Source organism: Leptospira montravelensis, from assembly GCF_004770045.1.
Classification (GTDB): domain Bacteria; phylum Spirochaetota; class Leptospiria; order Leptospirales; family Leptospiraceae; genus Leptospira_A; species Leptospira_A montravelensis.
This window is the reverse complement of record NZ_RQFO01000016.1, coordinates 375,857-606,542: the sequence shown is the minus strand read 5'-3', so window position 1 is coordinate 606,542 and position 230,686 is coordinate 375,857. Positions and strand designations below refer to the sequence as shown.

Here is a 230,686-nt window from a genome sequence, read left to right as displayed (position 1 = left end):
TGTAACATTCGTTCCCTATGGGTCACTCATGTTCCAGCTCGCGCCACTGTTCGATCCCTTCGGAATGATACTTAGATGATGATGGATTTTGGGAAATGGAGATCTGTCTTTTGCGGGCGAAGGGGCTCGCCCTCTCCGCTGTTCGGACATCCTGTCCTCTCTGCGCTCCGAGTCACGGCGTCGCTCGTCGAAAGCCATCGTGGCTTTCTAACTGTAACATTCGTTCCCTATGGGTCACTCATGTTCCAGCTCGCGCCACTGTTCGATCCCTTCGGAATGATACTTAGATGATGATGGATTTTGGGAAATGGAGATCTGTCTTTTGCGGGCGAAGGGGCTCGCCCTCTCCGCTGTTCGGACATCCTGTCCTCTCTGCGCTCCGAGTCACGGCGTCGCTCGTCGAAAGCCATCGTGGCTTTCTAACTGTAACATTCGTTCCCTATGGGTCACTCATGTTCCAGCTCGCGCCACTGTTCGATCCCTTCGGAATGATACTTAGATGATGATGGATTTTGGGAAATGGAGATCTGTCTTTTGCGGGCGAAGGGGCTCGAACCCTCGCCAGAAGCTTGGAAGGCTGCTGTGCTACCGTTACACCACACCCGCGACAGTAAATACATAGTTTTGGTTGGGGGTAAAGGGTCAATGATTTTTGGTTCCAGAAAGCGTGGTAGGAAGAAAATGAGACTATGGCCCTGCCCCAAGCACTCGAAAATTACCGCAAACAATATCGAAAAATCAAATTATTCCAAGACATAGCCTCTGTCCTACATTGGGACTCTGAGGTAATGATGCCTGAAGAGGGAAGGGAATACCGGTCCTCACAAATTGCCGCTGTGGCAGAGCTCACCCATGACTGGATGACAGACAAGTCTTTTCTAAAGCAAATTGAGGATGCCAAAAAATCGATAGGCGAACTCCCCGAACAAGACCGCTTGGTTTGGAATCGTGAGTTGGAAGTTCTTATGGAAGAGAAAGAGAAAGCAGATAAATTGCCTTCTGAATTTGTTTCCGAATATGCAAAAGTCACTAACTTAGCACATGCTGAATGGGCAAGTGCCAAAAAAGACAAAAACTTCCAATCCTTTGCAAATCGATTAGAGGAGTTAGTTCAATTATCAAAAAAACAGGCAGATTACTTTGGTTATACGACAGAACCTTACGATGCCTTGCTCGACAGTTATGAAAAAGGAGCCAAAGCCGCTCAAATTCAGATTTTATTTTCTGATTTGAAAAAGTCACTCGTTCCAATCGTCGCCAACGCACCTAAATTCAAAAATCCATTTCCTGGACCCGTATCCATTGACAAACAAACAAAATTTTGCAATCGATTGCCATCTCTTCTTGGATTAACAACCAAAGAATCTAGATTGGATACAAGTAACCATCCGTTTTCAACAAGTCTGGGTAAAGGTGATAAACGAATCACAACTCGCTATTCTGAACAAGATCCCCTTTCTTCCATCTTTGGTGTGTTACACGAAACTGGCCATTCATTATATGAATCTGGATTATCGGCAATGCCAGACTGGCCTACCCCTTTAACGGAGTTTTTAAGTTTAGGAATTCATGAATCACAAAGCCGATTGTGGGAAAATCAAGTGGGACGTTCCATACCATTTTGGGAATTTGTTTACCCTATTTTGTTATCTGACTTTGATTTAACGGATAAAGAACTTCCATTTAAAGAGTTATATCAATACATCAATAGTACAGAAAAAACAAAAGTAAGAGTGGAAGCAGACCAAGTTACTTACAACCTCCATATCATTTTACGTTTTGAAATTGAAAGAGACCTCATCAATGGAAAAATTCAAGTAAAGGATCTACCAGAGATTTGGAATGCAAAAATGAAGGAAAGTTTTAGCCTTTCCATAGAAAATGATGCAGAAGGTGTTTTACAGGACATCCATTGGTCTATGGGTGCTTTCGGATATTTTCCAACTTATACATTGGGAAATATTTTTAGCTCACAGTTTTTCAAAAAATTCACAGAAGAATATCCTGATTCGCATAACAAATTTTCTACGAAAGGTGATTTTTCTGATCTTCTAAATTGGCTCAGAAAAAATATTCACTCTAAAGGTAAAATTTATGATGTAGATACACTCATGCGAGATGTGACAGGTGAATCTGCTAATTCCAAATATTTAATTTCTTATTTAAATGGAAAAATTGAAGAAGTAACGAAATAGTAAAAATTGAAAATATTAATACAAAAGGATTATTTATGTCAGGATCAGAACAAGTTTTAGAGAAGTTAAGTCAATTATCATATTTTGATAATCTTGCGTTATACTATTTATGTATAGAAACACCTCCTCAAACTCTTGCATTGGCATTTATGCAAATGGATGAAAAAATTGCAGGCTCTATGTTGGGTGTATTGGATATTCAAAAAAGAAAGTATGTACATGAACTAATGTCTCTTCAAAAAGACAGTACGGAAGAAGCAAGAAAAGCCGCCGCCGAAGGGTTATTGCTCATCGCTGACGGCTTAATTTCTAGAAATTTAATCAGTAAACAAGGTAATTATTTTTTTGGAACAAAAAGATAAAAAGATCCAATTCCTAAACAAATCCAACCAATCAGAAAACTCACTCCTCCAATGGGAGTGATTGCTCCTAAAATTTTAATCCCAGTGATTGCCAGTGCGTATAAACTAAAGGAGAAAATAAGGATTCCTAAAAGAAATGACCAATTCGCAATCTTCAAATAAGTTTTACTTTTATTTGTAGATTCTGATTCTATTGAATGCTGTAACAGTAGAAATGCGAAGAGTGACACAAAAGTGTGATAAAAATGATATCGGTTTCCTGTTTCAAAAATCACCATTAGATCTGGTGTAATTATTTTTTTAAGACCATGCGCACCAAAAGCTCCGATGGCAACAGCTAAAAACCCAGAAAGGCAAATGAGTAGGATTAAAAACGCAGAGGATTGCTTCTTGACAAGATTCATTAACGATACTTCCTATTGCCTATGACTTCAGATGCAGCAGGAAAGAATACTAAATTTGTTAGAGTTTGGCGACAACTCAATGTAGAGGATGTAAAAAAACAATTACTCTATATCGACGATCTCTATGGAACTTGTGGCAATTGTAAAAAATTAGGTCTCAATTATCTAAAAGATAAAAAATGTCCCGATTGTGGAGTAACATTTAAATACCTCGCAACTAAAATGAGTAAGGTGGCAGATATTGGAAAAATTCTAAGCAGAATTGACAAAGAAGGTTTGGAATTAACTTTGATTGAGAGAGAAGACTTTGAAAGGTCTAGTGCGGCAGATGCAGCAAGAGACCTATTCAAATCATAAATGAAAATAGAAACTTTGGTTATTTGAATCGATCGATTAAAACTTAAACGACCAACCAAATTGTGCCGTTTTGTTATGTGCGGAAGTATCTTCCCAAGCATCAAACGCCCGAACGGCCCTTGATACAGCAAGGGCTGCAAATATTCCTACGGCATTTGGCGACTCCCAAACATTTCCTGGACCTTTTACATTCGCCATATTGTCCCAAATATTTTTTTTAGGCAGATTTTCTTGTGCATATAGATAAGCACCACCTGCCAAAATTAAATCGCATAATAAATAAATGCTCATACTAACAAAAGTATCACGATTAGTAAATAATGGAGAGTTCCAAGAGTTATAACCAACAGATGCCATTGGAGAAATTAAGTTTAAACCTTGAGAGATGACATGGTATTTTTCTGATAAAGGTACCGCGGATTCATGCGGAGGTTTTTGAAGAAGTTCTTGTTCCAAAATTTGTTTCCACATTCGTTCTTGGCCACGTCTAGGTGATTCAATTCTGATGATCGAATCGGGGGATGTTTTTCCTACTTTTCCTACATAGACATTAAAATCATAAGGATTCTTCCAGCGGTTTCTGTACCTGTAAACAAAACCCTGAGTTTTTTCATCCGCATAAAAATCGGGATCTAGTTTGTTTAATAAGGCAACTAAACGAAGATTCACATCTTCAGGTCCACCTAATACTTCTACCGTCTCTCCAGCAAATAGAGAGTTAGTGATACTAGTAGAAAGAAAGATTAAAAGACCAATATATAAAAGTATGAACCGAAATCTTTTAAATGGTTTCATGATTGGACTCCAGGAAGTTGAAGGTAAGCATTAATTAAACCTAACGAATTATATGTGGCATGACAGGCCATCGCTATCCATATATTACCTGTTTTAATATAGATATATCCAAAGAACATACCCACTCCGCAGATGATAAAAGGGATGGCGATTGAGGTTCCTTCTCCATAATGAAGCCAACCAAAAATTAGAGAAACTATGAATAAACCTTCTTGGGCAAGGTTCTTATCAATAAATGCTTTTAGTAAAAAACCTCTAAAAAAGATTTCTTCAAGAATTCCAGTAATGATACCTACAACGTAGATTCCCCAAGCCAATAAATACCCATTTCCATGAAGGGATTCATAAAGTTTCTTTGCAAACACACCTGATTCCACAGGAACTGATAACCTTTCCAATAACAACCCAAAGATAACTACAACGATAAAACAGATAAATCCATTTGCCATACCCCGCAGTAAAATTGGGATGGAAAGTTCATCTTGGAGGTTTGTTACAGGTATTTGTAGTACTTTTTTATAAAGTAAATAACCGAGTCCCACATAACATAAAAACCACGGTATGGAATGGCCAAGCAGGTAATGAGGTTTTTCAGAAAACACTTTATCGTAAAACTGAGATAATAACAAACTGGGATTGGAAGTGATTTCCTTTTGAAATTGTTCTTTGATGGGTGTCACAATTTTTTCGTATTCGGAAAGCATAGTGGCAAAGTCCATTTTACCTTCCCAATATTCTTCGTAGAGGGGAAGTAACTGTTCTTCGGGGATCCGGTCACTCAGGACCGAATTGTTAACAAAAGCTAAGAAAATAACGGAATAGAAGAAAGAACATATATAAACAAGACCAAGGGAATAGGCGGTTAGTCGAAAAATTTCAAAAAAACGATTCTGCATCTGCCTTACAGTTCCTCAATTTCGACAAGAATCGTCATCGTTTTTTTGGAGAATGGCCGATATTCAAATAAGAAGATTATGTCTAAAACCGTCGATTTTGTGAAATGGGCACTTTTTCTGATCACTTTCAGTGGATTCCCATCGCTGGTTTCAGGCCCGCTCACTTTGGCAAATTTGGAATATACTAACCCTTCCTTAAAAAATCTTCGTTCGGAAATCAAAGAAAATTTACGAATCTCCAAATCCGGAGCAAGGAAAGAAGCTCTGATTCCTCTGAAATATTATGAATACAAGGTTCGTGCAGAAGATAATTTTTTTAAAATCATGGCACGCACAGGAATGGATTTGGAAACCCTTTCCTCTGTAAACGAGCTCAGTTCACCACATGATCTATCCCCTGGAATGATTTTAGAAATTCCCAATATGCGTGGTACCTTCCATCCAGAAGAAACAACTGGAGATGAAAAAACAAAACTAACGTTAGCTGAAAAATACAATATCGATTCGAACAAATTACAATATGATTCTGAAAGAGAAAAATGGTTTTTACCAGGAATATCTATGGGAAAATCAGAAAAATCTTTTTTCTATGGATTTGGATTTCAATTTCCATTAACGGAAGCAAGGATTTCTTCTGGTTTTGGTAAACGAATTGATCCATTCACTAAAAAAGATACCTTTCATGGAGGAATTGATTTGGCCGCCGAACAAGGATCAGACGTATTTGCATCTATGGATGGTGAAGTAATATTCAAAGGTAAACAAGGTGGTTATGGAAATTTAATCATCTTAAAACATGGTTTAGGATACGAAACACGTTATGGACATCTTTTAGATTTTAATATTCATGTAGGACAGAAAGTAAAAAAGGGCCAAAAAATTGGGGAAGTTGGACAAACAGGTAGAGCGACCGGTCCACATTTACATTTTGAAATTAGAAGAAATTCAAAACGTGAAAGACCTATTTTTCGATCTCATTAAAAAAAGATTTACGATTCAAATTGATTCTTGTAATTCTGGGAATCAATGGACTTTGAAATTCCCCAAGAAGTAGAAACACTTCGCAAAAATATCCAAGACTTCATTACAAATGAAATCATCCCTCTGGAAAAACATTACGATTATGAAAAAGGTCGTATGCCTGAAGACATTAACCAACAAGCGCGTGCTAAAGTAAAGGCAGCTGGTTTTTGGACTCCACATCTTCCAAAATCAGAAGGTGGATTGGGTTTAGATTTAATAGGAACTTGTATTATTTTTAGTGAACTGGGTCGTTCCCCTATAGCACCATACATATTTAATTGTGATGCTCCCGATGAAGGAAACATGCATTTACTTTCAATTGCTGCTTCTGAAAAACAAAAAGAACTAATACTTCACCCACTCATCAAAGGCGAATTACGAACTGGCTTTGCAATGACCGAACCAGGACCGGGGGCAGGATCAGACCCAACCACCTTACAGACCAATGCCGAAAAACAAGGTGATAAATATATCCTCAACGGACGTAAGTGGTACTGCACTGGTGCCAATGGTGCGAAGTATTTAATTGTGATGGCAAAGGTAAATGGAAGTTTCCGAAAAACCACCATGTTCCTTGTACCAACCGATGCTAAAGGATACACAATGGTTCGGGAAATTGAACTTATGGGTTCTCATGGACCAGGTGGGCACTGCGAACTCAATTTCGAAAACGTAGAAGTTTCTGAAGATATGATTCTTGGCCGTGTTGGTGAAGGTTTTCGTCTTTCCCAGGAAAGGCTTGGACCTGCTCGCTTAACGCATTGTATGCGTTGGACTGGGATGGCAAGACGAGCATTGTCGATTGCGAGAAGTTATGCGAAAGAGAGGCAGGTATTTAATGCCCGAATCGCTGACCACCAGGGAATCCAATGGATGTTTGCTGAACGTGCAACCGAAATTGAAATGGCCTTTCTTTTGACTTTGAAAGCTGCTTGGTTATTACAAAAAGGAAAAGATGCACGCCAAGAAACTTCTATGGCAAAATGGAAAGTCAGCGAATCTCTGTGTAATACGATTGATATGGGCATCCAAGTTTGCGGAGGTAAAGGATATTCGAGAGACCTTCCTTTGGAATTGTTTTACAGAGATGCAAGAGCCGCGAGGATTGCTGATGGACCATCGGAAGTCCATAAGATGGTCATAGGTAGAAACTACATTTCAGAAAAATGGGATTTTTAAGGAGTATGGAAATTCAAGAATTAAAGGAAAAAGTAGAACTCCACTTATCCTCCGTTTGGAAAGACAATGTAAAAGTTTCCCAAATACAACACTTAAGTGGGGGAGCTTGCCAAGACAATTATGCATTGGACTTAATTTCTAAATCCGGAAAACAGTCGTTAGTTTTGCGAACAGACAAAGGAGCGAGTTTACTTTCTTCTTTGTCAAAACGAGATGAGTTTAAAGTGGCAGAGCTTGTATACAAAGCAGGTGTCAAAACTCCGACTCCAGTTTTTTTGGAAGAAACTTCCGAAGTCATAGGTGCTCCTTTTTTTCTAATGGAGAAAATTGGAGGTAAAGCTACTGGACGTTATATCACAAAAGATAAGGAACTTGATTCCTATCGTAAAACCCAGATGGTAACAGATCTGGCTTCAAACTTAGCGAAACTTCATACCGTAAAACCTAGTTCTATTTCAGATGAAGAACTTAAACAAAAGCTAAAGTTAGTCACAAAAGAAAATTATGTTTCTATTGCAATTTTGGATCTAAAACAATCATTAGACGAACTTCCCGAAGCACATCCTGCCATTGAACTTTGTTTGTTTTGGTTAGAATCAAATGCACCTGCTATTGATGATATTGTTCTGGTTCATGGGGATTTTCGTACAGGAAACTTTATGATGAACTCCGATGGACTCCAAGGAATTTTAGATTATGAATTTGCCCATTTTGGGGACCGCCACGAAGACATTGCTTGGTTGTGTATGCGTGACTGGCGATTTGGAAGGCTTAACAAAGAAGTGGGCGGATTTGGAGATCGAAAAGATTTTTATGATGCTTATGAAAACACTTCAGGAATACCTGTGGATCCTTTTAAAGTAACTTTCTGGGAAATTATGGGGAATGTTCGTTGGGCCATAGGAAGTGCACAACAAACAGAAAGACATTTATCAGGAAAAGACAAAGGCATTGAACTTGCTGCCATCGGCCGTCGGACTGCTGAAATGGAATGGGAAGCCATGCGACTCATCGAGGAAATCAGTAATGCAATATAGACCAGAAACAAAAGAACTCATTTCGACCATTCAGGATTTTTTGATGAAGGAACTTCTTCCTAAATTGGAAGGAGATGATTTGTTATCTTATAAAACATTAGTTTCATGGAATATGTTGGGTGTAATTGCAAGAGAAATAGAATCAAAAGAATTTGAATCTGACCTTCAACGAATCCAAAATTTAAATTTAAAAATTTCTGACTTAGATACAAAATTTAAATCCGAAGAGTTTGCGAATTTAACTCGAAAGGAAAAATACAATTTGCTACTAGTTTGGAACAAAGAATTTGCTAATACAATTCGAAACCTAACAAAAGACAAATCAAACTCAGACCTTAAACCTGGTGGAAAAATTTGGAACTTTGCAAAAAACCAACTTAAAGAAAATTTGTCCATCTCAAATCCGAGGTTCCAAACCTAAATGTCTTTATTGTATTTAGTCCGTCATGGACAAGCAGATCGCCTTGGAAAAAACTATGACCAACTAACGCAACACGGTTGGAAACAAGCCAAATTACTGGGAGAATACTTTAAAAACCAAAGAATCGAATTTGATTCTGTATATACAGGTAGCCTCAATCGACAAAAACAAACTGCACAAGGTATAGTTGAGAGTTTTTCAAAAGACCAGTTTTGTATTCCGGAACCAATTGAAAATACAGCTTGGGATGAATTTGATTCCAAAATGTGGCTTGGTCTTGCAGCTAAGATTCGTCATGCGAATAATGACTTTGCAAAATTATACGAATCTTATAAAAAAGCATGGGAAGACGGAAAAGAGGAAACAAGAGAATATTTCCAAGAACTCATTCAAATTGTTTTACACGATTGGGTACATGGAGTTTGGGATCCTGTGGAGCCTTATACATTCAATCAATATGTGGACAAAGTTTCTTCTGGCCCGAAAGGAATACCTAACGATGTAAAAAGTACGTTAGTAGTATCTTCTAGCACACCTATAGCAATCATGATGGGACTTTCTTGTAAAATGCAACCTGTTGAATTTCCGGTATTTATGAAATCGATTACCAATTCTTCTCTCAGTGTTTTTAGAAGAGAAAAAGACCATTGGGAGCCTGTGAGTTGGAACAACACTCCCCATTTACAAGATCCAGATTTGGTAACTTTAGTTTGAAATAAACCTGAATCTAAATTTATTTTTAAAAAATCATATAACAACGAATCGGTGAAGCTATTGGGCAAAGGATGATAGAAGTTTCATTCTATTTTTGGCTTTTTGTCCCCAACCGGTTCTTGGAAAATTTTTATACAAATGTTCCATAGCAGCTAATTCCTCTTCATTCGATTTACTATATCGAACCGTGATTTTTGGTTCTTCTTGGAACTTAAAATCAACGGAGACATGAAAACTTCCCATAAAAACCACAGTGCCTGGCTGTAGATCTAACCTTGTTTTTTCGATATCGTTTCGGTCAAAATCGATATCAATTTTTGTGGGTTGTTTTGTACTTCCAAAGGAAAAGTCCGATGCACCACGATTCAAAAGATGGACTGCATCATAAATTTCATACTGCCCTTCCTTTAGATTTTGGAAGTAATAGTAGTGCTCTGAATTTTCATTGTATTCAAAAGTTTTTTCTCCCTTTCGAAGCGTTACTTTTTGAAACCTTGGATCAATCAACTCATCTAAAATCATTTCATCTTTAACTATTGTCATGTGAAGAATGATGAGACTGCTTTGTGCATTTTTGGGTCCAAAACTCGAACATTCCGGGAAGAGATAAGTAATTAAAAATAAAATCAAAACCTTCCGAAAAATTCCCGAAGTGATCTTTTCAAACTTGGAAATTTTTTTATTTGATGGTTTTGAATCATCATTGATTACGGAACGTTTTTCTGAATGATCTTCGTAAGAATTAGAACTCATTGTTTTTATTTACCTTAACCCATTGGGTATTGGATTTTCTTAGAAACAAGATTGATTTCTGATAAAATTTCTTCAGACAAAATGACATCGGTTGCTTTTAAGGATTCTTCCAACTGGGCTACAGTATTGGCTCCAATGATCGTAGAAGCAACGTAGTCATGTTGTTTGCTCCAAGCAACAGAAAGAACAGTCGCACTCATTCCATATTTTTCCGCAATTTTCATTAGTTCGGCAGTGGCAGCCAAAGTGTTTTCATTTAGGAAACGACTGGCCATTCGCCTTTGTCTTTCACCTTCTGCTATATAACGAACAAACCGCGCACCTTCTGGGGGAACAGTCCCGTTATATTTTCCAGTGAGAACACCACCTGCAAGCGGAGAATATGGTAACAAAGATACTCCTTCTTTTCGACAAACCTGTGCTAACTCATCTTCGAAACGACGATTCAGAATGGAAAAGTTATTTTGAATGGAATCATACCGAATCAGATTGTATTTGTCTGAAGTCCAAAGACTTTTCATTAGTCCAAAAGAAGTTTCGTTAGAACAACCCGCGTAACGAATTTTTCCTTCTTCTTTCAGCTCAGTCAGTGCTTCCATCGTTTCATCATAAGGCATATCATGGTCAGGCCAATGAGTTTGATACAAATCGATAGTTTCAATACCTAATCTTTGTAAGGAACCTTCAATGGCACGACGTATATGATATTTGTCTAATGCTGTTTTTCCTTCGCGGAGTGGGGGACTAAACCAACCGTGACCTGGACCTGCGACTTTCGTTGCGAGAATGATACCATCACGAGGTTTTGTTTTGAGCCACTTTCCGAAAATTTCCTCAGTCCTATGCACCCAAGATTTTTGTGGCGGCACCGGATAAATTTCTGCTGTATCATAAAAATCAATGCCAGCATCGTAGGCACGATCTAAAATTCGAAACGCCTCATCTTCGTTACACGAGGAGCCAAATGTCATAGTACCCATACAAATTTCGGATACCACCATTCCTGTTTTTCCAAGTCTTCGTTTTTTCATGTTATTTTTTAATTAAAAATGTTCTGAATTGATTTTTTGGATCACTCCATTCAATGACGTGATCTTTTACCTTTGCTTTTGTGGGCCCTCGTTGCATGGCTCTGTATAAATCTTCTATAAAAAGTTTATCACCTTCTACCACTGCTTCGACTTCCCCATTGGGTAAGTTTTGAGTATAACCTTTGAGTCTCATTTCTTGGGCTTTTTGGAGGACATAGTAACGAAATCCAACCCCTTGTACAGTTCCCCGTATTAAAATTCGCGCTCTTGCTTCTTCTGATTTTCCCAAAGATAGTCTCCTTTCTAGAACTTACTTGGATTTAGAATTCTCTGCAATGTAATTTTGAATGGCAGATTTAAAAAGAGGGACAAACTTCTCATAGACGGCTCGTTTGAACTCGACAACGGATTGAATTGTATCTTGAATTTCCATAAATTGGACTGTTAAAAACTCTTGTTCATGGTGGACTAAATCACACTCTTCCAAAGTTCCATCCCAAAAAAATAAAATCCATCTCTGTAATTGCCCACGAAATTTTTGTAAGTGAGAATTAAGACCTAAAGAGTTAGGAAAGTCATAGGGAATCCAATCAGGATATTCGGTTACATAAATTGCTTTTTTGATTCCAAGTTCTTCATATAATTCCCGTTTTGCGGCTTCCAAATAATCTTCGTTTTCATCGATTCCACCTTGAGGGAATTGCCAAGAACCAGGGAATTGTATTCGCTCCCCAACAATCACTTGGCCTAAAGAATTAAAAACCACCATGCCTACATTTTTGCGGTAGGGTTTATCTGTCATAATCCTTAGAATGGCTCTATCATACATTTTCGCAAGAAATTCCTTAATTTTTTGTTTCTCCGCTAGTCCGAGGTTCCAATCTTGGACTTAGGAAGTAATATGAAGATCATTTTAGTTCGTCATGGTGAGGCAGAAAACGCTAGCGGAACGATTTCTGATTCGCAGCGGGATCTAACCGACAAAGGTGTTAGTGATATTCATAAAATAGGAAAGTTTATTAAAAACTCTTCGTTAGCTGTTAAACAAGTTTACTATAGCCCTTATACAAGAACTAAACATACAGCGGAGATTCTTTCTGAAGAATTAAAGTATAGCTGTGAATTGGTTCCGTCAGATGACCTATTAGCCGGTAAAGGTTGTACCGATATTATTTCTTGTTTAGTAAATTTTACAAATTCCGACACAGTTCTGTTAGTCGGCCATAATCCTGATATCACTTTTTTCGCTGCAAAATTATTGGGGAATTCCAGTGCTGCAGAAAATTTAATCTTTCAGCCTGGTTCGACCATTGCCATCAATGTAGCTCGGGAAAAATTTGCACATGGGCAAATTATTTGGGCCATTTCACCGGACAATTTAGGCATTTGAATTTCTAGTGATTAGTAAGACTTGACCCGGTTTCGATTGTAGGGTTTTTGGATTTCAGAACGCGGGGTGTAGCGCAGCGGTAGCGCACTTGTCTGGGGGGCAAGGGGTCGCCGGTTCAAATCCGGTCACTCCGAAGTTCAATAGTTTTGATTTAAAAAACCCAGCAGGCCTGCGAACAAACCTGCCGGAAGAAAATTCAGGATGGTGATATACAAAATATAACTGTTAAGAAGGTTTGTTTTGATTTCCTTCTTTGACTTTATCTAAGTATTTGGCTACATTATCTTTTAGCTCGTCGATACGAACGATTCCCCAAGCAATGCCCATTTTTACTTTCAGTGCATTGTCGCTGGTGTCGTTTTCGCCTTGTTCTTTTAACTTTTGAAAGTTAGTTTCAAATTTGCTTTTTTTCTCGTTTAGGTCCACAACCAGTTTCTCCCAAACTTCTTTGGAAGTCTTTACGGCTCCAATCCCAGCATTCACGATATCTTGCAGCTTATTTTCCACATTGCTCATCGGATGTTACTCCTTCCCTCTCCATTATTTTGCACTGCACAATAATGTCTAGAAAGAATTTTCTGGAGGAATCTGAAATCATGGTCTAAAATGGCCGGATGCGCGTAAAAACCCTAAGGACTTTTTTCTCCGTTTTGACCCTAGTTTTCTTAATTGCAAACTGTAGTAACCCTATCCAAGAAAAACCCATTGCTGGCTGTGAACGAATTCCAGGAACTCCTGGTCCGGAAGATTTGGATCTCATCCGAGAAACAGCAACAGTCATTGTTTCTTCCCATGAACGCCGCAATGGACTAAAAGATATCGGAGCTTTGTTTGAAGTTTCTTTCGCTAACCCGAATGGAAAATTAGAAGCAAAAAAAATTGAAACCAATTATCCTGAAAACTTTCGACCACATGGGATTAGTTATGCGAAAATTAAAGGTGTAGACACCTTGGCTGTGATCTCCCATACGTTATTAGATGAAAATCCGCATACCATAGAAATTTTTGAACGTTCCAAATCAGGCAAATGGACTTATAAAAAAACTCTAAGGGATCCCACGCTCACAAGTCCCAATGATATTTTTATGAACGAAGCTGGAGAGATTTTTGTTTCCAATGATAATGGAACTAGTAATGCCTTTCGTAAGTATTGGGACATGATCATCCGCAGTGAAAGGGCCGATGTATCCTATTATGATGGAAAAACATTTCAAGCACTGGAAGTACCAGTTATGCTTGGGAATGGAATTTACATTCGTAAAAAAGGAAATGAAGAACTCTTATACCGATCTGTATTTTCCGAAAAAGCCATTCGAGTATATCAAGTAGACCGAAGTTCCAGTAAAATCAATTTAAAGTATTTAGAATCCATCGCCATCGGTGCAGGTCCAGATAATATTTTAGAAGATGAAAATGGAATGTTATGGCTTGCGGCCCATGATTCTACTTATAAATTCATTCGTCATGTAATGAACCGAACCAACCTAGCACCCACTCGTGTTTTTAAAATCAATCCAGAAACAAAGGAAGTTACAGAAGTGTATGCCAATGAAGGTGCAGAAATCTCAGCTGGTAGCACAGGACTTGTTTTCAAAAACAAACTTTTGATTTCGCAAGTGTTTGAAGATTTTCTTTTGGTTTGCCCAAGGCCGTAAGGGAAAGTATTTCTATTTTGATTTCGGATACGATGGTGTTGGAAGATGCTGTCGTATTTGTGTTTAATGGGACTCCGTTTGATACTTAGCAGCACAAGATGAAATATTTAGAAACTTGTAAAACGATCCGATTCAATGTTTAAATTGCGCTTATTTCTCCTTACATCATTTTCATTGATTGCCTTTGCAGCAAATTCTCTTCTCTGTCGATTCGCTCTCAAGGGAACCGAAATTGATGCATCAAGTTTTACCAGTATAAGATTGTTTTCAGGAGCTATTACTCTTTGGTTATTAGTTTGTATAACTCAGAGACAAACTATAATATCAGGGAATTGGAAATCAGCTTTTGCGTTATTTGTTTACGCTGCTTGTTTTTCTTTTGCTTATGTAGGTTTGACTGCCGCGACTGGTGCACTTTTGTTATTTGGTGCAGTTCAAATTACGATGATTGGTTTCGGAATTTGGAAGGGTGAAAGGTTAGATTTTAAAAAATTTTTCGGAATTATATTAGCATTCGGAGGTCTTGTTTACTTATTACTGCCTGGGATTTCATCTCCTTCATTGTTTAGTTCAGTATTCATGATGATAGCTGGTCTTGCATGGGGTATATATTCGTTGCGCGGTGGCGGAAGCAAAAATCCAACTGCTACCACTGCTGGAAACTTTATCAAAGCTGTCCCTTTTTCAATTATATTAAATATTGTTACATTCGAAAAAATCAATATAGACAGTTATGGGTTTATGTTTGCCGTTTCGTCCGGTGCCCTCGCCTCCGGTGTGGGATACGCAGTTTGGTATTCTGTACTGCCATTTTTAAAATCCACCAAAGCTTCTGTAATACAGTTAATTGTTCCTGTGATTGCCTCTTTAGGTGGAGTGATTCTCATAGCGGAGCCATTAACATTAAGAATAATTGTTTCATCAGTTTTGATTCTATTCGGCATTGCGCTTGTATTCTTTGATAGATTTCAATCGACTTTAAAATCTTAGTTCTTTTATATAACATCATGAAATACACCGCATTACTCAGAGGAATCAATGTAGGAGGAAACAGAAAGGTCGAAATGAAAAAACTTCGAAACCTTTTTGAATCCTTAGGATTTACAAACGTGTCCACTTATATCAACTCCGGTAATATCATTTTTGAATCCGAACATGATGCAAAAACTGTTCTTGTAAAAATACAAAAGTCTTTTGAAAAAACTTTTGATTTTGAAATTCCTACTCTTGTGAAGACAGAAAAGGAAATGAAAAAAATTGCCAGTGCTATTCCCGAAGAATGGCAAAATGATCCAACGCAAAAAACGGATGTGGCCTATTTGTTTCCAGAAGCTGATTCCAAAAAAATCATTGAGGAACTTCCTCTCAAAATAGAATTTTTAGAAATTCGTTATGTAAAAGGTGCCCTCTTTTGGAATATCAAACGAGAAAATGTAAACAAAAGCCGACTGGCGAAACTCATCAGTCATAAACTGTACAAATCCATGACGATACGAAATGTAAATACTGCTAGGTTTTTAGCAGGAGAAACCGAGTAAAAATAAATTGGAATAGTTATCTTTCAAATACTCAATACATAGCTTTATAATTACTTCGAATCAACATCTTCCAACGGAATTGTCTCCACCGAAAAAATACACTAGCAAAGATTACAATAAAAATAGTAAGTAAACCTGCTTTGATCTCAATTCTATCAATATATTTTACTATATTTTCATTTTTTGTTTTTCGAATCAGGATCCAATGGTCCCAAGTATTAATGAGAGAACTGTAACCATTATCTCTTAGTATGAATTCATTCTGGTTGGTTTCTTTCAATTTTTCAATAACTACTGATTGGTTCCCGAGAGGTATGATTCCAAATAGTTTCATTTTAGTCAGATATTCACCATTTTCCCAAATCTCTGGAAATTTTTTTTGATCAACAGGTTCAAAAACGACTAGTGGTTTAGAAATGTAATCTAACGTTTTGGAAAGCTTCACATATTTAGTAACCATCTCGTAATTACTTCTCAGATAAGTTTCTACATTAATTATCATCTCAACCTAATCCCTTCAATACTGCTTCAATCGTATCAACTAACAACAGTTCTCTGTTCTCCCCGCAATGCTGAGCCACAAGTTTGGGGTGGGTGAAAGCCGCTCCTGCAGAAATCAGAATTTCTGCCACAAGGTCCACATCACGTTTTTTGATTTTTTTTTGGTTTACGGCTTCTGTGACTAAACTAGACATTTGGATTCGCATATTGGTCAAATGAGTTTGGATAAAGGGTTTGGATTCTTCTGCCGCCATATCGAAAGCTTTATATAACTCGGGATCCAGTTTTACTTTTTCCAATTTCATTCGGTGGAGATTTAGAAACCAAGTGAGGATCTTTTGGATAGGATCTCGTTTTTCTGCCACAAGAAGGTCTTGTTTTTCATCTAACTTCACAAGCCAACGTTCGGAAACAGCGTCGAAAAGTGCTGTTTTGTCCTGAAAATGGGAATAGAGAGCTGCGTGGCTAATCCCCATTTCTTTCGCAACGTCCACCAAACGAACCTTTTCAAAACCCTTGGCCCGCATTTGGTTTATGGCAATTTCCACTGCTTTGTCTTGGATTTCCGAGGCTGTGAGACCGGTTCTTGGCATAAGGAAAGGATCGAATCGAAATCTTTGGGGTCAATCTCAAATTACAAAATGAAAAAAACGTTAGTTTTGAAACTTACGGACTTGACTTTTTGTAACTTACAAAATATTGTAAATGTAACTAATGAAAAGGTAAAAATTTATGCAATTGAATGGAAATACAATCCTCATCACTGGGGGAACAAGTGGGATCGGCCTTGCTCTCGCCAAACGATTTTCCGAATTAGGCAATCAGGTTCTAGTTTGTGGAACAAACGAAAAGAAAATGGAAGAGATTCGGAAATCCTTTCCTAAATGGGGAACATATCTTTTTGATATCTCTCGCCCTGAAGAGAGGGAAAAGTTATTTCAACAAACCACAAAGGATTTTCCGGAACTGAATGTGTTATTCAATAACGCAGGCATGCAAAGGTATCCTAAACTTGGTGAACTAGAACCTTGGGCAAACTTAGGAAAGGAAATTGATGTAAATTTAGGAGCTCCTATCCATCTCTCCATGTTATTCGCTAAACACCTGTTTGCAAAGAAAAATGCGGCCATTCTCAATACAACCTCTGGATTATCACATATTCCTTTGGCTTATGCGCCTGTGTACAGTGCGACAAAAGCGGCCTTACATTCCTTCACATTGACACTAAGGTTCCAATTTCGTAACCAACCAATTGAAGTAATTGAAGTTTCTCCACCAATGGTGGATACAGATTTAGGAATCCCTAATACACATACAGCGGGACTCAATTTAGACGAATATGCAAATAGTGTGATCGAAGGGTTAAAAAATGGGGACCTAGAAATCACCACTGGATTTTCTACCGTCACAGCGAATGCAAGTCGGGAACAAAAGAATGAAATCTTTTTGTCTATGAACCAAGCAAGGAGTGCTTCAAACTAAAGATCGACCCACAAAGGCGCAAGCGATGGCGTCCCATGAGTCGTCGTGGCCTTTCAAATCTTTAAATCCTAAAATCATTTGGATTGCTGCCCGCACTTCTTTTTTGGTAGCGTTCCCTTTGGCGGAGATTCCTTTTTTGATTTGCGTTGCTGTCAGTGATACAACAGGAATTTGTTTTTCGCCGAGAGAAAGTAAAATGACCCCGCGAGATTCCGAAACCTTCATCCCCGTTGTCGTGTTCTGAACAAAGAACAGTTCTTCCACAGCGGCTGTTTCCGGTTGGTATTCCGAAAGAATGTCCATTAGTTCCTTTCTGATTTGGAGGAGATTGTCTGGGGACGGGGTTTTCGGTGCCACTTCAATCGTTCCGTAAGTTAAAAGCGTTGGATTACGACGCAAGCCCTCGGGAAAAGAAAGAACCGCATACCCTACACGGTGGGATCCGGGATCAATGCCTATGATTTTCAATAATTTCTTTCCTTAACCCCAACTTTTGTCCAGTTTGGGCCTCCCCGACCCAAAACCTAGTCTAAAAATGAAAATGACAAGGTACTTTCTTTCCGTATAGTGGAAGAAAACCACCGCAGGAACGTTAAACACATGACCGCAACGGCAGTGAAACTCGAAAAATCCCAGGCGGAGAAGGCTCTTAGTGCCCAAGCCGCCCTCCTTAATGAAGTTACCAAACGACTAGCTCAGAAAAATTCCGATAACGGCAAAGTATCCGTAAGCAAAATGGACAAAACGCAACATGTGTTTTACCAATTGGCTTGGATGACGGCTCAACAACGTGTTGCTGAGAACTTTATCGTTTATGCTTGGGATGCGTCCAAGGGAACTGGTGAAATGGAACAGAAAATGGCTCTTACTTTTGTAGCCGAAACTGTTTCTAACATTCGTTCTGAACTGGCAGCACGTCCTGCAGAATATGAACTCACATACCAAGAACTATTCTCCAAACTTTTTTCTGATGAAATCAATGTTTACGTTGAAGCTGCATCAAAAATGGAAAACTACGAGGCCATTGTAGATAAGATTGTTGATCTTGGACACTTCGGTGCTTATGGACTTTCCGAAGACCATGAAAACTTTCGCGGAATTTTCAAAGATTTTGCTGAAAACGTAGTGGTTCCACATGCAGAACATGTCCACAGACATGACGACCTAATCCCACAAGAAATCATCAACGGATTAAAAGACATGGGTTGTTTTGGACTTTGTATTCCAGAACAGTTTGGTGGAATCCAACCAGATGACCGTCCAGATAACATTTCCATGTTAGTGGTAACGGAAGAACTTTCTCGTGGTTCACTCGGTGCTGCTGGATCACTCATCACTCGTCCAGAAATTATGTCTAAGGCTCTCCTCAAAGGGGGAACCGAAGAACAAAAAAACAAATGGTTGCCACTACTTGCTTCCGGTGAAAAATTCGCAGGAATTATGGTAACAGAACCTAACTACGGTTCTGACGTTGCTGGAGTGTCTGTAACTGCAAAAGAAGTAGACGGTGGATTTGTAATCAACGGTGTAAAAACTTGGTGCACATTCGCAGGTTATGCGAATCTCCTACTTATCCTATGCCGTACAGAATCTGACCCAAGTCTCAAACACAGAGGTCTTTCCATCCTACTGGCTGAAAAACCATCCTTTGATGGCCATGAATTCAGTTACAAACAAGAAGGTGGCGGAACCATTCAAGGAAAAGCTATCGGAACTATCGGTTACCGAGGAATGCACTCTTATGAAGTATCTTTCGAAGATTACTTTGTTCCTAAAGAAAACCTTCTTGGTGGAGATGCAGGACGAGGAAAAGGATTCTATTTCCAAATGGAAGGATTTGCTGGTGGACGTATCCAAACAGCAGCTCGTGCCAATGGTGTGATGCAAGCAGCTCTTGAAGCAGCACTTCGTTATTCTCAAGAACGTAAAGTATTCGCAAAACCAATTTACGATTATACTTTAACTAAGTTCAAAATTGCGAAGATGGCAATGATTGTCCAAGCAACTCGCCAGTATACTAACTATGTAGCAACACTACTCGATGAACACAAAGGCCAAATGGAAGCAACACTTGTTAAGTTGTATGCATCCAAAATTGCTGAGTGGGTCACTCGTGAAGCAATGCAAATTCATGGTGGTATGGGTTATGCGGAAGAATATCCAGTATCAAGATATTTTGTTGATGCTCGTGTATTCTCTATCTTTGAAGGTGCGGAAGAAGTAATGGCACTTCGCGTAGTAGCGAAAGACCTACTTGACCAAGCGCTCGCTTCTTAGTTAGAAATTACGTTTATTTAATGTCGACAGGATGAAAATCTATCGACATATAAAGGAAAAAGCCCGAGGAATCGGGCTTTTTTTATCTCTTCAAACTTTTGCATTGACCCGTTAAAAAATAATAAACCGTCCTTTACATATCTATTGAATGTCTAACATGGGTGATCTTATCCCTGTTAAACGTCATTTAGTATGTTTTTCGTTTGACCCAAAAAAAATAATTTTACTTAATAGAAGTTAAAAAATAAGTTAATATGAATCAAAAGTTATTATTCTATTTTATCATTTTATTTGTTTTGAATCTCTTTTGTAAAACTCCAATGCCTGAGTTGAGTTCGGAGGCAAAACTTTCCAAAAACAAAATGATTTCTATTCGGTGGACAACATCCGATCCGATTCTCGCTAAAGTTTTTAATGAAGTATTTCCGGTTCCACCTGCTATTTTGTTAGATGGAAATACAAATGTCGTTGATTTGACAACTGTTCCCCTCCCTGATCCAAATCCCGATCATGCACCCAAACCAAAAGAAGAAAAACCAATAGGTCCGAATGAACTTCCTAGATGGGATCGCGGATTCGAATTGTCAAATATTGATAATCTTACCGTTGTCATTCGAAAAGAAAGCCAACGGCCATTTTATAGCATCGGAGTTAGTTTACTAGCGCTTACTATGTTATACTATGGAACGATGGAAACAGAAGCAGAACTCGTTTGGACATCCGGAGAAACAAATTTACATAGAATTTCATTTTTATCAACTCATGAAACCATTTGGGCTCCCATGCCGTTTTATATTGGAACTGGTTCAAGTATAGTGGGACCAGCTTTAAATTCGAATCGTTATCCCTCTAACTTACAAAAGTTTTGTATATTGGAAAAACCAAGTAAACTAAGAGAATCACTGGAGCAATTGCAAACAGAAAATTGCAAGGAATATGAAACATTTCTTAGGCGATTATTCCTTCAGAATTATGACAACGTACATTCGCAATTAATGCAATGGGAAAAAAGAACCCAAGATTGGTTCCAACCTTAACCAAGGCAATTTCATTTGATCTTAAATCGAAACTTAAAATTATTTCACCAAAAACCCAATAAAATCTTAGTGTTTTTATCTATCGGATTTTTATTCGGGATGTTTCCTTTACGGGACCTTCAGTCTGTATCTGTTCCAAAAGAAAATTGGAATTTGGTCTTATACGGAGGAATCTTTACGACAACAGACCTCATTCCTATTGTATTTCGACAAAAAACTGACTACAAAGATTCTTATATTGGTAGTTTAGGAATTTCAAGACCACTAAATTACCGAATTCGATGGTTTGATTTTTTGTGGGAAGGTAATGTTACCAAACATTTCGGTGAGATGAATCATTGGGAAGTGAATGGATTTTATATCGTAAAAATTGACAGGATGTATGGTTCTCCATTCAGTTTATCATTAGGTGAAGGGCTGTCCCTTGCCTCTGAAAATCCAAAATTAGAAAATAAGGCCAAAGGTTATTATTTGGATGGTTTACAAAAAGATGCCATTGAATCAAGGGCATTACTGAATTATATGATGGTAGAATTTAGTTCTTATTTGCCTTTTGAGCGAAAGACAGAATTGTTTATACGAGTCCATCATAGGTCAGGAATCTTCGGTTTGTATTGTCCACCCGATCCCAACTGTGGATCCAATTTTATAAGTTATGGATTTAGAACTGCATTTTGATTACAAGTTGAAGCTAACAAAAGTTCACTGTGAATTCAAAATACAGTTCTGATTTTAGATAAAAAGAAAATACGGAAGTTTAACTAGTTTTTTGTTGGTTCTTTCACCCAATCAAATTTTGTTTCCTTATGTTTTCCCTCTTCAACTAAAGTTTTTAAATTCAATAGTGATTCGTAAGGAGTGTCAGTTAATACTAAATTGATGACTGATTGGGGAACAGATCCACCTGGTTCAAAATGAGCTTGGTATTCAATTTTTAGTTTTCCATTGGCCTGTGGAGTGATTCGCCAAACACCTTCAAAATTTTCCATACGAGTGACTCCAGAAGGAGTTGGGCGTGCATTGGAATCAAGGCGTTTGATTTTCATAACTGTCGCCAAAGTTTTTTCATTTTGTTCAAATCCTCGGTCCATAATCAAATCACGATCATTGACTGGCCAAGGTGCACTGTTGCGAAGGTAAACCACTGATTTTTTTTCGGTACCAGAAAGTACTGTGAGTTCTTTGCATTGGTGATAAAGGTTTTTGCAGGAAGCGGGATCTGTCAAAAGAGCGATGACTTGAGAAATCGATGCTTCCACTTCGGCTCGACCTAAAAATTCATCTAAATTGGAGCCAGGAAAAGGACGTGAGAATACTTGAATTCCCTTTTTTCGTTTGGACTCCGACCATTCTGGTGATTGGCCAAAGAGTGAGGTTAGATTTGATAGAAAGGAGACTCCTATCAAAGTTATCATTAGAATTTGTTTTTTTGTCATGGTTACTTACCTATTTGTTGATGAATGAGCGGTCTCACTGTTTCTGCAAAGAATAATGAGGTTGAAGAAGCTGGTAACAAACTCAATCCATTTTTTCTACCAATATTATTTACAGCAAGGATTGCCATATAATTTCGATTTTTATCTAACCAAGGAAAGAATCCATTGATTCCAATGCTGTGTGAGATGAGGTCTTTGTCACATTCGGAAGGAATATCCGTAGTAGTGCAAAACCGCCAGTTTCCAAGGCCATATTGCCAACGGTAACCAAAAGCAGAAAACTGAGAATACCCGATCTTAGCTCCTCGGTATTGGTCTGATAATATTTCTGTCACCGATGTGGTAGAAAGGAAATTAGCGATATTTCCTCCTGCGGCATTTTTAGCAGTCCCATTCGTAAGTAATACATTGAGCATTCGAGCATAATGTTCTGGAGAAATGGAGAGACCATAAGCCCCTGACAAACTTCCATCTGCGTCCTCTCCAGTTCTAAAATTACCCTTCCATACAGCCTGACTAACATCCCAACCTAAAGGAGTGATGATGAGTTGCCTAAAAATAGTATCCCAAGTTTTTCCACATGATATCTCTAACATGCGTTGTGCGACTGCCATATGATTCGAATTATATTGGTATAAGGCACCAGGCGTACCAGTTGACTGGTCGCGGATTTCATTCACACAACTGTCTTTTTGGGTACCGGTTGCTCCGATAGGCAAACTAGAGATACAAGTGGCTTGCCCAGATCCATTGCCTCCACCAGCATTGAGACCCGATGTAAACGATAATAATTGTCGAAGGGTAATGGTTCCCTTAGTCCCTGTCCATCCCAGGATGTCACCAGTGGTTCTACTTAAAGATAAAGTTCCACCAGTAGCACAAGTTCCTGTTGTGACAGTCCCACAATTTGCATAGGTAGTACTGTCAGCATTACAATCAATGGCTCTCATGGTTGTGATTGCCGTGACCCATTTGGATCCAGAAGCAATTGGTCGATAGGTATTATAATCTAAAACTGATTGTCTCGCATAAATTCTGTTACCTGACCCATCGTATACTTGGAAACTGGCACCTTCGTCCGTAGTTTTTGCATATTGATCAAAACAGGAATCTAAGCTAAAACAGGAACCTAAGATACCGGCGACAAGTAACGATAGTGCATTTTTGTCTGTTGATACAGGTTTTTGACAATTGACTACTAACGAAGAAAGAACTGATACGAATATAATTGAAAATTTAAATTTCATAGTTTACCTCATTTAAAAACGAATCGGTTCCAACGTAATAATTTTACCTGTATTTTCTAAATCACAGGAAGCAAATTCTGGAAGTAACAATGCATCGCGAGCAACTCCCCCAACATTTGTTAAACTATCATATGCAGCACCTAAAGCCAAAGCTCCTTTGGTACGAATATCGGATTCGCACTGTAACACCGAGTCCTCCATAAAAAATTCTTCATCGTTAATCTCAGCTAGATAGGAATACAAAATTTTTGTTAAAAAACCGTTGATTAAGAGGAGCGGCGAAATAGGACCCTGACCTCCTTTCATTCCTGATTGTGCCAGCCAAAAAGAGGAAGCTGTTGATTCTGCTTCAAAAATTGCCTCGGAAATTCGTTTTTTTGCCTCAGAACCTTTGACGGCCCCATAAGTGGGTATTCCAATTGCTTCTGTCAGCATACAATTTGTCAAAAAGACAAAGAAAAGAATGGATAGAAAAATTTTTCTCATGAGTAATTTATCCTTAGTAGAGAATGAAACGGTCGGTTAACTTTTCCTTTAATCACATGATTCGGATTCCAGAGCCAGAACTTATGGATGACCTTACCCAAGCAGAGTCTTATGCACAAGCTGACTTCGAAACGGCACATTCGTTTCTCATTCGTAAATTTCAAGATAGGCTTCCTCAAAGATTTAGTCCTGAATCTGTTTTAGATTTAGGATGTGGTCCTGGAGATATGTCATCTCGATTGTATACACAATTTCCAAATGCTAATTTTACGTTTGTGGATGGTTCCGCGTTCATGTTAGATCTTTGTAAGAAGCGTATGGGTATAATGGTTCTAAAAAAAAGAAACCAAAAAATAGAATTTAAAAAAGAACTCATTCAGGAACTTGTTCCTGAATCCCCCTATGATTTAGTATTTTCAAATTCATTATTACACCATTTACATGATCCGTTTGAATTTTGGGCCGCAGTACAACGGTCGATTCATCCAGATAGTTTTATCTTTATCTCTGATCTAATGCGGCCAGATTCATTAAATATGGCTAACCACCTAGTTGAGCGTTATGCGAATGATGAACCTGAGGTTTTAAAAAGAGATTTTTATAATAGTTTGCTTGCTGCTTATCGAATTGAGGAAGTAAAAGAGATGTTAGAAGTTGTTCGGCTCGATTCAAAACTGAATATTGAACTAGTTACCGATCGTCATTGGATTTGTTATTCCAAACCAAGGCTTTGAAGATTCCAAACTTCCTTGGTTTTTGAAAATGATTGTGTGTTTATATATAAACCAGAAATCAAAAATGAAAGTGGAGATTTCATAATCTCAATTTAAATATTTTTTTTCAACTCTGACTTTGTCCATATGACTTATTTTCAATTCGCTAGCTAAGTCTTCCAAAAACCGAATTTCATCCTGATTGAGTGATCCATCGGAGGCAACAATACAGACAGCATCTTCAAAAAAATTCAATGCATACTCATCATTGTCAGAAACTACTTTTGTAATTGTCTTCATAGGCAGTGGATTTTCAAAAGTCTTTGATAAGATGTCTAAAACTTGTTTTTTTTGGGATTGGAACCCACTAAGCAGGCAATCCGGTTCAAATAGTACGTTCACAAGTTCCCCCACGATTTCCCCTTCTTTCTTTTTGAACTGCCCGTCGGCATGGCAAGCGTAGGACCATAAACTAAGAAGGACTTTGGCGTATTCGATATGAAGGTCACTTTCGATGTCCAGAGTCGATTGGATGGATTCCGGATGTTTCTTTTTGTTCCCTTTGACTTGTTTCAAATTCTGAACGATTTTCTTTGCCATAACAATCTGGAATTTTATTGCTTAGGTTTCTCACTTCAACTTCATTTTTTTACTCTTTTCTTGATTTTTCCCAAAAATGGGCTGAATTGGAACTTCGAATCAGGAAACTGGAATTAATCTATGTCGAAAAATATACTCGTTACAAGTGCACTTCCCTACGCCAATGGATCCATCCATTTGGGACATGTCTTAGAAGCAGTCCAAACAGATATCTGGGTCCGTTTCCAAAAGTTAGTTGGGAACAATTGTTATTTTTTCTGTGCTGATGACACACACGGAACTCCCATTATGATTGCCGCAAAAAAAGCAGGCAAAACCCCCGAAACCATGATCGAAGAAGTGCAGAAGGAACATTATAAGGACCTAACTTCTTTTGGTGTTTCGTATGATAACTATTATACGACAAATTCAGAAGAAAACAAAAAATTCTCAGAATCCATTTATCTAACGTTGAAGAAAAAAGGACATATTGTTGCACGTAACATCGAACAATCGTATTGCGAACATGATAAAATGTTTTTACCTGACAGATTCATTAAAGGAACTTGTCCTAAATGTGGTGCAAAAGACCAATACGGTGATTCTTGCGAAGTATGTGGAACTAGTTACTCTCCAAAAGATTTAAAAGATTCTTATTGTTCTATTTGCGGAACTACACCTGTCCTAAAAGAATCCAAACATTTATTTTTTAAACTGCAAGATTTTCAATCGCAACTGCAAACCTGGATCGAAGGCGAAAGTCGATTGAATGAGGGAGCGCAAAAAAAATTAAAGGAATGGTTTACCTCAGGATTACAAGAATGGGATATCAGCCGTGATGGCCCATATTTTGGTTTTGCGATTCCTGAAGAAGAAAACAAATATTTTTATGTTTGGTTGGATGCACCTATCGGGTATATGGCGTCCTCAATGAACTTTTTAAAAGATGAAAAGAAGTTCAATGAAATTTGGAAAGAAGGGAAGGGCGAGATTGTACATTTTATCGGAAAAGATATTTTATACTTTCATGGACTTTTTTGGCCAGCAATGCTTATGGGAGCCGATTACCAAACACCATCACAATTGAATGTACATGGATTTTTAACTGTTAACGGCGAGAAGATGTCCAAATCCAGAGGAACATTTATCAATGCATCTACATTCGCAAAGTATTTGGATGTAGAACATTTCCGATTTTATTTGGCCTGCCGTTTGGGTTCGGGAATGGAAGACGTGGATATTTCTTTCGATGATTTTGTTTCTAGAGTCAATTCCGATCTAATTGGAAATCTTGTGAATTTGGTCTCACGTGTATCTACTTCTATTTTAGATAAAATGGATCGTAAGTTAGGTGCTCTTTCGGAAGAAGGAAAATCTTTGGTTTCGGAACTTTTATCTAAAGAAACAGAAATTCGCGAAGCGTATGAGTCACGTAACTACTCCAAGGTGATGCGAGAAATTACGGGGCTTGGAGATAAAGTTAACAAATATGTTAATGATTATGCTCCTTGGAATTTAATCAAATCGGATGTAGAAAAGGCAAGAGAGGTAGTAACAACTTCCCTTAATTGCGCAAAGATTCTATTTACTTATTTAGGGCCGGTAACGCCAAATATTGTAAGTTCCGTTGCCCAACTTTTCCAAGTGGAAAATTTAAGTTTTTTAAATTTGAAAAGTACACTTGAAAACCAAGTTCTTGGGCCATACCAAATGTTATCAAAACGAGTAGAGGAAAAAAATATTTCACTTATGATCGAGGAAACGAAAGAAGCATTTCAAAAAGCAAATCCTGAAAAGTCAAATGTCGAACCAGGAAAAACTACTTCTCCAACTTCGGTTGCCACTACAGTTTCAGAAGATGGATTTATCACAATTGATGAACTTTCAAAAGTGGAACTTCGTGTAGGACAAATAATGGAAGCAGGCCCCGTGGAAGGTGCCGACAAACTATTGTTTGTAAAAGTTAACCTTGGTGAAAAAGGAATCAAAAATGTTTTTGCAGGGATCAAAGCGAGTTACACTGCAGAGGAACTCGTTGGGAAAAAAGTGGTAGTTGTTGCAAATCTGAAGCCAAGACAAATGAAATTTGGATTATCGGAAGCAATGTTACTCGCTTCAGGAAAAGAAAAAACTTTGTCTTTATTTGTTCCTGATCGCGATGCCAATCCAGGGGATCTTTTAAAGTAAAACAATGGCAACAAAGTCAGAACAAATATTAAGAGAGAAGGAGATTGAGGGGATTAAATTTAGTCTCTATGGAAAAATTATAATTTTTTCTCTTCTCACTATTGGGACTTTCTTTGTTGCTCAAACTTTATTTGAATTATTAACGATAGCCTCTATATCGTTAGTATTAAATTTAATTCTATATATTTTGTCCAAGTTTTTGAAACGAGGGAAGTTTGTTTCTTTTATTGGGCTATTTTGCGTATTGATTGATTTATTCATCATTACGATTCTTCCGTTCATTTGGTACAATGCTGTCGGTGGAGAATCACAAGTTCCTAGAACTTATTTAATCAAAACCTATTTGCACTTTATCATCGCAGCAACCCTGGTGATGAATGCTTTTAGTATCCAACCCATTTATCCAATGATTTATGCTTTGGGAGTTGTTGTTAGTCAGGCCGGGATTTTGGTGTATGCGCAACAAGATCCCCGATTTGTGAGTACGGAAAGTTTTAAAGAAGCCTTTCTTGGTCCAGCCGCCCATGTGAATAACTACATCATGTCTATGGGCATCATCGGTGTTCTCGGATTTTTTTTGGCATACCTTACTTATCGCGTTAGGCGAACTGTTCTAACGGCCGTAACGAATGAAATTAAAATGTCACAGCTTTCTCGTTATTTTTCGCCTAATGTTGCAAACCAAATGGGGCAAGCTGGAGACGATTTTTTTAAACCAGGTGGAAAAGAAGCAACTGTAGCTGTTTTGTTTTGTGATGTTGCTAACTTTACGAATCTGTCTGAAACTCTCGGCCCTGAAAAAACAATGTCCTTACTTTCTGAATACCATAGTTTTATGTTAGATGTAGTTTTTGAACATAGTGGCACACTCGATAAATTTATGGGGGATGGAATGATGGTGACTTTTGGAACACCCCTTCCTTCAAAAGATGATGCTACGAATGCCGTTAGAGCCGGCGTGGCTATGTTACAAGCATTATCACTTTGGAACGAGAAAAGAGAATCAAACGGAGAAAAACCGATATCTATTAGGATTGGGATTCATTATGGGCCAGTCATCGTTGGAAATGTAGGTGTAGAAAAACGTTTAGAATACACAGTCATTGGTGATACTGTCAATGCTGCCAGTAGATTGGAATCTTTAGGAAAAGAATTAAAACGAAACTTTCTTATCACTAAAGAATTATACGATCAAGTATCCCTTGAATTTCGACAAAATCTAAAAATTAAATCTATAGGAACTTTGTCTCTTAGAGGAAAAACAAAAACCACAGATATTTTATCTGTAGAGACTAATTTATGATACAACTACCAAAAGAAAAGAAAATCGCCATCATATCGAAACCTTCCCTCAACTCAAATGAGTTAAATTTGAAAGTCTTAAATTCGGATCTTGCACAGGATTTTGTGGATCATTTTGATTTTAGCAAAAAACAATTGTTTATCGATTGTGATGAAGATGCTTTATTAGAGATTGATTCAGAATTGCAAACTACCGATAAACGTCTGTTATGGGAATCTGGAAAATTAAAATTAACGGAAGAAGAATGGGTTTCCTTTCAAAATACCATTCCACCTCTTTCACCATTTCTTGCACAAGACCTCACAGGAAAAGAATTGATGTTAGCTTGGGGAAAAAAAGAAAGTCTATTGTCTGCTGTGGAATCTGGACTTGGAACTTATTATAGTCGTTCTAGAATGGGAAAGTGGGTGAAAGGAGAAGAGTCTGGCCACCTTCAAAACTTAACTGCAATTTATGTGCATTCTAATCCTTTTTTTGTGCAATATGTTACAAACCAAATCGGGGCAGCATGCCATACGGGATATTATTCTTGTTTTTTTCGAGAGTTAGGTGCGAATGATTCTATTTCATTCGTCTATAAGAGTAAAGTAGGAGCGTAGATTTGAATCGAATTGTCTTAATCGTCTTAGTTGTTGTTTGCGTTGTCTTTATAGTATATAAATTAAAAACTTCGTTAGGTGGAGACCCATCAGTCGTTAAAGAAAAAATAGATGCTGGTGCTTTGGTTGTAGATGTAAGAACCGTTGCTGAATATCAATCTGGCCATTTCCCTGGTGCCATCAATATCCCAGTAGATCAAGTTTCAAAAAGATTGGAAGAATTCGGTGATAAAAATAGATCGATCATAGTCTATTGTGCATCAGGTGGTCGGAGCGGTAGTGCCAAGTCCTACTTGCAATCCATAGGTTACGCTGACGTGACAAACGCAGGTGGACTTTCCAATATGCCTAATCCATAACTAGCAATACAAACTAGGCATTGAATAGGGAAGGCAATTCTGTTTTATTTAGAAACAAATTGAATTCCCTATAAGATGTAACTAACTACATTCGTTTGCGTTTCATATATAATTGTAATCCAGTCACAGCTTCTTTTCTAACTTTGTTACCGAGTGCCGGCCACCAACCGAGAAAATATCCAACAGGACCCATTGCCATTCCGAGCCACTTCCACATCGAAAAATGATCTTGATGAGTGAAGATTTTACCATCTTTAAATGTAAAATTTGCCTGGATTTTGTTCTGAACCATTCTTCCCGTTTTACTAAAACTATAATCTGCTTCCCAATTGGCGGAACCTTTGGAGTCATCCGCTTTGATATTCGAAAATCGAATGGTTAGGTTTTGGCTTTTTTCAATTAACATAAGCCACATAGCTATCGCTTCTTTTCCTTTTAAATGACCAAAGGCAGGATCTTTGAATTCAATTTCGGGATGGTAAAGGGAAACCATAGTTTGACCATCTTTGTTTTGGAAGGCCGTGTAAAACTTTTGAATTAACTCTTCATTTGCATGCATTGTGGAAAAGATTATGATTGATCAATCCATGACTTAGCAAGAAAAAAAGTTATGAAACGAATTGTTCTCTTTGCTTTTGGAACCAGTTTTTTACTCATAGGACTTGTTGTTCTTTTTTTAGCTGTCGGTTATTTTCAAGATCCAAAATTCCATTCAGAAACCAGCGAATGGTTAAAGGCTGAACCAGAAGAGATTTGGGCATATATCACTGACGTTCAGGATCTACCCAATCGCCGAAAAGAAGTGGTCGCGATTAAAATTTTAGAAACTAAGCCAGATGGTACGATTTCGAAATGGGAAGAAACACCAGACATGGGTGGGTATATGATTTTTGAGCTTCGCGAATTCATTCCGAACAAACTATGGAAAATCGAATTAATGGATGCGAGTTTTAAAATGCGTGGGTCTTGGACGTATTCACTGGAAAGAAAAATTCCGGGAACAGTAGTTACAATTACAGAAGATTCAGAAATCACCAGTATTCCTGTAAGAGGGGCATATTTTCTTGCCGGCCGGGACGCCACTCTTCAAAAAGAGATGGAACTCATCCACAACCGGTTTAGCGGACGTTAAAGGAACAATGGGATTATTTTAATCCCTGAATCCACTCATCGATTCCTTTACAAATTTTTCGAACCGTTTCTCCATGAAAAATGATTCCAAGGTGGCCTTGTTCATAATAAGTGACCACCTTGTTTTCTGATTTAAGATCTTTTAGTTCTGTTAAACTTTCTTCGGGAACAATTTTATCAACAGTTCCAATTACGCTATAAATCGGCATATTGAAGTTGTTTAGAAAATTTTCAGTATAATTGATCCGACCATCGTTTGACCAGAAACTCCTTTCGTTAGAGATTTGGCTTTGGAAAAACTGCATAATTACTGAGACAGACTCTTCGCAAAACACATCTTCCATGAGAAAATACCATTCCGGGGGCGTGATTTCTTTATAACCCACAAAGTCTTTGATGGTTAAAACTTTAGTTCCAATATTATAACTAAAACTTCGTAAACTCGAATGTAAGTTCAAAATGAGTTTAAAGAATTTTTTTAAATCGATGGTTTGGATTGTGGCTTGCATAGAAAAACTAGCCATACTCAAAATCATATCAGAAATCATTTTATGAGGAAGCATACTGAACCCACGTTTCAAAGTATCAAGTCCGATAAAGTTAGATTTTAAGCTGATATAGTTAGGCGAAGTAATGGAAACAATTCCTGCAATGTATTCTTCAGGTTTCGGTAAATTAAACTCTTCTTTTAGTTCTTTGATTTTTTCATAAGAAGAAACATAAAAGCGTGGAATCATTCCACCCATACTATGACCTAGCACAACTGTTCTTTCGCTCGGGTAGTGCCAACGAATCCAACGTAATACTTCTGGAAAATCATCTTGGATGTAGTTATCAACCGTCCATCCTTCTTTTTTTCCATGTTTTGGCATAGTTTGTCTGGATCTCCCTCTCATATCCATAAGGAAAACGCGGTATCCATATTTGAGAGCGAGTTCCTTTGCTAGTTTATCCATCACAGAACGCCTGCAAAAGAATCCAGGAATTAACAAAAGATTTTTCCCTGTATTGTTCAATTTTTCTGGTGTAAAACTCTTTAATGATACCGCATAACCATCAGTAGTTGGAATAATGAAGGATGCATCCATTCTGTATTCAATATTATATTGGTGCGATTTGAAAATGATGGAAGTAACAGGTTCTTTTTGGTCTTTTGTGGTTGTGTAAAACAAATTCCGCGAATTGGAAACTGTATCGGCTTTTTCAATATTCTTTTGTGCGATATAATGGTCGTTTCCCGATTCCATTTCTTTTGCGACAACAAACTCTATCACATCAAACAAGGAATAAAGTTGGAGAGTGAGTGGTCGTATTTTATCCTCAGGAATTGGATCTTTCGTAATTCCCCAAAGAATTCCAATTGGGTTTTCATTCACAAACAGAGGAATCCCAATAGCATGGTTCATAGTTTCTGAAAGTAATACTTTTTTTTCAGGATGAATTTCTTCTTGTTTGAGATTAATAAAAATAACTTCGGGTCTTAGACCTTTATTAAAATCAATAATGGATTTTCTAATAAAACGTGCGGATTCATTTCGCGGATCAGCTAAATGGATGGGGCGTGATTTTTTTATATATTCTTCAATTCCTGGAATTTTTCTTCGCTCTGCAATTTCCTTGAGTTTGAAGTGAGTGGCTGTGGCCACAATTTTCATTTCCTCTTGGTCGATGACTTCAAAAATCGAAAAGTTAAAAATGGGATCATCGTTGAAGTCAACAAGGGAAACCATTTTATTAGCGAAGGATTGCCATATATTTTCCAAAAATTGGAAAGTAGTTTTTGGTACCGGAAAAATGTAAATTTTGTCCGGGTTTACCATGAGACTTTTATTGCTGTCTCTGGTGGAAATTTTGATCAAACGATCTTCCAACGAATTTTCTTCAAGTGCCATTTAGCATCCTTTCTATTTATGTGGCGATACGGTACGCTATAACTCTATTTTCGACTTTTCATATGCCTGTGAACTAAAAAATAAAGCTAATATGCAACAATCTGATTTCGAATCCATTTCAAGAGTTTCCGTTCCCGAATTAGACTCCATTCTAGGAAAACCATTCCCGATTCTGGACGATGGGTTTGTCAGGCTTGTTGATTACATGGGTTCCGATGAATCCATCGTTCAGGCAGCACGCGTTTCGTACGGAAAAGGAACAAAAAAGGTAAATGAAGACCGCGGACTCATTCGTTATTTGATGCGCCACAGACATAGTACTCCTTTTGAAATGTGCGAACTAAAGCTACATGTTCGCGTTCCTATGGACACTTGGCGGCAGTGGATCCGCCACCGAATGGCAAATGTCAATGAATACTCTACGCGTTACTCCGTAGCCATTGACTCGGCGCAAACCACTCTTCCTGGTGAATGGCGAGTTCAATCGGTAGGAAACAAACAAGGAAGTGATGGATATTTAGAATCATCCAAGGGCGACCACCTAACAAAAAGAGAAACTGAATTCCAAAAGTTTGCTACTGATATTTATAATGAAAGATTAGAAATGGGTGTGGCTCGCGAACAAGCAAGAAAGGATCTTCCTCTTGCTACTTATACAGAAGCTTATTGGAAAATAGACTTACATAATTTACTTCATTTTTTAGCACTGCGTATGGATGATCACGCCCAGTTGGAGATCCGATTATTTGCAAAAACCATTGGCGAACAAATTGTTCAAAAATGGGTTCCGAATGCTTGGGAAGCCTTTGTGGATTATCGATTGAGCGCTTTGAACCTCACAAAATACGATACACAAATTATCCAAGCTCTCAATACATCCGGTAAAGAAGGAGCCAAAAAGAAAGCCATCGAACTAGGGTTGTTAGATGAACAAGGTTCCACCGCTAAAAAAAGCCGTGAACGTGAGGAATTGGAGTACAAATTGAAAGATATGGGTTTTACGATTCCCTGGTAAAACTTATTCGATTGAAATTTATTGATAAAATTGATTGATAAATTCTATCAATATGGTTGTTAGAAGGATTATGAGCCTCAGAATCCTTCTAACCCTTTTTTCTATCCTCCTAACCAGCGTTTCCCTTTTTGCGGAAGAGTTTGCCGTGGCAACGTTTACCCGTGGGAAAGTGAGTTTTCTCTCCGCTACTGACTCTTCCAAACTTTGGAAAACTCTTAAAGTGAATGATGTTCTGAAACCAGGAGACCGGATTAAAACAGGGAATGGATCCAAAGTTGATTTTTTATACCAAGAAACAGAAATACGAATCCAACCAAACACTGATTTTACGCTCAATGAATGGAATTCTGATAAAAAAATTGCCAAAGCCTATGTGCAAAATGGTGCCGCTTGGTTCCGGGTAAATAATTTCAAAAAAGGAAGTTTTGAGGTATCCACACAAACTACAACTGCGGGAGTACGTGGTACCGCCTTCGGAGTGTTCTACGAAGAAAAAGATAAAAAAGGATACACTTGTGTCTGTGAAGGACTTGTAAACATCAATGGTTCTGAATTTTCTAAAGGAACAGGTGGTGCAGTTAAATTAGGTGCTACTGAGTTGGAAAAAAATGATTACAAAGAACTAATCACAAAAGAGGGTGCTACCATTCAGTTCAAAGAAAAACGAAAAGGCAATCCCATGTTGTCAAAATGTCTTCCATGCCACAAACCAGTAGGTTGGGAAGATAATAGTTTTACTCCGGACGAAACTTACGGTAAAAAGTGAAATTCGATTTCAAGGTATTCTTACTTATTTTCTTCTTCACCTATCCAATTTTTGGTGAGGAAATTGTCACAACTAAAAAAGACGAACCAGATGGCTACTATGGACTAAAACTAGGAGCCATCTTAACTCCCACACTTTCTTATCGTGTAAGAGACAAAGCATCGGGAACAACGGATCTATCTCCCTCTGACAAAGCTGGATTTTCCCTCCCTTGGACAATGGTTACTATGTCGAAAGAATGGGAAGATTTAGGGATCAAAGCAGAATTCTGGGGTGAGATTCTCCGTAACGATGCACTGACTAATGACACCTTGGCAGGAACAGGCAATAAATCCAATCCTTATGTGTTTTTAGTAAGGCGAGTAAACCTTGCTAAATCTTTTGAAATCGGTAATACAAAACATCAAATTCAATTTGGAATGTTTGAACTTCCCCATATGTTTTCTGTTTGGTCAGGAAATTATGATTGGCGTTATTTCGATAAATCACCATTAGAATCAATGGGTTTTGCAAAGGATCCAGTGGATCTTGGAATCAATTATATCCTTCGATGGAATTCCTTTTCTGTTCAAACTGCTGTTGTCAATGGGGAAGGGTATCGTAATACTCAGAATACAACTAATACTGGTTATGATGTCATCGGAAAATTAGGATGGGAACCAACTTGGTCTGAAAATTTCAAAACTGGCCTCCATGTTTTAGGTAGAGCGTCGAATGCTTTTGGTTATGCGAGTGATGAATGTCGTGAGGGAAAAACTCGCTGCCTCGTCAGTGATGGGAATCCAACCACTAGAAAACAGGGTAGTGTTTCTCTGAACCAAGAACAAGTGATTGCTGTTGAATCACATTTGGTTTGGAAAGAGACTCTCAATTTAGGTTTGGGTGGAATGGCCAAAAAACAATTGGGTGGTGAAATTGTAGATAAATTAGCACCGTACCAGCCTCCCACAAAAGTAGCGGAATCCACAGGACGAGGGGGCTATTTTTGGGCAGGGCTTGGCAACGGAACGGTTCGACTGGTCATACGCGGAGAAATTGCTACCGGAGGACCATCGCCAGGCCTTCGTGCCACTGAAAGTGTGGAAAGAGAACCTTGGGTGCGATTCAAACCAGGTACCACTGATCCGCTATATTCTGATCAATCGTATTACATCACGAGACAAATTTTTGGTGAATGGTTTATGACTTCTTCGGCGCGGTTAGCAATAGGATATACGGAGGTACGTTCGTATGATTCTAAAGGAGAACCAAATAAATGGTATGTAGACAGTACCGGGGAGGCGTCAAATCGTGTCGAATATATAGAACAGTTTTCAAAACCTGCGACACATCCAGTTTCTGAATACGGAAGATTGGATCGAAGTATAGTTTTGAAAGCCACAGCCACGTTCTAAGAATGCGAGTATGGTATCTGAAATCCAAACCTTTATAGAATCTCAATTGTCTTCTGGTTCCTTTTCTGTTTATAGTTTTTTATTTTTGGCCTTAGGTGGGCTTTTGGCAGGTCTTTTGCCTTGTGTTTATCCTTTATACCCCATTACGGCAGGGATTTTAAAATCTCGAGTAACGAATCATAAATGGTCACATCCCTTTGTTTACTATTTGGGTTTAGCCAGTATGTATGCTGTATTTGGACTTGTCGCAGGTTTGAGTGGGGGAGCATTCAATTCCTTTTTACGATATCCTGAAACTCAGGTTTTCCTTGCGATTTTGTTATTTGTTTTGGGACTCAGCGTAGCTGAATTTTTATATTTTCCTTTTTTCGCAGGTGATTTAAGAAATTCAGCAAATGTAAGTTATGCGAATACATTCTTTTTAGGTGTTGGTGCCGGTCTTCTTTCCTCTCCTTGTGTGGGACCTGTTGTGGTTTCAATTCTTGTCCAACTCATTGCTTACCAAACAGAAGGGATAAGTTTGTTTCCCATTCTTTTTACTTCTTTAAAGATGTTTGTATTTGGTTTGGGTCTTGGGATTCCATTTTTACTCATAGGAGTTTTTGGTTTTGCATTACCAAAATCGGGAAAGTGGATGAAGGCCATCCAATGGATTCTTGCTTTGATGATCCTATATTTTTCTTTTACTTATTTGGAAAAAGCCTTTGTCCTTTGGGGATTGAGTTCTGCTCTTTCTGTAAAAGTATTTTTCATTTGGATTTTGGCTTTGGTATTTCTTTACTTACAAAAGCAAGAAGGTCTTCCTCACGAAAAAATGAAGTTCGCTCTTTTACAAATGGGAGCTTTTACTTCCTTGATTGTGTTGGTTATACTTTTACAATCTACGCTGTGGAAACTGGAATCGGGTTCTTCTCATTTAAAATTAAACTCGGCTCCTACGGAGATTCATGGAAATTTAGAATGGTACCGCAGTGAAGCGGATGTCTATCGGATCGCCAAAGAAACGGGAAAACCTATATTTATCGATTTCTATGCTGATTGGTGTACGAACTGCAAAGAGTTTCAGAAACTTACGCTTTCGCACAAAGAATGGAATGAAACTTTTAAAAATAATGCCATCCTTTGGAAAGTATATGATACCGATCCCATTTTTGATGAGTTTGCAAACAATCCCAATTATCCAGAATTAAAAATTGGGCTACCTTTCTTTTTAATTTTAGATGCTGAAGGAAAGATGATTTATAAATCTAACGATTATTTAGATACAAAAGGTATGATGGAAGTGATTAAGAAACTTTAAGGAAACGAACTGACCTGATTTAGGTCAGTTCGCATAATGTGAGTTTATCGAGGAAGATTGTTGAGAGTAGCTAAGTATTCACTGGCTATCTCTTTTACAATTTCGCCAGCTGGTTTTACTTCTTCAATTTGAGCCACACCTTGGCCCGCAGACCAAATATCTCTCCAACGTTTGTATTCTTGTTCAACGGCTTTTTCACCGCCCGCATGACCTGCGGCAATTTTTTTAGGACCGTCTTCTAAAACATCCGGTGACCTTTCCACTGATTTTGCTAACCAATTGGCAGGGATTCCTGAAATTTTTTCGGTATAAATGATTTCGTCAGGACTAGAATCAATTAACATCTGTTTGTATTCATTTTGCGCTTTTGATTCTGGTGTTGCAATAAAACGAGTTCCGATATAAACCGCATCGGCCCCTAAAGACAAAGCTGCCGCCATTTGTGATCCCGTAGAAATGGCACCAGCGGCAATCACAGGAAGTCCAACTTCTTTTTTCAAATAAGGAATTAATGCAAAAGGAGTGATAGCACCTGCATGTCCACCAGCACCTTGCGAAACGGCAATGAGAGCATCTGCTCCTGATTTTGCGACAATGTTTGCATGTTTGAGTGTGGTAACGTCGCAAAACAAAGTAGATCCATTGGATTTGATTTCTTTGGCGATAGTCCTTGGAGTTCCTAAACTTGTAATGATTAACTCTACTTTTAAATCCATAACCACTTCGAATTGTTTCGCCCAATTCGGGTTATGTTCTTTGTGTAGGATCAAATTGACACCGATTGGTTTTTTGGTTTTGGAACGGATTTCCAAAATTCCTTCTCGTAACTGTTCCGGTGTTCGGTAGTTTAACGAGGGAAAACAGCCTATCCCACCTGCTTCCGAAACTGCCACCACTAACTCCGGATAGGAGACGAGGAACATTGGAGCTGCTATAATTGGCAGATCAATTTTTAACATTTCTGTGATTTTTGTTTTGATTTTCATAAATCTCCCGTTATACGATTATGGTTGAGTCGGTTTTGGAATTAGGTTTGGTAGTTCAGCGGAATATCTTCCAGATCGAGGAATACAACTCATCGCAAAACCTTGGATAATGTAACAGATGGAATCCTGTGAGATACATTTGAGCGATTTTTGGAATTCTTGCCCGTCAATTTCTGTGGCGATGGAATAACATTCCATTTTGTCTTCCACAAATCGCTCTTGGGCAGTTTTCTCTTCTTGGGCCACAACTGTGGTAAGAGACAATAATAGGAGGGGTAGTAGGTAAAAAAGTGATAGGAATCGATTGCGATTCATTGAACGTATCCTGCTGATCCTATAGGAATTAAATTTTGAAAGAAGTCAAATCATATAAATCGATTCACACCTTCTTACAGTTTGTTCTTTATGTGGGGATTCTGTTCCAGTTCATGGGATGTTTGGACTTACAATCGGAAGTTACCCCCGATCGCCAATTCCAACAGTCTATTTATCTTTTAGATCGTTATTACTATTGGTCATCAGAAGAAATAACCGATCCTAATTTGATTCCAGAAAATGATTGGCAAAAAATGGAACCCAATCGTTTGGGATTTGAATCTTTAGAAGGCCAATATTTATATATTAAATTCAGTGATCAATTTGTAAGACAACTGAAAAGTCCTGTCCTTTATGTTGAAATCGCATTAGAACAATTTAAACTATTCCAGGGAAAAGAATTGGTTTTTGAATCCAAATTTCAGGATCATTTTTTCCCTTACATCATTCCATTAAACCAAAACCCGTCTGGTTCTCTCATCATTCAATTTCAATCCAGATATCATGGTCATATCGGAATGGATCGCAAAGTGTTTTTCAAAGATCATTCGATGGCACTAGTGGATTTGTTTATAGAAAACTTTTCTGAAACATTTTTTGCTCCCGTTTTGCTTGTTTTATCAACCATTTTTCTTGGATTTTATTTTCTTAGAAAAAGAGAAATCATATTTCTGAATTTTTCCATTTTACTATTTTCAGCCTCTCTTATAGAAGCATTAAACGGCTTTGTTGGATTTTCTCTCAGTCAGTATTCCTATATTGTAACTCCTCTAACTTATATTAACTTTGCATTTTTTCCCTTTGCACTTTTGCTTTTTTTGATAGGGATTTTTCCTCCTTTCTTTCGAAATCTATTTAAGATTCTTGCATTCCTTCATATCATAGCTTTTTTTCTTTCGATTATAAAAAATTATGAAAATGGGATTTCATTTCTTAACAGCGAAGATGATTATAATTGGGTAATTGTATTAGAAGCAGTGATTGCAATTTTTTCTTCCGTTTATGTATTAATCAAAGGAAATAAAAATCTACGAACCATTACCTTGGGATTACTCATCATAGTTTTTGCTGGACTTCATGATATTTTAGTAGACCTGGAATTGTTTTCACACGGACAAAGAATCATTCACTTCGGGTTTTTTATCATGTTAGTATTGTTTGGTTTTTATGTTTTCAAACATTATTGGCAACTTCTACATTCAATTAACAGAATGAATGCGGAGCTACGGACAAAAAATAAAGAATTACAGAGATTAATTCAAATTGATAAAGATTTAGCATTGGCACATGCACTCCAAAAATCATTATTATCCTCTAAATATAATGAAGACGATAAAATTCGTATCATTGGATTTTCGCAAAACTTAGAGTCGGTGGGCGGAGATTACTTCGATCATACAAAAGATAGTATGGGAAATTGGGCCATTCTTATGGCAGATGTATCGGGACATGGGATTTCATCGGCGATGGTAGCTGCCATGTCAAAGATGGCATTTGTTGGTGCAGGTCCCTATTTACAGTTTCCTTCTCGAGTGTTTCATCTAATGAACAGACATTTAGTGGGTAAAACAAAAAATCTTTTTATTACGGCTTCTTATGTGTTTATTGATACAGAATCTTATTCGGCTACATTTAGTAATGCGGGCCACCCAGGTTTTTTTCTCATTCGAAATTCGGAATCGGAAGTCATACATTTAAATGTAAAAGGAAAACCATTAGGTTTGTTCTCTCAAATCCCTTATGCCGAAGATACGGTAAAACTATTTCCTGGTGATAAAATATTATTATACACCGATGGGATTTTTGACTTATTAGATGAGGGGGGTGACAGCTTCGGTGAAGAAAGACTCAAATCGTTGTTATGGGACAATCGTTACCAAAAATTTCAGGAACTAGCAACGATTGTACAAGATTCTCTCTTTCGGTTTTCTTCCGGTTGGAAATACCAAATGGACGATTTAAGTTTTTTATTAGTAGAAATTAAATAAATAAAAATCTCTAAAACAAAAGTTTATAAGCAAAACGATTTAGTAATTTAAGCCATCACGACTTAGTTTTTCACTAGAAACCAAAATCCAATTAACTTTCTTGTGAAAGTCTATCATTCATAATTCTGGATTGATGATAAACCGAATGGGATTTCCTTTTTTTTCTTCCAGGGCATGTAAAAATTCATTGGTATCTTCTAACTTATGAATTCCACTAATTGACTTAGTAAGACTTAATTTTTTATCTTTATAAAGTTGGATGAGTTCGGGGATTGCTCTTCTGTCGGAACCGTAAGAACCGGTGATACGAATTTGTCTTTCAATTAGAAAAAACGGCATAGGAATTTCCAATTTATTCCTTCCAATTCCTACAAGTACAATCCTTCCTCCACGATTCATTGCTCGAACTGAATTTTCAATATTGGGCATAAATCCTGAAAAGTCGCATAACAAGTCTATGCCGCCAGATTTTTCCTTTAAAACTTTCCCAACTTGCATGTTTTTCTCAACCAATATAAGTTCGTCGGCACCATAGGCTTTTGCGTTTTCAAGGGATCCGCTATCGATATCAACAGCAAAAATACGGCCAGCACCCAAAGCTTTGGCAATAGCAACTGCATGGATTCCCAGGCCTCCACAGCCAATGATGGCAACTGTGTCTCCTGGTTTGATTTCCCCTTGGTATTTGATGGCATGATAAGGAGTGGAGACGGCATCAGCCAAAATGGCTCCTTCAGTAAAAGGAATCTCGTCAGGTAAATTGTGTAGGTAACGTTCTTCGATTTGTAAATATTCTGCAAATCCACCGCGTTGGTTAAAACCTAAAACTCCAATTTCTTCACATAGATTTTCTCTTCCCGCCAAACAGTGTTTACATTTTCCGCAAGAAGTTCCGGCACTGACAACAACGCGATCCCCTTTTTTGAATTTGGTTACCTGTTCACCCACTTCTTCCACAACTCCTGATGTTTCATGTCCGGGAACACAAGGAGTATAGCTAGCTTTCATTTTTCCATGTAGAACAAGGTGTATGTCTGAACCACAAATTCCGCAGGCTTTGACTTTGATTTTTACTTGGTTAGGGAGAAGGGAAGGTAGATCCAATTCTTGGATTTCGAGAGATCTTGAGCCTTGTGGAAGTACTGCTGCTTTCATTGAAAGATTCCATCTAACTCTGTCAACATATCGCTTGCGTCAGTTTCATTTAATTGTTCTAACGTTAGTTCGATTGTATCAGTGAGGTAGTATTTATAATTTTTGTAAGTAGTTAAAAACTCTTTTAGTTTTTCTTTTTCATCATCGGAAAGTCTGTTTTCCAAATTGAGTTTGCATAATGCAAGAACACCAAATGCAGATTTTAATTCATCAGAGTTGGAGGCAATGGTAAATAGTTCCTTTAGATCAAGTTCAGCAAAAGTAGGGAGTAAATCTGAAATGAGTTCCATAGCTCCAATGGGAATGGCGCGATCGAGTGATTTGACATAATTCAGTAAAACACGGTAACTTTTAGAATCACCCACATATGAAAGTAGGTAAACCATTCCGGATAGTAAGGATTTATGGTAACCCCAACTCAGTCGACCTGAGTCGGCTTCCCGAATGATTTGGTAAATCATAGTCCAGGTGTTTTTATCACCATCGGCAGCCAGTTTCATCAAATCCAAAAGACGTGATTCCCAGACGGGTTGGTCCATTTCAGATTTAAGGAGGTCGATGGCTTCCAAGGGGGAAGTGGGTAGTGATCCTAACTTTTGCACAGATTCTTCTCCGACATAATACTAGAATATGAGACGTATATGTCTTTTCTTTTTTATCATGCTAATGTTTTCTGTGTACGACCGAAACTATTTGCATAGATGAAACGTTTTTCGGTCATACTAATGCTCTTTCTTGCGGCAATTGGAGAGATGACACCAGATCAGTCCAGTTCAAAGGCTACTCAGTTAATTCGTGTTAGCTACGGACTTAAGGATAACTACGAGTTTCTACGCATTCTAAATTCTACCATTAGCAACCGCGGTACCGAGGATCAAAAAAAATACTTCAAACGTTGCGTGCAGCACCATATCGAATCCGAAATTCTTCATTTGCAAATGGATTTGGGTCGTTCTTATTCCGAACTTAGAAGAACCCAAGGATTACTCATTCAGCTTTATATCCTCGTTTTAGAAGATGAAATTGATGAATTAGAAGTTGAATTGGGTAGGCTTTCAAGGTTAGCGAAAGGAAAAGAAAAAACAGAAACTAAGTTATATTTACGGTTGGGTTATCGTGAAATCGCAGTTGCAAAACAGAAATTAATCGTAGGAAAAAATATTCGACCTTATTTATATTTGATGAAACTCCAAGAATTAGCCTATTCATTAAAATCACTGAAACAGGCAGAGAAGTATATAGTGCTTCTTGGACTATTACATGATTCGATCGATGAATTTGATAAAGAAACTAGGAGTTTCGCGGATATGGTTCATGAAGTCAATAGAATCATCTTTAATGATCGTGAAAAATACTTACGATTGTTATATGATAGTCACTTTGATTCCTATGGTTCTTTGGATTATTATGAACTGATTTGGAAACAACCCGATCTTCACGAATTGGCTGCAGGAATTCCTGGTTTTGATCCTGCTTACGAAAGAAACCCAGAAGAAGCAATTCCACCCACATTTAAATAAGTTATGCGATCATTCATTTGGGAATTTCCCCTTACAGCAGGTTTTTCATTATTTCTTTTTCTATTATATCCAATTGTATCTATTTTTTTTCCCGATTTGATTGGACCATATTTTATCGCAACACCTGGTGAGTTAGAACCAATCAATTGGATTTTATCCACTTTCTTTCATGGATCAGGTGCTCATCTCCTTTCGAATTTGTTTTTCCTTCTACTACTGGGTCGTGTGGTAGAAAATCGTGTTGGAAAAGCTCGTTGGCTATTATTTTATTTTATGGCTGGAATACTATCTGTGTTAGGTGATGGAATTGTGAGAGGTCTAATTTTTGGTGATAGAACTCCGATTGTTGGGGCAAGTGGGGCTATTTCCGGGTTGGCTTCCGCCGCTACATTTTTATCTCCTTTTCGATTTCCCATCACTAAAACAAAATCCATACCTTTTCCTGTTTTTCTATTTGGTTGGATGATGGTTTATTCTGATGTAACCAATTTGTTTGCGCGCGACCAAGTAGCGCACTGGGCTCATCTAGGTGGTTTTTTTTCTGTCTTTGTAACAAGTTACTTACTCGGGGATAAAGAAAGGAGAGAAATCAGACAGGGCTTTCTTCTCAACTTTACCTTTTTTACATTGACTATCATTCTTCTATTTTTTATCAACAATAGGTAATGAACTTAAAATTTCGAGCGAAGGATTATAAATCCGATGACTCGTTTGAATCCGCTGAATACGAGTATTTAGGCAATGAAAAGGAAGGTTGGGAAATTAAACGCAATGGTGACCCTTACCTTCACCTAGGACCAGGTTACATTCCTCTTAAAACCATTTCCTGTGGCGTTTGTTCCACCGACATAGACAGACGGTTTTTACCTTTCCCTCTCCCTCAAATCATTGGACATGAAGTTTTAGCGGAAGGTCTTGGCGAACTCAAAGGAAAACAGTTTGTCGTCGAAATTAATGATACTTATGAAGCTCGCGGAGACAAGTCTCCTGATGTTTTTTGCAAAGAGGGAATTCCCACGCATTCCCCAGAACGAAGAGTGCTTGGCATTGACCGGCTTCCCGGTGGGTTTGGACCTTATATTTTAGCCCCAGTTCATGCTGCCATTTCGTTGGAAGGGGTTTCTCCCAAAGCTGCTGTTCTTATGGAACCCTTTGCTGCTGCATTACAAGCCATTCTTGCTTCTCCACCAAAACCGGGAGATCATGTGGCTGTCCTTGGACCTCGTCGTTTAGGGAGTTTGATTTTGGCTGCCCTTGCCTCTTACCGGAAGACCAATTTATCTAATTTTCGCATAACAGCAATTACTAGACACGATCACCTGGTGACTTTATCTAAAGCTATGGGTGCGGATGAAATCATTGACCTTCGCAAAACTGACATTAATGAAATCAAAAATCAATTTGATATTGTTTATGATACCACTTCGACAGCTTCAGGTTTTGAATCTGCGTTACAAATAGCAAAACGAGAAGTTCATCTCAAAACAACTAATGGCCAAGTGATGGCAGGAATTGCTCATTTAACGGAACTGGTTGTAGATGAGCTTTCCATTCTTCCTTATTCCGAAACAAATGTTTTGTTTCATTGGGAAAAAGAAAATCGTAAAAATCGAAACGTATTTGTATTTGCCGGTGTTTCACAAAGTATTAAAGAGAATTTAAAAAAACAATTTCATGTCTTCGAGGGAAGTTCTAAAGAAGCAGAGAGTATTTTGAATTCTGAATTGTTTTCCAACCAATTGCCAAGATTCGATTTAGTGGTGGTTTCCAGTCCAGAAGAGTTGAGTTTAGCGATTCGTCCAAATCCAGATCATGAAAATTCTTTAGTCCGTCCGCGCGGTGCCATTCTTGTAGATACTTCAAAAACAATAGAATGGCCGGCTGATGCAGGTTTGGTGGGAGAATTTTTTGCAAATCAAAAAGAAATACATACTTCTCGATGTGGAGATTTCCATATGGCAATTTCACTTCTTCGTGATAACCCGGAGACCACTCATGCACTCGAAACAAACTTAATATCACATAGGTTTTCCTCAGACCAATTGGAATTGGCTTATACAACCGCTAAGGATCCTTCCAGTGTGAAGGTGGTAGTAGATTTTAATTAATTTTATGAACACAAACAAACAGATTCACACTTCCTTAGGCCCGGTACTTTCTCCAGTAGAGGATGGGCTTTGGGAGATCGATCTTACAAATTTAAGAATTTTTTTTGGACTTTCTATTCTCTCGCGAACTATCGGTGAAGAGATTGGTAACCAATTACATTCCTTACCTGGAGATTTATCTTTTACTTATAAGATAAATCCAAATATCAATCATGAATTAGTGGATATGCATATCCAACATGTTCAGGTATTTGCAAGAGCTGGAATTCTCAAAGATTGGGTATTGTTTCGAGAACAATTTGAAGAGAACTTACGATTCGTATTTGGATCTTTTCAACAACAATCGATAGCCAAAAAAATTCACCCGGAATTTTACGGAGAAGATCCAAATAGAAATTCTTCCGTTGCGTTATTGTTTCCTTTTGAGGCTGATTTTATACATCCCTCGGGTTACTATATTTTAATGGAAAGGGTTGCAAGTTTATACAGAATTGGTGACTTTTTTCTTCGCATAACAATAGATACACAAGAAGATGGCTGTCTTAATTTGGCTAATATCAAGCATGAAATTATAAGTGATGCACATGCTCGAACTTATATTGCTGGTGCTTCAAAAATTAGTGAGTCACTCAGCAATGGAATGATCAATGCAGCCCAAAAAGGTGAAACTTTTTATGAAGAAGAAAATAGTCATTTCAGTAAAGTGTTTGCTCAAATTGAAAAAACTCCGCTTGGAAAGCTCACTAATATTAATTTCTATTGGGAAGAACAATATCGAAATTTGATTCTAAGTTCAGATCCAAGTGTTTCATTAACCATTTTAAAAAAACTATTTCTCTTATTGGAAGATTCTTCTGCTTCAAAAAAAATAAAAGAAGGAAACACAATTCGTGCACTCATTGGGAAGGTATCCGTTTATGTTGACCTTTCTCGTTTGGACCGAGTTTTAAATTTTAGTATTAATCAGAAGAGAACCCTACTCGATTCTTCATTTTATCTAAAACGAATGCCTATTTTAGAAAAAATTGCAAATTCCGATGGGCATAATTTAAGTTTTGAAGGAGTAAACGTCTTTTTAATTCATCATGTTACTTCTGAAATCATTTCTTTAATTGAAACTCTGAGGCGATTAAAAGTAAATTCGCTTGATGTCGCCTTCGTAAAGTATGGTGGTAATATTCCACCTGTATACCTAGATATATTGTTGGATATACCTACCGAAACTTTTTTTATGGCAGGTCTTGAATTCAAACTTACCAGGAACAATACACCTTACTATGGAGTTTCTCCTTTGTATAGCGATTTTGAAATCCATTCCACCTTCCGTCATAAGTTGGAAGAAGCTAAATTAGGTTTTTTTGATGCTATGAGAAAGTTGGCAGTGTTTTTGTTTTTAAACAAATTACTTTCTTTAATTCCAAAAAATGAAAAATTAATTCTTATTGAAGATGGTGGTTATGTGGCACCAATTTTAAACGAACGCGCATTAGATGGAATATCGTTTGGATCTATTTTGGATGAGTTTTGGGTCGAGACAAAAGATCAAACGATTAAAGAAAAACCATTTAATGAAATTTTAAAAAATTATGTTTTGGGAACGATTGAACATACTCGAAATGGTTATGATAGACTGGTAAAAGTAAAAGAAGAGAAACAATCATTATTTTTACCTGCCTTTTCAATCGCAATCTCTAATGAAAAAACGATGGAAGAATCCAAAGAAGTAGCACGTTCCATTTTGAATGCATTGGACAATACATTACATGGTATTGGAAAAGCTTTATCGAAAAGAAAAATTTTGTTGCTTGGTTCGCAGGGAAATATTGGAGTTTTTTTAAAAAAATATCTAATTGGTGGTTTTCTTCATGAAAATAATTTAGATATCATAGAGATAGATCGAAAGATTCAATCTGAATCGAAATTTGCAAAATCGGATTTTTTAAAAGTATCGGAATCAGAATTTTCAGAGATAGACTTAATTATTGGTGTTACAGGTGAATCCATTATTTTACCGAACGCATGGGAATCGTGGATACTGAAAAGTAAACACAAACAGTTGTTTATCGCATCTGGCTCTACAAAAACAGCTGAGTTCAGCGACTTCATAAATTGGACAAATGAACTGAATTTAACAGAGAATCCTAAGTTAGGTGGTGACGATTTGGAAATTTCATTCCAAAGAATTTTGGATCCGCAAACTCAAATGGAATTAGGTTCTAAAATTATATTTAGAATCGATACAAAAAAAATTGAAAAGGAAGTTTATCTAATTAGCGATGGAAGTCCAGTAAACTTTTTGTTTTTTGGAGTACCAACTGAGTCAATGGATCCAATCATTTCTCAACTTGCGAGTGTGTCTTTAGGGATGGTTCATTATTATAAATCTAAGCGTCTTCCTAAGCCAGATTTATACGCAGTAGATCACCAAATCAATGTTTGGGGTGATTTACTGTGAGTAATCATGGTTTTTTTCAAATTACACAAAAATTGTTTCTTCGTAATGGAAATCAATTGTTAGTTTTGCGTGATCGTAAGTCAGGTCATGGCGATTTACCTGGTGGCAGGATGAATGAGGATGAATTTTTTTCTGACTGGTCAGATAGTATCTTTAGGGAAGTAGCCGAAGAATTGGGAGATCAAATTAAAATTGATGTAAATCCTGAACCAATTTTTATTCATAAACATAGGGTAAATGAAGGGAATTTTCCTTGTGTGATCATTGCCTACTCAGCCAAACTTTTGGACGGGAAAATTCAGTTATCTGATGAACACGACTTTATGGACTGGGTTGATATTACTACTTTTGATCCTTCCAAACTTTTTTCGGAGTACATGTTGGACGCTGTCCGACTCTATTTAAAAAAATATGCATAATTTATACGTTCCCCCTTACAAGATTCTCCTTTTTATCATTTTGTTTGGTTTTGGATTTTTTTCTGCGTCCATTCTAAAAGATGATCAGACAACATTACCAAAGTTTGATATTCCAAAACCAGATTTTAGTTTCGATTTCAAAATTGATTTAAATATTAGCAAACCTGAAGTAGATGAAGAAATTACAAAACCAACTAAGTCTTGGAACGACGTTTCGATTCAAACAAACGGAACCGATCGAAAGTATGGAAACCTAGTCGGAATTCAATTAGTTCTTCAACCTGAGGACTTTGTGAAAGAAGAATGGTGGCGTGAACGTATAGAAGAAACTTTAAATAAAGCAAAATCATCTGCGATTTTCGATCGAAAAACAATTGTTATCTTGCCTGAACATACAGGGACAGGACTAATATTTTTAGAGGAAAAATCTAGATTTATAAATGCAGATTCATTGGAGATTGCTTTGAAAACCAAAGGTGAAACCTTCTCCCTATCTGATTTGTTTTATTTAAAAGCTGAAAAGATGGCGGATGTTTACGTTCGAACTTTTTCAGAACTTGCTAAACAATACAACGTTCCTATTTTAGCTGGCACTATCATATTACCAAACCCTAAAATTGTAAAGGGTAGTCTTGTTCTTGATTCGAAAGGACCACTATTCAATGTCGCTATTCCATTTTCAGCAGATGGAAAGTTGATGGATCCTCTTGTGAAAAAATCTCTATTAACAGAAGAAGAATTAAAAATACTTTCTCCTGGAGAAACTACTCAAGATCGTGTTTGGGTTGTTCCTGGTTGGAAAGTAGCTATATTAATCGGACAGGAAGTTTTTGATATAAATATTTACAATCGACTCGTGGGAAAACCGATCGATGGATTAATTTCACCTTCGGCATCTTATCCAAATATGAAATGGCAATCTATTGATTTAGAAGATTCTAATGTTTGGAAAACGGAAGGCATACCTAAATTCATTAAATCGACAAAGGCACAAGATTTAGTTCAGGTGTTCTTAGCCGGGCATTTATATGGTCAACAATGGAAGGGAAGAACTTTTAACCTGAGAGATTTTACTAATGAAGATCAAGTGAGATCGGTAGAAAGTCCTACGATCTTAAACTTGTACTTTTAATTTTCTGGAGAAACTGTGGTTTTTTGAATCGTTAATTTTAAGTTTAGAAATAAAATCGATTTGACAAGGCATACCTTTCCACAAAAAATTTTCAGAGTCATGGCACAGAAGTCCCTTCCTAAAAATGAGTTTTATGTAAAATGCCCTTTGTATTCTAAAGGACTCTCTATTTGTCCTAGTGCCAAGGATCGTTTACAAACTGAGGATTTGGAAAGGCTTACTTCTCATTGTATTACTGACTCTTATAAAGCTTGCGATATTTTTTCTGCTAAAAAAGAAAAAGAACAAGCAGCCTAACCGTCACTCAGCTTCCTTACTTTTTTAAAATACTCATAAATCATCCAATCTTCCGGAGAAAAATTTAGGTCATCTAAAACAAGTTCTCCTCTTTTGCTTTCATAAACAATTCTGTCACCAGCGACTCCCCACAATCTTTCTATAAAAAAAGGAAAATGTTCCTTCTTTCCAGAAACCTTCCATTTCATCGGTTGGTTGGGATCGTTTTGGTTAGTTGCAATGAATTCGTCTTTCCCTGTCAACCTCCATGAAAATGCTTCGCGAGTGACAATGGGAATACCTCGATTGATTGACGGAGTTTTCCCTTGGTGGTAAACAACTTCTTTTAAATAGAGGTCTCCAATTTTTCCGCCTACGATATAACCAGAAATTCCATTATTATAATAAAATCGTGGAAGTACAATATCCTTGGAAAGTAGAGTCACTCGTTTTGATTCCAAATGTAAATAGAATAAATTGTAAGCACCGCCTATTCCTGACCAAACCAGAAATTCATTTCCTATGGAAGTAATGTGGTAGTGTGTTTTTAATTTTGGGAAGGGCGTGGGAAAGAGATCTCCTGCGATGAATTTTTCTGGTTTGGAGTTTGTACCTGTTTTTTCAACGAAGAGTTGGTTTTCAAAAAAATATAATAATAAATCCCCAGAATTAGTGATCGCCATTCCTGTTTTGCAAGGAATATGTACAATCGATTCATGTTCCAAAGAGGAATCAGCAGTCGAATATCCAAATAAAGCACAACCTCCATATTGTTTTAATGGATATTGTACGGCCACATAATTTCCGTTAGCTGAGATTTGTATTGAATCGGGACGGAGTTTTAGTTCAATTGAATTTCGACTGTCATTGACTAGATCCTTAAAATAAAGGGTTTTATTTTCTGTCCAAACAATCTTCGTTCTATCTTCGGATAGAGCGAACAATCGAGGTTGATTTGGTTTGTTTTTGGAGAGTATTTCCGATGTTGATCGATTGGCTGAAAGCCTATCCTGTAAAAGGGCAAGTGCCTTTTCATATTTTTCTTTTGAGATTAAATCTTCAATTTCTGATACTAACGATTCATGTTTCGATTGGCAGGATAAAAAAAATAAAATACAAACAGAGGATAAAATAGAAAATAATTTCACTTAGACTCCAACATTTCTCGAATTTCTTCTGCGTGGATTTCTTTAGAAAAAAGTTCCATTGCTGTTTTGCCAACACGTTTTGTATCATAATAAGCAAATGTTCCAGTGACTACCGCACCACCAATTGGTATCCAACGAGCAAATTGTTTTCGAATTAGGGATTTTGAAATCATTAATCCTAATCTTTCTAACATGTTTTGAAACACTTTAACGGTTGTTGGGCGAATCAAAATTTTAAGCGAAGATTCTTCTATAATTTTTCGAAAAACATGTGCCCCGCCGTGTTTAAAAAGACAATAGAGTAATAATTCTTTGGTGACTTGAACTTCTTTTCCGTAGAGTGCGGCTATGTCCAAAATCAAATGCCCCTGAATGCGGTACATAAAAAGTAATTCTGGAAGGATACTTAGAATTCCTAGTGGGCCAGGTGGTAGGGAACAGGTGGCGCTAACCAGTCCCGATTTGAAAGATGCATTCTGAACCAATTCCTGGATTAAATTGTCGGGAGGTTGGATTGTGGGCGCATAAGGACTTCGATAGTCTTCTAATCCGGCAAATAGTTCGACCAGGCCTTCTAAAAAGCCTTCAGATTTGACCTGGGACGGCGTTTCGCTCACGTGTTTCTTAAATCCTCGTTAGATTTTGGTTTATCAAAAACAGGCATTCTATATCCTTTCCATAGACATGATAGATAGATTGAAAAAAATTCAAGAAAAATACCTGCGTATCGAGGATGAGCTGGCTAAAGCCACTGCATCCGATACTTTGAAGAATCTATCGAAAGAAAGATCTCGCCTAACGCCAGTATATACAAAAGCCGATGAATATTTAAAAATAACTAAAGATTGCCAGGATGCAAAAACACTTCTAGAATCGGAAAATGATCCAGACATGCATCTTATGTTGAAATCAGAGATTGAAGAAGGTGAAAAAAAGTTAGAAGAGTTAGCGAAAGAACTCGAAATTATGTTATTACCTCCAGATCCAAATTCTGGAAAAAGTATACTTGTCGAAATCCGTGCTGGAACTGGCGGGGAAGAGTCGGGGCTGTTTTGCGCCGATTTATTTCGCATGTATAATAAATATGCAGATAAACAAGGTATACGAACAGAGATCATTGACGCAAGTCCTACAGGAATAGGTGGATTCAAAGAAATCGTTTTCTCACTCGATGATGAAAGAGCATATGATTTATTTAAGTTTGAATCGGGCACACATCGGGTTCAGCGAATTCCTGAAACTGAATCGGGTGGACGTATTCATACATCAGCAGTCACTGTAGCAATTCTTCCTGAAGCTGAAGAAAAAGAAATAGAAATCAGAGAAAGTGATTTGCGAATTGACGTCTATCGCTCGTCAGGTGCCGGTGGACAGCACGTCAACACAACTGACTCAGCGGTTCGTATTACACATATTCCGACCGGTATTGTTGTAGCTTCCCAAGAAGAACGGTCTCAAATCAAAAACCGTGATAAAGCAATGCGCGTGTTACGTGCAAGGATTGTTGATCAAATGGCAGATGCTGCCAAACAAAGTGCCGATGCTTTAAAGAAAGCACAGGTTGGTTCAGGAGATCGTTCAGAGAGGATTCGCACTTATAATTTTCCTCAAGGGCGCTGCACAGACCATAGAATCGGTTTTACGAGTCATAATTTACCTGCCATTATGGAAGGTGATTTGGATGAATTAATTGATGCATTGGTTCAAGAAGATAGATCAAAACGATTGGCGGAAGCAAAAGCCTAAAAAAGAATTTATTTTTGAAAGGAATTCGGTTGATTCGAACCGTGTGAATGTTATAAGAAATAGGGCGGGAATTTTCATTAGATGAATCGACTGAAAACTTTAATTTCTCTGATTGCTTTTACAAGTCTCACCTTTGGCAATTGTAAACCCGTCAATAAGGATGAAAAAATCAGTGACCTCGTTTTATATTATCTTCTATTTTTAGCATTAGCCAATGGTTCTGAAGAGAATTGTTCGTTTTCTCCTAACTCCACAGATCCGCTTTATAATGACGAATGGCATCTAAATAATACCGGTCAATTTGGTGGTACTGTTGGAGAAGATGCAAATGTGAGTCCTGCTTGGAACCAAGACATTGCTGGGAACAGAGTAATTGTCAGTGTGGTAGATGATGGTTTGGATATTAAACATGAAGACTTAGTTCAGAATATTTCGGTGACGGCTCGCGGATTGAATCTTTTGAACGGAACTATATATCCAACTCATTCCTATTCCAATAGTTTTCATGGTACTGCAGTCGGAGGTGTGATTGCAGCGAGAGGTGGAAATAGTTTAGGTGTTCGTGGGGCGGCTCCTTGTTCCAAGTTAGTTGGTGTCAACATTCTTGAAAAATCAACTATCTATACTTCCGATGAATATCGAGCAATGGTCAATGAATCTGCTAGAGTTTCTATATCTAATAATAGTTGGGGTTCTCCCGATAACTATGGATGGCTTTGGCCTTCAAGTTCACTTTGGCAACAAGGTGTAAACGAAGGAATCGGCAAAGGTAAATCAGGAAAGGGAACTGTTTATGTATGGGCAGCAGGAAATGGTGCTTTTAGAAATACAATTGCTTCTCCGCTGCTTTTCGATAATGCAAATTATGATGGTCAGGCCAATTATTACGGAGTGATGGCCATTGGTGGTATCGGTCAAAATGGAAAAAAGGCAGCCTATTCAGAGTCAGGTGCAAATTTATGGGTGGTTGCCCATACACAAGGGAATAATGTCACTACATATACGACTGCTATTTCTACAACAGATGCGACAGGTGCCAACGGATTAAATGTCGGCGGTAGTTCAGGAGATTATTCCTTCGGTAATTATACTAAAAAATTCAATGGAACATCATCTGCAACACCGTTAGCTGCTGGTGTAATTGCATTATTGATAGGAAAGTTTCCCGAATTGACTTGGCGCGATGTACGCGAGTTAGTTGCCTATAGCGCAAGGAAAAATGATGCGAGTGATACTGACTGGACTCTTAATTCTGCCGGATTAAATATCAATCATAAGTATGGATTCGGTGCCATCGATGCAGTAAATTTGTTAACAAAAGCAAATACATGGACACCCATTTCCGCAGGACTTACAATTTATAATGCCCCAGCTTTATCGCCAAACTCCTCTATACCTGATAACGATCTTGTGACAGGTGTCACTGTCAATTATAACGTCAGTAGTTCCATTAGTTATATTGAATATGTTGATGTAGAATTTACATCAAATCATACTTATTTCCCAGAACTTCAAGTTGAAATTACCTCTCCTGGTGGAACGAAAAGTGTCCTTTCCGAACCACATTACTGTGTCAATCCGTATAACAATTCTACTTGTTCATCTGGTAACACATCAATTGCTTCCATGACAGGTTCTTCGACCTATCGATTTGGTGTTGCTAGACATTTGGGAGAAAATCCGAATGGAACTTGGGTACTCAAGGTATATGATGCTAGCGCTACTGACACTGGACAAGTTAATACAGTTCAATTACGAATTTATGGAAGGTAATTTTATGATTCCTAGTTTACGATTGGATTTATCATTTCGTTTCACATTATTGACTTTTGTCACAATAGTTTGTTTTACTTCCTTAAGCGCAGATCCAAAGGAACCACCTAGTTCCATCACCTTTAAAGAAGGTGGTGTTACCAAAACTTTTTATTTAAACCCGAACGTTGTCGCTGAATATGTTGATATAAAAGATATTTCAAACAATCAGCAGAAGAATCAAGGTAAACAAGGGTTTAAATCTGGATGGAACATACGCCCACCTGGAAAAGTATTAATTCCGAAATCTGGTAAATCAGCCATTCCCTTGAAAGTAACGGAAGTTTATTCAACAGGTGTCGGAATGGGTCCGAATATAGTTTTGCCAGGCATTATTATTATTTCTTTTTCGACTGACCAATCGCAAACTTCTTTGGATAAAATCGCAAACAAATATGAAATCCAAATTCTTCATCAGTTGTCTCCTCGTTTAGTAAGTTTTCAAACAGAACCAGGTTATTTGTCTATTCAAAAGGCGAATGATATACTTGCCGAACCGAATGTATTGGAAGCTTATCCAGATATTGCTTTGGAAAAAAGTTTAAAATGATTTTCGCATAACTAAAAAAGATACCTACATCGCCAAATAAAAATACATTAGTTTCAGAATCTCATGTTTTCTCACTGGTTTAGGAAGATAAGATGTAATTCCTGCCAAAAAACTTTTGCTAATATCCTCTTTCTGTACGTTGGCAGAAATCGCTATGATGGGAATTGAGTCACTTGCCCTGATTTGATTAGCTACTTCGATCTTTCTTATTTCCCTTGTCGCTTCTAATCCATCCATTTCTGGCATTTGCATATCCATCAAAATGATATCAAATTTTTGTGATTTATATTTAGTTACGGCATCCTTTCCATTATACGCAATGCTGATATTGATTGGATATTTGCGAAAAAATGTTTTGATAATAAATATATTTTCTTCGGAGTCTTCTGCGAGTAAGATATTACAATTAGGGAAATTTTCAGGTTCTGGAAGTTCTAAATTAAGCCAATGTTTGTGTATATCTGAGTTTCGTTTGATAAAACCTTCGTAAGGAATTTCAAAATAAAATTTAGATCCAATTCCTACATGGCTAATCACTGAAATTTCGCCTCCCATTAACTGGATTAACTTTTTTGTAATCGTTAATCCAAGACCAGTCCCACCGTATTTCCTAGTAGTGGAACTATCAACCTGGGTAAAACTTTCAAATATAGAATTTAATTTTTCAGGTGGAATACCTATTCCTGTGTCCTCAACTGCGATGATTAAATTCTTTTTGTTTTCAGCTAACGATGTGGTAACGAATATACTTCCTCTTTCCGTAAATTTCATCGCATTACTTAGTAAATTGATAAGAACTTGTTGTACTCTGGTTGAATCACCTGCTATACTTTCGGATATTTCTTCATCTACGTTGAATTTTATATCAATGCCTTTTGTCTGAGCTTTCATATAAAACATGGAAACAGTGTCTTTCATCAAGTCCCGAATAGAAAAATGGATATGTTCCATTTCCAATTTTCCTGATTCAATTCGAGATAAATCGAGAATATCATTAATTATATTAAATAATGCCTTACCTGAATTTCGGAGAACCGTTAAATACTCTTTTTGTTCTTCTGTTAACTCTGTTTCATTTAAGGTGTCTGTCATTCCGAGAATTGCGTTTAATGGAGTACGAATTTCATGACTCATAGATGCTAAAAAATCGGTTTTAGCTTGCGATGCCTTCTGCGCTTCGATTTCCCTTTGGTTGGCCAAATTAATTTTTTCTCGCAAAAGTTTTTCGCGAACCACTTGTTGCGAAACATCAGAGATTTGAATCATACAAAATGAATCGGTTTCTTCTTCGATGGAAATCGGAATGATATGTAAATATTGGTAAATGCGATTTCCTATTTCTCGATTCTTTTCATTATCATAGAGGGGAAACGGAAATGGATTTAATGTATGAGTTAAAATGGAATATTGTGAAAACTCTAAACAAAGTTTGATAGATTTGAAAGTTCGTGTGTTTATTAATTCAGGGAAAATATCTAAGAATGAGGAATTTACTAAGTCTTTTTCTTTGAATCCTGAACTTTTAATAAACCAACTATTTGTTAAAACGATATTAAGATTTTTATCTAGAATTAAAATTCCTATTCCAGATTTCTTTATAATCGTTAGTAAGTGCTTTTCACTAAGGGAATTCACTACTTCAACTTTTCAATCAGTACTCTAGAAAGATTTTTAATACTATCGAAATTAAGAACGAAAAATATATAACCTTTAATATCTTTACCGCTCAATTTATAATCAATAAAAACTAACAAAATGGAATTGTCTGTTTTGGATTTACGTTTGAGTAGTAATTCTTCATATTTCCCTGCAAAGAATTCTGGAATATGGGTTTCAATTTTGTAATCAGACATTTTTGCTAAATTTGACAAAATTGCATTTAAAATAATGTTACCGATTTCGCTTAACGCATCTTTTTCAAATTGTGAAACTTCATTTAGAGCTACATAATCCTTCATCATCATTTTGACGATTTCTAAACTTGCACTTTTATGGAATAAAAGAAAAGCAGAACCATCTCCTATTCCACCAACAAACTTTTGTTCAATGGTACAGACATCTTGGTTTGCTAGATATTCTATATTTTTTGCTTCTTCTGTTGTGATTAAATTTAAACTGGGTACTGTGAGTAAGATTTCATCGGAGATCATTTCACTCATTAATTTTGCTGCACCACCCAAACTAATATTGAATAGCTCACATAACGAATCTCGTTCTATTTCAGTTAGAAAATTCATATTTTAATCCAAGTGGGGAATTATTTTCTCGGCGGTAACTGGTTTTTCAACAAAATCAATGCCAATTGTTTTGGCTCGATTTTTTATCGCATCTTGAATGTTTGCAGTAATCAAAACCACTTTTGTATTTTTGTAATTCTTTTTAAGGTCTTCAGCCAAATCGAGTCCAGATAAGTTTCCAGGCATATTTTGATCCAATGTGAAAAAATCGATGTCTTGATGGTCCGATAAAAGTGTTTTGGCATCATCGGCTGAACTTGCTTCCAAAATATCCCATTCTGGATATTTATCCAAAATAATTTTCCTGATCATTAATCGAGTTACTGTGCTATCGTCTACGATTAGTGCTTTTTTTTGTGACATATGTATTGCCTTAATTCCGAACTAGTGTATATATGAGATTGCACCTAATAATTGACGGAAAAAAAAACATCTCCCCAGCCATATATGCGAACCAAATACTATATATTATTATTTTTTTGCCTTTTTTGTCTCTGTAAGTCGAATCAAAAAATTTGCGAAGGCGAAAATTGCAGGAATGGAAAATTCCTAGTTTCCTATGAAAATGGCGATCGATTTGAAGGAGAATTTTTCGAAGATATCAAACATGGCAAAGGTGTTTATTATTATTCTAATGGTGATGTTTTTGAAGGAGAATATCAATTCGGATATAAAGAAGGTGCTGGTGTCTATCGTTATGCAAATGGAGACAAATACATTGGATCTTATTCCAAAGGAAAACGCCAAGGTTTTGGGAAGTATCTGTTTTCTGATGGATTGATTTTAGAGGGACATTGGGAAAATAATCATCTCCAAGGAAATGCAAAGATTGTGAATGCAAAAAGAAGTTTGGTGTTAGAGGGAAATTGGAAAGATAGTCGGTGGATGGGAATTACACCGACCAATCCATCAATGAATGCTATCGAAATTTCGAATCCCGAGTGACTCATATATTTTTCGAGTCGCCTTAGATTTGTTAAGTGTATACATGTGAATTCCTGCAATTTTGTGATCTAACAAATCTCTAACTTGTTCCGTTGCCCAATGAATACCAACATTTTCCGCATAAACATCGTCTTCTGCACGTGTTAGAGATTTTAATAATTTTGCAGGAAAATTTGTTCCAAGAGATAATTCTGCCATTCTTGCCATTCCTTTTCTGGAAGTAACTGGCATAATTCCAGCAATGATAGGAACTTTGATACCTGCAATTTCACATCGCTCAACAAAATCATAAAAGTGATTATTGTTAAAAAACATTTGTGTACAAATGTAATCAGCACCTTGGTCAACTTTCCACTTCAAATATTCAATTTCTTTTAAACGATTTGGTGTGGATGGATGTCCTTCGGGAAATCCGGCAACGCCAATCCCCATTTGTGGAAATTCTTTTTTGATGAATCCAACTAATTCGCCGGCAAATGCAAATCCGTTTTCTGTTTTTTGGAAATCGTTTTGTCCTTTCGGAGGATCACCACGAAGTGCCATAATATTGTGAATTCCACTTTTTTCATAACGTTTCAGAATTTCTCGGATCTCTTCTTTAGTAGAACCAACACAGGTAAGATGGCTAACAATAGTTAGTCCCGTTTCCTCTTGGAGTTTAACTACTAGGTCATGTGTTAGATCCCTCGTAGATCCGCCTGCCCCATAAGTTACACTTACATAGGCAGGATTCATTTGGGATAATTCTTGTATGTTTCGGAACAAATCTTCGGAGGCTTCCTGGTTTTTTGGAGGAAAAAATTCGAAGCTGATCGTAGTTTGTTTTTTGCCGAGAACCTGAGAAATATGCATAAAACCTATCCTTTAAACAGGAATATTTTTCTCAAGCCCCTTGTTTGCCATGAGCCAACCTTTTGATGCTTTTGTTTTCACTGCCAACCAGAGCGCAAATTTTGGAAACAAGGCAGGAAGGATTACGATCGAGGCTCGCAAATAGGATGGCACCAATACTTCGCCAGGATTTTTTTTAATGGCAGAGATAATGGCTTCGGCGACTTGATATGGTTCGATCACAGGAGTAAAAATAGAGGGTTTTACGCCGTCGATCATTCTGGTATTTACCATTGTTGGACAAATCCAGCTAACACCGATTTGTGATTCATAAAGTTCCATTTTTAGGGCTTGGGAAAATCCTACCATAGCATGTTTTGTTGCAGAATAAGTTACAGTTCCTTCTGTTCCAAATTTACCAGCAATACTTGCTAAATTGATGATGGCAGCTTCCTTTTGTTCACGTAGGATTGGCAAGGACAGGTAAACCAACTTCATTGGTCCTGCCACATTAATTTGAATGGCTTTGTTCCAAACAGAAAAATCTTTACCTTCATAGTAACCGCTTGGGGCAATTCCAGCGTTATTAATTAAAATTTGAAAAGTCAGTTTTTTCTTTTGAATTTGTTTAATGAGAGATTCGATTTCTGACTCTTTAGAAAGATCACAAGCGTATCCATAGAATTTTCTTCCCAGCGATTCCACTTTGTTTTGAATCTCTTTTAATAGGGGTAATTTTACATCAACACCGATGATATCATTTCCTTCTTTTGCCAATCGTTCTGCCGTTAAAGCGCCGATTCCCATTCCGCAGCCAGTGATAAGTATTGTATTTCCCGATAGTTTCATATATTCAATCTAATGCTTTTTTTACTTTCGTCAATCCGAATCAAGCGAGAAATAGACACATGGAATATAGATTGTTAAAGTCGGAATTGGGTCACAAACTTCCGACTGTTACTTCAACCAATGAATGGATTCGAGATGTTTCCATTCCATTTGGTTCGTGGGTGATTGCAGAAGAACAAACTGCAGGCAAGGGTCGTGGACAAAATGTTTGGCAATCGTTAGGCGAAGATCCACTGATTTTTTCTGGAAAAATCCGGATTTCGGCTGCTGAAATTTCTCTTCCGTTGTTATCGATTTTTGTTTCCTCTGCCGTCCTAAAAACAATCTTCCATTTTTTTCCTGAACGAGAGGAAGATACAACAGTCAAGTGGCCCAATGACATTTATCGTGGTGACAAAAAAGTGGCTGGGATTTTGGTTCAGTCCGATTTTACAAACGGCATTTTCGAAGTAGTGATTGGAATTGGGCTTAATTTTTTTGGGAAAACTGTTCCAGAAGTTTTGAAAGATAAGGCTACTTTTTTATGTGATACGTCTTTGGAAGAGGGAGTTTTAGAACGTTTTGCAAATCTATTGGTTTTATACATCAACCAATCCGTCATTGCTCTTTTAGACCAAGGACAGATCTTAAAAGATTTAGTGTGGATTGAGGATCATTCCTTATTAAAACACAAAGTGATTGAAACCGAATGGCAATCGAGAATGGTTCGGGGACGTGTTTTGGGAATTGATGAATTAGGATTCCTTCTCATTATGACCGAAACCGGTGAAAAGATTGAACTCATGGATACTTCACCTAAATTTCGGATGATATAAATGTCAGAATCACCTTTATTATTAGTTATCGATGTAGGAAATACAAACACTGTCTTTGGAGTGTTCCGTGAAGGAGAAGAAACTCCTGACTTTCACAAAAGAACTGTGACAAGAAGAGACCGAACCTCTGATGAGTTAGGCCTTTTTTTAAAAGGTTTTTTGACCCAAGAAAATGTAAAAGCAGACCGCGTAAAAACAGCCATCTACTCAAGTGTTGTACCTTCCTTAAATCCAATCGTGGAACGAATGTTAGAAGATTGGTTCAGTGTCAATCCACTTCGTGTTCACTACCAAATGAAACTTAATTTTGGAATTAGTTATCCTAGACCTTTTGAAATTGGGGCAGATCGTTTGGTCAATGCTGCTTATTGTGCCAAAAATTACCCAGGAAAAAAAGCGATTCTCGTGGACTTGGGAACGGCAACTACTTTCTGCGTAATCAGTGAAAAACCTGAATATGTAGGAGGAGTCATTGCACCAGGGCTAAAAATTTCTATGGATGCTTTAACAAGGAACACAGCACAACTTCCACCCATCGTTTTTGGATCTCCTAAGAGAGTGTTAGGCGATTCAACAGTTGAGTCAATTCAGGCTGGTTTTTTCTTTGGTTGGATTGGTTTATTAAAAGAAATTGTAAGAGCCATTAAAGAGGAACATCCTGGTGATTACGTTGTGGTGGGAACCGGTGGCCTTGTCACTACCATCCACGCTTCGCATAACCAAGTGTTTGACGAAATTGATCCGATGATGACTTTAAAAGGATTAAAAATTTTGGCGGATTTAAATTCCTAAGATTTTTTTCTTATACGCCTCTCCCATAAGTTCATATCCAATTTGGTTTGGGTGAATGGGATCGGAAACAGGGTATAAGGGAACTTCCCCAGTGTAGGACTCAAAAATAGATTCCATTTCAACATAGTCTAAATTGGGTCTATTTTCTTTCAATTTACGTATGGTTTCGTTATTAGTTCGGATCGTTTCTCGAATGGAGGCCATATTCGTTAAAGGAATTGTAGTTAGTATGACTTGGGAAATTTGTGAAGATTCCAAAAACTGTATGAGCTCCGAGTTTCTAGACTCAAATCCACTGGTTCCATAAACCATTGCATCATTAGTTCCCAATTCAATGAGCCAAAGATCGGTAGGAATTTCATTTAAGCGGCTTTTGTTTTGTAACCAATCTTCAATTGTGTATCCAGCCACCGAGATATCGGTTACTTTATAACCTTGCGGAAGTTTGGTTTTTAGCCCGAATCCATCAGACCATTGTCCCAAAGAATCCCCAACAATTGTTATGCGACGTTCCATTGGAACTCCAGAGAGTAGAGTTAAATATTGATTTGTAGGTTGTTTTGAATGATAACATCCAATCAAAAAAAATAAGAATATGTTAAAGATTTGAAATTTTTTTTTAAGAACTAAGATGTTCATTTTTTTGTATAAACAATGGTTTTATAATGTAACCAATGGTTGCCCGGAACAGGTATTTCCCATTCTTCCCGATTCCACGAAGACTCTTTTAGATATTCGCTAATTACATGATTGATGAGTTGGTCATCATAAAATACAAAACTATCTCGAGATTTGATCGTTTTGATATACGCTTCAGAAGGAATATCCAATTCGCCTGGAATAAATTCTAAGAGATGCAAATCAGGTCGGTTTTTTCGTAATTGGAAGTAGGGATCAGGTAATGCTTGTAAATAAACAGATTTTGAATGAGACAAACTCATTTCTAAATGTTGGAAATGTGATTCTAAAATTCTTTTGGAATCAGTTTGAAACCAATGAATATGATTTATATATAATAAGGACGAAAGTGATAATAAAATCCCTACGAATGCTAACTTAGAACTTGAACCAGCTGAGTCGTAGAGTAAAGCCATCCCGAAAGCTAGCGGGAATAGAATATGGAAAACATACCATCCTTCAGATGAGGTGTATAAAGCAAGTAGGACGGAAAGAATCCAAATCCAAAACAGTATCCATTTTTGATTCAGTTTTCCAAATGTTTTAAATAACTTATAGGAAAGATAAGTGAGTGCAGAGAGTTCGAATGCGATAAGAATCAATCGTAATTTGGGAAATCCGAATCCAAAGGAAAATACTTTAAGTTTGTCGATTAAAGTGAAAGTTTCTAAAAGATTTCTTTTGCGAGTAATTTGAGCGCCAAATTGGATTTCAAACCATTCCCAATTAGGATGGATATAATACATCCAACAAACTATAGGAAGAACTCCCCCAAGAATTAACCAAGGAAGGGTTTTATAACCAAAGTTTCTCCATACTAAAAAAAGTGTGACTAACCCAAAAGATGCACCAATTGGATGAGATAAAAAAGAGAATGATAGTGTAACACCTGCTAAAAAGACATAAAAGTGTTTTGTTTTATTTTTGTTAGTTGCAAACAACAAACTCAGGATAAAGAAAAAAGCAGTTAAACCTTCCATTCTCGCGGCAGTTCCAAAACGAAAAAGAAGTGGTTCCCAGAGGATACTAGCAAATGCAATTTGACTTGCCCATTGAGAGATCGATTCCCTTCTCAGTAACCAATAAAAACCTAAAGCGGTAAGATATACGATGGTTACATTAGCAATACGAACGGTCGTTAGGGTTTCAGGAAAAATCGTTAACGTAAACCCCGAAAAAAGGAAATATAAAGGTGGCATCCATAAAGTTTTGGATTCCATTCCGGGGATGAGTCCATTCAAAACTTCGGTTTGTAAATGTCCGTTCTTTGCAAAAGACAATGACGGGGAAAAAAAGAGTACTTCGTCAGGCCAGACAACCGGGAATACGTCCAAGTTCATCCAAACCTGGAAGAAAAAGAGGGTGGAAATGATTAAAAACGAGGCGTAAGCCACGTGGATTTTATTTAGAAAGGGAATTAACGGCTTCTTGTTCCGTCTCAAAAACTTCAAACAAGTCCAAAAGCTCCACTACATCAAAAACCTTTTTCACAGGTGGTGTGATGCAACAGAGTTTTAACTTTCTGCCTTGTTTGTCTAACTCCCGAACCATCCCTACAAAGATGCGAATACCAGAGGAAGAAATATAAGAGATAAGCTCTAGGTTGATGATGATATCTCCCTCGCCGTTTTGCACATCGTCAGCCAACTTGGCCTCCACTTCATCCGAATGGGTAATGTCCAAACGACCGTTAAGGTGAACGAGTGTGTGCTTTCCGATTTTTTTGGTCTTAATTTCCAAAGCGAGCCTACTTGGAGACTAGAATCTCTGAAAACACCAAAGGTTCAAGAAATTTTTAAGCTGCTTGGTTTTTGTTTCGATTAAAAAGTCGCGGATCTGTTCGTTCTTCGACAGGAATGTGCAATAATATTCTTTGTCTGGTAGAACGAGTCGATCTATGTCCCAAAAACTCCTGAATTTCCCAAACAGGAAATCCCTTTTTGAAAAGGTCCAAAGCAATCACATCACGGAGAAAGGGTATGTGGATCTCTTTTGAGATCAAGTTACTTGCATTCTTTAGAATTTTCTGAATGGTCCTTGACCTTAACTTTCCATAGCGGCCAGGAAAAAGATAATCGCTCGGGGAGAATTCAGAGGAGTATCGATACAGTTCCAAAGCCAAGTTAGGTTCTATAAAAATTTTCCTTCTGCGCAAACGACCACCGTTCTTTAATTTGAAGAGGTTACGCTCAGAATTGAAATCAGATATTTTGAGGTGGATGATTTCTGGAAGGGAAAGTCCCGTACACACTAGAAACTTAATGATTAAGTAGTGCAGGTAGTTTCGATCACGGAGCCGGAACAATAGAGTTCTGACTTCAGACTGGTCAATCAATTGGTTATCAAGAGTCATGACATCAACAGTCAATACTTGAGGGAGAAGGGCCGGTAATTTTAAATTATTATTTAGCATAAATTTTTCTCGAAGGAATGTAACAGGTATATCAATCTATGCAATCAATTTGTCACCAAACCGCAGTTTTGGATCAAAAATTCCGAAGAAATAAATTTACTTGTTCATGTTTTTGCACCTTCCCATTTTCTGCTTGATTCATATTCTAAAAACGATCCTATCATTGGGAGAAACGAAAAAGGAAAGAAACGAATGGACTCTTTGGAACTGAAAACGAATGACCCGGAACTTCAACTTACAAAGGAAGATTTACAAAAAGTTGAGGAACTAACTGGACAAATAAAACTCAATCATCCGAACGATGTTATCTCTTACGGTTCCTCCGCGCAAGCGAAGGTTTCTGAATTTGCGGACAAAGTTCTTTCAGAAATCAAAACCAAAGATTCAGGTTATGCCGGCGAACTTCTAAACAACCTATTGTTCAAAATCAAAGACTTAAATTTGGATAGTTTCGCTGGAGAAGGGAACACTTTGTCCAAAATTCCTTTGATTGGTGGTCTTTTTGATGCCTCAAGGAAATTCTTGGCAAAATTTGAAGACTTACAATCACAGGTTGAAAAAATCGTGGATGAGTTACATACCGCACGTACCAACTTGACAAAAGACATAACATTATTACAGGCGTTATATGAGAAAAACTTGGAATATTTTAAGGAAATCCAAGTGTATATTGCAGCCGGCGATCAGAAAGTGAAAGAGTTAAGAGACAAAATCTTGCCAGAAATGTTGGAAAAAGCCAAAGCGCAGGGAGATACCTTAGCCTCCCAACAATACCAAGACATGGTGCAAATGGTGGACCGATTTGAAAAAAAAATCCACGATTTGAAACTCACTCGAATCCTTTCTCTTCAGACCGGTCCCCAGATTCGCCTAATACAGAATGGCAACCAAGTTTTGGTAGAAAAAATCCAAAGTTCAATTCTCAACACAATTCCTCTTTGGAAAAACCAAATCGTCATCGCATTAGGTTTGTTACGCCAGAGAAAGGCTTTAGAAGCACAAAAAGAAGTTTCTAAAACCACTAACGATTTAATCCAAAAGAATGCGGAAATGCTAAAAACAGGAACTGTGGAAATTGCTAAAGAATCTGAAAAAGGTATTATTGAAATTGAGACCTTAAAAACCGTAAACAGGCAGTTAATTGAAACGATTACAGAAACTTTGAAAATTCAAGAGGAAGGTCGTCAAAAACGAAAATCTGCAGAACAAGAAATGATTAAAATCGAATCAGATATCAAACAAAAACTATTGGAATCAAAATAGAATGACTGAAGTGCAATTGGAACAAAATCAAGAAGAAAAGAAGTGGGCAAGGCGTGCCCACCTCTCTACAATCCTAACTTATCCGATGGCTTTATTGCCTTTTCCATTTTTCATTTCTTCACTTGGCGCAATGGTTTATCCATTTGTGATGTGGCTTTCTCGAAATAAATCTTCTTACTCCGCAAAACAATCGTTAGAGGCAATGTATTTGCAAGCATTGTTGTCTCTTGGTTTTTTTGGATTTGGAGCTAAGTTTGGCGATGATCGAGTTTTACTTGTTTTTTCTTACGTATTTATGGCATTTTTACATGTTATTTTTTTAGGTATTGCTATATATCGAACCACTATAGGGAAAGAACATCATTATCCATTTAGTTTTTTTCCTTTTCTTTTTTCTGCTAACAAAACAAAGGAAAACTGGAATGAACTAAAGAAAAAATTTGAAGATAAAGTCGAGTTTACTGAATACAAAACACAAATGGATAAATTGGATGGATTTCGAGCTCAAACAGAAAAAGAATCCAAATCTTTATCAGATTCATCATTACAAAGTCTGTGTAGCGAATATTTACATTCCTTATCGGATTTGCGTGTTCGACTTGCGGAAGATCCTTTATCTTATCGCAAAGCGAAACAATTTTTAAATTATTTTCCAGAGACTGTTTCCAAAATTTTAAATCAGTACAATAAAGTTAGTTTGGAAGGTAATTCCCCGGAATCAGAAAAAAGAAAAACGGAATTGAATTCTTTACTTAGTGAAGTAATTAAAACAACAGAACAGGTAAGAAATAAATTAAAGGCTGATGAAACCCTAAATTTAGATGTTGAGATCACTGCGATGAAGAAAAACATCGAATTTGGTGGGTATTAATGCAATCTGAGTTACTGGATAGGTCTTACCATTTTTTAAATTTTCTTCCAACTGTTGCCGAATTCCTGATTCAAAAACACAAAGAATCTGGACTGAAGGTAGATGAAAAAGGTTTGTACAATCTCGTTACAGAAGCAGATTTAAAAGCTGAGTCTATGATTTTGGATGAAATCCAAAAGAATTATCCAGCCGATGGGATTCTTTCGGAAGAACGTGGAAAGTTAGAAGGTAATTCAGGATACACTTGGGTTGTGGATCCATTGGATGGTACAACCAACTATACACATGGTCTTCCTCTCTATGGTATCTCTGTTGGTGTTGTAGAAACCGAAACTATGACTCCACTTCTGGGAATGGTTTTTTTTCCAGAACTTAATACTTATTATCATGCAATCAAAGGGCAAGGGGCTTTCCGCGAAAAAACTCCTATCCAAGTTTCCAAAACTGGTTCTCTAAAAGATTCACTGTTTGTCACAGGATTTCCTTATGATAGGAATTTATCTTTAGAAACACTAATGCAGTATTATAAATCCATTTTGCAAAAATCGCGTGGCATCAGACGAACAGGTGCTGCAACTCTCGATTTATGTTGGTTAGCGGAAGGAAAGTTTGAAGGTTATTATGAACTTGGATTAAAACCTTGGGACATGGCTGCGGCAGGTTTGATAGTGTTGGAAGCAAATGGAAAAATCACATCAATGGATGGGAATGACTTTTCTATTTTGACTCCGAGTTTACTTGCCACAAATGGCCTTGTGCATGAATATCTACTGGCAGAATTTGAAGGGCAAATCAACCGAGTAGTATATTAACCAATTGATTTAGTTTTTTTCGGATCACTTCTTTAGTAAAGTTTGCCAAAACATACTGACGACCATTCTGACCCAATCTAGTGGTGATATTATGATTTTCTAATAAAAAATCTAAGGTTCGTTGGAATGAAAGTGCATCTGAATAATATAGGCCACCTTGACTTCTTAGACAATGTCCACGCATTACCGAAGATTTTGCATTCACTAATACAGCCTTTTCCTGAATCCAAGCTTCCATAATAGAAATGGAAAAACTTTCATAAGCTGATGGATTGAGCAAAAGAAATGAATTTTGAACTTCAGAGATTTTATCTTCTTCACTTACAAAGCCCGTAAAAAAAATCAAGGGATTCTTTGGAGTTTCCATCGAAGCAACTGATCCCAAACATTTCATAGTAACATCGGTTCGATGAGAATATAAATTCCAAATCTGAAAGTATTCAAATAGTTCAGGAAAACCTTTTGCTGGTTCTATCCTACCAATTGTAATTAGATGCTTCGCATTACTATTGCTAGTATTTGTATTTTTGAAAGTATCGTTAATATAAGTACCAATTAAAAAATAGGATTGGACCTTCTGTTTTGTGTTCGCTTCATAAACAGCCATCTCTTCTGGTGCATTAAAACTATATACATATTTGTTTGAATAAGTCTTTTTAAATATAGGAAGACGGAAAGGTGGTTCATCATGAAATGTTGGCACAATGACAAACGGAATTTTTAAATTGGGAATACTTGCCACTACAGGGTAATATAGATAACCAATTAGAATCACAAGATCAAAGAGTTTTTGTTCCTTTGTCACATAATCAACTAGGTCAGGACAATATGGCCCTTGTTCTTTTAAGAAATCAAATTGTTCTTTTTCAGAGACGGAATCACCTTTTTCTAAACATTGATTTAAGAGACGATTCATCTTATCCATGTTGCGAGTTTGTTTCACTGGAAATCGAATCATACGAATTTGATTTTCAATGTGTTGGCCTTTAGGAAATTCATTTTTCCAACTCACATAATCTTTTGCACATGATGTACAAACTGTAACTTCGTTAGATTCCGATAAAATGGATGCATAGTCATAAGCTAGTTTTTCAGCTCCGCCGGATGCATTTTGCAGAAATCGTGCAGTGATGATGAGAATTTTTGCCATAACTAAGGTTTGGCCACTTCAAGAAGTGGAAGGATACTGGTAGATTCTAAATATTCGTTTAGTCTTTGGTTTTGGGAATAAATTATAGAATTTCTGAGATCGGAATTTTTAAAAATAGAATCTACAAGTGGGACAAGTCTTTCAAAATCTTTAGATTCAAAAAGTATACCTGATTTTCCTAATGTTTCAGGAACGGCAGCGGCAGAGAAAGCAACAACAGGAAGGTGAAAATAAATTGCTTCCATAAGAGGAACACAAAATCCTTCATGTTCACTCATTGATAAAAAAATATTACTTTCCGAATAGATTTTTTTCAACATCCTTTCATCAACATAGGAAATAATTTTAACTTCCTCTGGTAAATCTAAATGATGAATCATAAAATTGAGTTCGTCCATGTAAGATTGTTGGTCTGGATTACAAAATCCCAACATACGCATGGAAAACTGATTTCCCATTTTTGACTTCCATGTTCTTGCAAAACGAATTAAGTCATCTTGCCGTTTATTCGGTGCTATGCGTCCCACAAATAAAAACGAGGGTTGTGTAAATGATTTTGATAGAGTGTCTCTTGGAACATCTTTCCATTTTTGAAAGTTCAAATGTAATGGAAGTAATCGAACTTGTTTAAATCCGATTTCTTTTAATTCTGACAAATTAAAATTTGAAACAGCAAAGGAATGATGAAAATGATCCCGTATGATTTCTAAATCTTCGCGGCCTTTTCTTAATAAATAAGAGAACTTTAAGTCATAACCTGAAAAAAAATCTTCAGGTGTAACATTATGATAAATAAGAATTTTTTTATTTGGAAATTTTAAAACAAAATTTAGAACTTCACTATGGATGGAATGATGATAAACTAAAACATCATTTGGTTTGATATTTGCTTTTGTAAGTTTTTCTGCATATTTTCGATCATAGGAAAATATATTTTCAGCATATATTTTTCCATAGTAACCTTCCTTCGAAAGTAATCGCTTTATCTCCAACATTTCTTGAGAAATTGCGTCACCTAACTGAAATCCTGCAGAAAACTGGTGTATATTCATTGGATACCGGAACTGAGAATTTTTGAAATCTCTTCCTGAAATGGGAATCGGTTGTATGATTCCAATACTTTGTATTGTTCTGAAATCAGGGAAGTTCGTTTTTCTGGCTGGAATAAATAATCTTTCATTTGTTTAATGATAGAAGGGTAATGCTTCGATTTAAACAGAACACCAGCTCCTTTCATAGTGCCAGGAATTGCACCTGCAGTATAAGCAAAAACAGGAATCCCCGAGCCAAATGCTTCCAGAATCGGTAGGCAAAACCCTTCGTGTTCACTCATGGAAACAAAGGCTCCTGTTCCTTTTAAAATCGAAATTACTTCGTTGTCTGTTTTACCGATTAAAAAATTTACTTTTTCTTCTAAACCCAATCTTCGCACAGTTTCTGTTAGTCTCTCGAAGTAACCATCGAATGCGCCAATCACGGAACCAATACATAAACATTTTGCATTGGGAAATTCCTTTACCCAGTAGGAGAATAATTCAATTAAGTCCTCCCATTTTTTTTGAGGGGAATAACGCCCAACAAAAACTATTGAATGATTTCTTGGCAAATTTTCTTTTTTCGAAAGGGAATCATAGGTTTTACATATAGGAATGATATAAGGATTTTTGAATTGATATTCGGATACCGTATGTAAATTAAATTCGGAGTCACACCAAATTGAATCAGCAATTATTGATAAGGTGGCTAATTCTAAATAAGATAGAGATTCAAATTTCTCCATTGCTAGGTAAATATCAGGCGTTGTTGTGTCTTTGTAATAGATTGCTGGAGTTATATTATGAAATCTTAGTATTTTTTTTCCTGGTAAGTTTACGAATAATTCATAAGGATATCCGGCGCCACCGTAGTGAAGTATATGAATATCATTGGAAGTAGTTGGATACTGAAAATGAGTAGTGAGGTGGAACTCACTATTCAAACTTTTGCCTTTTCTGGGTTGTCTGGTGATAAAATGCGATTTGTAACCTAACGAATTAAAAACTTCCGCAAGGCCAATGGCATCGTTTCCAACACCATCGGAATCTTTGAGTTCATCTAAATGTTGAAAAACATTCATGTAGCGAATTTTGTATATCTGAATACTTTTGTGTCATCCGTTGTAGAAAGATCGCGAACTTCTTTAAAACCTAGAGTTTCTAAATAAATTGGCAACTTGTCTAAATCAATTTCTGAAACGTGTAGGTCGCTGAACGGGCGGTTTGAATGATTGGGTTTGATTGCAACTGAAAAGTATAGGTGTTTTCCCGTGTTAAGGGAATTTGAAATTTCGGCGAATAACTTTTCTATCCAGAAGGAAGGAAACCTATTTAGAGGTAAGTATATTAAAATATTAGTTGTGCTATTTAAAATATTTTTTAACGGAAATAATTGTTTCTCCAATCTGACAGTCGCGGAAATTTTATTTTGAATGAATCGAAATTCATTTTCATCGGAAGTAATCGATTGAAATGGAATTTTTTGAATGGATAACTGTTTAATTATATCTCCCCACTCAGGAAATAATACGGTAATTTCCTTTGATTGAGAAATGTCTTCTAGTGCCACTTTCCAAGCTGGATTAGAACCTGCGTCGATAAAATAGGAATTGGCCGCCCAACCAAAGTTAGGCAAAGAATTTGAATTTGTTTGTAACAAATGATCCCTGTAAAAACCATCAAACCTGTTTTCTATTTGTTCAATTCTTTTTCCCAGACGAACTAGTTCATGTAAGACAGAAAAAAAAGCACGTATTCTATTTTCAGAAAGTTTTTTATCGATTAGTCCATAAACGGATATTAGGCGACCAAGCAGATATTTGATTGGCCCTTTGATAAACCAGAACTTGGGATTTGAAAATTTAGGACTAGAAATACCTTTTTCAAAGAGGTGAGCAGTCCCGGCAGGATCAAATTTTCTAAATCCTTGGGGGGATTCTGGTTTATAACTCAACTTTGTCAATTCCAACCAGTTTGCCGCTTGGGATGGATCGAGAGGAATCTTTGATTCGATATCCTGCATCAATTCCGATACATTTAACTGTGGGTCGCGGACTTCGACAAAGGGGGATGGATTGAATTTCTTTTTGTCTTCCACAGTTTTCTTTCTTTTCTTGAGAGGATTTGAAAAATTGGAAGAATGGCAACTAAATCTTAGGGCCGAATCGGAATTTTCCCTTTTCTATGAAAAAAAAACAAACTTTAGTCACTGGAGCTAGCGGATTTGTCGGAAGTTATCTCCTGCCTGCTCTTGAATCACAAGGTGAAACGCAAATTCATTGTTTTCAAGGTGACATTCGCGACCGAAATGCTGTTACCAATCAGTTAGAAAAAATCGAACCAGATATCGTAATCCATCTAGCTGCTCAGGCCTTTGTTCCTGTGGCAGTAGTTAATCCTTGGGAAACAGAAGAAATCAATGTTGGCGGGACATTAAACTTGCTCGAGACCTTACACAGAATGCAAAGGCCGTGCAAAATGTTGTACATTTCGTCAGCAGATGTGTATGGAAAACAAAACCACGCTCTCCTACCCTTAAAAGAGATTCTTATGCCTAATCCTGTGAATCCATACGCCGGTAGTAAATTGGCAGCTGAATCTTATTGTCGACAGTATGCACAATATAGTCCTCACGTTTCTGTGGTGATTGCTAGGCCCTTTAATCATATTGGGATCGGGCAACGCAAAGAGTTTGTAATTCCTAATTTCTGTTCACAAATTATCGAAGCGAAACATTCCGGAAAGTCAACGATTGCTGTTGGTGATTTAGAACCAACTAGAGATTTTTCGCATGTAGAAGATATAGTTAGTGGATATTTGACTTTAATTGAAAAAGGTGAGTCCGGTGAAATTTATAATATCTGTTCAGGTGAAGAAAGAAGCATTCGCTATATGGTAGAAGAATTAGTAAAAATTTCAGGACACGATATTAAATTTTCAGTGGATGTTGGACGCGTAAGAGCGTCCGAAACATCAAAAGTATTTGGAGATAACTCTAAGCTAAAATCACTTGGTTGGAGAAACAAACATAGCTTAAGTGAAACTCTACTGCAAATCTATAATCATTTAGAATCAGAATTTTTAAATTCTAAACATACAGCCTGAACTTCTTTCCAAGTTTTGTCAGAAACAACTTTTTTGATTGTTCCTTTTTTCCCAGATTCAATCAGAGATTTCAGCGATTTCATTCTTTCTTCAGTTGCAGGATGTGTACTTAAAAAATCAGTGAATGATTGAGTCACTACTTGGTCGTTCTTTGCATTTTTATCAGTTTGATTGTCATCCGATTCTGTGTTTTCTTTTTCAAATTCTTGCATTCGTTTAAAGAAACTAAGAAGACCTGAAGGTGAAAGATTTTGGTTTCTTAAATATGCAATGGATGTCACATCCGCTTCGGTTTCAAAGTCTCTCGAAAATTTTAGAACCAAAATGGTGGAACCAATTTCTGTAAATGTTTCCAAAAATTCCATGTTTCCTAATCCAGGTCCCACTACCAAACTAATCGCAAGTGATGTCCCGCCTGCCTTAACCAAATTTCGCATATGGTGTCTTTTTTCCACATGAGCAATTTCGTGCGCTAAAACTCCGATTACTTCTTCTTGTGATTTGGCATCATTTAGTAATCCTGAAAAAAAATAAATTTTTCCATTAGATAATGCGAAAGCGTTGGGAATCGCAGATCCAATCACAGATACTTTGAATTGGTGCGGGCTACCTTTAGGTACAACCTTTTTTAATGCTTCAGTAAAGAACCTATCTGTTGCTTTAGTATTACATTCTTGAAATTGTGAATCTATTTTTAGTTGGACGGATTCACCAAGTTGTTTGTCCATCGAAACAGGAATTAGGTTAGTGACCATTTCCAAACCTTTGAAATAAAAGAAACCGATGATACCAACAATGATGATTGATAAGGCCCCGAGCACCAGCGGATTCATTTCCCTGATCGAATAAAAAAAGGCATGTGCATGGCTCTCGTTTTTCTTTGATTGTATCCAAAGTGATTCTAGTTTTTTTGCATCTTCCTTGGAACAGATAATTTCTAAAACGGGACTTTCTTTCACTTCGTCCGGCATTAGCGTCAACTTACAACCTTTATGCGTCAAAGTGAATTCAGTAAATTGTAATAAGTTTAGTTTATGAGCGACCTCTCCTGAGAGAAAGTCGAGGGTTTGACCATGAATCAGAACAGTCCCTTCTTCAGGGACTGCTGACACTCCGTCAAAATATCGGGATGTAAATGTTTGATTTTGGAACAATGTTTATGATAGGAAGCCTTCCAGAGCTTCGGCAAGCGCTTCCAAACCCTCCGCAGTGGCATTTGCTGTATTATCTGCTTTTGCTTCGATGATAGAGAAATCAACTTCTGCTTCCAAACTTACTGACTCTATGAAAAGTTTAGTAAGTCGAACGATAGCCCAAGCAAAACCAATTCCTAAAGTAAATATGATGATCAAATAAGCGATGAGAAAATTAACAAAAATCTTTCCACCTGTAATATCCGAACGAAATTTTTTTCCTTGGAAACTAGTTCTGTTCCAAATGTAATTTTGGATGTCGGCCAAAAACCAAGAATAATAGATGCCAAGAGTGACGATGCTCAAAAGAAAACCTTTTAAGTAGAGGAAAAAGATTTCCTTCCCTTCTGCCGCGAATCCAAAATTTGTATTTCCATACCTGGTTTTGCTTTGTATGTAAGCTTCTTTTTCTGCAAAAAACCAAGGGTAATAGATCCCTAATGTTATGATGGTTAATAGAATCCCTTTTCCATAAATCTTTGCAACTTCGAGAATTTTTCCATCGAATCCAAATCGAAGGTTACGATAACCTGTACGCGAAGTAAGATACCTTCTTCCCCCAACCACGATGATAGGTACTAGAGCAAGGAAAACTCCCAAAGTCAGAACAAATCCTACAATGGAGCTAAAATAGGGAATCGGTATGTAGGAAAGAATGGTTTGAATGATATAAATTCCAATATAAAGGACTATGAATATACCTAAGGCCTTTAGAAAACCAATCAGACGTTCTTTTCCAGATCCATGAAAGGAAAAACGTTCCCCTGCCCATTCTAAATTTTCGGCCATAAACTTTTGCACATTAGTTCTAGCCCAAAAGCTATAAATTCCTAATGTTATTACGGTTAAAAACATGTTCTTCAATAAAAGTATGAAAAGCTGTCCTCCCGTTGCATGGTATTGTAGTCTTGTATTGTCCATTGAAGTCCCCAAAGGTTGATTAGTGGGGAGAGATTAAAACATTTCAGAATTGGGTAAAGAAAAATATTTCCTATCCTTTAGAATTACAATTTGTACGATTGAATCTAATTAAAACTTTTTTAGGAATTACCGAACTTGTTAGCTTTCCAAAACGTCTACCTCAGTAGAATGCGAACCTTTTTGATTTATTTCTGTATGAGTTTGGCATTTGTGTCCAATAGTTTTGCCGATTCTAGGCAAGAGTTACCTCCGAGTCTTGGGGATTTGAAGGGCCAAGATAAGTCGGTTCGTCAACCTGCTGATCGCAAAGACAAAAAAGGATGTTGTAAGATAAAATACCCCGCCGGTGGTTACGATTTCTTTCTTGCGACAGAAGATGATTGCCGTGCTAGTTTATACTTTGACAGATTTTTGGGAGAGAATAATACTCTATGCTTTCGATGGGAAGGGGAATAGAATTTGTCGATTTTATGGGCGTTCGAGAACAAGTTTTACAAACATTAGTCAAAATTTTTCCATCTTACGATGCATCTCTTGCGATAGCAGGCGGAGGTTGTAAGGCTTTTTATGCTTTAGGAATTGGAAAAACACTCCGCGAATGGGGAGTCCGTTTTACAGAAGTTTCCGGAGTTTCAGCCGGTGCTGCTATGGCCTTATGTATTTTATCGCAAACAGAAGAAGAATCTGTAGAATACTTTGAAGAAATCACCAAACGAAATTCACGTAACTTCCATTTCTCGAACTTACTTAGAGGAGAATCTACTTTTCCACATGAAGATATGTATCGTCGAACTATTCGTTTTGGAATGAAGTTTGATAAGGTTTTGGAATCTGGTGCCAAAGTTTGGATTCATTCAGTAAAAGCACATCCCAAAGAAGATTCATTAAAAAATAAGTTTCGTTTAGCAAGACTTATCTCTGAAACGGGTCGAGCGTTTATCTTGGATGATAGGGACCGGTCAGAAGGAATCCCAGCCAACCGAACTGCTGAAATGATCCAAAAATGGAACATGCAAGATGTTGATTTTACCGAAAAGGACTTTGTAAATCCAGAAACCATCGAGCAGTTTATTATGAACTCTTCTTCGATTCCTCCCATTGTAGATTTTCAATCGGTGAACGATGAGTATTATTTAGATGGCGGCCTTACCAATAATATGGTCATAGAAACTTTTTCGCCTAACGCAAAAATCATTGGTATTCATTATGAACCAAATACGATTGTCGGAAAGGATCCCGAATTATTAGCAAAAACTTATTTGATCACTCCTTCCAAACCACTTCCAATTACTTCCTTTGATTATACCAATCCAAAAGGAGTCAGAGAAACGTTTGAGTTAGGAAAGGCCGATGCATTGGCACAAAAAACTGCCATTCTCGATTATTTAAGATAAGACTGAAAGGCCTCTAATCCTTGTCTTAAAGTTTCCTCTTCGGAAATTAAGCTTATAACTAAAAAACAACGGTTATGCGAAAATCCATACCAAGACCCTGGATGAAAAAAAACATTGGTTTTAGTTAGTATATCCAAAACCATATCTTCATCTTTGATATCCATATCCAATTCAAATAAAAAATACCATCCTGCTTCCACTACTGGTTTGTTTTTTATTTTTTGAATGTCATCCAGAAATAAATTGCATGTTGTCAAGTTTCGCATAATTCTTGTTCGGATACGATTTTGGATCATTGATTTCCAAGGAAGAAGTTCTGGAGTTGCCAATTGAACTAGTGAATTGACGGAAAGGTAGGTATCAGCTATAAATCCTAATTTTTTCTGAATTTCCGGTCTAAAAAACTCTGGGCTTCGATTAAGAATCCATCCTAATTTAAACCCAGGGAGTGCCAAAAGTTTGGAAAAACCATTACATATAAGCAAAGGAAAGTTAGGCGAATCAGGTATCGAGTGATTTTCTCCCTTAAATTCATAACCTACAAATACTTCATCTAAAAGAATTGGAATTTTGATTCCTAATTCTTCCCAATCTTTCCAAAACTTTGCTGTGGTTCGGGAACCGGTTGGATTTGCAGGACTTACCAAAATAATAAGTTTAGTTTTAGTGCTAATACAATTGGTTATGGTTTCTGCAGAATAAATCCAGTTTCCAGTTTCCGAATCTTCTACTAATGGATAATGGACTTCTTTTAAGTTTTCTAGTCCAATGAGGAAACTAAATAGTGGATAACCAGGATTTGGTGTTAATACTTCATCCCCTGGATTTGTAAATAATTTGAATATATAAGAATAGGCTTCCGAAGTACTTGCGGTTAGAACTAGATCCGATTTTTGGATTTGGATTCCACGTTTTTCATATTCTGAAACAATGGAAAGTCTTGTTGATTCTAATCCTTCCGCAATGGGTTCATAATGGCTAATATCTAGATTAGAGAATATATGGGATAATGCAGAGGGGGGAAACTCCAATCCTAATTTGGTAGGATTGGAATTGGTTAGATCCAAGATTTCATTTCCAGAAAGTTCTAGATGTTGTTTTGTTTGAAAGATTTTATTTTCTGAATTCAAATCACCTAACAAATGAAATCGATTCGAAAATGATAATGGAAATTCGGTCAATTCATCCTGCTTTGTGTAAATATTTCGCAATCATACGGACTAAAAACCGAGGAGAAAATCGGACCGACTGCGCTAAAAGAAAATTAAAGAATCCTGTAATTTTTACGACCTTTTTTCCAAATAATGCATCGAGGCCAATGTCAACTACCTCCTGCGATTTCATAATGAGAAATGATGACTTTACTAAATTGATTTTGGTCATATTGGCTCTTTCGAAAAATTCTGTTTGTGTTGGGCCAGGACAAACGCAAGTGACTGTCACTCCATAATCACGCACTTCTTCCGCTAGTCCTTCGCTCAGTGAAAGAACATAAGCCTTGGATGCGTAGTAGTTGGACATTAAAGGTCCAGGCTGATAAGCAGCAGTGGATGCTACATTTAGGATATAACCTTCTTTCTCTTTCACCATATCTTGCAAAAACAAATGGCAAAGTTGTGCTAAAGTGGTGACATTGAGTTGAATTAATTCGGTTTCTTTTTCAAAAGAATTTTTAAAAAATTCTCCATTGAGACCAAAACCAGCATTGTTTACTAAACAATGAATTGATATTTTTAATTTTTTCACAGCTTTGTATAAAACTTCTGCCGCATTGGGTTTGCCCAAATCTTGAGAAATGACAATACTTTGTATTCCGTATTTGGTTTTAATTTCTGCGGCGAGCGCCTTTAGTCTTTCTGCACTTCTTGCGACTAAAACGGGTATATAACCCTTTTTTGCCAAAGTCAGCGCAAAATCTTTTCCGAGTCCAGTGGATGCACCTGTAATTAACGCGTATTTCATAGAGGGAAAATTATTACTCAACGTAAAAGTTGGCAATACGAAACTAAATAGTTTTGGAAATTTTGAACGCCTGGTCAATATTAGTTTTATGAGCCAATCTGTTTCCCATCCGCTTCATACCATCCAAAAAGAAAGAGCCATCATTTTTATCTTAGCAGCCCTCCAATTTTTACACATCCTAGATTTTGTCATCATGATGCCACTCGGACCTGTGTTTATGGAGAGTTTCAAAATTAATTCAGCAGCTTTTGGTTTACTAGTTTCTTCCTATTCTATCAGTGCGGGAGTGTTCGGACTCATAGGTGCTTTGTTTTTAGATTCTTATGATCGAAAAATTAGCCTTCTTGTTTTATTCTTTGGGTTTTCTTTCGGAACTTTGTTATGTGCTTTTGCTCCTAATTACGGTTTTCTGCTTTTTGCAAGAATTGTTGCCGGTGGATTCGGAGGAATGATTGGCGCCACTGTACTTTCTATCATTGGAGATATCATTCCAGTATTCAGAAGAGGAACTGCCACAGGTATTGTGATGAGTTCTTTTTCTATAGCTTCGGTGATTGGAGTTCCCACTGGGCTAAAACTAGCGAATAAATTTGGATGGCATTTTCCTTTCCTATCTTTGGCGATTGCTGGATTTTTGATTTTGCCTATCGGTTATAAAGTTTTACCATCCATTCGTTATCATTTGGATTCAGATGTTCACCCAAAACAATCGCAGTTAAAATCCTTAAAACAAGTAATTATGAAAAAGGACCATATGGCCCCATTCATTTTTATGGTGTTTTTGATGTTTGGTGGATTTACTGTCATACCTTTTCTAAGTCCATTTCTGGTATCTAACGTTGGTTTAGCGATTAATGATTTGCCTTATATTTATTTATTTGGTGGATTATTTACTTTTTTCACCAGTTGGATTATTGGGAAATTGTCGGATAAATTCGGAAAATTAAAAATCTACCAAATCATTACCATCATTGCTGTCATTCCTATTGTGATTGTTGTGACTTTGACAAAAACTTCATTACCAGTGGTTCTCACTTTTACTACTCTGTTTATGATATTTGTTTCAGGAAGGATGGTTCCTGCATTTTCTATGATTACCTCTGCAGTAGAACCAAGAATTCGTGGGAGTTTTATGTCTGTGAATTCTGCCATCCAACAAATTTCATCAGGTGCCGCTTCATACATTGCAGGACTTATTCTGGTGCAATCAGCTGATAACCAACTTGAGAATTATGAACTGGTAGGAATGATTTCTGTGTTTAGTTTGTTATTTAGTGTTTATTTGGCCAAAAAAATAAAAATTGCAGGGTAAAGATTTTAAACGAATAGCATAAGCTAGCAAATGTTAGCTTGTTCTATAATTCTAATTTCCCTGTATTAAGAAAATCAATGATCATTTGTTTTTGAGACGAAGTAATCATTTTTCGTTCTAATAGTTGATTTAATATTTCCGATGCGGTCCCAATTTCTATTCCAGTCATTTCAGAAAAAATGAACTGGAAGTTTTTATCAATTCTATGTTCTCCGATAAAATTTACTAGTTTTTCTGTAGTTTCTAGAATCAATTGTTGTCGTTCAATGAGTCCCGCCATTGTAGAAAGTACGATGGATATTTCAAGATCATCTGCAAATAACTGCATTATGTGATCATAAATTTTAGGTGATTGTAATGGTAATTCGTAGATGGAATCACCTAAAGCATTATACAATGTCTTTTCTTCTTCAAAATCCAAACCAGTATATTTGTTAAGGTTGGATACAATTTCGGATGGTAAAATTATAATGAACTGACAAGCATATTCAGGTTCTTTTAAATACCTAACAAAATACTGTATTAAGTCACAGATCCTTAAATAACTGACAAATGTCCAATATTTGAAACTTCGAATATCAAACATATGTTTAACAGATTTTTCTCGTTTAATGGATTCTCGAATGTTCATATAATTTTCAAAATCACATTTAAAAAGATAACTTAATGTGTGATTAGAAAAAGATTCAATGATTTCGCGAACAAGTGTTGGTTCACCAATATATAAAAAATATGAAATTAATTCTAAATTGTCTTTGGAAATCCAAATAAACTTTTCAAGTGTTTTTGCGGGGATTTGGGAAAATGCAGAGAATCCAACTTTAAAAGTGACTTTGTCTTGTAAAAATGCTTCTAGTTTGTTTTTTGCAATACAATCTTCGTCTACGTCTTGTTTAGCGAATGAATGCCTGCAACTTGGTGGGCAGGCTTCATATAAAGATGTACCTAAAAAACATTTGGGCATATATTACTGTAACAATTCACCACAGTCTCTCATTTCTGGAGCATAGGGATTTTTTACTTCTCTTCCTGTCATTAGCCAAGATTTATCAACCATAGGACAGTAAAATCGATTGTATTGAGATTGGTTTGGCACTTCCATTTTTATTTGGATCAATATTTCCTGAATTTTGGAAATTTTTTCATAACTTGAATCTAAATCGGCACCAGCTGCTGGTAGGTGAGGGCGTAGATTTTCACCCCAAGACTTTAATTTGGGATGTCCACTGGCAATCATCGCATCCAGGGCTTCTGAAAATATTTTCCAATTTGGCTTAGGATTGTCTTTTAGATACTCTTCTAGAAGGATTTGGTTCTCTGCGAGGAGTTTTGCCACTATGTTTTGGTGGGCCGTTTCAAAAGGAACTGCCTCTTCCTTGCAAGAAAGGGCAAAAATAGCTAAAACGATGAGTGAAATCCGAAATACATTCATATTTTGATTCTTTTTTCCTGAGTTGGAATTGGAATTCAAATTTTAGTTTCGAGTTTGTTTGCGGAGATTGCTTTTTTCTCGACAAAGCCGCTTTTTCAAGCATGATGACAGAAAAGTTCACGAAGGTGTAATTCCATTATGATTATTGTAGAAGGCATTGGCCACGTCAGTATCCCCGTCTCCCAACTCGACACCTCTATCGATTTTTACCGGGACATTTTTGACTTCGAAGTGGAGACAAAGAAGGCTACTGAGGCAATTCTTTCTCTGGATTCCTTTCGTATCCGATTGGTAGTGGCAGAAGTTTCTGACAGGTCCCTACCTATCCTTAGTTTTGTGATGGATGTGGATGATTTCACAGAAGCCATCAGTGAATTAGAGGAAAAAAACGTTAAGATCATCAAAGGACCAGAAGGAACTGATTCTGGGGAATGCCTTACTTTTGCCGATCCAAGCCAAAATTTAATCGAGATTTTTTACTCAAATTAAAACCTTCTTTTTTCTTTAGGATATAAATCAATTTCCTCTTGCTATGTTTTTAAAAACAAGCCAGAGGGAGTCGTTTATACTTCTGCCTTTTCACTAGTTCGTATCAATATGGAAAGTTTGAATTTGGTTTGGTTTTGCTTTTAAAGAACCAGACTACAAGTGGCAGCATTTGCAGTAATATAGAATTGTGTTGCCACTCCCCCAGGAAAAGGAATGACTGGGTCGTTCTGAAGGACATAGTCTGTCGCCTGACATGACCTACTAAATACCCTCACAGTGACAGCGCTTTGACAACCAATGACCAGGTTTCGAGAGCCAAGTAATGTGTCTGTATGGAATGCTTTTGTTTCAATGGAACCAAATTCAACTGATAAACTTTGTCCTTGTTTTAGTTCAATTTCAGATCCGTATTGTTTGTTAGTACTCGCATAGCAGTCGATAAAGAATTCAGTTCCAGCACAGTTAGCACCTTCTTTCGAATTTGGTAAACAAGAACCACCTGATTTTGATACGGTAATAAATCCAGAATAAGCACCGTCTGGAACTTTCGTATATAATTCCGTTCCTAAATTGGCACTGATGGCAGCCACAACATCGTTAAATCTTATTACAGGATCGATGCCGAAATTTTCTCCTTTGATTACCACCTCAGTTGCAGAATAGACTGCATTTATATTGTTTTGAGTAGGAGTTCCGATTTGTGGAGTTACAGAGGAAATCACAGGCGGTGAACTTAATAGAGCAACAAGAGGGTCTTCCCCAGAAGAAGCTTTGCAATAAAAACTGCTTCCAAGTACTAGAGAGAATCCGATCGTGTATAAAATCCTTCTCATGACGGCTGCTTCCATTATCGGAAAATTAAAACAGTTTTCATTTCTATTTTTTCATTTGGCGGAAATTCTATGAACACTGTCACACTTCAAACGCACCACAGTTATGTAGCATTAATCGAACTGAATCGGCCCGAAGCAAAAAATGCCATTTCGATCCAACTCCTTTCAGAATTGCAAGAAAAGATTCAAGAGATAAAAAGAAGCAAAGCTCGTGCTTTGGTCATCACTGGTATGGGAGATTCCTTTTGTTCTGGTGCAGATCTAAAAGAAAGAAAATCTATGTCGGATTTTCAGGTAAAACAATTCTTAAAAAATATCAATCTCTGTTTTTCCGATTTAGCAAATCTTTCGATTCCTACTATTGCTGCGATCAATGGATTCGCTTTTGGGGGTGGATTAGAATTGGCTTTATCATGTGATATTCGTTATGCGAGTGAGACTGCACAAATGGGACTCACTGAAACCAAATTAGGAATCATTCCAGGGGCAGGTGGGACACAGAGATTGTCTCGAATTGTTGGCGAATCTACTGCTTTGGAATGGATATTTTCTGGAAAAAAACTAAACGGAAAAGAGGCAGTAGCCCGAGGTTTGGTTTCTCAAGTATGCAGCTTAGACCACTTGAAGGAATCTTCTCTTGCCTTAGCGCGGGAGATTTCAGAATCTGCACCTATCGCTGTTTCTGCTGCAAAAAAAGCAGTCCGCAGTGGATTAGAATTACCTATGGAATCGGCATTGGAGTGGGAGAGGCTTTGTTATTTTGAAACAATCGGTACAGAAGACCGAATAGAAGCCTTACAGGCATTTGCTGAAAAAAGAAAACCTAATTTTAAGGGAGAATGATTTGTGATTTTAACAGGAAAAGAAATTTTAAAAAGATTGGGAACTGATATTAAAATCGAACCTTATGATGCGAATCTATTAAATCCTAACTCATATAATCTACGATTACATGAAGATCTTTTGATATATTCAGAATTTCCATTGGATATGAAAAAACCGAACCCCGTGCAGACTTTAAAAATACCGGAAGAAGGTTTGGTTATGGAACCTGGTAAATTGTATTTAGGACGAACCATAGAGTTTACAGAGACCCACAATTTAGTTCCTATGTTGGAAGGCCGATCTTCTATCGGGCGTTTAGGAATGTTTGTTCATATCACAGCAGGATTTGGCGATGTTGGTTTTAAGGGTTTTTGGACTCTTGAAATTCAAGTCACTCATCCACTTCGTGTGTATGCAGGGGTTCAAATTTGTCAGATTTTTTATCATACTGTGGAAGGGGAAATCAGTGAATACAAATCAGGAAAGTACCAAGCCAACCAAGGTATCCAACCTTCTTTACTATATAAAGACTTTGAAAAAAAATAGAAATTAAAAGTTTTTAGAATCTCTCTAAAGAGAACCTGCCTTCCGATAGGTTGGCAGGTATTTCATAATTACAATTATTTTTTAGCTTTGAATGTGCAGTCCCATTTTGGGTCATCAAGATTCATACCACCAAGTTTTACCCAATTGTTCGTTTTTCCAATAAAGGTGATTGAACAAAGTGTTCCTTTTAGATCCAATCGATTCCCACCTTCAAGCGATGTGAATTTTCCACAGTAGGTTTTTCCATCACGAGGATTGTAAATCTTTCCGTTTTTATAAACTCCTTCTCCCACATAATCAAATCCAGTGATAAAAACCATGCCGAGGTTTGGACGATTACGTAATTTCGGATCTTCGTTGTTGTGATCTAGATAAGGAGTGCCAGGAACACCTTTATCTTTCTCTTTTTCAGGGTAAGCATTGTCTTTAATACAAACTGTTTTACCGCAGTATTTATCACCACATTTGAAAATTTCGATAACTGAGTCTTTTTCAGGTGGCAGATATCGTCCTAAAGCAACGTCAGCCTCTTGTGCGAGAAGAGAACTTCCAGCAAAGAGGATAGCCGTTAATACACTTAAAACAAGTTTTTGATTCATAATGATCCTTATTCTAAAAAATTGGATTCGCTTATTCTGACAGAAATTTTATCACTTGCAAGCTGGTTTTTGAAAATTCAGAGCCACAAATAGGAAAATAGTATATAGAAACGATACAGTTTTAAAAATAAAATTATTATGTTTCATTTTAAAACAAATGATTCCACTAGGGAATTTTTAATACAAAACCGAAAGTCGATTCGAGAACATATCATTCGAAATACTACAATTGAAAGTAAAAATCATCGGGAGGTTGAAGAACTTTTAGAATTACAAAAAAAATTAAGAAGTTTAATTACCGCTTCAGCAGATGAAATTGCTGTTTCTATTCTCGGTTCCTCTACCAACTTAAAAAATATAGAACACTTACAATCGGAATTTGTATCTGGTCTCTCCCATTTTAGCGATATTTCTGCAAATTTAGCAAGTAGTGCAGAAGAGCTCGATGCTGTCATTCATTCAGTTTCCTTTCAAATTTCAGAAACCTTAAATACCTTTGATGCCACTGGCCAAAGGAATATTGAATTAGTAAAAAGTTTAGAAAATACTGCAAAAGAAATAGAAATAATCGCAAAACAATCATTATGGGTTAAGGTTGAAAACCAAAAAAATGAAGTAGAGATTCAACTTTTATATAATGATTTGCAAAAGATTAATGAGAACATTCAATTAGTAAAAGAAATATCAGATCGAACCAATTTACTTGCCCTAAATGCGTCAATCGAAGCAGCAAGAGCTGGTGAAGAAGGAAGAGGATTTTCTGTCGTAGCTGATGGAGTTTCTAAGTTAGCTGAAAACACAAAAGTAGCAGTAAAAACCATTCAAGAATCTGCCCAACATATCAGATCGAGATTTTTAGAATTTCAAGAAAATTCAAAAACCAGAACTTCAGTTCTCATTGAAATCATTGAAAAGATCCAAGCGATTGAAACATCTGTTGTCTCCAACCGTAAAGAATCGAATGCAAATTTAAGTGAAATTCAAGTTTTAATTACGCAATTTCATGATTTAGAATTGAAACTCCGTGAAGTAGGAATTGCTTCTCAGAATATTGCCAATGATTCAACTAGTATTTCAAATCAAGTTCATATACTTTCTGACCATAGTGTGCAAACAAAATCTGATTTTGATGCTATCTTTGATAAAATTGAAAATACAGTGAAACTTATAACAAACCAAAACTCAGTTTGGTTATTAGAGTTTATTTTTCAAAGAAGATTAGATCATATTCATTGGGTTCAAGCTGTGGACCAAGCCATATCAAGTGGTAATGTAAATCTGTTCCCGCAATTAGATCATACACTTTGTAAAATGGGTTTGTGGTATTATCAGAGTTCCGTGTTGGATTCAAAACAAAAAGCAATTCATGACCAACTGGAAACTCCGCATCGTGAATTACATAAATGTGCGAGTCGTATCAAAGAATCAATCATCCAAAATGACAAATCGATGATTACTTCCGAAAGAGCTAAGTTACAGGGATTTTTCCTTGAATTAGGAAAAATATTTGATAGTTATATCCAATACTTGGAAATCAAAACTATGGAAGATCAGCAACTAACCTCAATTAATTGAGGCTAGTTGCTTTTTCTAATAACTTTGAAAGTTTGAGGACGTTTTTATTAGTTGGATCAATGGATTGTGCTCGGGTTACATAAGTAACGGCACGGTCCACATTTCCAAGAAGCCTGCTAACGTCTGCAAGGTTAATTAGGTTTTGGAAATTCTCAGGGTCGTATTTTAAAGCTTCTTGGGCTGCTTTTAATGCACTTTCATAGTTCCCAAGTTTTTTCTCAGACATCGCTAAATAATACCAATATTCTCCAGAGCCTTCGTTTTCTTTTAAAAACTCAGTTAGTACTTTTGCTGCAATGTCGTATTCTTTCCCTTTATAACTGACAAGGCCTAAAAACTTGTTTAGTTTTTGGTTACTTGGATCGCCAAGAAAAGCTTTTTTCATTACTGTGATGGCTCGTTCGATTTCACCATTTTGGTATAATACTTTTCCTTCTTCGAAAGCACCTGAAGTAGTAAGTGCTTCATCCCAATCATCCCCTGGGGTGTCGAAAAAATCATCCACTGGTTGTTGTGATAAGTCTTCTTTTTCTGGACTATGGTGAATCGGAGATTTATCGCTTTTGAAAACAACACTCATCATTGATATATCATCAGTAATATCTCCGGCTTTTTTTACGAGTTTTTCGACTTCATAAATATCACCGTCTGCTTGTTCCACAAAGCGAAGAACCATTGTTTCATCTTCATTGATAGTTCGAACGTCTTCATCTGGAGTGAGATCGATATCATCTCGACCATCGGACCCAAGGATTAATTGGTCACCAGGCAATAGTTGGAAGGTTTGTACTTCGAAAGGATATTCAGAATCCAAACCTAATTTACGAAGTTTCAATTCATCTTCAATGAAACTAGCTTTTCCATCACGGTAAAGAATACTGTATGGGTGTTCCGCATTAAAATACCAGATTTTACCAGATTCATCATCGATTAACATGACTGTTGCGGAAATAACCATTGTTCCGCTAAAAGATTTGAATACTGCGTTTACTTCTTCGTAAACATCAGTGAGCCATTCTTCTGGTGTGCGGTTTAGAATTCTTTTGTTACCTGCAGAACGCGCCATAATGGAATTCATCACAACTCCCATAACCAAAGAGCCACCAGCTCCTTGCATGGATTTTCCCATTGCATCTCCGTTCATCACCATTGTGTATCTATTGAAATCATCAGGTTTTCCTAATTTTAGGTTTCCTGTGATACAAATATCGCCACCGAGATCACCGGTTTTATTGCGGAATTCAAAAGTTTTCTTTTGATGAACAAAGAAATCGCAACGTATATTATCCGACTTGTTTGCATTAAAAAATAAAGGTTTTGCCAATAAGGAAGTGAGGAAGTAGTCACCGTCTTGTTGTACTTTCAAACGATGGATCTCATCCATTTTTTCTTGAAGTTCTTTCGTACGTTCTTTTACTTTCTCTTCTAGATTTTCTGCGTAATCTTGTAGTTCTCGTCTAGCATCACGAATCGATGATACCATTCCGTTGAAAGATTCTGCTAAGTATCCTATTTCATCATTTACTTTAATTGGAACTTCTACTTCTAGATTTCCTTGGTTAACTTTTTCAACACCTGCAAGTAGTGCATAAAGTGGATTTACAAGTGCGGAACGGAAGAAAAGAGGAAACACAACTAACAAAACAAACATTACAATTGCGAGAATGACTAATTCGAGTTTTGCCGATTTGTGCATGTAAGCACGATAGTCACGGTAGTTAAAACCAACTTCTCTATTGATTTTGTTTTTCGCATCATAAGTCATATAAGCAATGTAATGCGAAACACCATCTAAATCTTTTCTATAGTGTCTTGTTAAGTCAGGTTTGAAATATCGAAAAAACTTGAGCATTTCGACTCGGAGGTCCGCACCTGATATTTCTTTTCCGTCCCATTTACAATCGTTTACATGTTTAAGAATAGCATCCCGGAAAGTGTCTACGTTTTTAACTTTTTCAACGTATTTGACTCCTTCTTCACAGAACTGATCGGGTAGAATATCACCTAGTTTGTTTGTGTTGATAAAGGTTCTTTTGTTTAGTTTTTCGATTAGTTTAGAAACTTCTGCTTTTAATTCTGCACCTTCTGAATCTGGATTTTCATCCAAAAATTGAAGAATAGCATTTTTATAACCTTCAAAGTAATAAGGTGTTTTCGTTAAACTAGACTTGAGGGAATTTCTGTAGTCAGTCTCGGAAATACTGACCACTTCATCGTACAAAGCGGTATTATAAAGGTCAGCTTGAACTAAAGGTAAATCTAAATTTACAGAAGAAGGTAAGTAGGCCTTTTTAAGACTTTGTCCTGATGAATCAGATTCAATGACAAATAGAATATCCTTGGACCGCTCGCCACCTTCGGCAACACGAAGGGCTTTTTGAATCGCTGTGTTATCAAAGGAAGTTTCTTTTTCCTGGTCTACCAAGTAACTGAAAGCCTGCATGATGAGTAGGATGGTAACAAAGGAAATTCCTACAATTTTTACCATGAAGGTAGTTCTTTCACTACTGTTGTTAATGAAAGTAATAGTAATGATAAAAAATGTAAAAGTAAATAACAACACTAGGGCAGTGAGGTAGGTGGATCGTTCCATTGCTCCATCACGACTCATAACGTTTGTTATATTTGGGACTACGCCGGCAATTAAAGCTGCCATTAACATAATACTGAGCGTTCCTCGTTTTTCCTTTGTCACATGGAATAAGCGGTAACCTGGCAAAACGAGAAAGTTAATAAAGGAAAAACCTGCGATGAACAAACTTAAGAGTCGACTTGCACCTTCAGAGTTAAAATCCCAGTGGTGAGCAGTGAAATGGTATTTTCTTTCTCCTTGAGAAACAGTAACTAAAAACCAAAGAACTACTACAATGGCAACAGCATAGAGCGTGACTTGGATAATATTGGCAATTCGGTTGTCTTCATTATCTGGGAACCGGAAGAAAAACTGACCAAAGTGGATGATACCAAAGATAATAAATCCTCCGGTAATCCAACGGTGGTAAGAAGCTATGGGATGGTAGTAAAAAGCCCCTAATAGGTATCCGAATTGGAATAAACATAAAAACAAACACGCCAGGCCCATATGTTTTGTGGCGACAGTTCTGTCTTTTAAAGAGAAAAAGAATGTAGTCAAGACCGCAAGGAGGACAGTGACAATTAAACTACCGAATGTGTAATAATTTGTTAGTATGTGGTCAACGGATAATATGCTTTCACTCATAAGGTCTTCTAGTTGCTAATTTAATACGAAATCGTAACAGGCGGAAACGCGAAATCAATTCATTTTCCTACCTTTCCGGGCAAATCATTGCAACAACTGATTGCCCGAAGGGAAGGGGTAAATTTAACGAGTGGCGATAAAACAATCAATCCCATCGTATTTCAATTTCGATTTGAGAGATTCTGCTTTTGTTCGGTCTGCAAAATCCCCAACTTGAACTACAAATTTTCCATCTCTGGGAGTTACGAACACGGATTGGTTGTATTCAGATTTCATACTTTCTTGGTATTTCAGTGCTCTTTCTTTTTCCTGAAACACACCTACTTGCACAGTAAATCCTTTGCCAGCGGCCACAGGTTTTGTGACACCTGGTTTGACAGGAGTTAATTTTTCAGGTTTTGCTGGGGCATCGTCGAGAAGGTCTGCATCATCTAAATCATCGGCAAGATCATCTTCCCCTTTTTTTAGGACTTTGATTCCTACTTTAGTGACACCTTTATCTTTAAATTCAAGGATCTCAGCTGTTTTTTCAGAGACATCCACAATGCGTTCATCAACGAATGGTCCACGATCATTGATTCGAACCACCGCTTCTTTGTTATTATCTAAATTTTGGATTTTGATTACACTTCCAATGGGAAGTGTTCTGTGTGCACCAGTCATTTTCATTCGATCAAACGGTTCTCCACTGGCAGTGGGACGACCTTGGAATTTTTGGCCATACCAAGATGACAAACCCACTTCATCAAACTGTTCTGTTGGCTTTTTTGCCGGAATAGCGGCGGCTGTGGCAGCAGTAGTGGGCTTTCCATTAGAATCTAAATCGTCAATGATCGAACGAGCCACTGGGTCTTCCGACTTGGCATTACTTACTGGTTTTGACTTCCCAGAACGTTCGAAAAAAATATCTTCCGGATCACCGGAAGCACTATAATCTCTTCGGGTGGCATCTGCAGAACTGCAGGAAACCAACCACAATACTATGGATATAAGTATGAGTCTTTGCATAACTTTCCCCTTCCTCTGGACTCTTGTGTGTACCTTTCGGAAGGATTTTCCATTCTCATGATAAAATTTCTAAGGGGAGATTCGTTTCTGAAACGATAATCGGTCTGTATGGCACAAGAAATCCAAACTCTATTTAACGAGGCGGTCCGTTTGGAAAGAAATGGAGAGTGGGATCGTGCCGAATCACAATACAAACTTTTACTTGAAAAAGATCCCCATTACCATTTGGCATTGCAGAATTTAGGTGTGGTTTACGCCAAACAAGGAAAACATGCAGAAGCTATTCCTTTGTTTTCCAGAGCTTACAAACTACATGCCAATGTTAAAAACTGTTATAATTTGGCTGTGTCTCTTTACAAACATGAAGAAACCGAAAAAGCCATTAGTTTTTTAAAACAAACACTCACCTTTGAAAAGAAGTTTATATCGGCGCATCTATTACTCGCGCAGGCCTATCAGAAGTTAGGTAACGATGAAAAAACCGAAGTATATCTCAATAATGTAATTAAAATCGAACCAGATCATAAATCAGCTTTAGGAGGGCTCGCCATGTTTTATTACGAAAGGAATCGTTTTCCAGAAAGTTTAAAAATGATTGAACGTTATTTGATTCTGTATCCAGGCAATGCTCAGTTAAAAATCATCCAATCAGAAATCCTTGCCAAACAAGGAAATTATAAAGCATCAGCCACTTTGCTTTCTACTATGGTAAAAGAGGATGTCGGCTTTACCAATTTTAACGAAAGTTTGCAAGCTGCTTGGAAAGAAGAAGATGAAGTGGTTCACGAAAGTTTGGTTCGGATCCAATCCAAAGCCAAAAAAAAGTTAAAAGAGTTTCAGACTAAATTAGAACTCTCCAAAGAAAACCCAGAAGAATTTTCGCCACCCGACGCACAAGAAGCTTTGGATTTGAGTTTATTATATCTTTTCAATGGGAATCCTGAAAAAGCGATGCAATATTTGGTATTTGCTCAAAAGATGAAGGAAAAGACAAATCCTGACGAGCCATCCTAGATTGAAATTTCGTATTTTAAATATTCTATATTTTTCTTTTATCCTCTTCCAATTGGGATGTAGGTATCCCATTGCCAAACAAGATGAATTGGAATCCGATTCTTTGTTTTTGGAGATCACGGGATCTCCTGCAACTGATTGTAATGCCGAAGGGATCAAACTTTCGAAAGCCATTCAATTAGACCAAGCTGAAGTTGTTTGGGACAAATGCATTCAAACCAATCCAAATGAAGTGGCCGTACATTTAAACCGACTACGTTTTTATTTTTTATTGGATGAATATGAGCTTTTCAAACAAAAAGTTTCGAAAGAAGCACCTTCTCGATCTTCCGTTACATATACTTCTGTTTTGAAAGAATTAGAAGTACGTTTGCGAAATGAAGAACGTGTGATTCTTTTAGATGCTTTATCCCGAGTGAAGGGTTGGGAATTATATTCCTATGAAGAGTTGGCAAATTATTACTTACAAACAGGTAACTTTGCTTATGCGGAAGGTTACTTTAATCAAATTTTAGAAGTGGTTCCTTTTCACGAAAATGCACTGTATGGAATGGCAGAGATTCAAGTGCAAAAATCCAACTGGTACAGTTTACTTGATTATGCAAAATCATTGGAAGTTGCGGCTAAAAAAAATAAGGAATTCCATTTCTATTATTTAAAAGCAAATTTTGAATTAGGGCGTTACGAAGAAGCTTTAAAATGGGCAGAATCTGCTCCATCCTCTGAAAAATCGCAAATTAGTTTTTTAGAAGTTTGGAGAGATACTTTACTTGTATTAAAAGATTATCCTCGTTGGGATCATCTTTTGCCTTACTACCGCAAGGCGGTTGAAAATGGATACGCAGTTCCTGAGTCTGCCTTTTTTCCTACTCTTTCCAAAGAAGGAAAAGATGTCCGCAAAGCCTCGCGCTCTGGCAGAAGTTAATTTAAATCGTGTTAGTAATTAATTAAAATATAATCTTTATTCGATTTCCTGGCACAAATTCCAAACTTTTTCAGCTTGCCTGAGTTTTAAAACGTTATGCGTTCGGATGTAGGGAATTTTGAATCTTAGTAGATGCAGTTCGCAAGTTAAAGTGACAAATTCTCTTTCTGCAATTGGTAAATTTCCAAGTACATTGCCTAGAAATGATTTCCTGGAAACTCCCACCATCAATTGCGGAAATTCTAATTTGAGAATTTCTAATTCTTGTAATACGCGAAAGGAAACCATTGGATTTTCACTTAGAAAAAATCCCATTCCAGGATCATAACAGAGAGATGATTCTGGGATGTCCATTGCCAGAAGTTCAGAGCGACGGTCCCTAAAAAAAGCCTGGATTTTCCTAATTACTTTTTCGGGTGTTAGGTCTGATTTATTTTTCGCAATATTTCTGTTATGCGAATGCATGATGATTAGTTTTAGCTCAGGGTGTTTTTGAATGGCTGACTTTAAGAAACTGCGGTCACCTTCGTAAGTAAAACCTGTGATGTCATTAATACATCGCACTCCTGCTTCAATTCCCTTTTGTTGGACTGAAGGTCGAAAACTATCTAAGCTGATCCGAACACCTTGTGGCACAAAATAACGAATTACAGGTTCTACTCTTTGCCATTCTTCTTCTTCAGAAACAAGGCTTGCATTGATGTTGGATGATTGTCCTGAGATATCCAGCCAATCGGCACCTTCTTGGAGAAGTTTTTTTCCTTGTTCGATTGCATCATCTGGGTTTAGGAACTTTCCCCCGTCACTAAATGAATCGGTGGTAATGTTTAAGATTCCGAAGATTTCGGCCATGTAGGAGTAGGATTCTCTGTAAAGCTGGTCCTAAAAGCCTTATTTTTCCCTTGGCAGAAAATTCCGATTAGCCGATACATAGGAGAGACGGCAGATGAAAAAACTCCTTATTTTCTTAATCATTTTGGCATTCCCACTTCTGGCACAGCCTTTACCTAAAGTGAAAGATGTAAGGTTTTACCAGCCACTCAACACACAAAATGTGGAGTATAACCCGATCATTTCACCCACAGGTAGATACTTGGTGTTTCAATCCAACAGACCTGGCGGAGAAGGTGGGATGGATATTTGGATTTCGGAAAATTTAAGTTTTCCTGACCGAATGAAATTGCCGGTTTGGTCACCACCTAAAAACTTTCGTGAACTGAATACCTCCAATTTTGAAGGTATGTTTTCCATCCTCTTTGATGAAGAGGAAAAACCATACGAACTATATTTTACATCAGTACGTGATAAAACCCAAGCTGACCCTAAAAAGAACCGTGAAGGTTATGACGGGCTTAATCTCTATTATACTAAAATCAACCAAAGGACAGGCCTTTGGTCCATTCCTGTTCATATAAATGAAGTTAATTCGCATTTTGAAGATAAAATGCCCGCCATTTCGCCTGATGGTTGTTCGATGGTATTTTCATCCAATCGCCCTGGTGGACTGGGCGGATTTGACCTTTGGATTTCCAAACGAGAACCGACCACTGAAACAAAAGATATAAACCCAGATAAACCTACAATTAGATGTAGAGATGGAGTTTGGCAAAAACCGATTTCTATGGGATCTACGGTTAATACAAACGATGATGAAATTAGTCCTAGATACCACTGGGATGGATTACGATTGTATTTTAGTTCTAACCGAGGGGATAAAAACCGAAAGTTTAGTTTTTATTACAGTGAATATGATGAATCACAAAAAACCTTTACTATCCCAGTTTTATTAGGATCTCCTTTTAACACAAAAGAACAATTGTCAGGCGAATCAACAGGATTTCCATTTGATACACCTGCAGATTATTCTACATACAGCCTTTGGGAAGAAAGTGATAACGAGGGAATTTCAGTCACTTTCGATGATTTGTGGTTTTATTTTTCATCCAACAGGCCCGGCGGGGAAGGCCAATTCGATATCTACCGAACAATGGTTCCAGAAGACCTTCGTCGTAGTTATGAGTTTGTATTTCGTGGGTTAGTTCTGGATGGATCGGAAGCGATTATGATTGGTCTGGATTCGACTCTAAAAATTTACGATGATACAAAACCTATCCAAGTGATTACTTCCAAACGTATTGGAGGCGATCTTTCCATTTCCGATGCGGAAAACTTTCGAACTACAATCAAAACTGGAAAACTTTACCGAGTGGAAGTGTCTTCACCTGGATTTCATCCTACAGAGTTACTTTTGGATTTAAGAGGGAACGTAGGAAAAGATAAGGAACAATATTCTCAAATTATCTTACAACCCATTCGTCCTGCAAAAGACGAACGCCCAGACAAATCCATCCAAGGAATTCGTTTTATTGTTAAAGATAAAAAAACCGATTTAGTAATTCCAAATGCGATTTGTTATTATTTTGATGATCTCACAAGAAAAGGAAAATCCTTAGAATCCAAAGATAGTCATTTTGATTTGGAAAAATCTCCTACTATGGATTTTGAAATTTTGGTCAGGGCCAAAGGTTTTAAAGAAGAAACATTCCTTTTTGCCAAAGAGAAAATTTCTGGAATGGAAGGAAAAGATACCGTACTTTATCTAAGAAATCTAAATGATTTTGATAGTTTGTACAATACAATTATTTATTTCCCGTTCAATGAACGAACATTGAGTGATGATGATAAGAAGAAATTGGATCTTTTTGCGGACTTCCTTATCCAACATAAAAATGAAAAAGTTGAAATTGGTGGACATACTGATAATGTAGGGAATAAAGAATACAATATCAGTTTGAGTGAAGATAGAGCCATTTCCGTTTATCAATATCTTCGATTGAAAGGTGTTCCTAAGGAAAGAATGAAGGTACAAGCTTACCATTATTCTCAACCAATTTCGGAAAATGATACAGAAGAAGGGCGTTCGCGAAATAGACGCGTGAACTTCAAAAAAATAGACTAATATGATCAATCGCGTAAAAATTCATTTCGACCAAGAAAGGGATTACGTTCCTTTAGAGGCTATACGTACTTTGCCCGAGTTTTTCAAACAGATGATGGGTGGAGATGGACTATTTCTAAAGGGTTACGACACACCGATTCGAGTGAAGTTTAAAGGAGAAAGGCCAGATGGTGCTCATATATGGGAACTCGAAACCATTCCCGAACTAATAGAAACAATTTTTACCGTTCAAGCGACTCCTAGTTTTCATGTTGAAGTGGATTATGAGCTGATCAACCAAAAAGATAACTTACTTCTTGGTAAAATTATTGATCGTAGACAAACTTATGCTACAAGACAAGATCCTAGAAATGAAAAAGTTAGAGGGAATGTAGTCGCATCAAATTTTTTAATTGCAAAAACGAATATAGATTTTTCAAAGCTAACTGGAATTAGTTCTCAGGTTATTTTGTCTGATATTCAAAGAACTGTACTTAGAGATTACCCACAATCAAAAGTTGTTTTCCTTTCGGTTTCCACACACAGTGATGAAATCGATTTGATGAAAGAACATAAAAAATCAATTTTTATTTTAGATACGGAATCCTTTTTATCTTATCCTTCAGATGATGTATTTGATCCCAAAAAAACTTTTGAAGATGAGTTTCTATTGGATGATAAAATTCAGGAATATAAAAAGAAAAAGATCGGTTCTTTTATCTATTATCCTTTGTTCATTCAAATGAAAGACATGCATTTTTTTGCATATCTCTCGCTGGAAACAGAGCGCACTGGGATTCCTGATGTAGTATTAGATTTGTTTAAAGAGGTTGAACGTACGTTTCAGGAAAGAATCATGGACTCAAATACCCATATTCTTGATGTCAGACAAAACGTACTCAACGTTTCCCGAGGTGGAGTTGCCTTGGAAGTTAATGATATGGAAATAATTAAAGCATTAAGAGTGAAACCTACATTTACTTTAGATATCAATTTCAAATTGCAGGCACCGATTCGTATGGCAGTAGAATTACGCCATTTAGAAGAGGTGAATGATTATTTTAGATTGGGTGGAAGAATCACAGGTGTCAGCGGAGATAAAAAAGCAAAAGAGATTTACCATAGTCTTATTGAATTTTTCGGCTGATCTTGCGTAGGTTCGGGTTCCAGGGGCCATAGATTGAAAGAGCAAAAACTAACAACAGAAAACTATAAGGGCACAAGGGATTTTTATCCTGAAGATATGCGCTTACGTAATTATTTATTCTCAGTGATGAAAGATGTAGTCAGGTCTTACGGATACGAGGAATACGATGGTCCAATGGTGGAATCCTTGGATCTCTATAGAGCAAAAACGGGAGAAGAAATTGTAGGAAAACAAATTTATAATTTCATTGATAAGGGAGATCGCGAAGTGGCGATTCGACCTGAAATGACACCGACTGTCGCAAGGATGGTTGCCAAAAAACTGAGAGATCTTCCTCGCCCCATTCGTTGGTTTTCGATCCCTAATCTTTGGAGATACGAACAACCAGGACATGGCAGACTTCGTGAACATTGGCAATTGAATGTGGATATGTTTGGCGTAACTAGCCAAAGAGCAGAGTTAGAGATTTTATCTTTGGCATGTGATATTCTTTTTGCATTCGGTGCACCACGAAACAGTTTTAAAGTGACAATTTCCCATAGGTCACTTCTCGACGAATTTTTGTTAGATGGTTTAAAGGTAAGCGCTAATCAAGCTCATGAAGTTTCTAAAATTTTAGACAAAAAAAATAAAATTACTGAAGAAGAATATACGAACCTCGTTTCAAAAACCATTCCTAACGATCCAACGGCAGTTTCAAAAATAAATTTGTTTCTTGCAGCAACTACAGAATCACTTGATCAAATTCCTGGTATCAAAGAAGAAACACGAAACACAATTCAAACTTTGTTTGGGGATTTAAAAACAATTGGTTTGGAGGATATTGTATTTTTTGATCCTTCCGTAGTAAGAGGATTTGATTACTATACAGGTTTTATTTTTGAAATATTTGATACTTCTCCACAGAACAAACGTTCGTTATATGGTGGGGGAAGATATGACAATTTGATTGGCCTTTTTTCCAATGAAGAACTTTCTGGAATTGGATTTGGTCTAGGTGATGTAACCCTTCAGAATTTTTTAACCGCACACAATCTATTACCAAAATTTGATAACGATTCAACAGTTTACATTCCTCTTTTGGATGAGTCTTCATTTTCCGAAAATCATAATTTTGCAAAAGAATTAAGAAAAGAAAAGATAGCCACTGAGGTATCTTTAGTTTCTCAAAAAATGGGAAAACAACTTTCTTATGCAGAAAAAAAAGGTTACCGTTGGATATTACTTCGTGGTGAAGACGAAATTAAAGCAGGCACTGTGACCTTAAAAGACATGGCTTCAAGGAATCAATGGACTTTTTCTTTTTCGGAAGCACTTCATAAGATAAAAGAAGAGCTTTCTAAATGAATTTGATTTCTTCTATTGACTTAAAGTTTTCGATTTGGATCCAAAAAAATCTACACCATCCACGTTTGAGTTGGGTATTATCTCGAGTTAATCGCGGCGAAATGTTTGCATTGGTATTGTTGCCACTTATGTTTTTAAGTGATTTATACAAACCAGTTTATGTTAGTTTGCCATTTGTTTTAGTTTTTACCTATTTTACAGACCGTTTGGTTTTAGTTTTAAAAAAATACTTCGCTAGAAAACGTCCCCTAGTCAGTGTTATGGGAAAAGTGGATTCAAATCCTGATATGAAACATTCGTTTCCTTCTGCACATAGTGCCAATTCCATTGTAGTATCGACAATTTTAGTTTTTGCGTTTCACGAAACTCCGTATTTCTTTTTGTTTAGTTTGTTTGCTGGTGTTGGTAGGCTAATTACATTACACCATTTTGTGAGTGATATTGTAGGAGGATGGGTCATCGGTTTTGGAATAGGACTCATTGCAGTTCTAGTTCATTATTATTTTTGGACTTATTGTTTAACATTATGAAACAGATTGGATATTTTATTTCATTTTTAATCGTTTATTTGTTTTATTTTCCGTTTAAAATTCTGCCGTATAAATGGTGTTTGGCGTATGGAATTTTTTTGACCAACCTAATTTATCCTTTTGATAAAAAACATAGAAAGGTTGCTGCTGATAATATTCGTTTTGCGTTTCCAGCATATACCGAAGAACAAATTTTAAACTTAGTAAAGGCTCATTATCGACATTTGGGTATTCTTCTTGCGCATACACTTTGGGCACCACGGATGACTAAAAAATGGTTAGATGAAAATTTAGTCATCGATGATGAGAGTTTAAAAATTGAAGAAGAAACAAAAAAACAAGGAGTCGGAGTGATTTTGATTTCGGGTCACTTTGGAACTTGGGAAATTTTAGTTCAGTTTTTAGGAATTCGTATGAAAGGTGGGGGGATTTACAAGAAGGTGAGAAATCCTTTTGTGGATCAGTTGCTCCGCCGTATGCGTACTAAAAATGGAGTTGTCCTTGTTCCTGTGGAAGAATCAACACAAGTCATTAAACTTCTCAAACAAGGATATTGGATTGGTTTTGGGGCCGATCAAAATGCAGGCAAAGCAGGAATTTTTGTTCCGTTTATGAACAGGCAAGCTTCTACTTTTGTCGGACCAGCACTTATGGCTTACTTAACTGGCGCTAAAATGTTATACTATTCTGTGTTAGCTGGTGAAAATGGAAAGGTAATTATTCGAGTAAAGGATTTGGGATTTGTTGATAAAAAACTTTATCCTTCGAAAGACGATGTGATTAGGCATTATACGGAGCTTTGGACAAAAACTTTAGAAGGAGAAGTGAAGTTATTTCCTGAGCAGTACTTTTGGGTCCACCGTCGTTGGAGAACCCAACCGCAAGTCATAGAAAACAATTAGAAGTTGAAAGATTAAAAATCTAAAAGTAAAAATCTAATCTTTCAAATGCCAATCTCAAATCTCGGAGTTACTCTCCGAGAAGTGCAAGTGTTGGTTTGTGACGAATGGAACCATTTTCCGCAATCATACATGCATTGATGATTTCGTCTTCTAAGTTGATGTTAAACTGTTTCTCTTTGTTCACAAAAAGTTTTAAGAAGTTCACAATGTTCTTAGCATACATTTTACTTGCGTCCATTGGTTGTGTACTTTGTAAGTTGGAATTTCCAATGACAGTGATTCCTTTGTAAACAATGGTTTTGTCATTTTCGGTTACTTCACAGTTTCCACCATTCACAGCTGCTAAGTCTACAATCACAGAACCTTGTCTCATTTTATCTACCATATCTTTTGTGATGAGTAGGGGAGCTTTTCTTCCTGGAATGAGGGCTGTTGTGATGATGATATCGGCTTTTTCCGCGTATTTTGCAATGGCTTCTTTTTGTCTACGTTGGTAATCTTCTGATTGTTCAACCGCATAACCACCAGTATTTGATGCATCTGCGGCACCTTCTACTTCCACAAATTTGGCACCGAGTGACATACACTGTTCTTTTACTTCAGGTCTAGTGTCAAAAACGTCAACCACTGCCCCTAATCTGCGAGATGTTGCAATCGCTTGCAGACCTGCAACACCTGCACCAAGAATCAGAACTCTTGCTGGAGTGATGGTTCCCGCAGCTGTTGTTAACATTGGGAAAAATCGGCTATAGTTGGAAGCTGCAAGTAACACTGCTTTGTATCCAGATACAGTAGCTTGGCTACTAAGTACGTCCATAGACTGAGCTCGAGTGATTCGTGGGATGGTGTCCATAGAGAAAATTTTAAAAGATGCATTGGCAATTTCTTTTACTTTTTTCGGGAAAGCAAGGGGAGATAGTGTTGCAATATAGATTTTGTCTTTGCCAATCTTTTTTGCACTAGCCTCGTCCAAAGCATGGATGGACACAACAATGTCTGAACCCGAAAGAATAGCGTCTCTGGATTCTACTGTTGCACCAAATTCTTTATAATCTGAATCAGAAAAAAATGCATTGTCTCCGGCAGTGGATTCAATGGAAACAGTGAAACCTAGTTTTTTTAATGGTTCTATTACGTCTGGAGTGATAGCCACTCTGTTTTCATAAGATGGTTCTTTGATTACGCCTATTTTCATTTTATACTCTTTTACTAAAATATTCGATGGTTTTTTTTACGCCTTCCACTAGTGGAACAGTCGTAGAATAATTCAATTTTTCTTTCGCCAACCCTAAGTTTGGTTTTCTTCTGGTCGGATCATCTTGTGGGAGTGGAAGATAAATGATTTTAGATTTACTTCCTGTCTCTTTGATTACGAGTTCAGCTAATTCTTTAACAGTAAATTCGCCATCATTACCTAAGTTTACAGGTCCAACGAAACCTTCTGTATTCATCATAGAAATGATTCCACTCACTAAATCATCCACATAACAAAAGGAACGTGTTTGGCTTCCATCACCATAAATGGTTATGTTCTCTCCACGTAACGCTTGTACGATGAAGTTGCTTACTACACGACCATCATCGGGAATCATTCTTGGACCATACGTATTAAAAATACGGATCACTCGAATGTCTACTCCGTGTTGGCGGTGATAATCAAAACATAAAGTTTCAGCTACTCGTTTTCCTTCATCATAACAACTACGAATTCCAATTGTGTTCACGTTTCCCCAATACGATTCCGTTTGAGGATGTTCCAGAGGATTTCCGTAAACTTCGGAAGTACTTGCTTGAAGGATTCTTGCTTTTACCCGTTTTGCAAGACCAAGCATGTTCATCATTCCCAAAACATTTGTTTTGGTAGTTTTGATGGGATTACTTTGGTAATGAACCGGAGAAGCAGGACAGGCCATGTTATAGATTTCATCTACTTCCAATTTGATAGGATCCGTAATGTCGTGCCGGATCAGTTCGAAATTTGGATTCCCGAGGAGATGAGTCAGGTTTTCTTTTCGTCCGGTATGGAAATTGTCCAATACGATGATTTGGTTCCCAGCGTTCAAAAGAGTTTCTGCTAGATGGGATCCGATGAATCCGGCTCCACCTGTGATAAGGATTCTTTTTGCCATTGAGATTCTATATTTAGGAAGTCTATGTCCTCGGCAAATGAAAATTTGCGTAAAGGCCTAGGGACTGTTGTCTTTCGGGGGAAAGTCTTGGAACAAATTGGGGGGTAAAACAATTCCACTTTCGGGATCTACACCACGTTTTTCCAACCAAAGTTTTGCCTCGGGAGAAAGATCACCAGGAAAACGTTCGAAACTCTCTTCCAAACTGGGAAAATCATGGGTTTCTTCATGGCTAAGGGAACTACGGAGGGACATAAAAATGATTCCTACACTGAGAAGAGACCAAAGAGTCGCGATCATATAGCCAAGGACCACAACCACCGTCGGAACTTCTTCATTTTGTAGGTCTTCGGGACCAAGACCGGCCATCCAAAATGCCAGAATACCAGCATCCGTTTCTGTCAGTCTTTCGGCAAAATCCGAGAGGTCATACAATGAATATAATGAAATACTTGTGCCTAAAAAAACTAAAGACAAAATTGAAATCGTTTCACCTAACATTCCTGTTACGAGAATTCCTACTCCCCAAAAAATTCCAGTAAGGTAAGCAAGTTCACCTAATTTAGAATACAAAACGCTGACTGAGATTAAAAATAATCCTAACAGAATCATTGTTTGGCGAGCATGGCGACCTTGGAAACCTAAACGAAGTAAAAAGGCACCTACAAGGGAGGAACCAATGTAACCTGCAGAAACTACTAGTATAAAAGAACCTCGAAAGGAAGCAGGAACAGCAATGGTTTCCCCACCTTCGTTTCCATGTAATGCGATTCCTTTTACAACTCCACCACTAAAGAGCGCGGCTGTGGCATGACAGATCTCATGGATGAGTACAACAAATTCTTTGAGATAAGAAGTGAATTGGTGGTCCCAAAACGCAACTAAGCTCAGTATCAAAGAAAGAAAAATGACAAATTTGACCGGTTTTTCTGCCATCATCAGTTTCAGTATCGGCTAATTGGGGGTAAAAGAAAGACCAATAAATGTAATATCATCCGATTGTTCTCGGTTCCCGCGAAAATTTGTCATCTTCACATCAAGTAGGGCGGGGATTTCTTTTACGGTTTTTTCGGCATTAAAGTGCAAAAATTCGATTAAAGTTTCCTCTCCAAAAATCTCATCGCGTTCACTAAAGGCTTCTGTGATTCCATCAGAGTAGAGGAATAATTTAGTACCTGGGATTAATTTTAATTCTTGGGCATGGTAATCAGTTTCTAAAATTCCGAGAACTCTTTGCGTTTTGGAATGTAATTTAATTTGTCCATCGGCTCGCATTTCAATTAATGATAGATGACCTGCATTTACATATTTAAAAACATTTTCATTGGAGTCAAAAACTCCTCCGAGGAGAGTCATAAACTCGTTTCCTTTATAACGAGCACGAAAAAACGAATTGATTTCGCGAAATAAACCTTCGAGGGAAGTTCCATTTCTGAGTTGTTCTCTAACAATTCCTTTGATCGCGCTAACTAAAAATCCAGTTCCCAATCCATGTCCAGCAACATCACCTAACAAGACAATCATTTTTGTTTGAGATAAAGGAATGATATCTAAATAATCTCCTGAAATTCCCACAGCAGGTTTGGAAATATAACCGTAATCAATACCTTTGATTTCACTTGGTAATATGAGTCTGAGAGTATTGTCAACAATGGAAGCTGTTTGAATATCCCTTACGATTTTACGTTTCTGTATTTCATCTTCTAATAAACTATAGTTTTCGAGTAACATCCCTGAAATTTTGACAACTTCATTGATAAATTTTAATTCACCAATAGAGAAATATTTTTTATCTAATTTCTCTCCAATAAGAATCATTGCTTGGATGTTTTTTTTGTTAGAGGAGGAGTCATAAGCTGGGAATGCTAACTGAACATTTAAGCCTTTTAGAAAATTATATAAAGTCTCTCTTAGTCCAATACCATATTCCAAATGGGAAGTTACTGTTACGCGATCAGTACTTTTGAAATAATTCCATATTTCTGATTGAGGCGAAATTCGTACGAAGTTTATGTTTTTTAAGTCTGTACTAGCAAATTGATCGCCAGGAATCAAAATAATGATATTTGAAATATTTACAGTCTCTTTGACAGTTCGGTTGATGGTTAGGATTGTTTTTCGCATCGAAAGCGGAGAAGATAATAGTCCGGCAATTTTATTGATCCCTTCGCTGAGTTTTGGGTTTTGTTCAAAAAACCAATAATCAAATAACTCTTTAACTTTTAGTTTGAGTGGAATCAAATATGCAGTTACTAAAAAAAGATAAATTAGATTAAATACCCAACGGTCTTTTAAATAGCGAATGGGAAGTATAAAATCTAAAATAAAAATAGAACCTATATAGGTTCCCAAAATGATAGAAACCAAAATCAATGTGACAATACTTGGAGTAAAAATGACTAGCGATGGTACAAACGTATAACGATATGTTCCGTAGAAAAAAGAGAGAATGAATAAAAGGTAAGTAGTTATAAAAAAGGATCGATGTACAAAAAACCAAGGGTAACCATCAAAGAAGATGATGCTACTAGGAAGGGCTACGTAAAGGAAAATGGATGAAACTAAAATAATCCTCTTTAGAAGAGCTTCCTCTTGCGGTTTCGATCGTATTATTTCATAGATATTAGCAATAATATTGATGGAACCAAATAAAACGGTTATAGCATGAGCTACCAAAACCACTCTTTCGATAAGCACCATATCGTACTTTTCTTGTGATGCGATCATTGCCATAATAAAAGAAATTAATATTTGTGGTAATAACCATTTTGAATTGATCTCTTTTCCGCGTAACCTGTAGATTAAATGATATTGTAAAAAACTCCCAAAATAGAGTGTTAGTACAAAAAGAAAAATGGAATTATTAAAAGTTAATACAAAAACATTGGAAAGAATGACGAGGCCAAAATTAAAGAAGAAACCAAATATCAGTGCATCTCTTGTGGAATAATAAAAATATACAGCAATTGCAAGACTAAAAAATGCCAAAAATAAATCGGAAAAAAATACATTGAGAACATCTGTTTTGCGAACGGTAATTAAATTGAAATTAACTTCATAAACTTCACCTTTGTAATTTTTTAAGTGTAATGGAAAGGAATCAATTTTTGAAAAATCTGTGATAGATTCAAATTTTTCTAAATCTTCCTGAACTACTGAGTTTCCCCAGTGGGCGCGGTTTCCTTCACCAATATTTACAATGAGCCCCGAAGGATAATAATAAAAGGGAAGTCTTTTTGCGTTATTTTGAAATCCTATAAAAGCAAAGAGAAGGATTAAAAAAAACAAAAGTGAAGAAAGTATGGTGATGGCAAGTTCTCTCATTTGACTTCCGGCTCTTCGAAAATAAATTTTAGAATTGGTTCACCTCTTTGTTGGATGAGGATGGGTCCTTTATCCATGTTAATCATATTTTTCCAACCCATACTTGCCACAACTTCTTCAGAGTTTCTGGTAATACGAAATTGTTTGCCTTCCTGAATTATATAAAGTTCAGAATATCCAATTTTTCCAATTATCATTTCGTAATTTTCTTTCCAGTCTAACTTTTGAAAGGTGGATTGTATTAAAGATTTTATATCTGAAAATCCTTTTAAAATACGAAGTCTTGATTGTGAATAAACCACACCTAATATATAAGAAAGTATGATGCCAATATGTTGGTAAGATTTTCCCGCATTAAGAATGACAAAAAACCAACTTCCATCCTCTACTTGAAAAAACTCGATTAAGTTTCTACTTGTTCTTTTAAAGGCCGTGATTTTCCAACCCATTAGATCAGGAATTGTTCCTGTTTCTAAAAGGTTTTGAACGCGCACCGCATAAGCCGCTTCTTTTTGGTACTTTTTGTTTTCTGAAATATGATAGGAAAGAATGTGGTTATGTATTGTTAAGGCTGATTGTCCTGCAAGAAGTGATAAACTATGTGTTGCATCCGTATTGGGAATATTGGAAACAGCTATGAATCCAAATAGTTTTTCCCTAAATATAAATGGATAAATGTAATTCGCATGGAGTTCCATGAAGTCATTATTGATGTTTTCCAGAGAATAAGTTTCCGCAACAGAAGCTCCATTTCGTTTGCTAAGCAAAAAAGATTGAAAACTTGTTTTGACTGTTATGTCTTTTGTCGGACTTAGCTTTTTTTGGCGGCCCCGAAAATATGAGTGGAAGGCGAAAGTTCCATTATGTGTTAACACAGCCATAGTACCGGAATGGCTTCCTGTGATTTTCACCATATCAGGAAAAACATTTTTGATTAGTGCATCAAAGTTAAATCGTTTGATGGCTTGCCGGTATGATTCTGCATCTTCTGTCAGATATTCAGATAAAAATCTTGTTCGAATGTAACGTGTAAGTCTTTCGATGATAGGAAGATATAAAATCAGAGCAAAGGCACTGGTTAAAAGTAGTGCAAGTTCCAAACGATAAGACATAGGTTCTGGAATTTGCGATAAAATCAGAAAATAGGAAACATATACTAATAAAATAAATAAAGTACGTGTAAAGATATTGGTTACCGAAAGTTTTAATTGATAACTCGAAGGTAAAAAATATTTGAATGCACTTTTGAATTTATTTGAATTCATGTTGTATAGTATGCGTTTTCTTGAATATATCCTTCCGTAAAATCACAACTCCAGAATGTTTTTTGGAAAGATCCAGTATTTAGAATCACAGAGATATGGATTTCTTCATTTGATTTTAAATATTCTGCTAACTTTGTTTTGGTGTTATTATCTGCACCCTTTACGGATATTCCACCTAATTGGATTTCTAATGAGTCGTATGGAATTGGTTCATCAAATACTTTTCCAATTGCCATCACAAACCTTCCCCAGTTGGGATCACCACCGTAAATGGCTGTTTTCACAAGAGGTGAATTGAGAATGGATTTCCCAATTTTTGTCACCTGCATATCGTCTCTGCCGTGCGATACCGTAAGTTCAATGAGTTTTGATGCTCCTTCTCCATCTCGAGCAATCATTTTGGAAAGGTCTGTTGCAATTTCTCTTAAATGAGATTCAAAAACATCATCTGGAATGGAACCGAGAACACCAGAACACATAAGAACCACTGTATCACTTGTAGAGGTATCTGAATCAATGGTCACACAATTGTAAGTTACATCCACCACTCGTTTTAGAATTCCCGGTAGGTCACCTGATTCAGGCAAGTAGTCGCAAAGAATATAAGACAACATGGTAGCCATATTGGGTTCAATCATTCCTGCACCTTTGGCAATACCAAACATCACTCCTTCTCCTGCTTGGTTGGTCATCGTGCGATAGGAGATTTTTTTACGAGTGTCCGTTGTCATGATTGCTTCAGCAACTTCATCTAAATTGCCTGGTTTTAAATCTGCTTTTGCCGTAGAACAAGCGTTAAGTATTTTTTCTATTGGTAGTGGAACACCAATCACTCCCGTAGAGGAAGGAAGAATGTCTTCGGCAGGAATACCTAAAGATTTTCCAAGTTCTATACAAATTTGGTAGGAGTTTTTGATTCCTTGTTCCCCAGTTGCGACATTGGAATTTTTAGAATTGATGACAATGGCTTGCAAATGCCCATCTTTTATATGGTCGCGGCCCACATAAATAGGTGCACCTGGAAAATTATTCCGTGTAAAAACGGCTGCCGCCTTACATCGATTTTCCGAATATATGACTGCAAAATCTAAACTACTGTCTTTGATCCCGATGTTTTTGCCGAAGGAATAAAATCCCAATGGAAACTTCATAAATAACCTACCGGATACCAATATTCTATCCGGCGATTTCTCTTACTAGAATCTATTTTTTGGGAAACTCAAAGGTGAAAATGGAGCCACCTTTCGGGTTGGAAGTTACGGAAACCTCTCCTGAATGGAGTCTAGCAATGTGTTTGACAATGGAAAGGCCAAGACCCGTGCCACCCTCTTTTCTTGAACGATTGGTATCCACCCGGAAAAAACGTTCAAAAATTCGTTCGGCGTCTTCTGCAGAAATACCAATGCCATGATCGATGACTTGGATTTGATTTTTGTCCTCTGTAGAAGAAGTTCTGACAATGACACTAGAACCTTCCGGGCTATAAGCAGAGGCATTGGATATCAAATTCACTAACAAATCCTCAAGGAGGAGTCGGTCTGCCTTTACACGAAAATCTGATGGAATATCTAAAACTAAATTTTGTTTTTTTTGGGAGTAAATCACACCCAAGGATTCGGAAACATTTTTTACCAAATCAAACAGAGAAAACTCGGTAAGGTTTAATACTGTTTTATGATTTTCCAATCTAGAAACTGTCAACATATCTTCTACAATTCGAATGAGTCGGTCAGTATTTCTAAGAATGGCATCTAAAAATTTTCGTTCATTCGAATCTTGTGGAAGTTTTAATTTATACTCTAAAGTTTCCGCATAACCTTTAATTGATGTTATGGGAGTTTTTAATTCATGAGAAGCATTTTGAAAAAATTGTTCTCTAATGAGTTGGTTTTGTCTATCTTCAGTTATATCTGACAAAACTCCAATAAACAATTGAATCATGGAATCAGATTTGATTGGGTAAATGCGAGCTGTGTAAAAATGAAGTCCATCTTGGAATTCTGTTTTTCCTTCTACACCCTTTTGGATTTTCTCTTTTATAAAGTTTAAGAGTTCTTTGTTTTTGATTGCGGGTGTATAAGCTTTAAATTGGGAATTTTTTTCAATTAAGGTGTCAGAGATATTACGATTTAAAAATAAAAATTTTTCATTTCTATCGATAGCAAAAACACCTTCTTTTAGATTTTGTAATAAATAATTAAATTTCTCTTTTTCAACTGTCAGATCCAAAAATTGGACTTTGAGTCGTCTAGCCATTTCATTGATAGAGGATGTTAATGTGGCGAGCTCACGAATATCAGGAGAAGATAGTTCAACTCCAAAATCTCCGGCGTTGATCTCTTTCGTTTTTTTCTCAACAGTAGCTAGCGGATCTGTAATTCGCATCGCAATGTTTGTTGAAATATAAAATGTTCCAAATATGGTAATTAATACAAATCCAAACAAAATGAGCGGGCGGACTGCAGGTACCACTAAATCATAGATATAAAACACACCCAAAGCTAGGGTCAGTAAAACAAGTAAGAGACCCCAGTTGAGTAAAAGTAATGTAGAAAAAAAACTACGCATCTCGGAATCGGTAACCGACCCCGCGGATCGTTTCTAATCTTTCTTTTTCAGAAAGTAATTTGTCACGAAGCCGTTTTATATTTACATCAACGGTTCTGTCCGTTACAAAAACATCTTTTCCCCAAATTCGATCGAGTAGTTTGTCTCTTGAAAAAGCAACTCCCGGGTTTCCAGCGAACAGTTGTAAAAGTTTGAATTCGATTAACGTTAGGTCAATCTCGGTACCTTCTACAAACACTTTGTGTGCCGTTGGATTGATTTGTATTTTTCCAGTGGAAATGGTTCCTTGGACTTCTTGGTTTGGGTCTGTAGTTCTTCGTGTAACGGTTCTTACGCGGGCAACAAGTTCGCGGATGTTGAATGGTTTACGTATGTAATCGTCAGCACCTAATTCAAGACCAAGAACCACATCGGTTTCCCCGGTTTTTGCTGTTACCATTAAAATAGGAATATGAGGGTATTTTTCTTTGATGCGTCTACAAAGATCCATTCCACCAATTCCCGGCAACATCAGATCTAAAATGATTCCGTCGGGTAGGTGTTTTTCCAAACGTGGGAGGACTTCCATCCCATTATGACAAACTTCGGTCTGGAATCCTTCTTCCTCTAAATGGAATTGGATGAGTCCTGCAATGTCTTCTTCGTCATCTACAATTAGTATTTTCATGAATTAATCCAAAAGTAACAGGGATTCATTACAAAAAGAATACAAAATGATTACAAAGAAACGATATCTATCTATTTCCCGAGCATCTGATTGATGTCTCGGATCGCTTGGCGCTGTCTGAGTAACAAAAATCCCAGGAACCCGAAGAACAAAAAGAAGGCAAGGCCGTACACCCAAAGGAGTGAACGAAGTCGGGCTTGTTCTTTTTCAATGGCTTGGATTTCTTCCAAGTGAGAAATGAGGAAATAAAAATGATCTGCTTTTGGGTAGGATTTTTTGATTTCAGATCGGAGTTCGGATACAAGCACTTTTGAATCTTCTTTAGAAAGGGATTCGATGAGAGGGAGTGCCTTGTCCAAATCCATTTTTAAAAATTCATCCGCAGTAGGCAGCGCCTCGGCAGAAAGGGAAACGGAAAATAAAAGCAGTGGGAGAACCAATAGACCTTTCACGAATACTTTAAACCTCTTCAAATCCAAGTTTCTCTTTCCATTCATTCAGAAAAGGAATTCTTGTGTTGAGGAGTAAAAAGCCAAGGACAAGAGAGTAAAAACAGAAAAACAAACTGGAACTAATCAAAATGGGTAAAAGTAATCCTGTGTTTTCGTTATAAAAAACTGATAAAAACATAATTCCCATTGGAATCATAAATAACAAAATCGAAAGGCCAACTGAGGAGAATAAAAACTTGAGAGGCAAAATTTGCCCTAACACTCGCAAGCGGATTATGGAAGATGATTCCAAATTCTTTAAGAGTGGATCTGGATTTCTAAAAACTGTGATTTCGTTCTTGGATCTGGAATCAACCTTCGATTTCATGTGACCACCATTTCCTTAATAAATCCTTTCCTCTAGAAATATGACTTTTAATCGTACCAAGTTTTATATTGAGATCGGCGGCAATTTCTTTGAGAGGTTTGTTTTCAAAATAATGTAAAAGAATCGGCAACTGGTATGATTTTGGTAATTTGGAAACAAGGGATCGCAGGTTATGACTTGTTTCTTCTTTATCTAAAATTTCAATTACGGAAGGTTTTGATAGGTCCGCTACAACGGATATATCTTCTTGCCAATCAACAATAGGTAATTTTTTCTTCTTAAAAACTTTTGTTAGGCGAAACCTTGCAATTTGAAATAACCATGTGGAAAACTGAGATTCTCCTCGGAACTGACTTAAAGATTCATAGGCTTTTAAAAATACTTCTTGGGTAAAATCTTCCGCTTCTTCCTCGGTGAGAAAGGCCTTTTTGGCCTGGGAAAATACCATACCTTGGTATCGTTTCATGAGGACTTCGAATTGGGATACGTCTCCTCTTAGGATCGATTGAACAGAATTCCAATCTTCCTCGTTGCAGATACGTTGTACCGAGTCTACCGATACATTTTGTAGAAGGTCAAGAGACCGAGTCCAATTGCGAATGGGATTAACCCTCCTAACATCGCCATAGAACTTCCTAAGACGAGTATAAATACAAACGATAAGGCAAAACCAGTGAATGTCAACAAAAGACCAAGGAAAAAGGAATACAATCTGATGTCAAAACTCCAAGGTTTGTATTGTCCAGACTGGATGAGTGCCATCTTTTGTTTATGCCACCACTGAAACAAAAAAAACAAAAGTGTGGTGCCAAAAATAATCCCCATATTGGGAACTAAATACAATACCAAACGGTAAGGATCGGATCCACCGCTATCCTGAATTTTTGTAAGTATCGTTATGATTGTTTCATATTGCTCCTGAGTCACGAAACAGCCTCTCCAATTAAATTTGATGCATAAGCACTAAGATATGACATTCCCTCTGGTTTGTCACACTGGAAAATTTGGACACCAATGTTTGTGGAATCGGATTCTCCTTTTTTTATGCTTCGTAAACTTCCATAAAAAGTGTAGGGGGAAGAATTGATTACCATCTGAAAAGAAACAGGAGAACCTAATGTACTTGTTTCAATATTGGTTCCCGTGGGAAAGGTAATTCCGATTCCTCTTCCATCTTGACTAATATCTCTAACGGGTGTTGTGCGAACAATTGTTTCCCAATCCTTTGCGTATGCGAATTCCAATTGGAATACAAATTCTTCGGCCTTTTGATCTAAAAAATTTAGTAAAGGTCCAATTCCTTCCGCCCCTTCAATATCCGATTGTAATACTGGATTCCCAAGGTCTGGCAAATTGCTAATTATTTCGAAGTAACCTAATAAGATTTTTCCTTTGGAAAAAATTGGAAATATCAAAGTAGATTTGATATTATTTAAAAGCAGGGAATCCAAATAAGAACGAATATATATTTCGCTAAGTTTTTTGGGGCTAAAAAATTCTCTTTCCGTATAAAAAATCCTCTTATTCGCATCACGCACGTAATATGGTGCTTTTGAGGTAGCAAGTGCTTCCATAAGCTGCGTGTCTACGGCATAATAAAAACCAATTTGAATTTTTTTAATAAAATATCCATAATTGGCTAATACTTGTTCCAAATGAATTTGCCAATGGTTTAAAATTTGATTGATGATGGAAGTTTTTCCATAAATGGAAATGACAGTTCCCAAATCGGCTGTTTGTGCCATTTTGAATTCATAAGCAGATATGTCTTCAATCGTTGCCCGTTTGGCTGATCTCTCCAAAGGTTCAATGAGGATTTCATACACTTGAAGTAAATCATCTTGGTAAGGATTCACTGGTTTCACACGAAGTTCGATTCGATTTTCTTTAAGAACAGAAACTAAAGATTTTGGTTTGGAAACAATTGGATCAGTGGTAGAAATTGTAATATGGACTGATTTTAGGATATCGTTGATAGCGACTGGGTTTTGAAGGGTAAACTTTTGTTTCGTATCCTTATCTTGCAGAATCGTTGTAGTTAGTTTGGAAACAATTCCCAAAACGGTTCTTTGGTCAGTCAGTCTGTATTTTTTCATGGTCTAAACAGTATGATACGTAAAATCCTAATTTTTGCCATAGTTTTTCCATCATTTTTGCCTTTATTGGCAGAAAAACCAAAATACCAATACTTCGGAAAGGCATACGATCTGAAAACAGGTAAGTATATTTATTCCGACAATCATAAAGAATATTATAATAATGGAAAACATATCTATTCTGATATCCAATACAAAGACGCTGAAGGAAAGGTTTTTGGCACCAAACGTATTGAGTTCGATAAAAACTCAGAAGTTCCTACATTTAAAACCGAAGACTTTCGAGACGGATATATTGAAGGTGCTGATGTAAAAGGAAAATCGGTCCGTCTATTTTCCAAACGAAAAAAAGAAGATCCTCTTTCCGAAAGGACCTATACACCAAAGTCTCCTGCGGTGATGGATGGTGGGTTTGATTATTTTGTCAGAAACAATTGGGAACTTTTATCGAAAGGGGAAAGAATGTCTTTTCATTTTCTTGCTCCCGTTCAGTTAGATGATTATCAGTTTGCTGCCGAGAAAATTAAAGATGGTGAATGGAAGGGTAGGCCAGCTCTTTATTTAAGACTAGAGGTTGATAATTTTCTTTTGAAACAAGTTGTGAAACCGTTTTTTTTAGTATATGATGTGCAAACGCGGAGAATTTTACAATTTGAAGGTCTTTCCAATATCAACGATGAAAATGGAAAAAGTCTGAAGGTAAAAATAGTTTATGATTATCCCAAGGATGTACTGGAACCTTGACACAAAGGACTTTCGATCAGTTTTTTAAAAATCCACGAACTTGGAAGGAAGACCTTGTCGCTGTGGGTGGAGATTTTTCCGTAGAGCGACTGTTATATGCATACAAACACGGAATTTTTCCTTGGTCGGAAGATCCTATTCGGTGGTATTGTTTAGATCCTAGGGCTATTTTTGATTTAAAAAGAGTTCATTTTTCCAAAACTGTACAAAGAAAAGTAAAACAAAATAAATTTCGAATCAGTTTTAATGAGGCTTTTCCTATTGTCATGCAAGCTTGTTCCTATAGAGAAAAAGATAATACTTGGATCACTCCAGGATTTATCGAAGGTTATGCGGACTTAAATAGAAAAGGTTGGGCACATTCTGTAGAAGTTTGGAATGCAGAGAATGTTTTAGTTGGCGGAGTCTATGGGGTTGCTATTGGCAAATTTTTTGCAGGGGAAAGTATGTTTTCTTTTGAATCCGATGCAGGAAAGGTGGGACTTTTTCATTTATTTGAAAAATTAAACCAGTCTCAATTTGAACTTTTTGACACCCAACAACTCAATCATGTGACTTGGCAATTGGGTGCCTATGAAATTCCTAAACTATCTTATTTGGATCGATTGGAACGTGCATTAGGTGAATGTGAACCTTGGCTCATTCCACCTTAACACGACTGAATTCATCCAATTCCACTTTCCACAATTTTTGAATTTCACCTGTTACATTTTCCCATTCTTTCTCACCTAACTTAGGTGCACGATAGGGATCAAATTGGGGATGGTTCTCCCAAAAATGATCCAAATCTGGTTTGGAAATAGTAGTTCGGAAAATTTCGGCTTCTTGGATTTCTGCATCAGGATTCTTTTCTCCCTGAATGAAAAACGGTTTGGAAAGACTTAAAGAAAATCTGTGAAAATGATGGAGGGCCAAAGCATAACTGGTACGAAGTAAAACTAAACTATGGTATTCGGTATTTGTTTTTCTGTATTCCGAAGCATCATTGAAAGTGAGCGCAGAATTACTTCCATAAGTAATTTGTACTTCGTGTTTTTGGTCTTTATCTATTTCTGTTTCAAAGCGTTTGAATTCTTGTCCTAAAATTTTTGGTAAAACCAAATTGGCAAAGCTAAGAAGATTTGTTTGGTTCCCATCCCGAAGAGAAGTTACCTCTTGTTTAGTAATCTCTTTCGGTTGGCAACCAAGGAACAAAACAGCAGTTACAAGCAAATTGAGAACAAGTTTCATCTTAGCTATTATTTGACTTAATTTTGGCAAATTCTACATCAATGCGACCGGTTAGCATTTTGAAATACATGATCCAATCTGAGATAAAAGAATAAAATGGATAGGTAAAGGTTGCCGGTCGGTTCTTTTCTACAAAAAAATGTCCTATCCATGCGAAGAAATACCCACTAACAAGAGCAAAGGCTAAGATATAGAACTTACCTGTGGATAAAAATCCAAGGATGCATCCTAATGCGAGACTTGATCCAACAAAGTGAAGAGCTCGATTGAACGGATGGCTATGTTCCTCCAAGTAAAAAGGGAAAAAATCTTTGAGTGTTTTGTATTTCTTTTCCATACATGACTCCTTACACTTGATCATAATCAATAATCTTACTTTGCCAAGACAAAAATGATTCTAATCTTAGAGTTTATCCCTAGTTTTTACGTCTATATTCGATAATTCGGATATGATTTTAAAATTGTGTTGCGCGTTAGTGGGTACTGACTAATTTGCATTAACATTTAGAATCTAACAGAGAGTTAAATTTAGCAAGAAAGCAGGAGAATGTATGAAACCTAAATCGATAAAACCGGATGAGCTGAGTAAGATTTTTGCCGAACTTAAAAAAGGCGATGAATCTGCCATCGGTAGTTATTTAGTAAAAGGGGTTCGCCTTCAAATCAGTAAATACAATCTTTCCGGTGCCGAGCGAGTTCAGTTGTTATACAAACGAAGAAGAGCTCAAGGGATGTGTATTGTATGCGGAAAAAAAGTAACAAAGAAAAATCCGTCGACAGACCAACTCTATAGATTGTGTGAAGAACACCGCAATAAGATTGATAAAGGTACTAAATAATCAATTTACCTGAGAGAGTTTCCCGCCTTTCGTTGCGGGAGCTCACTCCAAACTTTTTCTCTCTCCTCTTCGGTCATCCTAGACCAATTCCCAATTTCTTCAATAGTTCGATAGCAACCCGCACAGAGCCCTGAATCTGGGTCCATCATACAAACTTTGGTACACGGCGATTTTAGTGACATAGGCCTGAAAATAGTAAATTTTTATAAATTTTCCTAAGCAAGTTTGGGAATCCGTCGATCCTTCCCATAAGGGAAAAGGAATTCGCATGTTGGATTGGGTAGAATCACTTAGAAGTTTATTTACTAATGAAATAGACTGTTACAAGCGCCTTCTGGAATTGGAAGGCAAAAAAAGAGCGTCCATCCATTCTGCGGACGGAAAATCCTTAGAGTCCTATGTCAAAGAAAGTTATCATATAATGGTAGAAGCATCCGAATTAGAACGAATTCGGATGAAAACGATCGAAGATGTGTATGAAAAGGAAAAATTCACAAAAGATGAATCTACTATTACACTCACAAGTTTTCTGAACCAAATGGATCGTGAGTCCAATTTTAAACTCAAAACATTCGCTTTAGAATTAAAGAAGGTAGTGGCTGATTTAAAAGACGCTATCATCACAAACGATAAACTCTTAAAAACACGAAAAGAGTTTTTGCAAACTACTGTTGACTCTTTGCAAGAGTTATCCAGAGAAAAAGTTTATACCTCACACAAACAACCGACAAGGCGTGGGCAGGGCCAAAAAGGCGCGATCATTTTGAACGCGACTGCCTAGGAGAATCGTATGGGATCAACATTCCAAGGAATTGAAATAGGGAAACGAGGACTTTCGGTCCACCAACAAGCGATCCAAACCACAGGTCATAACATATCCAATGCGGATAACAAACATTATGCGCGCCAACGTGTCGTCATGAATAGTATGGATCCTCTGTATGAACCTGCGTTCAACCGAGCAGAGGTTCCAGGTCAAATTGGACAAGGGGTCAAAGTTTCCGAAATCGAAAGAGTTCGGGATAATTTCATTGATGACCGTATCATTGATTCTTCTTCTCTCAAAGAATATTGGGGAAAAAAGAATGATTATTTATACCAAGTAGAAACTGTTTTTAATGAACCAACAGGAACGACACTCCGTTCCATGATGGATCAGTTTTGGTCTTCTTGGGAAGATCTTTCTAACTATCCGGAAGAAACTGCACATAGAGCTGTGGTCCAAGAAAAAGCGGAAGCCCTTGGATCCCGAATGGAAGATGTGTATCGCAAACTTTCTCTCTTACGGGACCAGTCCAATCGTGAAATCGAATCCAAAGTAAACCATTTGAATACTGTGGCAGAGAATATCAAATCTCTGAACGAAAAAATCACAAAATCACAAGCATTAGGTGATAATCCCAATGACCTTTTGGACAGAAGGGATGAACTTTTACAAGAACTAGCAGGGATGGCAGACATAACCATTGGCCGCAGTGATGAAGACGAACTCATGGTTTTTATTGGCCAACAGATCCTTGTCCAAGGACAAAAGGTTCATAAAATCGATTTGGTGGGAAATCCCAATAACGATGGCCTTCTGGATTTAAAATGGTCAGAGACTGGTGATACAGTTTTACTTCGTAAGGGAAGCATCCAAGCTCTCTACGAAATCAGAGACCGTATCCTTGTCGAAAAAATCAATGCGGTGGATGCCCTTGCCATCAATGCGATGGATGTCATCAACGAAATTCATAAAGATGGATTTGGTTTGAATGGAAAAACCAATCTAAACTTTTTTGAAAATAGAGCTCTTGCCACCAATACCTTCGGTGAAATTGATACCGATGGGGATGGACTAAACGATAAAACCGCAGTGTTTCGCGTGACTGGTCGCACATCACTTGATGCGGATCGTCCGATTGGAATTTCCGGAACTATGCGTTTTCTAAAAGCAAGTCCTGGTGGGGAAACAGAGGTTCTTGTTCCTTATTCCAAAGATGATACATTAAACGCAGTCATCAAACGAATCAATCGTTCAGAAACTGGTGTAGTGGCTTACATGTCGCATGACAACCAGTTGGCGCTAAAAGCAACCACGAACCCTCTCGATAAAAAAGAAAACTTTATGATCCGCCACTTAGAAGATTCTGGGGAACTTCTTGTGGGCCTAACTGGAATTCTAACGGCAACGGGAGTGGCTGGATCTTTTGATTACCGAAAAGTAGGTGAGATCAATAAGTTCCAAGCCAATGCTCAGGACATCACTCTGACTCCGATGTATCATCCTTCTTCTTTCTTTAAAATGTCTGAAGATGTGAGAAACAACCCGGCAAACATTGCTGCCGCTCGAGGTAAGGATGTCAATGGATCTGGTGATTACAATTCACCTAACGGTCAGAAAGACGGATCCAATGCCCTTCTCATTGCAGCGGCCCTCCGTGAAAAACCGGTGATGTTTGATTATTCCAAAACAACGGATGATTTTTATAACTCACTCATCTCTAGACTAGGAACAGAAGCACGAGAAGCAAAACAAGAGTATACCACTCAAAATGAACTGATGGTGGAACTAGAAAACATGCGTCAGTCAGTGATGGGTGTGAACTTGGATGAGGAGATGGCCAATATGGTTCAGTTCCAACAATCTTATAATGCTTCCGCAAGAATGATTTCCACACTCAATGAGATGTTGGATCTCGTCATCAATAGGTTAGGTGTATAATCATGATCAGAATTACTAACATGATGCAAAACAATTCCTTGGTGCGAAACTTAAACCGTCACCAAGTGGCGATGGACGAAACCCAAACCCAACTAGGAACCGGATTAAAAATTCGCAAACCATCCGATGATCCGGGTGCGGCCACAAACCAAATGTACTTTCGATCCCGACTGAATGAACTTTCCCAATACGAAGAAAACATTGGGGATGGATACCAAAGGTTACAACAGATTGATGGTGTCCTCGATAAAATGGGAGAAATTTTCCAAAGGGCTCGTGTCCTTACAGTTCAGGCCGGAAACGGGATATACCAAGGGGACAAGGGATTTGAATTGGAAGTGGCGATCGGTAAAGAGATCGACCAACATTTACGTGCCATTGTGGATCTTGCCAATGCTCGTGATGCAACCGGACAACCTTTGTTTGGTGGTCATGTCATCGAAAGACCTCCCTTTGAACCAATTGAATCCAAAATTAAAGGTCTGCAAGGCCTAGAACTCAAAAACCAATACGTGGGTGTAGAGTATCGCGGTGATATCGGAGAACAGCTCCGTGAAATCGAAAAAGGCGAATACATTCCCATCACCATTCCTGGTAACAAAGTTTTTTGGGGAACCAACGTCAGTGTCACTTCCAAAGTAGATAACTCTGCTTACCAAGCCACTTCCGACCAAAAGTTTAAAATTGATGGAGTGGAGATTCATATCTCTGTGGGTGATACCATTGATGATGTGATTGATAAAATCAATAACTCACCACTAGAAGTCAAAGCAAGTAAACTTGCCCAAGATAACATTTCTATTTCTTCCACGGCACCTCACCAAATTTGGCTAGAGGATGTGGATGGAGGGACTGTACTTCGTGACATTGGACTCATTGAACCTAGTGCCAGCGAACCACCGAATAACTTTTCTAAGTCGGCAACAGTCACTGGACTCTCAGTATTTGATGTTCTCATCCAATTACGAAACGACTTAATCCAAAAAGACCAAGAACGAATTGGTGGAAGGGATTTAGGTGATTTGGATTTAGCTTTGGAAAATATCCTACGCCACCGTTCGACCATTGGTGCACGTATGAATCGTTTGGAACAACATGAAGAACGTGTTTCTTACGATAAAATGTATATGACAGAACTTCTAGCTAAAAATGAAGGAATTGATTTTCCAGAAACGATTATGAATATGAAATGGTTAGAAACAATTCATAGTTATGCGCTAAATGTCGGTTCTAAAATTATTAAACCAACTCTTATGGATTTCCTTCGGTAATGGAAACTAAATGACGGTTATATTAGAAAGAATAGAAAGTACAGGAACTAGAATGTCGGTAACGATTCACACAAAACCTTTCGGAACCATCCAAGTGGACGCAAAACAAATCTTAAAATTCCCACAAGGGTTACTTGGATTTGATGAATTTGATGAGTACGCTCTCATTGAAGAAAGTCCTGAAAGTCCTTTCAAATGGTTACAATCCACAAAGGAATCGGGACTTGCGTTTATTGTCATCCAACCAGAACTGTTTATGAATGATTATAAACCAGCTGTTTCAGATGAAGAATTACATGACATTGGACTTAACTCTTGGAAAGAAGGAATCATTTTTTTAATTGTTACCATTCCTCATGACAATCCCAAAGGAATGACTGCGAACTTACAAGGTCCTATCATTCTGAACGGTAAAGAAGGAAAGGGAAAACAATGTATTTCTCGGGATGAAAATCATCCTATTCGAAAAAACATCATCGAATCTATGGAAGAGATGTCTTCCGAAAAGGTATAATCCGTGTTAGTTCTTGCAAGGAGGAGTAACCAGTCCATAATGATCGGTGATGATATCGAAATTGTGATTGTCGATATCAAAGGTGACCAAGTGAAGATTGGTGTCAAAGCTCCCAAAAATGTTTCTGTACACCGGGCGGAAGTATACAAAGAAATTCAGGAAGAAAACAAAAAAGCTGCGGGAACCAATATCAAACCAGAAGATCTGGGTAAACTTGGTGATTTGTTCAAAAAGAAAACTTAACTTGATCTTTCTTTAGAATCACTTTTCCCTGGAATTTAATCTCTAGGGAGAGATTTTCGATTTGAAACGTAGATTTTTAGTCTGGTTGTTACCACTCATTGCCGTTTGGTTCCAACGTTTGATTGGCCTCACTTCCAGGTTTCGTTTTTTGACAAACGAACGATACGAAGAATTATTCAAAAACAAAAAACCTTTTATCTATTCGATTTGGCATACGAACGTTTTGTACTCACCGTATTTGCACCGAGGAAAAAACGTAGCCGTTCTCATTTCTGAATCGAAAGACGGAGACTACATCAACCAAGTGGTCCATAGATTTGGAAACACAAGCATTCGCGGTAGCAGTTCCAAAGGAGGATCCAAAGCTTTAAAGGCGATGATCCAACATTTAAAAAAAGGATTACCTGCAGCCTTTACCCCCGATGGTCCCAGAGGACCGGCTTTGGTCCTCCAACCTGGGATCATTGCTGCAGCGCAAGTCACACAAGTTCCCATCATTCCTTTTCACTATGAATGTAGTCGTCAGTGGATCCTAGAAAAAGCTTGGGACAAACATAGAGTTCCAAAACCTTTCACTACTTTTGTTGTTTCTTATGGGGAACCGATTTCTGTTCCCAGAGAATTGAATGAAGAAGAATTTGAACAGATGCGTCTAAAAGTAGAAGAGGCTATGTTAAACAATCGTAACCGTGCGATTGCGGAAGCAGAACGAATTCGCAAAGGAGAATCCAAATGACAGCAGTATTTGAAGATAAGGTGGTTGTTTCGACAGCCAAAACAAAATACGAAACAAAAATTTCAGCAGGAAAACATAATTGGATCGCCGATGAACCGAAAGACAAAGAAGGAACCGACCTTGGACCTATGCCCACGGAGTTACTTGCTTCTTCTTTGGGAGCTTGTACTTCCATTACGGTCAGAATGTATGCCGATCGAAAAGAGTATCCTTTGGATTCGGTAGAAGTTCATGTAACGATTGATAAACGATCTGCAGAAGATCATAAATTCACAAGAGTTGTAATTCTTACTGGAAATCTAAGCACTGAACAACGAGATAGATTACTTTCTGTGGCAAACGTTTGTCCCGTACATAAAATACTCTCTGGAAAAATTGAAATAGAGACCACTCTAGGTTAGAGAAGGATCACTAAACCCAAATTGGAATCACAGTAGCAGAACCACCATCCCATTCGATCTTCGTATGGAAGTGTTTTCCTTCTTGGATTCTGGGGACTTTGGCTCCGTTTACATAGAAAGTTCCGCCTGTGTATTCGTGAGTCTCTCGTTCTCTTTTTTTGCTAATAGAGTGATGCATATGGCCTGAGAGAACCAAAGGGACTTTTTTCCCAATGGATTTGGCATATTGAATGGCCTCTGTAAGATCTAAATCTCCCCAATCCCCTCCTTCTTTTTTAAACTCAGCACCATAAATGGAATTTTTGGCAGCACCTAACCCAAAAGGCCCGTTATGCGAAAGAAAGAATAAATTTTTCTCCTTGGTTCCATCGATCAGTCTTTTGTACTTTTCGATCGAAGTTTCCATATTGGAAACCATATAGGTCTTTTTCATATAAGGGGCGAAACTAAGTCCGCCACCCATTGCATGGGGACGACCTACAATTAGACTTAGGTCCAGCTCCTTAGACAAAATTAGTGAACTGTAACCAAGTAAGCTGATTGGTTTTATCAAGTTAGAAATTTTTTTCATCCTTCTAGTTTGGCCCATTTGTCCTGAATGGATGAGAAGTTTGGATTGTATCACTTCTCCAATGATGGATGTTAAACTCATACCGTCCCAGTTTCCGGGTATCATATACGCACGTTTTGTGAGACCTTGGAAGGAAAGTTTTCCTAGTTTGGGATTGCCACGAAGGTCTCCTGTAAAAAACAAACAATCGTAATCCGATGCATTGAAATAATCAATATCCAGTTTGTTCCAATACCCGTGGATGTCTCCAATCAGTGCAAATTTCATTTGGGTTTTTCCTCCGCTTTTAGTCTTTGTTCCGAATGGAACTGATCGAAGAACGGATGAGGGTTTCCGATTTTCCACCTATACGAATGAATGCGGGAGGTTTACCTATTGGTGCAGGAACTTGGATTTTTCTGTATCCATCGTATGTGGTCCCAGTCCATATATGTAACCATTTTCCACGAGGCAGGTAAACTTCCTGAACAATTTCTCCGCTTTCAACGACCGGAGCCACAAGAAGGTCATCGCCTAAAAAAAACTGGTATTTGTAATTTAACAAATTTTTGTCTTCGGGTTCGACAAGGAAATTGTGTCTGACAACAGGAATACCTGTTTGGGATGCTTCTTCCACCAAACTTTGGATATATGGTTTGAGTGCAAAATGGATTTTTGCAATTTTTGCAAAAAGAGAAACCGTGTCTTCGTCTCCCAGAGACCTGGTCCCATCTGGTTTTATATACGTATATACCTGCCAATTTTTGAGAGGTCTATTTCCTTCATGGGTACGGAAAACTGGAGTGAAGGCAGAGGCCTCTGCCCATCGTAAAAGAAGTTCTTTCGATCTATGGTAGTTTCGGAGTGGATTGGAAATGGTAGTGTAACCACCAATATCACTGTGATTTAACGCATAACCGCTGATCCCTGAACTAGTTAGTCCTATGATGGAAGAAGGAAGCCCATCATTGGTTCCGAAACTTACCATTTGGTCTCCTTCCCAAAAGAGAGTGGAATAAGCATTGGAATAACTGTATCCGGCTCTTGTGAAAAATACAATTTTTCCTTCCATACCCGCTTCTTTAATAGCTTCCCGATTGATTCTTGCCCAATCTACCGGATAACGGTTGTGATAGATTTTAGCATCGATTCCAGAATATAGTTTGGCATCATAAGGCAACCACTCTCCAAAATCGGCCATCCAACCAGAAAGACCCATTCCAATCATATTCTTTTTGATGAGATCCTTTGTCCAACGAACGGCCGCAGGATTAGTTAAGTCAATGAGGTATGCGGGAAACCCTACAGTTTGGATGAGATAGTCTTCGCCTTTGGAATTTTTGACCAAGTATCCTTTGGATTTTGCTTCCGTTAAGAGTGGATTTGTAAAATCATCTCCTGGTTTTTTTGGATCGGTGTCTGCAAGGAAAGAGTTGATATAACCTAATACCTGTACGTTTTGATCATTCATTGATTTTACAAATTTTTTAAAGTCGGGATAAAGATTTTCGTCCGCATACCAACGCCATTTGAGTTGGTCTCCAAAATTGGTGACACGGCGCCCACACCAGTCTTGGATCCAAAGTGCTGTCACAGGATTTCCGGCATCTTTCGCTTGTTTGACGATAGTCGAAACTTTTTCTGTTCCACCTTGGACACCAAGCCAAGTGCCGTAGGCCCAATCGGGAAGTTTTGGAAATCTACCTGTTTTTTTGGTATAAACTTCAATGAGAGATTTGGAAGAGGTTCCAATCCAAATAGTTCCGGTTAATGATTTTTCTGATTGGAAATCCCAAAACTCCACTTTGATTTTTTTGGTGTCACTAAAATTAAAATTCGCATAACCGCTGTTTTCAAAAAATACAGAACGGTTTTCGGAAGTGATGTAGTGAGGGATCGGAGCATAAGTTGTATAAGCATTTCCACCGGCACCAGCCATGATGTTGGCGCCTGCAGTGATGGGTTGGTCACCCCTGCCAATACCTTGTTCTTCGGTAAATAAAAAGGGCGTTTTTCCTTTGAGTTCATCAAAAGTAAACTGTTCTCCTAACCCAAAGATTTTTTCATCTTTGGAAGAACCGTAATGGAACTGGATTCTGTTTAAACTGGGATCGGAAAGTTGGATTTTGAATTCAATTTCAGTATCGGATTTTGTATGGAATTGAATTTGATAATCAGTGGAACAATCTTTACCAGTTAACTTCCCTTTGATGGTGATTTTTCCAGGATCTTTTTTGATTTCGTCTATGGATTGTTTGTCGCAAGTTTTTTCTAGGCTTTCTTTAAATTGGAAAGATGCCATTCTGTATTTGGATATTGTTTCCTTCGTAGAAGATTTAAGGAATGGTTCTTCTAGAGAAAGTTTGATAAAGTCTTTTGAGAGAGATTGGTTTCTTAAAGTGAATTCATTTGTCGATTGAATCCATTGTACTTTTTGTGTGAGGGAATATGATTCTTCCGAATGAGGAAAATTAGAAATGATGCGGGAAGCACATTCCAAAAAGAACAATGATAGAGATAAGGAAATCAAACGAAGTGCCATCGACCCCTCCAGGAGCAGAGATTAGTGGATCGATGGTTTGAGGATTCGTAAATACTTTTTTAAACTTTCTTGCGATCGACTCCACCAACACGAGGTGCCGCAGCCGCCCCTTGTTTTGCACCAAAAACAGCCACAGCTTGTTTTGGTAGGCTAGATTTTCTCCATTCAAACCAAGACCCTTGGTAAGTAGTGACATCAATATAACCTGCTTCCCTGAGCATAAGAGCGAGTAAACAAGAGCGAGCCCCATTGTAATCGTAAATCACAGTAGGACGTTCTGGCATAAACGGAAATCCATTTAGGCGTTTTTTAAAAAGGGAACGTTCGATGAGATTTGCTTCTCCATCGTATAAGTTTCTCCAATCCCATAAAAATGCCCCAGGCAAACGTCCACAAAGAGTTCCTTCTTCTGGAGCTGTGAGGCGTGGCAATCGGCCTTCGTATTCGTCCATAGTTCTTGCATCAAAGATTTGGAGTTTGGTAAGATTTCTTTCCATAAAGGCCTTGTCGACAACACCTTCAATGGGTTTTACTTTGTCAGCAATGGGAGGTTCAATTTTCTGTTCCCCTTTTGCTTTTTTGCCTTCGACTGGCCATTTTTGACCAAGGACATAAGCGTCCTTAATTCCCATCCCACGCAGTAAATACACCATACGCGTAGAAAACATTCCCATTCCTTCATCAAAGACAATGATGCGTGTTTTTTTGGATTTTTGAAATTCTTGTACTACGGCCATCATCGGTCCGTACAATTTCTTTTGTGATTCTGGATCAGATCCGAATGCTTTTTTGATAAATGGATAGTAATAAGCACCTTCTAATGTTTCTTCTTCATATGCTGATTGGGAACGACAATCTATGAGGAAGTCACCAGGTTCTATTTCGGTTTTAAGAAAGTTCCAGTTCAAAAAAGTATTCTCCTATTTCTTACATTACTTTTCCCCCCCATGAATTTTTGAAAGTCTGAAAACCAAAAAAAAAGTTCACCTTAGGTTTGCGACATAATGAGAAAAGAAATCAATTGGATGTCGGTTGATTCTATGGGGTCGATCAGCCGATAATTACAACAATTGGTAATCCATGATTAAGCAGTCATACATACACTTAGGATTGATTTTGTTATTTTTTGTCTCAGGAGTCAGTTTTGCGGACCGCACAAAGACAAATGTATCACTCCAAACACTTGCCGAAGAAGTGAGCGCTTGGAAAGAGAGAAAACCATCCCTAGTGATCAGAAAACAAATCCAATCCAAACAGAAATTTCTCTTGGATGATGGAAATTGCCGATTAGAACCTGCATCCCGAATTTCTTCGGTCACATACTTTCGATTCAGTTGTCAGAAGGCAGAGGAACCAATGGTGATTCAATTTCAATCCAATCAGAAAAAAAAATTGGATCCTGGAACATTTCGATTAAGAGCTGTTCAGCGAATTGGAAACAAACAGTATTTAGAAATAGAAACAGGCTTAGTTGCTTTAGATACAAAACCACTGGCACGCTTGAATACGGATGATACCGAATTGGATTACCCTTCTAAAAAACAAATACCTGTAGTTACCGAAGGAAAACAATCAGGTCCATCCTATCAACCGATACAAAATCCGAATTTATTTTATTTTAAATCCATCTCTCAAAATCCAAAAAGAAGAAAAGAAGTTCCCGCGAATATTGAAGTTTTTTTTGATTCTACTTGTCCCTTAGAATACATTGAAAAAGATGAAAGTTTCTATTGGGACCAAACGGTTTCTTATGTATTTCGAATTACATGCATTCGTGATTCCGCTTATAGTTTGATCCGTGTGCCATCCTCCTCTTCTGGGAATTTAATTTCATCAAATACGATATGGAAAGATCCGAAACCTGGTGATCGAGTTTTAGGAAGTGCTGTCTTAAAAAAAATCACAGAAACTCAAACCTTTTGGGAGAAAGTCGTTTTGTATTATGAATAAATTATTAAAACTCTCCATTCTATTTTTTCTTTTGCACCAATCAATATTTGCTCAAGCAGAACCAGAGCCAGCTGTAGATTCTATTTTCCGTTCTGTGGTTCTCATTCGCAACGAAGGTTTTAATACTGAAAATAAAACCCAACCTTGGATGAAAAAAAATCTATCGACTGGATTTGGATCGGGGCTTGTTTTACCAAACCAAACCATTTTGACAAATGCCCATGTTGTCCGTGATGCCAAAAGAATTCTTGTTAAAAGTAGTTTTACTAAAAAAGAATATTTAGCAGATGTTAAATATATTGGTTACGATTGTGACTTAGCTTTGTTGCAAGTGTCAGATCCTGATTTTTCGGAACAAACCACTACACTTTCCCTTTTAGAAGGGATTCCCAATTTAGGCTCAGATGTACTACTATTGGGTTTTCCCAATGGGAATGACAGTTTATCGGTAGAAAAAGGTTCGATCCTTCGTCTTGAAAAAAATCGATACACCTACTCAGGGTTAGACTATCGAAACGTATTAAAAATTAATGCCAACATCCAACCTGGAAATTCTGGTGGGCCGGCCGTTCAAAATGGCAAAGTAGTTGGACTTGTATTTCAAATTAGTACTTTGGAACCAGGAATTGCTTATTTGATTTCAAATGATATCATACGTCATTTTTTAGAAGATATTGCCGATGGGAAGTATGATGGATTTCCAAATATCGGGTTTACTTTTCAAAATGGAAATCCTAAAAGTTTGAAACAAGCAATGAAGGTTCCAGCAAATCAAACGGGAATCTTTGTAAACCGGATTTATCCTTCTTCGACATTCTCAAAAGTATTAAAAGAGAAGGATTTTGTAGTCGCATTAGATAATTTAACGATCACAAACGATGGAGAAATTTCTGAGTCCGATAAAAAAGAATTCATCATTGATTGGATCGAAAACAAACAAATGAATTCAAAAGTGGCCGTGAGTTTTTACCGAGCAGGAAAAAAATATGATGCCGAAGTGAATCTTCAAAAAAACTACGCTTTGGATTTATACAGAGATTCCACCGAAGATTATTTTTTGCAGGCTGGATTTGTGTTTCAACCAATCACAAGATCCTTTTTTCATTCTGAAGATGGGGACTTAGATAGCTCTTTAAAATACCATTATAGTTATTTTATTCAAGATTTGTTATATAGATACACTGTCAGAGATATTGTTTTGAGTTATACATTTAATGATCCTGAAACTTCTAAATTTAAGAAGTATAAATACAAAGTAGTAGAATCGATCAATGGACGAGTTCCAAAAGACTTAAATGAATTTAAAACGATTTGGAAAAATGAAAAAAAAGGTTTTATCGTCCTCAGGTTTCGAGGGATGGATTTACCCATTGTGCTTAGGCCCGAGTCTGTTTACCAAATGAACCAACGTGTAAAAAAAAGATATGGTGCAAGTTATGAAGAGTTTTAAATATATTATTTTAATTTTTGTAAGTATTGTCACCTTATTACCGCTTGGTGCAGAAGAATTTGAAGACAAACGAGTCGTTGAATCAAGAATTACCTTCCAAAAGACAAGTCATCAAAACCCTTGGCTTGTTGGGGAACCATTTTCTCGTAAATTAAATTTGATTTATGTAGGGAAAGGTCTTTTTTTTGGAGTCACTTTACCCAAACAAAATCCCGTATTTGCAGAATTTGAATCTTTTGATTATTCAGTTCCTAAACTGGGAATAAAATCTTACGACGAAGAAACGGGATTTATACTTTTAGAAACTAATGGAATCTCAAAATTTCCAAATCCAGTTGTTTTGGATCTAAAATCTTCCAATAAACATTGTCCAACGGGAAAGTCTCGTTATGTATTTTTACCTTTTTCAAAAACCCCTATCAAAGTATTTTTATTAGATAAAAAAAAATCGGAAGAAGCCGAATTTTTCTTCAAAAATCAAGTGTTATGTGGTGTAACAATTGCGGATTTTTTGATTCCAGCAGAGTATGTAGAAACTTTCTATAGAACCAATGGAAAACCTTTCCCACATCCGGGTTTGGTTTTTGATGTTAATTTAACTCCATCAGAACGTGAATATTATTCAAAAAATATAAACAATCCACTTTTGGTAACAGAAGTTATACCTGGTGTTGGCCCAGCATATAATTTGTTTCCAGGTGATTTGATTACGGAAATCAATTCGACTCCTCTTACTAAAATCGATGATTGGGATAGAGCAGATAAGGTTTATGATTTTATCTTACGAAAACCTAACGGCTCTTTACGTGAATTAGGTGAAACTGTGAATTTAAAACTTCATAGAAATTTCCAAAACCAATCTGTAAGTTATGATTTGAGAGCTTATGATTCTAATGATTTTTTAATTCCAGAAGAAGCTAAAAAAAGAAAACCCCTGTATTTGATAGTAGGTGGTTTTTTCTTTACTGAACTTACAAATGCGTATTTGAAAGAATTTGGCACAGAATACCGCGTTAAGTCAGAAAAAAAACTAGTATATCTTTCCGACTATTACCAAAAGAAAGTTCACCCTGTTCGTGAAAAGATTGTGATCCTAAGTCGTGTTTTCCCCCTAGAAGGGAACCTAGGATACCAGGAATTTCAGGATTTGGTTTTAGAAAAGGTAAATGGAACCAGGGTCACATCACTCAGCCAGTTAAAAAATCTTCTACAATCGGAGGAGGCCACCTACTACGCGTTTGAGCTTTCCGGCGGAAAAATTGCATTTTTCTCTCGCAAAGAGATTTTGGACCTCCAACAAGAGTTACAATCGACATATAAATTGGGTCGTTCTTACAACTTAGAAGACTAAAATCTAAAAATAGATTTACAATTGTTATAGATTGGAGTTCTCTTTACTCTAAGACTCCGAGCTATGAAAATCCTTTTTGTTGATGACGAAGATACCATCCGCGAATTGTTCTGGGAATACTTCAAAGATGAATTTAACGTAACTATGGCCTCCGATGGACTTGAGGCATTAGCGATCACCAACCAAAACACCTTTGATCTTATTATTTCTGATATCAGCTTACCAAAATTAAATGGAATTCAATTCATTCAAAAGCTGAGAGCTGATGGAAACCAAACCCCTTTTTTAGTAATCACCGGCGATAGTGACATCCAAATTGCCATAGATGTTTTTAGGATGGGTGCCGTTGATTTTTTTCTAAAGCCATTTCGAATGGAAGCTCTTCGTTCTCGAATCAAAAAATTCGAAAACGCCGATATTGATTTAACCCTTCTATTTAATAGCGGTGAAATCATACAGTTCAGTTCTGATTGTAAAATTAAACTTAGACCTCAGATAAAAAAATTAAATTCCTATATTGCATTTATTGTAAAACAAATATTAAATTCTCCGCTCGCAACTCATGAAGATTTGATATCAATCAAAATTGTATTGTATGAATTATTAGCAAATGCAATTGAACATGGTGTCGCTGGTGTAAGTTATGCTGAAAAACAAGAATGTTTGGAAGCCAATGAGGATTATTTTAAGTTAGTGGATTCACGTTGTGCAGAAAATAATTCTTCCGTTTTTGTGGAAATATCAATGGATGATGTGGGAGTAACAATTGTAATCCGAGACGAAGGGAATGGGTTTGCAGTTAACCAGATTCCTAATCCTATTGTCAACCCTGCAGCAAATCTTGTCAGCGGACGAGGCATTTTTCTTGCAAAGATGAATATTGATTCTATTGTTTATAACGAAAAAGGTAACGAGGTTCGATTTTTTAAAACTTGGTATAAACTCATGCAAACGAATTAAAACTTCATTCCTAAAGAAACGTAAAATCTTAAATATTCTTTTTTTGGTTCTTCTTCAGTAAATGGTTCTGTGATCAAAACACGAGTTTTGCGAGGATCCATGACAGTATAAGAAGCGCTCATTTGTGCAAATAAGTTACCAAAATCATTCGACAAAAAACTAAGTTTTCCTATCACTTCATTACCTTTTCCTAGAGCAGAGTCCGATCTGTTTAAAAAAAGATCAGTTCGAAAAAATGAATACCAGTCCCAGCCCATTTGGATTCCATAAATCCGGTTTCCTTTATTTTCATAGTTGGGATTTTCTCGTGTCGGAACATCTCGAAACTGGGGAGGATTTATTGTGTCCAAAGTTTGGTAAAGCAAAAAGGAGGAATAACCTCCAAGTACTCTTGGTTCTGCAAAGTTGGACGCATAACCATCGCTATTTGAATCTAATCGATCTTTTTTATCTTTTTTGGTAACAAGACCGGCAAAGGATAAACTAAATTTTTCCCCTTTAGAGTTTAATGATAAATATCCTAAATAGGAATTGGTTGCGATTTGTTTTTCGGACCAAGGATTTGTTGAGGATTTTGATTCGCCGAGAAGTCGAATTCCTGCTAAATCTAAAACCCAAGTATCTAAAAATTTTTTAGATTGGAATTCCATTCCGCTGTAGGAATAACGCCCAGAAATTCTTTGGCCTGAAAGAATTTGTCCATTGGTATTATGGTTGGGATCAGTGTATATATAATGAAAAAAGCGTAATTCTTCCCAAAAGAATGTTTTTTCGGAAATGATATGACCTCCATAAATCTCTCTACGGTATCCACTCCAGGGTGGTCCGAACCAATTTTCTAATTCAGGTTTTGCATTTAATTGAATTCCTGTTATGCGAATGTTGGATGCAAATGAAATGGATGCCGAACCGTAATTGGACATTCCAACAAAGAAAAAACCATAACTGTCTAGTCTATTGAAACCACGGCCAACTTCAAATGTCAATTGGACTGATGAGATATCCTTTGATAGAAGTGCTGTGAATTCAGAATCGTATACGGTTCGATTTTCTTTACCGATCACTCTTTCTTCAGATACTGCTACACGAGGGGCGATGAGGATTCCTAAATTCCAACCTTGACCTGCGTAATAAAAAAGACTCGGAGTAGTTAAAATACCATATCCGTAGTAACGATTGGCTTTTTCGGCATCTAATCCTCCCTTTTGGGAAAAGAATCTACCACCGCTTATGAGCTTTGTTTTCAGACCAAATCCCTTGTCCTCCGGCCGAGAGGGAATCGTTTGGATTCTCTCTTTCACAACCACTCGTCCAAAATTGCGATTGGCCCGATCATCATCCATGACCGAGTCGGAATACGACTGTGCTAAAAGACTGGAAAAAAAAGAAAGAAAGAGAAAGGAAACTATCCCGATACTTGTAGGGATGAAGAAAATACTTTTGAAATACAGGCATGGATTTCTTCTCATTTTCCCTCTCCTGTTGGTTATTTTTTCTTATAGGGAAGCTGACACTCGTTTTTCTCATGATTTGAGTCGGTTTTTTGAAAAGGCGGACCATAGCAAAGAAGAAGCAGTTTTATTTGCCTACCTGACAGAGGAAGAAAAAACAAATTTTTCAGTACGTCGAAGAAAGGAACTTTCTAGGGCCATTGTTCGATTTTCCCAAAAATTACAATTCCCCGATGGGACATTGTTAGGTGGATATCCTCCCAATCCTTCCTTATTTTTAATGGCTTGGGCCAAAACACGGTCGGAGTTTCAAACAAACCATTTTGAAGGATATGGGATTTTGACTTTGCCTGAGATTTTTGTTCGAGAATTTGAAATGTCTTCAGGAACAAGAATTAATCGCGATTACGACATCCAAAACGACTCAATCCAATTTAAAATGGTAATATTAAAATTAAAGGAATTCATTTCTGAAGGTAAATCTGTGAAAGAGGCCTATCAGAAGTTATATGGAAAAAATTTTACACCTAACGAATGGGAAAAATTAGAAACAAACTATAAAAAAATATATGAATTTGTCACTTCCGAAAATAAGCCATAAAATAACCCGTAAGTAGTAACCAGGAAACGATCTGCCCAAGAAAAAGGGAAATGGCCGCGCCATTCGCACCAGAATCGGGGATGATCCAATAATCAAAAATAGCACCAAATAACAATCTAAGTAAAGCTAGTCCTGCAAGAAGTCTTGGTAACCCTAAGGCAAAGAGTGCCGTTCCTAACGGAGCAAAAACTAATTGTAACAAAAAGTTTGGATATAAAATTTTAAAAACTGAAATTGAATTCGTATACTTTGTTCCGAATAACAATGTTAAGATGGGTTCTGCTAGTAATATCCCTGGAGATAAAGCAATGGCAATCATCCCACCCAAAAAAACTGATTTTTTTAGTACATTCGGAAATTCGTCTGTTTCTGCGAGTCTTGCTAATTTTGGATAAATAATTGAATTAAAGGTTGCTAGTATGATAATAAAACCGCTAAACAGCTGTAAGGCGGTTCCGTAATCTGCTACAATTTCTGGAGGATGGAATTGGTTTAAAAAGAAAATTTCCAATCGATCAGAAAGAATGGCGCATATTGAGGCTGCAAAGGCCCAAAGATTAAAAAGCAAAAGTTTTTTTTCGCTGATTTTGATTTCTTCTGGCTCTGCCGAAAAAGAAATTTCTTCTTTTCCAAAAAAGAAAAAGAATAAAAACAAAACGAAAATAGGAGCAATACAAAAAATAGCAAGTATGTCCATATAAGTTAATGGATGAACACTTGATTCAGAGAAATAGAGTAATAATAAAAGTCTGACTATGTTTGGAAGTGGGTTCCAGAGTGATAATGATTTGTATTTACGGTAGGAAACAAAAAGGCTTTCGAAGTAAGATATAAACGAAATGATGATTCCGCCGAATAACAAAAGTAATAATACAAAATAGTTTTCATCTCCTGTGATATAAGCGACAAAACAAACCAAAGACAAAAACAAAAAAGAATAAAATTTAATGCGAAGGGATGCGTTTAAAATGGCACCAGGGTTTTCCTTTCGTTCTGCCATCGGAGAAATGTATTTAATTAGCGCATTAGGAAGGCCGAATTCCGCAACTGCTAATACCACAGGCAAAAAACCTAAAAAGTATTGGAGTTTTCCATTTTCCGCTTTGCTTAGTAAGTTCACGGAATAAATCATAAACACCAAATTGGTAATGGCGGATATAGCTTTAGAGCTACTAACAAAGAAAGAGTTTTTAAGAACTCCTTCTTTCATCAGTTCTACTTTTAAAATTTGAAATATCTTTTTTATTTTTTGCATGTATTAGTTTTGCAAAAACTTTCCTTTTTGTATCCTTTGCAGAATTAAAGGAACAATTGCAACTAGTGCAAATCCTACAACTAAGTAACGAATGTATCTTAAAAACAAATCATCTTTCCAAATGGTTTTTTTGATAATGATACCAGGTATTACATAGAATAACGAGATCACTATCGCTAAAACTAACAAACGAACAAGAAACGTATTCCAAAAAATATTAAATTCTTTAGTTCCTAAAGAAAAACTACATTTTGGAAGGGACCAATCTAAAAATTCTGGTTTGCTAAATCTTGGATAAAATAGAACTCCCATCCAAAAACCTGCAAGAGCTCCACTTGCCATAAGAACTCCCGATAAACTATGATGATGTTCGATAGATAAAAAAGGAGAATCTAAAGAGATGGGTGATAAAGTAACAACAATACCTAGTAAACTTAATGTTCTGTATTTTTCTGTTTGTAAGAAGGCAGGAACCGAATCGTTTTTATAAAATCTATCTAGTAAAAATAAAAGAATCAGTAAATGGATCAAACCCAATCCAAATCCCACGCTGACGTCTCCCAAATAATGGACCCTAAGATACATTCTGGAAAAAGGCATAAAAAGGATAATTAGGACAGAAAGAACTCGAAACCAAAGTTTTGGGATTCGGTAGGCTAACAATCCCCAGACGACAACTGCTGAATATACATGTCCTGATGGTAAACCGAATGCTTTTTCATCAAAGGCTTCAGGATAAGGAAAGGGTCTTGGGCTTTCAAAATAGAATTTTAAAAGAGAAACCATCACAGCAGAAGTAAGTAACCCGAGGGAAAGTTCGAATGTTAGTTTTGGCCTGTAGTAAATATAAACAAAGGAAATGAGGCCCAAAAAAAAGCTACTTCCTCCCAGGTAATGGCAGATAGTCGAAATCACGACCAAGATTCCACCAAGAGTTGGATCCCAATGGTGTAAGAAATCGAGAGGGATGGGGGAGAACCAATGGGAGCTCTGTGCGAGTAGGAATGCTTTCATAGGAATTTCCATCTAAGATGAAAATCCAACTTGATTTCATAAAGTTTTATTTTGAAATATGTGATGTTTCTATGGAATCAAACCAAAACGCCGCAGATATATTAGAAAGTCTCTTTGTAATCCCTCGGGAAGTTCCGAAAACCGTCCTCCGTAACCTTTTAGAGCTAATTTATGACGTAAAAGTGGCTGGATACGAAAATATTCCCGAATTCGGTGGAGCTCTCATTGTCTCAAACCATACAGATTATTTGGACATCGCAGTCCAAGGTGCCTTTGCCGACCGAAAAATCGTTTATTTAGGCAAATATGAGCTCTTTCATCCGCAGGAAGAGATCATGGCCATCATCAATCATAAAAACTCTCCGTTTCATTATCCGCCTTTAAGTCTAACCAAACCTATCATTGAAGTTTTGTTAAATTCTTTGGGGGGAGTTGTCAAAAAGAACCTGATCAATTGGGGAAGTATGCCTATCATTCGCAATGCTGCCAAAGAATCGGAAATGGATAAACGAGCAGCGATGGAATATTATGAAAAATTAGAGAATTATATGGTCGATTTGATGAAAGACGGAGAACTTCTTTCCATTTACCCAGAAGGTTCTCGGTCGGAAACGGGGGAGTTACAATCCTTTCGAGCTATGGCGGCCAAACTTGCCATTCGTGCCGGGGTTCCGATTGTTCCCTCTGGGATCGTTGGAGCTACCAATATGTCAAAACCTAAGGCTTTTCTGACCGGAGATGCTTTCAAAACCAAAATTCGTTACGTTATTGGCAAACCCATTCTTCCTTCCGAGTTCCCAACTGGCCCTGAAAAAAAAGCTGCCAAAGAACTGACCGAAATTCTGGAAAATCGAGTGCGGGACCTAATGAAACAGGCAGAATCCGTACTTTAGTCTAGACCTTTTGGAAAAATATGGCATAGTTTTCAAAAGCTATGTCATTCCCGTCACATTTTACAATTGAACCCGTACCAATCTTTTTAGAACGTTGTTCTCTATGACCTCCGAAATCTTAACTTACACCCCCCAAAACAAAATTCGCTTTGTGACGGCGGCCTCTCTTTTTGATGGCCATGATGCCTCTATCAATATCATGCGGAGGATTTTACAACAAAGTGGGGTGGAAGTGATCCACTTGGGACACAACCGAAGTGTACAAGAGATTGTTCAATGTGCCATCCAAGAAGATGTCCAAGGAATTGCCATCACCAGTTACCAAGGTGGACATGTGGAATATTTCCAATACATGATTGACCTTCTGAAAAAAGAAGGGGCAGGACATATTCGCGTGTTTGGTGGTGGTGGTGGAACCATTCTTCCATCTGAGATTGAAGTCCTACACAAATATGGTGTGGCACATATTTATTCGCCAGATGAAGGAAGGACTCTTGGATTGCAAGGGATGATCAATGATGTGGTCAAAAAATCTGATTTTCCTACTCCACTTTCATTTAACGGAGATTTGGCGTCTCAAATCCAAAACAAAAATTATTTAGCTTTGGGACAAGCCATCACACAGATGGAATTTTCTCTCCTGCAAGAAAAAACAAATTACTCCATTAATTTGGAATTTCCTCCACCAAAAAAAAACATTCCCGTTCTTGGAATTACGGGAACTGGTGGTGCCGGTAAGTCTTCTTTGACAGATGAACTTGTTCGTCGTTATTTACATGATTTTCCAAACCAAACCATTGCGATATTGTCCGTGGACCCATCCAAACGAAAAACAGGTGGAGCTCTTCTTGGAGACCGAATTCGAATGAATTCGATTTTTAACGAACGAGTGTATATGAGAAGTTTTGCGACAAGAGAAGCAAACATTGCTCTTAACCGCAGTGTGAAAGGCGCCATTCAAATTTTAAAATCTGCTGGATATGATCTCATCATCGTAGAGACTGCAGGAATTGGACAAAGTGATTCTGAAATTACAGAAGTTGCCGATGTTTCGTTATACGTGATGACACCAGAGTATGGTGCTGCCACCCAATTAGAAAAAATCGATATGATCGATTATGCAGATGTAATTTCGATCAATAAGTTTGATAAACGTGGTGCCCTCGATGCACTTCGCGACGTTAAAAAACAATACCAAAGGTCTCGCAATTTATTCAATGATACTGTGGATTCGATGCCTGTTTACGGAACCATTGCTTCGCAGTTCCAAGATGCAGGTACAGATGAACTATATGCTCATTTGATTGGCGTTGTGATAAAGAAGTGCCAAATGGATTGGAAAACAAACGCTTCCAAAAATCAAAATGGAAGAGAAGCCTCCGTTGTGCTTCCTCCCGATCGAGTAAGGTATCTCACAGAAATCAAAGAAGAAATTGATAGGAATGCAGAATGGATTTCCAAAGAAGCGGAAATCGCAAGATCCGCCTATCAATTGAAAGGTGCTATTTCGGTTTTATCCAAAAAAGGAAAATCAACTTCTGACTTAGAATCCGAATACCAATTGTTATGGGATTCTTTGTCACTGGATTCACGAAACATTCTGGATACATGGTCTGAAAAAATTGAATCCTTTCGAAAGGAACAATATTCCTATTTCGTCCGTGGAAAAGAAATCAAAGTCGATAATTACACAGTATCTCTCAGCCACTTAAAAATTCCAAAAATTGCCACACCTCGTTTTGTGGATTGGGGTGATATTTTGCAGTGGTCTTACCAAGAAAACTTTCCCGGTTTTTTTCCTTATACGGCGGGAGTGTATCCTTACAAACGAAGTGGGGAAGACCCAACGCGTATGTTTGCCGGTGAAGGTGGACCGGAACGAACCAATCGTCGTTTCCATTATTTGAGTTCGGGAATGCCCGCCAAACGACTGTCAACTGCCTTTGACTCAGTGACATTATACGGGGAAGATCCAGACATTCGACCTGATATTTACGGTAAGATTGGAAACTCCGGTGTGAACGTTGCCACACTCGATGATGCCAAAAAACTGTATTCAGGATTTGATCTTTGTGATCCTTCCACCTCTGTATCCATGACCATCAATGGCCCTGCACCTATGGTACTTGCATTTTTTCTAAACGCTGCGATTGACCAGGCTTGCGAAAAATACATCCGTGCTGAAGGGAAAACAGAGGAAGTTAAGTCTCAAATCCAAAAGATTTATGCGGCCAAAGGACAAGAGGTTCCCAGTTTCGGGGGTTCACTTCCAGAAACTAACGACGGTTTGGGACTAATGTTACTTGGTGTGACGGGTGATGAAGTATTACCTAAAGATATATATGCAAAATTAAAAAAAGATGCCCTTTCCCAAGTGAGGGGGACGGTGCAAGCAGACATTTTAAAAGAAGACCAAGCCCAAAATACTTGTATTTTTTCTACTGAATTTGCCTTAAAGATGATGGGAGACATCCAACACCATTTCATCCAAAATGCAGTTCGGAATTTTTATTCGGTTTCTATCAGCGGGTATCATATCGCAGAAGCAGGTGCTAATCCTATCACTCAAGTTGCTTTCACATTAGCTAATGGATTTACTTATGTAGAATATTATTTAAGTCGTGGAATGGACATCAATGAGTTTGCTCCGAACCTTTCTTTCTTTTTTTCCAATGGAATTGATCCTGAGTATTCTGTGATTGGGCGTGTGGCTCGTAGAATTTGGGCGAAGGCAATGAAGTTCAAATACCGAGCCAATGAACGTTCTCAAATGTTAAAGTACCATATCCAAACTTCTGGTAGATCACTTCACTCACAAGAGATTGATTTTAACGACATTAGAACCACATTACAAGCGTTATATGCAATTTATGACAATTGTAATTCTCTTCATACAAATGCATATGACGAAGCCATCACAACTCCCACAGAAGAGTCCGTGCGAAGAGCTGTTGCCATCCAACTTATCATCAATCGGGAGTTAGGTCTTGCGAAAAATGAAAATCCATTACAAGGTGCTTTCATCATTGAAGAACTTACTAATTTGGTGGAAGAAGCCATCTTAACCGAATTCAACCGACTCACCGAAAGGGGTGGGGTGCTTGGTGCTATGGAGAGAATGTACCAAAGGAATAAAATCCAAGAAGAGTCCCTCCATTATGAAACTTTAAAACATACAGGTGAGTATCCGATCATTGGTGTGAATACATTTCTCAATCGAAATGGATCGCCGACTGTCATTCCAGGTGAAGTCATTCGATCGACAGATGAGGAGAAAAGACAACAAATTGGAAATTTGAAGGCGTTTCAAAAACGAAATGAAGACAAAACAGAGTTTGCGATTACAAAATTAAAACAAGTAGCTCGTGCGAAAGAAAATATCTTTCAAGAGTTACTGGAAACGGTGAAAGTGGCGTCCTTAGGGCAAATCTCTCATGCGCTTTACGAAGTGGGAGGTCAATACCGCCGTAACATGTAAACAAAGGAAAGGGTAGTGCATCTACCCTTGGTGACTCTATGATTTCTTGGGATTTAATCAAAAAACACAAACTAGGAATTCCATTACTCTGGGACATAACGATGGTTTTTGTTGTCCTTGGGAATTTAGCTCTCATCATTTTTGATTTGAGTTATTTGAGTTTACGACCGTTTTACTTTCACAAGTTTCCTGAAATTTTGGAACTTTACGACAAACCAATTTTAGGAATTGAAACTCATCGGACAACAACAGCTTACACTGATTTGGTGGATGATTTAAAATACTTAACGCAACTACGCGATGATAGTTTTCGTGAAAACCAAAGAAAAATCACAAGAGAAGAAATTTATAAAACATTAACATCTTTAAAATCACAAGTATCCAATGAGAAGTTTGATTCCTTATACCTTACTTTTGAATCTGCCATTCAAATTGAAGATGTCCAAGTCCGCAGAAAAAAAGTGGAAGATACTCTTGTTCAACTCAATGATTTTTTTAATGTATTAGAAGAAACCGATGAAATCACAATTCTTGGTGAACTTTCAGAAAAATATGCCTTTATTAACCGTTTGAGTGTTGAGGCAAATGAATCCAAAGAAATTTTAGCAATTTTCCAAAAGATGGACAAACGGATGTTAGAGATTGTGGAAACCAATCCATTTGCGATGTCTGGCCAAACAAAATTTTTGAACGAAATCCAAACCAGTATTAAAACCGAATACCAAACTCATAAAACAAAGGCTCGTGATATCAAACTCAGACAAGAACTAGATCCAGTTTTAAACAGGGATCGCATTCCATCTACGGTGGTGGCCTTTGCTTGGTTTTGGCGAGACCAAAATAGATCCCTCGAACAAAAAATAGATTTTTTTAATTCTCATTTTAGAGAATATTTTGCCTTGAATTACTACAGGGCCATTGCCTCCGATGGAAGTCCAGTTAACAACTATTTGTTGTTAGATGCCCCTTTTCTCTTTTTCTTTTTGGCAGAATTTATCATAAGTTGGCTCATTGCCATTCGTAATAAAACTTATATCGCTTGGTTTTTATATCCGATTTACCATTGGTATGATGTACTCGGACTTATTCCTGTTGCTACATTCCGTTTTTTCCGTTTGGTTCGGGTTTATAAAATTTATTTGATGTTACAAACCAATCAATTCACGCGCATTTTAGGAAACGATTTGATTAGTAAAACTTTGCGATATTATTCCAATATCATCAAAGAAGAAATTTCTGATATTGTTACAATTCAAATTTTGACCGAAACACAAAATGAAGTGAAGTCGGGAAACTCTCTTGACCAACTCGTGAATGCCATTGATCAAAATCGAGATGAATTAAAAAAAGTGGCTATCAAAAATATTGCCAAGTCAGCTCAAAATCCCAACTTACAAGCATTAATTCAAAATTTGGTGACAGAGGTTTCTGAACGAGTTTCTGCAAATATGAAACCCATATCGTTACTTCCCAAAGACATGCAGGCGAATCTAACCAAACAAATTAGTTTAACGATTTATTCTGCGGTTTCGCAAGCGACGGTAGCAATGGCCACTGATCCATCAGGACGAAAGTCAATTGAGAACTTAATTGATTACATCATTGATGAAATGATACTCATTGCCCAAGATCCTGATATGGTAAAATTGAATACCAACATCACAGTTGCTCTCATAGAAAACATGAAGAAGTCGATCGGTGAGAAAAAATGGCTGAAAGCAGAAATAGGAAGTAGTTAATAAACATTCATTTAGTGAATCATTTTTTATAACTTTCGAACACTGTTTTAGAATGAAAAATGTCTTGTTTTCTTCAGAAAACAAGATGTGATCGATCCACCTTGATTTCTTTTATCAATATATTTCTATTAATTGTTTCTCTTGTTCTGACGGGAGGAGGAATGAATGCGGAGTCGAATGGTAAAACTGTCCCAAATCACCCCACCGGAGTTGATTCTCATAAAAAGGAGAAAACAAAAAAACTAAAAAAGTCCAAACCAAAGAAAAACGGAACAGTAAAACTTATAAATCAGAAAGGCAACTGGATCCCAATGAAACTTGTTTGGGATGAAAGTTCTGGAGCGGTAGCGCCTGAGTTTCGATTTGCAAAACAATTTCAACTTGTAGCGGGAGAAAAAAAAATCACTTTATCTCGTCGTGTGATAGAAAAAGGGAAATTGGTAATCAATGAATCTAAAGAAATTTCACCGCAAATATATCAAAAATGGATGGAATCACTATTCCAATGGGAAATCAACCAACTGCCAGTCGAAAACTCTCCCAAAGAACATATGACAGGTGTCAGTTATAACTTTGTTTCGTTTCAACTGGGTTCCACCAAATCAAAGTTTTATTATATTTTGGAAGATCGTAACCAACCGGAATGGACACAGAAAAATAGTATCATAAAAATAATTGAGAGGATGAAACCATGAAACTAAATCGAAATTGGAAATGGATAGGACTGTTCCTATTTCTTACAAGTGCAATCTTTGCAGATGAATTTGATCCAAGTAGTGTTCGGTCTCCTGGTTGTAAACCAGGCACATTCTCCTGTGGTTACATTCCAAGTTCTAAAGAAATTCAAGATAGTATCCCTCTTAAAAGAGATTTTAATTCCTTTGAAGAGTTACCGAAATCTATCGATTTATCTTCCATGATGCCACCTGTTGGAAACCAAGGAAGACAAAATAGTTGCGTGGCATGGGCGACTGGTTATGCGATCAAATCCTATTTGTTAAAAAACAAAGGACAGGCGCCAGATTATGATCCTCCTTTTGCTGGTGGAAAGGGAAACTTTGTTTTTTCACCTGCATTTATTTACAACCAACAAAATGGCGGCGAAGATAAAGGTTTATATTATTATAAAACAATGGAATTTCTAAAGTCTAATGGTGCTGCTCCTTGGAGTAGTATGCCTTATTCTGATAAAGATTACCTAACACAACCTTCTCCATCTTCAAAAAAAGAAGCCCTAAAGTATAAAATTAAATCTTTCTCAAGACTTAACTTTAAGAATCCAGATGAGATCAAACGAGTATTAGCTGGTAAAAATGTTGTGATGGTAGGAATGATCATAGATGAGGCCTTTTATAAATTAAAAGGTTCTGCCATTTATGATGAAAATGGGGGACAAAGTTATGGTGGTCACGCCATGACGATTGTTGGTTACGATGATAATAAAAAATCGAAATCAGGGAAAAAAGGGGCTTTTAAATTACAAAACTCTTGGGGAACCAATTGGGGAGACAAAGGATTTGGTTGGGTTTCTTATTCCATGCTTGCAAAAGTAGGACAAGAAACTTATGCCATAATTGACGAACCGGCAACACAAAATGCACCAACAGTCAATGTGAGCCCAGCTAAAAAACCAATTTCTCCTCCTACGGAAATTAAAGTATCAAAAGGGGAATTTGATTCAAAAATTGTTTTAACTTGGAATCAACAAGATTTGGCTGTCGCCTATTTAATACAAAGAAAAGAAGAATCTGAATTTTATGATTTAGGTTATTCGGACAAACCAAGTTTTACTGATCTCTCAGTTTCGCCTAACTCTACTTATGTATATCGTATTCTTTCTGTTGGAACAGAGGAAGTGTCGGTTGCATCTTTGGATGTAGAAGGATTTACTTCTTCTGATTCAAATTCAAATGGAAATATTGGTCAAGTAGTGGGACTCACCGCTGTAGTTTATGTAAGTGGATCAGCACCAAATGTAGAATTAAGTTGGTCTGAATTGGATGGGGCGACAAGTTATTCCATCTCGCGATCAGATTCCTCTCTAAAATGGAAAACAATAGGGACAAGTAAGATACCAAGTTTTACCGATCCTTCTCCGAGAGTTGGTGAATCCAATTTTTATCGAGTGGGTGCTATCGCGCAGTCCAAACCAACTGGTGATTGGAGTGAATCTGTTGCCATTGATGTTGCTGATCAAAACTTATTACCAAATCAAGTGAGTCATTTAACAGCGTCTAGTGGAGATTTTGCAAATAAAATCGTTTTAAATTGGAGCGCGGCACCAGGTGCAAAGATTTATTATTTATATCGTTTTGACGAAAATGCGGAACCTACTGGCCAATTTGAGATAACCGGAACAAGTTACACAGATACCGACCAATTAATCCAAAATGGAAAGCCATATTTATATACGGTTATATCTGCAAACGACCTAGGATATTCAGAGCCAAGTGAGGTTGCATTTGGAAAAACAGATCCTGGACTCACAAAAAGAGCAGGTGGAGTCACACTAAACCCTCCGAAACGGCTGACTTCGAATTCTGTTGGAAAAGATAAACTTGTAACTTTGAAGTGGGATTCGGTAAAAGATAGTTTTGAATATTATGTTTATCGAAAATACTTAAAAGGGAGTGGAAAGGTAGGTAAACTTGAATTTGTTGCGGCAGTAGAAGGTAAAAAAAATTCCTATAGCGAAACTTTTCCGGGAAGTTCAGGTGAATTATTTTTATATTCTGTTAGATCTAAATCGGAATTTGGTTCTGAATCGAAGGATTCCAATTTGGTTTCTGTATTTTGGAATGAACCCAAAACCCAAATGAAAAAAAGAGCTATGTCATTGGAAGAATTACCAACTTCTTTTGTGGGAAAATGGTCTTCTATGTATTGGAACTCAAAATCTGGTCCACAAACGGTTTGGGTAGAAATTTTAGGGAACGGACAAGATTTTACCGCTAAATTAAAGTTAAATGAAAAAGAAATTCAGCAATTTAAAGGATCGTGGACACCCGGTAGCCATTCTTTAAAAACAATTGGGTTTTTGTTTGAATTATCTAAATCATTAGAAGGTAGTTCTTTGGCTCAGTTCCAATCCATCAAAGATTTTGACAATGGAACGGAACTGAGTTTTACAAAAGAAAAATGAGGTTAAATCAATAAGTATGATGATCTACTCAATCGTTTGTAAATACAACCAGAGTGCTTTGAGTTCAGTGTCCGTGAGTTGACCTAAACTTTTCCAAGGCATTGGAAATTTCATTTCTGAACCGTCGGGACGTTTTCCTGTTCTGATGGTTTGGACAAAGTTTGCCTCTGTATATTTCGTTAATCCATTTTTGCTGATATCTTGCGCTGGCGGCCATTCCGGTGGTGCACCTTGAATAGGCCCTCCTTTTAAACTAAATCCATGACAACCAGAGCATGTGGATGCAACATATTTTCCATATTCTATGGAGACGGAAGGTGTAATATTTGTTAAATGAATGGTTTCATGATTGATGATTTCGGCCGATACAAAAACCGGAATTTCTCCCATTAAAAAAAGAAACCTACCCAGTGGTCCTGGTTTGACTTCACCTTGTGATTTATCAATTGAAGGAGTGGATCTGAGATAGGAGATCAATTTACCAACATCTTCGTTGGTCATTCCTTGGAAATCGGTGGATGGCATAAATATTAAAGGTTTACCATTTTTTCCGACACCATGCCGGATGGCGATGGCCAGTTCTTCATCAGATCTGTCAGTTAAAACTCCACCTTTACCGGCTGTTAGGTTAGAGCCAGAGAGAATTCCGATGGCAGGATCTTGTATAAAGGTTTTTCCACGCCCATCAACTTCATGGCAATCTCCACAACCTCTGGATTGGTAGAGACGTTTTCCTTCTGCGAGGTCAATTAGTTTGGAAAATTTAGGGATAGGAACAGGTTTCACTTCGTATGTTTTGTTCATACGAGCGGAACTCAATGCATAAATAGTCGTGACTAACACTACAAGAATTCCTGCTAAAGATAGAATGATGATCGTTATGATACGCGAAATTTTTTTCATAGGTGGAGCAAAGAGAACGGGAAAGATGTTTTTGGTCAAGGCGGAATTGTGGGAGTTTTGGGGTAGTACAGAAGGGATATTGGAATCCCCGCCCGATTGTAGGGTGGGGAACTAGACCCGCCACCCAATGTTTTCCTTTTATCATACCTTACTGAAATTTGCGAGCACATCGATCACCTACGAAAAAATATTTCTTCGAAAGTTCACCTTATTACCAAGGCTTTTCTTTAGAGTCATTGTTATAGATGGAATTTTAGAATAATTAAATAATCGAATCAAACTTAGGAATAAAATAGATAATCTTACTTGTTTTGTTTTCCTTCTAGCCTTATAATTTAAAGAGTCATCACCATCCTATGATAAAAATAATCAATCAGTTTCGCTTCCGTTAAATCTATATGATAGCAAAAATTGAATATCTCTTAAAGAATTCTCATTTACCTGGTCCCAGAGGCAATTTGGAACTTTTGTATTCATTTTCAAAAAATGCAAACGAAAGGGAAGTTAATGAATGTTTATCTTTTTATAATGATGAATTGAGTAATTCTCCAGAAGAATTTGTAGTTATGTGTGGAATTGTGAGTTATTGTATATTAAATATTAAGAATATTAAAAAAACATTAACTTTTATAAGGAAATATGTTTCTCACAGTAGCTGGCGAATTAGAGAGTCTGTTGCCATTGGTATCCAAGAAATAGCAGAAAACAACAAGGTGGAAATACTTGCTAATCTTAAAAAATGGATGAATGGAAATGATTTAGAAAAACGTACGATTGTGGCAGCGTTATGCGAACCAAAACTTTTAAAGGAAAAATCGTTTAATATTGAATTAATAAAAATTCTTTATGAGCTTACAATGAACTTTGATCAAATTGATGGGAAACTTTCTGAAAACCAAACTACTTTACGGAAAACACTTGGTTATGGATGGAGTGTGGCGATTGTGTCTGTTCCAAAAGAGGGCAAAATCGCTTTTGAAAAAATTGCAAAATGTAATAACAAACATGTCAAATGGATTGTGAAAGAAAATTTAAAAAAGAATCGATTAATGGTAATGGATAAAAAATGGGTGGAGAATTTACTCACGTCTCTTAATTAAAAGAAAAAGTTTAATCAGAATATCGAATACTAAATGAAGTTTAGAAACTTCAATACAGAAACAGTATCTTTATTCTCTATTTCTCTTCCGTTACGGTATCATCTACAACGATTAGGTGATTGTATTTTTCCGGTTGGTTGGTTTTTAGGTAAAATTCTAAAATAGTTTCTACATCCGCTTCGGTTTTCATAGCAAACCATTTCCCTTCCGGGTAAGATACTTGGATGGGGCCAAGTTCACAACGATCCAAACAACCGGATTTTTGGACTCGGAACTTATATTCAATTCCTGCTTTGGCCGCTTTTTGTTTTAGTAGTTTTAGTAGTTCGATGGAACCTTGGTTTCCACAAGACACCCGTTCGCCGGGTGCCCTTTGGTTTTCGCAGACAAATACATGTTTTTCATAAAACATTTGTTTTTCTTTTCCTTAATTTTCTAAACGGCGTAGTCTTCCATAGGAATACAAGAACAAACTAAGTTACGATCTCCGTACACATTGTCCACACGACCGACACTTGGCCAAAATTTACGTGTCCTTAACCAAGGCAATGGGTAAGCGGCTCGTTCTCTTGGATAGGAATGGTTCCAAGAATCACTAATGACCATATCTGCCGTATGAGGAGAATTTTTAAGAGGGTTGTCTTCTTTAGAAAGAACTCCCGACTCAATGTCTTTGATTTCTCCAGCAATGGCTAACATAGAATCAATGAACCTGTCGAGTTCTTCTTTTGATTCTGATTCTGTAGGTTCTACCATAAGAGTTCCAGGGACAGGGAAGGACATGGTAGGCGAATGGAATCCGTAGTCGATCAATCGTTTGGCGATATCTTCTACTTCGACAGCGCTTGTTTTTTTGAATCCGCGCATATCCAAAATACATTCGTGAGCTACAAGGCCTTTGTTTCCACGATATAAAACTGGGAAAGAAGACTCTAATTTTTTAGCAATATAGTTTGCATTGAGAATGGCAATCTTTGTAGCAAATTGTAATCCTTCAAATCCAAGCATGGCAATGTATGCCCAAGAGATTACGATGATGGATGCAGATCCCCAAGGAGCAGCAGATACCGCCCACTGGCTGTTATTCGATCCATTTTCCACAAGACTATGTCCTGGTAGAAATGGTGCCAAGTGTTCCGCAACACCAATAGGCCCAACACCAGGTCCACCACCACCGTGAGGAATACAAAAAGTTTTATGAAGGTTTAAATGACAAACATCAGCACCAATATCAGCAGGTCTAGTGAGACCCACTTGGGCATTCATATTGGCTCCATCCATATACACCTGCCCACCGTTGTCATGGATGGTTTGGCAAATCTCTTTGATGGAGGCTTCAAACACACCATGTGTGGAAGGATAAGTGACCATGAGGGCACCTAAACTGTTTTTGTATTCGGTTGCTTTTTTCTTTAGGTCATCTACATCGATGTTTCCATTGGAATCACAATTCACTGGAACCACTTTGAATCCTGCCATCACTGCGGATGCGGGATTGGTTCCATGTGCCGAGATAGGAATGAGACAAATGTCTCTATGCATATCGTTACGACTTTGGTGGAAGTTACGAATGGCAAGTAAACCTGCATATTCTCCTTGCGAACCAGCGTTAGGTTGTAGTGAAACCTCCGCAAAACCAGTGATTTCACAAAGCCATTTTTCTAATTGGCTAAAAAGAGTTCTATATCCTTCGGTTTGATTTTCAGGAACAAAAGGATGGATATTGGAAAGTTCAGGCCAAGTCACAGGATACATCTCAGTCGATGCATTGAGTTTCATCGTGCAAGACCCAAGGGCAATCATGGATGTAGTCAGAGATAAATCTTTTGATTCTAATCGACGAATGTATCGTAACATTTCTGTTTCTGTATGGAAACTATTGAAGACAGGATGAGTTAGATAAGATGATTTCCGTTCCAAAAGTTCCGGAATTTTCCATTCTTCTTTTGAAGTTAAGTCTTCTAGTTGGAAATGAAGTGATTTGTTTTCATTAAAAATTTCTAGAAGATCTTTGATGTCTTTTAGATTCGTAGTTTCATCTAGGGAAATACTGATCACATGACCAGAAACTTGTCTGATATTGATTTCTCTTTCTTCTGCATAATGAATGATTTCTGCTGAAGATATTTTAGAGAGTTCCACACGAATGGTATCAAAATAAGGATTAGAAATGATTTTGTATCCGAGTTTTTCAAGACCAGTGGCAAGGATTGTTGTCATCCGGTGGACTCGTGATGCAATTTGTTTTAAACCTTTTGGTCCATGATACACTGCATACATGGAAGATAAAACCGCAAGTAATACTTGCGCTGTACAAATGTTAGATGTTGCTTTGTCGCGACGAATGTGTTGTTCTCGTGTTTGGAGGCTTAGGCGGTAACCAGGTTTTCCTTGAGAGTCTTTTGATACACCAATGAGGCGACCTGGCATGTTTCTTTTGTATTCTTCTTTGGTAGCAAAGTATCCGGCATGTGGTCCACCAAATCCAAGTGGCAATCCAAATCTTTGCGTGGTTCCGACAACTACGTCGGCATTCATCTCACCTGGTGCTTTTAAAATCGTAAGTGCTAAAAGATCCGCAGCCACAACGGTTTTGGCTCCTACTTTGTGTAGGCTTTCGATAAATTCACTAAAGTCAAATATGGTTCCATCAGTGGATGGATATTGTACAATCGCTCCAAAAAAATCATTGGAAGGAACCATCTTTTTGAAAGATCCCACAACAATATTGATTCCAAGAGGAATCGCGCGAGTGCGGATCACATCTAATGTTTGTGGATGAACTGATTGCGATACAAAGAATGATTTTCCTTGTGAATCCTCTTTTAAAGAGAAAAGCATGTTCATGGCTTCTGCCGCTGCGGTTCCTTCATCCAGAAGAGAGGCGTTGGCAATTTCCATTCCTGTTAAATCAGTGATCATGGTTTGGAAGTTGATGAGTGCTTCCATACGACCTTGTGCAATTTCTGCTTGGTACGGAGTGTAGGCCGTATACCAACCTGGGTTTTCCAAAATATTTCTTTGGATTACCGCTGGTGTGATACAAGAGTAATATCCAAGTCCTAAATAAGATCTGTAGATTTTGTTTTTAGAAACAATTTTCTTTAGTTCTCTTTGGAGAGCGTATTCTCCAATCGGATTTGGTAAGTTGAGTTCCTTTTTTAACCGAATGTTTTCCGGAACCGCATCGTTGATTAAATCATCCAAAGCCTTATAACCAATGGTACTAAGCATCGAAGAAACCGTTTCTTCTGTCACACCGACATGGCGACGGAGGAAGGTATCACTTGGTTCTAATGTTTCTTCGTAAGGGGATTGGAGAGGTGATGTAGGCTTTTGGGAACTCACTTTAGAAAAACTCCTATTAATCTAATTTAGATACGTATTCTTTGTATTGCGCTGCGGATAAAAGATTTCCGAGTTCAGATGTTTGGATGTTTTTTAATTTTACCATCCAAGTATCAAATGGTTCCGCATTCACTGCTGCTGGATTGGATCCAAGACTAGCATTGGTTTCTAACACTTCACCAGAAATGGGTGAATACAAATCTTCAGCAGCTTTTACTGATTCAATGGTTCCAAGACTATCTTTAGCTTTGATTTGTTTTCCTGGTTTCGGAAGGTCGATGAATACAATATCACCCAGTGCATTTTGTGCAAAGTCAGTGATTCCAATGAGAGCCACCTCACCTTCGACTTTGACCCATTCATGTTTTTCCGTATAATAATATCCGTCTTTTGCTTGTGTATCTGCCATGATTTTTCCTCTTCTTTTTTACTCTCGATTAGCGATTGTTTCGAACACTGCCTTGGATGAAAGCGCCAGTCTCCACTTTAGCCAATTTCTTTTGTCCACGAATCTCCACAAATACTTCCATCTGGTTTTTGGCGAATTCGGTCTCGAGAATGGCAAGTCCCAGGGATTCTTTCCTGCTGGGTGAATGGGTTCCCGAAGTAGATTTGCCAATTTCTTTCCCATCACTAGAGAAAATGGGGAAATTTTCTCGTAAAACCCCAGGTTCCATGAGGCGAATTCCCACAACTTTTCGTTTGGGGCCGTTCTTTTTGTCAGCGATGATCCTTTCATATCCCAAGTACGGGGAAGGTTTTTCTTTCACAATAAAGTTGATTCCCGATTCTACAGGAGTCCATTCTGCATTCAATTCATGGCCATACAGCGGGTATTTTGCTTCCAATCTTAGTGTATCTCGTGCGCCAAGACCTACGGGAACCAAACCAAAATCTTTCCCAATTTCTAATAAATCTTTCCAAATGTTGACACCGAGTGCATTCGATGTATAAATTTCAAATCCATCTTCACCCGTATAACCTGTGCGAGATACAATGATGGTTTCTCCTTTCCAATTCATTTCTTCAAAATGATAATAAAGAATAGAACTTAAGTCCTTACCAAGATATTTAGAAAAAATTTCATCTGCTTTCGGGCCTTGTAATGCAATTTGATGCCAGTTTTTACTATCATCAACAACAGTAACGTTCCCTTTCTTATATGTTTCTAAATGTTTTGTGACTGCTGGATAATTGGATGCATTCGAACAAATCATATACTTTGAATTACTGAATTTATAAACAGTGATATCATCCACAAGCCCACCATCTTCATTTACCACTGCATTGTACTGCACTTGGCCTACTTTCATCCCAGTAATTGTGTTACAAGTGACTGATTCTAAAAAAGAAAGAACATCAGCTTCGTTTCCTGTGACAAAAATTTCACCCATATGGGATACATCAAAGAGTCCCGCAGCAGATCTTGTGGCTAAATGTTCTTGGATGATTCCAGTATATTGAACTGGCATGTCCCATCCGCCAAAAGGAACCATCTTGGCTCCCATTTCTTTATGAATTGTATGTAAAGGGGTTTGTTTTAGTTCCACGGCTTTCTCTCGTTCAGACTCTGGAACCATTGAAAAATGGTTTCATCGTTATGGAATTGAATTTTTTTTAAGATATTATGTTAAGAGAAGTCTACCGCATCGAAAAAACCGGATCTATCGATAACCTTCATCGTAAAAAGGAACCTTTAAGACCACCTGAAGGAGATGAAGTTACGATTGAAGTGAAAGCCATTGGGCTTAACTTCGCAGATGTATTTTCGATTTATGGTTTGTACTCAGCAACACCCAAAGGAAGTTTCATACCTGGTTTGGAATTTGCGGGAAAAATCGTAAAAATAGGCGAAAAAGTTAAGGATTTTGAAGTTGGAGACTCTGTGTTTGGTGTGACAAGGTTCGGAGCTTACGCAACTCATCTTAACATTTCAGAAAAAACTGTATTTGCACTTCCTAAGAGTTGGTCAATGCAAGATGGTGCAGCTTTTGCTGTACAAGCACTCACTGCTTACTATGCTCTTGTTCCACTGGGACAAGTGAAAGAGGGAGATCATGTTCTCATTCATAGTGCTGCTGGTGGCGTGGGAATCATGGCAGGTCACATTGCTAAGAAAAAAAAAGCAATCACCATTGGTCTTGTAGGTGATTCTGTTAAGTTTTCGATCTTAAAAGAGGTTGGTTATGATTATTTTCTCATTAGGTCTCCTCATTTTAAACAAGAGATGCAGAAAATTTTATCAGATCATCCTTTAAAAATAGTTTTAGAATGTTTAGGTGGTCATTATTTTCAGGACAGTTATGATCTCTTATCACCAATGGGTAGGCTAGTTACTTATGGTAGTGCGAACTTCACACCATCACATTCATACCGAAATTGGTTATCGATTGCATATTCTTACCTCACTAGACCAAAAATTGATCCATTATCCATGATTTCAGACAATAAATCGGTGATGGGATTCAATTTAATATGGTTATGGAATGAAATTGATGAACTTCGAAAACATTTTTCCGATTTAATGATGTTATCACTACCAAAACAAACAATAGGACATGAGTTTACGTTTGATTCGATACATGATGCACTCAGTACATTTCAATCGGGACAAACAATAGGTAAGATCGTCATCAATGTTCCGTAGAATGAGTATTAGTCTGTTTTTTTATTTTGAATAAAAATTCATGCAAAAAATAAAATTTCTTTACATTTAAAATGATCTGATTTAATTATGTCGTATCAATTCACTCTCTGTTTGCCAAGGACAGCCGTGATTTGAAATCAAAAGATAAGGACGATCACAATGGTTGCTAAAAAGAAAGCCGCAAAAAAGAAAGCCGCTAAGAAAAAAGCTGCAAAGAAAAAATCTAAGAAATAACTTAGATTTAATTCTTCCTTCGATTTATCGAAGAAAGATTTGTGTAAACCCGCAAGACCTGCGGGTTTTTTCATTTAAAGAGGTATGTTCAGAGAAAAATTAGGCAATTGCTCTTGTAAAACCCCTTCGACTCATCAAAAATCCCGATTTTTTATCTGAATTAGCTCTTTCCATACCAATAAATTGGAAATGATCCTTCTTATTGATCGAATCAAAGAGTGCTTTCATTAGTGATTCGATATTTGGATGCACTACGTTTTTATAACTTTTACGTGAATGGTCCTTACCCCAGATCTCTAAATGGTCAGTATCAGGCATTTTTAAGATAAGAGAAGGGAGATCATATCGTTTCATCAGTACGTTGCATACATCTTCGAAACCATACTCAGTGATGGAATTAAAATCAAAAAATACAAGTAAGTAGAGGATATTGGTTGGTTCGAGTCTTCCATTTTCATCAGAAATTTTCTGAATCCCATCTAAAACAACGTAACGCAGATTTTTTGTTTGGATCCAAAGTTTCTGATCTTCGTGACGTTTCAGGTTCACTTCTTCTGAAAACCGCTTTTGGAATACGGTAGAGAGGAAAAATCCGGAAGAATCTTGTCTTTCTTCGAGGATTCGTTCTAAAGAAAAGGGTTCAAACTCTAAATTGAAGTACTTTGTATACGTCTCTGCCATATCATTTAGAGTAACGGTCAGATTTTAGAGTTTGAATCGGATTTTTTTAAAATTAAATTCTAGAAAATTAGAATTCTAACATCCTTCGTTCGCTGTCGTGAAAGAAACTATATCCTTCTTTCTTCCATGTTTCCCAAAATTTTGCAGAACCTTCTCGCATAAAACAAATTCTTTCTTCAGTAGCGATGGGAGTTAATACAAGAAAATTAGCGCGTTTCCCATTCTCTGTGATGAGTCCGTGAAGGTTTGGTAATGATTCCTTCGAACCTTGCTCTATTTCGTCTGTGACGTTACGTAGAACGAACCAGTTGAAGTCTAGATAGAGTTGATCGGGATCTTTTCTTGGATTTTGAATGGTATGTGAATGTCCAAACCAAATTCCTGTGTTCCAAGGGAACTTTACCATTTCACCAAGAACATGTTGGATCCATGTTTCTGATTTATCTTCTGTATCTTTTAGAAGTTGGATGGCAAATACAAGTTCGATCCTTGAAAAGTTTTCATAATCTTTATGATAGAGTTCAATGGATGGTTGGTTTTGAACACTCATCCCAATGGTAGAAAAGATTTTGATCCCTGGAAATTCTTTTGGTAAAAAGGAAGCAATTCCTAAAGAAGGATACTTTCCTCCATCAGCAGACCAATACTTTTCATGGTTGCCAAGTTTAGATTCTAAAAAATCCAATCTTAGTTTTTGTGCTTTCTTCCAATGATCTTTTTCCGCAACAGATTCCCAAAATTTACGATTGGTCCTCACCCGTTCGGCAATCACACCGTTTTCTGGATCACCAAGTGGAGAGGCAGTAGGAGCTTCTTCTTTTGCAAATTTTGCGTAACCATGAATCCCTTTGATCCCTGACCAAGAAGGAAGATATGCTTGTAGTTCTTCATCCACAAACAAGGCCACGGCATCACCTTCTTCTGACCAAATAAAATGAATTTGATCTTCTGTGAGTGAACTTTGTGCAGTTGGCTCGGTAATTTCAGATTTTGTGAGTACTGGGGCAAGACCGGCATCAAAATCTTCCTCCACACGTGCGTCGGGGGCATCAATTAAGTTACGCACCCAAAGTGTTTTCATCGGCCACTCAGGGTTGTTATGTGATTGTAAGTATAAATAAATGGTTCTTCCATCATCTTCTAAAAAGGCAGTAAAAGAACCGTAAGGATTTGCTTCTTGGTATAAAACTTTAGGGGTGCTTGGATTCATTAAAATTTATGCGGAACAACTCTCTCTTTGAATTTTGCTAGTAGTTTGGCTATGGTTTCATCCATTCCTTCTTCAAAATAAATATCAGGATAATAACCAGAGGCATTTCTTAGCCCAATGAGTTCTGGTTCGTTCCACTTTCTGTAACCTTTGAGTGAGTTCCAAACTTCTTCCGAAGGAGATTGGTTTTCCTTTTTAGCGTCGATGAAAGATTGAATCGTGCGTGTTGGGGTCATACGTGTATAGATTCCTTGGTCTCCAAGGGAAACCAACTAAAATTTTAGACGGTTTTGCCAGTCGGTATCGATTTTCATTGGATTTCTTGGGTCAGTCGGAGAAAAATAACAGTGGATTACTTTTTATAAATTAGCCGATTTCGAAATCCATGCACTTGTTTCAAAGAACTGACTCAGAAAATCTTTTACCTTATGACGGGGTTTTGTTGTACATCCCTGATTTTCTCCCCACAGAGGAAGCAAATCGGACATTTCACTCTTTTCTAGAAGGGATCGAATGGAAACCAGATGAGGCCATTCTCTATGGAAAACACATCACCACCAAACGAAGTGTGGCTTGGTATGCGGAAAAAGGATTTTCTTACAGGTATTCAGGAACTACAAAAACAGCACTACCTTGGTCACCTGGCCTTTTAGATTTAAAATCCAAAGTGGAGATAGCCTCCAAAGAAAAATTCAATTCCTGTCTTTTGAATTTATACCATGATGGAAGTGAAGGGATGGCTTGGCATAGCGATGATGAAACTTCTTTACGTCCCAATTCTACCATTGCGTCTGTGAGTTTGGGAGCCGAACGAATCTTTCGATTCAAACATAAAAAAACAAATGAACCAGTGGAATTACAATTAGAACATGGAAGTTTACTTTTAATGAAAGATGTCATCCAAAGATTTTGGTTACATTCTCTTCCAAAAGCGATAAAGGTCAAACGACCAAGAATTAATTTAACCTTTCGTCAATTTGGAATGGTTTGAAATCCCCTTTGTAATAATAACTCTCGAAACTCTTCATCGGTTTTTTGATTCCATTGGAGTAGGGTCTTATAGGGATCCCCTTTTAAATCTAAAACTTTACAAAACGCTGGTTCAGTTTTGATTCCTTGTTTTTTTAAATTACGAATTTCTTCTCGGAATGTTGGATCTGCCAATGTTAAAAACCGATTTTCTACCAACATATGTATCCAAGCATATTGTTCAGTTGGTTCTTCAAATTGACCAAAGATTTCATATTGGAATTTTTTAGTTTCAAATCGACAAACCAGTGTTACTCGAAGATTCATGGTTTTTTCAGAAAAACTATAGTTAGGTAAATTGCGAAACTTAGCATAACAAATTTTTTGTAAATGGGCAGGGATATTAAATTTTACTAAGATATCCACATCACTTGTATCCGTATCGATATCCAAAGGAATGGTTCCGGCTAGCGTCGGTTTGAAACCATGTAAGGATTTTAGAATTTTCCAATCTTCTAAATCCTTTGCCAAAGCCTGTTGTTTAGGTGTCCCCGACTGTAAAAATTCGATTTGTTGGAACGGATGGGAAAGTAAGGCTTGCATATTATGTCTCGTGCGCTTAGTCTCGGCCCCCACCCTGAATGGGTGGTGGAGGCGGGCTTGTGGGGGTTCATTCCCGGCCCAACTCCTACCATAAAATCTAACTCTTGTCTCTTGGAAATCGAATCTCTTCAAAAATTCTAAAGAAAACTTCGCAGTTTCACCAATGTTCAGAACAGTTGTAAATTAAATCTTATAACAATCCCGCACTTTCCATCTGATTGACATGGTCCGCAAAAGTTTCAGTTAACGGTCGATAGGTTAATCCTAAATTTGTTTTGCTATACTCATTGTTTAAGAAAAGAGGTTGGCCAATATTATTTTTTGTGTATCCCCAAGATAATCCGAAAAATGGACCAATTAAATAAACGAGAAACTTAGGTAGAGTTCCAGTGGGAACAGAATATTTCTTTCCAAATTTTTCTTTAATGATTTTTGCGACACCTAACATTGGTATCACTTCTGCGGAAGTGATATGTCTTCCCTCAGCTTTTGGAGTAAAACCTGCTAAGATATGTGCTTTTGCTACATCTCTTACGTCTACATATCCCATTTTTGTATCTGGGACTCCGGTTCGAAAAACTCCTGTTAACATATTTTTCATAAACTCTACACTCGTTCCATCCAATCGTTTGGAAAGAGAAGGTCCCATTACAAATGATGGATTGATTACAACTAAATCCCAACTCGATTGTCTTTTTTGAATTTCCCAAGCTTCTTTTTCTGCTAAAGTTTTGGAATAAGCATAAGGTTGATGTGTAAGATTACTAGTTGTATTCCAATGTTCTTCGGTAAAGGTTTGATTTGGAATTTGTAAAGAATCAATGTTATCTCCAAAAATGGCAGCCACACTGGAAGTTAAAACAACTCGTTTAACAGTCGAATTACGATTGCAAGATTCAAGAACATTTTTAGTCCCTTGTAATGCTGGATCTATCAATTGTTTTTTTGGATCTTTGATCCCAGCCACAAAAAATGGAGACGCTGTATGGATCACAAGTTCGACACCTTCGATAACCTTATCAAAACTTCCATCCAACATTAGATCTGCTTCAAATAAACTTAGTTTGTCTTTATACTTTTCTTTTAAATCTAACAAATGTTGAATTTTGGAATTATCTTTGAGGCTACGGACAGTGGCCCTTACTGCTTTTCCATCTTCTAACAAATATTTGACGATCCAGGACGCAATGTATCCCGATCCTCCCGTAACAACAACTGGTAATTCTGAATTGATCGATTTCATATTGAACTTTAGACTCTGACTTTTTCCAAAGATATATACAAAACCAAAAGAATCTTATCCTAACAAAACAATGATTTGTTTGTTTTTGGGCGAGGCCCAAGGGCCCGGGCTTTTCCGGAGTCCGCGTACGCTCCCGTCTCTGGCTGTGCACCTTGTGCCCACCAGAGACCAAGTCCTGCAAATCCCTCTCGCTAAAAATCCATTTTATTACAAAGTGAGAAAAGGTTTGCCACCAACCTTTCTTTGTCTGATTTTTACAAGTTATGGCAAAAAAATCCAATCCATTCCCTCTCCAAAAAATTTCAAAACTTGGATTCTATCTTTTTTTGATTCTATTTTATTCTAATTGTTTTCTTCGTCCTTCAGGCAATTTAACAAATTATGATTCTTACTTTCCACATAGTAGTGGAACAAGTTCCATACCAAAAGGAAAAGTTAGGGCCACCTTCTTAGGAACTTCTTCTATTCTGTTAGATGACGGAGAAACTCAAATTTTAACCGACGGATTTTTCTCAAGACCGTCCTTATGGAAAACAGCATTTTCTAAAATTGAATCAGATCCTTTGACAGTTTTGTCAGTGATTGAAAGAGCAAAAATAAATCGCCTAAAGGCAATTTTTGTCTGCCATTCTCATTATGATCATGTGATGGATGCACCGTTTGTCGCCAAACAAACGAAGGCGAAGTTATACGGTTCTTCTTCCACTCTTAATGTAGGAACAGGTGCTGGGCTTAATCAAGACCAAATGCAAAAGTTTATACTAGGAAAACCTATCTCCATTGGAAAATTTACCGTCACTGTTTTGGAATCCAAACACACTCCTCCTTTTCATATCCTTGGAAAAACAAATGCAACGGATCCCAATCATCCAAACATTGAAACACCTCTCATTCAACCCGTAAAAGCTATGGAATTTATCGAAGGTGGGACTTTTGATTTTTTCATCCAACACGGAAAAAATAGAATTTTAATTAAAAGTAGTACAAACTTTGTAAAAGGTGCATTGGACAATTTCAATGCGGATGTTTTGTTTTTGGGAATTGCACAAATATCTCTACAGCCAGTTTCCTTTCAAGATGAGTATTACAAACAAACCATTGAAATTTTAAAACCTAAACTAATCATTCCTATCCATTGGGATAATTTTTTCAAACCACTTTCGGAACCACTAGAACCCAATTTAAAATTGGGAGATGATTTTGATGCCAACATGAAATCCATTTTAAAACGTTCGGAAGGACAAAAATTAGAAATCAAGTTATTACAAGGTTTTGAAACCATCGATTTGTTTTAGAGAGTGCTTGAAATCTCTATCCATCCTCTACATTGCGTTATTTAATGTGGTGGTGAGTAGGATTGTTTTTTTAGAAATTTTAACTTAAGTTAAAAATAAGTCCAAGATTTGCGCCCTCTATTAGATTAGAAGAGTCTCTACTTTTTAGGAAAGGACTCATTCAATCTAAATTATGAGAGCCACAACCATGCCAAATCCAACTTGGAGCCAAAATCATTTTGTTCTTTCCTCTAACAAAATTTTAAAACGATGCCAGCCCGGCCGTTCTAAGTTTTTTAAAAGGATCCTACTATCGATGGTATTGATTATTTCTATGGTAGTAAACCATTCATCCATCTTTGCAAACTCAGAACCAAAACCAAAAGTATTAATCGTAATGAGTGCTGCCAATACTCTTTTGTTAGATGAAAATCATAAACATCCTACAGGAGTATTTTTAAACGAACTTTTTTACCCTGCCATTCGTCTGTATCAATCAGGTTTTGCATTAGAGTTTGCCACTCCCAATGGGAAAAAATCAACACTGGATCCAGAAAGTTTAAAAGATAAATATTGGAATTCGAAAGAAGAAAAAGAAGAAGCCATCCGTTTTTTAAATTCACTCTCTTCGTTTCAAAAACCAATCTCTCTTGAATTGGCGATAAAAAATAACAAAAGTTATACGGGTTTACTCATACCTGGCGGCCAAGGGCTTATGACTGACTTGTTGTATGATCCAAATCTTCCTATTTTACTTACAAAATTTCAAGAACAGGAAAAAAAAATCGGATTAGTTTGTCATGCACCCGCTTTGTTAATCACACTGCCTTCTGGCCCCAATGGAGAAGGATTTTTGTTTCAAGGTTACCATGTGAATTCTGTTACCAAAATGGAAGAATGGTTTATTGAAACCTTTGTGATGAAAGGTAAACCCAAAGTTCGAAAAATTTCTGAGTTATTAAAAGAACGCGGAATGTTGTATGAATCTTCTATTTTTCCAGCAAGTGGATTTGCCACAAGGGATAGAAACTTAGTCACTTCACAAAATCCATTCTCAGGAGAAGAGTTCACCAAACTATACTTAGATGCAATTAAGGATTCTCTAAAAAAATCCTCTTTTTGATCCGGCTGAGTGCCACGTTTGTAATTCCCAAATAGGCAGCTTGGTCTATTTGGGAAATTCGGTCTAACACATAAGAATATTCCTGAATGAACTTTTTGTATCTTTTATCCGGTTCTAGTAGTAAAAAATCTGCGACCCGTTCTTCTTTTTTTAAGTACAAATGGGAAAGAAATTGAATGAGAAAATTTTGATAACCATTTTCTTTTTCCATTTTTGATTTGAATTCATTTACCGTTAATACAATTACTTCGCTTGGTTCAATAGCAATGATGGAATAGGGAATGGGTTGGTTTTCAAAGATACTTGGAATACTTCCCAAAAGTCCATCTTCAAAAATAAAGGATTTGATCCATTCTTTTTTCCCATGTTTATAAATGAGTTTAAACCCGCCTGAAACAACCAAACCAACGCTATAAGAATGAATTCCCTTCTTAGCAAAAATTTCTTTTTTCTTTAGTTTGGTGGTTTTGCCGTATTTCATAAAAAACTCTCGGATTTCTTCGGCACCAAATACTTTGGGTAACAAAACTTTCATTTGATATGAGTTCTAAGGTCATTGAATTTAAGAGTCTGTCTACCGATTCTTTACGTTTGTGTTTTATGAGTACAGATAAAAGAAACCTGATATATCGGTTCATTTTCAAATTGTTACCGATAGGAAGTAAAATTTTCATAAATTTTCGATATACCTGCCAGGGTATATGTGTCTAATCCACAGGAGTTAATTTTATGTCGGAAAAATTACCTAAAAGCTTTGAAGAGTTGGTACTAACTCATGACAAACCGATCCTTGTGGATTTTTGGGCTCCTTGGTGTGGTCCATGTCAAATGGTGGCTCCAGAACTAGAAAAATTGGCAAAAGACTGGAAGGGGAAAGTTTCGGTGATCAAAGTAAACACGGATGAAAAACAAGAAATTGCAGGAAGATATGGTATCACAGGAATCCCTACAATGATTTTGTTCAAAAACGGAAAAGAGATTCATCGTATTTCAGGTGCTATGCGAAGTGAAGAAATCAAAAAAGTATTTGGCGGAATGATCTAAGATCGGTCAATTTTTTACTTGTCTCAGTCGAAAGAGTTTTGGATTCTTTGTATCTGTCGAGGTACAACCTTTGAAAAAAATAATCCTAACTCTTTTGGCATTTCTTGTTATATTTTGTAAAAATAGTCCGATTGAAAAATCGGTAGTTATTGAACGAATCCAAGCTGCATCTTCTGCTGAAGGTACAAGCCCGATCAATGTATTTATTTCCGGTAAGTACTGGAAACCTGAAACCAGTTTAGATGGGATTACGATATTTTTTTCCAACGGTGCCAAGTGGAACCAATCAGGAAAAACAGATGGTCGTGCTTTTTTTAACGAAATTGCTATCGAATGCCAAGAAAAGAAAGGATACGTAGCATTTTATAAGGATGGAAGTTATGCGACAAATTTTGACTGCGCTAAAGAAACTCCCCAAAAAATAAGATCCAATGGGGTTCATGTAATCTATTTATTACCTGATTCTGCCAATGGAATCAAAACGGTTTCATTTTTCCAAAATGGGAAAAAATTAGATGTATTGTATCCTGAACCGGTCACAGGACAAATCACTGCAAGTAGTACACTTCCAAATTATCCCGCATATAGTTTGTTTGATGGTAGTATCGATTTTGCTTGGGTGGAAGGAGTTCCCACCGATGGAGTTGGCGAGTCCTTTGAAATTCAATTAGAGGATGACATTGATTTATCAGGGATTGAGATCTTTAACGGTTATCAAAGGTTAGATGCACTTTTTCATAAAAATGGATCAGTAACAGAATTACTTGTATCCAATGATTCGGATTCTTTTACGATCAAAGTGGCTGACAAACAAGGAGGACAAAGGATTTTTTTTCCAAAAACACTTACAGGAAAAAAGTTTAAATTTTCCATACAAAAAGTTCGTCCTGGAAAAACTTGGAAAGACACTGTGATTGCCGAAATCATTTTACTCGGTGAAACAGGAAAACGATTTACAGTGGTTGATAAAAATGCAGACGAATTTAAACGGTCGGTTCTTTCTAAAACCAAAAATACAATTCTTTCTGGATTCGTAAACAAAGCAGTTTTTGGAGATGTTTCGGAAGGACGTTTGGATTATGTATTTCGTTCTAACGGTTCCTTTGTGATTTGGAAAGATGATGTAAACGAAAAACGAGTATTAGATGGAACTTGGGTTTTACTTGATGCCAATGCAACAGAAGCTAAAATCAAAATTTTTGGAAGGGATCACAAGGTCGTCACTCAAAGTTTAGATTCCAATAGCCCTTATGCAGAAACCACAGAAGAAAAATCGACAGTAATCTTTGGCGATACCTTGACAGTCAAAAAATCTGCCAACGGATTACAGTTGATTGGTAAAAAAGTCCAAATTACAAACTAAATTCCATTGTTTGGTAAGGATATTTATTGGTATGGTGTTCAAGCAGTTTCTCTATTAGAATCAGGGAAACTACATTCACCAGACCATTCACCTGTATTTCATATCGTAGCTTTGTTATTTCGAATTTTTGGAGTTAGCGACGAAACTTTAGTTGTATTTCAAATTCTAACGGCTGCTTGGTTAACAATTTCCATTTTTCTGTCTCGGTTCCTAATGATGGAGGCACAAAAAGGTTTCGGAATCTTTTCTTTGGGAATACCTAGTATATTGGTTTTTGTTTTGGGTTTTCTGTATCCCAAACAAAGTTGGGCCTTGGGATTTTTAATTCTTAGTGTTGGATTCTCTTTTCCTATACCAACAATAACATCATTATTCTCAAGAACTACACCACCACCAACCTCATCATCATCTTCTTATTTTCTTTTTACTTCACTCCATCGATTCCAACTGCGACGGATTACTTCCGTTTTCTTTTTTATATTTGCGTTTTGGTTCCATCCTATGGTGGCTCTCCTTGGTTTCGGTGTTTTAGTTCTTTACCAGATTCCTGAAAAATTCTATCCAGTGATTTTGTTTGTAACCTTTCTCCTACCTTTTTTATTCCCCGAAGATCCGAATGGAAGATTTTATAGTGATAACTATATTTTTCCCATTACCGCAGCGTTTGCGTTAGCTGGAATTGGGATTCTTTGGGATTGGGCCTTTTTGGTATTTGGAAAATCAGAACCTAAGTTTTATCGAATGCGTAGGGCCTTGGCTTTTTTTGGGTTTTTATTATTGTTTCCAATATTTCATTTTGCTGATATACAATACCGAATTCTTTTGAGTTTGATTCTTCTCACTCAAATTTTTAGTCATTGGAATGTATTTCAAATTATGGTTTGGACTGTCAGTACTGGACTTTGGATTTTTACTATGTTTACTAATCCATATTCATTTCGATATTCTTATGAACAAATGTGGATTCCTGGAGAATCAATGGCTTCAGTACCAAACAATGGTTTGCTTATCGCACACCACGGTTTTTGTGAATACTATCATTTTCAGTTTCGTAAAGATTGTCTTTCCTTCGAACCTGATACAAAAGCCATTTCTGAATTACCCCAAGGTACAGAAATTTACCGAGCCGTATATGGAATCCGATTTGATAATTTACTCGCTAGTAGAGACGAAAACAAAATCCCATTTTTTTCTTCCATCCAACCTTTGGGTGAATACCAACTTGTTTTAGAAAAGGACTGGAAGCTTTACCGGTCATGGTTAGAAAAACGAAATTCAAAACTTTTACAAGTAGCTAAGTCTTGGAAAAATCCATACAAAGAACGTCCTGATTTTATAAAGAGAAAACATAAGAATGGACTTTAGTTTCAAAAAGAAACCGCTCGTTGGGATGAACGTAAAAGTGCATCGGGGAACCTTACGTTTGTTTTTTGGTAAAATTTACTTTCAGTGGAAACGGTATCTTGTTTGGTTTTGTGAACAAAAAACATTTTCTACAAAACGAGCAGCTCCGACGGAATTCAAAGAAAAATATCCGATTTCTATTTTTAAACATTCGTCTCCGATTTATAGAAAACTAAAAGATGTTCCCATGTATCTGCAAGAGAATAAAAGGGTGAACTTAAATATCGCCATCTCTAAGTTAGATGGATTGGTATTAGAGCCCAATCAAGTATTTTCCTTTTGGTATTTAGTAGGGAAACCAACGAAAAGAAAAGGGTATTTGCCAGGTATGCAACTTAGGAACGGTAGTTTTATCGAACGAACTGGCGGCGGCCTTTGTCAAATGGCAAATTTGATTTATTGGATGACCTTACATAGTCCGCTGGAAGTGAAAGAGAGATGGCGTCATAGTTTTGATATTTTTCCTGATTCGGAAAGAACTTTACCTTTTGGATCAGGTGCCACCTTATCTTATAATTATATTGACTTACAAATCAAAAATACAACCAAACAGACGTTTGTTTTGCATCTTTGGATTGAGGATGATCTTTTAAAAGGGGAATGGCTAACTGATCTAGAATTGCCTTTTTTATACCAAGTTTACGAATCGTATCATGGTTTTCATGCGGAACCTTGGGGAGGTTATACAAGACGGAATACCATTCGCAGAAAAAAAATCTCTAAGGACACAATGGAAATTTTGAAAGATGAATTGGTAACTGAAAATATTGCTTGGATGATGTATGAACCACTTTTGGAATCCAAGATGGATTCAAGTAGAGAAAACTAATTAGAGAGTAAACCCAAATATCCATATCGAGTTATGTCAAAAAAAAATTTTTCAGAACCAAACCCAAGAACTTCCCCTAAATTTATGTAACATCTAGACAGTACAAACAGTCTCATTAAAGAACCAGCCTGTTAGATGTTTAAAGTTGACCATCTGGTCAGCTTTTATTTTTATTTGCCTTGCCGAGGACTGGGGAAAATTATGTTTTTAGACCCCTGGAGAATTAGATGAGCTTTGCTGAGCTTTCGATAAAACGCCCGATTTTTATTACCTGTACAATCGTTTTGATTTTGATTACAGGTTATCTGTCCTTAAACAAATTGGGAGTCGACTTATTCCCCAATATTACAATTCCAGTCGTGACTGTTACGGTTCCTTATCCGGGAGCAGCACCAAACGAAATCGAAACACTGATTGCAAAACCAGTCGAAGACGAATTGTCTACGATCTCTGGGGTGAAACGAATCAAGTCTATCTGTAACGAAAGTTTGGGAACAGTGGTGGTTGAATTCACAATGGAAACAGATGTGAAATACGCAGAACAACAAGTTCGAGATAAAATTTCTGCCGTAAAACCAAAGTTACCCGATGATGCAAAAGAACCTATCATCAGAAGGATTGACCCCGCTGACCAACCCATTATCATCTTAGCTTTAAGAGCGGATCTTCCTGAAGCTCAAATTTACGATATTGCAAACGAAGAGATCAAACAGATATTACTCACAACACAAGACGTGGGGAACATCACCATCTACGGCGGACGAAAAAGAGAAATCCATGTAGAATTGGATCGGGATAAATTAAAATCCCATATGATTTCTGCTTCTATGGTTTCCAATCGTTTGGCTTCTGGTGGAACCAACATCCCAGCAGGAAAAGTAAGCCGCTCCGACAACGAATTAGTTTATAGAACCATCAATGAGTTCAAATCCCCTGATGAAATTCGGGACACACCACTTTCTCTTTTTGGAAACGAAGTACCGATTAAAATAGGTCAGTTGGGAGAAGTAAAGGATACAATGGAAGACGAAGCTTCCCGTGCTTACTTTAACGGAAAAAAGGCGGTCTTTCTACTTGTATATAAACAATCAGGTGCAAACACAGTTGCCGTTGCTAAAGCGATTAAAAAAAGAGCAGCTGATATCAATAAGGATTTATCAAGAAGAGATGGTTCTCTTTTCCTTGCGATTGCAAATGACAACTCCACTGCTATCGAAGACAACATCTATGATGTAAATGAAACAATCTTTATTGGGATTGCCCTTACCATCATCGTAGTTTTGTTATTCCTTGGTAGTGTTCGTTCTACTCTGATCACAGGACTTGCACTTCCAAACTCGCTACTCGGTGCCTTTATTTTGATGGCGATTGCTGGTTTTACAGTGAACGTAATGACTCTACTCGCACTCAGTTTGGCGGTTGGACTTCTCATCGATGATGCGATTGTGGTCCGGGAAAATATCTTCCGCCATAGAGAGATGGGAAAAACCGCAAGACAGGCATCCATCGACGGAACTAAAGAAGTAACTCTTGCCGTCATTGCAACGACAATGGCTGTCATTGCCGTGTTTATGCCGATCGCGTTTATCAGCGGGGTAGTTGGACAGTTCTTAAGAGAATTTGGGCTTACCATTTGTTTTGCCTTACTTATCTCCCTTTATGATGCCCTTACCATTGCACCTATGTTATCTGCTTATTTTGGTGGAGCTGTTGCTTCTCATGGTGGTGGTCACGGCGGAGGAAATTCTCATAGTGAACCAACTACTTCTAAATCGAAGAAAAAATCCAAAGAGGAAGAACTGATTCATAGTGGAGCTCCCGCCGAACGAGGAAAAGTTGCTCAAATTTTGTTTCTGATTTTTACACCAGTTCGTATCGTTCTCAATGTATTAAATCTTGGATTGGAAAAAGTTTTGGCTGTATTCAACCGATTCCAAACTAAACTTGAAAATCTTTATGCAAAAATATTAAAATTCACTCTTCGTTTTCCGATTCTCATTATTTCTGGTGCGATCTTTTTATTCGTATTTAGTATTTATCTGACTAAGTATGTTACCAAAACTTTTTTGCCAGCACAGGACCAAGGTAAGTTCCAAGTCACTTTGGATATGCCACCAGGTACATCTGTTGATAAGATGGCTACGGTTGCAAAAGAAGTATATGAAAGTATTTCAGCACACAAAGAAACAAAACAAGTAGCAATGTTCAACACGAACCGAACCACTTCGATGTTTGTGGAAATGGTTCCTTCGAAACAAAGAAAGGTCAACACTAGCCAATTCAAAGACATTTTAAGAAAGGAACTGGCAACCACTCACCGTTATGCAACTCCTATCGTAAAAGATATTGATAACGTCGGTGGAGGACAAAGACCTTTCGTACTGGTTGTGAGCGGACAAAAAGGTGAGGAAGTACAAGAATACGGTTTAAAACTTTTAGAAAGATTAAAAAAATCAAAAGCTTTACTCGACGTCGATACAAGTTACAGAGCAGGATCTCCTGAATTTCGTGTGATTCCAGATCGTGCCAGAGAAGTTATGTTAGGTGTTTCCGGTTCTGCGATAGGTATGGAACTTAGAACTTTGATTGAAGGAACAACACCAGCTGTTTACAGACAAAATGGTGTGGAATATGATATCAGAGTTCGATTGAAAGAAGGCCAAAGGAACTTAAAAGAAAGTTTTTACCAATCCTATGTGCCGAACTTTAATAACATCATGATCCCAATCAAAAACGTTGCTACTTCCGAAGAAACAACGGGACTTGCAACCATCAACCGATTGAACAGAAACCAATCCTTAGAAATTTATGCGGATATGGCTCCGGATGGTCCAGGGATGGGTGGTGCGATTGAAGAGATAACCAAAATCACAGAAACAGAACTTCCACTTCCATCTTCCGTAAGAATCAATTATCTGGGACAAGCGGAAAACTTCAAAGAGTTAGGCTCTTCGATGGCGATTGCAATGGGTCTTGGTATCTTATTCATCTACATCGTACTTGCTTCGCTCTATGAAAGTTTCATCACGCCGATTGCCATCATGTTAGTGTTACCGCTAGCGTTATGTGGTGCCTTCATTGCCCTTTTCCTTGCCAACGAATCGATGAATCTCTTTTCCATGATTGCTCTGATTATGCTTATCGGTGTCGCTACCAAAAACTCAATTCTACTTGTGGATTTTACAAACCAATTGATCCAACAAGGAACGGAGATGAAAGAAGCGATCATTGAAGCGGGCCGCGAAAGACTTCGTCCGATCCTTATGACCTCATTCGCGTTAGTTGCCGGATTTTTACCGATTGCCATTGGTTTGAACGAAGCATCAAAACAAAGAACAAGTATGGGTTGGGCGCTAATCGGTGGAGTCATTTCATCAACGTTACTCACTCTGGTTGTGGTCCCTGCAGCATTCTCCTATATTGAAAGATTAAACAATTTCATCAGAAGACATTCACCAAACCCAGACGCAAAATAGAATCGTAGAAATTTCATTTAGAAAATTCTTTTCAACGACCCCACTTATGTGGGGTTTTTTCTTTTAAGACCATCATTCACAAAACAATCATAATACTCTGGGCACCATCTCCGGCCATCAGTCGACGAGGGCGCTCCTTCTGTCCGGGGTGCAAGTATCAGTACATTGTTACCTGAAATTTCTATAAAAAATCTTGAAGATTGTATAAATAGTGCCCAAAATTATTTTCTAAGTTATGAAACTCATCACGATTGCAATTTATTTGGGATTCCCTTTTTTATCTTTGGTTTCCCAATCTACAGAAAATAAACTCAATGTTTTAGATCGGAAGGCCTACGAACGATCGGTACAAAATAACCCCAACAAAGAACTTATTAACTTAGAAAAGAAAATTCCTGGCATTACTTTGGATATCAAATATGCCACTCCCGATAACTTTACCAAACAAATCATCTATAAGGAACCCAAAGCTTTCGCCAGAAAACCAGTCGCAGAAGCACTAAGAAAAGCAAACCTTGATTTTTTACAACTTGGGTATTCCATTAAAATTTTTGATGCTTACAGACCTTACGCCGCCACAGTCAAATTTTTTGAAATTGTAGGAGATACAAGGTATGTGGCCTCACCAAAAACCGGATCAAGGCATAACAAAGGTTGTGCGATTGATCTAACTTTGGTGGATACAAAAACCAAAAAAGAACTTCCGATGCCAACGGAATATGATTCCTTTCGAAAAGAGGCTTGGGCCGAAGCACCCGTTTCCGATCCCGAAATTTTAAAAAACCGTACCACGTTGATTCAAGTGCTCAAGCAATATGGATTTCGTGTGAACAAAACCGAATGGTGGCATTATGATTTTTTGCAATGTTCTGGGTTTGAAGTTTTGGACATTCCTTTTGAAGACTTGGATTAGGGGTTTAGATTCGTTAATTTTAGTTTAAATGATTACGGTATTTTTATTCATTTAAATTAATAAAAGGATTATCTTGTTTTCCTGTGCCAATCACTACATTATACTCTAATTTTGGAATTTTTTCTAGCGGAATTCCTTGAGCTAACATACGGGCTTCATAAGTGTCAATTATGCATTGAAAATGTTTTTTTGCAGATTCGATTTTTTGTTTTTCTTCCTCAGTTCGAATATCACTAAAGTTTTTGTATCCTTTGGTTTCTTTAATATAATAGAGAAACTTTTCAGTACCACCAGTTTCTTCTTTTACAACAATTGCCCAATCTGGGTTATATTCTCCGACTGGTGTCGGAACAATAAACTTTCGTGGGAGTTTAGTAAATACCTCAACTGTGCTTGAATCTTCTTGTTCTCTAGCAAATCTCTTTTCAGTATCACTATCAGTTTCCATTTTATCATATAATCCATGTTTATTGGTTTCTATCGTATCAGATATTACCTCTTTAAATTCTTTAAAAATTGGATCAGATGTATTCTTTTGCTCCCAGTAGGTATTTGGTAGAGGAACATATTCTAGTCCATTTTTAATGCCAATTTCTCGTATGACTTCTCTTATGTGCTGAGCGGATCTTTCGAGATAGTTCTGAGGATTTTTTACAAATTCACTAAGAGACCCAGATTCTTTTAAGATTTTTTTTAAAGTATCTCTAGTTAAGTCCGTTTCTTTCTGTAAGTATTCAAGAGGGTCAGGGAGGGGGAATGGACTTGTTACTTCTCTTGATTCTCTATTACGAATTTCTGCAGCGGAGACACCACCATAGGCAATGGTTCCTTGTGCAATAGAAGTAACTACTCTCATGGATTCACATTGGATCTCTCGGATCCGTTTCACCGATTCGGTAATAATAGAATTGGAATCAAACTGAAATCTATATATGGTTTTTTGTTTGATGATATCCCAAAGTTTCCAAAATTCTGGATGATTCCATAAGTGGTCATTTTTTTTGATTAGGTTTGGCTTTCTTTTGATTTGAACGAAGGTTTGGATATTTAGTCCTCTGAGCCATTCCAGAATGATATCCTCGCGGCCAGCAAAATCACCTTCCAAAATAAACTCTGATGGGTTTAGAAAGGCATTTTCCATTAGATTTGTAAATGCACCATCTGCGTTAAGATAACGTAATTTTTTTAAGACTTCAAAAAGTTCGTCTGCTTTTTTTCTTTTTTCTTGGGGACTTGGAGTATTAGAGCTGAAGCTGGCAACAAGATTCATAAATTGATGGGAGTTTACTTTCCCAAATTCGATACCAGATTCTTCCCTGTATTCTGTTTGTAATCCGCTTACGAATTCCGTATAACTTTCATTTACAACAACTGTAAGTTGGTTTACAGTTTCGTTTTGAATTCGATTGCCTTGAATGTCCACTGGGAGCCTCATCCCTCGACCAATCTGTTGTCGTTTAGTAAATTCGGAGCGTGTTTCTAATAAGGTACAGATTTGAAACACATTTGGATTATCCCAACCTTCCCTGAGCGCTGAGTGAGAAAAGATAAAACGAAGTGGTTCGTTAGAATCGAGTAACCTTTCTTTGTCTTTCATGATGAGGTTATATGTATCATCATCTTTGGCGCCATCGCCTTTGGTATCTTTCCATTCGACGATTTCTGAATTTCCTTTTTTCTTTTTATCGCCAGAAAAATATCCATTATGTACAAGCTCGACGGGAGGAGCATTTAAATCGATAAACTCTGGTTTTTGAATTAACTCTGAATAGGCTGCCTCAAATACTTTTCCAAATTTACCAAGACTTGTGGTTCCATCAGGATTATATTCTCTGTAATTGGAAACTCGATCTAGAAAAAAGAGAGTCAAAACCTTGGCCTGAATTCCCATTCGCAAAAGCTGCATTTCTTTTTCCAAATGTGCTTTGATTGTTTCTTTGATTCTTTCGTCTTGAATGACGGGGGCTATGGAACCAATTTCTTTGCCCAAAAGAATTACGGTGCCGTTTGTGAATCGTAAAAATTCGTTTCCAGGTTCGATGCTAATCGTATCAGCAATATAACCATTATAATGCGAATTTTCTGTTTTAAGACTTAAGTCATCTTTTTGTTTGAGTTTGATTTTCTTTTTAGAAATTTTTCCCTTAGATTGGACGTTTACCGTGACTGTTGCGGTAAACCCAGCACCTGGTTTACCTTCTGCAGATTCCAGTTTGATATAGGGTGCGTTTTCTGTTCCCGTAACTTCTAAAGATCGAATTTGGATCCGTTTGACGAGTTTTCTTTGAAACGCCTCAACTGGACCCAAGCGAAAGATGGGGTTGTATCTAATGCGCGGTGTAGCCGAATACCGCAATTGGAAAAGGGGATTTAATTCTGCAATGGCATTCTGTGCGGTTTCGGTATTGTCTACAGATTGGGGTTCATCAATAATAAGGATGGGTTTTGACGAACGAATGAAATCAATAGGTCTTTGACCATTCAGCTCATCCATTTCCTTATGGATGATGTTGGTGTCTTTATTGAAGGCTTGGATGTTCATCACAAGGATTTGCAATTGGTTTGTCGTAGCAAAGTTACGGAGGGCACTTGGCGCCGAACCTTGGTAAAGCGAATATGTGCTTCCTTTGACAAGAGGAATCCCATACTTCGCTCGGAAATGGTCTGCCGTCATTTCTAAGGTTTTTAGAACTCCTTCTTTGATGGCGATGGAAGGAACAATAATGATAAACTTCGACCAACCATAAAGTTTATGAAGAGATAAAATTGTATTTAAATACACATATGTCTTTCCAGTTCCTGTTTCCATCTCGATGGTAAATCGAAGTCCATTTCGTTCAAACTCTTCTTTTGTAGTGGCTTCAAGAGAAAACTGGTCTTGCACCTTTCGCAAGTTTTCATACAAATCAGATTCTTCCAAAAGCATGGCGTTTCCAAACCCAAGTTCGGTTTGAAAAAGAGAACCTTTTTCACCAGAAAGAGAAAAAGAAAATCCACTGGGATTTTTTTCCATCCCTTCAAATAAAGATACAGTGGCACTTGTGGCTGTGTCTTGGAATTCGAGACTTTCGAAATGGATTTTCATACTTTAAACCACCTGGAAGCTAACATCTTTCATCTGTTTGAATCCGGCATGTACGTTGGCTTTAAGGACATCGTTTCCAGAAAAACCAATTTCCCTAGCAATCACAAGCGAAGGGCTTCGTCTCATGATTTCATTAAAAACTTCCAAGTTATGTTCTTTCCCTAGTACATAATAGGCGGTTTCTTCTGCGATATAAACGATCTTTCCGGCGATGGTCTCCGTTTTGATATTTGGGTTTGCGAGGGCTTCTGAAATTCCCGATTTTAACAAAACTTCATAGAGAATGGCTTCTTCTGTATTCGCTAATGCATTGGAGGACAAAAGTGTTGGTTGGTCTTCGAAGAGCGCTTTTTCCACAGCTTCTTTGGTTTTTTCGATATTACCATTCCAAACCGGGAAGTTAGACGGTGCCAGTTTGAAAACCCGAAAGCCCAGATCTTGGGGTTTACGTGGCTGTTCGTTATCTTCCCTATTTTTTGTTAGTTGGTCTACCCCGGATTCAAAACCCAAGGAAGGCGAATCTTCTTTTTTGGATTGGTCTGCTTTTACCGATTTTTTCCCACTATCTTTGGTGTTTGCACTTCCTTCTTCTTTCAGCTTTGTTATCACACGGCGGATTCGTTCCATACCAATTTCAGAAATGGTTTGGAAACCGGCTCTAGAGGCTTCCGATTCTTCCCAAGTCCCATCGGCCTTTTGTTTGCGCGTAGGCTCGGGGAGTTGCACACAGATAAATTTACGATTGCCTCCATCTTCCGCATTTAACGTCAGTACGGCGTGGGCGGTGGTGGCAGAGCCGGAAAAGAAGTCGAGGACGATGTCGTCGGGGGAGGTAGAATGCTCGAGAACTCTGCGAATAAGCGATGAAGGTTTAGGGTTATCAAAACATTTCTCACCTAGTAAGTCTTTTAATTCTTTAGTTCCATCATCTGTATTTCCTGCAAATTCATGATCCCAAAAATTAATCGGTGTGATATTTCGAGCCTCAGAAAGAAACATTTTAATAGATGGAATTGCTGATTTTCCATCTACACCCCAGTATAATTTATTTTCTGAAAGAAGTTTTTTATATTCTGTCTCCGATCTTCGCCAAGCATTCGTAGTTGGCTTAGATTCTTTTTTAGTGTTTGGATTGGTAATAGTGTAACATAGATTTGGTCTTTGTGTAGGTGATGCAGGATTTAAAAATGAAGCACCTTTCCATGGTCCTCTAGCATCATTATCGGGATTTGTATAACGGGAATCCGCTTCATCCGTTCGATCTAATAAATTTACTTCAAAGGATTCAGAGCGTGCATAAACAAGAATATTTTCAATAACTGTAGTGAAGTCAATAGTGTTATTACTCCTTGTGTATCTTTTTTGCCAGCTAATTTGAGATTTAAAGTTTTCTTCCCCAAAAATTTCATCGCATACTTTGCGTAAGTGGGCCACTTCACCATCATCAATAGAAATAAAAATCACCCCATCTTCACGGAGTAAATTCCGGGCAAGGAAGAGTCTCGGATACATCATGTTCAGCCATTGAGAATGGAACCGACCCGTGGTTTCCGTGTTATTCGAAAACTTACGCCCTTTGGCATCCACTTGTCCGGTGTATTCTAAATAGGTTTTGAGAGATTCGGTATAATCATCTGGATAAACAAAGTCATTTCCCGTATTGTAAGGCGGGTCGATGTAGATCATCTTTACCTTGCCAAGATAGGACTTTTGCAAAAGTTTCAACACTTCCAAATTGTCCCCCTCGATATAGAGGTTTTCGGTACTGTCAAAGTCCACCGAAGCGGCACGGTCGGGAAGTAGAGTGGCTGTCGTTGGGGATTGGATGGCCTTAAAACAATTTCGTTTGCCGGGCCAGTTCAGTCCAAATCGTTCTTTTGTATCTTCCGTTTCAATGGTTTCGCCGAGTGTTAGGCGGAGTTTGTCCCAATCTATCAAATTCCCTTCGGTAAAGACTTCAGGGAAGTGTTCTTTTAGAATACGGAGTTTGTCTTCGGTTAGGTTGTGGGAGGTAAGGGGGAGTTTTTGGGGTTCGTCAGTCATTTTCTGTAATTCCTTGATTGTGTTTTGGTTAGGTTCCAAAACGGAACCTCTTTCCATCTTTCAGGAAAACCCATTTCGCGAATGGGAATGGTTGGATAGAGAGTTAGTAATTCTAAAAAACGAAATTTCCATTGGCTAGTTGGGGAAATGAAATTTAGCATATATTGAATGATCGATAGAATCACAAAGATTTTGTTTGGTTGGATTTCGACTGGTTGTTTCCAGCCGAAATCATTTCTCGGAAGCATTGGTTTGTATCCAAACTCTCGATTCCACAACCTAGAATGGTGTGCACAAATGTTCCTGACTGAGTTTAAACTTCCGATCCAAGACAAGAGAACAGGTTCAGGTAAATTGTATTTTTTAGCAATCGATTTTGAAGTGGAGGTAGCGATTCCTCTGTACATGGTAAACAGTGTACCAAAACTGATGAGTTCAGTAGCCATCCAAAGAGGCAGAGTATCGTGTTCTCCGCCATATTTGTGTTGGAAATGTGAGACAAATTTTTCCTTACTTCGTGAATATTCTTTTTTGATTTCCTCTTGGAGTTTCAAAAATTCAGGTTCGTTTAACATGGGAAAGGTAGAGGGTTCTGCGTAACCAAAAGCACCTGTTTGGTGAGATAGTTTGTATGTGATATCAGTCCGTAGAGCAATTTCTATTTTTTCTATACCATCAAGAACTAGTAAACGAAGTTTACGATCAAAACAATAACGGCTCCAAATTTCTTTCAGAGTGGTGTTTTGTCTAAATTCTTCGTTTGGATAATTTCGAAAAGGAAACCAATAACCACTCAAGCGGTAGTAACTAACTTGTTTTAAGATCGATACTAAGTCAATGCGGTCGCATACCAAACCTCTGGAGAGAAGTTGATCGGCTTGTTCATCGATGGTTAAGGCTTTTTTTTGGTAGATCATCGCCCTTGATTCCGGGAAGGGCAAAAGACCTGCCAATTTGGGCTTACATTCAGAGGCCTGGCAGGTATGCTATCTATCATGATCGGCCATCTGGGTAGATTCGCAAGTGAAAAATCATCTAGGCTCAGAAAATCATTTTTAAAAAGTTCATATTTTGAGTTGGGATTTCGCATTATAAAATGTCAAAAAAAACAATGCTGCAAGGGTAAAACATATCGAGTATGAAGGTCACACGATTTGTATTTTGCCGCAAAATAGAACAGTTTCAGTTGTCACGAATTTAGCTTTCTTTTCCATTTCCTCCAAGAATTTTTCCTTTTCTTCATCAATAGAACGACGTGCCATTTCAAAACTCTTCCAGGCCTCATCTCTTCTTTTTTCGATTTCCTTCCTTTCTCTTTCGAGTTTTAATCTATCAGTTAGGTTCCCCGCATCTTTTGCTTGTTTTTTGCGAATTTTGATTTCCTCATCAAAAGACCTGAGTTCTTTTTGCAGGCTCAATCGTTTGTCATCGGCCCAGGCATCTAGTTTTTCATATTCCTTTGTAAAAAGATCTTGGTTTCTTAAGTCTCGATTGATTAAGATTTGGTTCTTTTTGTTTGAATGAATTTCTTCAAATTTAGTTGTTCTTGAATTTAAATCTTTTTCAGCATATGGCTTCCACTGACAGGATCTAGAAAATAGACGAATTGCTTGTTCGTTGTCTAAGGTTGAGCCATCATCCCATAGAATTGTTATTAAAAGGACTTCTTCTTTCTCAAAACTATCCAAAGTCCAAAGCGTTGCTAAAATATCACCTTGTTTGTTTTTTATATTCGCATAACTTTGATCAATTCTATCTTTGCTTAGAGTAAATTTCAATATACCATCTTCTGGAATTGCTTCATTGACTGCTGCTTCCAAGATTTTTTTTGCAAGTGGATGGTTAGAATGAAATGAATTCTCCTGAAATAAAGATTTCCCCATGCGGTAGTGGCCAAGTTGAATTGGAAGAGAAGGGAATGGGTTAGAGTCTAATCGGAAACTAAGATCTAAATCATTTGTTTTTCCATGTTTGTGAACCGCATCCTTTGTTAAGATCCATAGTAATTTAGTTTGGCGATCGAACAAAATCTCACTTTCTTCCATTCGGATTTTAAGCTTTTCTTGGACAATTTCGTCAAAGTTTGTAAGTAACTTTTCTCTAGTTTCTTTTATTCTTTCATTTATATCCGATTGTAGCTCAGATTGAAGTTTATCAAATGCATCTTGGATTTCGTCTTTGGTGCGACAAGATTGGAAAATTTCTGCAATTCTTTTTTCAAAATCAACTCCAGTTTCAACGTTTCCAAGTACTTCATCGCTGGCTCCAAATACACCACTGAATAATTGAAATTTTTCGCTTAACAATTCGTATACGCGAACATCGGCCAGGTTCTTTTTATTTAGGAAATTAACGACTACGACATCAAAATTTTGACCATATCTGTGGCATCTTCCGATCCTTTGTTCAATCCTTTGCGGATTCCAAGGTAAGTCGTAGTTTACGACGATAGAACAAAATTGAAGATTAATTCCTTCAGCTGCAGCTTCCGTTGCTATTAAAATTTGCCTTTTTTCTTTAAATTCATCTACAAGTGCTGCCCTAATATCTGCTGTCTTAGAACCAGAAATTTTATCAGTTCCATTATGCTTTTCCATCCAAGATTGAAATATCTTCTTTGAAGTATCATCATTATTGGAACCATTGAATAACAAGATTTGATTCGCATAACCATTGATTGATAAAAAGTCGAATAGATAGTTTTGGGTGCGTCTTGACTCGGTAAAAATAACAGCTTTTTTGGCTCCACCTAATCTTTCCATTTCGGAAAAAGCTTGTCCAAGTCCAGTGAGTAGTACTTCGGCTTTGCTATTGGCTTGGATATTATTAGCAAGTGCTAAGTATTCTTTTAATTCTTTGATTTCCGCTCTTAAATCTTCTGCTGATTCAACCAGAAGATAATTTTCAGGAATAGATTTTTGAGTTTGAAAATCAGACCATTCTTCTTTTATTTCTTCATATTCTTCAAAGTCGTCTGCAATTAACTTTTCGATCTCTAAATCGAGAGAGTTATCAGAAACTCCTAGTTTTTTTTCTAATCTATCTACTAATGCCTGCAAAGTACCAGCTATTGCATAAGTGGAAGAAGCGAGGAGTTTGCGTAAAATTAAAGTCATTAGTTTCCTTTGACTTTTGGGAAGTGCGGCTAAGTTTTCCCGCTGCAAATAAGCACTAATCCATTCGTGTAAACGATCTTCGTCTGCGTTTGGGATAAACTCTTTTGTAATAGGAATTCTCTTTGTATATTTGATATATTCTAATACTTGTTTGCGAAGAGTTCTTTTGCAAATTCCTTCGATTCTGTTTTTAAGTAACTGAAGTTGCTCTTCTGTTTGGATTCGTAAAAACTGTTGGGAAAAACTGTCAAAATCACCAAATGTTTGTTCGTCGATTATGCTTACTAATCCGTACAATTCGCTGAGTGAATTTTGAAGTGGAGTTGCGGTAAGGAGAAGTTTGAAACGACCACGTAAACTTTCTTTTATTGTATTTGCGATAACATTGGACTCTTTGTAAACATTTCTAAGTCGATGAGCCTCGTCTAAGATTACGAGATCCCAAGAAATTTGTGAAATTTCGAATGCCTTCGCTTTGGCAAATTGATATGAAACTATAACTACTTTTTCGTTGTTAAAGGGATTATGAATTCCACTTTTTTGAATTGAATTAAAGTTTTTTCCTTCGATAATTTCAGACTTTAAATGGAATTTCTCTTGTAGCTCACCACTCCATTGTTTCCTTAAATTTGCAGGTGCAATAATCAATATTCTTTTTTTTTCTTCCGACAAAAATTGAGAAAGTACAAGTCCAGCTTCAATTGTTTTTCCTAGGCCCACTTCATCGGCCAGGATTACACCTCTTGATAAAGGAGATTCCAATGCAAATAAAGCTGCATCTAATTGATGCGGATTCAAGTCGACCTGAGCACCAAGCATAGCCTTTCCGAGTCTTTCTGGATCGCCAGAAGCACGTTTTCTTGTTAGTTCTAGAGCGAGAATTTTTTTTTGGTGTGGGACTAGGTTCATTAACAATGGTGAAAAGTTATTGTATAGTTTTTGAAAGATATGCGCAAAACGTTTTAAAATTTAAACATTTTGTCTAAGCATCCAAGATTCGAATTCAATTTTTTGCATACGTCAAGATTTTTTTGAGAAATCTCGACTTCCATTAATTATTTGAACTAGAAAATACTGCATGTGCTTTTTGTTATGCGATTCTAGGCGCTCGGCATGAGCAACTGGATGAGTTTTTTGTTGGTATCTTTCCAGTGAAATTCTCGATGAACTAAAAGAAACTTTGACTAAACCTAAATTCTATCTTCCAAAGTCATATGCAAATGTTTTCGATAGGGAAATTTTACTAACAAAAATTAGGAATTATAAATTCCTTTAGACTTTTTGATTTGACTTTATACAAACCAAGTGAGTATAAAAAGCAAAGCAGGAGATATTCGCTTGAAAAAAATATTTTTTTTAACTATTGGTATTTTGACTTTTTCAATTTTTAATTGTGCTACGGCACGAGTTGTAAGTTCCAAACCAGGTGAAGGTGGAACCGTAGCGCTCACAAGCGGCTTTTTAAAAGCGGACGAAGCGAAAGCAGAAGCAAATAATTTTATGGCAACTAACTGTGGTTCAAAACAAGTAAAAATTTTACAAGAAGGGGAAGTAGTGGTTGGAACAACAACTAACGTAAATCAAAACACCAATGTAAATGCACAAAGGAATAACACAAGTTTTACTAAAACGAATACAAATGTTTCCATTGCCTCCACACAAACTTCGAATACACGAAATGTTACTGAATGGCAGATCGAATATGCCTGCCAATAAAACTTAGAAATATTTTGATAAACTTTTTATTTTAAACGAGATAGAGAGGACTGATGTTTCCGAAACCATAATTTGCTCCCTTTCTGGGAGTAGTTTCCTCCTTCGAATGATGAAACATTCTCATTCAAAGGAGGATCCGTTTTATACTGCGTTGACGACTAAATCTCCACCGGCTTTCACTTCGCCAGCTTCGTTTTTAGCTTCTACAAGTACGGTAACTGTTTTTTTACCATCTTTTTCAAATTTCTTTTTGATGGTTCCAACTATCGTTAGTTTTTCGCCGAGTTTAGTCATAGCTTTAAATGTCACACCAAAGTATGCGATGTCCTTTTGGTCAGCCCAAGAAGTACAAAGTCTTCCAACTTGTGCCATAACATACATACCATGAGAGATTGTTCCATCGAGTCCTGCTTTTTTTGCGAAATCAGGATCGTTGTGGATAGGGTTAAAATCTCCAGATGCTCCCGCATAACGAACTAAATTCGCATGTTCGATCACAGGAATATCAAGTGGAGGAAGAGTCTGACCAACTTCTACTTTATCAAATTGAATTTTTGCCATAATTTGCCTCCTTGTATTAATCCTTACGAATGAAAATCGCCATCTCGGCAGAAAGGATAGGATCATCTTTTTCATCGTAGATGGTGGTTCTGAAAGTTACGATTTCTGCTCTTCCTGATTTTACATCAGAAATTTCGGACTGCGCATACACTTTGCCCGGATACAGAATTTTATGATACGTATACTCTTCTTTTAAGTGAAGGATTTTGGAAAGGTCAATACCGAGTTCGGCCATATCGTTCCAAATCTTTGGGTATCCCCAAAACATAATGACTGTAGGGAAAGTTGGTGGAGCAGGAACATCAGAGTATCCAGCTTTTTTTGCTTCTTCTACGTCAAAATAGATTGGGTTTTTTTCGTTGATGGCGAGGCAGAATTCTTTGATCTTTCCTCGTTCCACTGTGAAATCAAAACGATCTAGTTTTTTTCCAACTATATCTTTTGTTATTGCCATTGGCATTGTCTCCTTAGTGTTTGTCGATCCAAGCAACTAACTCTTTTAAGACGATTGCTCTGTCTTTAGGAAGTTCGTTCATGGTTTCATGATATAAATCATCAAAAAGTCTTATGGTTTTGTCTTTGGATGCTACTCTTTCAAAAGCATCAGTAGTCCCTTCGGAAAGAGCAATTTGGTCTTCCTTTCCGTGAAACATATAAATTGGAATCGTGATTTTAGCAGCTGATTCTAAAGCTAGGGTGTAACAGTTAAGTAAATAATCACCTAAGTAAGTACATACGTTTCCATGTACTAAAGGGTCTTTAATATAAGCCTCTACTACTGACTTATCACGCGAAATTAAATTTACATTTAAACCAGTAGGAATAGTTAGAGTTGGTAATGCTTTTGCTAAAAAACCACCCGCAGCTTTTTTAATATCCATCACTAAGTCTGTTTTGACTTTGATAGGAAGTGCACTACAAATGTAAGCATCCAAATCATTCTGATAGTTATCAGTGGCAGTGTAAAGGAAGGTAACAGCCGCTCCCATTGAATGACCAAGTAATGTGACTTTACTTACACCTTCATTTCGTTTGGCGATATCGATTAGTTCTTTAAGGTCGGCAAAAAAATCCGAAAAATGAGTGATGACCCCGCGTCGACCATCGGATTTTCCATGACCTCTGGCATCAATGAGGTAAATGGCATAATTATGGTCTGCCATAGCCTCCAATAAAAAATTGTAACGGCCTCCGTGTTCCCCAATCCCGTGGTGAACCACAAGGACACGTTTGACTCCCGATTTAGGTCGGTAAATTTGGTAATAAATTTTACCACCGTCTTTATTTTGAAAGGTAGACTCCTCGCGGGAGTAGGCTTGTTCCCAATTACTCATAGATGTCAACGATGGACGATGGAAACCTAAAAAGAAAGAACTTTTCCTGTTCGTCGGAAACCCGTTTTCCAAACTGGTTCCATATGCGAGCGACTCTTCCCTTCGCCTTAACGATCTGTTTTTGTCTCTTCAGCTGTTTGAACAAATCGGAAAGACGTTTCCCCGTGGATTTGGTTTTGGAATTACGAAATGCAAAATCCAAAATCTCTATATCCAAAGATTTATTGCCTTACCACTGGAAAAAAAATCCAGGTCGTCAAAGTAACCTTCCCCTCTCTCGCAAATGGGAAAATACACAAATTACATTCAATACAGACAAAGAGATTTTTTTAAACCATTCTTTGGATTCGCTTTTTTTTCCGCCGGGACAAGAGTATGAATTTAAAATCCCATCGGGACATTATGAATTTTCTTCGTTAGTGGGATTGTTAGGTGGAACAGAATTTCAAACTCAAATTTCAGGGAAACTGAAAATTTACTCAGGAAATTCCATTTTACAAGAATGGGACCTTACCCAATCACCAAAAGAAAGATGGATTTCTAAAAAAGGAAATTTAGACGTTGGTGAATTGGAATCTCTTCGATTGGTTTGGGAGAGTGTGGATAGTTATCTTTTTGTCGGTGAACCTTTGTTATATCCTGTTGAAAAATCAACTTCGGAAAGTCAAAAGGAAGGCAAACCCAAATCGGTGATTCTTATCGTGATTGATTCCGCAAGAAAGGATTTTTTTGGTTCTTATGGGTATCCTTATTCGGTCACTCCGGTGATGGACAAAATGGCAATGGAGTCAGTTTTTTTTGAAAATCCATTTGCCAATGGAAATTGGACCAAACCTTCCATGATGTCTTTTTTCCATTCGGAATATTCGTCTAACCTTGGTTTGGGGAATTCTTGGTTTTCCACCAAACCATACCAAAGAAAAGTTTATTATGGAAAAAAAAGAGACAATTTAGCCAAAACCTTTCGAGAAGCAGGTTACTTTACCCAAACGATCATGAATAATGTTTTCTTTTTGGATTACACCACGGTGGGTTTGGATTTGGGATTTCACAATTCTTTTCAAGTGGGAATGGATATTGTGGACACCGAAGTTCTCACAAACAAAGCAATCCAATTTGTCTCTGAATACAAAGACAAACCCTATTTTTTACATTTTAATTTAAATACTCCGCATGCCTCTTATTCCCCTCCACCCGAGGATATGACTGCCGTTCGTTCCATTGTACCTTCCGATGTTTTTTATAAGTATGAATCTCCCGTGCAGCGTTACCTCGGCGAAATGCATTATACCGATCGTGAAATTGGCAGGTTAATCGAAACATTAAAAAAAGAAGGTACTTATGAGGAAACCATGATCATTATCACGGGCGATCATGGGGAATTATTCAGTGCACATCATGATTATAGTTATCATTTCATTATGCAAACTCGGTTTGGTCATGGGGAAACTCATTATGATGAGGAAATTAACGTCCCATATTTTATCAAACTTCCTAAGTCTGTACGGGAAAATTTGGACTCCGATATGGCAAGGGAATCCAGTGGGGGACAAATCCGTATTCCTGGGCAGTCTTCTTTATTGTCTCTGGCACCCACTATTTTAGGTTTTTTAGATTTATTGCCAAAAAATTCCACTTACCAAGGTGTAAATTATTCGTCTTGCATTCGCATAACAAACGTTTGCCAAAATGAAAAGTTTATTTATACAGAAGGAAGGATGTCGGAATCGGTCCGGACAGAAAATTATAAATACATACGTAGATATCCAGGTTTTACGACAGTTAGGCGAACAGCAGCCGGAGAACCACATACAATGGCAGAAGAATTGTATGATTTAAAAAAAGATCCAGAAGAAAGAAATAATTTAAGTCCTATTCCAGAAGGAGAAAGTCTTTTGCAGACGGCAAGGACCGATTTTCGTCGGGAAAATTTTTTAAAACGAAACAACATACGCATTATCATTCCTCCTTGTTCTGAGTCTATTTGTCGCGACTTCCTTTCTTTGAATGTCCAAGGTTCCATTTACGATTGGGAGGTTTCGGATGCGATCCAACTGAATTCTGGTTCGGCAAAAACAATTTCCCTACAGAAGGAATCTAAACCTTCAAAGGTTAGACAAGGGGAAGAGTTAGTATTTAAAACAGTGAATCCTGAACTCGGTGCTTTTTTTAGTTTTTCACGGAATGGAAAAACGATTCCTGTTCGTTTTGGGAGGTATGGATTGGAGTACCAAAGATCCATCACTCACTTAGAAGATTTAATAGTTTCTGAAAGACAACCTGATGGTTTTCCTTCCTCACCATTGCCTTGGGTTTATAACGATGGAGCCTTTAGTGGAACGAGGGAATCGGAGGTACAACGTGAGATGGGAAAAGAAGTGAAAAAAATATTAGAAACTTGGGGATACATTCACGAATAATTGCTCGTATTGATAAAGGGGTTTGGCTTACTGATCAAGACAATTGTATGAAAGATCTTTTTATTGCTCCACGTTTTGAGTTCCCCATTGCATTGGGCTTGGATATAAGTTTTCCTATTCTTTCCAAACTCCTTTTCAATATAGATGGAGTGGAGATAACAAAGGAAGATGAACTTCGTTTAAAAGAAATTAAAAATAAACGAGTAATATATTTATCGAACCAACCTACGGATTTAGAACCTATCATTGCTTATTACGTAGCAAATAAAATAGGAACAAGATTTCATTTTATGGCATCTCGAAGTATTTTTAATTGGGGATTTGGTTTGGTTGGCGAAGTGATCAAACGAGTAGGTGCTTTTTCAGTCATAACCGGCAGATTAAATCGTAATGCGATTAAGACCACAAAGCAGATATTAGCTGAAGCTGATGGCAAACTTGTAATGTATCCAGAAGGGATGGTTTCTGGAGAAAATGATAATTTAGTATCGTTTATGCCGGGTGTGGCTCAAGTTTCCTTTTGGGGATTAGAAGCTGCATTAGAAAAAGATCCAAATGCAGAATTGTGGATCCAACCCACCTTTGTGAAATATAAAATTTCTGGATCAAGAGATTCGATCCTTGCCGACATTGAAACTTCACTTTCTCGGATCGAACGTAAACTCAAACTTTATCCCGGTGGACGTACTTTATTAAGAAGATTTCTTACTGTTGGTCGAGTGATTTTGGAAGAAACCGAATTTGAATTAGGAATTCCACGTGCCGATACGGAAGGAAAAGATTTTGATTACCGTTTGGGAAGGGCAAGACACACAGCTCTTAATTTAGCGGCATCAATCCTTGGTGTAAAATTTCATGAATCAGACAACGCCATCCAAAAACTTAGGTTACTTTTTATGACGATAGAAAGTTTAGAGGCAGGTTCTCCTCTTTCGACTACACCAAAGAATCTTACGGATCAAAATATTCGCAGAGCCAAACAGTTGGTAGATACTGCTTATGCTTTTATCATTACCAAACCTAAGAACTTAATCCAATGGCCTTCTGCCGAACGTTTAATGGAATGGATTTGTAGTTTTGAAAAACACATATTTGGGAAAACAGAAATGAGAGCAAGGAAAGCACACGTGGTTGTTGCACAAACATTTTCAGTTGCTTCTTATTATAAAATTTACCAATCTAACAAAAAAGATGGGGTCCAAAGTTTACTTACCGATATGCGCAAAGAAATGGAAACATTGTTGGAACGAGGAAAAAAAGAAAGTGAACCTTTAGTTCCTCCTTATTCTGTGGGTCTCGATTTACAAATTGGTTAGTCCAAAACTAAAGTAATTTCTACCCTGCGGTTTTTATGACGGTTTTCTTCACTGTCATTGGGGACAATCGGTAGTTCGTCAGCATAACCTTTAAAGGAAATATGTTTTTCATCCATTTTATGATTGTCAACTAGCGAATGCAAGACGGACTTAGCTCTATCTTCTGAGAGTTTTCTGTTGTATTCTTTTTTACCGATATTGTCTGTATGACCCGATACTCTAATTTCTCTGTCTGGATATTTTTTTAAAATTTCCGCAATTTTTGCGACTGCGGTTTCTGCATCAGGTTTTAATTTGCTATCATTAAAATCAAAAAGAATAGAATCCAAAGAGAATACAATACCATCATCGGAAGTACGAACGGAAATTGGAAGTTTATCGAGAAGAGAATCTTTTTCTGGGGAAGGTTTCTCGCCAGTATCCGTAATCCTTCCTAAGTTTTTTTCATTCGGTTCTTTTTCTTTGTTAGTATCTTTTGTAAGATCACCTAACCTTGATCCATTCGGATCACCGGTATTACCCACGATTAAATCATCTAAGATATCTTCGCGAATAGCTTCTTTATCTTTTGTATTTACTTGGTTACGAAGAAAATAAATTCCTTTGATATGAAAATTTGCTTCCTGAACAGTACCGTTTGGATAAATAAACGTATAAGATAATTTTACTTCTTTGAATTCAGGAACACCACGAGCCGCATTAAAAAAAACGGTCCCCGAAGCAAAACCGAAAATTTTGTAAGGTACGTTCGGAACCATTTTCTCCCCTTCTGGTTTTGTATAAAAGATAGGGTAGGTATAAGTTATCTTTTCACAATTCCCTTTGTAATTTCCATCTGACCAAGGAAAAATGCCTTGGAAGGTATATTCAGGAATCACTTTAACACGAATGCGCTCAGAGTTAAAATCAAAGGATTCTTCAGCAGGAAGTTTCCAAACATCGGAAACAGAAACTGGCGTATCTGGAAAACTGGGAAAACTGCGGAGGTTTGGCATTATAAATTCGTTGGGAACTTCATATCTACCATTTTGGAAAAGAGTAAAATCCGATGTAAATTCTTTGTCCTTCCAGAAAGGTCCAGAAGTTTTTCCATAACGAATATAGGTATCAAACCAAGCATTCACCAAACAAGAATCAGATGAGCATTTTTTTGGTTTCATCACCACTCGGTTTTTATCTTCTCGTTCTACCGTTTTTGCACCTACACGAAAAAAAACGTCATGGTATTCGTTTAACTCCAAAACTTGGTTTTCTTTCCATTTCCATTGAAAGGTGGTTTTTCCTGAAGGAACAGGGGTTGATCCTTCTAAGGTTAGAAATATTACAAAACAAAGTAGGATCCATCGGTAAGTAGGTTTCACAAAACAAAGATCGGGGTATTTTTTGAAAAACTGATAGGGGAAATGGAAAAAACTAGCGGTTTTTGCGATTGACGAAGGATTGATTTTTGGCTTTACCTGAATTACCATGAAAAACCTTTCTCTGCTTTTTTACATTTTGATTACAATAAACTTTGTCGCTTGTAAGGAAAAACAAACCTTAAAAGTGGCAGGTTCCGAAACCATGAACAGTATGATGCGTTATTTAGGAGCTGAATACGAAAAAGTAAATTCTAATGTTCGTGTAACAGTTGAAGGTGGCGGATCTGAATCGGGAATTGATAGACTGCGAAAAGGTGAAATTGATATGGCAGTTTCTTCTCGCGACTTAAACCAAGCTGAGTTTGATGATCTTCGTAAAACTGGCAACTTAGAAAAAGTAAGATTGGCTTACGATGGAGTTGCTCTTGTTGTGAATCCAAAGAATGTAGTAACCAAACTTAATCTAATGCAAACCTCCGACATCTTTTCCGGGAAAATTAAAAACTGGAAGGAAGTTGGTGGAGCGGATGCACCTATTTCCATCGTCATTCGTAATGATAAATCCGGAACCCAAGACTACTTTCAAAACCATATCCTCAAACGAAAAGATTTGGGTTTAAATGAGTTTAATGAATACAAATCCAATGTTTTTGCAAAAGATGCAAAAATCGTAAAAGATAATTCGGAAATGTCTAAATGGATCCAAGAAAATCCAAATAGCATCGGTTATATGGGGATGGGGTCTGCTCTTGTTGAAAACAAAGACAAACTAAAGACTTTGGATTATGCTAAAACAATAAAAGATCCTTATGTTGCGCCTTCGGTACGTAATGTTTATGATAGAAAATATAAATTAGCTCGTGAGTTATTTATCATTTATAAAACAGACCAAGGTGATAAAATTGATGCCTTTGTTACTTTTCTTACCAGCGAACAAGGTCAGGTTGCGGTTTTACAATCGGGATATTTAAGAGCATCACTTCCAGAAGTGGAAGTCTCTGCAGAGCCAGTAAAGTAAAAACGTTTTTCGATATAAATACATAAATATTACTTAGGGAGTATTCCGTTTTAAATTTAGAACGGAAACTTTCTTTGTTTGTGCTTCTAAGTAAATTAAAACTCTGTAATTGGATCGGTCAGCTATGTATAATTGGCTGGATTTGTTGAAAAAAATTCCAGTTGGGGAATCTAGGCTAATTGGTACGGGAAATTTATTTTCTAAATGGTAGAATCAGGTCCTTCTAGTTTTGCCACATAAGGAAGATTACGGTATCTGCCTTTGTAATCCAAACCGTAACCCACAAGGAATTCATCTTCGATGATAAAACCTGGATAGTGGACAGGAATGTGTGGATTGGCTTTGGATTTTTTCCAAAAGAGGGCCGCTACTTTTAAGTCTTTGGGATTTTGTTTTCCTACTTCTTCCAAAAGGTATTCTAAGGTTTGGCCTGTATCAACTATATCTTCTACAAGAAGGACGGATTTATTTTGAACGGATTTTTTTAACTCTTTGGTGATTTTCAAATTTCCAGAAGTAGTTCCATCGCCGTAAGAGGAGGCAGCCATAAAGTCTACCTCGTGGGGAATCGCAATGCTGCGGCAAAGATCAGCAGTAAAAATAAAACCACCGTTTAAGATTCCAATGACAACTAGGTCTTTGCTTAAAAAATCACGAGATATCTCTCTTGCGAGCTCATCAACACGTTGGTGGATTCTTTCTTCTGAATATAAAGGTTTCATTCTTTGCCTATTTGCCCAGGGATCCAGTAAACTGCCAATTGGCAACTGCCCCAAGTTATATCTTTCCATGAATCTCCGGAAAAACTCAAGCCGAGAAATGAGGCCGTCGGAAATTTCTGAAATTTAGATGTGACCGTTTCTCCGAAAAGAAGGGAGCTTCCTAAATCTTCTAACCCAGGATTGTGTCCGACTAAACAGACGGAACGTACGGAGGAGGACAAACCGTGTATTAAAAAAAGGAGATCTTCTTTGTCCGCGTCATAAATGCCTTCTCGTAATTCTGGTTTTGGGAAACGGAGGATTTCTTTGCGAAGTGCCGTGTAAGTCTTTTGGGTTCGTTCTGCTGGTGAAACCAAACATTGGTCGAATTCAAAACGACTTTCTTTTAAATATTCTCGTAATGCCTTGGATTGTTCCTTTCCTCGACGAGAAAGTGTCCGTTCCAAATCAGAATCATAAGGTTCGTCCCATTCTGATTTGGCATGCCGAAGTAAATAGATTTGTTTCATAACAATATAGTAATCGAAACAAATGGCTAAGAAATCACGAAATGACTATTTTTGTATTTCTTTTTCGTATTTGGAAATGAGTTCGTTATTGTTTTTACAAGAAAACTTTGTCCTCATCTGGTTGAGGTGGTATTCCACCGTTTTTCTAGATTTCTGGATTCGGTCTGCCACTTCATTTTGAGATAGGCCTTGTACGAGTAGGTTTAAAATTTCCATTTGGAAAGCTGAGAACGGAAGTTGGACTTTGCTTACACCTTCGGAAACAAAAGATCCACCTTTCATTACAAGTTCAATGACTTCTGGAAGTTTGGATATAGGATCAGACTTTAACATATATCCGTCTGCTTTTGCTTTTAATGCATCCTCCACGTAAACCCGACTTCCATGTAAAGAAAAGATAATGACTTTTGTAGGTTGGTGTTTTTCTTTAATCTCACGTAATACGTCGATCCCATTGCGGTCTGGTAAATCGATGTCCAAAACTAAAAGATCAATGGGATTCGATTCTAAAAAGTGAAACAAATCGGCAGCAGTTCGAAATTCTCCGGCAAGAGAAAAGAAAGGATTGGATTTTAGGATAGATATGATTCCTTCAGTGACAACGGAATGATCTTCTAAGATGGCAATTTTAACGGATTCCACAGCCTTATGATTCTCAGCGCATTCTTCTCTTCCATCCAAAAATGTTTTTCAGACGTACTTATTTTTTGTAGATATCCCTTAATTTTGGGTCTTATGTTCCTTGGCACCACCTCTTGCCGGTTTGATGCCTATCCAACCTTACTCGCAAAAGATGGTATTGTTGATGTCCAAACTGTCAATTTTTCAGGGGAAACGATAAACCTCACAGGGAATTGGGAATTTTATTGGAATGAGTTTTTGGATCCAAAAGGAAATTCCCCCATACACAAATCCTACCTAAAAGTGGGAGTGCCTTGGTTTTCCCAGGAAAATGAAGATGGAGAAGTTTATCCTAGTTTTGGATTTGCAACATATCGATTAACAATTGTTTTGCCTGATTCTCCAACGGATAGGGAACCGTTTGCTTTATTAGTTCCTGCTTTACATAGTGCTTATAAAATCTATATCAATGGAGAATTGTTGGCAGAGAATGGAACTATTGCAACTACTGCGGAATTCCACCGTCCTTCTTTACATTCCAAAATCATTCCTCTCATAGGTGTTTCAAAAAAATTAGATTTGGTCATCCATATCTCAAATTTTTCACATAAATATGCAGGCATACACGGCCTCATCCGTTTAGGTAAATTACAAAACGTAATTCATATCTGGAACGTAAATTTTACAGTTTCTTGGATCATCATGATCTTCATGGTATTTTTGGCTATTTATCATGCGTTAGTGTATTTTATCAATCGATCCGAAAGAAATGCACTTAGGATGTCTTTTGTATATTTAGGAATTTTAATACTTACGTCTACATTGATGGAAACTCGAATCTTATATAATTTATTGTCTGATGAATATAGTATTCCTTTGTTTCGATTTTCTCGCATCGGCTTTGTTTTAATTTTATTTTTTGGTGGTTACATAGTTCTTAATATGCCTCAGATGCGTTTTTTCAAACGTATGTTGGTTTTTCTAAAAATCTATGCATTGATTTTTCTATTTGTTGTAATGTTTACGCCAGTTTCACATCTCGCCTATATATCTTTCTGTTTTGAAATTTTATCAGGTGCATTTGTCATTTTAGGACTACTTTCCGTATCACTTGCGTTATACTTTCAGAGAAAAGAAAGTAGGTTGTATTTTTTTAGTTTGTTATTGGCGATTATTGGTGGTTTTATCGATATACTTTTGATTGCCAATCCAACATTCGGTTATAGACCTTTGGGCCTTGTATCGTTATATCTATTTATTTTTCCACAAACATTGGGTGTAACTTTGGGACTCATACGAGTATACAAACGATCGGAATCCTTATCAAAAGAATTGTATAAACGAAAAGAAGCTCTCGAAAAAAAAGTGAAAGCTCGTACTTTGGAATTGGAAAAAGCAAATCGTTGGAAAGCAAACTTTGTATCTCTCATTTCGCATGACTTACGTTCGCCGCTTAATAGTGTGAATCAAATTCTGGATGTGATCGATTTTAGTTTTAGCGAAACCACTGCAGAAGAAAAAAAGAAATTTTTAGAAATTTGTAAAACTGGTGTGACTCAATCTTTACGAATGTTAGAGCAGTTACTTGATGTGAGTCGGTTTGATGCCTTCGGAACCAAACTCATCCAATCTCGTTTTTGCGTGAATGAGTTACTCAATGAAATTATCGAATCCGTGGAACCACTTGCGACGCTAAAAGGGATTCGCATCCAAAAAGATACTCCCATCCAAGCGGAAATCATCGCTGACCGAACTTTGATAGGAGAAGTTTTTAAAAATATTCTTACCAATTCTATCAAATATTCCTACCTAAATTCAGAAGTTTGGGTGGGACTTTCTTTTAAAGGAAAGTGGTTATCCGCAGAAATTCGGGATCGGGGATTGGGAATGAGCGAAGAACAAATCCACCGACTTACCGGAGAAGAATCAATCAAAAGTTTACCGGGAACAGCTGGGGAAAGGGGAACGGGTCTTGGATTGCAGTTATGTAATAATATTTTAGAAGCTCATTTTGGAAAATTGAGAATTAAGTCTGTGTTAGGTGTTGGTTCGTCTTTTGAAATTTCGTTATCAAAAAGTACGAAGTCAGTTCTGCTTGTGGATGATTCTGGAAATTTTAGATCAGATTTAGCTGAAGTTATGCGAAGAAATCAGTGGATAGTCATTGAAGCGGGAAATGGGGAAGAAGCATTGTCACATTTATCCAGGATTACACCTTCGCTAATTATAACCGATTTACATATGCCAGGAATGAATGGAATTTCTTTGATCCATGAATGGGAAGGGCGTCGACACACAAACCAAAAAATTCCAATCATCCTAATTAGTTCAGATGCTCCTCTTTCCGGTGGTGATAAATTTTTGGAAGAGGAAGGATTAGAAACTATTGTATCTGCTTATTTTTCTAAGATGTATAAGGCAGAGGATCTCTGCCAACAAATCGAATCCATTTTAGAGTAACACTCGTTCCATATGATTTTTGATATGGAGGCTATGAGCCACTTCATATTCTTCTTTTGTAAGGTCACCATAAGCAAAATGAGGTCTAAGGGAAGATTCTTTGGCTTTAGAAAAATCATCTATGGCTTGGATCAATCTTTTGATTCCGGTCTTTAGTTCGGTTTCATTGGAAATATCCTCTCCGCCTGGAATGGGTTCTTCTAATCCGTGGTTCATTTTGTTTTTAAAAGCAAAAATCGAAAATGCAATTTTGCCAACAGAACCTCGGAATAGTGCCGATTTCATATCAGGATAACCTTTCATGGAATACTCAATACTTTGTGCACAGTGGGCAAAAACTTTCCCTGGACGCCAGTTGCCTGCCAATTGAATTCCTTTTGTATCGGATTGTAATCCAACAAGCAAAGTACGGAATTCGGAAAGATCTTCCGCTTCTAACCAAGGTGATACCTTTGTGTTCTCCGAAGAAACTTTCTCTTCCTCTGGTTTGGATTCACTTAGCAGTGGAAGTTGAAGAACTGTATAAAGTAATGCAGAACGTTTGATAAATTCTTTTCGTTTCATTTGGATTTTCCTTAAAATTTATTTTTTTCTGGTTTGGAACGGAGCTTCATATTTAGGAACTCCACAATCACAGAAAAACACATAGCAAAGTAAATATAACCTTTTGGAATGTGAAGTTCTAGTCCTTCTCCGAGAAGAGCAACCCCAATCAATATTAAAAAACTAAGAGCAAGGATTTTGATTGTGGGGTGACTGTCTACGAAATCAGAAATTTTCCCACTAGATAACAACATAAACCCCACAGATAAGATTACTGCAGCAATCATCACACCTAACTGGTCAGTCATCCCGACTGCCGTGATGACTGAATCCAAAGAGAAAATAATATCCAAAATCATGATTTGTATTATGACTTTGGTAAAAGAAACTTTTTTTCCTGACTCTTCACCTAACTCTGGATCACCTTCTAGTTTATGATGGATTTCCGTAGTTGACTTGGCAATGAGAAAGAGTCCTCCTAAAATCAAAATGATATCACGACCGCTGATAGAATGGTTTAAAATGGTAAAAATGGGTGTTGTGAGTTTCATAATGAAAGAAAGGGAAAATAACAATAGAATCCGGGTTAACATAGCCAGTAAAAGTCCCACTTGCCTAGCTGACTTTTGTTTTGTTTTTGGTAACCGCGAAGAAAGGATGGAAATAAAAATAATGTTATCAATGCCCAGAACAATTTCCAAAGCAGTTAAGGTAAAGAGAGCAAGCCACACTGTGGGATCAGAAAGAATTTCTATCATAACCAGTCCCAAACTGTTCGATGGAAAACTAGAATCAATCGAATTCTTGTGTTTATGAATTCTATCTTGTCAATTTCTGCGAAAAAAATACCAACCTTCGCAGACTTTCACCAAACTGACTCCTTTCCACTCTGCCAATTTTTCTTTGGATTCGGTCACTCCCCAGGAAAAAGAATCAAAAGGTTGGTTTTTTAAATTTCCATCCCAACTAGAATTGGCCACCCAAGGGTAGTAAACCCCATCTTTTGTGAAAGGAACTAAGGTCCAAGGTTTGTCAGAGAAGGCATAAATGTATTTAATGGGCCAGTATGTGGATACACCGGGAAGGTTCGGATCAAATTCCGTTAGACATTCCAATCGGTGATTTCGTTTGGTTTCGCCGGCTTTGACCATTGTTGTAAGTTCGGAATGTTTTCCCAAGTAATACCAAAAACATCCAATCATCAAGATAATAGGAATTCCAATTCGAAGGAAAGGAATACTTTCTAACAGACGAAGGGAAAAATATAATATGCCAAAGGGAAGGATGTACAAGTAACGTATGTTTGGTTCTATTTGAATGGTATATAAAAGGAAAATGGTAATCAAAGGCGAAAGGTAGAACACCAAATCGAGAAAAAATTCTTTTCCTAGGTTCCGAAAGAGAGATAAAAATACAAACAAAGATCCAATCACCAAATACCAATAGATCCAATCCGAAAGTACCTCTTGGTTTGTGAGGGAATGAAACAGACCTTGCCAAACAGAATACGGATCTAAAAGAATCGATTGAACTGTATCCATTAGTTTGGTGAAGTATGTGAGGTTGTCTGATCCAATAGTGCCAATCCCCACCCAACGCAGTCCCTTGCCGATGGACTTGGCCAAATGGTATCCCACAAAACCCATGCTAAATGGTCCAAAACTTTGCCATCTCAAACGAACAAGGGAATAAAAAATTAGAAACGGAGCAAAGTTGATGAAAAACCAATATTCTGAAATCCAAACTAAGGTCATAAGGACTAGGAACCGAAACCAAACTATACCTTTTTTGGGGTTCCAATGATCTAATTCGAACAAAGTCCAGATAACAAAGAAGAAGGTCATCGCATGGAAACTGGGAAAATAGAACTGACCTAATTGGTTGGGATCAAGTCCCGCAAACAATAAAAATCCTAAGGAAACCAAATAAGAAAATCGTTTTGCCAATCCAAGGGACCTGGCTAGGGCAAAAGGCAGACAAAATACGAGAAATCCAAAAACTAGGTGGAACCAGTAAACCGAGGAAACAATGGGATAGGCAATGAGGCCAAAGATCAAATCAGGAAAAATAGTGGTGCAAGGAGGAAGGTTCCAACCACTAACCCCCGCCCATCCACCGGTCCAAAAATCCCTAGAAAACAAATAGGGATATAAAATATCGCTATCTGTCCCTTCCCCTAAATGATTTTCATAGATGACATCATAAAACAGATGAAAGGTGCCAAATAAAATCAGTAAGATGAGGGTTGGTTTTAAATTTCGCAATTTCATTTGAAAATTAATGATTCAGGGAATTCCTTGGTTTCTGTATCCAATCTAAATCCGACCTTTCTTCTATTCACTCGGAATGAAACTATGATTTAAAGTTAAACATCCAACCTGCTCAGAGACTAGTAACTCGGACATTTCCTTTCAAAGGTTTTGAATCGTTCTGGAAAATCGAGTTCCACTAAGATTCGTTTGTCGGCAATGAAAGGATGAGGAAATTCCAATCGTTTCGCAAAAAGTAAAAGTCCATATTGAGCATAGTCTTTAGCGGAGCGAGAGTACAAAGTGTCACCCACGACAGGGCAACCAATCTTTGCCATATGAACACGGATTTGGTGGGTGCGACCTGTTTCAAGCCCTAGTTTCATCAAACTATATTTACGTCCTGTTTGTGTTTGGACAATTTTTTCTGTTTTGTAATGAGTGACTGCCATTCGTCCATCTTCACGCACACACATCTTCACTCGTTCGACGGGATGGCGGCCAATGGGTAAATTGATAGTTCCTTCCGCTTCTACAGGCGCTTGTAAAACCCAAGCATAATAGGTTTTCTCTACTAACCTCTCTTGGAACATTTTGGAAAGAGCCGCATGGGCACGGTCGGTTTTCGCAATGATGAGAACCCCTTCTGTGGGTTTGTCGAGCCTATGCACAATTCCTGGACGACGTTCACCGCCTGTGGCTGATAGGTTTTTGAATTGGTGGAGGAGTCCATTCACAAGCGAAGGTTGGTCATCTCCCGGTCCACTGTGGCAAGCAATCCCCGCCTTCTTATGGATAACCATAAATTCGTCTTCATCATATAGAACAGGAATGTCCATAGGGATGGGTTCGAGTCGTGAGGGTGGTCTTGCAATCACATCCACTACATATTCTTCACCAACCGTCACTTTATATCCGTTTTTACTGGCCAATTGTTCTTTGGTTTTGTTTGTCACAAATCCTGAATCAATCCACTTTTGAACGGTAGAACGGCTGAGATCGTCTCCAGCATTGTCTTTTAGAAAGACATCGAGGCGACTTTGGTCATAATCTTCGGAAACAGTTACAAATATTTGCATTTTCGGTTGTTATCTAATGAAAAGAACTAAACTATGGAAACATTAAGGTAGGTCAACTGATGAAAAAAGGATTTTTTTTAAGCCTCATCCTCCTCGCAGGTCTTTCGCTTTCATTAACGAACTGTTCGTCTTCTGAAGAAAAAGAAACTCCCAAAGACACAACTTCCACTACGGGAACAACATCCACTGTATCTTCCAGAGATCTCAATGCAGCTCTTTTGGACGAAATCAATGTAGCACTCAAAGACTACCGTTATCCAGATGGTGTTCGTCGCAGAGGTTTTAGCTACAAACAAGCGGACATCCAAGCAGAAGATTTCAAAACTTGGGCAAAAGACAACGTTTCTTACATCAAAGACGCTCTTGCAAAACTTCCTGAAGGTTACGCTTTAGAAGTGACAGGCCACGCAGACGCATCTGGTCCAGAAGAAGCAGAAGGTGCTAAAAAAGGTAACGGATTTTATTCACAAATTCGTTCTGATGCAGTGAAAGACGCTCTTGTAAAACAAGGGATCCCTGCAGACAGAATCGTAACGAAAGCTGCTGGTTCTGCAAAACCAATCTCTGGTTTTGATGAAAAAGACGGAATCAACCGTCGAGTGACTTTTCAAGTGGTTTCTAAATAAGAAATTTAAATTTCTTACCTGGAGACTTTTCTCTAAATCAAACCCACCATTTGGTGGGTTTTTTTATATCCATTTCCTTTATGTGATCAGACTGTTTCGTTGGTTTTTAGGTTTGGGCGCCTCGCATTGGTTATGCGAATCAAAATTCGGGTGCTGGAACGACCGCGCTTTTCGTTTCAATCCTTCGGATTTCCACTGCAATCGTCACTTCGATACACTCAGCGTAAATGGCGCAGGGGGTGGGGAGCTAAAATAGAGAAGAATCTATGTTATACTATTATATATTGGTCAGAAAAAAGTTACTTTTTAAGCTTTAAATAAAGGAATATCACTACTCCAATAGAAATAAGTAACAAATTCATAAATACAATATTTCCAATGATGAGAAACATTATTTTTTCATTAATTGATTCTATTTTACTTGAAAGCGATAATTCAGATTCTTCAATTTTAAAACCCAATTGTATCAATTCACTCTTAAATAAAGGTTCATCATTTGATGGAATTTCTGTTTTTGTTGGCTGAGCGACTGGTGTTTTCGTTTTCTTTGTTTCTAAAATCTCTATTTCATCTACTAAATCTTTGTTTTTTAGTTCGTAATACCGTTGTTGAACTAATGGGTCTGCACTCCAAAACTCATATGCTTTTGAATAATATTTATAAGCAGTACTGAACTTTCTGAGATTATAATTTTGATTTCCAAGTTCGATCCAAACTTTCGATTGTAAAAGATCATATTCAGGATTAGAAAATTGAATTTCAGAATGTCTTAAAATTTCCGATTCTGCTTCCTGGAATTTTTTTTCTTTATATAAGCTTTTTGCTAACTGAAGAGGATCTTCTGCCTTTTCAGAATAAAGCGAGAATTGGATCATAAATACGGATAGGATTATATATACTACTTTCATCGGCTTAAAATAACCGCCTTATGAGCAAATCTTGGTCTTGGCATTTTTATGGATTCCAATCGCCACGGTCCGCCAATCGGATTCGCCAAATCAATAGAGTAAATATTATCAGTAGGAATGTTGATACTAGTGGAACCTCCCATAACATACGCTCTTCGATTTTGATAAGAGATTTCGATACTTGGATAATAAACAGAAGCTGGTAGCGTGGGACCTGCTTGGAAGATATTTGAATTTATGCCAGTTCTATAGTAATCATAAGAAGAAGAAGGTGCTATTGCCGTTACTGGCTGATTGAAGTTGGAAGCTGTACTTCCTCCGACGACTAGAAAAGCTTGAGAATCATTTGGGTAAGGATCCGTACTTTTTGGATTATAACAAACAGTTGCGACGCCGTGCCTTGCTTGGTTGATTGATGCTTCGACTAATGTAGTAGTAGAATTGGCTGAAGGCAAATACACATCTGAAGTTGCATATGCATTTCCATCTGAGTATAATCGCCCTCCACTAAAAAAAAGAGATCCGTTCATGATACATCCACCCATATCGAGTCTAGGAAAAATTGCATTATTTGATGTGTATTGACTCCATTGACCAGTACTTCCCACACTTGGATTAAAGCGAAAAACTGTGTTTAAGATGGTTCCAGTAGTCATATCCATAGTTGTAGAACCAGAGATTAGATAAATTTCTTCACCATTGGAAACGCCGATTCCGCCTTGCAAATCGATCGGCATATCAGCCATTCTTTTCCATTCATTTCGGGCTGTGTCTAATCGCTCGACTATTCTAGATTGTAGCCAAGACGAACCTACTTTAGTGGCTCCACCAATGACAAAGATATATCCTTTATGATATACTATCTGGGCAAAGGCTCTTGGTGTAGGTATCTGAGAAACATTTTCAAACCATCGATTATCTATTGGATCATATACATCGATCATTCCTAATGGTTCAAAATTGGATCCAATCCCACCTAAAATCCAAATCGATCGAAGTCCGTTGATTCTATCAAGAAAGTCGTTTGATGTTGTCACAAAGGATTGATTCCCACTGGAAACGCCACCAAGTTCCTTGCAGTAAACTTGATAATAGTATCTAGTATTTGGTTTTAATCCATCTACCATGAAAAGGTGTTCTTTTCCTTCTCTAATACTTACCCTTACATTATCAGCACCAAGTAAAGCTCCGATTCCATTCAGGGGAAGTTCCGAAAATGCCATGAGTCCATTCGTTTTTTCAGAACAGAGGACAAAGATATGTGCGCTAGTTTCACCTACATTAGAAAGACCAAATCCTTCGAGCTTTAGTTTTTCTATTGCTTCTGTATCAGAAAGTGGTGAGTTATAACAGTTAAACAAAAAAAGAAAAGAAAGATTGATGATTAATATGAATTTCAAAACTTCAACATTCCTTGAATCGTAGGACCAGAAAAACAAACAGTTGAGGCAGTTTCAAAAGCACAAAAAGTATTTATACCCAGCCGTAATTGGAAATCATTAAGTTTATATCCCTGCCAACCTAATTCAATCATGGCAAGTGGATTTAAACCTGATCGATTCCTATCTTCTGCAATTGTATTAACATAATTACCACCTAACCCAACTTTTCCATAGAAATCCAAAAGAGGATTTTGTTGAAATTGGTAATGAGAGTAATAATAAACGATTCCATTGAACATATTGACTTTGTACTCAGAGTTTACTCCCCAAATACCATCTAATTGCAAGCCTATCCTTCCAAAGCCTTTCCAATCTAGGTAAGCTGGCTCCAGGTTTAAATACAATTGGTTTAGTGTAATATCTAAGTTTGGAGACCTGTAAATTCCATAACCTAACCCTACAAAGGTATTTAGTGATTCCAACGAAGAGACTAGATATTTTTTGGGAGGTGGAAAATTCTTTTCTCTATTTAATTCCGATTTTTCAATTTTAGATTTTTCTACATTAACGAAACCAATTTGAGTTTGCAAAATTATATGATCTTGGTCTTCTTCAATCAGATAGCCAATTAATTGGCTTTTATCGTATAATGTGATTTTAGATAGACCTATACTAAAGTCATTACCTGACTTATCTTTCTCATTTTTCGTTAGTTCAGATTTCGGAATCCGATAATCCTTACCTTGAAATTGGAAAAGGATGGATCTTTCATCTTCGGATATTATTTTTCCTAAAAATTTATTGCCAGAAGGTAATTCAATTTCTGCGGAAAAAAGAGGAAAAGAAATAATAAAATACAGACATCCTAAAAATATATGAACTAATTCTATTCTCATATTGATTGTATATGATTTTTTCAACTTAACCTATTATTCTGAATATTCTAAACACAATGAATTTCCTTTTCTATATAAAGAATAAATGTTCTTATATTTTTTTTCAATATGTGCATCTTCGAAATCAAACTTTATACATTTCTCTTTTGTAGCTAATTCTGAAGTTCCAATATTTTTTCGAATATAAAAATCTCCGAAATAGAAAACCTTTCCGTAAAAATCTGGATGTAAAATGAATTTATTTTTCACTTTGTCGTATCTAACTTTTTCCTCTAATGAGTAATTATATTTTTTACTATCTCTTGATTCACTGCTAGTCTTAAAAGAATTACAAGATAACATCAAAACTATATTTGGGATAATAACGATTTTATTTATTATTCTCATATTTTATCAGGTATCCTGTTATAATATACTGATCTGAGTTTGTTTGTATATAAAGTAACGCAGGTGTTGGAACAACTGAAATTTGTGTTTCATTTTTAAATGCCGCGTTTTTATAAATAGTTAGTTCTTCTATTTCATCGTAATCAAACACGCTTTCTACTGGAAAAATTACTCCTTGGATATCGACCCTCGATGTGCTAAGCAATCCTCTTCCTAAAATTTGCAATAAATCCTCTGGTTCTTCGTCTAACTTCTCATCTAATCGGAACTGAATTTTAAATGGAACCCTTGTTTTCCATTCTATTTTTTTCTCCTTTCGCTCAAGCGTAACAATCGGAATATTTGATCGGCACCCACTAACCATTACCAGAATTATAAAACAAAATGAAATTAATTTCATGGCGTAAAACCCCAATGTTCATTATCTAAATAATAACTCAGGAGATAGAGAGGGGTTACGATTATAAATCCTATTCCCAAAGCTCCGCCAATCAATCCCATTTGAGTCAAATACCAATCGCCCCATGGATAAAAAAAATAATTTAAAAATTTGGAAATCCCCAAATCCGAAAATGGAATGCCTAAAGGACTCGTTTCAGAAATCGTAAAAAATCTGCCAGATTGATCGAATATCCTTTGAATAGTATCACTTTTATTAATCGCGTCTTGTTGTTTCCTGTTATCTTCATTTCTACCAAATAAATAAGCCGAAATTATATATAATTCCTTGTTTGGCATATCTTTCGTTATCAAATATGCAGCAAACGCCATTTTCCAAGATTTTCCAACATGAACTCTTTCATCATGCTTTCCATCCACATTTTCCCATTTCCCACCGGCTCTTTTTCCCATTGAAAACCCCATAAAAAGATTTCTAACTCTATGAAAGTCATTTTCTGCTGGCATCAAGTAATAAGCAGCAAGAGCATATTGTAAGGCTTTCGAAATGTGAGGTTTTCCTAAATGAGAAGCATTTTGTCCTATCGTTTTTTCGATATATGTTTGCTTTCCTCTTTCATTCCCTCTAAATTCACGGAATGCTGCGGCCGTAAGCAGTAATCGATCTCTTTCCCTCATACCTGCACTCAATAAATAAACAACTAAGGTTCCTATATAAGGAGTTTGTCTTCCATACCCAGTTGGATCATTGTATTTAATCGGGTTTCCATTTGTATACATGTATCGATTTAAACCATTTATTTGCTTAGGGTATATTTTTTGGTCTCCTGTTAAGAAGCGACCGACGAACGGATCATAAAACCTTGCTTTCATATAGTACAAACCAGATTCTTTGTCTTCAAGTTGTCCCGCATATTTGATTTTACTAATATCCGGCCCACCACTATCCGTTCTGTGAATCAATCCATAGGGCTTGTAAGCAATTCTTGATCTCCCTGTCCAATCGCCGCCAGATAAAGGGTTTCCTTTCGAATCAGATAAAAAGCTAACAGAACCTAAATGGTCTGCATGTTGAAATGAAATACCTGACGATGATGTAGGTGAAATAGGAGACACTGAGGTCCCTGTTCCAGGAATGTAATCGTTTCCTCCATCATTGACCGACGGTGCGGAATCAGAAACATGCGTTGGAAATAATATCAGAGGTTTCCCACTTCCATCTCCTCCTATTCCTAGAAACCCACAATTCCCAACACCAACAAGAAATGAAAAAAGCAACAATACATTTGCATACCGCATAATGGGTAAAACAAAAATGGAATAGTCAGATTGTTTTTGTTTGCGAACGAAAATGAATAAAAATCCAAGAAATGCAAATTGGATTGAATAGGATCCAAATCTAATATTTTCCCTTGTTATTTGTTTTCTTAGTGGTTTCAATAGCAAAGAATCAAATTTATTTTTTCTATATACTTCACAATCAATCGTAGTTTTAGAACAATCGAATATAGATAAATTCGAACTTAGAATTTTATCCCAAGGAGTGAGAGAGCTGAAATTTTCATCCCTCAAAAATTGAACGTCTGGAATGGTTATTTGCGCTAGTGGTTCCCCTTTTAAACCCTTAAGGTATAAGGTGACAGATTCAGGGATGCCTTCTTCCCTTGTGATTTCAAAGGCATCACCAAATAAAGTGTAACTAATCTGTTTTCCATTCCCTACATCTTTTTTGATTCGATTCCCAGAATGGTCATAATAGTAACGAATGGAAGTGCCACCAACAGTAGTGATACTTGTTAATAAATTATTGGAATCATAAGAATGAACGTCTCCATTCCGATTGACCATATTTCCATTCGCATCATAGGAGTAATGAAACGTCCCAATTTGAGGAGACCTTGCTTCGGTGACTAAATGAGGTTTATTTGAATTTTCATATTTAAATGTTACATCACCTCGTTTTAGTAAGTTACCATCTGCAGAATATTCGTATAATTCTTCGCCATATTTCCCACTAGACTTAACAAGACGGTTCAATGAATCATATTCAAAATTTTGAGTTCTATCTTCTCGGTTATTATCTTGTATTTTACTAATATTTCCACTTGGATCATACTCATATTTCAAGTTTTGTTCTAGAAACCCATTTGTTAGTTTAGTTCGAAGCCCAGTTAACCTTTTGAATTTTTTATCAATTTCAATAGTAGACTCAACTCCGTTTCCATTTATTTTTTTGATTACAAAGCGATCCTCTTCTAGAAATGGTCCTTCATATTTCACCAGAAGTTGGTTAGTTGAGTTGCCATCCGCAGAATCCAGAGTCATTTGATTCAAATGTCCGCCAGATCCATAAGAATAATGAATTACCGTTCCTTCTGGATATCTAGTGAGAGTAGGGTTGTTATTGGTATCATATTCTGATTCGACAAACAAAATTACATCATCCATCATTTTCTTTTGCCGGAGTACATTCCCTCGCATGTCATAATCCATCAATACTGTAAGGTTACCATCATTCACCTGCGTCAATCTTCCGACTGGATAGGACTGCAATGTAGCACCACCAACGTCATACAGATAGGATATTGTTTTTCCGCTCGTTACCTGTGATTTGATCCTCGACAAACTATCATAAGTGAAATCGGTTATTGTTCCGTCTGATTTGATCGTTTTTGATAGTCGCCCTAACAAATCATATCGCATTTCTATTGTACCGGACGATTTATCAATTTGTCCGATTTTTCGTCCTCTGGTATCATATTCATATCTGGTTTGATTTCCTAACGAATCAGAAATTGTTTTAACTTCGCCTCGAAGATTATAACTCATCGTATGGGTGGAACCATTCATCGTTCGTCGGATCTCTTGACCTAAAACGTTCTTTTCAATTTCTATCGTTTGGACTAGCTCGCCTGTTGCTGAAAACATGTTTGTAGTTGTAACTAATTGGTTTGGAGAATATGATATTGAAATTCTTTCCCCTTTCGAATTTCTAACACCTGTAACCCTGTCATAGTTATCATAATCATACTCTTCCCACTCTTCTTCCATAAGACCAGAAATGATTGGATTGTATTTACGATAGAGCCGTCCAAAAGAATCATATATCATTCGTTCGGTAAGATTAGCTGATTCATTTAACTGAGTGATCTTACTCTCTAGCTTCCCATCATGATTCATTATTTCAGTAATGACCGAATATCCACCTTCTGAGTTACGAGACTGTTTTATTACTTGTAACTTCATTTCATCTTTCTGGTATTTGAAACTTTGTCTAAGATTGGGTTCCGAATCACCTGGAAGTGTTTCGCTTTTTTCATTCAAGAAAGGATCATATGATTTTTTTAAACTTGCTCCGTTTGGCGAAATTTCTTCGATTAATGAATCTGTAAGTAAGTCATATCTTTTCTCTGTTCTATGACCTAAACTATTCATTTCCGATACAACATTGATTCCAGAATCTGAATCATATTCAGTCATCACTTCACCGATTCCCGGAATATTTTTGACCGTATTTCTGCCGAGCACGTCATAACTCATTGTCACTTTCGATTGGTCTGGACTTCCAGAAAATGACACAACTTCTGCAACCAAATTGTTATTGGAATAATGGAATTCTTCATCTGAAACTAATTCAGTTTGCGAATAACTTTTAATTCTTTTAGGTCTTCCTATAAAATAGTTCTCAAAAGAAATGTTGTTATCAAAATTTGATTCTTCTTCTTTTACCAATATGTTATTTGCGAATGTTTTTTGAGACAAAGCATTGCCATATATGTCATACCCAGCTTGGTATTCTTCTTTTTTATAAAGATAGGAGTCTATGTAGGATTCCGAAACCTGCGAATTTCTCAATACCAATTCAACACCAAAAGGATTTTTTAATTGATAATTATAGGTTAGGCTTTTTGCAAGGGTTCCATCCGAATAATAACTCATTATCGATTTTTCAAGACCGGCAAATTGGGGTTCGGCTTGGTTATATATTATTTCTTTTCTAAGATTATGTAATAGATTAGTTTCAATTACTATTTCAAACCCATAGTACGCCCGGGAAAATAAATCACCAAGGTGAATTCTGAAATTTTGATAATCATATCTATCTACTATGACTTTATCCGCACTTTTCGATTCTATCTCATAAACTTGTTGTTTTGATATTGGAACTGAAAGCTTGGGGTAGGAACCATTATTAAACTGGATAGCATTTTGAAATTCTTCAGTCTTTTTATATCGAATTTCAGTTTCAAACCACATTCCATCTGTTAGTTTTACAAGCTTATCATGTGAATTATTCAGAACCACCGGAGTAACACTTAAATTCCCTCCTTCTGGAGTATCGTAAAGAGCTAATAAGCTAAGGAGACTTAGAAGTAAGCCTGGTGACATTGTTGTTTTAGGAGCTTTAAATAAGGAAACAAAAGCATCAAATCCCCTTGCATGCATCGCAAAAAAATTCTGACTTCTGCGCGTTCCATCAATATAGTCCTGAATTGAAGGGTAATAACTTAAGTGAGGAACGTTTAGTAAAAATGCGTTTTTATCAGCCCTTAGATGAATTAGTTCTACTCTTCCATCCTTGTTTAAGTCCATTGCTCCATAAAACGAATCTGCATCTGCCAACGTACCCCCAATGGTAAAGCCTTGTCCGTTCCCGTAATTGACAGCTACTCTCGATCCATCAAAGGCAAGTAGGTCGACTTTTCCGTCTCCATTGACATCAGCAAATGTTTTGGTTTTAAGAATTTCATCGCCAAAAACTTCTCCCTGGTAAACCATACCTGAAAGATAACCTTGATTAACTCCTTCTGCAAAACTTTTCCCTGAATTTAAATAAGTATAAAATAATCCATTGGGTAGTAATACGCAGAAATCTGGTCTTCCGTCATTATTGATATCTGCAAGCCATCTGTTGTATCCTTCCTCTTTACTATTTCCATTGCCCGTGTAGATTCCACCCATTCGATACTCAATGGAATAACCGGAGTTTAAGAATATTTTTCTTATAACAACCTCGCCGTTTAAAATATGTACAAACTCAGGCTTTCCGTCAGAATCAAAATCGATAAACTGCCCCATTTTTTCATTGATAAAGATAGGGCCAATGTCTATATGATTTTCGCCAGAAAAAGAAGTACCTTGTGAGTAACTAATTGAAATCGTCGTATCATTAATCTTTTTTATATAATCAGAGCGTCCATCTCCGTCTATATCAACAAGACCTCCCTTCCAGGTTAAATCAGGAGGACTAAATAGAAAATCAACGGGCGGGGTAACTAGACTTAAATTTGATATCAGATATGGTTCAGTATAATAGCCATTCCGCGCGAAAGTAACTAATACATTTTGACCATTCGAATATGCTAAGTCTACATTTCCGTCTCCGTCAACATCCCCCCAAGACATTGTAGAAAAACTATTATATCCTATCCCATGTAAATTCGGAGATACAGTGGATTCATCCATACTTGTTGTTGGATTTTTAATTGTGACAATTCTGAACGAACCTTCATCTTCATTGCCTACAAGTCGAACTCCTTCCAATTTTCCATCACCATCAGTATCGCCGAAGGTTAGAAGGTTATTTGGACTTCTGGTTCCTGTCATACAAGGAAGCCACCACGTATTCTGAAATTGGCTGCAAAGCAAACCATACCTGGCTTTTTCGGTCTGGCAGACCAATAAACTCGCTGGGTTTGGCATATTACATACCATCGTGTTGAATGCTAAACAGTTTAGTGTACCAAGGTTGCATTCAAATTTATCTTGCAATGGCACTCTTGAAACTGCAAAAAGATTTGGAATTCGTTTTTCAACTTTTGATCCATATACAGATTGTGTTCTCTGGCTATAGGATAATTGAATGTCAATGTATTTGCCATCTCCAAAGTTATTTGATTCTTCGCGAGAAATCGTAATTAATTGTTCTTCGCCTAATTGATTTGTAGAATAATCAAATTTATATAAACGGACGGTTACTCCGGCTACTTTTACTCTAATATCGCTTATTAGTTGGTTATCTTGAGATTGAATAAAATTCGTATATTTCGTTGCATTATCGTTATTGTCTCGATATTCGAATGAGATTTCTCTGTTTTGGTATACAATTTTCGTAACAAATATACCTGCACTGCTATTCGGTTTCCCATATGTTACAGTATATCCAACACCAAAAGTGTCCTTTACGCTCGTTAGTCGCCATCTTTGGACCTGATCTTGATTATACAATGAATTTTCAATTTGATACTGATCGTTGCCCCCAAATGTATAAATCAGCCCGTTTTTGTCTTTCGCTTGCCAAGTTTTCGAGTCAAGTTTCTTGAATATAAATAACGATTCAGGTTTTGTTCGATAAATGTTTAACGTATTCGTGGGGACTAGTTCTCCACCTAGTGTAGACGTAAAGCGCTCAATCCCATGATCATACGATCCGCGAACATCTCTTTCTATGTAATGATTAAGATTTAAATCCCATCCTTTTCCTAATAACCCAGTTGGTAATTCCGAATTATACGAAAGTTGTAAATTTGGTGCTATTTCCTTTAGAGCAACAGGTAGCTCAATAGGGAAAGTAGTAACAGCATTTCCAAACTGATCAACTGAGATTGTTGGTAAATTTTGAGGAATTCTTTCGTTCCAAAAATCCATCAAGGTAAAACTTGAAAATGAAAAGAATGCAAAAGATAATAGTATAATATTCTTTAAATTTGATAATTTCAAAGTGTAACTTAACCTAAATGATTTTTCTGTAATTTAACAGATGTTTTCTAGTGAACTAAAAAAGAAACTTACTAGTAAAGAGTTTTTACTTTCTATTGAATGATTCTAAAACGTTTTTAACGTTTTTTGGGTGATTTCGGAACGTTTTTAACGTTTTTTCTGAATTTTTTTTTGGACTTAGTTTAAAGATAAGTATTTAATAATGTTTCTAAGATCTATTGGTGTTAGTCTATGGATTGAATGCGAGTCATTGAATGAAACAAATTCTTGATCTTAAAAAATTCTATAATGGAAATTAAGGATCTGCTCTATGTTATCAAATTTTGAATTTGGAGAATTTATTTATGATTTTTATGATGACCAAATACTTAGTCACTGCTGCACTTGTTGTCATCATTTCGGAAGTGGCAAAACGAAATGATCGAGTAGGAAGCCTCATCGCTTCTCTTCCATTGGTCACCATCCTAACATTGTTTTGGTTAAAATTTGAAAATGCTGGCATAGAAAAAATTTCTAACCATGCCTATTATACTTTTTGGTTTGTGATTCCCACTTTACCTATGTTTTTGTTATTTCCAAAACTAAATGCCACATACGGGTTTTGGGTAGCCATGTTATCTAGTATAGTTTTTACCATTGTTTTGTTTTATCTATATCAGTTGGTTCTCAATCGATTCGGAATTCGTTTGTTATAAGGTAAGTTCTATAGTTTTCAGTATTGACTTTTTATAATATTATTTGATCCCTGTTGCCAAAAATAGCGAAGCATCTTCTTTCATAAAAATATTTTTTCCATGATAAAACGTATTTTTATTTATATTATGAAACCCAACTGCAGAGAGTAAGGACTTAATTTCTAAATCGGTAAATCCGTTATGCACTTTAGGATGATTTATCTTTTCATTTTTATCAAAATCAACTAGGATGATCTTTCCTTGGGGATTTAGAATTTCATAAAAAAACTTTAAAATCTTTTTTGTATCGGGGATATGCAAAAGAACCAAAGAAACCAGTAAAATATCTGCTTTTTTTGTTTTCGAATTTTGCAGAAAGTTGGAGTGGATTACCTCTGCATTGTGTATGTTGGTTCTTTTGATTTTTTCTCGGACAATGTCTAACATGGGTTCTGATGCATCAATCAAAAGTACATGTTCCACTAAAGATGTTAAGGTAAGGCCGACAAGACCCGTGCCACAACCATAGTCAAATAAAGTTTTTGATTGGCTATTTTGGCATTCTGTTTGCACGGCACTGGCAATGATTTTTGCTAATTCTATTCTTTCGTTTGTATCATACTCTTTTGCAAGTTGGTCAAAAACATTTGTGTCCATCCTATTTTAGACAACAATGAACCATGTGAATCCAACCTGTTCCCAAAAGATTCCTTAAAAACTAACCATCATTCCCAAATAAATCCCACGCAAACGTTCAAAGTTTTCTGATTTTTTCGGGAGGTTCCATTCCCAATTGTCTGTCACGGAAGGATTCTGTGATCCTAAATTTGCAGTGTTACGGCTAAATTGAATTTCATCGTAATGCAAATAGGAGAACTTAGAAACAATCATATTATAACCCACAAAAAATTTCATATTCGGATGAAACGAATAGGAGAGAGAACTATCCCATTCATAACCGCGAAAGATTCCTTCTGTACCGGTAGTGGATAGGGAATATTGGAATCTGTCCTCCATTAAGTTGGGTTGTTTGAAAAACCGAGTGCCTTGTGTGTAGAATACATCCATTGTTAGTTGGAATGCCAATTCTTCGGTGAGTTGGTAGATAGATTGGACAGAAACTTGCGGGCCATACGTAAAAAAATATTCTTTGAAGGTTCCTTGGCCTAAATAGTTCCCATAGAGATATCTGTTGATATTACGAACCCCACCTCCCAGATATAATTTCCAATCTTTGTTAAGTAAAAATGTTTGGTAAAGGTTTAGTTCAAACTCAGAGCGAGCCGTCGGAGAAAGATAAAACCGGGATACATTTCCACCTTGGGCCGACTGTTGGTAAAGTAGAGTATTTGCGTTTACGATTTCAATTTCAAAATAAGAAAGATCCACTTTGAAACCTTTTTCTATGTTTTCATAACTGAATACAAAGGGAATGAGAACCTTTCCATTTTCTTTCAAAGCCGAGCTGGAACGAGTGGGGACAATGGATTCGTTTTTATCAGTGAGAGAAGTATATTCGTAAGGAAGGTATTGGTAGGTCTGTCTTTTTAAAAGCAAACTCCACTCTGATTTTTTACTGTTTCCCTCTGGTAATGGTCTTTCTGTTTCCCGACCTTCGCCTTCCGCAAAAATCATCGAAGAGACAGAAACAAGAAATATGTAAATTAGGTTCTGCTTCATTTTCCTTTGTTATAGACTGGTTTTGGAGAATGAAAACGCTTTTTTCCCATCCCGTTTTCCTATTTCCAGTAAGTGTTTCAAAAAGCCTCTGCAAAAATTCATTTACGAAACGAGGAATCCCTCGAGATTAGAAGTTATAAATAGAGGTTCCCATGCCAGAGTTTTTTTACGCCGATCCTTTTCCTTTAAAAGAAGACACTACCGAATACAAATTATTAACAAAAGATTTTGTAAGCACTGTCCCCTTTGGTGATAAAGAAATTTTAAAAGTGGAACCGGAAGGGCTTACCTTCCTTGCCGAAAAAGCAATGGAAGACATCTCTTTTTATCTAAGAACTGCCCACCTCGAAAAAGTTCGTAAAATTTTAGACGATCCGGAAGCAACACCTAATGATCGCTTTGTGGCTATGGCTCTTCTTAAAAATGCTGTGATTGCTGCTGACAAACAACTCCCTTCTTGTCAAGATACAGGAACCGGGATTGTGATGGCAAAAAAAGGGGAATACGTGATCACAGGCGGTGATGATGCGGAAGCACTTTCTCGCGGAATTTATAATACGTATGTAAACCGAAACTTACGTTATTCACAAGTGGTTCCTCTCACTATGTATGACGAAGTCAATTCCGGTTCTAATTTGCCAGCCCAAATTGATATTTATTCCACTCCTGGTGACAAATACAGTTTCTTATTTTTGGCAAAAGGTGGTGGGTCTGCGAACAAAACTTACCTTTTCCAAGAAACGAAGGCACTTCTCAATCCGGCCTCACTCGAAAAGTTCATCACAGAAAAAGTATCCAACTTAGGAACAGCAGCCTGTCCACCTTACCACATCGCTGTGGTGATTGGAGGAACGTCAGCAGAAGCCAATTTAAAGACCGTAAAACTAGCGTCAGCTGGATATTTAGATCATTTGCCAACCAAAGGAGACAAATTTGGATCTGCATTCCGAGACATAGAACTGGAAGAAAAAATGTTATTGGCAGCTCAAAAATCAGGGATTGGAGCTCAGTTTGGTGGAAAGTATTTGGCCCATGATTTTAAAGTCATTCGACTTCCTCGCCATGGTGCTTCTTGTCCGGTGGGACTTGGTGTGAGTTGCAGTGCCGATCGTAACATCAAAGCAAAAATTACAAAAGATGGAATTTATATAGAAAAACTAGAATATGATCCATCTAAGTTTTTACCAACCATTGATGATGTAGATTCTAACACCGAATCAGTTCATATCAATCTTAATCAACCAATGCCTGAAATTCTAAAAGTTCTTACTAAGTATCCTGTGAAAACGCGTGTTATGTTGTCGGGTCGCCTCGTTGTTGCTCGTGACATTGCTCATGCAAAGTTAAAGGAAAAATTGGATAAGGGAGAACCGCTTCCTGATTATTTCAAAAACCATCCTGTGTATTATGCAGGTCCTGCCAAAACTCCAGAAGGAATGCCTTCCGGTTCATTCGGTCCAACAACAGCGGGCCGTATGGATAGTTACGTTCCTCTTTTCCAAGAAAAAGGTTATTCGATGATCTCACTTGCCAAAGGGAACCGTTCCAAAGTGGTTACCGATAGTTGCAAAAAGAACGGCGGGTTTTATCTCGGATCCATCGGAGGACCTGCCGCATTACTTGCCAAAGAAAATATCAAAAAGGTAGAAGTGTTGGATTTTCCTGAGTTAGGAATGGAAGCTGTTTGGTCCATTGATGTGGAGAACTTTCCTGCCTTTATCGTAGTGGATGATAAAGGAAATGATTTTTTCCAAATGTTGAATTAAAACCAAACGATGTGTAAAACAATTAAACAGAAAGTAAAATTTAAAGCCTCACCTAAGACAATTTACCAGTGCATTTCTGATTCAAAGAAAGTTACTTCCCTTACAGGGGAAACGGCTGTGATTAGCAATCAGATCGGTGGAACATTTTCCACCATGTCTGGAAAGGTTTCCGGAATCATCGTTGATCTTGCACCTTCAAAACGAATGGTGCAAGCATGGAGAAGATCCGATTTTCCCGAAGGAATTTTTTCAATGGCTACCTTTACATTGAAAGAAACTTCTGAAGGCGGAACAGAAGTTGTACTCACACACCGCGGTGTTCCGAAAGAACTGATCCCTGATGTGGAAGAAAGTTGGCGCCAAAACTACTGGGATAAAATTCGGACTACTTTGAAAACTCAGTCTAAGTGAGATTACAAACAGAGAACCATATCTACTCAATACAGTTTGTATTTTAGAATAGAAAGTGATTTTAAATCATCTCTTCCGGTTTTACCCAAAGATCAAACTGTTCGGCAGTTAAAATTCCTAATTTGATCCCAGCTTCTTTTAAGGTAGAATTTTCTTTGTGAGCCAGTTTTGCAATTTTTGCAGCATTGTCATACCCGATGTGCGGATTCAGTGCCGTTACAAGCATCAGTGAACGGTTTAAATTCTGTTCGATCGTTTCAAGGTTTGGTTCAATACCTCTGGCACAATGTTCTTCAAATGACAAAGTAACATCCGCTAACAGTCGTATGGAATTGAGTACATTAAAAATAATCAAAGGTTTAAATACGTTTAATTCAAAATTTCCTGAAGCACCACCCACGTTCACGGCCACATCATTTCCGATGACTTGAGCGGCCACCATGGTCATGGCTTCGGATTGTGTTGGATTGACTTTTCCTGGCATAATCGAAGAGCCAGGTTCGTTTTCGGGAATGGAAATTTCGCCAATCCCTGCGCGTGGGCCAGAGGCCAACCACCTGATATCGTTTGAGATTTTCATAAGGGAACAAGCGATGGTTTTTAAAACTCCACTCACTTCCACAAGGGAATCATGGGCAGCCAATGCCTCAAATTTGTTTTCTGCACTGACAAAAGGAAGTCCTGTTTCTTTCGCAATGGCAGCAGCTGCATCCGCTGCAAATTTAGGATGGGTATTGAGTCCAGTTCCTACGGCAGTTCCCCCAATAGCCAATCGGTAAACAGAAGGTAACACTCGTTTGACTCTCTCAATCGAATAAAAAAGCTGTTGTACATAACCTGAAAATTCCTGGCCTAAAGTAATAGGAGTGGCATCCTGCAAATGAGTTCGGCCAATTTTTATGATACTTTTAAAATCTTTTGATTTTTTTTCCAAAGTGTCATGCAGTGTTTGTAAGGCGGGAATGAGTTTGTGTACGAGTTGTTCGGCACAAGCAATGTGCATGGCAGTGGGAAAAGTATCGTTTGAACTTTGGGCTTTGTTGACATCATCATTCGGATGGATGGGTGTTTTCGAACCAAGAACTCCACCTGCCATTTCGATGGCACGGTTGGATATGACTTCGTTCACATTCATATTGGTTTGTGTTCCCGATCCCGTTTGCCAAACCGCAAGAGGAAAGTGGTCATCCAATTTACCTTCGATGACTTCTTCGGCCGCATTTACGATGAGATCTGTTTTTTCTTTGGATAAAATTCCCAGATTATGATTCGTGAGAGCTGCGCATTTTTTTAATATCCCGAAAGCTCGAATCATTTCTCTGGGAAATCTATCAGTGCCTATATGAAAGTGGTGGAGGGAACGCTCCGTTTGGGCACCCCAATAACGAGAGTTCTCCACTTCGATTTCACCCATAGAGTCGGTTTCGATTCTTGTTTTCATATTCCCTCACAAATCATTAGAGATTCATTGTATTCTTTAAGTAGACAGAGTTTGTTTGGAGAATCGAAAAAGAAAATGGTAGGGATGAAAAAATGGGAAACTCCTACATTAGAATCTGCAGGAGTTTTTTGTTTTAGAAAATTAAAACGGTTGGTAAAAAGCTAAGTAAGCTGCTGCGAGTCCCAAAAGTGGAAATACAAACCAAAGGATTTTAGCAAATTTTTCTTTTTTAGATGCCATTGCCAAAAGTCCACCAAACGCAAGCCAGATGACGATTTTCAAAATCACCCAAACTGGGAGTGCTGAATGAGAAATTCCTCGGAACTTCATCAGTCCAAATCCTGCAACGATCAAAAGTAAAAGTCCTATACCATGAAAGATAGCTGCCGCTGCTTTGAATTTGTTTTCCGATTTTTTTCCCCCATTGATGGTGTAGAGGGTAATTCCGCCGAGGGATAAAAATAAAAGATACATTCCGAAAATATGGATGAGTTTATACGCTTCGTATGACACAAAAGTCTCCTTGTTTCTGCTCTATTCTTTCAGATAGAATCATTCTAGGCTAGATTTTTCTCTTTCCCTGCCTGGAAAAAGAATCAAGATTTGGAAAATGGAATCTAAGAATTCAGAAAATTTGAGAATAGATCTCACTTCCATCGAACAAACAAAAACTTTACTTACCTTACGAGGAATTCCCGGTTCAGGAAAAACAAGTTTAGCCAAAGCCATTTCTATTACCAATGGCGCACCTATCTTTTCGATTGATTCCTATTTTGAAGATGAAGCCGGTAATTATCATTTTGATTATCAAAAAAACCATTTAGCTTACAAAGAATGTGAATCCAAAACAAAACAAGCGCTCGAACAGGAAATCCCGTTTGTGATTGTAGACAATACGTTTACTTTAGATTGGGAGATGGAACCTTACGTCCGTTTAGCGAAAGAATACGGATATAGGATATTTATCGTGACAGTGGAAAATCGACATGGCGGAAACAACGTACATCAGATTCCAGAAGAACAAATCGAGAAGATGAAGGGAAAATACAAGTTGGTATTGTAGGAAGGGATTGGAAAATAAGATCGATTTTTTTAATTTATAGATGAAGTTTGTTAAGATGGAAAAATTAAAACTAGAGAAATGTGGCGATTGAAAATACGTTTTTTCGGACTATTCTAACTTTAACTTTCTATTTATCGAAAAACTTAACCCCTGCTAGACCCCTGAAATCATTGTCTTGTGTCCAAAGTGTTGCTTTATTTAATTGGGCTGTTGCGTAAATGATGCTATCTGCCATCGGAATTGACTTTTCTACACTGATCTTTGCCGCATAAATAGAAATTCTCGAATCCAAATTGATTACCTTGCCGAGTTGCATATGGGCTACAATTCTAAGTGCAAGGTCTTCACCCTTTTCTTTATAAACTTTTTTGAAAATTTCAAATAAAGACAAACTTGGAACAAGCAAGGTTTCTGTTTTTTCAATAGCTTCAGAAAATAAATTCGCTCGATTCGTGCCACCGAAATACTCTAACCATCCGGAAGAATCAACTACATTCAAATTCGATCTCTATCTCGATCTAATTTCCTGTCCATACCGGCTAAAGAACCTTTCAATTTTTTAATTGGTTCAATAGGGATTAACTCCATTCGATTTCCAAAAGTTATCATTTCGAGTTTCATACCAGCTTTAACACCGATTTGTTCACGAATTTCTTTTGGAATGACCACTTGAAATTTTGGTGAGACTATCACTTTTCCCATATCGATACCTCTACCGTAATACTAAATGGTGATCGATCAAATGTCAACGAGATAAGATAAAGAAAGGTGAACGAATTGATTCGGAATTTGTTAAGATTAGCTGATTTTGAGACGGGAGTTTGTTAGGAAATTAAATGTAAAAAATCAAAAAGGCAAAAAAAAAACGCCGCGTAACTTCAAGTTATGCGGCGGTTTTTAACAAACTTGGATTATCTCCAGTTGTTTGTTTTAGGTTTTGCGATGTTTACTTTCATCTCACGGTTAAGAATGTTTTTTCCGTTAAGATCTTTGATCGCGTTATCAGCTTCTTTTCCATCTTTCATTTCGATGAATCCGAAACCTTTAGAACGGCCAGAATACTGGTCAGTGATGATTTTTGCAGAAGTTACTGCTCCGTGTGCTCCGAAAAGCTCACTGAGTTTACCTTCAGTCATATCGTAAGAGAGGTTGCCAACGTAAATGTTTACTGACATAGTTTTTGTCCTGTTTGTTAAAGTTGACTCGGGAATTCTAGATTTACAATCGTCGGAACCCTAAAAGGGATTTTGGGTAAGAACTCCAGAAAAATGCAGGGAAAAACTTGGGAAAGCTACCAGCGTGCAAGCTTGAAAGGACTACTTCGGCGGTGAAAATCAACAATACTCTGAATCTTCTGTCAGTGTAATTACCCTTTCTAAAAAAAGCAATCTGAAAGAAGACCCAGAGAGAAAATTGCGAAAAAAGAGATTTCTAGTGGTGGTGGTGTCCGCCTGGACCGTGCACGTGACCGTGTTGTAATTCTTCTTCCGTGGCTTCACGAATGGATTTAATCGTAACATCGAAGTGGAGGGTTTCTCCAGCTAACGGGTGATTGCCGTTCAGAATGACATCGGCATCACGAACCTCTTGTAAATATAGAACCATTCTACCTTCGGGCGTGTCCGTTTGGAATTCCATTCCCACCTCTAACTCTGCTTCGGGTGGAAGTTCTGTTTTGGGAACTTGAAAAATAAGCGCTTCGTTATATGTCCCATAACCATCTTCAGGTGGTACAGTTACATTTTTAGAATCTCCGTTCACTAATCCTTCTAATTCTTTTTCCAAACCGGGAATAATATTTTGCCAGCCGTGGAGGTATAATAGTGGTTCGTCTGATTGGTCCAGAGTTTCTCCCTGGGCGTTCTTTAGGTGATAGGAAAATCCTACAACCATTCCTTTGCTGATGGTTTTTGACATATTCATTACATTATACCAATGGAAAAAAATACTGCAACCGAATAAAAGGTTGGTACCAAATTGTAATCAAAGAAATTGAACCTTGGAAATATTACATCTATGAATTGGTCACTACTCATTCAAGTTTTAGGTGGGCTCGGGATTTTCATCTACGGGATGAAATTACTAAGTGAGTCCTTACAACGCGTGGCGGGAGATCGGCTTCGTTCCTTTCTTTCGTCTATGACGCGAAACAGAGTTTCTGCTGTGTTCAGCGGACTATTTATTACATCTACAATACAATCCAGTTCGGCAACCACCGTACTTGTTGTTGGATTTGTGAATGCAGGTTTAATTTCACTCGCCCAAGCCATCGGTGTGATCATGGGGGCCAACATTGGAACCACTATCACGGCATGGATTGTATCCTTTTTAGGATTTAAATTTAATATTGCATCGTTCGCATTACCAGCTGTGGCAGCAGGGGTGATCTTAAATTTTTCACGCAAAGAAAGCAGATCCGGTTGGGGAAGTTTCCTCATTGGATTTGGATTTTTGTTTTTAGGATTGGATTATTTAAAAACATCTGTTCCTGACAGTGCAAAGGATCCAGATAGTTTTCTATTCTTACAACAATACACAAATATGGGATTCAACACCATATTGTTGTTTGTATTGATTGGTGCCTTACTAACGATTGTGATTCAATCTTCTTCTGCTTCCACAACCATCACCATTACACTTGCATTCTCAGGTTATATCCCGATTGATGCGGCCTATGGTATGATCCTTGGGGAAAACATTGGAACTACAATTACTGCCAACCTAGCAGCCATTCCGGGAAATCGAAACGCTAAAAAAGCAGCACTGGCTCACACTATGTTCAATGTGTTCGGTGTGGTTTGGGCACTCCTATTTTTCAAACTGTTTACTGGCATTGTAGATGATTTGATTCCTGGAGATCCACTCACAGATAAAGAATCAACTAGATTCCATATTTCTTTATTCCATACAATGTTTAACATCACAAATACTCTGGTCCTCATTTGGTTTGTGAATACAATTTCGAAAGTGGTAAGTGCCATTGTTGATGGCCTAGCTTCCAAAACAGGAAAAGACAAAGATTCCATTCGACTTTTGCAAGCCGGTGCTGTAAAAACAACGGAACTTGCGATGGTGGAACTAGTGGAGTTCACGAAAAAAATCATTCGTGATACTTATGATTTCCTAAGGTTGACAGAACAAATTTTGTTACAACCTTATGATGCTGCTCGTGTCCTTCAGGTATTAAAAAAAGAAGAAGAGTTGGACCAAGTTCGTACAGAAGTGCTCACTTACTTAAACCAAATCCAAGAAACTGGGATTACTGGAAACTATGCAAAAGATGTATTAGGAATTATGGAAAGGGTGAAGGCAGTGGAAGAAATGGGTGATAACTTTGCCTCCATTGCACGAAAAATGAGAAAATCTCACCGCCAAAAAGTATCTTTGGACAAAACGTTCGGTAATTCTGTAAAAGAACAAATGGATTTACTCAAACACCATTATGACATTTTGCTCGTGAACTTGGATCAAAGTGAAACTTTTGATATCCTTGGGAATCCACAAATTCGTAACCAAAGTCGTGAGTATCGTTTCCAAATGATTCGTTCCATCAAAAAGAACGATTCTAAAGTGAAGAAGAAAAAGTATCAGAAAAAAGACAATTTGATGCCAGCTCTACTTTACCGTGATGTATCTCGTAACTTAGACAATATTTCCAGACTACTCAATGCAGCGATTTATGCGGACGTTTAGTCCGCTTAATTTGATTAAGTAATTTCAAATAGAATCAATGTTATATCATCGTCTGCGGGACCTTCTTTGTTCCGTAGGCGAATGTGTTCATCAATCCCACCATACAAAGATTCCACTGATTCCGCTTTTCTTTTGAGCAACCACTGAATTAATTCCTCTTCTCCTGAATCACCATTTTCCCATAAATCCCAAATCCCATCGGTAAATAGTAAAATTTTATCTCCGGTTGCGAGTTTGTAAGTTTCTTCTGGATACTGGACTTCTTTTGCATATCCTATGAGTTTGCCTTTAGGTCGAATGACTTCAATGAATGCGGATTCTTCATTAAACTTGTATAAGGCGGGATGTCCAGCATTAGCTACTTTTAATAGTTTTTGTTCCAAATCGATAAAGATCGCACTGGCAGTTAAAAATTGGTTTTTATAATTACCGGCAAGAGAAACATTGATGCTCTCTAAAACTTTTCCAGGTTTATTGGCAAAGGCCAAAGTTTGCATATAAGCAATTTTTAACATGGCAGCTTCAATGGCGGCAGGTACACCGTGTCCCGTAACATCGGCAATGAGTCCACAAATTTGGTGTTTGCCATAAACGGTTAGGTCATAAAAATCTCCACCCACCAAAGAAGCAGGAAAATATCCTGTTTTGATGATAAGGCCTGGAAATTTGGGTAAGACTTGCGGTAAGGTTGACTCTTGTAGTTTTTGGGCTAATTTTAGTTCTTTTCCATAGGCGATTAACTTTTGTTTGTTGATTTCTGCTTTGAATTGGATTTTGTCTTTTTCTTTGCGAACCACAGAAATCCGATCACCCAAACCAAATGCCATTAGTAATACTTCGATAGCAGTTCCGATCTGAAATGCATTTTCAGTAAAAACATTCACAGGAAAAAACCCCATGTACCTGAGAACGGTAGCAAGTCCACCAACAATCACAAAGAAAAACCCAAAAAAATAAAATCTTGCAGGCGGGAATTTTTTTATGTAAGCAATGTAAAAAGAGACTACCAAAGCAAAAAAAGCGAGTAAAAATGAAAATATATCTCCTGCCCTGTTCATCAGTCGGTAAGGTAAAAAAGGAAGTAAAAAAAGGCAGATAGTGGGAATGATACTAAGTGCTATAAACCATTTGTAAACGAAAGGAGAGTTTTCCTTTAAATTCATGAAAGTGATACTTAGCGGAAAACAGGAAATTAAAAATAAAAAATAAAGTGGATTATGTGTATGATAAACTAATTCGGGTGAGGACGGAAAAAAAAGTGCAGGAAACAATCCTTGCATAGAAAATTGAAATAAAATTGCTGATAAAAATAAATATAAAACATAAAAAATATAAGCTTTGTCTCGAACCATGAAATATACAAAAAGATTGTATAAAGTCATCACTCCCACTATACCGAAATAAAAACCTTGTAGTAAAGTATCCAAAGAAACAAAACTATCAAAATCTTTTTCTTCTGCGATCATGAGTGGCACAGAAATGGAACTATCTGTTTTGACACCTACGAAATAAGTGACTGTTTCACTTGGCAAAAGGTCAGTTCCATAACTGAATCCTCGATAATCTCTTTCTCTGTTCCTAAATGGATAAAGTCTACCTTGGATGTTTTCTGAAATTTCACCTGATTCTCGTAAGGCGAAAAATTTAACCTCATCCAGTAATGGGTATTTTATAAAAGTGATGATTCGTTTGTAATGATTTTCATCGTTATGAATGATAAAACAAAACCAATACTGTTTGTCAGTATTTCCAAAGTTCGGGACGATACCTTCCGATTTTTCTGTAGGATATGTTTGGAAGTGAATTAAAACCTCAGATAGCGTTTGGAGGGAAGGGTTTTTAGAAAAATAAGTTAGGTGATGGGATAGGTCAAAAGTTTTGCCTTGTAGAGAGGAGAGCGCAACAGGCGTTGTGTTCGGACAATTTTTAGTGTCAGCAAATACGTTTGTATGAAAGAGACATAACAGAATGAAGGTGAGGATCCATTTCATACAGGAAGGTCACAAGTATAGGACGAAGACCTTCCTTTGTAAATCTGTTTGTAGTGAAAAAAAAGGAATTAAGCAGTGACTGCAGGAATTCCTGCCAGGATACGAAGTGACTCGTAAGCCTTTTCTTTTTGTTCGACTTTGGTTTTATTGACTGCTTTTCGGATGATTACATCCCACTGTTTTTCTGGGTGTTCCATTTTCATGTTTTCCAGAAGTTCTAAAATGTTTTCGTCATCGGATGCATTAAAAATCTCATCCGAATCATAGCGAAACATTCCAAAAAGGGCGTCAATGTAATCCCCTACGCTCATGGCCTCTTTTTGACCAGGTAGGATCTTTTTCTTTTCTGCCTTTCGCAGTTCTCTTTCCCTGCGTTCTAGTTCCGTGCGTTTCATCTGATGGCCTCTAGCTCGTTTGCATTGGTTCCAATACCATGTTTTCAAAGGCCAGGAGGGGGGACACTAAATTTGTCCAAAAATGGCTCGATTTTTGGGTTGGGCGACAAAAGATGGGGTGGATGCTCTACAAACGGTGGATTGCCGGTAGTTTGGCCCTTTTTCTTTGCACTCAATTCCTTTTTTTAGGGAGTGGGCTGCTTGGCTATTGTGTGGAGTCTGCATCTAAAATTTGTCAGTGTAATCATGGTTCCAAAAAGGAAAAACATGGGAACTCTGAGGATCAACTTTTTTCCGAGGATCGGGAAACTTCCGTTGCTGTCACATCTTCTCATGAACACGAAAACAGTTCGGAAGAGACGCTCAAACCTAGCTGTCATGATGCAAAATCGGGAGAAGCCCATCTCTGCTCCTGTAAAAAACAAAAAAAAGATGCAGTTTCATTGAGAATGCATCACCAAACAATGGATCGACCAAACCTAACAATCATTTTGGTTCCATCTTCTGATATCATTTATACAATGTCTGAGTCTCCTTCCGCTCTTTTGGAAGGAAAAATCCCTACTTTACTAAGACCACCTCGTATCTAAGTTCTGAACTTAAAGTTGATTCAATCAGTAGATTTTTTGTATCTACTGTAATAAAACAAAAACAGCAATTTAGAATATTAGGTATTTATGAATTTATTTAAAACATTTTTTATTTTCATTTTGGTAACAGGATTTATATCTTGTAATCCAAATTCCAAATCCGATGACAAGGATACTCTGACACTTTTAGCTTTGGCATGGCCCCAACCAGTGAGTTTAGAATTTGAAGCGCTAGCAAACGGGAAAAAGATTTCCTCTGGTTCCAATACCCTTGCAGATGCACGTACAGTTCGTTTTAGTGATTTCAGGTTGTTTATCTCGGAAATTAAGTTAGTACGTGCAGATGGATCAACATCAGAGGTGTCCTTTGCAACTGACAATGTTTGGCAATCTAATGGTGTTGCTCTTGTTGATTTAGAAACTTCAAAAACAACTGAAACTAATACGAAAGTATTAGGCACTGTTGCTCCAGGAACTTATACAGGAATCCAATTTACTGTCGGAGTTCCTGAATCATTAAACCATTTGGATAAAAATGTTCAACCAGCACCACTTAATGTTAGTTCAATGTATTGGGCTTGGACCAGTGGATACAAACATGCAAATATTGAGTTCAGTTATGACGGAACAAATTATACTTTATTGCATCTTGGATCAACTAATTGTAGTGGTGCACCTAACTATGGAAATTGTACAAAAAAATTCCGTACTTCAGTGCAGCTAACAGGTCAAATAAATCCAGGAAATCAGAAAATTTCTCTAGATGTAGATAAACTGTTTACTGGTCATACCTATGGGGCAATGGGTATGTGTATGCCTGGTGATGCTTCTGCAACATGTCAACCTCTAATCCGAGCATTTGGATTGAATGATACTAATGGTGCGGCTGATGGAACTTATGCGCAAAGGATCTTTAGCTTAAAGTAAAATTGGAAGGGTTAGTATCATATAATACTAACCCTTTAAGTTATTAAGGATATAAATTATGAAATTTTTTCATCCCACCATTTTCTTTTTGGTAAGTTTTTTCATTAGCTGTAATGTCCTCCCATTTCAGAAAAAAGAAAAAAACAATGATATGTTGTTGTTAGCTCTTGGAATTTTGGCTAATGCTTCTGACTGGGTTTGGGATTTACCTCCCGGTTTTCCAGTACCAAATGTTCCTGCGGACAATCCTATGTCCAAAGCCAAAGTAGAGCTTGGTAGACATTTATTTTATGAAAAGAAATTGTCAGGGAATGAAACAATGGCCTGTAGCAGTTGCCATTTTCAATCTTTAGCTTTTGCAGATGGAAAGGATTTTCCCAGTGGGATTACAAACCAATCCCATCCAAGAAACGCCCAACATCTTTCTAACGTAGCATATATGCCAAGGCTCACTTGGAGTAATCCAAAAATGACAAGTTTGGAATTACAAGCACGTGCTCCTATGTTTGGTGAATCACCTGTGGAGTTGGGTTTACAGAATAATAATTTTTTAAGTGCATTGTCTTCCAATCCCATTTACCAACCGATGTTTGAACGTGCTTTTGGAGGTTCTGGAATTACCGAACAAAATGTACGTTATGCCCTTGCTAGTTTCCAAAGATCGATGATTTCTGGAAATTCCAAGTATGACCAATACACTTTTAGGAATAACAAATCTGCTTTAAATGCTTCAGAAATAAGGGGACTCAATTTATTTAATGGAGAAACTGCAGAATGTTTTCATTGTCATGGAGGGTTTAATTTTACTGACACTTCCTTTCATGGGGGAGCAAAGGAAGAATTCTTTTATCATAGCAATGGAATTCATACGGATGCCTATTATGCTGGATTAGCAAGCAGTAAACGCGGGTTATTCGATTTGACAGGAGTGGCATCCGATACAGGAAAATTTCGTGCCCCATCCTTACGAAATATTGGTGTTACTTATCCTTATATGCATGATGGATCTTTTATGTGTGATAATGCAAACAATCCTAATATTACAGCCGGAAAAACAAAGGTGGATTGTGCACGGGATGCACTGACGAAAGTTGTAGACCATTATCGTTCGGGAGGGCAAACACATAGTGGAAAAGATGGGGCGCTTATCCGGGCCTTTACGATCTCAGATTCACAAAGAGATGATATGGTGAATTTCCTTTTAGCTCTTACCGATGATGAGTTTTTATCGAATCCCAAGTTTGCGAGTCCCTTTTGATGAATACCTTAGTGATTCGTTACGCTCTATTATCTGGTTTATTTATTTTTTTCACTCACTGTACTTTTGGTTCGGTGGGTGATAGTAATAAGGATAAACTGGCGATCCTTCAGAACCTAATTTTTTTTAATAACAACCAAACGGTAGCAGTGGGAACAAATCTTCGCAGTTATGATGATCAAGCAGATGATAACCTAAACCAGTTTAGCTTAATAAGCAATGCAGTAACTTACAATATCACAGTCCAAAGTAGCACTTATACCAATTGGGAAACGGGAACTTATCGGATCAACCCACCAAGTCAGACGTTAGGCGTATCTACTTCTAGTTCGGAAAAAAGTTCTAACGCAACTGCAAAAACCCATACGCCGTATACAGTGCCTCTTGATTTACCGGCGGATGATTTGTATGGAAAGTCGTATCCTTTTTTATCTGCAGGAACGATTTCTAATATTATAGCAAACAATAGCACAACGGAAACGGGTGCTAGTTTTCTATATCCAAACACGAAGATTTCGAGTATGCCTCTCGGAGTTGTGGCAGTAGCAAATGTTAGCTGGGAAGAGATTTATATAAGGATGGATATCACTGGTGGAACTACAAAATCAGTGACCATTTTATTGCCACAAGGAAATAAACTAATCACACCTAAATGTAAAATTCCGATTAAAAATGGCAGAAGTGGCAATATTGAAATTTTATTTTCATTGTCTGGTCTTTTTCAAGACAGGTCAGTTTCTGGAACCCCGATTCGATTTTTAGATACACTGAGTGGGAAGTCGGATCCAGTAGTCATTTCTAAAGTTTCCAATGTTGATCTCTACAATATCCTTTTACAAAATCTCCAAGCTGAAGATATCGTTTTTAGTTTTCCTGGTTGTTTCCCTGGAGTGGAACGATGAAACATAATGTTTTAATTTTATTTTTTCTATTCATTTTCGCAGGATCAATATATTCGCATCACACAGGTTCGTCGGATAGTCCTAATGCGACCGCAAGATTTGTGGATCCTTTTACGGGAAAGAGAGAAAAGCCAACTAACTATTTAGTGATGACTCAAGATTATTATCAGTCTACTCGCGAAAATAGTCATCTCTTTACAACGACAGCCTTCGCTGAAATGAATTTTTATGACGGGAGATTTGCGCTCAATGCCTCCGTACCTTGGAACTATTACCAACAAAGAGGAAGAGAAGATGCAGCAAGGATTGGCAAAACGTATCTTGGTTTTAAATTCCAACCCTTTTTTGATTTAGATAAACCTTACTTTTTTGTAATTGAAGGGTCGGTTGGTTTTCCAAGTGGACCGGATACGGACCGCTTTACTGGAGGAAATTATTATACAGGTACGGGGTTTGTCAAACTTGGGTATTTGTATGAGAAGTGGTCCTTTGTGACAAAAATTGGTGGACTGGCTCCACTCTCACGTCCTCAACCAAACAACTTACAAGACAATGATGGTGTCCCATATTATTTTAGAAAACTTTCGGCATCACCTCCTGAGCCGGAGTATGAGTTTAAAAAAACTACTCTCATTTCTGGTTATGTGACGTATTATTTGATGCCAGAAATTTCTCTCTTTACGGGGTTATTGTATCGAAATCCATACAACGGGGTTGATTATTCGAAAGAAAAAGATAAATTGAATCCATCCTACTTTACCGAAGCAAGTGCAGGATTCTCTTGGAATTTTTCAGAAAAATATAATATGAGTTTAGCGTATCGATACCCTTTGCAGAGAGATCGTGAGTATCGACTCTACCAATCTGCATGGACATTTGCCTTCTCAATGGAGTGGGGAAGCGATTGACATTTGATGCCTTTTTTAAAACGTTCTAAGAAACTCTATAAATCTTAATCTTAAAAGGTAATCTATGAGCAACGTAGAAATCGTACCAGTAGGGGAACTTCCTCCTATTGGAGTTGTGCCCAAAAAAATGCACGCGCAGGTCATTCGCCCGGAACGTTACGGCGAGCCGAAAACTTCTTTCCAATCAGAAGTCATTGATGTTCCGGAGATCGGTCCGAACGAAGTTCTCGTTGCGACCATGGCAGCCGGAGTGAACTATAACAACGTTTGGGCAGCCCTTGGCTATCCTGTTGATGTAATTGCTGCTCGTAACAAAAAAGGCGAACCAGAAAAATTCCACATAGGTGGATCAGATGCCTCTGGTATTGTCTATAAAGTTGGGTCAGAAGTTAAAAATGTAAAAGTGGGCGACGAGGTTGTTGTTCATTGCGCAATGTGGGATCCAAAAGATCCGTGGGTTCTTTCTGGTAAAGATCCAATGTATGCACCTTCCCAAATCATTTGGGGATATGAATCCAACTGGGGTTCCTTTGCACAGTTTTGCAAAGTACAAGACCACCAATGTCTTCCTCGACCACAACACCTAACATGGGAAGCATCTGCTGCTTATATGTTAGTTGCTGCTACCGCATACAGAATGTTACATCATTGGAAACCAAACGATGTAAAACCTGGGGATGTGGTTCTTATCTGGGGTGGAGCCGGTGGACTTGGTGCTATGGCAATCCAAATTGTAAAAGCAGCTGGTGGAATTCCCATCGCAGTTGTTTCTTCTGACGACAAAATTGATTTTTGTAAAAACTTAGGTGCTGCTGGTGTCATCAACCGTAACAAGTTCAAACACTGGGGTGGACTTACTTCCGATATCAACAAACCAGAAGCATTTGTGGAATGGACTAAACAAGCTCGTGAATTTGGAAAAGCGATTTGGGACATTGCTGGTAAAGGCAAAAACCCACAAATCGTATTTGAACATCCAGGCGAAACTACCCTTCCTACTTCTGTATTTGTTTGTGAAACAGGTGGTATGGTTGTGATTTGCGCGGGAACCACTGGTTTTAATGCAACAGCTGACTTACGTTATTTGTGGATGAGGCAGAAACGACTGCAAGGTTCTCACTTCGCAAACGACGACAACTGTCGTGACCTCAACCAATTGGTGATTGATAAAAAAGTGGATCCAGTTTTGGCACAAACTTTTACTTTCGATCAAACTGGCGAATGCCACCAATTGATGAGAGAAAACAAACATCCAGCAGGAAACATGTCAATCCTCGTTGGTGCAAAAACTACAGGACTTGGAAAGAAGTAAATCTTTCCGGGTGAGTATTTAGGTACATGTCCCCGCCCTATTGAGACTGGGTGGGGTTATCCACCCGCCACCCAATGGCTCCATTTACCATAAAACTTCCGTTTTGTGAATCTACTTTCCACATTCATAATTTTTATTTCTAAAAAGTTCATATTTAAACAATAGGAGATCCTTTATGTATCCTCGAATCAATTTAATCACACTTGGTGTTTCTGATTTACAACGTTCCATAAATTTTTATGAAAAGGGACTCGGTTGGAAACTTTCAAAAGAAAGTAATGATAATGTGGCTTTTTTTCAAATTGGTGCCCTTGTTTTTGGGTTATTTGGTGAAAAAGCATTGGCAGAAGATATTGGAATTCCTTTTCAGAATCGACAAGAGTTTTCAGGAATCACTTTGGCTCAAAACCAAACAAGCGAAGCAGAAGTTGATGCCGTAATTAATAAGGTGCGCTCGTTAGGTGCAATTATTCTCAAAGAACCGCAAAAAGTTTTTTGGGGTGGATATAGTGGATATTTTAAAGATTTTGACGGTCATATTTTTGAAGTAGCTTACAACCCTTTTTTCCCTTTGAATGAAAAAGGTGAAATTATTCTAAGCAAATAATCCGTATAATCATTGTTATTTTTGTATATTTGAAAAGAAAATCGGGGAAGCTATGAAACAAGCTCAAATCCAAAGTTTTGGTCTAGATCATTTAAAAATTGTTGAGGTTTCGGAACCGGCAAAACCAAACCCAACTGAAGTTTTGGTCCGAATCCGCGCTGCATCGTTAAACTATCGAGATTCTTTAGTAGTTGAAGGAAAATACAATCCTAAATTTCCGCTACCTTTGGTTCCTTGTAGTGATGGAGCAGGCGAGGTTGTTGCAATCGGTTCAGAAGTAAGCGAATGGAAGGTGGGAGATCGTGTTCTTCTTACGTTTGCACCAAAGTGGATTTCAAAAGAAGCAACCCATGCAGAAATGCGTAATACCATTGGTGGTCCTCTCCCTGGCACCTTACGCGAGTTTGCATTGGTTCCGGAGACAGGACTTGTTCGAATTCCTACCCATTTGTCTTATGAAGAAGCCTCTACTTTACCATGCGCGGCTCTAACTGCTTGGTCTGGATTATTTCAGTTTAGCCAATTAAAACCTGGTGAATTTGTCGTCGTACAAGGAACAGGTGGAGTTTCTATCTTTGCATTGCAGTTTGCAAAGTTGGTTAGTGCCAAAGTCATTCTTACTTCTTCCAGCAGTGAAAAATTAGAACGTGGAAAAGAATTAGGTGCTGATTACTTAATCAATTATAAGGAAACTCCAGATTGGGGAAAGGAAGTTCGTAGGATCACAGAAAAAGTGGGAGCTGATCATATCATTGAAGTGGGTGGGGCCGGAACCTTAGAACAATCTATTGCCGCCTGTCGTCCGTTTGGTGTGATCCATTTGATAGGAATTCTCGCAGGAAAATCAGGAGAACTCAATTTACTTCCTGCAGTGATGAACAATTTAAAAATCCAAGGTTTGGTGGTTGGTGGCAGGAAGGCTTTTATCGAAATGAACCAAGCGATCGAAGCTTCGGGTCTTTGTCCAATTGTCGATAAAGTATTTTCTTTGGAAGAATCTACGGATGCGATACGATATTTACGATCGGGATCACATTTTGGAAAGATTGTCATTCGAATTTAAAATCGAATTTCGTTCTAAGTCTAATGCGATCACCGATAAATGGATTTCTATCAGAGCTAAGATGAGTGAGATTACCATAAAAAGTAGCGAAGAGGCAAATAAAACCCAAGCCACAATATTATAAAATGGGATCATTCCCATTGAACAAGTACATAAGATCAAACTAAAAATTCCTGCACTTTGTGCGTATAGGATCAAAGAAATACGAAATCGTAAGTTATGAATTTGTTTTTTTAAAATTTCGGATTTGGATGTTTCATATTCCGATAAAAGTTGTCTCGAAAGTTTTGCCAGTCCAAAAAAACGATTGGTGTAGGCTAGCATAAGCAAAGAAATTGCGGGAAATAATAAACCAGGTATACTGTATGTTAGGTTGTCCATTTCTAGTATCCTTGTTTCACGGATTTTCTTTCAAAATCATTTGGTACTAAAACAGAAAGAATGGGGCCCGCAGTACAAAAGGTTCGGTAAGATTTACTTTATTTTTTGTCATCGTAGACTTACGAATTTCAGTTTGTGGTGGGAAATGAAGACACAGGGGCCAGAATGCGGCCCTTGTAGTAAGAAGAGTAGAACTAGTTCTTATTCTTCTGAGAAAAGGTTGTTCAGTGAGTCGATAAGAGTGTCTACTTCTACACCATATCCCATACAAACTTGTTCAATCGTTTCTACTTCGTTAATAGAGCAATGTGAACATCCACCTAAATGGTAGCTGGAGAAAACAAGCCCTGCTTCCGGATGGATTGCGATCGCTTCGCCCACAGTCATTTCTTTAAAAAAGCGCGGTTTTGTTGTTTCAGTCATCTTTAGAACCCCAAGGAAGGAAATTACTATACAAATATTGGACTATGCTCTATTCGTCAATGGAATGTTTACCCAGGAAAACGGGAAATTTTATGTTCGGATCGAGGGGCGGTTTGAGTCTGCCCATTTTCTCTACCAGTATTTTGCCGATGGCTCCGATGAGCCCATCCACGGCCATTCCTGGAAGGTAGAGGTATTTTTAGAGGGAAATAAGAACATCCGACCGGATGGTATTTCTTACGATTTTTTGACCGCGCGCACCAAACTAATGGAACTAGTCCACTCCATTGACCACATTCTCATTAACGACCACCCTGATTTTAAAGGAGTCAACCCTACCTCTGAAAATGTAGCCCGTTGGTTTTATTTTGGAATGAAAGAAGATGTAAAGTCCTCTGAAGGCAGAATTAGAAGGATCATCATTCACGAAGGTCCAGAAAACCTCGCTTACTTTGAGCCATAAATCTAACAGGATTGGCTTTGCCTAATAACGTAAGTTAGGTACTATTCCTTAAATTTTTATATTCCCTTTATTATGTTCTGTTTTGAATCTTAGTACTTACATTCTTTCCTATTTTGCTTTAAGTTGATGGTTTGAGAATGGATTAGGATTCTATCTACGTTCCTTGAAAAAAGAACGTTTGGTATAAAAAAAGATCCGTAGTCTGGAACCTTACGTAATATTTATGTCAACGAACAGAGGTTTGTGCCTAAAAATCGACATAATCCAAAGTTTCATTGGAAATTGAAATTTATGTGAGACATTCGTTCAACATTTCCCTGTATTTTTTATTGCAGGCGTTTTCATTTTTTTTACTTGAATTTTAATTTCATAATCGATTGCTTTTCTTTCGGCTCATTATGAAGATCGGTAGAACCCTTTATGCCACTTACGGAACTCAAACAAAGTTTAGGTCATATCCTTCTGGTGGAAGATGAAGCCATATTGGCTATCTCACAGTCGGAATTTTTGAAAAACAAAGGGTATTCCGTTCAGTACGTTTCCAATTCCAGTGACGCATATGATTACATAACAGCAGGTGAGAAGGTAGATTTAATCCTAATGGATATTAATCTATCTGATGGTATGGATGGAATCCAACTGGCAGAAAAAATTCTCTCCTTTCGTGAGATTCCAATTCTATTTGTCAGTGGGTATTCAGATAATAAAATATTGGATAGGGTTTGTAAAATAAAACACTACGGTTATGTTCCTAAAGTTTCCAGTCCTGACATAGTGGAATGTATGATTCGATCGGCACTGCAACTTTATAGGGCTGAACAAACGTTAGCTTTTAGGGAAAAAGAACTTCGTATTACTTTTGAAGCAATGGGTGATGGAGTAATTGTTCTTTCACCTGAAGGTTTGATTCGAGAAATCAACCACAAAGCCTTGGATATGTTAGGTTATGCAAAAACTGACGTATTGGAAAAGGATCTAAACTCTTATTTATATTTGGTGCAAGCAGATGCTAGAACTAGGGTTTCCTATCCTTTTTTAAACTCGAATGTAGAATTTTTGAAAACAGAACGTAGGAACGATTTAATCATTGTCTCTCGCTCTGGTCGCGAAACTCCTGTTACAGAAACTATTTCGCCAATTTTGGATAGTGAAAAAAAATTAAACGGTATAGTAATTGTATTTAGACAAACACCGAACACACCAGTGATGGTTCCTCCCAAAGATGGAGAAAGTCTCTATGCAAAAGTGTTCCAACTAAGCCCGATTGCAATGGCTATCTCAACAGTAAAAGATGGAACTTATTTGGATTTGAATTCCGCAATGGAAACTATTTTTCAATTTGATAAAGCAAAAGTAGTCGGTAAAAAAACGGATGAATTTAAGGCCTGGAGTAATGTAGATCAAAATGAAAGGTTAAACAAAATATATAAAGAAAAAGGCAGAATGTCTGGAGAAAGGATGTCTGTCGAACATAATGATGGATCTAAGTTTGAAGTGCTTGTGTTTAGCCAGGCCTTCGAAATTGCAGGTGAACGTTTCATTTTATGGATCAACTTAGATGTAACCAAAATCCTAGACATGGAAAACCGTTTAGCAAAGTCTTTGGAAGAAAAAGACGTACTCTTAAAAGAATTACAACACCGAGTCAAAAATACATTAGCTATCATTTCAGGACTTTTAAATTTAGAATCTTTTAAGGTCGAGAATGAGGTCGCAAAACAATCATTTTTAAACGCTCAGTCTCGTATCATGTCTATGTCGAAGGTATATGAAAACCTGTACCAATCAGAAGATTTGGAGTCTGTTGATTTAAGAAAATATATTGAAGACTTGGTATATAGTCTTCATGATATTTTCGTACTCAATCCTACAAAAATAAGATTCGATGTAAAGTTAGATGAAATTCGTTTAGATCTAAAACGCACTTTGCCACTTGGATTAATATTAAACGAATTATTGACCAACGCACTGAAATATGCATATCCAAATGAAAAAGGTGGAGATATTCGAATTCAATTGTCTCGTTCCAATGAAAACATCATATTATCAGTCGGGGATGATGGTGAAGGTTTACCTGATTCAGTGAATATAGAAAAAGGAAACCATTTTGGTTATGAATTGATTCGAAGTTTAACTTCCCAACTTAAAGGAGTATTTTCTTCTATTTCTAAAAAAGGGGAAGGATTACATATAATGATTTCTTTTCCTCATAACAGCAAGGACTAAAGACTTGTATTTGTATTAGGTTATTTTTTTACTTTCGTTTTCTTCCTCGTATCGTACCAATAAAAACCAACCGCACCTGTTTGATCGTTTGGAGTTTTAGTTTTCTCATTTCTGAATGTGCTTCAGGGGAAAGGTCTAAAAAATCAGAAGCCATTTGAAAACAAATACTCACAATAAGTTCGGAAGCAAATTGGATATCGTCCACAGGAATGATTTTTGGCATTCGCATATCTTTCGCTAGTTCTGTGGCTATGGATTTCATAGACTCCCTAATTTTTTCTCGAATTTTTTGGTTTCCTCCCGTTCTTTCCCTGGCGATAAACCTAAAGAGAGAGCGATTATTGGCAACATAGTCAAAGAAAAAACCAATGGTAAGTCTTAATGCCGATTTATAGGCTCCTTTGTTTCTGGCATCTCCTACGATTGCCTGAATTTTCCCCCCACAGTCGTCCACAAGGGATAAACCAAGTTCCTCCATGTTTTTAAAGTGACGATAGAAGGCAGCCGGTACAATCCCAGCTTCTCCTGCCACTTCGCGTAGGCTTAGGTCCCCAAGGCCTTTTTCTTCACCCATTAGGCGCAAGGCACCTTCTAGCAGGTTACTATGAGTGCGCAGTTTCTGAGCATATCGTTTGTTTAGCTTCATGGGTTGAATTCAGTAAACGATCGTTCACTTTTTTTCAAAAAGCAAGAATTAAAACTCCGTTTTAGGGTTGACTTATTTAACGACGTAAATTAACACTATTAGTTATCTCCGTGAACAAGTGTTCACTTAAATGCGAAAACGAGGCGAAAATGAAAACATTTCCTTTTATCTACAATGAACCCAAAGAATTTTTGGGATCTCTCCAGTTGAAAGATTGGGCCGATTTCCTTCTGGGTGAAATCAATCCGAGATTTTCAGTCACTGCCATCAAGGCGAAAGTAATAGAAGTTCGGGAAGAAACTGCGGATGCAAAAACTTTTGTTTTAAAACCCAACTGGCTTTGGAAAGGTTTTGTTTCCGGCCAACATGTTCCCGTCACTCTAGAAATTGCGGGAAGACGAGTTACAAGATTTTATTCTTTATCTTCAGCACCAAACAGCAAGTATGTTTCCATTACCGTAAAACGTCAGTCAGGTGGAATTGTATCAAACTTTATCAATCAAAATATCAAAAAAGGTGATTTGTTAGAACTTGGTGAACCACAAGGTGAGTTTGTTCTTCCAAAGATTTTACCTTCAAAATTTTTATTTTTGGCCGGTGGAAGTGGGATCACTCCTATCCATTCCATTCTTAAACAACTTCAATCAATGAAATACACTGGTAAAGCGACGCTACTTTACTTTGTTAGGTCTTTTGAAGATATCATTTTACGTTCTTCTTTAGAGGAAATGGCAAAAGCAACAGGTTGGTTAGACATTCGTTATATTTTTTCTGATGTTCCTAAGGAAGGTTACGATTCTGGTTTTTTGACTAAGGAAATTTTACAAAAGTATACGGATGATTTAAAGTCTTATTCTGTTTATGTATGTGGTCCTGGACCCATGCAAACCAAAGCACTTTCACTGTTAGAAGGAAATGAGGTGAAGTCTGAGTTATTTATGTTACCCGGACAATCTTCATTAAAAGTGATAAAAACAGGAACAGTGGATGTGTTTCTCTCATTGAGTCATAAAACCATTCAAGTGAAAGGGGAACGTTCATTATTAGAAGAATTAGAAGACCAAGGAATTTATCCACAAAGTGGATGTAGGATGGGTATTTGCCATACTTGTGTTTGTAAAAAATCTGCTGGTT

At 37.3% G+C, this 230,686-nt stretch carries 226 protein-coding genes and 2 tRNA genes (1 of these 228 only partly in view); 112 read left to right on the top strand and 116 right to left on the bottom strand.

The genetic code is table 11. The features are described from left to right. Positions 1–535 precede the first annotated feature (535 nt). A tRNA-Gly gene (locus EHQ31_RS13205) sits at positions 536–606 on the bottom strand. 83 nt (positions 607–689) lie between these two features. Here EHQ31_RS13205 and EHQ31_RS13200 point away from each other — a divergent pair. After that, on the top strand, positions 690–2,195 hold the full coding sequence (locus tag EHQ31_RS13200; protein ID WP_135572971.1) for a carboxypeptidase M32: 1,506 nt from the start codon (positions 690–692) through the stop codon (positions 2,193–2,195). A gap of 35 nt (positions 2,196–2,230) precedes the next feature. Then, entirely contained in the window at positions 2,231–2,557 is a 327-nt protein-coding gene (locus EHQ31_RS13195) for a hypothetical protein (RefSeq protein WP_135572973.1), read from the top strand. On the opposite strand, the gene EHQ31_RS13190 is transcribed toward EHQ31_RS13195, so the two are convergent. Next, a complete protein-coding gene (locus tag EHQ31_RS13190; RefSeq protein WP_135572975.1) occupies positions 2,533–2,961 on the bottom strand; it encodes a DUF423 domain-containing protein in 429 nt (142 codons plus the stop codon). The genes EHQ31_RS13195 and EHQ31_RS13190 overlap by 25 nt on opposite strands. A 21-nt stretch (positions 2,962–2,982) precedes the next feature. On the opposite strand from EHQ31_RS13190, the gene EHQ31_RS13185 reads away from it, so the two are divergent. After that, entirely contained in the window at positions 2,983–3,318 is a 336-nt protein-coding gene (locus tag EHQ31_RS13185; RefSeq protein ID WP_135572977.1) for a hypothetical protein, read from the top strand. Between the two features lie 36 nt (positions 3,319–3,354). Here EHQ31_RS13185 and EHQ31_RS13180 read toward each other — a convergent pair whose 3' ends face one another. Both EHQ31_RS13180 and EHQ31_RS13175 read right to left on the bottom strand, forming a co-directional pair. Further along, positions 3,355–4,113 (bottom strand): hypothetical protein, encoded by a 759-nt coding sequence (locus tag EHQ31_RS13180; protein WP_135572979.1) that lies wholly within the window; start codon positions 4,111–4,113, stop codon positions 3,355–3,357. Then, on the bottom strand, positions 4,110–5,009 hold the full coding sequence (locus EHQ31_RS13175; RefSeq protein WP_135572981.1) for a CPBP family intramembrane glutamic endopeptidase: 900 nt from the start codon (positions 5,007–5,009) through the stop codon (positions 4,110–4,112). Before EHQ31_RS13175 ends, EHQ31_RS13180 begins: the two co-directional genes overlap by 4 nt. Before the next feature lie 78 nt (positions 5,010–5,087). Between EHQ31_RS13175 and EHQ31_RS13170 the strand changes: the two genes are divergently transcribed. Genes EHQ31_RS13170 through EHQ31_RS13150 form a run of 5 tightly spaced genes read left to right on the top strand, consistent with a single transcriptional unit; the run spans position 5,088 to position 9,383 of the window. Further along, positions 5,088–5,990 (top strand): LysM peptidoglycan-binding domain-containing M23 family metallopeptidase, encoded by a 903-nt coding sequence (locus tag EHQ31_RS13170; RefSeq protein ID WP_135572983.1) that lies wholly within the window; start codon positions 5,088–5,090, stop codon positions 5,988–5,990. A gap of 45 nt (positions 5,991–6,035) precedes the next feature. Then, the gene (locus EHQ31_RS13165) at positions 6,036–7,211 is read left to right on the top strand and encodes an acyl-CoA dehydrogenase family protein (RefSeq protein WP_135572985.1); all 1,176 of its coding nucleotides are present in this window, start codon (positions 6,036–6,038) and stop codon (positions 7,209–7,211) included. Between the two features lie 5 nt (positions 7,212–7,216). Continuing rightward, positions 7,217–8,248, top strand: a complete 1,032-nt coding sequence (locus EHQ31_RS13160) for a phosphotransferase family protein (RefSeq protein ID WP_135572987.1) — start codon at positions 7,217–7,219, stop codon at positions 8,246–8,248. After that, complete coding sequence (locus tag EHQ31_RS13155) at positions 8,238–8,669, top strand: hypothetical protein (RefSeq protein WP_135572988.1); 432 nt, start codon at positions 8,238–8,240, stop codon at positions 8,667–8,669. Before EHQ31_RS13160 ends, EHQ31_RS13155 begins: the two co-directional genes overlap by 11 nt. Then, positions 8,670–9,383, top strand: coding sequence for a histidine phosphatase family protein (locus EHQ31_RS13150; protein ID WP_135572990.1), 714 nt, complete (start codon positions 8,670–8,672; stop codon positions 9,381–9,383). Positions 9,384–9,440: 57 nt separating this feature from the next. Here the strand turns inward: EHQ31_RS13150 and EHQ31_RS13145 are convergent, their stop codons facing one another. Genes EHQ31_RS13145 through EHQ31_RS13130 form a run of 4 tightly spaced genes read right to left on the bottom strand, consistent with a single transcriptional unit; the run spans position 9,441 to position 11,996 of the window. After that, complete coding sequence (locus EHQ31_RS13145; protein ID WP_135572992.1) at positions 9,441–10,136, bottom strand: hypothetical protein; 696 nt, start codon at positions 10,134–10,136, stop codon at positions 9,441–9,443. A 14-nt stretch (positions 10,137–10,150) separates the two neighbouring features. Beyond that, a complete protein-coding gene (locus EHQ31_RS13140; RefSeq protein WP_135572994.1) occupies positions 10,151–11,167 on the bottom strand; it encodes an aldo/keto reductase in 1,017 nt (338 codons plus the stop codon). 1 nt (position 11,168) lies between these two features. Further along, entirely contained in the window at positions 11,169–11,456 is a 288-nt protein-coding gene (locus tag EHQ31_RS13135) for an acylphosphatase (RefSeq protein ID WP_135572996.1), read from the bottom strand. A gap of 21 nt (positions 11,457–11,477) precedes the next feature. Continuing rightward, positions 11,478–11,996: an RNA pyrophosphohydrolase gene (locus EHQ31_RS13130; RefSeq protein WP_135572998.1), complete on the bottom strand. Its 519-nt coding sequence runs from the start codon at positions 11,994–11,996 to the stop codon at positions 11,478–11,480. 72 nt (positions 11,997–12,068) lie between these two features. Between EHQ31_RS13130 and sixA the strand changes: the two genes are divergently transcribed. Beyond that, on the top strand, positions 12,069–12,557 hold the full coding sequence (gene sixA / locus EHQ31_RS13125) for a phosphohistidine phosphatase SixA (RefSeq protein ID WP_135573000.1): 489 nt from the start codon (positions 12,069–12,071) through the stop codon (positions 12,555–12,557). Positions 12,558–12,619: 62 nt separating this feature from the next. Then, positions 12,620–12,691: transfer RNA gene (locus EHQ31_RS13120), tRNA-Pro, on the top strand. Between the two features lie 91 nt (positions 12,692–12,782). Here the strand turns inward: EHQ31_RS13120 and EHQ31_RS13115 are convergent. Continuing rightward, positions 12,783–13,073 (bottom strand): LIMLP_16025 family protein, encoded by a 291-nt coding sequence (locus tag EHQ31_RS13115; protein WP_135573002.1) that lies wholly within the window; start codon positions 13,071–13,073, stop codon positions 12,783–12,785. Positions 13,074–13,207: 134 nt separating this feature from the next. Here EHQ31_RS13115 and EHQ31_RS13110 point away from each other — a divergent pair, with 134 nt between their 5' ends. From EHQ31_RS13110 to EHQ31_RS13100, 3 genes are all read left to right on the top strand, one after another. Further along, positions 13,208–14,212 carry an arylesterase gene (locus EHQ31_RS13110; protein WP_244247380.1) on the top strand — a complete coding sequence of 335 codons (1,005 nt, stop codon included), beginning with the start codon at positions 13,208–13,210 and terminating at the stop codon, positions 14,210–14,212. 135 nt (positions 14,213–14,347) lie between these two features. Next, positions 14,348–15,202 carry a DMT family transporter gene (locus EHQ31_RS13105; protein ID WP_135573006.1) on the top strand — a complete coding sequence of 285 codons (855 nt, stop codon included), beginning with the start codon at positions 14,348–14,350 and terminating at the stop codon, positions 15,200–15,202. A 17-nt stretch (positions 15,203–15,219) separates the two neighbouring features. After that, complete coding sequence (locus EHQ31_RS13100; protein ID WP_135573008.1) at positions 15,220–15,750, top strand: DUF1697 domain-containing protein; 531 nt, start codon at positions 15,220–15,222, stop codon at positions 15,748–15,750. Positions 15,751–15,781: 31 nt separating this feature from the next. Here the strand turns inward: EHQ31_RS13100 and EHQ31_RS13095 are convergent, their stop codons facing one another. Then, the gene (locus EHQ31_RS13095; protein WP_135573010.1) at positions 15,782–16,252 is read right to left on the bottom strand and encodes a hypothetical protein; all 471 of its coding nucleotides are present in this window, start codon (positions 16,250–16,252) and stop codon (positions 15,782–15,784) included. Between the two features lies 1 nt (position 16,253). Then, positions 16,254–16,844 (bottom strand): TetR/AcrR family transcriptional regulator, encoded by a 591-nt coding sequence (locus EHQ31_RS13090; protein ID WP_135573012.1) that lies wholly within the window; start codon positions 16,842–16,844, stop codon positions 16,254–16,256. Between the two features lie 139 nt (positions 16,845–16,983). On the opposite strand from EHQ31_RS13090, the gene EHQ31_RS13085 reads away from it, so the two are divergent. Beyond that, positions 16,984–17,733, top strand: a complete 750-nt coding sequence (locus tag EHQ31_RS13085; protein WP_135573014.1) for an SDR family oxidoreductase — start codon at positions 16,984–16,986, stop codon at positions 17,731–17,733. Here EHQ31_RS13085 and EHQ31_RS13080 read toward each other — a convergent pair. Continuing rightward, positions 17,725–18,201 (bottom strand): crossover junction endodeoxyribonuclease RuvC, encoded by a 477-nt coding sequence (locus tag EHQ31_RS13080; protein ID WP_135573016.1) that lies wholly within the window; start codon positions 18,199–18,201, stop codon positions 17,725–17,727. The genes EHQ31_RS13085 and EHQ31_RS13080 overlap by 9 nt on opposite strands. Positions 18,202–18,333: 132 nt before the next feature. Between EHQ31_RS13080 and EHQ31_RS13075 the strand changes: the two genes are divergently transcribed. From EHQ31_RS13075 to EHQ31_RS13065, 3 genes are all read left to right on the top strand, one after another. Beyond that, on the top strand, positions 18,334–20,010 hold the full coding sequence (locus EHQ31_RS13075) for an acyl-CoA dehydrogenase family protein (protein ID WP_135573018.1): 1,677 nt from the start codon (positions 18,334–18,336) through the stop codon (positions 20,008–20,010). 254 nt (positions 20,011–20,264) lie between these two features. After that, on the top strand, positions 20,265–21,047 hold the full coding sequence (locus EHQ31_RS13070) for a hypothetical protein (protein WP_135573020.1): 783 nt from the start codon (positions 20,265–20,267) through the stop codon (positions 21,045–21,047). Between the two features lie 99 nt (positions 21,048–21,146). Beyond that, positions 21,147–21,725, top strand: coding sequence for a hypothetical protein (locus tag EHQ31_RS13065; protein ID WP_244247378.1), 579 nt, complete (start codon positions 21,147–21,149; stop codon positions 21,723–21,725). 83 nt (positions 21,726–21,808) lie between these two features. On the opposite strand, the gene EHQ31_RS13060 is transcribed toward EHQ31_RS13065, so the two are convergent. Genes EHQ31_RS13060 through EHQ31_RS13050 form a run of 3 tightly spaced genes read right to left on the bottom strand, consistent with a single transcriptional unit; the run spans position 21,809 to position 24,216 of the window. Further along, the gene (locus EHQ31_RS13060) at positions 21,809–22,483 is read right to left on the bottom strand and encodes an START domain-containing protein (RefSeq protein WP_135573024.1); all 675 of its coding nucleotides are present in this window, start codon (positions 22,481–22,483) and stop codon (positions 21,809–21,811) included. 2 nt (positions 22,484–22,485) lie between these two features. After that, entirely contained in the window at positions 22,486–23,730 is a 1,245-nt protein-coding gene (locus EHQ31_RS13055; protein WP_135573026.1) for a serine hydrolase domain-containing protein, read from the bottom strand. A 12-nt stretch (positions 23,731–23,742) separates the two neighbouring features. Further along, positions 23,743–24,216: a TIGR04452 family lipoprotein gene (locus tag EHQ31_RS13050; protein ID WP_135573028.1), complete on the bottom strand. Its 474-nt coding sequence runs from the start codon at positions 24,214–24,216 to the stop codon at positions 23,743–23,745. A gap of 23 nt (positions 24,217–24,239) precedes the next feature. Between EHQ31_RS13050 and EHQ31_RS13045 the strand changes: the two genes are divergently transcribed. Next, positions 24,240–24,950, top strand: a complete 711-nt coding sequence (locus EHQ31_RS13045; protein WP_208652772.1) for a class I SAM-dependent methyltransferase — start codon at positions 24,240–24,242, stop codon at positions 24,948–24,950. Positions 24,951–25,037: 87 nt separating this feature from the next. Here EHQ31_RS13045 and EHQ31_RS13040 read toward each other — a convergent pair whose 3' ends face one another. Then, on the bottom strand, positions 25,038–25,529 hold the full coding sequence (locus EHQ31_RS13040) for a tellurite resistance TerB family protein (protein WP_135573030.1): 492 nt from the start codon (positions 25,527–25,529) through the stop codon (positions 25,038–25,040). Between the two features lie 120 nt (positions 25,530–25,649). Between EHQ31_RS13040 and metG the strand changes: the two genes are divergently transcribed. The 4 genes from metG to EHQ31_RS13020 are packed head-to-tail and all read left to right on the top strand — an operon-like array spanning position 25,650 to position 29,956. After that, positions 25,650–27,695 carry a methionine--tRNA ligase gene (gene metG / locus EHQ31_RS13035; RefSeq protein WP_135573032.1) on the top strand — a complete coding sequence of 682 codons (2,046 nt, stop codon included), beginning with the start codon at positions 25,650–25,652 and terminating at the stop codon, positions 27,693–27,695. A 4-nt stretch (positions 27,696–27,699) separates the two neighbouring features. Next, the gene (locus EHQ31_RS13030; RefSeq protein ID WP_135573034.1) at positions 27,700–28,998 is read left to right on the top strand and encodes an adenylate/guanylate cyclase domain-containing protein; all 1,299 of its coding nucleotides are present in this window, start codon (positions 27,700–27,702) and stop codon (positions 28,996–28,998) included. After that, entirely contained in the window at positions 28,995–29,597 is a 603-nt protein-coding gene (locus tag EHQ31_RS13025) for a phosphoribosyl-AMP cyclohydrolase (RefSeq protein WP_135573036.1), read from the top strand. The genes EHQ31_RS13030 and EHQ31_RS13025 overlap by 4 nt, the downstream gene beginning before the upstream one ends. Before the next feature lie 2 nt (positions 29,598–29,599). Then, positions 29,600–29,956 carry a rhodanese-like domain-containing protein gene (locus tag EHQ31_RS13020; RefSeq protein WP_135573038.1) on the top strand — a complete coding sequence of 119 codons (357 nt, stop codon included), beginning with the start codon at positions 29,600–29,602 and terminating at the stop codon, positions 29,954–29,956. Positions 29,957–30,041: 85 nt separating this feature from the next. On the opposite strand, the gene EHQ31_RS13015 is transcribed toward EHQ31_RS13020, so the two are convergent. Further along, positions 30,042–30,515 carry a nuclear transport factor 2 family protein gene (locus EHQ31_RS13015; protein ID WP_135573041.1) on the bottom strand — a complete coding sequence of 158 codons (474 nt, stop codon included), beginning with the start codon at positions 30,513–30,515 and terminating at the stop codon, positions 30,042–30,044. Between the two features lie 51 nt (positions 30,516–30,566). On the opposite strand from EHQ31_RS13015, the gene EHQ31_RS13010 reads away from it, so the two are divergent. Then, positions 30,567–31,088 carry an SRPBCC family protein gene (locus EHQ31_RS13010; protein ID WP_135573043.1) on the top strand — a complete coding sequence of 174 codons (522 nt, stop codon included), beginning with the start codon at positions 30,567–30,569 and terminating at the stop codon, positions 31,086–31,088. A gap of 13 nt (positions 31,089–31,101) precedes the next feature. On the opposite strand, the gene EHQ31_RS13005 is transcribed toward EHQ31_RS13010, so the two are convergent. Beyond that, the gene (locus EHQ31_RS13005; RefSeq protein ID WP_135573045.1) at positions 31,102–32,979 is read right to left on the bottom strand and encodes an alpha/beta fold hydrolase; all 1,878 of its coding nucleotides are present in this window, start codon (positions 32,977–32,979) and stop codon (positions 31,102–31,104) included. Between the two features lie 91 nt (positions 32,980–33,070). On the opposite strand from EHQ31_RS13005, the gene thyX reads away from it, so the two are divergent. From thyX to EHQ31_RS12985, 4 genes are read left to right on the top strand one after another with little or no spacing between them, the layout of a single operon-like run. After that, complete coding sequence (thyX, locus tag EHQ31_RS13000) at positions 33,071–33,994, top strand: FAD-dependent thymidylate synthase (protein ID WP_135573047.1); 924 nt, start codon at positions 33,071–33,073, stop codon at positions 33,992–33,994. Between the two features lie 52 nt (positions 33,995–34,046). Continuing rightward, positions 34,047–34,760 carry a FecR family protein gene (locus tag EHQ31_RS12995; RefSeq protein ID WP_135574074.1) on the top strand — a complete coding sequence of 238 codons (714 nt, stop codon included), beginning with the start codon at positions 34,047–34,049 and terminating at the stop codon, positions 34,758–34,760. Further along, a complete protein-coding gene (locus tag EHQ31_RS12990) occupies positions 34,757–36,154 on the top strand; it encodes a hypothetical protein (RefSeq protein ID WP_135573049.1) in 1,398 nt (465 codons plus the stop codon). Before EHQ31_RS12995 ends, EHQ31_RS12990 begins: the two co-directional genes overlap by 4 nt. A 10-nt stretch (positions 36,155–36,164) precedes the next feature. Next, on the top strand, positions 36,165–37,454 hold the full coding sequence (locus EHQ31_RS12985) for a protein-disulfide reductase DsbD family protein (protein WP_135573051.1): 1,290 nt from the start codon (positions 36,165–36,167) through the stop codon (positions 37,452–37,454). A 44-nt stretch (positions 37,455–37,498) separates the two neighbouring features. Here the strand turns inward: EHQ31_RS12985 and EHQ31_RS12980 are convergent, their stop codons facing one another. Together EHQ31_RS12980 and EHQ31_RS12975 are read right to left on the bottom strand one after the other, a co-directional pair. Further along, entirely contained in the window at positions 37,499–38,440 is a 942-nt protein-coding gene (locus EHQ31_RS12980) for an NAD(P)H-dependent flavin oxidoreductase (protein WP_135573053.1), read from the bottom strand. A gap of 18 nt (positions 38,441–38,458) precedes the next feature. After that, complete coding sequence (locus EHQ31_RS12975; protein ID WP_135573055.1) at positions 38,459–38,755, bottom strand: hypothetical protein; 297 nt, start codon at positions 38,753–38,755, stop codon at positions 38,459–38,461. Positions 38,756–38,790: 35 nt separating this feature from the next. Between EHQ31_RS12975 and EHQ31_RS12970 the strand changes: the two genes are divergently transcribed. Continuing rightward, on the top strand, positions 38,791–40,743 hold the full coding sequence (locus EHQ31_RS12970; protein ID WP_135573057.1) for a PP2C family protein-serine/threonine phosphatase: 1,953 nt from the start codon (positions 38,791–38,793) through the stop codon (positions 40,741–40,743). A gap of 117 nt (positions 40,744–40,860) precedes the next feature. Here EHQ31_RS12970 and EHQ31_RS12965 read toward each other — a convergent pair whose 3' ends face one another. Then, a complete protein-coding gene (locus EHQ31_RS12965) occupies positions 40,861–41,898 on the bottom strand; it encodes a zinc-binding dehydrogenase (RefSeq protein ID WP_135573059.1) in 1,038 nt (345 codons plus the stop codon). Further along, complete coding sequence (locus tag EHQ31_RS12960) at positions 41,895–42,500, bottom strand: hypothetical protein (protein WP_135573061.1); 606 nt, start codon at positions 42,498–42,500, stop codon at positions 41,895–41,897. Before EHQ31_RS12960 ends, EHQ31_RS12965 begins: the two co-directional genes overlap by 4 nt. A gap of 99 nt (positions 42,501–42,599) precedes the next feature. On the opposite strand from EHQ31_RS12960, the gene EHQ31_RS12955 reads away from it, so the two are divergent. The 7 genes from EHQ31_RS12955 (at position 42,600) to EHQ31_RS12925 (ending at position 49,829) form a co-directional block, all read left to right on the top strand. Then, a complete protein-coding gene (locus EHQ31_RS12955) occupies positions 42,600–43,418 on the top strand; it encodes an adhesin OmpL37 family surface protein (RefSeq protein WP_167481663.1) in 819 nt (272 codons plus the stop codon). Positions 43,419–43,421: 3 nt separating this feature from the next. Next, a complete protein-coding gene (locus EHQ31_RS12950; protein ID WP_135573063.1) occupies positions 43,422–44,084 on the top strand; it encodes a rhomboid family intramembrane serine protease in 663 nt (220 codons plus the stop codon). Further along, positions 44,084–45,526, top strand: a complete 1,443-nt coding sequence (locus tag EHQ31_RS12945) for an MDR/zinc-dependent alcohol dehydrogenase-like family protein (protein WP_135573065.1) — start codon at positions 44,084–44,086, stop codon at positions 45,524–45,526. Before EHQ31_RS12950 ends, EHQ31_RS12945 begins: the two co-directional genes overlap by 1 nt. A gap of 4 nt (positions 45,527–45,530) precedes the next feature. After that, positions 45,531–47,981, top strand: coding sequence for a hypothetical protein (locus tag EHQ31_RS12940; protein WP_135573067.1), 2,451 nt, complete (start codon positions 45,531–45,533; stop codon positions 47,979–47,981). Further along, entirely contained in the window at positions 47,978–48,400 is a 423-nt protein-coding gene (locus tag EHQ31_RS12935) for an NUDIX domain-containing protein (RefSeq protein ID WP_135573069.1), read from the top strand. Before EHQ31_RS12940 ends, EHQ31_RS12935 begins: the two co-directional genes overlap by 4 nt. Continuing rightward, on the top strand, positions 48,393–49,532 hold the full coding sequence (locus tag EHQ31_RS12930; RefSeq protein WP_135573071.1) for a carbon-nitrogen hydrolase family protein: 1,140 nt from the start codon (positions 48,393–48,395) through the stop codon (positions 49,530–49,532). The genes EHQ31_RS12935 and EHQ31_RS12930 overlap by 8 nt, the downstream gene beginning before the upstream one ends. A 99-nt stretch (positions 49,533–49,631) precedes the next feature. Further along, a complete protein-coding gene (locus EHQ31_RS12925; RefSeq protein WP_135573073.1) occupies positions 49,632–49,829 on the top strand; it encodes a hypothetical protein in 198 nt (65 codons plus the stop codon). On the opposite strand, the gene EHQ31_RS12920 is transcribed toward EHQ31_RS12925, so the two are convergent. Continuing rightward, positions 49,826–50,956: a hypothetical protein gene (locus tag EHQ31_RS12920; RefSeq protein ID WP_135573075.1), complete on the bottom strand. Its 1,131-nt coding sequence runs from the start codon at positions 50,954–50,956 to the stop codon at positions 49,826–49,828. The two genes, EHQ31_RS12925 and EHQ31_RS12920, sit on opposite strands and share 4 nt — an antisense overlap. Continuing rightward, a complete protein-coding gene (locus EHQ31_RS12915; protein WP_135573077.1) occupies positions 50,953–51,573 on the bottom strand; it encodes a hypothetical protein in 621 nt (206 codons plus the stop codon). Before EHQ31_RS12915 ends, EHQ31_RS12920 begins: the two co-directional genes overlap by 4 nt. A gap of 67 nt (positions 51,574–51,640) precedes the next feature. On the opposite strand from EHQ31_RS12915, the gene prfA reads away from it, so the two are divergent. The 3 genes from prfA (at position 51,641) to EHQ31_RS12900 (ending at position 55,064) form a co-directional block, all read left to right on the top strand. Further along, entirely contained in the window at positions 51,641–52,702 is a 1,062-nt protein-coding gene (prfA, locus tag EHQ31_RS12910; RefSeq protein ID WP_135573079.1) for a peptide chain release factor 1, read from the top strand. 81 nt (positions 52,703–52,783) lie between these two features. After that, positions 52,784–54,475 (top strand): S8 family serine peptidase, encoded by a 1,692-nt coding sequence (locus EHQ31_RS12905; protein WP_135573081.1) that lies wholly within the window; start codon positions 52,784–52,786, stop codon positions 54,473–54,475. A gap of 4 nt (positions 54,476–54,479) precedes the next feature. Further along, positions 54,480–55,064, top strand: a complete 585-nt coding sequence (locus EHQ31_RS12900; protein WP_244247377.1) for a hypothetical protein — start codon at positions 54,480–54,482, stop codon at positions 55,062–55,064. A 24-nt stretch (positions 55,065–55,088) separates the two neighbouring features. On the opposite strand, the gene EHQ31_RS12895 is transcribed toward EHQ31_RS12900, so the two are convergent. The 3 genes from EHQ31_RS12895 to EHQ31_RS12885 are packed head-to-tail and all read right to left on the bottom strand — an operon-like array spanning position 55,089 to position 57,664. Next, positions 55,089–56,699 carry an ATP-binding protein gene (locus tag EHQ31_RS12895; RefSeq protein ID WP_135573083.1) on the bottom strand — a complete coding sequence of 537 codons (1,611 nt, stop codon included), beginning with the start codon at positions 56,697–56,699 and terminating at the stop codon, positions 55,089–55,091. Then, complete coding sequence (locus EHQ31_RS12890; RefSeq protein WP_135573085.1) at positions 56,699–57,301, bottom strand: chemotaxis protein CheX; 603 nt, start codon at positions 57,299–57,301, stop codon at positions 56,699–56,701. Before EHQ31_RS12890 ends, EHQ31_RS12895 begins: the two co-directional genes overlap by 1 nt. A 3-nt stretch (positions 57,302–57,304) precedes the next feature. Beyond that, positions 57,305–57,664 (bottom strand): response regulator, encoded by a 360-nt coding sequence (locus tag EHQ31_RS12885; RefSeq protein ID WP_135573087.1) that lies wholly within the window; start codon positions 57,662–57,664, stop codon positions 57,305–57,307. Between the two features lie 84 nt (positions 57,665–57,748). Between EHQ31_RS12885 and EHQ31_RS12880 the strand changes: the two genes are divergently transcribed. Beyond that, on the top strand, positions 57,749–58,246 hold the full coding sequence (locus EHQ31_RS12880) for an MORN repeat-containing protein (RefSeq protein ID WP_135573089.1): 498 nt from the start codon (positions 57,749–57,751) through the stop codon (positions 58,244–58,246). Here the strand turns inward: EHQ31_RS12880 and metF are convergent. Both metF and EHQ31_RS12870 read right to left on the bottom strand, forming a co-directional pair. After that, a complete protein-coding gene (gene metF, locus EHQ31_RS12875; RefSeq protein WP_135573091.1) occupies positions 58,211–59,098 on the bottom strand; it encodes a methylenetetrahydrofolate reductase [NAD(P)H] in 888 nt (295 codons plus the stop codon). The two genes, EHQ31_RS12880 and metF, sit on opposite strands and share 36 nt — an antisense overlap. A 12-nt stretch (positions 59,099–59,110) precedes the next feature. Continuing rightward, positions 59,111–59,926, bottom strand: a complete 816-nt coding sequence (locus EHQ31_RS12870; RefSeq protein WP_135573093.1) for an SDR family NAD(P)-dependent oxidoreductase — start codon at positions 59,924–59,926, stop codon at positions 59,111–59,113. Between the two features lie 71 nt (positions 59,927–59,997). On the opposite strand from EHQ31_RS12870, the gene EHQ31_RS12865 reads away from it, so the two are divergent. Together EHQ31_RS12865 and EHQ31_RS12860 are read left to right on the top strand one after the other, a co-directional pair. After that, the gene (locus EHQ31_RS12865) at positions 59,998–60,741 is read left to right on the top strand and encodes a biotin--[acetyl-CoA-carboxylase] ligase (RefSeq protein ID WP_244247376.1); all 744 of its coding nucleotides are present in this window, start codon (positions 59,998–60,000) and stop codon (positions 60,739–60,741) included. Continuing rightward, on the top strand, positions 60,742–61,533 hold the full coding sequence (locus tag EHQ31_RS12860) for a type III pantothenate kinase (RefSeq protein ID WP_135573097.1): 792 nt from the start codon (positions 60,742–60,744) through the stop codon (positions 61,531–61,533). It abuts the gene before it with no gap. On the opposite strand, the gene EHQ31_RS12855 is transcribed toward EHQ31_RS12860, so the two are convergent. The 4 genes from EHQ31_RS12855 to EHQ31_RS12840 form a co-directional block, all read right to left on the bottom strand. Then, positions 61,522–62,049, bottom strand: a complete 528-nt coding sequence (locus EHQ31_RS12855; RefSeq protein ID WP_135573099.1) for an SGNH/GDSL hydrolase family protein — start codon at positions 62,047–62,049, stop codon at positions 61,522–61,524. The two genes, EHQ31_RS12860 and EHQ31_RS12855, sit on opposite strands and share 12 nt — an antisense overlap. A gap of 119 nt (positions 62,050–62,168) precedes the next feature. Next, positions 62,169–63,605: an ArnT family glycosyltransferase gene (locus EHQ31_RS12850; protein ID WP_135573101.1), complete on the bottom strand. Its 1,437-nt coding sequence runs from the start codon at positions 63,603–63,605 to the stop codon at positions 62,169–62,171. 7 nt (positions 63,606–63,612) lie between these two features. After that, positions 63,613–63,951, bottom strand: a complete 339-nt coding sequence (locus EHQ31_RS12845; RefSeq protein WP_002975971.1) for an STAS domain-containing protein — start codon at positions 63,949–63,951, stop codon at positions 63,613–63,615. 55 nt (positions 63,952–64,006) lie between these two features. After that, positions 64,007–64,624, bottom strand: a complete 618-nt coding sequence (locus tag EHQ31_RS12840) for a tyrosine-type recombinase/integrase (protein WP_135573103.1) — start codon at positions 64,622–64,624, stop codon at positions 64,007–64,009. Positions 64,625–64,816: 192 nt separating this feature from the next. On the opposite strand from EHQ31_RS12840, the gene EHQ31_RS12835 reads away from it, so the two are divergent. The 3 genes from EHQ31_RS12835 to EHQ31_RS12825 are packed head-to-tail and all read left to right on the top strand — an operon-like array spanning position 64,817 to position 67,570. Beyond that, positions 64,817–65,887, top strand: a complete 1,071-nt coding sequence (locus EHQ31_RS12835) for a toxic anion resistance protein (RefSeq protein ID WP_135573105.1) — start codon at positions 64,817–64,819, stop codon at positions 65,885–65,887. Between the two features lies 1 nt (position 65,888). Continuing rightward, positions 65,889–66,758: a magnetosome magnetite crystal formation protein family gene (locus EHQ31_RS12830; RefSeq protein WP_135573107.1), complete on the top strand. Its 870-nt coding sequence runs from the start codon at positions 65,889–65,891 to the stop codon at positions 66,756–66,758. Continuing rightward, positions 66,758–67,570, top strand: coding sequence for an inositol monophosphatase family protein (locus tag EHQ31_RS12825; RefSeq protein WP_135573109.1), 813 nt, complete (start codon positions 66,758–66,760; stop codon positions 67,568–67,570). The genes EHQ31_RS12830 and EHQ31_RS12825 overlap by 1 nt, the downstream gene beginning before the upstream one ends. Here EHQ31_RS12825 and EHQ31_RS12820 read toward each other — a convergent pair. Genes EHQ31_RS12820 through EHQ31_RS12805 form a run of 4 tightly spaced genes read right to left on the bottom strand, consistent with a single transcriptional unit; the run spans position 67,551 to position 71,852 of the window. Then, on the bottom strand, positions 67,551–68,720 hold the full coding sequence (locus EHQ31_RS12820; RefSeq protein ID WP_135573111.1) for a glycosyltransferase: 1,170 nt from the start codon (positions 68,718–68,720) through the stop codon (positions 67,551–67,553). The two genes, EHQ31_RS12825 and EHQ31_RS12820, sit on opposite strands and share 20 nt — an antisense overlap. Before the next feature lie 2 nt (positions 68,721–68,722). Further along, the gene (locus EHQ31_RS12815) at positions 68,723–69,772 is read right to left on the bottom strand and encodes a glycosyltransferase family 4 protein (RefSeq protein ID WP_135573113.1); all 1,050 of its coding nucleotides are present in this window, start codon (positions 69,770–69,772) and stop codon (positions 68,723–68,725) included. Next, on the bottom strand, positions 69,769–70,836 hold the full coding sequence (locus EHQ31_RS12810; protein WP_135573115.1) for a glycosyltransferase family 4 protein: 1,068 nt from the start codon (positions 70,834–70,836) through the stop codon (positions 69,769–69,771). The genes EHQ31_RS12815 and EHQ31_RS12810 overlap by 4 nt, the downstream gene beginning before the upstream one ends. Beyond that, on the bottom strand, positions 70,833–71,852 hold the full coding sequence (locus EHQ31_RS12805; RefSeq protein WP_135573117.1) for an LIC_10202 family protein: 1,020 nt from the start codon (positions 71,850–71,852) through the stop codon (positions 70,833–70,835). Before EHQ31_RS12805 ends, EHQ31_RS12810 begins: the two co-directional genes overlap by 4 nt. An 86-nt stretch (positions 71,853–71,938) precedes the next feature. On the opposite strand from EHQ31_RS12805, the gene EHQ31_RS12800 reads away from it, so the two are divergent. Next, positions 71,939–72,859, top strand: coding sequence for a GDP-mannose 4,6-dehydratase (locus EHQ31_RS12800; RefSeq protein WP_135573119.1), 921 nt, complete (start codon positions 71,939–71,941; stop codon positions 72,857–72,859). Here the strand turns inward: EHQ31_RS12800 and EHQ31_RS12795 are convergent. After that, entirely contained in the window at positions 72,817–73,971 is a 1,155-nt protein-coding gene (locus EHQ31_RS12795) for a M48 family metallopeptidase (protein WP_244247375.1), read from the bottom strand. The genes EHQ31_RS12800 and EHQ31_RS12795 overlap by 43 nt on opposite strands. Before the next feature lie 45 nt (positions 73,972–74,016). After that, positions 74,017–74,973 carry a YjgN family protein gene (locus EHQ31_RS12790; RefSeq protein ID WP_135573123.1) on the bottom strand — a complete coding sequence of 319 codons (957 nt, stop codon included), beginning with the start codon at positions 74,971–74,973 and terminating at the stop codon, positions 74,017–74,019. 168 nt (positions 74,974–75,141) lie between these two features. On the opposite strand from EHQ31_RS12790, the gene EHQ31_RS12785 reads away from it, so the two are divergent. Both EHQ31_RS12785 and EHQ31_RS12780 read left to right on the top strand, forming a co-directional pair. Next, positions 75,142–75,429, top strand: a complete 288-nt coding sequence (locus EHQ31_RS12785; RefSeq protein ID WP_135573125.1) for an LIC_11321 family protein — start codon at positions 75,142–75,144, stop codon at positions 75,427–75,429. Beyond that, positions 75,405–76,367 (top strand): patatin-like phospholipase family protein, encoded by a 963-nt coding sequence (locus tag EHQ31_RS12780; RefSeq protein ID WP_135573127.1) that lies wholly within the window; start codon positions 75,405–75,407, stop codon positions 76,365–76,367. The genes EHQ31_RS12785 and EHQ31_RS12780 overlap by 25 nt, the downstream gene beginning before the upstream one ends. Here EHQ31_RS12780 and EHQ31_RS12775 read toward each other — a convergent pair. Both EHQ31_RS12775 and EHQ31_RS12770 read right to left on the bottom strand, forming a co-directional pair. Continuing rightward, positions 76,355–77,548 carry a pyridoxal phosphate-dependent aminotransferase gene (locus EHQ31_RS12775; protein WP_135573129.1) on the bottom strand — a complete coding sequence of 398 codons (1,194 nt, stop codon included), beginning with the start codon at positions 77,546–77,548 and terminating at the stop codon, positions 76,355–76,357. The two genes, EHQ31_RS12780 and EHQ31_RS12775, sit on opposite strands and share 13 nt — an antisense overlap. 1 nt (position 77,549) lies before the next feature. Then, positions 77,550–78,329 carry an SDR family NAD(P)-dependent oxidoreductase gene (locus EHQ31_RS12770; protein WP_135573131.1) on the bottom strand — a complete coding sequence of 260 codons (780 nt, stop codon included), beginning with the start codon at positions 78,327–78,329 and terminating at the stop codon, positions 77,550–77,552. An 88-nt stretch (positions 78,330–78,417) separates the two neighbouring features. Between EHQ31_RS12770 and EHQ31_RS12765 the strand changes: the two genes are divergently transcribed. After that, positions 78,418–79,641: an MFS transporter gene (locus EHQ31_RS12765; RefSeq protein WP_135573133.1), complete on the top strand. Its 1,224-nt coding sequence runs from the start codon at positions 78,418–78,420 to the stop codon at positions 79,639–79,641. 43 nt (positions 79,642–79,684) lie between these two features. Here EHQ31_RS12765 and EHQ31_RS12760 read toward each other — a convergent pair whose 3' ends face one another. Both EHQ31_RS12760 and EHQ31_RS12755 read right to left on the bottom strand, forming a co-directional pair. Beyond that, the gene (locus tag EHQ31_RS12760) at positions 79,685–80,605 is read right to left on the bottom strand and encodes a hypothetical protein (protein WP_135573135.1); all 921 of its coding nucleotides are present in this window, start codon (positions 80,603–80,605) and stop codon (positions 79,685–79,687) included. A gap of 3 nt (positions 80,606–80,608) precedes the next feature. Then, positions 80,609–81,112, bottom strand: coding sequence for a DUF3347 domain-containing protein (locus tag EHQ31_RS12755; RefSeq protein WP_135573137.1), 504 nt, complete (start codon positions 81,110–81,112; stop codon positions 80,609–80,611). 99 nt (positions 81,113–81,211) lie between these two features. Here EHQ31_RS12755 and EHQ31_RS12750 point away from each other — a divergent pair, with 99 nt between their 5' ends. Next, complete coding sequence (locus EHQ31_RS12750) at positions 81,212–81,562, top strand: VOC family protein (RefSeq protein ID WP_135573138.1); 351 nt, start codon at positions 81,212–81,214, stop codon at positions 81,560–81,562. 140 nt (positions 81,563–81,702) lie between these two features. Here the strand turns inward: EHQ31_RS12750 and EHQ31_RS12745 are convergent, their stop codons facing one another. Next, entirely contained in the window at positions 81,703–82,395 is a 693-nt protein-coding gene (locus EHQ31_RS12745) for an LIC10067 family putative lipoprotein (RefSeq protein WP_135573140.1), read from the bottom strand. A 69-nt stretch (positions 82,396–82,464) separates the two neighbouring features. On the opposite strand from EHQ31_RS12745, the gene EHQ31_RS12740 reads away from it, so the two are divergent. Continuing rightward, the gene (locus EHQ31_RS12740; RefSeq protein WP_135573142.1) at positions 82,465–83,238 is read left to right on the top strand and encodes an enoyl-CoA hydratase-related protein; all 774 of its coding nucleotides are present in this window, start codon (positions 82,465–82,467) and stop codon (positions 83,236–83,238) included. Between the two features lie 3 nt (positions 83,239–83,241). After that, positions 83,242–83,766 carry a dCTP deaminase gene (dcd, locus tag EHQ31_RS12735; protein WP_135573144.1) on the top strand — a complete coding sequence of 175 codons (525 nt, stop codon included), beginning with the start codon at positions 83,242–83,244 and terminating at the stop codon, positions 83,764–83,766. 74 nt (positions 83,767–83,840) lie between these two features. On the opposite strand, the gene EHQ31_RS12730 is transcribed toward dcd, so the two are convergent. Then, positions 83,841–84,365: a DUF2147 domain-containing protein gene (locus EHQ31_RS12730; protein WP_135573146.1), complete on the bottom strand. Its 525-nt coding sequence runs from the start codon at positions 84,363–84,365 to the stop codon at positions 83,841–83,843. A 138-nt stretch (positions 84,366–84,503) separates the two neighbouring features. On the opposite strand from EHQ31_RS12730, the gene EHQ31_RS12725 reads away from it, so the two are divergent. Continuing rightward, entirely contained in the window at positions 84,504–85,940 is a 1,437-nt protein-coding gene (locus tag EHQ31_RS12725; protein ID WP_135573148.1) for a methyl-accepting chemotaxis protein, read from the top strand. Here EHQ31_RS12725 and EHQ31_RS12720 read toward each other — a convergent pair. Beyond that, the gene (locus EHQ31_RS12720; RefSeq protein WP_135573150.1) at positions 85,933–89,160 is read right to left on the bottom strand and encodes a SpoIIE family protein phosphatase; all 3,228 of its coding nucleotides are present in this window, start codon (positions 89,158–89,160) and stop codon (positions 85,933–85,935) included. The two genes, EHQ31_RS12725 and EHQ31_RS12720, sit on opposite strands and share 8 nt — an antisense overlap. 123 nt (positions 89,161–89,283) lie before the next feature. Then, a complete protein-coding gene (gene mpl36 / locus EHQ31_RS12715) occupies positions 89,284–90,168 on the bottom strand; it encodes an RlpA family plasminogen-binding lipoprotein MPL36 (protein WP_135573152.1) in 885 nt (294 codons plus the stop codon). Positions 90,169–90,276: 108 nt separating this feature from the next. Here mpl36 and EHQ31_RS12710 point away from each other — a divergent pair, with 108 nt between their 5' ends. Together EHQ31_RS12710 and EHQ31_RS12705 are read left to right on the top strand one after the other, a co-directional pair. Next, a complete protein-coding gene (locus EHQ31_RS12710) occupies positions 90,277–91,182 on the top strand; it encodes a tetratricopeptide repeat protein (protein ID WP_135573154.1) in 906 nt (301 codons plus the stop codon). Position 91,183: 1 nt separating this feature from the next. Further along, positions 91,184–92,107 (top strand): tetratricopeptide repeat protein, encoded by a 924-nt coding sequence (locus EHQ31_RS12705; protein WP_135573156.1) that lies wholly within the window; start codon positions 91,184–91,186, stop codon positions 92,105–92,107. Between the two features lie 36 nt (positions 92,108–92,143). On the opposite strand, the gene folP is transcribed toward EHQ31_RS12705, so the two are convergent. After that, positions 92,144–92,959 carry a dihydropteroate synthase gene (gene folP, locus EHQ31_RS12700; protein ID WP_135573158.1) on the bottom strand — a complete coding sequence of 272 codons (816 nt, stop codon included), beginning with the start codon at positions 92,957–92,959 and terminating at the stop codon, positions 92,144–92,146. A gap of 94 nt (positions 92,960–93,053) precedes the next feature. On the opposite strand from folP, the gene EHQ31_RS12695 reads away from it, so the two are divergent. The 5 genes from EHQ31_RS12695 to EHQ31_RS12675 are packed head-to-tail and all read left to right on the top strand — an operon-like array spanning position 93,054 to position 98,971. Continuing rightward, complete coding sequence (locus EHQ31_RS12695; RefSeq protein ID WP_135573160.1) at positions 93,054–95,066, top strand: OmpA family protein; 2,013 nt, start codon at positions 93,054–93,056, stop codon at positions 95,064–95,066. Between the two features lies 1 nt (position 95,067). After that, the gene (locus tag EHQ31_RS12690) at positions 95,068–96,192 is read left to right on the top strand and encodes a DUF1577 domain-containing protein (protein ID WP_135573162.1); all 1,125 of its coding nucleotides are present in this window, start codon (positions 95,068–95,070) and stop codon (positions 96,190–96,192) included. A 33-nt stretch (positions 96,193–96,225) separates the two neighbouring features. Then, positions 96,226–97,539 (top strand): histidine--tRNA ligase, encoded by a 1,314-nt coding sequence (gene hisS / locus EHQ31_RS12685; protein WP_135573164.1) that lies wholly within the window; start codon positions 96,226–96,228, stop codon positions 97,537–97,539. Continuing rightward, positions 97,536–98,069 (top strand): phosphatase PAP2 family protein, encoded by a 534-nt coding sequence (locus tag EHQ31_RS12680; RefSeq protein ID WP_135573166.1) that lies wholly within the window; start codon positions 97,536–97,538, stop codon positions 98,067–98,069. The genes hisS and EHQ31_RS12680 overlap by 4 nt, the downstream gene beginning before the upstream one ends. Then, entirely contained in the window at positions 98,066–98,971 is a 906-nt protein-coding gene (locus tag EHQ31_RS12675) for a lysophospholipid acyltransferase family protein (RefSeq protein ID WP_135573168.1), read from the top strand. Before EHQ31_RS12680 ends, EHQ31_RS12675 begins: the two co-directional genes overlap by 4 nt. Positions 98,972–99,038: 67 nt before the next feature. Here EHQ31_RS12675 and EHQ31_RS12670 read toward each other — a convergent pair whose 3' ends face one another. The 13 genes from EHQ31_RS12670 to EHQ31_RS12610 all read right to left on the bottom strand — a co-directional run bounded on the left by EHQ31_RS12670 (position 99,039) and on the right by EHQ31_RS12610 (position 111,839). Further along, entirely contained in the window at positions 99,039–100,166 is a 1,128-nt protein-coding gene (locus EHQ31_RS12670) for a Re/Si-specific NAD(P)(+) transhydrogenase subunit alpha (RefSeq protein ID WP_135573170.1), read from the bottom strand. Between the two features lies 1 nt (position 100,167). Continuing rightward, the gene (locus EHQ31_RS12665) at positions 100,168–101,100 is read right to left on the bottom strand and encodes a UDP-glucuronic acid decarboxylase family protein (protein WP_135573172.1); all 933 of its coding nucleotides are present in this window, start codon (positions 101,098–101,100) and stop codon (positions 100,168–100,170) included. A 57-nt stretch (positions 101,101–101,157) separates the two neighbouring features. Next, on the bottom strand, positions 101,158–102,036 hold the full coding sequence (locus EHQ31_RS12660; protein ID WP_409996921.1) for a M50 family metallopeptidase: 879 nt from the start codon (positions 102,034–102,036) through the stop codon (positions 101,158–101,160). Positions 102,037–102,054: 18 nt separating this feature from the next. Next, on the bottom strand, positions 102,055–104,424 hold the full coding sequence (locus tag EHQ31_RS12655; RefSeq protein WP_135573176.1) for a SpoIIE family protein phosphatase: 2,370 nt from the start codon (positions 104,422–104,424) through the stop codon (positions 102,055–102,057). Then, positions 104,421–105,689, bottom strand: a complete 1,269-nt coding sequence (locus EHQ31_RS12650) for a hypothetical protein (protein WP_135573178.1) — start codon at positions 105,687–105,689, stop codon at positions 104,421–104,423. Before EHQ31_RS12650 ends, EHQ31_RS12655 begins: the two co-directional genes overlap by 4 nt. Further along, positions 105,686–106,840: a bifunctional glutamate N-acetyltransferase/amino-acid acetyltransferase ArgJ gene (argJ, locus tag EHQ31_RS12645; protein WP_135573180.1), complete on the bottom strand. Its 1,155-nt coding sequence runs from the start codon at positions 106,838–106,840 to the stop codon at positions 105,686–105,688. The genes EHQ31_RS12650 and argJ overlap by 4 nt, the downstream gene beginning before the upstream one ends. Positions 106,841–106,892: 52 nt before the next feature. Then, positions 106,893–108,257: a HAMP domain-containing sensor histidine kinase gene (locus EHQ31_RS12640; RefSeq protein ID WP_135573182.1), complete on the bottom strand. Its 1,365-nt coding sequence runs from the start codon at positions 108,255–108,257 to the stop codon at positions 106,893–106,895. After that, entirely contained in the window at positions 108,250–108,924 is a 675-nt protein-coding gene (locus tag EHQ31_RS12635; RefSeq protein WP_135573184.1) for a response regulator, read from the bottom strand. The genes EHQ31_RS12640 and EHQ31_RS12635 overlap by 8 nt, the downstream gene beginning before the upstream one ends. Before the next feature lie 71 nt (positions 108,925–108,995). Next, positions 108,996–109,376, bottom strand: a complete 381-nt coding sequence (locus EHQ31_RS12630) for a hypothetical protein (RefSeq protein WP_135574079.1) — start codon at positions 109,374–109,376, stop codon at positions 108,996–108,998. Between the two features lie 7 nt (positions 109,377–109,383). Next, entirely contained in the window at positions 109,384–109,743 is a 360-nt protein-coding gene (locus tag EHQ31_RS12625) for a hypothetical protein (protein WP_135573186.1), read from the bottom strand. Beyond that, complete coding sequence (locus EHQ31_RS12620; protein WP_261637343.1) at positions 109,727–110,245, bottom strand: RNA polymerase sigma factor; 519 nt, start codon at positions 110,243–110,245, stop codon at positions 109,727–109,729. Before EHQ31_RS12620 ends, EHQ31_RS12625 begins: the two co-directional genes overlap by 17 nt. A gap of 50 nt (positions 110,246–110,295) precedes the next feature. Continuing rightward, a complete protein-coding gene (locus tag EHQ31_RS12615; RefSeq protein ID WP_135573190.1) occupies positions 110,296–110,670 on the bottom strand; it encodes a hypothetical protein in 375 nt (124 codons plus the stop codon). After that, positions 110,667–111,839, bottom strand: a complete 1,173-nt coding sequence (locus EHQ31_RS12610; RefSeq protein ID WP_135573192.1) for a hypothetical protein — start codon at positions 111,837–111,839, stop codon at positions 110,667–110,669. Before EHQ31_RS12610 ends, EHQ31_RS12615 begins: the two co-directional genes overlap by 4 nt. A 12-nt stretch (positions 111,840–111,851) precedes the next feature. On the opposite strand from EHQ31_RS12610, the gene EHQ31_RS12605 reads away from it, so the two are divergent. Both EHQ31_RS12605 and aat read left to right on the top strand, forming a co-directional pair. Beyond that, on the top strand, positions 111,852–112,583 hold the full coding sequence (locus tag EHQ31_RS12605; protein ID WP_135573193.1) for a hypothetical protein: 732 nt from the start codon (positions 111,852–111,854) through the stop codon (positions 112,581–112,583). Then, the gene (gene aat, locus EHQ31_RS12600; RefSeq protein WP_135573195.1) at positions 112,580–113,236 is read left to right on the top strand and encodes a leucyl/phenylalanyl-tRNA--protein transferase; all 657 of its coding nucleotides are present in this window, start codon (positions 112,580–112,582) and stop codon (positions 113,234–113,236) included. Before EHQ31_RS12605 ends, aat begins: the two co-directional genes overlap by 4 nt. Here aat and EHQ31_RS12595 read toward each other — a convergent pair. Both EHQ31_RS12595 and EHQ31_RS12590 read right to left on the bottom strand, forming a co-directional pair. Beyond that, positions 113,223–113,813 carry a hypothetical protein gene (locus EHQ31_RS12595; protein ID WP_135573198.1) on the bottom strand — a complete coding sequence of 197 codons (591 nt, stop codon included), beginning with the start codon at positions 113,811–113,813 and terminating at the stop codon, positions 113,223–113,225. The genes aat and EHQ31_RS12595 overlap by 14 nt on opposite strands. Position 113,814: 1 nt before the next feature. Continuing rightward, on the bottom strand, positions 113,815–114,150 hold the full coding sequence (locus tag EHQ31_RS12590; RefSeq protein WP_135573200.1) for an Mpo1-like protein: 336 nt from the start codon (positions 114,148–114,150) through the stop codon (positions 113,815–113,817). A gap of 214 nt (positions 114,151–114,364) precedes the next feature. Between EHQ31_RS12590 and EHQ31_RS12585 the strand changes: the two genes are divergently transcribed. Next, entirely contained in the window at positions 114,365–114,652 is a 288-nt protein-coding gene (locus EHQ31_RS12585; protein ID WP_135573202.1) for an LIC10235 family protein, read from the top strand. A 5-nt stretch (positions 114,653–114,657) separates the two neighbouring features. On the opposite strand, the gene EHQ31_RS12580 is transcribed toward EHQ31_RS12585, so the two are convergent. Beyond that, the gene (locus tag EHQ31_RS12580) at positions 114,658–114,834 is read right to left on the bottom strand and encodes a DUF1289 domain-containing protein (RefSeq protein WP_135573204.1); all 177 of its coding nucleotides are present in this window, start codon (positions 114,832–114,834) and stop codon (positions 114,658–114,660) included. Positions 114,835–114,920: 86 nt separating this feature from the next. Between EHQ31_RS12580 and flgN the strand changes: the two genes are divergently transcribed. From flgN to EHQ31_RS12545, 7 genes are all read left to right on the top strand, one after another. Beyond that, positions 114,921–115,433: a flagellar export chaperone FlgN gene (flgN, locus tag EHQ31_RS12575; RefSeq protein ID WP_135573206.1), complete on the top strand. Its 513-nt coding sequence runs from the start codon at positions 114,921–114,923 to the stop codon at positions 115,431–115,433. A 9-nt stretch (positions 115,434–115,442) separates the two neighbouring features. Next, the gene (gene flgK / locus EHQ31_RS12570; RefSeq protein WP_135573208.1) at positions 115,443–117,356 is read left to right on the top strand and encodes a flagellar hook-associated protein FlgK; all 1,914 of its coding nucleotides are present in this window, start codon (positions 115,443–115,445) and stop codon (positions 117,354–117,356) included. Positions 117,357–117,361: 5 nt separating this feature from the next. Then, the gene (locus tag EHQ31_RS12565) at positions 117,362–118,627 is read left to right on the top strand and encodes a flagellar hook-associated protein 3 (protein ID WP_231292547.1); all 1,266 of its coding nucleotides are present in this window, start codon (positions 117,362–117,364) and stop codon (positions 118,625–118,627) included. A 52-nt stretch (positions 118,628–118,679) separates the two neighbouring features. After that, positions 118,680–119,141, top strand: coding sequence for a flagellar assembly protein FliW (gene fliW / locus EHQ31_RS12560; protein WP_208652783.1), 462 nt, complete (start codon positions 118,680–118,682; stop codon positions 119,139–119,141). A 3-nt stretch (positions 119,142–119,144) separates the two neighbouring features. Next, on the top strand, positions 119,145–119,384 hold the full coding sequence (csrA, locus tag EHQ31_RS12555) for a carbon storage regulator CsrA (RefSeq protein WP_012390131.1): 240 nt from the start codon (positions 119,145–119,147) through the stop codon (positions 119,382–119,384). Positions 119,385–119,445: 61 nt separating this feature from the next. After that, complete coding sequence (locus EHQ31_RS12550; protein WP_135573212.1) at positions 119,446–120,120, top strand: lysophospholipid acyltransferase family protein; 675 nt, start codon at positions 119,446–119,448, stop codon at positions 120,118–120,120. Beyond that, the gene (locus EHQ31_RS12545) at positions 120,117–120,521 is read left to right on the top strand and encodes an OsmC family protein (RefSeq protein WP_135573214.1); all 405 of its coding nucleotides are present in this window, start codon (positions 120,117–120,119) and stop codon (positions 120,519–120,521) included. Before EHQ31_RS12550 ends, EHQ31_RS12545 begins: the two co-directional genes overlap by 4 nt. A 10-nt stretch (positions 120,522–120,531) precedes the next feature. Here EHQ31_RS12545 and EHQ31_RS12540 read toward each other — a convergent pair whose 3' ends face one another. From EHQ31_RS12540 to EHQ31_RS12530, 3 genes are read right to left on the bottom strand one after another with little or no spacing between them, the layout of a single operon-like run. Further along, positions 120,532–121,359 (bottom strand): metallophosphoesterase, encoded by an 828-nt coding sequence (locus EHQ31_RS12540; RefSeq protein WP_135573216.1) that lies wholly within the window; start codon positions 121,357–121,359, stop codon positions 120,532–120,534. A gap of 19 nt (positions 121,360–121,378) precedes the next feature. Continuing rightward, positions 121,379–123,613: an alpha-glucosidase gene (locus EHQ31_RS12535; protein ID WP_135573218.1), complete on the bottom strand. Its 2,235-nt coding sequence runs from the start codon at positions 123,611–123,613 to the stop codon at positions 121,379–121,381. A 59-nt stretch (positions 123,614–123,672) separates the two neighbouring features. Then, positions 123,673–124,521, bottom strand: a complete 849-nt coding sequence (locus tag EHQ31_RS12530; protein WP_135573220.1) for a sulfurtransferase — start codon at positions 124,519–124,521, stop codon at positions 123,673–123,675. Between the two features lie 172 nt (positions 124,522–124,693). On the opposite strand from EHQ31_RS12530, the gene EHQ31_RS12525 reads away from it, so the two are divergent. The 4 genes from EHQ31_RS12525 to EHQ31_RS12510 all read left to right on the top strand — a co-directional run bounded on the left by EHQ31_RS12525 (position 124,694) and on the right by EHQ31_RS12510 (position 129,324). Beyond that, positions 124,694–125,563 carry an LIC11113 family protein gene (locus EHQ31_RS12525; RefSeq protein ID WP_167481662.1) on the top strand — a complete coding sequence of 290 codons (870 nt, stop codon included), beginning with the start codon at positions 124,694–124,696 and terminating at the stop codon, positions 125,561–125,563. Further along, positions 125,556–127,013: a S1C family serine protease gene (locus tag EHQ31_RS12520; protein WP_135573222.1), complete on the top strand. Its 1,458-nt coding sequence runs from the start codon at positions 125,556–125,558 to the stop codon at positions 127,011–127,013. The genes EHQ31_RS12525 and EHQ31_RS12520 overlap by 8 nt, the downstream gene beginning before the upstream one ends. Further along, positions 127,000–128,364: a PDZ domain-containing protein gene (locus EHQ31_RS12515; RefSeq protein ID WP_135573224.1), complete on the top strand. Its 1,365-nt coding sequence runs from the start codon at positions 127,000–127,002 to the stop codon at positions 128,362–128,364. The genes EHQ31_RS12520 and EHQ31_RS12515 overlap by 14 nt, the downstream gene beginning before the upstream one ends. A gap of 63 nt (positions 128,365–128,427) precedes the next feature. Further along, positions 128,428–129,324 (top strand): ATP-binding protein, encoded by an 897-nt coding sequence (locus EHQ31_RS12510; RefSeq protein WP_135573226.1) that lies wholly within the window; start codon positions 128,428–128,430, stop codon positions 129,322–129,324. Here EHQ31_RS12510 and EHQ31_RS12505 read toward each other — a convergent pair. Further along, positions 129,321–130,667 carry a hypothetical protein gene (locus EHQ31_RS12505; RefSeq protein ID WP_135573228.1) on the bottom strand — a complete coding sequence of 449 codons (1,347 nt, stop codon included), beginning with the start codon at positions 130,665–130,667 and terminating at the stop codon, positions 129,321–129,323. The two genes, EHQ31_RS12510 and EHQ31_RS12505, sit on opposite strands and share 4 nt — an antisense overlap. Before the next feature lie 82 nt (positions 130,668–130,749). Between EHQ31_RS12505 and EHQ31_RS12500 the strand changes: the two genes are divergently transcribed. Further along, the gene (locus EHQ31_RS12500; protein WP_135574083.1) at positions 130,750–131,376 is read left to right on the top strand and encodes a hypothetical protein; all 627 of its coding nucleotides are present in this window, start codon (positions 130,750–130,752) and stop codon (positions 131,374–131,376) included. Here the strand turns inward: EHQ31_RS12500 and EHQ31_RS12495 are convergent. Beyond that, a complete protein-coding gene (locus EHQ31_RS12495; protein ID WP_135573230.1) occupies positions 131,354–132,631 on the bottom strand; it encodes an oligosaccharide flippase family protein in 1,278 nt (425 codons plus the stop codon). The genes EHQ31_RS12500 and EHQ31_RS12495 overlap by 23 nt on opposite strands. A 3-nt stretch (positions 132,632–132,634) precedes the next feature. Then, the gene (locus tag EHQ31_RS12490) at positions 132,635–133,645 is read right to left on the bottom strand and encodes a phosphatase PAP2 family protein (RefSeq protein ID WP_208652771.1); all 1,011 of its coding nucleotides are present in this window, start codon (positions 133,643–133,645) and stop codon (positions 132,635–132,637) included. Between the two features lie 71 nt (positions 133,646–133,716). On the opposite strand from EHQ31_RS12490, the gene EHQ31_RS12485 reads away from it, so the two are divergent. The 5 genes from EHQ31_RS12485 (at position 133,717) to EHQ31_RS12465 (ending at position 142,897) form a co-directional block, all read left to right on the top strand. Beyond that, positions 133,717–134,538: a lysophospholipid acyltransferase family protein gene (locus EHQ31_RS12485; RefSeq protein WP_208652782.1), complete on the top strand. Its 822-nt coding sequence runs from the start codon at positions 133,717–133,719 to the stop codon at positions 134,536–134,538. Between the two features lie 103 nt (positions 134,539–134,641). Next, complete coding sequence (locus EHQ31_RS12480; protein ID WP_135573237.1) at positions 134,642–138,016, top strand: methylmalonyl-CoA mutase family protein; 3,375 nt, start codon at positions 134,642–134,644, stop codon at positions 138,014–138,016. Between the two features lie 38 nt (positions 138,017–138,054). After that, entirely contained in the window at positions 138,055–139,755 is a 1,701-nt protein-coding gene (locus tag EHQ31_RS12475) for a hypothetical protein (protein ID WP_135573239.1), read from the top strand. 59 nt (positions 139,756–139,814) lie between these two features. Further along, positions 139,815–140,450 (top strand): permease, encoded by a 636-nt coding sequence (locus EHQ31_RS12470; protein WP_244247373.1) that lies wholly within the window; start codon positions 139,815–139,817, stop codon positions 140,448–140,450. Continuing rightward, positions 140,447–142,897 (top strand): C1 family peptidase, encoded by a 2,451-nt coding sequence (locus EHQ31_RS12465; RefSeq protein ID WP_135573241.1) that lies wholly within the window; start codon positions 140,447–140,449, stop codon positions 142,895–142,897. The genes EHQ31_RS12470 and EHQ31_RS12465 overlap by 4 nt, the downstream gene beginning before the upstream one ends. A gap of 24 nt (positions 142,898–142,921) precedes the next feature. On the opposite strand, the gene EHQ31_RS12460 is transcribed toward EHQ31_RS12465, so the two are convergent. Then, entirely contained in the window at positions 142,922–143,701 is a 780-nt protein-coding gene (locus tag EHQ31_RS12460; RefSeq protein WP_135574086.1) for a c-type cytochrome, read from the bottom strand. Positions 143,702–144,258: 557 nt separating this feature from the next. On the opposite strand from EHQ31_RS12460, the gene EHQ31_RS12455 reads away from it, so the two are divergent. Then, the gene (locus EHQ31_RS12455; RefSeq protein ID WP_244247372.1) at positions 144,259–144,900 is read left to right on the top strand and encodes a hypothetical protein; all 642 of its coding nucleotides are present in this window, start codon (positions 144,259–144,261) and stop codon (positions 144,898–144,900) included. Between the two features lie 76 nt (positions 144,901–144,976). Here EHQ31_RS12455 and EHQ31_RS12450 read toward each other — a convergent pair whose 3' ends face one another. The 4 genes from EHQ31_RS12450 to gcvT are packed head-to-tail and all read right to left on the bottom strand — an operon-like array spanning position 144,977 to position 149,828. Beyond that, complete coding sequence (locus EHQ31_RS12450) at positions 144,977–145,312, bottom strand: (2Fe-2S) ferredoxin domain-containing protein (RefSeq protein ID WP_135573245.1); 336 nt, start codon at positions 145,310–145,312, stop codon at positions 144,977–144,979. Positions 145,313–145,335: 23 nt separating this feature from the next. Beyond that, positions 145,336–148,248: an aminomethyl-transferring glycine dehydrogenase gene (gene gcvP, locus EHQ31_RS12445; protein WP_135573246.1), complete on the bottom strand. Its 2,913-nt coding sequence runs from the start codon at positions 148,246–148,248 to the stop codon at positions 145,336–145,338. A gap of 16 nt (positions 148,249–148,264) precedes the next feature. Continuing rightward, positions 148,265–148,657, bottom strand: a complete 393-nt coding sequence (gene gcvH, locus EHQ31_RS12440; RefSeq protein WP_135573248.1) for a glycine cleavage system protein GcvH — start codon at positions 148,655–148,657, stop codon at positions 148,265–148,267. 28 nt (positions 148,658–148,685) lie between these two features. Beyond that, complete coding sequence (gcvT, locus tag EHQ31_RS12435) at positions 148,686–149,828, bottom strand: glycine cleavage system aminomethyltransferase GcvT (protein WP_135573251.1); 1,143 nt, start codon at positions 149,826–149,828, stop codon at positions 148,686–148,688. 47 nt (positions 149,829–149,875) lie between these two features. On the opposite strand from gcvT, the gene EHQ31_RS12430 reads away from it, so the two are divergent. Then, entirely contained in the window at positions 149,876–150,895 is a 1,020-nt protein-coding gene (locus EHQ31_RS12430; RefSeq protein WP_135573252.1) for a synaptic vesicle VAT-1 family membrane protein, read from the top strand. 137 nt (positions 150,896–151,032) lie between these two features. On the opposite strand, the gene EHQ31_RS18825 is transcribed toward EHQ31_RS12430, so the two are convergent. From EHQ31_RS18825 to EHQ31_RS12415, 4 genes are all read right to left on the bottom strand, one after another. Beyond that, on the bottom strand, positions 151,033–151,203 hold the full coding sequence (locus tag EHQ31_RS18825; RefSeq protein ID WP_167481661.1) for a hypothetical protein: 171 nt from the start codon (positions 151,201–151,203) through the stop codon (positions 151,033–151,035). 25 nt (positions 151,204–151,228) lie between these two features. Beyond that, positions 151,229–151,810 (bottom strand): hypothetical protein, encoded by a 582-nt coding sequence (locus EHQ31_RS12425; protein ID WP_100734930.1) that lies wholly within the window; start codon positions 151,808–151,810, stop codon positions 151,229–151,231. A gap of 67 nt (positions 151,811–151,877) precedes the next feature. Then, complete coding sequence (locus EHQ31_RS12420) at positions 151,878–153,020, bottom strand: suppressor of fused domain protein (protein WP_135573254.1); 1,143 nt, start codon at positions 153,018–153,020, stop codon at positions 151,878–151,880. Next, positions 153,020–153,256 carry a hypothetical protein gene (locus EHQ31_RS12415; RefSeq protein ID WP_135573256.1) on the bottom strand — a complete coding sequence of 79 codons (237 nt, stop codon included), beginning with the start codon at positions 153,254–153,256 and terminating at the stop codon, positions 153,020–153,022. Before EHQ31_RS12415 ends, EHQ31_RS12420 begins: the two co-directional genes overlap by 1 nt. A 149-nt stretch (positions 153,257–153,405) precedes the next feature. On the opposite strand from EHQ31_RS12415, the gene EHQ31_RS12410 reads away from it, so the two are divergent. Further along, complete coding sequence (locus EHQ31_RS12410) at positions 153,406–154,011, top strand: alpha-ketoglutarate-dependent dioxygenase AlkB family protein (RefSeq protein WP_135573258.1); 606 nt, start codon at positions 153,406–153,408, stop codon at positions 154,009–154,011. Here EHQ31_RS12410 and EHQ31_RS12405 read toward each other — a convergent pair. Together EHQ31_RS12405 and EHQ31_RS12400 are read right to left on the bottom strand one after the other, a co-directional pair. Next, positions 153,993–154,592: a DUF4269 domain-containing protein gene (locus EHQ31_RS12405; protein WP_135573260.1), complete on the bottom strand. Its 600-nt coding sequence runs from the start codon at positions 154,590–154,592 to the stop codon at positions 153,993–153,995. The two genes, EHQ31_RS12410 and EHQ31_RS12405, sit on opposite strands and share 19 nt — an antisense overlap. A 190-nt stretch (positions 154,593–154,782) precedes the next feature. Further along, entirely contained in the window at positions 154,783–155,835 is a 1,053-nt protein-coding gene (locus EHQ31_RS12400; protein ID WP_135573262.1) for an SDR family oxidoreductase, read from the bottom strand. A 263-nt stretch (positions 155,836–156,098) separates the two neighbouring features. On the opposite strand from EHQ31_RS12400, the gene EHQ31_RS12395 reads away from it, so the two are divergent. Continuing rightward, positions 156,099–157,130, top strand: coding sequence for an MBL fold metallo-hydrolase (locus EHQ31_RS12395; RefSeq protein WP_135573264.1), 1,032 nt, complete (start codon positions 156,099–156,101; stop codon positions 157,128–157,130). Between the two features lie 187 nt (positions 157,131–157,317). Then, a complete protein-coding gene (locus EHQ31_RS12390) occupies positions 157,318–158,232 on the top strand; it encodes a DJ-1/PfpI family protein (protein WP_135574088.1) in 915 nt (304 codons plus the stop codon). Here the strand turns inward: EHQ31_RS12390 and EHQ31_RS12385 are convergent. Further along, entirely contained in the window at positions 158,201–158,767 is a 567-nt protein-coding gene (locus EHQ31_RS12385; RefSeq protein ID WP_135573266.1) for a Crp/Fnr family transcriptional regulator, read from the bottom strand. The genes EHQ31_RS12390 and EHQ31_RS12385 overlap by 32 nt on opposite strands. Before the next feature lie 194 nt (positions 158,768–158,961). On the opposite strand from EHQ31_RS12385, the gene trxA reads away from it, so the two are divergent. The 6 genes from trxA (at position 158,962) to EHQ31_RS12355 (ending at position 167,261) form a co-directional block, all read left to right on the top strand. Continuing rightward, complete coding sequence (gene trxA / locus EHQ31_RS12380; protein WP_135573268.1) at positions 158,962–159,276, top strand: thioredoxin; 315 nt, start codon at positions 158,962–158,964, stop codon at positions 159,274–159,276. Positions 159,277–159,346: 70 nt separating this feature from the next. Next, on the top strand, positions 159,347–160,639 hold the full coding sequence (locus EHQ31_RS12375; protein ID WP_135573270.1) for a discoidin domain-containing protein: 1,293 nt from the start codon (positions 159,347–159,349) through the stop codon (positions 160,637–160,639). 6 nt (positions 160,640–160,645) lie between these two features. Then, positions 160,646–162,004: a hypothetical protein gene (locus tag EHQ31_RS12370; protein WP_135573272.1), complete on the top strand. Its 1,359-nt coding sequence runs from the start codon at positions 160,646–160,648 to the stop codon at positions 162,002–162,004. Further along, on the top strand, positions 161,994–162,872 hold the full coding sequence (locus EHQ31_RS12365) for a VanW family protein (protein WP_135573274.1): 879 nt from the start codon (positions 161,994–161,996) through the stop codon (positions 162,870–162,872). Before EHQ31_RS12370 ends, EHQ31_RS12365 begins: the two co-directional genes overlap by 11 nt. Before the next feature lie 227 nt (positions 162,873–163,099). Next, positions 163,100–166,348, top strand: coding sequence for an efflux RND transporter permease subunit (locus EHQ31_RS12360; RefSeq protein ID WP_135573276.1), 3,249 nt, complete (start codon positions 163,100–163,102; stop codon positions 166,346–166,348). Positions 166,349–166,583: 235 nt separating this feature from the next. Then, positions 166,584–167,261: a M15 family metallopeptidase gene (locus tag EHQ31_RS12355; protein WP_135573278.1), complete on the top strand. Its 678-nt coding sequence runs from the start codon at positions 166,584–166,586 to the stop codon at positions 167,259–167,261. Positions 167,262–167,304: 43 nt separating this feature from the next. Here EHQ31_RS12355 and EHQ31_RS12350 read toward each other — a convergent pair whose 3' ends face one another. The 4 genes from EHQ31_RS12350 to EHQ31_RS12335 form a co-directional block, all read right to left on the bottom strand. Continuing rightward, positions 167,305–170,346, bottom strand: coding sequence for a restriction endonuclease (locus EHQ31_RS12350; RefSeq protein ID WP_135573280.1), 3,042 nt, complete (start codon positions 170,344–170,346; stop codon positions 167,305–167,307). Between the two features lie 3 nt (positions 170,347–170,349). Continuing rightward, a complete protein-coding gene (locus EHQ31_RS12345) occupies positions 170,350–172,389 on the bottom strand; it encodes a site-specific DNA-methyltransferase (RefSeq protein WP_135573281.1) in 2,040 nt (679 codons plus the stop codon). Then, positions 172,386–173,306 (bottom strand): Abi family protein, encoded by a 921-nt coding sequence (locus tag EHQ31_RS12340; RefSeq protein ID WP_135573283.1) that lies wholly within the window; start codon positions 173,304–173,306, stop codon positions 172,386–172,388. The genes EHQ31_RS12345 and EHQ31_RS12340 overlap by 4 nt, the downstream gene beginning before the upstream one ends. A 228-nt stretch (positions 173,307–173,534) precedes the next feature. Beyond that, positions 173,535–176,414: an SNF2-related protein gene (locus EHQ31_RS12335; RefSeq protein ID WP_135573285.1), complete on the bottom strand. Its 2,880-nt coding sequence runs from the start codon at positions 176,412–176,414 to the stop codon at positions 173,535–173,537. Between the two features lie 429 nt (positions 176,415–176,843). On the opposite strand from EHQ31_RS12335, the gene EHQ31_RS12330 reads away from it, so the two are divergent. After that, positions 176,844–177,221 carry a hypothetical protein gene (locus tag EHQ31_RS12330; protein WP_135573287.1) on the top strand — a complete coding sequence of 126 codons (378 nt, stop codon included), beginning with the start codon at positions 176,844–176,846 and terminating at the stop codon, positions 177,219–177,221. Positions 177,222–177,362: 141 nt separating this feature from the next. On the opposite strand, the gene EHQ31_RS12325 is transcribed toward EHQ31_RS12330, so the two are convergent. The 3 genes from EHQ31_RS12325 to EHQ31_RS12315 are packed head-to-tail and all read right to left on the bottom strand — an operon-like array spanning position 177,363 to position 179,116. Then, positions 177,363–177,782 carry a MaoC/PaaZ C-terminal domain-containing protein gene (locus EHQ31_RS12325; protein ID WP_135573289.1) on the bottom strand — a complete coding sequence of 140 codons (420 nt, stop codon included), beginning with the start codon at positions 177,780–177,782 and terminating at the stop codon, positions 177,363–177,365. A gap of 16 nt (positions 177,783–177,798) precedes the next feature. Then, complete coding sequence (locus EHQ31_RS12320; protein WP_135573291.1) at positions 177,799–178,236, bottom strand: FAS1-like dehydratase domain-containing protein; 438 nt, start codon at positions 178,234–178,236, stop codon at positions 177,799–177,801. A 13-nt stretch (positions 178,237–178,249) separates the two neighbouring features. Continuing rightward, positions 178,250–179,116 (bottom strand): alpha/beta hydrolase, encoded by an 867-nt coding sequence (locus EHQ31_RS12315; RefSeq protein ID WP_135573293.1) that lies wholly within the window; start codon positions 179,114–179,116, stop codon positions 178,250–178,252. A gap of 11 nt (positions 179,117–179,127) precedes the next feature. Here EHQ31_RS12315 and EHQ31_RS12310 point away from each other — a divergent pair, with 11 nt between their 5' ends. Both EHQ31_RS12310 and EHQ31_RS12305 read left to right on the top strand, forming a co-directional pair. After that, positions 179,128–181,536, top strand: a complete 2,409-nt coding sequence (locus EHQ31_RS12310) for a sulfatase family protein (RefSeq protein WP_135574090.1) — start codon at positions 179,128–179,130, stop codon at positions 181,534–181,536. A 47-nt stretch (positions 181,537–181,583) separates the two neighbouring features. Then, positions 181,584–182,852 carry a 1-acyl-sn-glycerol-3-phosphate acyltransferase gene (locus EHQ31_RS12305; RefSeq protein ID WP_135573295.1) on the top strand — a complete coding sequence of 423 codons (1,269 nt, stop codon included), beginning with the start codon at positions 181,584–181,586 and terminating at the stop codon, positions 182,850–182,852. On the opposite strand, the gene EHQ31_RS12300 is transcribed toward EHQ31_RS12305, so the two are convergent. Continuing rightward, positions 182,849–184,321, bottom strand: a complete 1,473-nt coding sequence (locus tag EHQ31_RS12300) for an OmpA family protein (RefSeq protein ID WP_208652770.1) — start codon at positions 184,319–184,321, stop codon at positions 182,849–182,851. The genes EHQ31_RS12305 and EHQ31_RS12300 overlap by 4 nt on opposite strands. Here EHQ31_RS12300 and EHQ31_RS12295 point away from each other — a divergent pair. Then, positions 184,320–185,231, top strand: a complete 912-nt coding sequence (locus tag EHQ31_RS12295) for a phosphate ABC transporter substrate-binding protein (RefSeq protein ID WP_135573297.1) — start codon at positions 184,320–184,322, stop codon at positions 185,229–185,231. The genes EHQ31_RS12300 and EHQ31_RS12295 overlap by 2 nt on opposite strands. 200 nt (positions 185,232–185,431) lie before the next feature. Here the strand turns inward: EHQ31_RS12295 and hpt are convergent, their stop codons facing one another. Genes hpt through EHQ31_RS12280 form a run of 3 tightly spaced genes read right to left on the bottom strand, consistent with a single transcriptional unit; the run spans position 185,432 to position 187,143 of the window. Then, the gene (gene hpt / locus EHQ31_RS12290) at positions 185,432–185,953 is read right to left on the bottom strand and encodes a hypoxanthine phosphoribosyltransferase (RefSeq protein WP_135573299.1); all 522 of its coding nucleotides are present in this window, start codon (positions 185,951–185,953) and stop codon (positions 185,432–185,434) included. Beyond that, a complete protein-coding gene (locus EHQ31_RS12285) occupies positions 185,950–186,462 on the bottom strand; it encodes a SixA phosphatase family protein (RefSeq protein WP_135573301.1) in 513 nt (170 codons plus the stop codon). Before EHQ31_RS12285 ends, hpt begins: the two co-directional genes overlap by 4 nt. A 45-nt stretch (positions 186,463–186,507) precedes the next feature. Beyond that, positions 186,508–187,143: a response regulator transcription factor gene (locus tag EHQ31_RS12280; protein WP_244247371.1), complete on the bottom strand. Its 636-nt coding sequence runs from the start codon at positions 187,141–187,143 to the stop codon at positions 186,508–186,510. Positions 187,144–187,197: 54 nt separating this feature from the next. Here EHQ31_RS12280 and EHQ31_RS12275 point away from each other — a divergent pair, with 54 nt between their 5' ends. Further along, positions 187,198–189,543 carry a hybrid sensor histidine kinase/response regulator gene (locus EHQ31_RS12275; RefSeq protein ID WP_135573303.1) on the top strand — a complete coding sequence of 782 codons (2,346 nt, stop codon included), beginning with the start codon at positions 187,198–187,200 and terminating at the stop codon, positions 189,541–189,543. Here the strand turns inward: EHQ31_RS12275 and EHQ31_RS12270 are convergent. The 4 genes from EHQ31_RS12270 to EHQ31_RS12255 all read right to left on the bottom strand — a co-directional run bounded on the left by EHQ31_RS12270 (position 189,535) and on the right by EHQ31_RS12255 (position 193,414). After that, positions 189,535–190,107: a DUF1569 domain-containing protein gene (locus EHQ31_RS12270; RefSeq protein ID WP_135573305.1), complete on the bottom strand. Its 573-nt coding sequence runs from the start codon at positions 190,105–190,107 to the stop codon at positions 189,535–189,537. The genes EHQ31_RS12275 and EHQ31_RS12270 overlap by 9 nt on opposite strands. Positions 190,108–190,118: 11 nt before the next feature. Continuing rightward, on the bottom strand, positions 190,119–190,841 hold the full coding sequence (locus EHQ31_RS12265; RefSeq protein ID WP_208652781.1) for a TerC family protein: 723 nt from the start codon (positions 190,839–190,841) through the stop codon (positions 190,119–190,121). A gap of 72 nt (positions 190,842–190,913) precedes the next feature. Then, a complete protein-coding gene (locus EHQ31_RS12260) occupies positions 190,914–192,356 on the bottom strand; it encodes a hypothetical protein (protein WP_135573309.1) in 1,443 nt (480 codons plus the stop codon). 119 nt (positions 192,357–192,475) lie between these two features. Continuing rightward, positions 192,476–193,414, bottom strand: a complete 939-nt coding sequence (locus tag EHQ31_RS12255; protein ID WP_135573311.1) for an RluA family pseudouridine synthase — start codon at positions 193,412–193,414, stop codon at positions 192,476–192,478. 56 nt (positions 193,415–193,470) lie between these two features. Here EHQ31_RS12255 and loa22 point away from each other — a divergent pair, with 56 nt between their 5' ends. Further along, positions 193,471–194,040, top strand: a complete 570-nt coding sequence (gene loa22, locus EHQ31_RS12250; protein WP_208652780.1) for an OmpA family outer membrane lipoprotein Loa22 — start codon at positions 193,471–193,473, stop codon at positions 194,038–194,040. 299 nt (positions 194,041–194,339) lie between these two features. On the opposite strand, the gene EHQ31_RS12245 is transcribed toward loa22, so the two are convergent. From EHQ31_RS12245 to EHQ31_RS12220, 6 genes are read right to left on the bottom strand one after another with little or no spacing between them, the layout of a single operon-like run. After that, complete coding sequence (locus EHQ31_RS12245; protein WP_135573314.1) at positions 194,340–194,948, bottom strand: hypothetical protein; 609 nt, start codon at positions 194,946–194,948, stop codon at positions 194,340–194,342. Next, positions 194,945–196,348, bottom strand: coding sequence for an FBX42 beta-propeller domain-containing protein (locus tag EHQ31_RS12240; RefSeq protein ID WP_135573316.1), 1,404 nt, complete (start codon positions 196,346–196,348; stop codon positions 194,945–194,947). The genes EHQ31_RS12245 and EHQ31_RS12240 overlap by 4 nt, the downstream gene beginning before the upstream one ends. Next, positions 196,345–197,250, bottom strand: a complete 906-nt coding sequence (locus EHQ31_RS12235; protein ID WP_135582931.1) for an LA_3334 family protein — start codon at positions 197,248–197,250, stop codon at positions 196,345–196,347. The genes EHQ31_RS12240 and EHQ31_RS12235 overlap by 4 nt, the downstream gene beginning before the upstream one ends. 9 nt (positions 197,251–197,259) lie before the next feature. Then, complete coding sequence (locus tag EHQ31_RS12230) at positions 197,260–197,613, bottom strand: hypothetical protein (RefSeq protein WP_135573320.1); 354 nt, start codon at positions 197,611–197,613, stop codon at positions 197,260–197,262. Next, positions 197,597–198,013 carry a hypothetical protein gene (locus EHQ31_RS12225; RefSeq protein ID WP_135573322.1) on the bottom strand — a complete coding sequence of 139 codons (417 nt, stop codon included), beginning with the start codon at positions 198,011–198,013 and terminating at the stop codon, positions 197,597–197,599. Before EHQ31_RS12225 ends, EHQ31_RS12230 begins: the two co-directional genes overlap by 17 nt. Beyond that, the gene (locus tag EHQ31_RS12220; protein WP_135573324.1) at positions 198,010–204,732 is read right to left on the bottom strand and encodes an RHS repeat-associated core domain-containing protein; all 6,723 of its coding nucleotides are present in this window, start codon (positions 204,730–204,732) and stop codon (positions 198,010–198,012) included. The genes EHQ31_RS12225 and EHQ31_RS12220 overlap by 4 nt, the downstream gene beginning before the upstream one ends. Before the next feature lie 344 nt (positions 204,733–205,076). Here EHQ31_RS12220 and EHQ31_RS12215 point away from each other — a divergent pair, with 344 nt between their 5' ends. Next, entirely contained in the window at positions 205,077–205,427 is a 351-nt protein-coding gene (locus tag EHQ31_RS12215; RefSeq protein ID WP_135573326.1) for a DUF3147 family protein, read from the top strand. Positions 205,428–205,466: 39 nt separating this feature from the next. Here EHQ31_RS12215 and EHQ31_RS12210 read toward each other — a convergent pair whose 3' ends face one another. Both EHQ31_RS12210 and EHQ31_RS12205 read right to left on the bottom strand, forming a co-directional pair. After that, positions 205,467–206,063 carry a class I SAM-dependent DNA methyltransferase gene (locus EHQ31_RS12210; protein WP_135573328.1) on the bottom strand — a complete coding sequence of 199 codons (597 nt, stop codon included), beginning with the start codon at positions 206,061–206,063 and terminating at the stop codon, positions 205,467–205,469. Between the two features lie 54 nt (positions 206,064–206,117). Continuing rightward, positions 206,118–207,086: an LA_2444/LA_4059 family outer membrane protein gene (locus tag EHQ31_RS12205; RefSeq protein WP_135573330.1), complete on the bottom strand. Its 969-nt coding sequence runs from the start codon at positions 207,084–207,086 to the stop codon at positions 206,118–206,120. A gap of 152 nt (positions 207,087–207,238) precedes the next feature. Here EHQ31_RS12205 and EHQ31_RS12200 point away from each other — a divergent pair, with 152 nt between their 5' ends. Together EHQ31_RS12200 and EHQ31_RS12195 are read left to right on the top strand one after the other, a co-directional pair. Next, entirely contained in the window at positions 207,239–208,852 is a 1,614-nt protein-coding gene (locus EHQ31_RS12200; protein ID WP_135573332.1) for a fumarate hydratase, read from the top strand. Between the two features lie 9 nt (positions 208,853–208,861). After that, positions 208,862–209,263 carry an SRPBCC domain-containing protein gene (locus EHQ31_RS12195; protein ID WP_135573334.1) on the top strand — a complete coding sequence of 134 codons (402 nt, stop codon included), beginning with the start codon at positions 208,862–208,864 and terminating at the stop codon, positions 209,261–209,263. Between the two features lie 61 nt (positions 209,264–209,324). Here the strand turns inward: EHQ31_RS12195 and fumC are convergent, their stop codons facing one another. Continuing rightward, positions 209,325–210,704, bottom strand: coding sequence for a class II fumarate hydratase (fumC, locus tag EHQ31_RS12190; RefSeq protein WP_135573336.1), 1,380 nt, complete (start codon positions 210,702–210,704; stop codon positions 209,325–209,327). Positions 210,705–210,845: 141 nt separating this feature from the next. After that, positions 210,846–211,178, bottom strand: a complete 333-nt coding sequence (locus tag EHQ31_RS12185) for a hypothetical protein (RefSeq protein WP_208652779.1) — start codon at positions 211,176–211,178, stop codon at positions 210,846–210,848. 136 nt (positions 211,179–211,314) lie between these two features. Here EHQ31_RS12185 and EHQ31_RS12180 point away from each other — a divergent pair, with 136 nt between their 5' ends. Next, positions 211,315–211,767, top strand: a complete 453-nt coding sequence (locus EHQ31_RS12180; RefSeq protein WP_135573340.1) for an AAA family ATPase — start codon at positions 211,315–211,317, stop codon at positions 211,765–211,767. Positions 211,768–211,894: 127 nt separating this feature from the next. On the opposite strand, the gene EHQ31_RS12175 is transcribed toward EHQ31_RS12180, so the two are convergent. The 4 genes from EHQ31_RS12175 to EHQ31_RS12160 form a co-directional block, all read right to left on the bottom strand. Beyond that, on the bottom strand, positions 211,895–212,266 hold the full coding sequence (locus EHQ31_RS12175; RefSeq protein ID WP_135573342.1) for a type II toxin-antitoxin system VapC family toxin: 372 nt from the start codon (positions 212,264–212,266) through the stop codon (positions 211,895–211,897). Next, complete coding sequence (locus EHQ31_RS12170; protein ID WP_135573344.1) at positions 212,263–212,469, bottom strand: AbrB/MazE/SpoVT family DNA-binding domain-containing protein; 207 nt, start codon at positions 212,467–212,469, stop codon at positions 212,263–212,265. The genes EHQ31_RS12175 and EHQ31_RS12170 overlap by 4 nt, the downstream gene beginning before the upstream one ends. A gap of 209 nt (positions 212,470–212,678) precedes the next feature. Next, positions 212,679–212,942 (bottom strand): RNA recognition motif domain-containing protein, encoded by a 264-nt coding sequence (locus EHQ31_RS12165; RefSeq protein ID WP_012390051.1) that lies wholly within the window; start codon positions 212,940–212,942, stop codon positions 212,679–212,681. A gap of 256 nt (positions 212,943–213,198) precedes the next feature. Continuing rightward, a complete protein-coding gene (locus tag EHQ31_RS12160; protein ID WP_135573346.1) occupies positions 213,199–213,690 on the bottom strand; it encodes an FKBP-type peptidyl-prolyl cis-trans isomerase in 492 nt (163 codons plus the stop codon). Between the two features lie 93 nt (positions 213,691–213,783). Between EHQ31_RS12160 and EHQ31_RS12155 the strand changes: the two genes are divergently transcribed. Beyond that, positions 213,784–215,460, top strand: coding sequence for a Na/Pi cotransporter family protein (locus tag EHQ31_RS12155; RefSeq protein ID WP_135573348.1), 1,677 nt, complete (start codon positions 213,784–213,786; stop codon positions 215,458–215,460). 14 nt (positions 215,461–215,474) lie between these two features. Here the strand turns inward: EHQ31_RS12155 and EHQ31_RS12150 are convergent, their stop codons facing one another. Both EHQ31_RS12150 and EHQ31_RS12145 read right to left on the bottom strand, forming a co-directional pair. Next, positions 215,475–217,451: a 7TM diverse intracellular signaling domain-containing protein gene (locus EHQ31_RS12150; protein WP_135573350.1), complete on the bottom strand. Its 1,977-nt coding sequence runs from the start codon at positions 217,449–217,451 to the stop codon at positions 215,475–215,477. A 68-nt stretch (positions 217,452–217,519) separates the two neighbouring features. After that, the gene (locus EHQ31_RS12145; protein ID WP_135573352.1) at positions 217,520–217,846 is read right to left on the bottom strand and encodes an LB_289 family protein; all 327 of its coding nucleotides are present in this window, start codon (positions 217,844–217,846) and stop codon (positions 217,520–217,522) included. Positions 217,847–217,968: 122 nt separating this feature from the next. Here EHQ31_RS12145 and EHQ31_RS12140 point away from each other — a divergent pair, with 122 nt between their 5' ends. From EHQ31_RS12140 to EHQ31_RS12105, 8 genes are all read left to right on the top strand, one after another. Continuing rightward, on the top strand, positions 217,969–218,436 hold the full coding sequence (locus EHQ31_RS12140; protein WP_135573354.1) for an LIC_11090 family protein: 468 nt from the start codon (positions 217,969–217,971) through the stop codon (positions 218,434–218,436). Between the two features lie 87 nt (positions 218,437–218,523). After that, a complete protein-coding gene (locus EHQ31_RS12135; RefSeq protein ID WP_135573356.1) occupies positions 218,524–219,363 on the top strand; it encodes an MbnP family copper-binding protein in 840 nt (279 codons plus the stop codon). A 58-nt stretch (positions 219,364–219,421) separates the two neighbouring features. Continuing rightward, a complete protein-coding gene (locus tag EHQ31_RS12130) occupies positions 219,422–220,621 on the top strand; it encodes an MbnH family di-heme enzyme (RefSeq protein ID WP_135573358.1) in 1,200 nt (399 codons plus the stop codon). Further along, on the top strand, positions 220,621–221,523 hold the full coding sequence (locus tag EHQ31_RS12125; protein WP_135574096.1) for a hypothetical protein: 903 nt from the start codon (positions 220,621–220,623) through the stop codon (positions 221,521–221,523). Before EHQ31_RS12130 ends, EHQ31_RS12125 begins: the two co-directional genes overlap by 1 nt. Then, the gene (locus EHQ31_RS12120; protein WP_135573360.1) at positions 221,520–222,431 is read left to right on the top strand and encodes an LIC11086 family outer membrane transporter; all 912 of its coding nucleotides are present in this window, start codon (positions 221,520–221,522) and stop codon (positions 222,429–222,431) included. The genes EHQ31_RS12125 and EHQ31_RS12120 overlap by 4 nt, the downstream gene beginning before the upstream one ends. A 64-nt stretch (positions 222,432–222,495) precedes the next feature. Further along, positions 222,496–223,743 carry a crotonyl-CoA carboxylase/reductase gene (gene ccrA / locus EHQ31_RS12115; RefSeq protein WP_135573362.1) on the top strand — a complete coding sequence of 416 codons (1,248 nt, stop codon included), beginning with the start codon at positions 222,496–222,498 and terminating at the stop codon, positions 223,741–223,743. Between the two features lie 175 nt (positions 223,744–223,918). Continuing rightward, positions 223,919–224,350: a VOC family protein gene (locus tag EHQ31_RS12110; RefSeq protein WP_135573364.1), complete on the top strand. Its 432-nt coding sequence runs from the start codon at positions 223,919–223,921 to the stop codon at positions 224,348–224,350. Positions 224,351–224,402: 52 nt separating this feature from the next. Continuing rightward, positions 224,403–225,413: a zinc-dependent alcohol dehydrogenase family protein gene (locus EHQ31_RS12105; protein WP_135573366.1), complete on the top strand. Its 1,011-nt coding sequence runs from the start codon at positions 224,403–224,405 to the stop codon at positions 225,411–225,413. Here the strand turns inward: EHQ31_RS12105 and EHQ31_RS12100 are convergent. Together EHQ31_RS12100 and EHQ31_RS12095 are read right to left on the bottom strand one after the other, a co-directional pair. Then, on the bottom strand, positions 225,381–225,794 hold the full coding sequence (locus EHQ31_RS12100) for a DUF2721 domain-containing protein (RefSeq protein WP_135573368.1): 414 nt from the start codon (positions 225,792–225,794) through the stop codon (positions 225,381–225,383). The two genes, EHQ31_RS12105 and EHQ31_RS12100, sit on opposite strands and share 33 nt — an antisense overlap. Positions 225,795–225,995: 201 nt before the next feature. Next, positions 225,996–226,217, bottom strand: coding sequence for a DUF1858 domain-containing protein (locus EHQ31_RS12095; protein ID WP_002973441.1), 222 nt, complete (start codon positions 226,215–226,217; stop codon positions 225,996–225,998). A gap of 64 nt (positions 226,218–226,281) precedes the next feature. On the opposite strand from EHQ31_RS12095, the gene EHQ31_RS12090 reads away from it, so the two are divergent. Then, positions 226,282–226,680 carry a 6-carboxytetrahydropterin synthase gene (locus EHQ31_RS12090; protein ID WP_135574098.1) on the top strand — a complete coding sequence of 133 codons (399 nt, stop codon included), beginning with the start codon at positions 226,282–226,284 and terminating at the stop codon, positions 226,678–226,680. Between the two features lie 420 nt (positions 226,681–227,100). Further along, the gene (locus EHQ31_RS12085) at positions 227,101–228,906 is read left to right on the top strand and encodes a histidine kinase dimerization/phosphoacceptor domain -containing protein (protein WP_135573370.1); all 1,806 of its coding nucleotides are present in this window, start codon (positions 227,101–227,103) and stop codon (positions 228,904–228,906) included. A gap of 28 nt (positions 228,907–228,934) precedes the next feature. On the opposite strand, the gene EHQ31_RS12080 is transcribed toward EHQ31_RS12085, so the two are convergent. Beyond that, positions 228,935–229,552 carry a TetR family transcriptional regulator gene (locus EHQ31_RS12080; protein WP_135573372.1) on the bottom strand — a complete coding sequence of 206 codons (618 nt, stop codon included), beginning with the start codon at positions 229,550–229,552 and terminating at the stop codon, positions 228,935–228,937. 149 nt (positions 229,553–229,701) lie between these two features. Here EHQ31_RS12080 and EHQ31_RS12075 point away from each other — a divergent pair, with 149 nt between their 5' ends. Further along, positions 229,702–230,686 carry the 5' portion of a flavin reductase family protein gene (locus EHQ31_RS12075; protein ID WP_135573373.1) on the top strand. It continues 101 nt past the right edge of the window, so 985 of the gene's 1,086 nt are visible here — the first part of the coding sequence; it begins with the start codon at positions 229,702–229,704; the stop codon falls past the right edge of the window.

What these genes read in the sequence shown, in the direction of transcription:
- EHQ31_RS12785 (WP_135573125.1), top strand. Translation starts at nt 75,142, where the DNA reads ATGCGAACCTTTTTGATTTATTTCTGTATGAGTTTGGCATTTGTGTCC.
- EHQ31_RS12535 (WP_135573218.1), bottom strand. Translation starts at nt 123,613, where the DNA reads ATGGCACTTCGTTTGATTTCCTTATCTCTATCATTGTTCTTTTTGGAA.
- ccrA (WP_135573362.1), top strand. Translation starts at nt 222,496, where the DNA reads ATGAGCAACGTAGAAATCGTACCAGTAGGGGAACTTCCTCCTATTGGA.
- EHQ31_RS13045 (WP_208652772.1), top strand. Translation starts at nt 24,240, where the DNA reads ATGAAACGGTCGGTTAACTTTTCCTTTAATCACATGATTCGGATTCCA.
- EHQ31_RS13165 (WP_135572985.1), top strand. Translation starts at nt 6,036, where the DNA reads ATGGACTTTGAAATTCCCCAAGAAGTAGAAACACTTCGCAAAAATATC.
- EHQ31_RS13155 (WP_135572988.1), top strand. Translation starts at nt 8,238, where the DNA reads ATGCAATATAGACCAGAAACAAAAGAACTCATTTCGACCATTCAGGAT.
- EHQ31_RS12980 (WP_135573053.1), bottom strand. Translation starts at nt 38,440, where the DNA reads ATGAAAATCAAAACAAAAATCACAGAAATGTTAAAAATTGATCTGCCA.
- EHQ31_RS13075 (WP_135573018.1), top strand. Translation starts at nt 18,334, where the DNA reads ATGACCGCAACGGCAGTGAAACTCGAAAAATCCCAGGCGGAGAAGGCT.
- EHQ31_RS12625 (WP_135573186.1), bottom strand. Translation starts at nt 109,743, where the DNA reads ATGAAATCGAAGGTTGATTCCAGATCCAAGAACGAAATCACAGTTTTT.
- EHQ31_RS12095 (WP_002973441.1), bottom strand. Translation starts at nt 226,217, where the DNA reads ATGACTGAAACAACAAAACCGCGCTTTTTTAAAGAAATGACTGTGGGC.
- mpl36 (WP_135573152.1), bottom strand. Translation starts at nt 90,168, where the DNA reads ATGCAAAGACTCATACTTATATCCATAGTATTGTGGTTGGTTTCCTGC.
- EHQ31_RS13085 (WP_135573014.1), top strand. Translation starts at nt 16,984, where the DNA reads ATGCAATTGAATGGAAATACAATCCTCATCACTGGGGGAACAAGTGGG.
- EHQ31_RS12165 (WP_012390051.1), bottom strand. Translation starts at nt 212,942, where the DNA reads ATGTCAGTAAACATTTACGTTGGCAACCTCTCTTACGATATGACTGAA.
- EHQ31_RS13100 (WP_135573008.1), top strand. Translation starts at nt 15,220, where the DNA reads ATGAAATACACCGCATTACTCAGAGGAATCAATGTAGGAGGAAACAGA.
- EHQ31_RS12495 (WP_135573230.1), bottom strand. Translation starts at nt 132,631, where the DNA reads ATGCAAAAAATAAAAAAGATATTTCAAATTTTAAAAGTAGAACTGATG.
- EHQ31_RS12760 (WP_135573135.1), bottom strand. Translation starts at nt 80,605, where the DNA reads ATGCCCAAATGTTTTTTAGGTACATCTTTATATGAAGCCTGCCCACCA.
- EHQ31_RS12305 (WP_135573295.1), top strand. Translation starts at nt 181,584, where the DNA reads ATGAAAGATCTTTTTATTGCTCCACGTTTTGAGTTCCCCATTGCATTG.
- EHQ31_RS12320 (WP_135573291.1), bottom strand. Translation starts at nt 178,236, where the DNA reads ATGGCAATAACAAAAGATATAGTTGGAAAAAAACTAGATCGTTTTGAT.
- flgK (WP_135573208.1), top strand. Translation starts at nt 115,443, where the DNA reads ATGGGATCAACATTCCAAGGAATTGAAATAGGGAAACGAGGACTTTCG.
- EHQ31_RS12840 (WP_135573103.1), bottom strand. Translation starts at nt 64,624, where the DNA reads ATGCTAAATAATAATTTAAAATTACCGGCCCTTCTCCCTCAAGTATTG.
- EHQ31_RS12710 (WP_135573154.1), top strand. Translation starts at nt 90,277, where the DNA reads ATGGCACAAGAAATCCAAACTCTATTTAACGAGGCGGTCCGTTTGGAA.
- EHQ31_RS12210 (WP_135573328.1), bottom strand. Translation starts at nt 206,063, where the DNA reads ATGGACACAAATGTTTTTGACCAACTTGCAAAAGAGTATGATACAAAC.
- EHQ31_RS12655 (WP_135573176.1), bottom strand. Translation starts at nt 104,424, where the DNA reads ATGAGAGAACTTGCCATCACCATACTTTCTTCACTTTTGTTTTTTTTA.
- EHQ31_RS12595 (WP_135573198.1), bottom strand. Translation starts at nt 113,813, where the DNA reads ATGAAACTTGTTCTCAATTTGCTTGTAACTGCTGTTTTGTTCCTTGGT.
- EHQ31_RS12125 (WP_135574096.1), top strand. Translation starts at nt 220,621, where the DNA reads ATGAATACCTTAGTGATTCGTTACGCTCTATTATCTGGTTTATTTATT.
- fumC (WP_135573336.1), bottom strand. Translation starts at nt 210,704, where the DNA reads ATGAAAACAAGAATCGAAACCGACTCTATGGGTGAAATCGAAGTGGAG.
- EHQ31_RS13115 (WP_135573002.1), bottom strand. Translation starts at nt 13,073, where the DNA reads ATGAGCAATGTGGAAAATAAGCTGCAAGATATCGTGAATGCTGGGATT.
- EHQ31_RS13150 (WP_135572990.1), top strand. Translation starts at nt 8,670, where the DNA reads ATGTCTTTATTGTATTTAGTCCGTCATGGACAAGCAGATCGCCTTGGA.
- EHQ31_RS12390 (WP_135574088.1), top strand. Translation starts at nt 157,318, where the DNA reads ATGCCAAATCCAACTTGGAGCCAAAATCATTTTGTTCTTTCCTCTAAC.
- flgN (WP_135573206.1), top strand. Translation starts at nt 114,921, where the DNA reads ATGTTGGATTGGGTAGAATCACTTAGAAGTTTATTTACTAATGAAATA.
- folP (WP_135573158.1), bottom strand. Translation starts at nt 92,959, where the DNA reads ATGGCCGAAATCTTCGGAATCTTAAACATTACCACCGATTCATTTAGT.
- EHQ31_RS12690 (WP_135573162.1), top strand. Translation starts at nt 95,068, where the DNA reads ATGATCAATCGCGTAAAAATTCATTTCGACCAAGAAAGGGATTACGTT.
- EHQ31_RS12465 (WP_135573241.1), top strand. Translation starts at nt 140,447, where the DNA reads ATGAAACTAAATCGAAATTGGAAATGGATAGGACTGTTCCTATTTCTT.
- EHQ31_RS12665 (WP_135573172.1), bottom strand. Translation starts at nt 101,100, where the DNA reads ATGGCAAAAAGAATCCTTATCACAGGTGGAGCCGGATTCATCGGATCC.
- EHQ31_RS12195 (WP_135573334.1), top strand. Translation starts at nt 208,862, where the DNA reads ATGTGTAAAACAATTAAACAGAAAGTAAAATTTAAAGCCTCACCTAAG.
- EHQ31_RS12585 (WP_135573202.1), top strand. Translation starts at nt 114,365, where the DNA reads ATGAAACCTAAATCGATAAAACCGGATGAGCTGAGTAAGATTTTTGCC.
- EHQ31_RS12745 (WP_135573140.1), bottom strand. Translation starts at nt 82,395, where the DNA reads ATGAGAAGGATTTTATACACGATCGGATTCTCTCTAGTACTTGGAAGC.
- EHQ31_RS12310 (WP_135574090.1), top strand. Translation starts at nt 179,128, where the DNA reads ATGGACGATGGAAACCTAAAAAGAAAGAACTTTTCCTGTTCGTCGGAA.
- EHQ31_RS12650 (WP_135573178.1), bottom strand. Translation starts at nt 105,689, where the DNA reads ATGAATTCAAATAAATTCAAAAGTGCATTCAAATATTTTTTACCTTCG.
- EHQ31_RS12605 (WP_135573193.1), top strand. Translation starts at nt 111,852, where the DNA reads ATGATACGTAAAATCCTAATTTTTGCCATAGTTTTTCCATCATTTTTG.
- EHQ31_RS12460 (WP_135574086.1), bottom strand. Translation starts at nt 143,701, where the DNA reads ATGAACAAAACATACGAAGTGAAACCTGTTCCTATCCCTAAATTTTCC.
- EHQ31_RS12100 (WP_135573368.1), bottom strand. Translation starts at nt 225,794, where the DNA reads ATGGACAACCTAACATACAGTATACCTGGTTTATTATTTCCCGCAATT.
- EHQ31_RS12695 (WP_135573160.1), top strand. Translation starts at nt 93,054, where the DNA reads ATGAAAAAACTCCTTATTTTCTTAATCATTTTGGCATTCCCACTTCTG.
- EHQ31_RS13050 (WP_135573028.1), bottom strand. Translation starts at nt 24,216, where the DNA reads ATGAGAAAAATTTTTCTATCCATTCTTTTCTTTGTCTTTTTGACAAAT.
- EHQ31_RS12490 (WP_208652771.1), bottom strand. Translation starts at nt 133,645, where the DNA reads ATGAAAGCATTCCTACTCGCACAGAGCTCCCATTGGTTCTCCCCCATC.
- EHQ31_RS12410 (WP_135573258.1), top strand. Translation starts at nt 153,406, where the DNA reads ATGCACTTGTTTCAAAGAACTGACTCAGAAAATCTTTTACCTTATGAC.
- EHQ31_RS12400 (WP_135573262.1), bottom strand. Translation starts at nt 155,835, where the DNA reads ATGAAATCGATCAATTCAGAATTACCAGTTGTTGTTACGGGAGGATCG.
- EHQ31_RS13175 (WP_135572981.1), bottom strand. Translation starts at nt 5,009, where the DNA reads ATGCAGAATCGTTTTTTTGAAATTTTTCGACTAACCGCCTATTCCCTT.
- EHQ31_RS13195 (WP_135572973.1), top strand. Translation starts at nt 2,231, where the DNA reads ATGTCAGGATCAGAACAAGTTTTAGAGAAGTTAAGTCAATTATCATAT.
- EHQ31_RS12780 (WP_135573127.1), top strand. Translation starts at nt 75,405, where the DNA reads ATGCTTTCGATGGGAAGGGGAATAGAATTTGTCGATTTTATGGGCGTT.
- EHQ31_RS12185 (WP_208652779.1), bottom strand. Translation starts at nt 211,178, where the DNA reads ATGTATCTTTTATTTTTATCCCTCGGCGGAATTACCCTCTACACCATC.
- EHQ31_RS12315 (WP_135573293.1), bottom strand. Translation starts at nt 179,116, where the DNA reads ATGAGTAATTGGGAACAAGCCTACTCCCGCGAGGAGTCTACCTTTCAA.
- EHQ31_RS12120 (WP_135573360.1), top strand. Translation starts at nt 221,520, where the DNA reads ATGAAACATAATGTTTTAATTTTATTTTTTCTATTCATTTTCGCAGGA.
- EHQ31_RS12405 (WP_135573260.1), bottom strand. Translation starts at nt 154,592, where the DNA reads ATGCAAGCCTTACTTTCCCATCCGTTCCAACAAATCGAATTTTTACAG.
- EHQ31_RS12890 (WP_135573085.1), bottom strand. Translation starts at nt 57,301, where the DNA reads ATGAATTTTCTAACTGAAATAGAACGAGATTCGTTATGTGAGCTATTC.
- EHQ31_RS12900 (WP_244247377.1), top strand. Translation starts at nt 54,480, where the DNA reads ATGATTCCTAGTTTACGATTGGATTTATCATTTCGTTTCACATTATTG.
- EHQ31_RS12520 (WP_135573222.1), top strand. Translation starts at nt 125,556, where the DNA reads ATGAATAAATTATTAAAACTCTCCATTCTATTTTTTCTTTTGCACCAA.
- EHQ31_RS12140 (WP_135573354.1), top strand. Translation starts at nt 217,969, where the DNA reads ATGCTCTACAAACGGTGGATTGCCGGTAGTTTGGCCCTTTTTCTTTGC.
- EHQ31_RS12940 (WP_135573067.1), top strand. Translation starts at nt 45,531, where the DNA reads ATGAACACAAACAAACAGATTCACACTTCCTTAGGCCCGGTACTTTCT.
- EHQ31_RS12395 (WP_135573264.1), top strand. Translation starts at nt 156,099, where the DNA reads ATGGCAAAAAAATCCAATCCATTCCCTCTCCAAAAAATTTCAAAACTT.
- EHQ31_RS12475 (WP_135573239.1), top strand. Translation starts at nt 138,055, where the DNA reads ATGATTTCTTGGGATTTAATCAAAAAACACAAACTAGGAATTCCATTA.
- EHQ31_RS12260 (WP_135573309.1), bottom strand. Translation starts at nt 192,356, where the DNA reads ATGAAATTGCGAAATTTAAAACCAACCCTCATCTTACTGATTTTATTT.
- EHQ31_RS13145 (WP_135572992.1), bottom strand. Translation starts at nt 10,136, where the DNA reads ATGAGTTCTAATTCTTACGAAGATCATTCAGAAAAACGTTCCGTAATC.
- EHQ31_RS12945 (WP_135573065.1), top strand. Translation starts at nt 44,084, where the DNA reads ATGAACTTAAAATTTCGAGCGAAGGATTATAAATCCGATGACTCGTTT.
- EHQ31_RS12765 (WP_135573133.1), top strand. Translation starts at nt 78,418, where the DNA reads ATGAGCCAATCTGTTTCCCATCCGCTTCATACCATCCAAAAAGAAAGA.
- EHQ31_RS12420 (WP_135573254.1), bottom strand. Translation starts at nt 153,020, where the DNA reads ATGAATCCAAGCACCCCTAAAGTTTTATACCAAGAAGCAAATCCTTAC.
- EHQ31_RS12285 (WP_135573301.1), bottom strand. Translation starts at nt 186,462, where the DNA reads ATGAAACAAATCTATTTACTTCGGCATGCCAAATCAGAATGGGACGAA.
- EHQ31_RS12225 (WP_135573322.1), bottom strand. Translation starts at nt 198,013, where the DNA reads ATGAAATTAATTTCATTTTGTTTTATAATTCTGGTAATGGTTAGTGGG.
- EHQ31_RS12335 (WP_135573285.1), bottom strand. Translation starts at nt 176,414, where the DNA reads ATGAACCTAGTCCCACACCAAAAAAAAATTCTCGCTCTAGAACTAACA.
- EHQ31_RS13025 (WP_135573036.1), top strand. Translation starts at nt 28,995, where the DNA reads ATGATACAACTACCAAAAGAAAAGAAAATCGCCATCATATCGAAACCT.
- EHQ31_RS13060 (WP_135573024.1), bottom strand. Translation starts at nt 22,483, where the DNA reads ATGACAAAAAAACAAATTCTAATGATAACTTTGATAGGAGTCTCCTTT.
- EHQ31_RS12170 (WP_135573344.1), bottom strand. Translation starts at nt 212,469, where the DNA reads ATGGGAAAAGTGATAGTCTCACCAAAATTTCAAGTGGTCATTCCAAAA.
- EHQ31_RS12670 (WP_135573170.1), bottom strand. Translation starts at nt 100,166, where the DNA reads ATGAAAATAGGCGTAATCAAAGAACCATCTTATGAAAACAGAGTGGCT.
- EHQ31_RS12820 (WP_135573111.1), bottom strand. Translation starts at nt 68,720, where the DNA reads ATGGCAAAAATTCTCATCATCACTGCACGATTTCTGCAAAATGCATCC.
- EHQ31_RS12430 (WP_135573252.1), top strand. Translation starts at nt 149,876, where the DNA reads ATGTTAAGAGAAGTCTACCGCATCGAAAAAACCGGATCTATCGATAAC.
- EHQ31_RS12825 (WP_135573109.1), top strand. Translation starts at nt 66,758, where the DNA reads ATGCAATCTGAGTTACTGGATAGGTCTTACCATTTTTTAAATTTTCTT.
- EHQ31_RS12635 (WP_135573184.1), bottom strand. Translation starts at nt 108,924, where the DNA reads ATGAAAATACTAATTGTAGATGACGAAGAAGACATTGCAGGACTCATC.
- EHQ31_RS12925 (WP_135573073.1), top strand. Translation starts at nt 49,632, where the DNA reads ATGGCACAGAAGTCCCTTCCTAAAAATGAGTTTTATGTAAAATGCCCT.
- EHQ31_RS13005 (WP_135573045.1), bottom strand. Translation starts at nt 32,979, where the DNA reads ATGGCACTTGAAGAAAATTCGTTGGAAGATCGTTTGATCAAAATTTCC.
- EHQ31_RS12725 (WP_135573148.1), top strand. Translation starts at nt 84,504, where the DNA reads ATGTTTCATTTTAAAACAAATGATTCCACTAGGGAATTTTTAATACAA.
- EHQ31_RS12525 (WP_167481662.1), top strand. Translation starts at nt 124,694, where the DNA reads ATGATTAAGCAGTCATACATACACTTAGGATTGATTTTGTTATTTTTT.
- EHQ31_RS12885 (WP_135573087.1), bottom strand. Translation starts at nt 57,664, where the DNA reads ATGTCACAAAAAAAAGCACTAATCGTAGACGATAGCACAGTAACTCGA.
- EHQ31_RS13095 (WP_135573010.1), bottom strand. Translation starts at nt 16,252, where the DNA reads ATGATAATTAATGTAGAAACTTATCTGAGAAGTAATTACGAGATGGTT.
- EHQ31_RS12880 (WP_135573089.1), top strand. Translation starts at nt 57,749, where the DNA reads ATGCGAACCAAATACTATATATTATTATTTTTTTGCCTTTTTTGTCTC.
- EHQ31_RS13105 (WP_135573006.1), top strand. Translation starts at nt 14,348, where the DNA reads ATGTTTAAATTGCGCTTATTTCTCCTTACATCATTTTCATTGATTGCC.
- EHQ31_RS12955 (WP_167481663.1), top strand. Translation starts at nt 42,600, where the DNA reads ATGAAACGTTTTTCGGTCATACTAATGCTCTTTCTTGCGGCAATTGGA.
- EHQ31_RS12590 (WP_135573200.1), bottom strand. Translation starts at nt 114,150, where the DNA reads ATGGAAAAGAAATACAAAACACTCAAAGATTTTTTCCCTTTTTACTTG.
- EHQ31_RS13090 (WP_135573012.1), bottom strand. Translation starts at nt 16,844, where the DNA reads ATGCCAAGAACCGGTCTCACAGCCTCGGAAATCCAAGACAAAGCAGTG.
- EHQ31_RS12545 (WP_135573214.1), top strand. Translation starts at nt 120,117, where the DNA reads ATGACAGCAGTATTTGAAGATAAGGTGGTTGTTTCGACAGCCAAAACA.
- EHQ31_RS12215 (WP_135573326.1), top strand. Translation starts at nt 205,077, where the DNA reads ATGATTTTTATGATGACCAAATACTTAGTCACTGCTGCACTTGTTGTC.
- EHQ31_RS13130 (WP_135572998.1), bottom strand. Translation starts at nt 11,996, where the DNA reads ATGTATGATAGAGCCATTCTAAGGATTATGACAGATAAACCCTACCGC.
- EHQ31_RS12860 (WP_135573097.1), top strand. Translation starts at nt 60,742, where the DNA reads ATGTCAGAATCACCTTTATTATTAGTTATCGATGTAGGAAATACAAAC.
- trxA (WP_135573268.1), top strand. Translation starts at nt 158,962, where the DNA reads ATGTCGGAAAAATTACCTAAAAGCTTTGAAGAGTTGGTACTAACTCAT.
- EHQ31_RS12800 (WP_135573119.1), top strand. Translation starts at nt 71,939, where the DNA reads ATGAAAAAAAAACAAACTTTAGTCACTGGAGCTAGCGGATTTGTCGGA.
- EHQ31_RS12835 (WP_135573105.1), top strand. Translation starts at nt 64,817, where the DNA reads ATGGACTCTTTGGAACTGAAAACGAATGACCCGGAACTTCAACTTACA.
- metG (WP_135573032.1), top strand. Translation starts at nt 25,650, where the DNA reads ATGTCGAAAAATATACTCGTTACAAGTGCACTTCCCTACGCCAATGGA.
- hpt (WP_135573299.1), bottom strand. Translation starts at nt 185,953, where the DNA reads ATGAAACCTTTATATTCAGAAGAAAGAATCCACCAACGTGTTGATGAG.
- EHQ31_RS12180 (WP_135573340.1), top strand. Translation starts at nt 211,315, where the DNA reads ATGGAATCTAAGAATTCAGAAAATTTGAGAATAGATCTCACTTCCATC.
- EHQ31_RS12485 (WP_208652782.1), top strand. Translation starts at nt 133,717, where the DNA reads ATGGAATCAAACCAAAACGCCGCAGATATATTAGAAAGTCTCTTTGTA.
- EHQ31_RS12500 (WP_135574083.1), top strand. Translation starts at nt 130,750, where the DNA reads ATGAAGAAAATACTTTTGAAATACAGGCATGGATTTCTTCTCATTTTC.
- EHQ31_RS12130 (WP_135573358.1), top strand. Translation starts at nt 219,422, where the DNA reads ATGAAATTTTTTCATCCCACCATTTTCTTTTTGGTAAGTTTTTTCATT.
- EHQ31_RS12345 (WP_135573281.1), bottom strand. Translation starts at nt 172,389, where the DNA reads ATGACTGACGAACCCCAAAAACTCCCCCTTACCTCCCACAACCTAACC.
- EHQ31_RS12085 (WP_135573370.1), top strand. Translation starts at nt 227,101, where the DNA reads ATGCCACTTACGGAACTCAAACAAAGTTTAGGTCATATCCTTCTGGTG.
- EHQ31_RS12470 (WP_244247373.1), top strand. Translation starts at nt 139,815, where the DNA reads ATGTCTTGTTTTCTTCAGAAAACAAGATGTGATCGATCCACCTTGATT.
- EHQ31_RS12830 (WP_135573107.1), top strand. Translation starts at nt 65,889, where the DNA reads ATGACTGAAGTGCAATTGGAACAAAATCAAGAAGAAAAGAAGTGGGCA.
- fliW (WP_208652783.1), top strand. Translation starts at nt 118,680, where the DNA reads ATGTCGGTAACGATTCACACAAAACCTTTCGGAACCATCCAAGTGGAC.
- EHQ31_RS12770 (WP_135573131.1), bottom strand. Translation starts at nt 78,329, where the DNA reads ATGAAATACGCGTTAATTACAGGTGCATCCACTGGACTCGGAAAAGAT.
- EHQ31_RS12480 (WP_135573237.1), top strand. Translation starts at nt 134,642, where the DNA reads ATGACCTCCGAAATCTTAACTTACACCCCCCAAAACAAAATTCGCTTT.
- EHQ31_RS13140 (WP_135572994.1), bottom strand. Translation starts at nt 11,167, where the DNA reads ATGAAAAAACGAAGACTTGGAAAAACAGGAATGGTGGTATCCGAAATT.
- EHQ31_RS12145 (WP_135573352.1), bottom strand. Translation starts at nt 217,846, where the DNA reads ATGAAACGCACGGAACTAGAACGCAGGGAAAGAGAACTGCGAAAGGCA.
- EHQ31_RS12110 (WP_135573364.1), top strand. Translation starts at nt 223,919, where the DNA reads ATGTATCCTCGAATCAATTTAATCACACTTGGTGTTTCTGATTTACAA.
- EHQ31_RS12105 (WP_135573366.1), top strand. Translation starts at nt 224,403, where the DNA reads ATGAAACAAGCTCAAATCCAAAGTTTTGGTCTAGATCATTTAAAAATT.
- EHQ31_RS12965 (WP_135573059.1), bottom strand. Translation starts at nt 41,898, where the DNA reads ATGAAAGCAGCAGTACTTCCACAAGGCTCAAGATCTCTCGAAATCCAA.
- thyX (WP_135573047.1), top strand. Translation starts at nt 33,071, where the DNA reads ATGCAACAATCTGATTTCGAATCCATTTCAAGAGTTTCCGTTCCCGAA.
- EHQ31_RS13180 (WP_135572979.1), bottom strand. Translation starts at nt 4,113, where the DNA reads ATGAAACCATTTAAAAGATTTCGGTTCATACTTTTATATATTGGTCTT.
- EHQ31_RS12090 (WP_135574098.1), top strand. Translation starts at nt 226,282, where the DNA reads ATGTTTACCCAGGAAAACGGGAAATTTTATGTTCGGATCGAGGGGCGG.
- EHQ31_RS12855 (WP_135573099.1), bottom strand. Translation starts at nt 62,049, where the DNA reads ATGGAACGTCGCATAACAATTGTTGGGGATTCTTTGGGACAATGGTCT.
- EHQ31_RS12870 (WP_135573093.1), bottom strand. Translation starts at nt 59,926, where the DNA reads ATGAAACTATCGGGAAATACAATACTTATCACTGGCTGCGGAATGGGA.
- EHQ31_RS12810 (WP_135573115.1), bottom strand. Translation starts at nt 70,836, where the DNA reads ATGAATGTTTTTCAACATTTAGATGAACTCAAAGATTCCGATGGTGTT.
- EHQ31_RS12950 (WP_135573063.1), top strand. Translation starts at nt 43,422, where the DNA reads ATGCGATCATTCATTTGGGAATTTCCCCTTACAGCAGGTTTTTCATTA.
- EHQ31_RS12985 (WP_135573051.1), top strand. Translation starts at nt 36,165, where the DNA reads ATGGTATCTGAAATCCAAACCTTTATAGAATCTCAATTGTCTTCTGGT.
- EHQ31_RS12385 (WP_135573266.1), bottom strand. Translation starts at nt 158,767, where the DNA reads ATGAAAGTTTTGTTACCCAAAGTATTTGGTGCCGAAGAAATCCGAGAG.
- EHQ31_RS12450 (WP_135573245.1), bottom strand. Translation starts at nt 145,312, where the DNA reads ATGTTTTATGAAAAACATGTATTTGTCTGCGAAAACCAAAGGGCACCC.
- EHQ31_RS12205 (WP_135573330.1), bottom strand. Translation starts at nt 207,086, where the DNA reads ATGAAGCAGAACCTAATTTACATATTTCTTGTTTCTGTCTCTTCGATG.
- gcvT (WP_135573251.1), bottom strand. Translation starts at nt 149,828, where the DNA reads ATGGTTCCAGAGTCTGAACGAGAGAAAGCCGTGGAACTAAAACAAACC.
- EHQ31_RS12255 (WP_135573311.1), bottom strand. Translation starts at nt 193,414, where the DNA reads ATGCAAATATTTGTAACTGTTTCCGAAGATTATGACCAAAGTCGCCTC.
- EHQ31_RS12415 (WP_135573256.1), bottom strand. Translation starts at nt 153,256, where the DNA reads ATGACCCCAACACGCACGATTCAATCTTTCATCGACGCTAAAAAGGAA.
- EHQ31_RS12200 (WP_135573332.1), top strand. Translation starts at nt 207,239, where the DNA reads ATGCCAGAGTTTTTTTACGCCGATCCTTTTCCTTTAAAAGAAGACACT.
- gcvH (WP_135573248.1), bottom strand. Translation starts at nt 148,657, where the DNA reads ATGGCAGATACACAAGCAAAAGACGGATATTATTATACGGAAAAACAT.
- EHQ31_RS13030 (WP_135573034.1), top strand. Translation starts at nt 27,700, where the DNA reads ATGGCAACAAAGTCAGAACAAATATTAAGAGAGAAGGAGATTGAGGGG.
- EHQ31_RS12730 (WP_135573146.1), bottom strand. Translation starts at nt 84,365, where the DNA reads ATGAATCAAAAACTTGTTTTAAGTGTATTAACGGCTATCCTCTTTGCT.
- EHQ31_RS13070 (WP_135573020.1), top strand. Translation starts at nt 20,265, where the DNA reads ATGAATCAAAAGTTATTATTCTATTTTATCATTTTATTTGTTTTGAAT.
- EHQ31_RS12150 (WP_135573350.1), bottom strand. Translation starts at nt 217,451, where the DNA reads ATGAAATGGATCCTCACCTTCATTCTGTTATGTCTCTTTCATACAAAC.
- EHQ31_RS12660 (WP_409996921.1), bottom strand. Translation starts at nt 102,036, where the DNA reads ATGGCAGAAAAACCGGTCAAATTTGTCATTTTTCTTTCTTTGATACTG.
- EHQ31_RS12750 (WP_135573138.1), top strand. Translation starts at nt 81,212, where the DNA reads ATGATTATTGTAGAAGGCATTGGCCACGTCAGTATCCCCGTCTCCCAA.
- EHQ31_RS12540 (WP_135573216.1), bottom strand. Translation starts at nt 121,359, where the DNA reads ATGAAATTTGCACTGATTGGAGACATCCACGGGTATTGGAACAAACTG.
- EHQ31_RS13010 (WP_135573043.1), top strand. Translation starts at nt 30,567, where the DNA reads ATGAAACGAATTGTTCTCTTTGCTTTTGGAACCAGTTTTTTACTCATA.
- EHQ31_RS13015 (WP_135573041.1), bottom strand. Translation starts at nt 30,515, where the DNA reads ATGCATGCAAATGAAGAGTTAATTCAAAAGTTTTACACGGCCTTCCAA.
- EHQ31_RS12135 (WP_135573356.1), top strand. Translation starts at nt 218,524, where the DNA reads ATGAATTTATTTAAAACATTTTTTATTTTCATTTTGGTAACAGGATTT.
- EHQ31_RS12325 (WP_135573289.1), bottom strand. Translation starts at nt 177,782, where the DNA reads ATGGCAAAAATTCAATTTGATAAAGTAGAAGTTGGTCAGACTCTTCCT.
- EHQ31_RS12610 (WP_135573192.1), bottom strand. Translation starts at nt 111,839, where the DNA reads ATGAAAAAATACAGACTGACTGACCAAAGAACCGTTTTGGGAATTGTT.
- EHQ31_RS12790 (WP_135573123.1), bottom strand. Translation starts at nt 74,973, where the DNA reads ATGGACAATACAAGACTACAATACCATGCAACGGGAGGACAGCTTTTC.
- EHQ31_RS12160 (WP_135573346.1), bottom strand. Translation starts at nt 213,690, where the DNA reads ATGAATATGTCAAAAACCATCAGCAAAGGAATGGTTGTAGGATTTTCC.
- EHQ31_RS12815 (WP_135573113.1), bottom strand. Translation starts at nt 69,772, where the DNA reads ATGAATATACACCAGTTTTCTGCAGGATTTCAGTTAGGTGACGCAATT.
- EHQ31_RS13170 (WP_135572983.1), top strand. Translation starts at nt 5,088, where the DNA reads ATGTCTAAAACCGTCGATTTTGTGAAATGGGCACTTTTTCTGATCACT.
- EHQ31_RS12930 (WP_135573071.1), top strand. Translation starts at nt 48,393, where the DNA reads ATGCATAATTTATACGTTCCCCCTTACAAGATTCTCCTTTTTATCATT.
- EHQ31_RS13040 (WP_135573030.1), bottom strand. Translation starts at nt 25,529, where the DNA reads ATGGCAAAGAAAATCGTTCAGAATTTGAAACAAGTCAAAGGGAACAAA.
- EHQ31_RS12675 (WP_135573168.1), top strand. Translation starts at nt 98,066, where the DNA reads ATGAAACAGATTGGATATTTTATTTCATTTTTAATCGTTTATTTGTTT.
- metF (WP_135573091.1), bottom strand. Translation starts at nt 59,098, where the DNA reads ATGCATATTTCTCAGGTTCTCGGCAAAAAACAAACTACGATCAGCTTC.
- EHQ31_RS12295 (WP_135573297.1), top strand. Translation starts at nt 184,320, where the DNA reads ATGAAAAACCTTTCTCTGCTTTTTTACATTTTGATTACAATAAACTTT.
- EHQ31_RS13190 (WP_135572975.1), bottom strand. Translation starts at nt 2,961, where the DNA reads ATGAATCTTGTCAAGAAGCAATCCTCTGCGTTTTTAATCCTACTCATT.
- EHQ31_RS12365 (WP_135573274.1), top strand. Translation starts at nt 161,994, where the DNA reads ATGGACTTTAGTTTCAAAAAGAAACCGCTCGTTGGGATGAACGTAAAA.
- EHQ31_RS12425 (WP_100734930.1), bottom strand. Translation starts at nt 151,810, where the DNA reads ATGGCAGAGACGTATACAAAGTACTTCAATTTAGAGTTTGAACCCTTT.
- EHQ31_RS12905 (WP_135573081.1), top strand. Translation starts at nt 52,784, where the DNA reads ATGAATCGACTGAAAACTTTAATTTCTCTGATTGCTTTTACAAGTCTC.
- EHQ31_RS12155 (WP_135573348.1), top strand. Translation starts at nt 213,784, where the DNA reads ATGAATTGGTCACTACTCATTCAAGTTTTAGGTGGGCTCGGGATTTTC.
- EHQ31_RS12975 (WP_135573055.1), bottom strand. Translation starts at nt 38,755, where the DNA reads ATGAATCGCAATCGATTCCTATCACTTTTTTACCTACTACCCCTCCTA.
- EHQ31_RS13160 (WP_135572987.1), top strand. Translation starts at nt 7,217, where the DNA reads ATGGAAATTCAAGAATTAAAGGAAAAAGTAGAACTCCACTTATCCTCC.
- EHQ31_RS12720 (WP_135573150.1), bottom strand. Translation starts at nt 89,160, where the DNA reads ATGAGTGAAAGCATATTATCCGTTGACCACATACTAACAAATTATTAC.
- argJ (WP_135573180.1), bottom strand. Translation starts at nt 106,840, where the DNA reads ATGAAGTTTCCATTGGGATTTTATTCCTTCGGCAAAAACATCGGGATC.
- EHQ31_RS12740 (WP_135573142.1), top strand. Translation starts at nt 82,465, where the DNA reads ATGAACACTGTCACACTTCAAACGCACCACAGTTATGTAGCATTAATC.
- EHQ31_RS12580 (WP_135573204.1), bottom strand. Translation starts at nt 114,834, where the DNA reads ATGTCACTAAAATCGCCGTGTACCAAAGTTTGTATGATGGACCCAGAT.
- sixA (WP_135573000.1), top strand. Translation starts at nt 12,069, where the DNA reads ATGAAGATCATTTTAGTTCGTCATGGTGAGGCAGAAAACGCTAGCGGA.
- EHQ31_RS12350 (WP_135573280.1), bottom strand. Translation starts at nt 170,346, where the DNA reads ATGAAAATCCATTTCGAAAGTCTCGAATTCCAAGACACAGCCACAAGT.
- EHQ31_RS12270 (WP_135573305.1), bottom strand. Translation starts at nt 190,107, where the DNA reads ATGAAACGAAAAGAATTTATCAAACGTTCTGCATTACTTTATACAGTT.
- prfA (WP_135573079.1), top strand. Translation starts at nt 51,641, where the DNA reads ATGATAGATAGATTGAAAAAAATTCAAGAAAAATACCTGCGTATCGAG.
- EHQ31_RS12080 (WP_135573372.1), bottom strand. Translation starts at nt 229,552, where the DNA reads ATGAAGCTAAACAAACGATATGCTCAGAAACTGCGCACTCATAGTAAC.
- EHQ31_RS12995 (WP_135574074.1), top strand. Translation starts at nt 34,047, where the DNA reads ATGGTTGTTAGAAGGATTATGAGCCTCAGAATCCTTCTAACCCTTTTT.
- EHQ31_RS18825 (WP_167481661.1), bottom strand. Translation starts at nt 151,203, where the DNA reads ATGAAAAAACCCGCAGGTCTTGCGGGTTTACACAAATCTTTCTTCGAT.
- EHQ31_RS12640 (WP_135573182.1), bottom strand. Translation starts at nt 108,257, where the DNA reads ATGCGTAGTTTTTTTTCTACATTACTTTTACTCAACTGGGGTCTCTTA.
- EHQ31_RS12245 (WP_135573314.1), bottom strand. Translation starts at nt 194,948, where the DNA reads ATGAAAGTAGTATATATAATCCTATCCGTATTTATGATCCAATTCTCG.
- EHQ31_RS12515 (WP_135573224.1), top strand. Translation starts at nt 127,000, where the DNA reads ATGAAGAGTTTTAAATATATTATTTTAATTTTTGTAAGTATTGTCACC.
- EHQ31_RS12340 (WP_135573283.1), bottom strand. Translation starts at nt 173,306, where the DNA reads ATGATCTACCAAAAAAAAGCCTTAACCATCGATGAACAAGCCGATCAA.
- EHQ31_RS13185 (WP_135572977.1), top strand. Translation starts at nt 2,983, where the DNA reads ATGACTTCAGATGCAGCAGGAAAGAATACTAAATTTGTTAGAGTTTGG.
- EHQ31_RS12230 (WP_135573320.1), bottom strand. Translation starts at nt 197,613, where the DNA reads ATGAGAATAATAAATAAAATCGTTATTATCCCAAATATAGTTTTGATG.
- EHQ31_RS12360 (WP_135573276.1), top strand. Translation starts at nt 163,100, where the DNA reads ATGAGCTTTGCTGAGCTTTCGATAAAACGCCCGATTTTTATTACCTGT.
- EHQ31_RS12505 (WP_135573228.1), bottom strand. Translation starts at nt 130,667, where the DNA reads ATGGATGATGATCGGGCCAATCGCAATTTTGGACGAGTGGTTGTGAAA.
- EHQ31_RS12275 (WP_135573303.1), top strand. Translation starts at nt 187,198, where the DNA reads ATGTTCCTTGGCACCACCTCTTGCCGGTTTGATGCCTATCCAACCTTA.
- EHQ31_RS13200 (WP_135572971.1), top strand. Translation starts at nt 690, where the DNA reads ATGGCCCTGCCCCAAGCACTCGAAAATTACCGCAAACAATATCGAAAA.
- EHQ31_RS12355 (WP_135573278.1), top strand. Translation starts at nt 166,584, where the DNA reads ATGAAACTCATCACGATTGCAATTTATTTGGGATTCCCTTTTTTATCT.
- EHQ31_RS12510 (WP_135573226.1), top strand. Translation starts at nt 128,428, where the DNA reads ATGAAAATCCTTTTTGTTGATGACGAAGATACCATCCGCGAATTGTTC.
- EHQ31_RS13065 (WP_244247378.1), top strand. Translation starts at nt 21,147, where the DNA reads ATGTTTCCTTTACGGGACCTTCAGTCTGTATCTGTTCCAAAAGAAAAT.
- EHQ31_RS13055 (WP_135573026.1), bottom strand. Translation starts at nt 23,730, where the DNA reads ATGAAATTTAAATTTTCAATTATATTCGTATCAGTTCTTTCTTCGTTA.
- EHQ31_RS12300 (WP_208652770.1), bottom strand. Translation starts at nt 184,321, where the DNA reads ATGGTAATTCAGGTAAAGCCAAAAATCAATCCTTCGTCAATCGCAAAA.
- EHQ31_RS12680 (WP_135573166.1), top strand. Translation starts at nt 97,536, where the DNA reads ATGAATTTGATTTCTTCTATTGACTTAAAGTTTTCGATTTGGATCCAA.